Annotated in this window: 196 protein-coding genes and 1 tRNA gene (2 of these 197 running past the window's edge); 97 read left to right on the plus strand and 100 right to left on the minus strand. The window is 55.9% G+C overall.

Annotation, left to right across the window (positions count from 1 at the left end):
* The 3 genes in view from ercA to ACFIOZ_RS19865 are tightly spaced (each overlapping or abutting the next) and all read left to right on the plus strand, a layout consistent with a single transcriptional unit that may run on beyond the window.
* Positions 1-945: the 3' portion of an alcohol dehydrogenase-like regulatory protein ErcA gene (gene ercA / locus ACFIOZ_RS19855; RefSeq protein WP_386080699.1), read on the plus strand. 219 nt of this gene lie to the left of the window's left edge; 945 of the gene's 1,164 nt are visible here — the last part of the coding sequence; the start codon falls outside the window, past its left edge; its stop codon occupies positions 943-945.
* Positions 942-2,639, plus strand: coding sequence for a NahK/ErcS family hybrid sensor histidine kinase/response regulator (locus ACFIOZ_RS19860; protein WP_386080701.1), 1,698 nt, complete (start codon positions 942-944; stop codon positions 2,637-2,639). Before ercA ends, ACFIOZ_RS19860 begins: the two co-directional genes overlap by 4 nt.
* Positions 2,632-4,794 carry an insulinase family protein gene (locus ACFIOZ_RS19865; RefSeq protein WP_386080702.1) on the plus strand — a complete coding sequence of 721 codons (2,163 nt, stop codon included), beginning with the start codon at positions 2,632-2,634 and terminating at the stop codon, positions 4,792-4,794. The genes ACFIOZ_RS19860 and ACFIOZ_RS19865 overlap by 8 nt, the downstream gene beginning before the upstream one ends.
* A 6-nt stretch (positions 4,795-4,800) precedes the next feature.
* Here ACFIOZ_RS19865 and ACFIOZ_RS19870 read toward each other — a convergent pair whose 3' ends face one another.
* Together ACFIOZ_RS19870 and ACFIOZ_RS19875 are read right to left on the minus strand one after the other, a co-directional pair.
* Positions 4,801-5,472, minus strand: a complete 672-nt coding sequence (locus ACFIOZ_RS19870; RefSeq protein ID WP_386080704.1) for a response regulator — start codon at positions 5,470-5,472, stop codon at positions 4,801-4,803.
* Between the two features lie 96 nt (positions 5,473-5,568).
* Positions 5,569-6,522: a LysR family transcriptional regulator gene (locus ACFIOZ_RS19875; RefSeq protein ID WP_386080705.1), complete on the minus strand. Its 954-nt coding sequence runs from the start codon at positions 6,520-6,522 to the stop codon at positions 5,569-5,571.
* Between the two features lie 173 nt (positions 6,523-6,695).
* Here ACFIOZ_RS19875 and speB point away from each other — a divergent pair, with 173 nt between their 5' ends.
* A complete protein-coding gene (gene speB / locus ACFIOZ_RS19880) occupies positions 6,696-7,598 on the plus strand; it encodes an agmatinase (protein WP_386084142.1) in 903 nt (300 codons plus the stop codon).
* Between the two features lie 50 nt (positions 7,599-7,648).
* Here the strand turns inward: speB and ACFIOZ_RS19885 are convergent, their stop codons facing one another.
* From ACFIOZ_RS19885 to ACFIOZ_RS19920, 8 genes are all read right to left on the minus strand, one after another.
* Positions 7,649-8,923 (minus strand): O-acetylhomoserine aminocarboxypropyltransferase/cysteine synthase family protein, encoded by a 1,275-nt coding sequence (locus tag ACFIOZ_RS19885; RefSeq protein ID WP_386080707.1) that lies wholly within the window; start codon positions 8,921-8,923, stop codon positions 7,649-7,651.
* A 107-nt stretch (positions 8,924-9,030) separates the two neighbouring features.
* Positions 9,031-9,933 carry a GTP cyclohydrolase FolE2 gene (folE2, locus tag ACFIOZ_RS19890; RefSeq protein WP_386080709.1) on the minus strand — a complete coding sequence of 301 codons (903 nt, stop codon included), beginning with the start codon at positions 9,931-9,933 and terminating at the stop codon, positions 9,031-9,033.
* On the minus strand, positions 9,930-11,018 hold the full coding sequence (locus ACFIOZ_RS19895; RefSeq protein WP_386080710.1) for a CobW family GTP-binding protein: 1,089 nt from the start codon (positions 11,016-11,018) through the stop codon (positions 9,930-9,932). Before ACFIOZ_RS19895 ends, folE2 begins: the two co-directional genes overlap by 4 nt.
* A gap of 6 nt (positions 11,019-11,024) precedes the next feature.
* Complete coding sequence (gene dksA, locus ACFIOZ_RS19900) at positions 11,025-11,489, minus strand: RNA polymerase-binding protein DksA (RefSeq protein WP_386080712.1); 465 nt, start codon at positions 11,487-11,489, stop codon at positions 11,025-11,027.
* Between the two features lie 45 nt (positions 11,490-11,534).
* Complete coding sequence (gene thrS / locus ACFIOZ_RS19905) at positions 11,535-13,547, minus strand: threonine--tRNA ligase (RefSeq protein ID WP_386080714.1); 2,013 nt, start codon at positions 13,545-13,547, stop codon at positions 11,535-11,537.
* Between the two features lie 42 nt (positions 13,548-13,589).
* Positions 13,590-14,240 (minus strand): DUF1826 domain-containing protein, encoded by a 651-nt coding sequence (locus ACFIOZ_RS19910; protein WP_386080716.1) that lies wholly within the window; start codon positions 14,238-14,240, stop codon positions 13,590-13,592.
* Positions 14,241-14,272: 32 nt separating this feature from the next.
* Positions 14,273-15,082, minus strand: coding sequence for a metal ABC transporter permease (locus tag ACFIOZ_RS19915; protein ID WP_386080717.1), 810 nt, complete (start codon positions 15,080-15,082; stop codon positions 14,273-14,275).
* Positions 15,072-15,824, minus strand: coding sequence for a metal ABC transporter ATP-binding protein (locus tag ACFIOZ_RS19920; protein ID WP_386080719.1), 753 nt, complete (start codon positions 15,822-15,824; stop codon positions 15,072-15,074). The genes ACFIOZ_RS19915 and ACFIOZ_RS19920 overlap by 11 nt, the downstream gene beginning before the upstream one ends.
* Positions 15,825-15,924: 100 nt before the next feature.
* Between ACFIOZ_RS19920 and ACFIOZ_RS19925 the strand changes: the two genes are divergently transcribed.
* Positions 15,925-16,974 carry a zinc ABC transporter substrate-binding protein gene (locus ACFIOZ_RS19925; RefSeq protein WP_386080721.1) on the plus strand — a complete coding sequence of 350 codons (1,050 nt, stop codon included), beginning with the start codon at positions 15,925-15,927 and terminating at the stop codon, positions 16,972-16,974.
* Here the strand turns inward: ACFIOZ_RS19925 and ACFIOZ_RS19930 are convergent.
* A complete protein-coding gene (locus tag ACFIOZ_RS19930) occupies positions 16,971-17,627 on the minus strand; it encodes a hypothetical protein (protein WP_386080722.1) in 657 nt (218 codons plus the stop codon). The two genes, ACFIOZ_RS19925 and ACFIOZ_RS19930, sit on opposite strands and share 4 nt — an antisense overlap.
* Positions 17,628-17,924: 297 nt before the next feature.
* Between ACFIOZ_RS19930 and ACFIOZ_RS19935 the strand changes: the two genes are divergently transcribed.
* Positions 17,925-18,824: a LysR substrate-binding domain-containing protein gene (locus tag ACFIOZ_RS19935; RefSeq protein ID WP_386080723.1), complete on the plus strand. Its 900-nt coding sequence runs from the start codon at positions 17,925-17,927 to the stop codon at positions 18,822-18,824.
* 7 nt (positions 18,825-18,831) lie between these two features.
* Here the strand turns inward: ACFIOZ_RS19935 and ACFIOZ_RS19940 are convergent, their stop codons facing one another.
* From ACFIOZ_RS19940 to ccoG, 10 genes are all read right to left on the minus strand, one after another.
* On the minus strand, positions 18,832-19,998 hold the full coding sequence (locus tag ACFIOZ_RS19940; protein ID WP_386080725.1) for an MFS transporter: 1,167 nt from the start codon (positions 19,996-19,998) through the stop codon (positions 18,832-18,834).
* 78 nt (positions 19,999-20,076) lie between these two features.
* Complete coding sequence (locus ACFIOZ_RS19945) at positions 20,077-21,570, minus strand: tripartite tricarboxylate transporter permease (protein WP_386080727.1); 1,494 nt, start codon at positions 21,568-21,570, stop codon at positions 20,077-20,079.
* 9 nt (positions 21,571-21,579) lie between these two features.
* Complete coding sequence (locus ACFIOZ_RS19950) at positions 21,580-22,080, minus strand: tripartite tricarboxylate transporter TctB family protein (RefSeq protein WP_386080728.1); 501 nt, start codon at positions 22,078-22,080, stop codon at positions 21,580-21,582.
* Between the two features lie 236 nt (positions 22,081-22,316).
* Entirely contained in the window at positions 22,317-24,398 is a 2,082-nt protein-coding gene (locus tag ACFIOZ_RS19955) for a 3-hydroxyacyl-CoA dehydrogenase NAD-binding domain-containing protein (RefSeq protein WP_386080729.1), read from the minus strand.
* Positions 24,391-26,505, minus strand: a complete 2,115-nt coding sequence (locus tag ACFIOZ_RS19960) for an acetate--CoA ligase family protein (RefSeq protein ID WP_386080730.1) — start codon at positions 26,503-26,505, stop codon at positions 24,391-24,393. The genes ACFIOZ_RS19955 and ACFIOZ_RS19960 overlap by 8 nt, the downstream gene beginning before the upstream one ends.
* A complete protein-coding gene (locus ACFIOZ_RS19965; protein WP_386080731.1) occupies positions 26,502-27,299 on the minus strand; it encodes an enoyl-CoA hydratase/isomerase family protein in 798 nt (265 codons plus the stop codon). The genes ACFIOZ_RS19960 and ACFIOZ_RS19965 overlap by 4 nt, the downstream gene beginning before the upstream one ends.
* Before the next feature lie 237 nt (positions 27,300-27,536).
* Positions 27,537-28,517 (minus strand): tripartite tricarboxylate transporter substrate binding protein, encoded by a 981-nt coding sequence (locus ACFIOZ_RS19970; RefSeq protein ID WP_386080733.1) that lies wholly within the window; start codon positions 28,515-28,517, stop codon positions 27,537-27,539.
* A gap of 113 nt (positions 28,518-28,630) precedes the next feature.
* Positions 28,631-30,007 (minus strand): MmgE/PrpD family protein, encoded by a 1,377-nt coding sequence (locus ACFIOZ_RS19975; RefSeq protein ID WP_386080734.1) that lies wholly within the window; start codon positions 30,005-30,007, stop codon positions 28,631-28,633.
* Positions 30,004-31,248 (minus strand): CaiB/BaiF CoA transferase family protein, encoded by a 1,245-nt coding sequence (locus ACFIOZ_RS19980; protein ID WP_386080735.1) that lies wholly within the window; start codon positions 31,246-31,248, stop codon positions 30,004-30,006. The genes ACFIOZ_RS19975 and ACFIOZ_RS19980 overlap by 4 nt, the downstream gene beginning before the upstream one ends.
* 197 nt (positions 31,249-31,445) lie before the next feature.
* Positions 31,446-32,894 (minus strand): cytochrome c oxidase accessory protein CcoG, encoded by a 1,449-nt coding sequence (ccoG, locus tag ACFIOZ_RS19985; RefSeq protein ID WP_386080736.1) that lies wholly within the window; start codon positions 32,892-32,894, stop codon positions 31,446-31,448.
* A 340-nt stretch (positions 32,895-33,234) separates the two neighbouring features.
* Between ccoG and mapR the strand changes: the two genes are divergently transcribed.
* Positions 33,235-34,644: a GntR family transcriptional regulator MpaR gene (gene mapR / locus ACFIOZ_RS19990; RefSeq protein WP_386084144.1), complete on the plus strand. Its 1,410-nt coding sequence runs from the start codon at positions 33,235-33,237 to the stop codon at positions 34,642-34,644.
* Between the two features lie 401 nt (positions 34,645-35,045).
* Here the strand turns inward: mapR and ACFIOZ_RS19995 are convergent, their stop codons facing one another.
* The 8 genes from ACFIOZ_RS19995 to ACFIOZ_RS20030 form a co-directional block, all read right to left on the minus strand.
* Positions 35,046-36,428, minus strand: coding sequence for an L-serine ammonia-lyase (locus ACFIOZ_RS19995; protein ID WP_386080737.1), 1,383 nt, complete (start codon positions 36,426-36,428; stop codon positions 35,046-35,048).
* A 275-nt stretch (positions 36,429-36,703) separates the two neighbouring features.
* Complete coding sequence (gene purU / locus ACFIOZ_RS20000; protein WP_386080739.1) at positions 36,704-37,570, minus strand: formyltetrahydrofolate deformylase; 867 nt, start codon at positions 37,568-37,570, stop codon at positions 36,704-36,706.
* 71 nt (positions 37,571-37,641) lie between these two features.
* Entirely contained in the window at positions 37,642-38,274 is a 633-nt protein-coding gene (locus ACFIOZ_RS20005) for a sarcosine oxidase subunit gamma (protein ID WP_386080741.1), read from the minus strand.
* On the minus strand, positions 38,267-41,317 hold the full coding sequence (locus ACFIOZ_RS20010) for a sarcosine oxidase subunit alpha family protein (protein ID WP_386080744.1): 3,051 nt from the start codon (positions 41,315-41,317) through the stop codon (positions 38,267-38,269). Before ACFIOZ_RS20010 ends, ACFIOZ_RS20005 begins: the two co-directional genes overlap by 8 nt.
* Positions 41,314-41,655 carry a sarcosine oxidase subunit delta gene (locus tag ACFIOZ_RS20015; protein WP_386080746.1) on the minus strand — a complete coding sequence of 114 codons (342 nt, stop codon included), beginning with the start codon at positions 41,653-41,655 and terminating at the stop codon, positions 41,314-41,316. The genes ACFIOZ_RS20010 and ACFIOZ_RS20015 overlap by 4 nt, the downstream gene beginning before the upstream one ends.
* Before the next feature lie 24 nt (positions 41,656-41,679).
* Positions 41,680-42,930: a sarcosine oxidase subunit beta family protein gene (locus ACFIOZ_RS20020; protein WP_009286043.1), complete on the minus strand. Its 1,251-nt coding sequence runs from the start codon at positions 42,928-42,930 to the stop codon at positions 41,680-41,682.
* Between the two features lie 47 nt (positions 42,931-42,977).
* Entirely contained in the window at positions 42,978-44,291 is a 1,314-nt protein-coding gene (gene glyA / locus ACFIOZ_RS20025; protein ID WP_386080747.1) for a serine hydroxymethyltransferase, read from the minus strand.
* A gap of 386 nt (positions 44,292-44,677) precedes the next feature.
* Positions 44,678-45,784, minus strand: a complete 1,107-nt coding sequence (locus ACFIOZ_RS20030; protein ID WP_088699581.1) for a hybrid-cluster NAD(P)-dependent oxidoreductase — start codon at positions 45,782-45,784, stop codon at positions 44,678-44,680.
* 362 nt (positions 45,785-46,146) lie between these two features.
* Between ACFIOZ_RS20030 and ACFIOZ_RS20035 the strand changes: the two genes are divergently transcribed.
* Positions 46,147-47,433: an aromatic ring-hydroxylating oxygenase subunit alpha gene (locus tag ACFIOZ_RS20035; RefSeq protein WP_386080748.1), complete on the plus strand. Its 1,287-nt coding sequence runs from the start codon at positions 46,147-46,149 to the stop codon at positions 47,431-47,433.
* A gap of 66 nt (positions 47,434-47,499) precedes the next feature.
* Here ACFIOZ_RS20035 and fdhF (ACFIOZ_RS20040) read toward each other — a convergent pair whose 3' ends face one another.
* The 3 genes from fdhF (ACFIOZ_RS20040) to fdhA all read right to left on the minus strand — a co-directional run bounded on the left by fdhF (ACFIOZ_RS20040) (position 47,500) and on the right by fdhA (position 53,413).
* A complete protein-coding gene (gene fdhF, locus ACFIOZ_RS20040) occupies positions 47,500-50,358 on the minus strand; it encodes a formate dehydrogenase subunit alpha (RefSeq protein WP_386080750.1) in 2,859 nt (952 codons plus the stop codon).
* Between the two features lie 16 nt (positions 50,359-50,374).
* Positions 50,375-52,093 carry an NAD(P)H-dependent oxidoreductase subunit E gene (locus tag ACFIOZ_RS20045; protein ID WP_386080752.1) on the minus strand — a complete coding sequence of 573 codons (1,719 nt, stop codon included), beginning with the start codon at positions 52,091-52,093 and terminating at the stop codon, positions 50,375-50,377.
* Between the two features lie 129 nt (positions 52,094-52,222).
* Positions 52,223-53,413 carry a formaldehyde dehydrogenase, glutathione-independent gene (gene fdhA, locus ACFIOZ_RS20050; RefSeq protein WP_386080753.1) on the minus strand — a complete coding sequence of 397 codons (1,191 nt, stop codon included), beginning with the start codon at positions 53,411-53,413 and terminating at the stop codon, positions 52,223-52,225.
* Positions 53,414-53,659: 246 nt separating this feature from the next.
* Here fdhA and ACFIOZ_RS20055 point away from each other — a divergent pair, with 246 nt between their 5' ends.
* From ACFIOZ_RS20055 to ACFIOZ_RS20065, 3 genes are all read left to right on the plus strand, one after another.
* The gene (locus ACFIOZ_RS20055) at positions 53,660-55,240 is read left to right on the plus strand and encodes a BCCT family transporter (RefSeq protein ID WP_386080755.1); all 1,581 of its coding nucleotides are present in this window, start codon (positions 53,660-53,662) and stop codon (positions 55,238-55,240) included.
* 167 nt (positions 55,241-55,407) lie between these two features.
* A complete protein-coding gene (locus ACFIOZ_RS20060; RefSeq protein WP_386080757.1) occupies positions 55,408-57,156 on the plus strand; it encodes a sodium:solute symporter family protein in 1,749 nt (582 codons plus the stop codon).
* A 111-nt stretch (positions 57,157-57,267) separates the two neighbouring features.
* A complete protein-coding gene (locus ACFIOZ_RS20065) occupies positions 57,268-58,155 on the plus strand; it encodes a DMT family transporter (RefSeq protein WP_386080759.1) in 888 nt (295 codons plus the stop codon).
* 81 nt (positions 58,156-58,236) lie between these two features.
* Here the strand turns inward: ACFIOZ_RS20065 and ACFIOZ_RS20070 are convergent, their stop codons facing one another.
* The 7 genes from ACFIOZ_RS20070 to ACFIOZ_RS20100 all read right to left on the minus strand — a co-directional run bounded on the left by ACFIOZ_RS20070 (position 58,237) and on the right by ACFIOZ_RS20100 (position 67,613).
* A complete protein-coding gene (locus ACFIOZ_RS20070; RefSeq protein ID WP_386080761.1) occupies positions 58,237-59,064 on the minus strand; it encodes an electron transfer flavoprotein subunit beta in 828 nt (275 codons plus the stop codon).
* Complete coding sequence (locus ACFIOZ_RS20075; RefSeq protein ID WP_386080763.1) at positions 59,054-60,334, minus strand: electron transfer flavoprotein subunit alpha/FixB family protein; 1,281 nt, start codon at positions 60,332-60,334, stop codon at positions 59,054-59,056. The genes ACFIOZ_RS20070 and ACFIOZ_RS20075 overlap by 11 nt, the downstream gene beginning before the upstream one ends.
* Positions 60,331-62,334, minus strand: a complete 2,004-nt coding sequence (locus ACFIOZ_RS20080; RefSeq protein ID WP_386080765.1) for a (Fe-S)-binding protein — start codon at positions 62,332-62,334, stop codon at positions 60,331-60,333. Before ACFIOZ_RS20080 ends, ACFIOZ_RS20075 begins: the two co-directional genes overlap by 4 nt.
* A gap of 83 nt (positions 62,335-62,417) precedes the next feature.
* A complete protein-coding gene (dgcA, locus tag ACFIOZ_RS20085; RefSeq protein WP_386080766.1) occupies positions 62,418-64,502 on the minus strand; it encodes a dimethylglycine demethylation protein DgcA in 2,085 nt (694 codons plus the stop codon).
* A gap of 23 nt (positions 64,503-64,525) precedes the next feature.
* Entirely contained in the window at positions 64,526-65,071 is a 546-nt protein-coding gene (locus ACFIOZ_RS20090; RefSeq protein WP_386080768.1) for a DUF5943 domain-containing protein, read from the minus strand.
* A 184-nt stretch (positions 65,072-65,255) separates the two neighbouring features.
* A complete protein-coding gene (locus ACFIOZ_RS20095; RefSeq protein WP_386080770.1) occupies positions 65,256-66,233 on the minus strand; it encodes a dipeptidase in 978 nt (325 codons plus the stop codon).
* Between the two features lie 234 nt (positions 66,234-66,467).
* The gene (locus ACFIOZ_RS20100; protein ID WP_386080772.1) at positions 66,468-67,613 is read right to left on the minus strand and encodes a GlxA family transcriptional regulator; all 1,146 of its coding nucleotides are present in this window, start codon (positions 67,611-67,613) and stop codon (positions 66,468-66,470) included.
* Positions 67,614-68,186: 573 nt separating this feature from the next.
* On the opposite strand from ACFIOZ_RS20100, the gene ACFIOZ_RS20105 reads away from it, so the two are divergent.
* The 3 genes from ACFIOZ_RS20105 to ACFIOZ_RS20115 are packed head-to-tail and all read left to right on the plus strand — an operon-like array spanning position 68,187 to position 69,392.
* On the plus strand, positions 68,187-68,369 hold the full coding sequence (locus ACFIOZ_RS20105) for a hypothetical protein (protein ID WP_386080773.1): 183 nt from the start codon (positions 68,187-68,189) through the stop codon (positions 68,367-68,369).
* The gene (locus ACFIOZ_RS20110) at positions 68,345-68,806 is read left to right on the plus strand and encodes a LysE family translocator (protein WP_386080775.1); all 462 of its coding nucleotides are present in this window, start codon (positions 68,345-68,347) and stop codon (positions 68,804-68,806) included. Before ACFIOZ_RS20105 ends, ACFIOZ_RS20110 begins: the two co-directional genes overlap by 25 nt.
* A 22-nt stretch (positions 68,807-68,828) precedes the next feature.
* Positions 68,829-69,392 carry a flavin reductase family protein gene (locus tag ACFIOZ_RS20115; protein ID WP_386080776.1) on the plus strand — a complete coding sequence of 188 codons (564 nt, stop codon included), beginning with the start codon at positions 68,829-68,831 and terminating at the stop codon, positions 69,390-69,392.
* A gap of 147 nt (positions 69,393-69,539) precedes the next feature.
* On the opposite strand, the gene ovoA is transcribed toward ACFIOZ_RS20115, so the two are convergent.
* Entirely contained in the window at positions 69,540-71,687 is a 2,148-nt protein-coding gene (gene ovoA, locus ACFIOZ_RS20120; protein WP_386080777.1) for a 5-histidylcysteine sulfoxide synthase, read from the minus strand.
* Between the two features lie 254 nt (positions 71,688-71,941).
* Here ovoA and ACFIOZ_RS20125 point away from each other — a divergent pair, with 254 nt between their 5' ends.
* The 4 genes from ACFIOZ_RS20125 (at position 71,942) to paaX (ending at position 75,897) form a co-directional block, all read left to right on the plus strand.
* Positions 71,942-72,418 carry an NYN domain-containing protein gene (locus tag ACFIOZ_RS20125; RefSeq protein ID WP_386080779.1) on the plus strand — a complete coding sequence of 159 codons (477 nt, stop codon included), beginning with the start codon at positions 71,942-71,944 and terminating at the stop codon, positions 72,416-72,418.
* Between the two features lie 240 nt (positions 72,419-72,658).
* Positions 72,659-74,011: an NADP-specific glutamate dehydrogenase gene (gene gdhA / locus ACFIOZ_RS20130; RefSeq protein WP_386080781.1), complete on the plus strand. Its 1,353-nt coding sequence runs from the start codon at positions 72,659-72,661 to the stop codon at positions 74,009-74,011.
* Between the two features lie 111 nt (positions 74,012-74,122).
* Positions 74,123-74,536, plus strand: a complete 414-nt coding sequence (gene rnk, locus ACFIOZ_RS20135; protein ID WP_133731972.1) for a nucleoside diphosphate kinase regulator — start codon at positions 74,123-74,125, stop codon at positions 74,534-74,536.
* A gap of 434 nt (positions 74,537-74,970) precedes the next feature.
* Entirely contained in the window at positions 74,971-75,897 is a 927-nt protein-coding gene (paaX, locus tag ACFIOZ_RS20140; RefSeq protein WP_386080783.1) for a phenylacetic acid degradation operon negative regulatory protein PaaX, read from the plus strand.
* A gap of 49 nt (positions 75,898-75,946) precedes the next feature.
* Here the strand turns inward: paaX and paaY are convergent, their stop codons facing one another.
* Together paaY and paaN are read right to left on the minus strand one after the other, a co-directional pair.
* Positions 75,947-76,561 (minus strand): phenylacetic acid degradation protein PaaY, encoded by a 615-nt coding sequence (gene paaY / locus ACFIOZ_RS20145; RefSeq protein ID WP_386080785.1) that lies wholly within the window; start codon positions 76,559-76,561, stop codon positions 75,947-75,949.
* A gap of 11 nt (positions 76,562-76,572) precedes the next feature.
* Entirely contained in the window at positions 76,573-78,249 is a 1,677-nt protein-coding gene (gene paaN / locus ACFIOZ_RS20150; RefSeq protein ID WP_386080787.1) for a phenylacetic acid degradation protein PaaN, read from the minus strand.
* Positions 78,250-78,616: 367 nt separating this feature from the next.
* On the opposite strand from paaN, the gene paaF reads away from it, so the two are divergent.
* The 11 genes from paaF (at position 78,617) to paaZ (ending at position 89,936) form a co-directional block, all read left to right on the plus strand.
* Entirely contained in the window at positions 78,617-79,390 is a 774-nt protein-coding gene (paaF, locus tag ACFIOZ_RS20155; protein ID WP_386080789.1) for a 2,3-dehydroadipyl-CoA hydratase PaaF, read from the plus strand.
* Positions 79,391-79,406: 16 nt separating this feature from the next.
* Positions 79,407-80,198, plus strand: a complete 792-nt coding sequence (gene paaG / locus ACFIOZ_RS20160; RefSeq protein WP_386080790.1) for a 2-(1,2-epoxy-1,2-dihydrophenyl)acetyl-CoA isomerase PaaG — start codon at positions 79,407-79,409, stop codon at positions 80,196-80,198.
* Between the two features lies 1 nt (position 80,199).
* Positions 80,200-81,738 carry a 3-hydroxyacyl-CoA dehydrogenase PaaH gene (paaH, locus tag ACFIOZ_RS20165; protein ID WP_386080792.1) on the plus strand — a complete coding sequence of 513 codons (1,539 nt, stop codon included), beginning with the start codon at positions 80,200-80,202 and terminating at the stop codon, positions 81,736-81,738.
* Positions 81,731-82,198, plus strand: coding sequence for a hydroxyphenylacetyl-CoA thioesterase PaaI (gene paaI, locus ACFIOZ_RS20170; protein WP_386080794.1), 468 nt, complete (start codon positions 81,731-81,733; stop codon positions 82,196-82,198). Before paaH ends, paaI begins: the two co-directional genes overlap by 8 nt.
* A gap of 110 nt (positions 82,199-82,308) precedes the next feature.
* Positions 82,309-83,622, plus strand: a complete 1,314-nt coding sequence (gene paaK, locus ACFIOZ_RS20175; protein WP_386080796.1) for a phenylacetate--CoA ligase PaaK — start codon at positions 82,309-82,311, stop codon at positions 83,620-83,622.
* 316 nt (positions 83,623-83,938) lie between these two features.
* Entirely contained in the window at positions 83,939-84,925 is a 987-nt protein-coding gene (paaA, locus tag ACFIOZ_RS20180; protein ID WP_386080798.1) for a 1,2-phenylacetyl-CoA epoxidase subunit PaaA, read from the plus strand.
* Between the two features lie 81 nt (positions 84,926-85,006).
* Entirely contained in the window at positions 85,007-85,288 is a 282-nt protein-coding gene (gene paaB, locus ACFIOZ_RS20185) for a 1,2-phenylacetyl-CoA epoxidase subunit PaaB (RefSeq protein ID WP_022521442.1), read from the plus strand.
* An 11-nt stretch (positions 85,289-85,299) separates the two neighbouring features.
* Positions 85,300-86,139: a 1,2-phenylacetyl-CoA epoxidase subunit PaaC gene (gene paaC, locus ACFIOZ_RS20190; RefSeq protein ID WP_386080800.1), complete on the plus strand. Its 840-nt coding sequence runs from the start codon at positions 85,300-85,302 to the stop codon at positions 86,137-86,139.
* Positions 86,123-86,722 (plus strand): 1,2-phenylacetyl-CoA epoxidase subunit PaaD, encoded by a 600-nt coding sequence (gene paaD / locus ACFIOZ_RS20195; RefSeq protein ID WP_386080802.1) that lies wholly within the window; start codon positions 86,123-86,125, stop codon positions 86,720-86,722. Before paaC ends, paaD begins: the two co-directional genes overlap by 17 nt.
* Positions 86,723-86,741: 19 nt before the next feature.
* Complete coding sequence (paaE, locus tag ACFIOZ_RS20200; RefSeq protein ID WP_386080804.1) at positions 86,742-87,824, plus strand: 1,2-phenylacetyl-CoA epoxidase subunit PaaE; 1,083 nt, start codon at positions 86,742-86,744, stop codon at positions 87,822-87,824.
* A 69-nt stretch (positions 87,825-87,893) separates the two neighbouring features.
* Positions 87,894-89,936, plus strand: coding sequence for a phenylacetic acid degradation bifunctional protein PaaZ (paaZ, locus tag ACFIOZ_RS20205; protein ID WP_386080805.1), 2,043 nt, complete (start codon positions 87,894-87,896; stop codon positions 89,934-89,936).
* 217 nt (positions 89,937-90,153) lie between these two features.
* Here paaZ and ACFIOZ_RS20210 read toward each other — a convergent pair whose 3' ends face one another.
* The 4 genes from ACFIOZ_RS20210 to ACFIOZ_RS20225 all read right to left on the minus strand — a co-directional run bounded on the left by ACFIOZ_RS20210 (position 90,154) and on the right by ACFIOZ_RS20225 (position 93,907).
* Positions 90,154-91,449, minus strand: coding sequence for a TRAP transporter large permease (locus ACFIOZ_RS20210; RefSeq protein WP_386080807.1), 1,296 nt, complete (start codon positions 91,447-91,449; stop codon positions 90,154-90,156).
* Positions 91,442-91,984 carry a TRAP transporter small permease gene (locus tag ACFIOZ_RS20215; RefSeq protein WP_386080808.1) on the minus strand — a complete coding sequence of 181 codons (543 nt, stop codon included), beginning with the start codon at positions 91,982-91,984 and terminating at the stop codon, positions 91,442-91,444. The genes ACFIOZ_RS20210 and ACFIOZ_RS20215 overlap by 8 nt, the downstream gene beginning before the upstream one ends.
* Positions 91,985-92,011: 27 nt before the next feature.
* The gene (locus ACFIOZ_RS20220; RefSeq protein WP_386080809.1) at positions 92,012-93,061 is read right to left on the minus strand and encodes a TRAP transporter substrate-binding protein; all 1,050 of its coding nucleotides are present in this window, start codon (positions 93,059-93,061) and stop codon (positions 92,012-92,014) included.
* Between the two features lie 357 nt (positions 93,062-93,418).
* Positions 93,419-93,907: a MarR family winged helix-turn-helix transcriptional regulator gene (locus ACFIOZ_RS20225; protein ID WP_386080811.1), complete on the minus strand. Its 489-nt coding sequence runs from the start codon at positions 93,905-93,907 to the stop codon at positions 93,419-93,421.
* A gap of 478 nt (positions 93,908-94,385) precedes the next feature.
* On the opposite strand from ACFIOZ_RS20225, the gene ACFIOZ_RS20230 reads away from it, so the two are divergent.
* The 6 genes from ACFIOZ_RS20230 to maiA all read left to right on the plus strand — a co-directional run bounded on the left by ACFIOZ_RS20230 (position 94,386) and on the right by maiA (position 100,429).
* On the plus strand, positions 94,386-95,354 hold the full coding sequence (locus ACFIOZ_RS20230; RefSeq protein WP_386080813.1) for an MBL fold metallo-hydrolase: 969 nt from the start codon (positions 94,386-94,388) through the stop codon (positions 95,352-95,354).
* Positions 95,355-95,429: 75 nt separating this feature from the next.
* A complete protein-coding gene (locus tag ACFIOZ_RS20235) occupies positions 95,430-97,154 on the plus strand; it encodes an FAD-dependent oxidoreductase (RefSeq protein ID WP_386080814.1) in 1,725 nt (574 codons plus the stop codon).
* Complete coding sequence (locus ACFIOZ_RS20240) at positions 97,147-97,347, plus strand: DUF2783 domain-containing protein (protein WP_138800681.1); 201 nt, start codon at positions 97,147-97,149, stop codon at positions 97,345-97,347. The genes ACFIOZ_RS20235 and ACFIOZ_RS20240 overlap by 8 nt, the downstream gene beginning before the upstream one ends.
* 48 nt (positions 97,348-97,395) lie before the next feature.
* Positions 97,396-98,703: a homogentisate 1,2-dioxygenase gene (hmgA, locus tag ACFIOZ_RS20245; RefSeq protein WP_386080816.1), complete on the plus strand. Its 1,308-nt coding sequence runs from the start codon at positions 97,396-97,398 to the stop codon at positions 98,701-98,703.
* Positions 98,704-98,739: 36 nt separating this feature from the next.
* On the plus strand, positions 98,740-99,759 hold the full coding sequence (locus tag ACFIOZ_RS20250) for a fumarylacetoacetate hydrolase family protein (RefSeq protein ID WP_386080817.1): 1,020 nt from the start codon (positions 98,740-98,742) through the stop codon (positions 99,757-99,759).
* A gap of 25 nt (positions 99,760-99,784) precedes the next feature.
* Entirely contained in the window at positions 99,785-100,429 is a 645-nt protein-coding gene (gene maiA / locus ACFIOZ_RS20255) for a maleylacetoacetate isomerase (protein WP_386080819.1), read from the plus strand.
* Between the two features lie 55 nt (positions 100,430-100,484).
* On the opposite strand, the gene ACFIOZ_RS20260 is transcribed toward maiA, so the two are convergent.
* Positions 100,485-104,000 (minus strand): indolepyruvate ferredoxin oxidoreductase family protein, encoded by a 3,516-nt coding sequence (locus tag ACFIOZ_RS20260; protein ID WP_386080821.1) that lies wholly within the window; start codon positions 103,998-104,000, stop codon positions 100,485-100,487.
* 177 nt (positions 104,001-104,177) lie between these two features.
* On the opposite strand from ACFIOZ_RS20260, the gene ACFIOZ_RS20265 reads away from it, so the two are divergent.
* The 3 genes from ACFIOZ_RS20265 to ACFIOZ_RS20275 all read left to right on the plus strand — a co-directional run bounded on the left by ACFIOZ_RS20265 (position 104,178) and on the right by ACFIOZ_RS20275 (position 106,546).
* Positions 104,178-104,660: an Lrp/AsnC family transcriptional regulator gene (locus tag ACFIOZ_RS20265; protein ID WP_386080823.1), complete on the plus strand. Its 483-nt coding sequence runs from the start codon at positions 104,178-104,180 to the stop codon at positions 104,658-104,660.
* A 230-nt stretch (positions 104,661-104,890) separates the two neighbouring features.
* Positions 104,891-105,946, plus strand: a complete 1,056-nt coding sequence (locus ACFIOZ_RS20270) for a TRAP transporter substrate-binding protein (protein ID WP_386080825.1) — start codon at positions 104,891-104,893, stop codon at positions 105,944-105,946.
* A gap of 117 nt (positions 105,947-106,063) precedes the next feature.
* Entirely contained in the window at positions 106,064-106,546 is a 483-nt protein-coding gene (locus ACFIOZ_RS20275) for a hypothetical protein (protein ID WP_386080826.1), read from the plus strand.
* 214 nt (positions 106,547-106,760) lie between these two features.
* On the opposite strand, the gene ACFIOZ_RS20280 is transcribed toward ACFIOZ_RS20275, so the two are convergent.
* Positions 106,761-107,237 (minus strand): Lrp/AsnC family transcriptional regulator, encoded by a 477-nt coding sequence (locus ACFIOZ_RS20280; protein WP_064235591.1) that lies wholly within the window; start codon positions 107,235-107,237, stop codon positions 106,761-106,763.
* A gap of 128 nt (positions 107,238-107,365) precedes the next feature.
* Here ACFIOZ_RS20280 and hppD point away from each other — a divergent pair, with 128 nt between their 5' ends.
* Entirely contained in the window at positions 107,366-108,475 is a 1,110-nt protein-coding gene (gene hppD / locus ACFIOZ_RS20285; protein WP_386080828.1) for a 4-hydroxyphenylpyruvate dioxygenase, read from the plus strand.
* Between the two features lie 11 nt (positions 108,476-108,486).
* Complete coding sequence (locus ACFIOZ_RS20290) at positions 108,487-108,864, plus strand: Rieske (2Fe-2S) protein (protein WP_386080830.1); 378 nt, start codon at positions 108,487-108,489, stop codon at positions 108,862-108,864.
* A 276-nt stretch (positions 108,865-109,140) separates the two neighbouring features.
* On the opposite strand, the gene ACFIOZ_RS20295 is transcribed toward ACFIOZ_RS20290, so the two are convergent.
* A complete protein-coding gene (locus ACFIOZ_RS20295; RefSeq protein WP_386080832.1) occupies positions 109,141-110,424 on the minus strand; it encodes an MFS transporter in 1,284 nt (427 codons plus the stop codon).
* Positions 110,425-110,607: 183 nt separating this feature from the next.
* Between ACFIOZ_RS20295 and ACFIOZ_RS20300 the strand changes: the two genes are divergently transcribed.
* On the plus strand, positions 110,608-111,462 hold the full coding sequence (locus tag ACFIOZ_RS20300) for a diguanylate cyclase domain-containing protein (protein ID WP_386080834.1): 855 nt from the start codon (positions 110,608-110,610) through the stop codon (positions 111,460-111,462).
* Positions 111,463-111,559: 97 nt separating this feature from the next.
* Here the strand turns inward: ACFIOZ_RS20300 and ACFIOZ_RS20305 are convergent, their stop codons facing one another.
* The 4 genes from ACFIOZ_RS20305 to ACFIOZ_RS20320 are packed head-to-tail and all read right to left on the minus strand — an operon-like array spanning position 111,560 to position 115,322.
* Complete coding sequence (locus tag ACFIOZ_RS20305) at positions 111,560-113,050, minus strand: tripartite tricarboxylate transporter permease (protein ID WP_386080835.1); 1,491 nt, start codon at positions 113,048-113,050, stop codon at positions 111,560-111,562.
* Between the two features lie 15 nt (positions 113,051-113,065).
* The gene (locus tag ACFIOZ_RS20310; RefSeq protein ID WP_386080837.1) at positions 113,066-113,515 is read right to left on the minus strand and encodes a tripartite tricarboxylate transporter TctB family protein; all 450 of its coding nucleotides are present in this window, start codon (positions 113,513-113,515) and stop codon (positions 113,066-113,068) included.
* 29 nt (positions 113,516-113,544) lie between these two features.
* Positions 113,545-114,507, minus strand: a complete 963-nt coding sequence (locus ACFIOZ_RS20315) for a Bug family tripartite tricarboxylate transporter substrate binding protein (RefSeq protein ID WP_386080839.1) — start codon at positions 114,505-114,507, stop codon at positions 113,545-113,547.
* Positions 114,508-114,563: 56 nt separating this feature from the next.
* Positions 114,564-115,322: a GntR family transcriptional regulator gene (locus ACFIOZ_RS20320; protein ID WP_386080840.1), complete on the minus strand. Its 759-nt coding sequence runs from the start codon at positions 115,320-115,322 to the stop codon at positions 114,564-114,566.
* 89 nt (positions 115,323-115,411) lie between these two features.
* On the opposite strand from ACFIOZ_RS20320, the gene ACFIOZ_RS20325 reads away from it, so the two are divergent.
* Positions 115,412-116,269 (plus strand): amidohydrolase family protein, encoded by an 858-nt coding sequence (locus ACFIOZ_RS20325; RefSeq protein ID WP_386080842.1) that lies wholly within the window; start codon positions 115,412-115,414, stop codon positions 116,267-116,269.
* 47 nt (positions 116,270-116,316) lie between these two features.
* Here ACFIOZ_RS20325 and gcvA read toward each other — a convergent pair whose 3' ends face one another.
* Positions 116,317-117,201, minus strand: coding sequence for a transcriptional regulator GcvA (gene gcvA / locus ACFIOZ_RS20330; RefSeq protein WP_386080843.1), 885 nt, complete (start codon positions 117,199-117,201; stop codon positions 116,317-116,319).
* Positions 117,202-117,324: 123 nt separating this feature from the next.
* On the opposite strand from gcvA, the gene ACFIOZ_RS20335 reads away from it, so the two are divergent.
* From ACFIOZ_RS20335 to ACFIOZ_RS20345, 3 genes are all read left to right on the plus strand, one after another.
* Positions 117,325-118,818 (plus strand): aldehyde dehydrogenase family protein, encoded by a 1,494-nt coding sequence (locus ACFIOZ_RS20335; RefSeq protein ID WP_386080845.1) that lies wholly within the window; start codon positions 117,325-117,327, stop codon positions 118,816-118,818.
* 69 nt (positions 118,819-118,887) lie between these two features.
* On the plus strand, positions 118,888-120,345 hold the full coding sequence (nhaC, locus tag ACFIOZ_RS20340; RefSeq protein WP_386080846.1) for a Na+/H+ antiporter NhaC: 1,458 nt from the start codon (positions 118,888-118,890) through the stop codon (positions 120,343-120,345).
* A 54-nt stretch (positions 120,346-120,399) separates the two neighbouring features.
* Positions 120,400-121,692: an NAD(P)/FAD-dependent oxidoreductase gene (locus tag ACFIOZ_RS20345; protein WP_386080847.1), complete on the plus strand. Its 1,293-nt coding sequence runs from the start codon at positions 120,400-120,402 to the stop codon at positions 121,690-121,692.
* 146 nt (positions 121,693-121,838) lie between these two features.
* Here the strand turns inward: ACFIOZ_RS20345 and ACFIOZ_RS20350 are convergent, their stop codons facing one another.
* From ACFIOZ_RS20350 to ACFIOZ_RS20365, 4 genes are all read right to left on the minus strand, one after another.
* On the minus strand, positions 121,839-123,212 hold the full coding sequence (locus ACFIOZ_RS20350) for a VOC family protein (RefSeq protein WP_386080848.1): 1,374 nt from the start codon (positions 123,210-123,212) through the stop codon (positions 121,839-121,841).
* Between the two features lie 221 nt (positions 123,213-123,433).
* On the minus strand, positions 123,434-124,687 hold the full coding sequence (locus tag ACFIOZ_RS20355) for an aspartate aminotransferase family protein (protein WP_386080850.1): 1,254 nt from the start codon (positions 124,685-124,687) through the stop codon (positions 123,434-123,436).
* 414 nt (positions 124,688-125,101) lie between these two features.
* The gene (locus tag ACFIOZ_RS20360) at positions 125,102-125,491 is read right to left on the minus strand and encodes a histone-like nucleoid-structuring protein, MvaT/MvaU family (protein ID WP_386080852.1); all 390 of its coding nucleotides are present in this window, start codon (positions 125,489-125,491) and stop codon (positions 125,102-125,104) included.
* A 499-nt stretch (positions 125,492-125,990) separates the two neighbouring features.
* Positions 125,991-126,878: an ABC transporter substrate-binding protein gene (locus ACFIOZ_RS20365; protein ID WP_386080853.1), complete on the minus strand. Its 888-nt coding sequence runs from the start codon at positions 126,876-126,878 to the stop codon at positions 125,991-125,993.
* Between the two features lie 248 nt (positions 126,879-127,126).
* Between ACFIOZ_RS20365 and ACFIOZ_RS20370 the strand changes: the two genes are divergently transcribed.
* The 3 genes from ACFIOZ_RS20370 (at position 127,127) to ACFIOZ_RS20380 (ending at position 132,549) form a co-directional block, all read left to right on the plus strand.
* On the plus strand, positions 127,127-129,301 hold the full coding sequence (locus tag ACFIOZ_RS20370; RefSeq protein ID WP_386080855.1) for a TonB-dependent receptor: 2,175 nt from the start codon (positions 127,127-127,129) through the stop codon (positions 129,299-129,301).
* Positions 129,302-129,445: 144 nt separating this feature from the next.
* Positions 129,446-129,628, plus strand: coding sequence for a hypothetical protein (locus ACFIOZ_RS20375; protein WP_386080857.1), 183 nt, complete (start codon positions 129,446-129,448; stop codon positions 129,626-129,628).
* Positions 129,629-130,107: 479 nt separating this feature from the next.
* Complete coding sequence (locus ACFIOZ_RS20380; RefSeq protein WP_386080858.1) at positions 130,108-132,549, plus strand: hypothetical protein; 2,442 nt, start codon at positions 130,108-130,110, stop codon at positions 132,547-132,549.
* Positions 132,550-132,694: 145 nt separating this feature from the next.
* Here ACFIOZ_RS20380 and ACFIOZ_RS20385 read toward each other — a convergent pair.
* Positions 132,695-132,771, minus strand: a tRNA-Arg gene (locus ACFIOZ_RS20385).
* A 144-nt stretch (positions 132,772-132,915) separates the two neighbouring features.
* Between ACFIOZ_RS20385 and ACFIOZ_RS20390 the strand changes: the two genes are divergently transcribed.
* Positions 132,916-133,911 (plus strand): TRAP transporter substrate-binding protein, encoded by a 996-nt coding sequence (locus ACFIOZ_RS20390; RefSeq protein WP_138799463.1) that lies wholly within the window; start codon positions 132,916-132,918, stop codon positions 133,909-133,911.
* 26 nt (positions 133,912-133,937) lie between these two features.
* Positions 133,938-134,903 (plus strand): LysR family transcriptional regulator, encoded by a 966-nt coding sequence (locus ACFIOZ_RS20395; protein ID WP_386080860.1) that lies wholly within the window; start codon positions 133,938-133,940, stop codon positions 134,901-134,903.
* A 14-nt stretch (positions 134,904-134,917) separates the two neighbouring features.
* Here the strand turns inward: ACFIOZ_RS20395 and ACFIOZ_RS20400 are convergent, their stop codons facing one another.
* Positions 134,918-136,309, minus strand: coding sequence for an FAD-binding oxidoreductase (locus ACFIOZ_RS20400; protein WP_386080861.1), 1,392 nt, complete (start codon positions 136,307-136,309; stop codon positions 134,918-134,920).
* Between the two features lie 273 nt (positions 136,310-136,582).
* Here ACFIOZ_RS20400 and ACFIOZ_RS20405 point away from each other — a divergent pair, with 273 nt between their 5' ends.
* Genes ACFIOZ_RS20405 through ACFIOZ_RS20415 form a run of 3 tightly spaced genes read left to right on the plus strand, consistent with a single transcriptional unit; the run spans position 136,583 to position 139,404 of the window.
* The gene (locus tag ACFIOZ_RS20405) at positions 136,583-137,620 is read left to right on the plus strand and encodes a TRAP transporter substrate-binding protein (RefSeq protein ID WP_386080863.1); all 1,038 of its coding nucleotides are present in this window, start codon (positions 136,583-136,585) and stop codon (positions 137,618-137,620) included.
* Entirely contained in the window at positions 137,621-138,145 is a 525-nt protein-coding gene (locus tag ACFIOZ_RS20410) for a TRAP transporter small permease (protein ID WP_340162745.1), read from the plus strand.
* Positions 138,142-139,404 (plus strand): TRAP transporter large permease, encoded by a 1,263-nt coding sequence (locus tag ACFIOZ_RS20415; protein WP_211595637.1) that lies wholly within the window; start codon positions 138,142-138,144, stop codon positions 139,402-139,404. The genes ACFIOZ_RS20410 and ACFIOZ_RS20415 overlap by 4 nt, the downstream gene beginning before the upstream one ends.
* A gap of 74 nt (positions 139,405-139,478) precedes the next feature.
* Here ACFIOZ_RS20415 and ACFIOZ_RS20420 read toward each other — a convergent pair whose 3' ends face one another.
* Positions 139,479-140,531: a GlxA family transcriptional regulator gene (locus tag ACFIOZ_RS20420; protein ID WP_386080866.1), complete on the minus strand. Its 1,053-nt coding sequence runs from the start codon at positions 140,529-140,531 to the stop codon at positions 139,479-139,481.
* Between the two features lie 452 nt (positions 140,532-140,983).
* On the opposite strand from ACFIOZ_RS20420, the gene dctP reads away from it, so the two are divergent.
* Genes dctP through ACFIOZ_RS20435 form a run of 3 tightly spaced genes read left to right on the plus strand, consistent with a single transcriptional unit; the run spans position 140,984 to position 143,859 of the window.
* The gene (gene dctP, locus ACFIOZ_RS20425; RefSeq protein WP_386080868.1) at positions 140,984-142,012 is read left to right on the plus strand and encodes a TRAP transporter substrate-binding protein DctP; all 1,029 of its coding nucleotides are present in this window, start codon (positions 140,984-140,986) and stop codon (positions 142,010-142,012) included.
* Positions 142,013-142,069: 57 nt separating this feature from the next.
* Positions 142,070-142,576 (plus strand): TRAP transporter small permease, encoded by a 507-nt coding sequence (locus ACFIOZ_RS20430; protein WP_308335532.1) that lies wholly within the window; start codon positions 142,070-142,072, stop codon positions 142,574-142,576.
* Positions 142,576-143,859, plus strand: a complete 1,284-nt coding sequence (locus ACFIOZ_RS20435; RefSeq protein ID WP_386080870.1) for a TRAP transporter large permease — start codon at positions 142,576-142,578, stop codon at positions 143,857-143,859. Before ACFIOZ_RS20430 ends, ACFIOZ_RS20435 begins: the two co-directional genes overlap by 1 nt.
* A gap of 104 nt (positions 143,860-143,963) precedes the next feature.
* Here the strand turns inward: ACFIOZ_RS20435 and ACFIOZ_RS20440 are convergent, their stop codons facing one another.
* A complete protein-coding gene (locus ACFIOZ_RS20440) occupies positions 143,964-145,019 on the minus strand; it encodes a substrate-binding domain-containing protein (RefSeq protein WP_386080871.1) in 1,056 nt (351 codons plus the stop codon).
* A gap of 129 nt (positions 145,020-145,148) precedes the next feature.
* Here ACFIOZ_RS20440 and ACFIOZ_RS20445 point away from each other — a divergent pair, with 129 nt between their 5' ends.
* Genes ACFIOZ_RS20445 through ACFIOZ_RS20465 form a run of 5 tightly spaced genes read left to right on the plus strand, consistent with a single transcriptional unit; the run spans position 145,149 to position 151,180 of the window.
* Positions 145,149-145,643 carry a formate dehydrogenase subunit gamma gene (locus ACFIOZ_RS20445; RefSeq protein ID WP_386080872.1) on the plus strand — a complete coding sequence of 165 codons (495 nt, stop codon included), beginning with the start codon at positions 145,149-145,151 and terminating at the stop codon, positions 145,641-145,643.
* A complete protein-coding gene (locus ACFIOZ_RS20450; RefSeq protein ID WP_386080873.1) occupies positions 145,640-147,196 on the plus strand; it encodes a formate dehydrogenase beta subunit in 1,557 nt (518 codons plus the stop codon). The genes ACFIOZ_RS20445 and ACFIOZ_RS20450 overlap by 4 nt, the downstream gene beginning before the upstream one ends.
* Complete coding sequence (gene fdhF / locus ACFIOZ_RS20455; protein ID WP_386080875.1) at positions 147,193-150,084, plus strand: formate dehydrogenase subunit alpha; 2,892 nt, start codon at positions 147,193-147,195, stop codon at positions 150,082-150,084. Before ACFIOZ_RS20450 ends, fdhF (ACFIOZ_RS20455) begins: the two co-directional genes overlap by 4 nt.
* Positions 150,081-150,923, plus strand: a complete 843-nt coding sequence (gene fdhD / locus ACFIOZ_RS20460; protein WP_386080877.1) for a formate dehydrogenase accessory sulfurtransferase FdhD — start codon at positions 150,081-150,083, stop codon at positions 150,921-150,923. Before fdhF (ACFIOZ_RS20455) ends, fdhD begins: the two co-directional genes overlap by 4 nt.
* Before the next feature lie 11 nt (positions 150,924-150,934).
* Positions 150,935-151,180 (plus strand): formate dehydrogenase subunit delta, encoded by a 246-nt coding sequence (locus tag ACFIOZ_RS20465; RefSeq protein ID WP_386080878.1) that lies wholly within the window; start codon positions 150,935-150,937, stop codon positions 151,178-151,180.
* A 100-nt stretch (positions 151,181-151,280) separates the two neighbouring features.
* Here ACFIOZ_RS20465 and ACFIOZ_RS20470 read toward each other — a convergent pair whose 3' ends face one another.
* Entirely contained in the window at positions 151,281-153,074 is a 1,794-nt protein-coding gene (locus ACFIOZ_RS20470; protein ID WP_386080879.1) for a methyl-accepting chemotaxis protein, read from the minus strand.
* A 499-nt stretch (positions 153,075-153,573) separates the two neighbouring features.
* Here ACFIOZ_RS20470 and ACFIOZ_RS20475 point away from each other — a divergent pair, with 499 nt between their 5' ends.
* A complete protein-coding gene (locus tag ACFIOZ_RS20475) occupies positions 153,574-154,500 on the plus strand; it encodes a YihY/virulence factor BrkB family protein (RefSeq protein ID WP_211595621.1) in 927 nt (308 codons plus the stop codon).
* A 2-nt stretch (positions 154,501-154,502) separates the two neighbouring features.
* Here the strand turns inward: ACFIOZ_RS20475 and ureG are convergent, their stop codons facing one another.
* The 8 genes from ureG to ACFIOZ_RS20515 all read right to left on the minus strand — a co-directional run bounded on the left by ureG (position 154,503) and on the right by ACFIOZ_RS20515 (position 161,589).
* Positions 154,503-155,141 carry an urease accessory protein UreG gene (ureG, locus tag ACFIOZ_RS20480; RefSeq protein ID WP_386080882.1) on the minus strand — a complete coding sequence of 213 codons (639 nt, stop codon included), beginning with the start codon at positions 155,139-155,141 and terminating at the stop codon, positions 154,503-154,505.
* Positions 155,142-155,199: 58 nt separating this feature from the next.
* Entirely contained in the window at positions 155,200-155,931 is a 732-nt protein-coding gene (locus tag ACFIOZ_RS20485) for an urease accessory protein UreF (protein WP_386080884.1), read from the minus strand.
* Positions 155,921-156,481, minus strand: coding sequence for an urease accessory protein UreE (locus ACFIOZ_RS20490; protein ID WP_386080886.1), 561 nt, complete (start codon positions 156,479-156,481; stop codon positions 155,921-155,923). Before ACFIOZ_RS20490 ends, ACFIOZ_RS20485 begins: the two co-directional genes overlap by 11 nt.
* Before the next feature lie 156 nt (positions 156,482-156,637).
* A complete protein-coding gene (ureC, locus tag ACFIOZ_RS20495; RefSeq protein WP_386080887.1) occupies positions 156,638-158,353 on the minus strand; it encodes an urease subunit alpha in 1,716 nt (571 codons plus the stop codon).
* Positions 158,350-158,670: an urease subunit beta gene (locus ACFIOZ_RS20500; protein ID WP_211595617.1), complete on the minus strand. Its 321-nt coding sequence runs from the start codon at positions 158,668-158,670 to the stop codon at positions 158,350-158,352. The genes ureC and ACFIOZ_RS20500 overlap by 4 nt, the downstream gene beginning before the upstream one ends.
* A 102-nt stretch (positions 158,671-158,772) precedes the next feature.
* Positions 158,773-159,075 (minus strand): urease subunit gamma, encoded by a 303-nt coding sequence (gene ureA, locus ACFIOZ_RS20505; RefSeq protein WP_211595616.1) that lies wholly within the window; start codon positions 159,073-159,075, stop codon positions 158,773-158,775.
* A gap of 37 nt (positions 159,076-159,112) precedes the next feature.
* Positions 159,113-159,997, minus strand: coding sequence for an urease accessory protein UreD (locus tag ACFIOZ_RS20510; RefSeq protein WP_386080891.1), 885 nt, complete (start codon positions 159,995-159,997; stop codon positions 159,113-159,115).
* Between the two features lie 230 nt (positions 159,998-160,227).
* A complete protein-coding gene (locus ACFIOZ_RS20515) occupies positions 160,228-161,589 on the minus strand; it encodes a diguanylate cyclase (RefSeq protein ID WP_386080892.1) in 1,362 nt (453 codons plus the stop codon).
* A 190-nt stretch (positions 161,590-161,779) separates the two neighbouring features.
* Here ACFIOZ_RS20515 and ACFIOZ_RS20520 point away from each other — a divergent pair, with 190 nt between their 5' ends.
* Complete coding sequence (locus ACFIOZ_RS20520) at positions 161,780-162,229, plus strand: antitoxin Xre/MbcA/ParS toxin-binding domain-containing protein (RefSeq protein WP_386080893.1); 450 nt, start codon at positions 161,780-161,782, stop codon at positions 162,227-162,229.
* Positions 162,226-162,690, plus strand: coding sequence for an RES family NAD+ phosphorylase (locus tag ACFIOZ_RS20525; protein WP_386080895.1), 465 nt, complete (start codon positions 162,226-162,228; stop codon positions 162,688-162,690). Before ACFIOZ_RS20520 ends, ACFIOZ_RS20525 begins: the two co-directional genes overlap by 4 nt.
* 16 nt (positions 162,691-162,706) lie before the next feature.
* Here the strand turns inward: ACFIOZ_RS20525 and urtE are convergent, their stop codons facing one another.
* The 10 genes from urtE to ACFIOZ_RS20575 all read right to left on the minus strand — a co-directional run bounded on the left by urtE (position 162,707) and on the right by ACFIOZ_RS20575 (position 174,723).
* Positions 162,707-163,414, minus strand: a complete 708-nt coding sequence (urtE, locus tag ACFIOZ_RS20530; RefSeq protein ID WP_386080896.1) for an urea ABC transporter ATP-binding subunit UrtE — start codon at positions 163,412-163,414, stop codon at positions 162,707-162,709.
* On the minus strand, positions 163,414-164,250 hold the full coding sequence (urtD, locus tag ACFIOZ_RS20535; protein ID WP_226246484.1) for an urea ABC transporter ATP-binding protein UrtD: 837 nt from the start codon (positions 164,248-164,250) through the stop codon (positions 163,414-163,416). Before urtD ends, urtE begins: the two co-directional genes overlap by 1 nt.
* Positions 164,247-165,410, minus strand: a complete 1,164-nt coding sequence (gene urtC, locus ACFIOZ_RS20540; RefSeq protein ID WP_386080898.1) for an urea ABC transporter permease subunit UrtC — start codon at positions 165,408-165,410, stop codon at positions 164,247-164,249. Before urtC ends, urtD begins: the two co-directional genes overlap by 4 nt.
* 3 nt (positions 165,411-165,413) lie before the next feature.
* Positions 165,414-167,033, minus strand: coding sequence for an urea ABC transporter permease subunit UrtB (urtB, locus tag ACFIOZ_RS20545; RefSeq protein WP_386080899.1), 1,620 nt, complete (start codon positions 167,031-167,033; stop codon positions 165,414-165,416).
* A 93-nt stretch (positions 167,034-167,126) separates the two neighbouring features.
* A complete protein-coding gene (urtA, locus tag ACFIOZ_RS20550; protein WP_386080901.1) occupies positions 167,127-168,488 on the minus strand; it encodes an urea ABC transporter substrate-binding protein in 1,362 nt (453 codons plus the stop codon).
* A 426-nt stretch (positions 168,489-168,914) separates the two neighbouring features.
* On the minus strand, positions 168,915-170,417 hold the full coding sequence (locus ACFIOZ_RS20555; RefSeq protein ID WP_211595607.1) for a tripartite tricarboxylate transporter permease: 1,503 nt from the start codon (positions 170,415-170,417) through the stop codon (positions 168,915-168,917).
* A gap of 54 nt (positions 170,418-170,471) precedes the next feature.
* Complete coding sequence (locus ACFIOZ_RS20560; RefSeq protein ID WP_386080903.1) at positions 170,472-170,954, minus strand: tripartite tricarboxylate transporter TctB family protein; 483 nt, start codon at positions 170,952-170,954, stop codon at positions 170,472-170,474.
* A gap of 118 nt (positions 170,955-171,072) precedes the next feature.
* Positions 171,073-172,071, minus strand: coding sequence for a Bug family tripartite tricarboxylate transporter substrate binding protein (locus ACFIOZ_RS20565; RefSeq protein WP_386080905.1), 999 nt, complete (start codon positions 172,069-172,071; stop codon positions 171,073-171,075).
* A 178-nt stretch (positions 172,072-172,249) separates the two neighbouring features.
* Positions 172,250-172,993, minus strand: a complete 744-nt coding sequence (locus ACFIOZ_RS20570) for a response regulator (RefSeq protein WP_211595604.1) — start codon at positions 172,991-172,993, stop codon at positions 172,250-172,252.
* A gap of 56 nt (positions 172,994-173,049) precedes the next feature.
* Positions 173,050-174,723, minus strand: coding sequence for an ATP-binding protein (locus ACFIOZ_RS20575; protein WP_386080906.1), 1,674 nt, complete (start codon positions 174,721-174,723; stop codon positions 173,050-173,052).
* Between the two features lie 142 nt (positions 174,724-174,865).
* Between ACFIOZ_RS20575 and ACFIOZ_RS20580 the strand changes: the two genes are divergently transcribed.
* Positions 174,866-175,594: a DUF481 domain-containing protein gene (locus ACFIOZ_RS20580; RefSeq protein WP_386084146.1), complete on the plus strand. Its 729-nt coding sequence runs from the start codon at positions 174,866-174,868 to the stop codon at positions 175,592-175,594.
* Between the two features lie 13 nt (positions 175,595-175,607).
* On the opposite strand, the gene ACFIOZ_RS20585 is transcribed toward ACFIOZ_RS20580, so the two are convergent.
* Genes ACFIOZ_RS20585 through ACFIOZ_RS20595 form a run of 3 tightly spaced genes read right to left on the minus strand, consistent with a single transcriptional unit; the run spans position 175,608 to position 178,272 of the window.
* Positions 175,608-176,378, minus strand: a complete 771-nt coding sequence (locus ACFIOZ_RS20585) for an ABC transporter permease (protein ID WP_386080908.1) — start codon at positions 176,376-176,378, stop codon at positions 175,608-175,610.
* Positions 176,379-176,392: 14 nt separating this feature from the next.
* The gene (locus tag ACFIOZ_RS20590; protein WP_386080909.1) at positions 176,393-177,175 is read right to left on the minus strand and encodes an ABC transporter ATP-binding protein; all 783 of its coding nucleotides are present in this window, start codon (positions 177,173-177,175) and stop codon (positions 176,393-176,395) included.
* 2 nt (positions 177,176-177,177) lie between these two features.
* A complete protein-coding gene (locus tag ACFIOZ_RS20595) occupies positions 177,178-178,272 on the minus strand; it encodes an ABC transporter substrate-binding protein (protein WP_386080911.1) in 1,095 nt (364 codons plus the stop codon).
* Between the two features lie 356 nt (positions 178,273-178,628).
* Between ACFIOZ_RS20595 and ACFIOZ_RS20600 the strand changes: the two genes are divergently transcribed.
* On the plus strand, positions 178,629-180,197 hold the full coding sequence (locus ACFIOZ_RS20600; RefSeq protein ID WP_386080912.1) for a BCCT family transporter: 1,569 nt from the start codon (positions 178,629-178,631) through the stop codon (positions 180,195-180,197).
* Positions 180,198-180,220: 23 nt separating this feature from the next.
* On the opposite strand, the gene ACFIOZ_RS20605 is transcribed toward ACFIOZ_RS20600, so the two are convergent.
* Entirely contained in the window at positions 180,221-181,042 is an 822-nt protein-coding gene (locus ACFIOZ_RS20605; RefSeq protein ID WP_386080913.1) for a flagellin, read from the minus strand.
* Between the two features lie 77 nt (positions 181,043-181,119).
* On the minus strand, positions 181,120-181,563 hold the full coding sequence (gene folK / locus ACFIOZ_RS20610) for a 2-amino-4-hydroxy-6-hydroxymethyldihydropteridine diphosphokinase (RefSeq protein ID WP_386080914.1): 444 nt from the start codon (positions 181,561-181,563) through the stop codon (positions 181,120-181,122).
* Between the two features lie 166 nt (positions 181,564-181,729).
* Between folK and ACFIOZ_RS20615 the strand changes: the two genes are divergently transcribed.
* Positions 181,730-182,488, plus strand: a complete 759-nt coding sequence (locus tag ACFIOZ_RS20615) for an SDR family NAD(P)-dependent oxidoreductase (protein ID WP_386080915.1) — start codon at positions 181,730-181,732, stop codon at positions 182,486-182,488.
* A gap of 55 nt (positions 182,489-182,543) precedes the next feature.
* On the opposite strand, the gene ybiO is transcribed toward ACFIOZ_RS20615, so the two are convergent.
* From ybiO to ACFIOZ_RS20640, 5 genes are all read right to left on the minus strand, one after another.
* Complete coding sequence (ybiO, locus tag ACFIOZ_RS20620) at positions 182,544-184,955, minus strand: mechanosensitive channel protein (RefSeq protein ID WP_386080918.1); 2,412 nt, start codon at positions 184,953-184,955, stop codon at positions 182,544-182,546.
* Positions 184,956-185,113: 158 nt separating this feature from the next.
* Positions 185,114-185,545: a YqaA family protein gene (locus ACFIOZ_RS20625; RefSeq protein WP_386080919.1), complete on the minus strand. Its 432-nt coding sequence runs from the start codon at positions 185,543-185,545 to the stop codon at positions 185,114-185,116.
* Positions 185,546-185,562: 17 nt separating this feature from the next.
* The gene (locus ACFIOZ_RS20630; RefSeq protein WP_386080921.1) at positions 185,563-186,384 is read right to left on the minus strand and encodes an IclR family transcriptional regulator domain-containing protein; all 822 of its coding nucleotides are present in this window, start codon (positions 186,382-186,384) and stop codon (positions 185,563-185,565) included.
* A 188-nt stretch (positions 186,385-186,572) separates the two neighbouring features.
* Positions 186,573-187,409, minus strand: a complete 837-nt coding sequence (locus ACFIOZ_RS20635; protein WP_386080923.1) for an enoyl-CoA hydratase — start codon at positions 187,407-187,409, stop codon at positions 186,573-186,575.
* 83 nt (positions 187,410-187,492) lie between these two features.
* A complete protein-coding gene (locus ACFIOZ_RS20640; RefSeq protein ID WP_226246460.1) occupies positions 187,493-188,443 on the minus strand; it encodes a rhodanese-related sulfurtransferase in 951 nt (316 codons plus the stop codon).
* A gap of 210 nt (positions 188,444-188,653) precedes the next feature.
* Between ACFIOZ_RS20640 and ACFIOZ_RS20645 the strand changes: the two genes are divergently transcribed.
* The 4 genes from ACFIOZ_RS20645 to ACFIOZ_RS20660 all read left to right on the plus strand — a co-directional run bounded on the left by ACFIOZ_RS20645 (position 188,654) and on the right by ACFIOZ_RS20660 (position 193,906).
* On the plus strand, positions 188,654-189,343 hold the full coding sequence (locus tag ACFIOZ_RS20645) for a pirin family protein (protein ID WP_386080925.1): 690 nt from the start codon (positions 188,654-188,656) through the stop codon (positions 189,341-189,343).
* Positions 189,344-189,654: 311 nt separating this feature from the next.
* Positions 189,655-191,784 carry a type VI secretion system Vgr family protein gene (locus tag ACFIOZ_RS20650; RefSeq protein WP_386080927.1) on the plus strand — a complete coding sequence of 710 codons (2,130 nt, stop codon included), beginning with the start codon at positions 189,655-189,657 and terminating at the stop codon, positions 191,782-191,784.
* A 2-nt stretch (positions 191,785-191,786) separates the two neighbouring features.
* Entirely contained in the window at positions 191,787-192,701 is a 915-nt protein-coding gene (locus tag ACFIOZ_RS20655) for a hypothetical protein (RefSeq protein WP_386080930.1), read from the plus strand.
* Between the two features lie 8 nt (positions 192,702-192,709).
* On the plus strand, positions 192,710-193,906 hold the full coding sequence (locus ACFIOZ_RS20660; RefSeq protein WP_386080932.1) for a WD40/YVTN/BNR-like repeat-containing protein: 1,197 nt from the start codon (positions 192,710-192,712) through the stop codon (positions 193,904-193,906).
* A gap of 123 nt (positions 193,907-194,029) precedes the next feature.
* Here ACFIOZ_RS20660 and serA read toward each other — a convergent pair whose 3' ends face one another.
* Positions 194,030-195,274: a phosphoglycerate dehydrogenase gene (gene serA, locus ACFIOZ_RS20665; protein WP_386080934.1), complete on the minus strand. Its 1,245-nt coding sequence runs from the start codon at positions 195,272-195,274 to the stop codon at positions 194,030-194,032.
* 247 nt (positions 195,275-195,521) lie between these two features.
* On the opposite strand from serA, the gene ACFIOZ_RS20670 reads away from it, so the two are divergent.
* From ACFIOZ_RS20670 to ACFIOZ_RS20690, 5 genes are all read left to right on the plus strand, one after another.
* The gene (locus ACFIOZ_RS20670) at positions 195,522-195,812 is read left to right on the plus strand and encodes an exodeoxyribonuclease VII small subunit (RefSeq protein ID WP_035581875.1); all 291 of its coding nucleotides are present in this window, start codon (positions 195,522-195,524) and stop codon (positions 195,810-195,812) included.
* Entirely contained in the window at positions 195,806-196,699 is an 894-nt protein-coding gene (gene ispA / locus ACFIOZ_RS20675; RefSeq protein WP_386080936.1) for a (2E,6E)-farnesyl diphosphate synthase, read from the plus strand. Before ACFIOZ_RS20670 ends, ispA begins: the two co-directional genes overlap by 7 nt.
* A 2-nt stretch (positions 196,700-196,701) precedes the next feature.
* A complete protein-coding gene (dxs, locus tag ACFIOZ_RS20680) occupies positions 196,702-198,627 on the plus strand; it encodes a 1-deoxy-D-xylulose-5-phosphate synthase (RefSeq protein WP_386080938.1) in 1,926 nt (641 codons plus the stop codon).
* A gap of 32 nt (positions 198,628-198,659) precedes the next feature.
* A complete protein-coding gene (gene djlA, locus ACFIOZ_RS20685) occupies positions 198,660-199,424 on the plus strand; it encodes a co-chaperone DjlA (protein ID WP_386080940.1) in 765 nt (254 codons plus the stop codon).
* Positions 199,425-199,513: 89 nt separating this feature from the next.
* Positions 199,514-200,137 (plus strand): glutathione S-transferase family protein, encoded by a 624-nt coding sequence (locus ACFIOZ_RS20690; protein WP_386080941.1) that lies wholly within the window; start codon positions 199,514-199,516, stop codon positions 200,135-200,137.
* A 91-nt stretch (positions 200,138-200,228) separates the two neighbouring features.
* Here the strand turns inward: ACFIOZ_RS20690 and cheZ are convergent, their stop codons facing one another.
* The 3 genes from cheZ to ribA all read right to left on the minus strand — a co-directional run bounded on the left by cheZ (position 200,229) and on the right by ribA (position 202,578).
* Positions 200,229-200,915 carry a protein phosphatase CheZ gene (cheZ, locus tag ACFIOZ_RS20695; RefSeq protein WP_386080942.1) on the minus strand — a complete coding sequence of 229 codons (687 nt, stop codon included), beginning with the start codon at positions 200,913-200,915 and terminating at the stop codon, positions 200,229-200,231.
* A gap of 295 nt (positions 200,916-201,210) precedes the next feature.
* Positions 201,211-201,906 (minus strand): PAQR family membrane homeostasis protein TrhA, encoded by a 696-nt coding sequence (trhA, locus tag ACFIOZ_RS20700; RefSeq protein WP_386080944.1) that lies wholly within the window; start codon positions 201,904-201,906, stop codon positions 201,211-201,213.
* Between the two features lie 36 nt (positions 201,907-201,942).
* Positions 201,943-202,578, minus strand: coding sequence for a GTP cyclohydrolase II (ribA, locus tag ACFIOZ_RS20705; RefSeq protein WP_113270480.1), 636 nt, complete (start codon positions 202,576-202,578; stop codon positions 201,943-201,945).
* A 250-nt stretch (positions 202,579-202,828) separates the two neighbouring features.
* Here ribA and hemE point away from each other — a divergent pair, with 250 nt between their 5' ends.
* The 7 genes from hemE to ACFIOZ_RS20740 all read left to right on the plus strand — a co-directional run bounded on the left by hemE (position 202,829) and on the right by ACFIOZ_RS20740 (position 209,792).
* Positions 202,829-203,941, plus strand: a complete 1,113-nt coding sequence (hemE, locus tag ACFIOZ_RS20710; RefSeq protein WP_386080947.1) for a uroporphyrinogen decarboxylase — start codon at positions 202,829-202,831, stop codon at positions 203,939-203,941.
* On the plus strand, positions 203,941-204,807 hold the full coding sequence (gene speE / locus ACFIOZ_RS20715) for a polyamine aminopropyltransferase (RefSeq protein ID WP_386080949.1): 867 nt from the start codon (positions 203,941-203,943) through the stop codon (positions 204,805-204,807). Before hemE ends, speE begins: the two co-directional genes overlap by 1 nt.
* Positions 204,808-205,066: 259 nt before the next feature.
* Entirely contained in the window at positions 205,067-206,092 is a 1,026-nt protein-coding gene (locus tag ACFIOZ_RS20720) for an amino acid ABC transporter substrate-binding protein (protein ID WP_386080951.1), read from the plus strand.
* A 98-nt stretch (positions 206,093-206,190) separates the two neighbouring features.
* Positions 206,191-207,381 (plus strand): amino acid ABC transporter permease, encoded by a 1,191-nt coding sequence (locus tag ACFIOZ_RS20725; protein WP_386080952.1) that lies wholly within the window; start codon positions 206,191-206,193, stop codon positions 207,379-207,381.
* A gap of 15 nt (positions 207,382-207,396) precedes the next feature.
* On the plus strand, positions 207,397-208,497 hold the full coding sequence (locus tag ACFIOZ_RS20730; protein WP_386080953.1) for an amino acid ABC transporter permease: 1,101 nt from the start codon (positions 207,397-207,399) through the stop codon (positions 208,495-208,497).
* 84 nt (positions 208,498-208,581) lie between these two features.
* Positions 208,582-209,310: an amino acid ABC transporter ATP-binding protein gene (locus ACFIOZ_RS20735; RefSeq protein WP_386084148.1), complete on the plus strand. Its 729-nt coding sequence runs from the start codon at positions 208,582-208,584 to the stop codon at positions 209,308-209,310.
* 86 nt (positions 209,311-209,396) lie between these two features.
* Positions 209,397-209,792: a RidA family protein gene (locus tag ACFIOZ_RS20740; protein ID WP_386080955.1), complete on the plus strand. Its 396-nt coding sequence runs from the start codon at positions 209,397-209,399 to the stop codon at positions 209,790-209,792.
* Here the strand turns inward: ACFIOZ_RS20740 and ACFIOZ_RS20745 are convergent.
* Positions 209,789-210,382 (minus strand): histidine phosphatase family protein, encoded by a 594-nt coding sequence (locus ACFIOZ_RS20745; RefSeq protein ID WP_386080957.1) that lies wholly within the window; start codon positions 210,380-210,382, stop codon positions 209,789-209,791. The two genes, ACFIOZ_RS20740 and ACFIOZ_RS20745, sit on opposite strands and share 4 nt — an antisense overlap.
* Before the next feature lie 173 nt (positions 210,383-210,555).
* On the opposite strand from ACFIOZ_RS20745, the gene phnD reads away from it, so the two are divergent.
* The 9 genes from phnD to ACFIOZ_RS20790 all read left to right on the plus strand — a co-directional run bounded on the left by phnD (position 210,556) and on the right by ACFIOZ_RS20790 (position 220,763).
* Positions 210,556-211,548, plus strand: coding sequence for a phosphate/phosphite/phosphonate ABC transporter substrate-binding protein (gene phnD, locus ACFIOZ_RS20750; RefSeq protein ID WP_386080958.1), 993 nt, complete (start codon positions 210,556-210,558; stop codon positions 211,546-211,548).
* Between the two features lie 56 nt (positions 211,549-211,604).
* Positions 211,605-212,402, plus strand: coding sequence for a phosphonate ABC transporter ATP-binding protein (gene phnC, locus ACFIOZ_RS20755; protein ID WP_226250855.1), 798 nt, complete (start codon positions 211,605-211,607; stop codon positions 212,400-212,402).
* Positions 212,389-213,201: a phosphonate ABC transporter, permease protein PhnE gene (phnE, locus tag ACFIOZ_RS20760; protein WP_386080960.1), complete on the plus strand. Its 813-nt coding sequence runs from the start codon at positions 212,389-212,391 to the stop codon at positions 213,199-213,201. Before phnC ends, phnE (ACFIOZ_RS20760) begins: the two co-directional genes overlap by 14 nt.
* Positions 213,195-214,004, plus strand: a complete 810-nt coding sequence (phnE, locus tag ACFIOZ_RS20765; protein WP_211594465.1) for a phosphonate ABC transporter, permease protein PhnE — start codon at positions 213,195-213,197, stop codon at positions 214,002-214,004. Before phnE (ACFIOZ_RS20760) ends, phnE (ACFIOZ_RS20765) begins: the two co-directional genes overlap by 7 nt.
* Before the next feature lie 92 nt (positions 214,005-214,096).
* A complete protein-coding gene (locus ACFIOZ_RS20770; protein WP_211594466.1) occupies positions 214,097-214,525 on the plus strand; it encodes a host attachment protein in 429 nt (142 codons plus the stop codon).
* A gap of 125 nt (positions 214,526-214,650) precedes the next feature.
* On the plus strand, positions 214,651-216,522 hold the full coding sequence (locus ACFIOZ_RS20775) for a methyl-accepting chemotaxis protein (protein ID WP_386080963.1): 1,872 nt from the start codon (positions 214,651-214,653) through the stop codon (positions 216,520-216,522).
* Between the two features lie 19 nt (positions 216,523-216,541).
* Positions 216,542-216,664 carry a hypothetical protein gene (locus ACFIOZ_RS20780; RefSeq protein ID WP_386080965.1) on the plus strand — a complete coding sequence of 41 codons (123 nt, stop codon included), beginning with the start codon at positions 216,542-216,544 and terminating at the stop codon, positions 216,662-216,664.
* Positions 216,633-218,654 carry a methyl-accepting chemotaxis protein gene (locus ACFIOZ_RS20785; protein ID WP_386080967.1) on the plus strand — a complete coding sequence of 674 codons (2,022 nt, stop codon included), beginning with the start codon at positions 216,633-216,635 and terminating at the stop codon, positions 218,652-218,654. The genes ACFIOZ_RS20780 and ACFIOZ_RS20785 overlap by 32 nt, the downstream gene beginning before the upstream one ends.
* Positions 218,655-218,906: 252 nt before the next feature.
* Positions 218,907-220,763 (plus strand): methyl-accepting chemotaxis protein, encoded by a 1,857-nt coding sequence (locus ACFIOZ_RS20790; RefSeq protein ID WP_386080969.1) that lies wholly within the window; start codon positions 218,907-218,909, stop codon positions 220,761-220,763.
* A gap of 4 nt (positions 220,764-220,767) precedes the next feature.
* Here the strand turns inward: ACFIOZ_RS20790 and ACFIOZ_RS20795 are convergent, their stop codons facing one another.
* The gene (locus tag ACFIOZ_RS20795) at positions 220,768-221,694 is read right to left on the minus strand and encodes a LysR family transcriptional regulator (protein ID WP_088700197.1); all 927 of its coding nucleotides are present in this window, start codon (positions 221,692-221,694) and stop codon (positions 220,768-220,770) included.
* Positions 221,695-221,874: 180 nt separating this feature from the next.
* Between ACFIOZ_RS20795 and ACFIOZ_RS20800 the strand changes: the two genes are divergently transcribed.
* On the plus strand, positions 221,875-222,651 hold the full coding sequence (locus ACFIOZ_RS20800; protein ID WP_007112363.1) for a ferredoxin--NADP reductase: 777 nt from the start codon (positions 221,875-221,877) through the stop codon (positions 222,649-222,651).
* A gap of 141 nt (positions 222,652-222,792) precedes the next feature.
* Here ACFIOZ_RS20800 and glnK read toward each other — a convergent pair whose 3' ends face one another.
* The 3 genes from glnK to ACFIOZ_RS20815 all read right to left on the minus strand — a co-directional run bounded on the left by glnK (position 222,793) and on the right by ACFIOZ_RS20815 (position 224,943).
* Positions 222,793-223,131, minus strand: coding sequence for a P-II family nitrogen regulator (gene glnK, locus ACFIOZ_RS20805; protein WP_211594469.1), 339 nt, complete (start codon positions 223,129-223,131; stop codon positions 222,793-222,795).
* A gap of 181 nt (positions 223,132-223,312) precedes the next feature.
* On the minus strand, positions 223,313-224,560 hold the full coding sequence (locus tag ACFIOZ_RS20810) for an ammonium transporter (protein ID WP_211594470.1): 1,248 nt from the start codon (positions 224,558-224,560) through the stop codon (positions 223,313-223,315).
* Positions 224,561-224,604: 44 nt separating this feature from the next.
* Positions 224,605-224,943, minus strand: coding sequence for a P-II family nitrogen regulator (locus tag ACFIOZ_RS20815; protein ID WP_007112359.1), 339 nt, complete (start codon positions 224,941-224,943; stop codon positions 224,605-224,607).
* A gap of 356 nt (positions 224,944-225,299) precedes the next feature.
* Between ACFIOZ_RS20815 and ACFIOZ_RS20820 the strand changes: the two genes are divergently transcribed.
* The 4 genes from ACFIOZ_RS20820 to ACFIOZ_RS20835 all read left to right on the plus strand — a co-directional run.
* On the plus strand, positions 225,300-225,647 hold the full coding sequence (locus ACFIOZ_RS20820; protein ID WP_386080971.1) for an accessory factor UbiK family protein: 348 nt from the start codon (positions 225,300-225,302) through the stop codon (positions 225,645-225,647).
* Between the two features lie 156 nt (positions 225,648-225,803).
* Positions 225,804-227,957 carry a TonB-dependent receptor gene (locus ACFIOZ_RS20825; RefSeq protein WP_386080973.1) on the plus strand — a complete coding sequence of 718 codons (2,154 nt, stop codon included), beginning with the start codon at positions 225,804-225,806 and terminating at the stop codon, positions 227,955-227,957.
* Positions 227,958-228,006: 49 nt separating this feature from the next.
* Positions 228,007-228,990, plus strand: coding sequence for a helix-turn-helix transcriptional regulator (locus tag ACFIOZ_RS20830; RefSeq protein WP_386080975.1), 984 nt, complete (start codon positions 228,007-228,009; stop codon positions 228,988-228,990).
* 158 nt (positions 228,991-229,148) lie between these two features.
* Positions 229,149-230,686 carry the 5' portion of a TonB-dependent siderophore receptor gene (locus ACFIOZ_RS20835; RefSeq protein ID WP_386080976.1) on the plus strand. It continues 583 nt past the right edge of the window, so only the first 1,538 of its 2,121 coding nucleotides appear in the window; the start codon lies at positions 229,149-229,151; its stop codon lies off the right edge, out of view.

Raw genomic sequence — 230,686 nt, forward strand, 5'->3', positions numbered from 1 at the left:
CCCAACCCACGGGTAGATGAGATTATGGCCGGTGCCGAAATCTATCGTGAAACCGGCTGCAAGGCGATTGTGGCGATAGGCGGTGGCAGCCCGATGGACTGCGCCAAGGGGATTGGGATCGTCACGGCCCACGGCGGGCACATTCTCGATTTTGAAGGCGTTGATACGATTCGCGTGCCGATTCCTCCGCTGATTTTTATTCCTTCAACGGCGGGCACCTCGGCGGATATTTCCCAGTTTGCGATTATTTCCGACCAGCAGCGGCGCATGAAATTCTCGATTATCAGCAAGGCTGTCGTGCCGGATGTGTCGCTGATCGATCCTGAAGTCACCATGACCATGTCACCCTACCTGACCGCGTGCACCGGGGTCGACGCGTTAGTGCATGCCATTGAAGCCTTCGTTTCAACCGGCAGCGGGCCGCTCACCGACGCCCACGCCCTGGAAGCCATGCGCTTGATCAGTAGCCATCTTGAGGCGCTGGTGGCGAACCCCACCGATGGCGAACTGCGCGCTCAGGTAATGCTGGGCAGCATGCAAGCGGGCCTGGCGTTCTCAAACGCGATTTTGGGCGCAGTACACGCGATGTCACATAGTTTGGGCGGCTTCTTGGATCTTCCCCACGGTTTGTGCAACGCTATGCTGTTAGAGCACGTGGTGGCCTATAACTACGAAGCCGCCCCCGAGCGTTTTAAGCGGGTCGCCGAAGCCGTCGGTATCGACTGCCGGGGGATGTCACAGCAGCAGACCAAACAAGCGCTGTTTCGGTATTTAGTCGATTTAAAACATGCGGTTGGCCTGGGCGGCACGCTTGGCAAGATGGGCGTCTCACGCAGCGACGTGCCATTTCTCACCAACCACGCGCTGAGCGACCCCTGTATTTTGACCAACCCGCGCCGTTCCAACTCACGGGATGTAGCGGTGGTATACGAAGAGGCGCTATGAAAAAAGCCAACGATCCCTCGGGCTTTTCGGTCAGCGATCTGCTCGGGCTGGGTCAGCAGTCGGCGCGCAAAAGCTACTATCGCGAGCTATCCGCGCGTCTAGAAGAGCTTGAAGTTGAGCGCAACCGCTATAAATGGCTGTTTGAAAACGCGCTACACGGTATTTTTCAGGCATCGCTCTCCGGTAAATTGCGCGCCGCCAACCCGGCCCTTGCCGCCATGCTGGACGACCCTAGCGTGACGCATACGCTGGAGCGCTGTGCGCGCTTTGACGCGCTGTTTGTTAACGCGACTACTGGGCAACAGCTGCGCGACCTGCTGCTCATTCAAGGGCACGTAACAGGCCAAACCACCTTGCTGCAGGGGGCCTCTGGTCGTCAGGTTCCCGTCGCCATTACGCTGATCAAAAAGCCCGCCGAACTTGCCGGAGACGAAGACCTGATCGAAGGCTTTGTGGCGGATATTACCGAGCGTGAGCGCGCCCGCCAGCACTTGGAAACACTCAACGCCCACTTGGAAGCCCGGGTAGCTGACCGCACCCAGGCACTTGAACGACTCAACGAGGAGCTTAGAAGCGCGCGCGACGCTGCCGAGTTTGCCAACCACAGCAAAGACCGCTACCTGGCCGCCGCTAGCCATGACCTGCTGCAACCCATGAACGCTGCACGCTTGTTGATGGCCTCACTACAGGAGCGGTTGAACGACAGCGATAATCTAGCGCTGGTTGAGAGGGTGCAAAACTCGCTGGAAGGCGCCGAAGCGATTCTTTCCGATCTATTGGATATTTCAAAACTGGATCACGGCCAGGTACAGCCGCAACTGCGCCACTTTAAACTCGACGATATTCTTAGCCATCTCGCTGACGAGTTTGCCCCCGTGGCGCAACGGAAAGGGTTAACGCTGCGCTATGTGCCCTGTCATCAGGCGGTGACCAGCGACCCTCATCTACTCAGCCGTATTGTGCGCAACTTTCTAGCTAACGCTTGCCGCTATACTCAGCGTGGCGGCATTTGCCTAGGCGTGCGACGCCACAGTGACGACAGCCTGGCCATACACGTCGTCGATAGCGGTATTGGTATTCCCGAAAGCGACTACCAGCTTATTTTCCGCGAGTTTCATCAACTCAACGCCACCCGCGCGCGTGATCGCCAGGGCGTTGGCCTGGGGCTTGCGATTGTGGAGCGGATTAGCCAGTGCCTTGAGCACCCGCTTTCTGTGCGCTCTGCACCCGGCCAAGGCTCCTGTTTTGCGGTTAGGGTGCCCCGTACCAGGGGCATTTCCTTTAGCCAAGCGCCCGCCCCCAGCGCGCCGTTTTCTGCTGACGCCGAGTTCGAAGGAGTGCGCGTACTGATCCTGGATAACGAACCCGCCATTCTTGAAGGCATGGCGCTGTTGCTAAGTGAATGGCAGATCAGTTGCGATACCGCGCTGGATGTGGAGGCCGCCAAAGCCTGCCTGGAGGCGCCGGATATGCTGCTGGTCGACCTGCACTTAGACGATAACGTGACAGGGTTGGAGGCCATTCGACAGCTTCGCCACCACTGGCACGACCCGCACTTACCCGCAGCCATTATCAGTGCCGACCGCTCTGACCACTGGCAAAGGCGGTTACGCCATGCCGGCGTTCCGCAGTTAAACAAGCCGGTACGCCCCGGCAAACTGCGCGCACTACTACGTAGCCTGCTCAATGGCTAACCTGCGCTTCCCACAGACCTGTTTATCCCTGCCTAGCGGAGTGCAAGGCGTGCTGGCCCACGCGCCCCACTTAACCCACGCTCACGTCAGCATCACGATTGCAGCGGGCTATTTGGATGAGCCACCCGCCCTGCCAGGCCTGGCCCACTTACTGGAGCACGTGCTCACCACCGCACCACTCACAAGCTCCTCTAACACCAGCCTGCTCACTTGGTTTGCCCACCACCAGGGCAGCCTGAACGCCCACACCGATGACTACGTCACCGATGTGCATTTCTCGATACCGGCAGATAGCCTAGAAACAGCGGCTCTCGCTGTTGCCAGCCAGGTGGCCACGCCCACTATCTCGTCGCCGACCATTCGCACTGAAGTCGCCGCCATTGACGCCGAATGGCAGGCTCGCCAGCACAGTTCGGCAATGCAGCGGCTATCGGCCATCGCCACGCTCAGTGACCCGCAGCATATTGGTGCAGGCTGCCGCCACGGCAACGCACAAACGCTGGGCCAGAACACTGGGTTGCTTTATGAGGCACTGACCGCGTTTCACCGCGACCACTACCACGGCGGCCGCGTTAGCATTGCGCTTATCAGCCCCTGGGCGGCAGAAGCGATGACCCGCCTTATTCAACGCATGGCAACGCGGTTTAACCCGCTACCGCCCAACGCTTCGGCGCTTGCCATTACGCCCCGCTGGGGCGGCCTACCCCGCGTGAAGGTGGTCGGGACGGCCAACGCCGTTGAGCTATTGTGGCCGCTACCCTCGTCCGTTTCACGTCATCAGTTTAGCGCCCTTAGCGACCTTGCTGATTCGTTAAACCAAGGCGATCTGGTGGATCAGTTAGCTGACTCGATTATCGACTACCACGCGACTGCCGCCCCAACCGGGGCTACAGACGCCTTCAGCTTGGCACTAACCGGTACCGCGGCGCAGGAACGCCTGGAAGTGCTTGCCGATTCTCTCAGTGAACGCCTGGTAGCCCTGCTCGCGACGGCCCCTATTGATCACCGCCCCGTTTGGCAGCCGCCTGCCGGTAACGTGCAACTGGCGTCGGCGTGGTTTGTCTATGCGCGCCAGCAAGCACTGGCACAGCGGCTTGCTGCACATACAGCGACTCAACAAGATTTCCCTCACAAGGCCCGCTCGCATGCTCCCCACTGGCTAGTTTATAGCGCGCCAACAACGCTCCCGCATGCTGGCGATGCGGCACAATTGGCGGCCACCCCCAAGGTGCAGCGCTGGTGCGGCCAGTATGGTGTCAGCGATGATTTCGCCTCACTTGCCGGTACCACCTGGGCAGCCTGCTTTATTCCCAACGCAATGTTTCTCCCCGCCCCACTGGCTGCCAAGCGGTGCGCCCGCAGAGGCGTGATATGCCACCACATGCAACTAGCACAGGGCAGTTGGGTGATAACCGTGGGTGAGGGAGCGGCCGTTGCCATGCAAACCTTGCTGAAAGAAGCGAATGTTAATACGGCGATTGCTCCCCAGGGGCTTCTGGCTCAGCGGTTGTTACAGCGCTTAACCCCGCTGCCTGCCACGCCTGCGGTATGGGTCTCCCATGCAACCGATGCAGACGCTGTTTGCCACGCACTGGCAGATTTGGCTAGCCGCATAGCAACACGTTCTGCGCAGACGCCTTCTATTAATGGGCCAGCCAGCACAGCCATCATGCGCACACTGAGCTTACCGGGCACGCCCACCCAGCGCTGGCTATTAGCACTTGTTGAGCAGCACCATAGCGGGGCATTTTTTCAGCAGGCGCGGTATGACCATCACTTGGGGTATGTGGCAGCGGTACGCAGAGGCGACGGCACACCCTGCTCACTTGGCTATGTGGTGCAAACCAGTGAAGACGCTGAACCGGTAGGGGAAAAGCTACTCTCCATCACCCATGCCTTGTGGCAAACGGCGAATGATGTCCTGCAGGCGCCAAACCCGCTTAAACGTTCGCTAACACCGCCGGAAACGCCCCTTGCCGCGCTGATTATCCAGTGGCAAAGCCTCTTGTCAGGCACCGATCAGCCACTGCATCGGCTTGGGCAGCCAAGCATCGATTCACAGGCGCTTACCGATTTACTCACGCAGATAAACACCCACGGTCACTGGCAAACCCACTGGTTAGATAGCGCTGGCCACTATCTTGTCAACGATTGAGGCGAGTCAGCGCTTGAGGAACTGAGAAAAATCGATATCGTTGGCCGATAAAATTGCTTGTACGCGGCTGGTCACCCCCAGCTTGCGCAAGATCGCCGAAACATGGGCTTTAACCGTGGTTTCCGCGATATTGAGGTGATAGGCAATCATCTTGTTAGATTCACCGCGGGTCATGTGTTCCAACACCTGCAGTTGTTTGCGGGTTAGTTGGCGCAGCTGTTCCGCCGTAAAACCCTGCTCCTGGTGGCGACGCTTATGAATACTATCCGGCGCGCGCATAGCATCGGCGGGTAGGAAGATATTGCCTTCCAGTACCTGGGCAATGGCGTGGCGCATCTGATCACGGGGCAGTGATTTGGGGATAAACCCCGCTGCACCACAAGAGACCGCCTGAAGAATAATCTGCTTATTCTCTTCCGCAGAAACAATCACCACCGGAATCGTAGGGTGCTCGTTACGCAGCTGTAAAAGTCCCGTTAACCCGTTCATGCCAGGCATATTTAAATCTAGCAATATCAGGTCAAGATCAGGATCTTGCTGGGCATGGGCGAGAGCCGCATCAAAGTCTTCCACCTCGATAACCTCAGCATCTGCGTAAGCTTCACGGATCACCCGCGCCATAGCATCACGTACCAGGGGGTGATCGTCGGCAATCAGGAGTTTATACGTTGCTATCATTATTATGGTTGCCTGTGGTTTAGCTAAATCCCGCTTACTGCGTCTTTGCTAACACTCTACTAAGTCACCCGCCTTTATTGAAGCAACTTCCAACCATCAATTGGGGCGCAGTTCCCCTGAAGAGGCTTGCTGCTGGAATGTGTCGGCGAACTCGATCAGTGATTGAGTTAGCCAGATGAGCGCAGGATCGTTGGCAAACAGCCCATGCTGAATCAACGTCATTTTCAGTGTGGGGAGCTCTTTGGGTGGCTCCACCATACGCACCGGCAGCATCATGACAAAGCGCTCAGCCATTTGACGTGGCAGCGTCATGATCGCTTCCGTTAGCGCCACTACCTGAGCCGCGGCGATATAGTTGAGGTTTTTAGAAATTACCCGACGGGTAAAGCCGTGCTGCACCAGACAACTATCGATATTGCTGGGGCGTAGGCCGCTAATATCCGCCAGCTCCACATGGAGTGCATCAGCAAACTGACCAATATTGAGCGCATTGCCTACGCGATCATTATGGGTAGCAGCCAAGCAGACCAACTCCTCATCCATCCAGGATGTCTGAACAACGCCGCCAGGCAGCGCGCTTTGGCTATCCAGCCCCACCACCATATCCACTTGGCGCTGTTCCAACCCCTCACTCAACACATCCGGGGTAATCAGCTCAATTGAAAAGCTAATGCCCGGTGCATAACTCAACAATTGGCTAAGAAAGGGGGGGTACATGACCTCTTCAAAGTAGTCCGTGGTGGCCAGCGTAAAGCGCCGCTTGCTTTTGGCAGGCAAAAATATCGCGGGGGGCGCAAGACCTTCCCTTAGCTGCCCCAGCGCCTGCTGTACGACGGGTAAAAGCGCCAGCGCACGGGGGGTTGGCTGCATACCGTTTTCGGTGCGCACCAGCAGTGGGTCATCCAGCGCTTCACGAAGGCGTTTAAGCGCATGGCTTAACGCTGGCTGGCTTAGATGCAGCTGTTCTGCCGCGCGGGTAACGTGACGCTCGCGCATCAGCGCTTCAAATACCAGCAGCAGGTTGAGGTCGAAATGGCGTAGCGAGCGCATGGATTCTCATTATTCATATCACGAATGATTAAATTCTAAACATTCATTTAATTTATCGCCAGAAATTGCTTATTGTCTGCCGCTCATTCGCCCACCAGCGACTAACAGCGTTCATCCAGCACGTAAGGAGAAGCACACCGGTGACCCACCCACAAGCGATGTCTGCACAAACCATGCCCAGCCTTTATGGCGATGTGATTGCTACTTTTATGGGCGTAGCACAAGCAACGGATCCTAAGCAAACCGACGCCGACGTGGTAGTGAGTGGTGTGCCTTTTGACCTTGCTTGCTCTGGCCGTGCAGGCACCCGTATGGGGCCAAATGCGATTCGCCAAAGTACCGCCAACCTGATATGGGAAGGCAAGCGCTGGCCATGGGACTTCGCCTTGGAAGATCGCCTTAAGGTGTGCGATGCAGGCAACGTAAATTACGCCTATGGCGAGCCGGAGAGCCTGGTCGACAACTTGGAAACCCACGCCAACCGCTGGTTAAAAGCGGGTAAAAAGATGCTCACTCTGGGCGGCGACCACTACATCAGCTTACCGCTGCTGCGCGCCCACGCCCGTGAGCACGGCCCGCTGGCGCTGATCCATTTTGACGCCCACACCGATACCTACGAGCAAGGCACACGCTTCGACCACGGCACTATTTTTCACCATGCTCTAAAAGAAGGGCTGGTCGTGCCTGAGCACTCGCTGCAAATTGGCATTCGCACCAGCTACGACCGCCACAACCACCCCTACGAAGTGCTGGATGCTGACTGGGTAAACGATAACGGCCCCGCTGCCGTACTAGAGCGTATCCGTGTCCGCGTGGGTTATCGCCCAGCCTACGTCACCTTGGATATTGATGGCCTCGACCCCGCCTATGCCCCTGGCACCGGCACTCCGGTATGCGGCGGCATGTCCACCGACCTGATGCTGAAAGTGATTCGCGGCATGGTGGGTATGGAGCTGGTTGGCATGGACGTGGTGGAAGTAAACCCTGCTTATGATCACGGCGACATTACCTCGCTTGCCGCCGCGACGCTGGGGTTAGAGTTTTTGTATACGTTGGCAGCCTCTAAAGGCGTTTGATGCCAAAGGCCCCGCCGCCGTTGAGTTCATACGCGGGGCAAGCAAAAGCACTATCCTTGAGACGCTGCTAGCGCTTGATCAATATCCGCCAACAGATCATCGATATGCTCAATGCCGATCGACAGGCGCACCATATCCGGTGTGACACCCGCGGCTTTTAGCTCCTGCTCGTTCAGTTGGCGGTGCGTGGTGGACGCCGGAATGGAAGAGCAGCTCTTGGCATCGCCGATATTCACCAGGCGCAGGATCAGCGCCAGCGCATCGTAGAAACGCTCACCGGCGGCCTGGCCACCTTCAATGCCAAAGCTAAGAATTCCCGAGGCATGGCCGTTCATATAACGCTGGGCCAGTGCGTGATCCGGGTGGTTTTCCAAGCCAGCGTAATGCACCCAGGTGACCAACGGGTGGCTTTCCAGGTGCTTGGCAACGGCCAAGGCGTTGGCGCAGATACGCTCGATGCGTAGAGACAGCGTTTCCAGCCCCTGAAGCAGGTTCCAGGCCGCCTGGGCAGACAGCGCAGCGCCCATATTACGCAGTGGCACTACCCGAGCGCGAGCAATAAAGGCCGCATCGCCCACATCGCGGGTATAACTTACGCCGTGGTAAGAAACATCCGGCTCATTGAGGAGCGGAAAGCGATTGGCATGCTTAGCCCAGGGAAAAGTACCCGAATCAACAATCACACCGCCGACTGTGGTGCCGTGGCCGCCGATATATTTAGTGGCCGAGTGAACAACAATATCAGCCCCATGCTCAATCGGCCGACATAAGAACGGCGTCGCCGTGGTGTTATCGACAATCACCGGCACCCCATGACGATGGGCTGCCTCAGCAAGCTTTGCTAGGTCGACCACGCCACCCGAGGGGTTACCAACGCTTTCGCAGAAAACCGCCTTGGTTCGTTCATCGATCAGCGCTTCGATGCCGTCAATATCGTCTTTGTCGGCAAAACGCACCTGAATGCCTTGGCGCGGCAAGGTGTGGGCAAACAGATTGTAAGTACCGCCATACAGCTCGCTGATCGAGACAATGTTATCGCCCGCTTCGGCAATGGTCTGGATCGCATAGGTGATCGCTGCCATTCCCGATGCCACCGCTAGCCCGGCTATACCGCCTTCCAACGCGGCTACTCGCTGCTCCAACACCGCACAGGTCGGGTTCATAATGCGCGAGTAAATGTTTCCTTCCACTTTAAGATCAAACAGATCCGCCGCGTGCTGCGCGTTATCGAATGAAAACGACGTGGTTTGATGAATCGGCACCGCCACGGCGTTTTGTGAATCGGGCGAATAGCCCTGGTGGAGGGCAATGGTTTCTGGCTTCATAAGGGCGGCTCGCTAGTTTTTATTGAGGTTCGTTACTGATCCTAAACAAGCGCCGCTCGGAAGGCCAATAATCGTTTAGCGTCTAGTAACAAGCGACCCCAACACGTTTACCAATTACACTCGCTGCGCGCTACCGCGTCATGGGCGTGCAGGCTTTCAGCATGCACTACCTTGAGCTGAAAACCGGTTACGCCCGGTGCTTGCCGCAGGGCTTTATCGACCCTCCTTGCCGCGTCTTCGCAGAACATCAGGTTTTGCCCGTTAGCAAGAGCAAACGCTTGCTCATCAATGCGCTTCACAGCGGTTTGCAGTGCGGTGCCTAGCGCCGCTTCGATACGATCAATCGAACTCTCCAACCAATCTGCAATGGGTAGTTCATCGTTTTCGCCCTCGGCTAAACGCAGCGAGCACTCGACAAAGCTGCGCTGACTGTGGGGCGTGGCTAATATGCCCTCTTCGCTGCCCAGCCATGCCGATACCGCCGATTTGGTTAACGGAATTTCCGAAAAATCCTCCTCAAAGGCCTGTTGAATCAGCTGCCGCGCCAGCGCCGCCGAGCAGGGACAGGTGGACGAGTAGCCCACCGTCAGTCCCAGGTCGACCTGAAAACCATCAGGGGTTAATTGGCAACGCAGTGTGAAGGGGTAGCTTTTCCATCCGGCGAGCGGGCTAATCAGGGCTTGCCGCTTAAGCGGCAGCTCGCCCTCTACGGTCAAATACGCATGCTGGGAAAGACCTTCTTGACTGGCGATAAAGCTTTTCAATACCTCTTTAACCGCTAGGAGCGTCAGCGGCGCTTCCTCTAACGGCTGCAGCGCCAGGTAAAGACGCGACATATGAATACCCCGCGCCTCGGGATCCTCAAGGCTTACCCCTGCCGCAACGGTGGCGTTTACACCGCTCGTCCCTAGCCGGATAGGCAGCGCCATGCCCTCCATCCCCACCCAGGTCAATGTGCTTGTTAAGCGGGTAGTTTGGCTGGCGACATCGGGTAAGGTTAAAACGGTCATTGGGTTACCTCTTGGGAGGAGTGGAAAAAGTTGTACAGCTCGGCTACGGTTTCGGGCGCTACGTTTTGGGTAATAAACACAAAGCGTGATACCCGGTCGCCCACACTGTTGGCTGGCAGGGGCGCAGGCGGGTGAAAAATGTGCTGCACACCATGCAGCGCTAGCGGCGTCTCCCGGTCAGTGAGGTGCACAATGGCTTTAATGCGCAGCATTTTGTCACCCATTAGCGACATCAACACATCCAGCCAGCCCTCCAAGGTCTCAGGCGCAATCGGGTCATCAACGCTAAAACAGAAAGCGTTAATGCCGTCGCTATGAGGGGAACCACTAGGCTGATGCGGACTCAATGGCGAGTTTTTCGACGGCGCAGAAAAAGCAGCCGGATGAGTGTCTGCCTGGTGCAAGGCGTAGCTGCCCGCTTTGAGCCACTGCTCCACCTGGAAGCCCCTCTTATCGCCAGCGTACAGCCCCGCCCCCACTAGCAAATCCGCCGAGAGTTCGCCGTTAATCACCTGCCACTGCTCAGCGGCGGGATTCAACTTGGCCAGTCGATTCGCCAGTTGGGAAACACTCTCTTCGCTTGCCAGGTCGGTTTTGGTCATAAGCAATTTGTCGGCTACCACGATTTGCTGTTGCGACTCCGGGTGGGCGTCCAGGGTCGCCAGCCCATTGGCGGCATCAACGCAGCACACCACGCTGTCCAGCTTGAAACGGTGCGCCAGCCAGTGATCCGTCATCAGCAGTTGCAGCAGAGAGGTTGGCTCCGCTAGCCCCGTGGTCTCAATCACCACCCGAACAGGCAAGGGTTTATCTTGTGCTTCCAGGTCTTCAAGCGCTTGCTGCAGGGTGCGACTCAAATCGCCACGCAGTGTGCAACATAAACAGCCGCTACTCATTTCGATCACTGCTTGCTCATCGCTGTGGGTAATCAACTGGTGATCCAACCCAATGGCACCAAACTCATTGATTACCACCAGAGTGTTGTGCATGGAAGTTTGGTGAACCCAGCGATTGAGTAGCGTGGTTTTGCCGCTGCCTAAGAAGCCTGTCAGTAGATTGACCGGTATTAATGACGGTTCCTGCATAACGCCTTACTCCCACCTCGCTTTGCGATAGTGATGCTCTTGTTGCTCCTGACGCTCTTTTGCCTCAATGCAGAGCTTCGCGGTGGGCCTAAACATCAGCCGGGCTAGGCCAATAGGCTCGCCGGTCTCTTCGCAGTAGCCATAGTCGCCTTTCTCAATGCGTTTTAAGGCTGACGCTATGTTGTTAAGCAGGCGGCTCTCGCGATCCGCTTGCCGCAATGCCAGGCGCAACTCCTCCTCAAACGAGGCTTGATCCGATTCGTCGCTATCGCGCTCATGAGAAGCGATGACGTCCTTCATCTCTTTTAAGTGCGTTTCAATCTCGTCACGTTCGGCCAACAGGCGCTGCTGGAAAAACCTCAGTTGCTCGTCATTCATATAATCGCTGGCGGGCATGCCCAGTAGCTTCTCTGCCCACGCTTTATCAGCAGCAACACGCTGTTCTTTGGCTTTTATGCCTAGGTCTTGCATAGATTGATCTCGCCCTAAATTGCACGTTATAACGTAACATAAAAGTCAGCAATGTCGCCCGTTATGCTCAACCGTTGTCAGCCGTTCAAGCAGACGCTGTTGAGCAGCACGGCACTCAAAGGCGTCCGGCGTTTGAACATGCTCTAACAGTAGCGATACGGCTTGCTTAATAGGCAGTACGCCCAGGTCTTCGCCCTCTCGAGTGCGCAGGGCAATACTGCCTGCCTCACGCTCTTTGGCACCCGCTACCAGCAAAAAGGGAATACGCTGGAGGGTCTGTTCGCGAATTTTGTAACCTATTTTCTCGTTGCGTACATCCACCTCGCTGCGCACGCCTGCCCCGTTGAGTAGCTGCGCCACATCCTGGGCATAAGCGGCATGCTCGTCGGTGATCGACAGCACCACCGCCTGAACCGGCGACAACCAAGCCGGTAGCTTGCCCGCGTAGTGTTCAACCAGAATGCCGATAAAGCGCTCCAGCGAGCCAAACAGCGCGCGGTGCAGCATCACGGGGCGCTTGCGCTGGCCGTCTTCAGCCACATACTCAATGCCGAAGCGCTCGGGCAGGTTCATATCCACCTGGAGCGTGCCGCACTGCCAGTCGCGGCCAATGGCGTCGCGTAGCACAAACTCAAGTTTAGGGCCGTAAAAAGCCCCTTCACCGGGGTTGAGCTGATAGGTCAGGCCCATGCCCGTTAACGCCTGCTCCAGCGCGCCTTCCAGCAAATCCCAGCTGGCATCGTCGCCCATGCGATTTTCCGGCCGGGTAGAGAGCTTGATGCGCACATCCTCAAAGCCGAACTGGCGGTAGATATCCAGCACCAGGGCCACCACATCACGGCATTCGGCATCCATCTGGCCGGGGGTGCAGTAGATATGCGCGTCGTCCTGGGTAAAGTGGCGCACCCGCAGCAACCCATGGAGTGCGCCGGAGGGCTCGTAGCGGTGTACCTTGCCAAATTCGCCCATGCGGATGGGCAGGTCGCGGTAGCTTTTTAAGCCGTGACGGTAAAGCAGCACACTGCCGGGGCAGTTCATCGGCTTGAGCGCCAGCGAGCGGCCATCTTCCGTCTCGGTGGTGAACATATGCTCGCGGTAGTTGTGCCAGTGGCCGGAGATTTCCCACAGGCTTCGGTCCATCACATCGGGGGAGTTAACCTCCACGTAGCCCGCCGCCTGCTGGCGACGGCGCATATAGGCAATCAGCTCCTGGAAAACAACCCAGCCACGGGGGTGCCAGAACACCGCGCCGGGGGCATCCTCCTGAAAGTGGAACAGGTCTAGGCCACGGCCTAAACGCCGGTGGTCGCGTTTTTCTGCCTCTTCAAGGCGCTGCAAGTACGCCTTTAGCTGCTTTTTATCCGCCCAGGCGGTGCCGTAAATACGCTGCAGCTGCTCGTTGTTGGCATCGCCCCGCCAGTAGGCACCGGCCAGCTTGGTCAGTTTGAACGCTTTCAGAAAACGCGTGTTGGGCACATGGGGGCCACGGCACATATCCACATACTCTTGGTGGATATACAGCCCCACGCTGGTGACGTCCGCGGGCATCTCTGCGATAAGGCGCTGCTTGTAGGTCTCACCGCGCGCCTTGAACAGCTCGGCCGCCTCATCCCGCGGCGTCATGCGCTTTACCACCTCATACTCCTGGGCGATCAACGCATGCATCCGCGTTTCGATGGCGGCGAGATCGCTGGGGGTAAAAGGGCGCTCATAGGCGATATCGTAGTAAAAACCATCGTCGATAACCGGGCCAATCACCATCATGGCGCTGGGGTAAAGCTGCTTGACGGCATGACCGACTAGGTGAGCGCAGGAGTGGCGGGTAATCTCAAGCCCTTCATCATCCTTGGGGGTAATGATCTGCAGCTGGGCATCGTGATCAATTACTTCGCAGGCATCGACCAGGCGACCATCGAGCTTACCGGCCAGGGTCTGTTTCGCCAGCCCAGGGCCAATGGCGTGCGCTACCTCGGCGACGCTTACCGGGTGGTCAAAATGACGCTTGGCGCCATCCGACAGGGTGATAGTCACTGCCTGTTCTAAGGCGGCGGTAGTCATATCGTCTCCACGGTGGGAATAAGCAAATCGCTATATCAACGACTAAGCGGGATCAATGCTCATCAGCAGCCGCTTACCTTCGCCATCCAACGCGGGACTTCTATGCACTAACCCCCGCTCTTCGCAGCCTACCCAGCCGCTTCCTTTGATTAACGCGATGTCCCCTGGTGAAAGGCGCTGAATAGCGCGGGTGTCGATTGCGATATCGGGTCGGTCAGGGTGCGGCGCGCCCAGGCCTTCACGGTTAATAGCGTACTCTGGCAGCCATTCACTGCCCGGCCCGAAATAGGTAGTGACCATGCGCACCGGGAGGTTGTCGCAGTGAAAGCGCGGGCACATGGCGCTGTTCAACAGGCGCAAGCGAATGCCGACGGTCTGGGTGTCAAACAGAAAGGCGATCGCTTCGGCAATCGTCGCCATATCCTCAACCAGCGGGGTCGCCGCATCCGGGGCGGGCAGGTGTCGGCGCAGGTCAGCGGCGAAGGTTTCATCAGGATGGCCAAGCCAGCTATATTGCCAGGCGCGATCCGTTTGGCACTGAGCCTGGGCGCTGAAGGCGATATCGGCAGGCAGTGGGCGCTGGAAAATCGCGATGTTAATAGCGTCTTCAAAGATGCGCGGCAGCACGCTGATATCATTATCACCGGCGGCATGGTCTGGCAACGTCCACTGGGGGGCAGGTAGCGAAGACATAAATGACTCCATAAGCGTTGTTGAGATAGCCGTCATTGGATTCGCTGACGAAAGAGGCGCCAGCTTTGTGTCGTGACCGTCGCCAGGGTAAACAGCACAGCGGCGAGCGTGACAATCGTCGGGCCAGTCGGCGTGTCCATCACATAAGCGGTTCTCAGCCCCGCGGTCACCGCCAGCATGGCGACCCCAGCGGCCACCATCGCCATGACTTCTGGCGTGCGGCAAAATGGGCGCGCCGTGGCCGCTGGAATAATCAGCAAAGCGGCAATCAGCAGTACGCCCACCACTTTTAGCGCCACGGCGACGACCAGCGCCAGCGCCAGGGTGAGCACCAGCTGTTCGCGGCGTGGCTGGAGGCCGCTGGCATGAGCAAGCTCGTCGCTTAGCGTCGCGGTCAATAGGGATGACCAGCGCCAAAAAAGCAGTATTAGCACCAGCGCTACACCGCCGCCGATGATCCAGAGATCGCTTTTCCCGACGGCCAAAATATCGCCAAACAGATAGGCATTGAGGTCAATACGCACCCCGGCAAGAAACGACACTGCCACCAGGCCAACCGCCAAGGCAGAGTGCGCCATGACCCCGAGCAGAGTATCCATGGCATAGCCGCGCCCGCTAAGTAGCGACACACAGCCTGCCATCACCAGGGCGACCGTCAGCACCCCCAGGAAGATGGAGACGTTCAGTAACAGCGCTAATGCGACGCCCAGAATGGCGGCATGCGCTGTCGCATCACCGAAGTAGGCCATGCGCCGCCACACCACGAAACACCCCAACGGAGCAGCCGCCATCGCCACCAGCACCCCGGCAAACAGCGCACGCCACATAAAGTCATCCAACATTGGCCGCCTCCTGATGATGGTGGCGGTAGAGCGCCAATGTCTGGGCGGTCTGGTCACCAAACAGCGCTTGATAATCCGGTGATGAGGCAACGTGCTCGGGTTCACCTTCGCAACAAATAACCCGGTTCAGGCACAGCACGTGATCGGCGGTGCGCATCACCACGTGGAGATCATGACTGACCATCAACACAGCGCAGCCGTAGGTGTGGCGCACGCTTTCAATATGCTGATAGAACGCAGCGGTACCGCGGTGGTCGAGCCCTTGGGTCGCCTCATCGAGAATCAAAATATCGGGCTTTACCAGCAGCGCCCGGGCGAGCAGCACGCGCTGAAACTGGCCGCCCGACAGTTCGCTCATGGCCGCATGAATCAGCGCCTCGGCACCGGCATCTTCCAGCGCCTTGTGTACATCGCGATTTGCATGGCGGCGCGGCAAGTTGATAAAGCGCTTGACCGTCATGGGCAAGGTGGGATCCAAGTGCAGCCGCTGCGGCACATAGCCGATGCGCTGCTGGGGTGCGATGGACACCTGCCCCGAGGTCGGCGTGACCGCACCGATCAGCGTTTTCACCAGCGTGGATTTTCCCGAGCCGTTGGGGCCAATCAGCGTCACCACCTGCTCTCGATGTAAGTCGAGATTGATGTTCTCAAGAACCTGCTGTCCACCGAAGCGAACGCTCAGTTGGCGAACGCTCAGAATCGCATCGCTATCAGGAGGGTGAGCAAGCCGCATGGTTAACATTCACTCTTGGTGTATTTGTTATGTTATAACATACAAGATAAATATAGGCGAGTCTTGGCTCACTATTGCGTTTAACAGTCACTTTTATCAGGAGAACCCCATGAACAACCGTTTAGCCCGTTTATCTTGGCCGCTACTGGCGGCTTTCCCCCTTGTTGCCGCCGCAGACGTGCCGCGTGTTGCGGTGGATATTCCGCCCGTCTATTCGCTTGTCGCCAAGGTGATGGGGGAGCGCGGCGATCCTCGGCTGTTTATTCAGCCCGGCGCGTCACCCCACGGCTATTCGCTACGGCCTTCTGAAGCGCAATCGCTCGATGATGCTGACCTGGTCATATGGGTAAGCGACGCGCTCACACCCTGGCTATCAGGGTCTATTGAGAACCTGGCTGGCGATGCACTCCATCTTGAGCTAATGGATGTACCCGGGATCACGGCATTGGAATACCGTGAAGGCGCGACCTTTGCGCTAAATGATGCTGATGAACACGGACATGACCACGCTCATCACCATGGACATGATCACGATCACGAGCACCACCATGAAGAGAGTCATAAAGAGAGTCATGACGAAAGTGGCCACAATCATGACCATCATGACCATCACGATCACCATGGCCATGATCACAGCCATACCGGTATGAATCCGCATGCTTGGCTGGATCCGGCCAATGCACGCCGCTGGCTTGATGCCATCGCCGAGCAGCTAAGTGAGATCGACCCTGATAACGCCGCGTACTATCGCGATAACGCCGCCCAGGGCAAAGAGGAGTTAACCACTCTTCAGGAGCATATCCAGGATCGTTTGGCCAGCAGCGCCGACACACGCTTTATTGTTTTCCATGATGCTTACCAGTACTTTGAGGAGGCCTTTAATGTGCACGCGGCTGGCGCCATCTCCATTGGCGATGCCTCTTCACCTAGCCCTGCGCGTATCGAGAAGCTGCAAACGCTGGTGAATGATGAAAATATCCAGTGTGTGTTTAGTGAACCCCAGTTCAATCCGCAGATGGTCAATAACGTTTTCGGGGATACGTCGGCTTATATCGGTGTCATTGATCCCCTGGGCGTGGGCCTGACGCTGGATGCTGACCTCTACGATGCGCTGCTGGCGCAGTTGGCCGATGAGATTACGCGCTGCACTGACGGCTAAACAGTTTTTTTCTGAAACAGCTGGCCGAGTTGATAGAGGTCGTGCATATATCTATCAAACTTCGTAATAAGCAGTGACGTAACGATAAAGGCATAAATCAGCAGCATGACTGCCATGGGGTCGTTTAGCCAAGCCAGCCAAGGCGTCGAGACTGGATAACCCAGCGTATAAACACTCATGGCAGCCAGTAGCTGAACCAGAAAACAGTTCAAAATAACCAGTGTAATCAACGCTGCGCGTATATTGGTACGCGGCAGCGTTGTTTTCCAAAACGGCAAGTGATGCACTTTTACGCTGTTTATACTCGTACTGTTTTTACTCACACAGCTTGCGCCGTTAAAACGCAGCCGCGCTTTACGCCGCAACAACGGGATCGCGTAGACGCCTTTTTCCTCTTCAGCAAACACCTTCAGCGCGATATCCCGGTCGAGATTAGGGCTCAAGGTATTGGCTGCCGCTTGATCAAAATCTGACCGGGCACGGGTTTGCGTGGCGGTTTTGGCTTGTTCAGAAAGCGCTTGTAAGTGGCTTTTATCAGCCTTCGACAACTTTTTATCGTTGCCAACGTTGATGTTGTAATGAATTTCATACACCTGATACAGAGCAGCGGTCACGCCCACAAAGATCATCAAAAAGACAATATATATCAACATATTAATAGACACCTTTTAAATGAAAACGCACCTGTTCAAGCGAAAAACTTGTTAGCCTTCAAACTAACATTGTGACTATGCCTGTACACCGTTCATCTGTATAGGCTCAGAAAGCTGCTAAAAAGGCGGATCAGATCAACTGTTCAGCGTCCAACGCCTACCTATCACTCATCAGCCAGCCTCGATTCACACCAGTCATTAGGTTAATATCAAAGGGTTGCTATCAGAGTGTTACTGTATTGTTATGCAGCAGTACTCACCCACACGTCAGCTGTCAGCGGCACCGTTGGTAACCCTATGAGCCATCCACTACTCCCCCTCAATCCGCTCAGAGCGTTTGAGGTAGCCGCCCGCCTTCGCAGCCTAACCCGTGCGGCAGACGAACTGCATGTATCCCAGGTAGCGGTTAGCCGCCAAGTGAAAGTATTAGAGGATTACCTTGGGGTAGCGCTGTTTAACCGCTTGCATCGCGGTATTGAACTTACCCAGGAGGGCGCAGAGCTCTACGCGGGGGTTAAAAACGCTTTCCGCGAGCTCGAAAATGCCTCGCGCAAAGTATCACGTCGAAATAAGCGTGATGTGCTCTCGATCCAGTCCTACACCACTTTCTCGCAGCGTTGGTTGATTCCAAGGCTGGCCGATTTTCATAACAGAAATCCGCTGCTTGAGGTCAAGCTGTCATCGTCGTTAAAGCCGGTTGATTTCCAAACACAGAGCGTCGATGCCGCCATCCGCTCCGGGCATGGTGACTGGCCAGGACTACATGCTGAAAAGCTGGTGGATATCGAGCTGATTCCCATTGTTTCCGCCGCTTTATGGGAAGCCGAGGGGTTGGCTAAAAACGATATTGCCAAGGTGCGTCGGCTACACTCCATGGCGCGCCCAGACGACTGGAAGACATGGCTGGCGGAAAGTGGTTTAGAGGGCATGGATGCAGAAGCGGGCATGAAGTTCGACAACTCAGCGCTCGCCTATGAAGCGGCGTCGATGAATATTGGCGCCGCCATCGCCATTAAGGTATTTGTCGAGCGCCAACTGCAGGAAGGCAGCTTTGTGGCGCTATCAGACACGGTATGCCGCACCGGCGAGGCGTACTATCTGACATGGCCCAAAGACGCCCGCCCTTCTGATGCCCTGATCAAGTTTCTAGAGTGGATGAAGGATCTGATTGGCCACCCCTTGGGCCAGCCAAGCTAAGGAACGCTTACTGAACTTGCTGCCTTCTAAGGCGTTGAAAAAGCAGCCAATGCAATAAAAGCAGCATCCCGCAGGCGAAATACGCCAGTGTAAAGCCGCCAAGCTGAGTCACAATCCCCAATAGCAGCGGTGCGGCAAACTGCATGGCCCGATTAGCCATCAAGCGCACCGCTAAGGCGTGGGCGCGCTGACGCTCCGGTACGGATTCTGCGATAACCACCATGGAAAGCGGCTGAGAGAGCCCTACGCCCAGCCCCACCAGAATGGAAAACAGGCATAGCCAGTAGACATTCCCCGTCACCCCCACCAGCATTAGCCCCAGCGCCATGAACAGCAACGTGAGCGACATGGTGGCGTAACGGCCGTGAAGCAGAGCGACAATGGCACTGGTAAACGGCCTAACCGCCATAGAGGCAAGTGCACGCAGGCTGACCAACAGCCCAATGACGGTGCCCGAGAGCGCCAGGCTCTCAAGATAAACCGGAAAGTAGCTGCCGTGAGCCCCCAGCGCCAGCATGGCCGCCAGGGAGATAATCAGCGATAGCTTCACCCCCTGGGAGGTTTTCAGCAGTTGCCACTGCTGCCCGGCACTGACCAGCAAGCCATCGCGGGGTTGATCGCTATGGGAGGTACGCCGGTTGGCCATAAAAAAGGCCACCAGCGCCACAAAAGAGGCAACGAAAGCGCCATAGAACGCGGCACCTGGGCCACCTCGATGATCAATGATCCAGCCCGCCAGCAGCGGCCCCACCATCTGCCCAATCGATAAATAGGTGGTGTACCAGCCAAAATACTTTTCCAGTACCGTGCCCTGCCCCAGGTACGTGATTGCCGTTTGGGCTGAAATGATCATCAGCAGCTGCGCCAAGCCAATCACCAACTGCCCGGCCATTAACCCCTTAAAGCCTGGCACGACTGCCAATAAGCCAGCACCGATCACCATGGCCACGGCCCCTATCTGAAGAGTGCGAGGGCTGCCCAAGCGTGCCACCAGTGAGCCAAACGGGAGCGCTAACAGTAGCGGTAATACGTAAGGAGCACTGACGATCAAGCCTAGTATTAACGGTGTCGCGCCCAGCTCAATGGCCGCGAGCGGCACCGCCACCAGTAACATCGTTTGCACGACAAAGGCGGTGCCTAAGCTTAGACATATGCAAGCAAACGCTTTATTCATGACACCCTTTGAACGGCATGCCGACCTCCCTGTCACTAATGCTCATGGTCAATCACATCGCCAAGCTCCAATTAGGTTTTAGTGGGCCCGATACCCTTTCACTTTTTTACGAAACATACCCAGCGCCGGGAGTAAGAACGACAGTGCCGCGATAGCCAACAATGTTGCACTAAGCGGATTAGCAACCAAAGTCGTCACATCACCATTGGAAATGGACAGCGCCCGTCGCAGGTTGGTCTCCAACATATCGCCTAATACCAGGGCCAAAATGACTGGCGCCAAGGGAATATTCGCTTTGCGCAGCACATAGCCGACTACCCCAAAGGTCAGCGCCACGTAGACCGGGAACATGGAGCTTGTTGAAGCATAAGCCCCAACCAAGCTAATCGACGCCACAATGGCGGCAATCGCCGGGCGGGGAATGTCGGCCACTTTGGCCCAGAACCGCGCCCCCGCAAGGCCAATAAAGACCATGATCGGCACACTCAACCAGAGTGACACAAACACCGTATAGGGAATTTCAGGATTAGTGGTAAACAGCAATGGGCCCGGCTGTACCCCATGGATCATTAGCGCGCCGATCATAATGGCGGTAGTCGCGGAGCCCGGAATACCCAGCGCGAGCAACGGTGACAGAGAGCCCGAAACCGAGGCATTATTGGCCGTTTCCGATGCCGCAATGCCTTCATAGCTGCCGTTACCAAACCGCTCCGGCTGCTTTGAAAAACGCTTGGCCACCGCGTAGGAGATGAAGGAACCAATTGACGCCCCAGCGCCCGGTATAACGCCCACAAAATAACCGATTAATGAGCTACGTAAAAACAGATATTTCATCTTATAAAAGGTTTTGAAGGGCACCTCTAAAATACCGCTCATGGGCTGATTCTTTACTTTATGGCTTGCTCCCGCCTCAATCATAAAGAGCACTTCTGAGAGGGCAAACAGGCCGAGCAAGACAGGTACTAACGGCAGACCTTCAAAAAAATCGGGATGGTAGCTAAAGCGCGGAACACCGGTTTGACTATCCAGCCCGACGGTGGCTAATGCAAGGCCAAGCCCCATCGCCAAAGCCCCTTTCAGCATTGAACCGGAAGAGAAGCTCGACACCAGGCTCAACCCCAGCAGGGCAAGCGCAAAATAGGCCGATGGGCCAAAATTCAGCGCATACTCAGAGAGCGGTACGGCGGTAAAAAACAGCAGAATGGTACTAACAAAGATACCGATACCTGAGGAAATAATGGAAATATTCAGCGCAATACCGGTTTTACCCTGCTTGGTAAGGGGGTAGCCGTCCCAGGTGGTCGCCACCGCTGCTGCCGTGCCAGGGGAGTTAAGCAAGATGCCCGAAATGGCGCCGCCATACTCGGCAGCGGCAAACAGCGCGACCAGCATGACGATAGAGACAAGCGGATCCATACTGTAAGTAAAGGGAATCATCAGTGCGATCCCTAGGCTAGGCCCTAAACCGGGAATAGCGCCAATCAAGTAACCGATAAAAGCACCCGCGATAAGGCCAACAAGCACCATGGGGTCGGCAAAGGCATTCAGCCCTATTAAAAGATTATCAATCATGTTCAAACCTCAATCGAAATAGACGCCGAGCACCAGTACAAAGATGGCGTAAATGCCTAAAGCCAATAAGGGTGGCAGCGTTAGCAGTAGCGAGTAACGGTTCTCCCCTCCCAGTTTCATTAATAAAAAAGCCAGCAGTGTAATACCCACGATTAGCCCCACCCACTCCAGCGCCAGTACCACAGCGACCATCACCATCATCGATAGCAACACTTGCACTGGCCGGCTAATCTCAACTAATGAGTCGCTTTCCTGGCTGGGCTTACTTAAAAAACTCACTATAATTAAAAGCAGTAATGAAATCCCAATCAGCGTGGCGACTAACAGCGGAAATCCGCTGGCTCCAATGCCTGAAGAGCTATAGCTGGGCAGCTTAAGTGCGTCATTCGCATATAAAGCGGTCGCTGCCAGCAGCACAAAATATACCGCTAGTTCCAGCCATTTTTTTCGTACTGTAAGTGTCTTATTTTCCACTTCAGGCGCTTCTGCATCGGCATTTTTAATACTCACTGGCGGCCTCCATATTTCTTGTAGTTAATGATTGGCGTAGCATTAAAAACGCCATCACACTTATTTTATTAATACTGCTTTTCCAGGTACTGTTTTTAACTGTTGTTTCAACTTCTGTTTCTAGCGCCACATTTTTTCCAATCATGGCGCAGGGCGGACAAAAGAGAAACTGACCATTTATCAGGCTTGACCACCGCTACTATTAGGCTGAAACACGACTAAAGGATGATCGACACCTAAAAGGCCTGTCGATGGGTACGCTGGTGGCCTTTACCACTTACGTCGGCTAATTTGTCCAGCTCGCTTTCCAGTTGGCTACCGCTCATCTGCCGGGCAATAAACAGCGGGCCGCCCCGCCAGCGGGGAAAGCCGTAACCATTGACCAAGGCAATATCAATATCCGCAGGCCGCTGGCAAACGCCCTCTTCCAGCAACAGCAGAGCTTCATTGATCAAGGCAAGCTCCGCGCGCTGCTGGATCTCCTGCTCGCTAAACGCCTTAGGCGTAATGGCGTGCTCTTCCCGGTAGCGCTCGATTAGTTGGGCGACTTTCGGGTCTGAAGCCGGTTGCATTGCCTCGTCGTCATAGCGGTAGTAGCCACTGCCGGTTTTACGCCCGAAACGGCCCGCTTCGCAGAGCAGATCGGGTATCCCCACGTAGCGCCTAAGGTGGCGGGTATCGGCGGTTTGCTGGCGCATTTTCCAGGCGATATCCAATCCGGACATATCCGCCACTTTAAACGGCCCCATGGCGAAGCCGTAGGCTTCAAGCGCAGCATCGACTTGCTCGGGGCTGGCCCCCTCTTTGAGCATAAATTCACACTGGCGCCGATAGGCGGCGTAGAGCCGATTGCCCACAAAGCCCCATGAATTGGCGACGACAATGGCCTTCTTTTTTAACTGCCGAGCGACGCTCACGGCGGTGCTCAAGGTCTGCTCGCTGGTGGTTTGGCAGCCCACGATCTCCATTAGTGGCATGCGGTCGGCCGGGCTGAAAAAATGCAGCCCTAGTACACGCCCTGGGTGGGGAATACCCGCGGCAATCTGATCAATATCCAGATAGGAGGTATTACTGGCCAGCAGCGTACTTTCGCTAACCCACTTGGCCAAATCAGCAAACAGCGAGCGCTTGATGGCCAAATCTTCCACAATAGCCTCGATCACCAGGTCAGTACCGGCCACCTCGGGTAACTGCTGAGTAGGATTCAGCCGAGATAGCGCATCATCCCGCTGTGCCTGGGTTAACCGCTGGCGTTTAACCCCTTCATCCAACGCCTGGGTAATCCGCGCCACCCCCGCTTCAAGCGCATGATCGTTTAGCTCCAAGAGATCGACGCTATATCCGGCCTTAAGCGCACAAAGGGCAATACCACTACCCATGGTGCCTGCGCCCACTACCGAGATACGCAATACCGGCGCTGCCTTAACGGGATGAGTGGGCTCAAAGGGTTTTTCACGTTCGGCGAAAAACAGATAACGCAGCGCCTGGGCAGGTTCGCTGCCACGCAACGCAAGAAACTGAGCCCGCTCTTCGGCAATCGCGGCGCTAAAGTTGAGCGTGGCTGCCTTCATTACTATCTCGGCAGCGACCGGGGCGGCAGGTAAGCCGCGGGCACGTGCCAGCAGCTTGTTGACCTGGGCTTGTAGTGCTTGCTCATCCGCAGGGGGCACATCGCGTTCTGCTAGTGGCTGTTTGCCACCTCGGTAGCGGTTGGCGTAAGCCAGAACCTGATCGAATACCTCGGTATCCGATGCTTCGCCCTCTGTGGAGCGGAGGAGTTCGTCGACTAATCCGGCCTTATGGGCTTCGAGCGCCGCAATCGGCTTACCGGAAACGATCATATCCAGCGCCATGGGCAGGCCTACCACCCGTGGCAAACGCTGGGTGCCACCAGCCCCCGGTATGACGCCTACTGAAACTTCGGGCAGGCCCAGCAGCGCGGTGGGCGTGGCGATGCGGCTATCGCAGGCCAGCGCCAGTTCCAGGCCGCCACCCAGGGTATGGCCGCTGATCACCGCAATCACCGGCAGTGGAAACGCGCTGAGCGCGGCGGTGACCTGGGGCAGCGTCGGTTCTGTTGGCTCATGTTCCAACTCGCGCAGGTCGGCCCCCGCCATTAGGTTCGGGCCTTTGCCCATCAGCACCACGGCGCGACTCTGCTGTGTATCAATCTTGTCCAGCGCGGCCAAAATGCCTCGGCGCACCGCGTCGTTGCTGCTATTCACCGGCGGGTTATCAAGGGTGATAATGGCAATTTGCCCTTCCTGGCTAAGATGAACGCGGCCCGTGGTGGGTGAAGTGATGGGAGAGTCAGCCATGAGTGCCACCTCCTTCCACGCCATCCTCCAGCACCAGTACCGCATCAGCGGCCACAACACCTTGGCCTTCCGGCATCACAAACAGCGGATTAATTTCAGCAGTGGTCAGGCGATCGCCTAACCCAGCGGCCAAGGCTGAGAAGGCAACAATGGCTTGGGCAAGCGCTTCGGTATCACGCCGTGGCGCACCGCGATAGCCATCGAGGAGCGGCCAAGTCGTTAGCTGCTGCATCATTTCCCGTGCCTGCTCCAGAGTCAGGCCGCCTCGCTCTGGCAGCAAACGTATGGTGGTATCCTTGAACAATTCCGCCGTGACGCCGCCTGCCCCCAGCAAGATGGCCGTTCCCAACGCATCACGGTTAGCACCGAGGATCAGCTCATGCCCACCCGCTACCATGGCTTCCACCAGGAAGGTATCAGGGCGGTGCGCCACGTGGGCTTCAACGTCGCTCACCATCTGATCAAACCGCTGACCAATAGTCTCGGCATTTAAATGCAGTGCAACGCCACCAATATCGCTTTTGTGCAGCAGGCTGGCATCCATCACCTTGAGCACCACGGGGGCGTTCAGCTCTTTGGCCGCGCGCTCCGCCTCTTCGCGGCTGTGCACCACCCGGCTGGGCGGTACGCTAATGCCTGCCTGGGCGAACAGCTGTTTCGCCGTGGCCTCGTCAATTGACCCCTTAGGCAAGGCACTTAAATCGGGTAGTACTACCTGGGGCGACTCACCGCCGCCAAGCAAAGGCCTGCCGATAAAGTGCAGCGCTTCCAGCACCGCGCTGCAGCTCTCCGGTGAGCTAAAGCCAGGGATTGAGGCGTGATTCAAGCGCTGCAGCGTACCTGGGGCGTAGGGGCTAACGTAAGCCAGGAGTGGCTTATTGTTGGTCGCCAGGCTGTCGCTGATTGCCCCCACGACAAGGTCGGGCATCGCCAACCCGGAGGAGCCAATAATCACGATCAAGGCGTCGTAGCTATCGCTTTCCAGCAGTATACGAATAGCTTGGCGCAGCAAGTCGGGCTGCAGCCCCGCCAGCGTCACGTCGATGGGGTTACGGTCTAGCGCGGTCGGCGTATCGCCCTGCAAGGCGCGCAGTTTTTCTGCGGTAGCGTGATCCGGCGCGGGCGTATCAAAGCCGTTGACGCCGAGGCTATCGGCAATCAGCGTACCGGCGCCCCCGGTTGAGGTCAGCACCGCAACCCGACGCCCGGCCAGCTGGCGGCCAGCAACGAGTACCGCGGGCACGTCCAAGAACTCGTCAAAGGTGTTTACCCGAATCACCCCTAACTCACGGAAGAAGGCATCGTAAACCCGATCTTCACCCGCCAAGGCACCGGTGTGAGAGCTTGCTGCGCTGGCACCGGCTTCGGAACGGCCAATTTTGAATACCACTAGCGGCTTGTCCGCCGCCCGCGCGCGCAGGGCAACCTCACGGAAACGCGCCGGGTGACGAACGCTCTCCAGGTAGAGCGCAATCACCTTGGTGTTCGGATCATCAACCAGGTAGTCAACAAAATCGCTGACTTCCAGATCCACCTCATTACTGGTGGCAATCAGCGACGATAAACCAATGCCCCGCCCAGCGGCCCGCGACAGAAGCGCGCCCAGAATGCCGCCACTTTGGGAAACCACCGCGACACTCCCCTTGGGCAATTCGCTCACTTCCAACGCACCGCTGGCAGAGAGCGGAATGCCCGCCGATAAATTAACCAACCCGATGGTATTGGGGCCGAGGAGTCGCATGGAGCCTGCGGCCTCTTTTAGCTCATCCTGCAGCGCCAGGCCTTCCTCGCCAGCCTCGGCATAGCCACTGGCCAATACTACCGCCGCTTGGCAGCCCATCTTGGCCAGGGAGCGCACTGCGTCGATACTGCGTTTGGCATTCAGCAGCACAAGCCCTACATCGGGCGCTTCGGGCAGTGCTTCGACGCTGGGGTAACAGGTCAGCCCCTGAATCTCGGTGGCTTTCGGGTTAACCGGGTAAATCGGGCCTTTAAAACCGTGCTTAAGCAAATAAGAGACGGGCAACCCGGAGGTTTTTTTAGGGTCGGCGGAGGCACCGATAACGGCAATGCTTTTAGGGTTCAGGAGGGCGTGGATCTGGCTCATTGTTGAGCCTCCTTCATACGATCAAGGAATGCCTGTACCGAGGCACGGTGCTCTTCGGAGGTGTAGCAGATGCCCTGGGCTTTACTGCCTTCGGCGAACACTTGGCTTTCAGACATTTCGTAGCTTTTGTTGATAATCGATTTGGTCAGTGCCACCGCCGTGCGTGAGCCGCTGCTCATCTCAGCCGCCATGGTATGGGCGGCGCTAAGCAATTCATCAGCACTACAGCGCTGATCTACAATCCCGAGCTGCAGCGCCTCATCCGCATTGACTCGTCGACCGCTAAAGATCAGCGCTTTAGCGCGTGCTAGCCCTACCCGGCGTGGCAGGAAATACATGCCACCGCCGTCTGGAATCAGTCCGCGGGCAATATAGGCCCAGGTAAAGTGGGCATAGTTAGAGGCAATCACGAAATCACAGGAGAGCGCTAAATCCGCCCCCAAACCAGCGGCCGCGCCGTTCACCGCTGCCACTGTGGGAATAGGTAAGTTAAGCAATAGACTCGCCGCATAGTGAACGCCCTGCTGGCGCTCCCAGCCATTAAAGCCAACGGTGGCAGGATCGGCTTCCATGCGGGTTTTCATACCGGCGATATCGCCACCCGCGCAGAATCCTTTACCGCTTCCGGTGAGTACCAGGGCGCGTATCGAGCGATCTGTACGAATAGCCTGCAGATGATCGACCAATTCGGCGCGCATGGCGTCGCTCATGGCATTGCGTTTATCGGGGCGGTTTAGGGTGAGCAGGACAATGCCATTTTCGAACGAATAAGACACTAATGATTCTTGGTTCATAACCAGATCCTCTAATACTTTATTATTTGCGGGCTATTAGAAAAAATTCGTTTTACGAAATAAAGCGCTAACAATTATTTTGACAACAATGCTTTATATCTTCCATTGACGAAAAATAAGGGCCTGCCTATTAAATTGTTATAGCGAAGGTGGGATATAAAATTTCAAGAAGTAAATAAAATCACTAAAATGCGGCGAGGAGTTTCGCCGCATTAAAGCACATCAATAACCGTAATTTTATTTATCTAACTCTTGCTGAGCGACCTCACTAATTTGATAAGCGAACTCGGTATACTCTTCAGGGCCCATCCAAGAGTCTGTTACCCCAGCGCTACGCGCATAGGCTTGGTAGTGGTCGGTTTTCATCGCCTCGTGGAACGCATCGGCAATTTGCTGCTGCAGCTCCATGGGCATACCGGCGGGGCCAAATATGCCTCTCACTTGCACCCAGCTTGAGTCGACGTCATACCCTTGCTCTGCAAAGGTAGCCACATCAGGAAGGCTCTCTAACCGCTCCTCACCATGCACGCCGAGCCCTTTTAAGCGGCCCGCGTCAAAATAAGCCTGGGCGCCACTTAAGTTGGACATCCCCACATCAATATGGCCGCCCAATACGGCCGCAACAATGTCGGGTGTGGCATTAAAGGGCACCCACTCAAACTCCACATCGGCGACATTCTCCAACATGCTCATGCCGATATGCTGCGTAGAGCCTTGCGGCCCAAACCCGCCAACGGTTACTTTTCCATCACGCTGTTTAGCTTCGTTAATCAAATCATCCAGATCACTTATCGGTGAGTCGGTACGCGTCCAGATCAAGTTGGGATCAGACTGCGCCGTCGCAATCCAGCTAAAGTCATCAATGGAGAACACGCCTTCCAAATTCGTTAGCATGCCAGTGAAGTGTGAAAGGGTATTCACAGCAAGCGTCAGGCCATCGGGTTCTGCAGAACGTACTCGCGACATCTGGCTAGCACCGCCGCCGCCGGGCGAATTGATAATCGCAATAGATTGGCCGATCTGAGGCTCCAACGACTCGGCAAGCGTGCGCATAAACACATCGGCGGAACCACCCGCTTTAGTGTGCATAATGATGCGGACGGTATCTTGGGGCCATTCGCTATCATCAGCAGTGGCTATAGTACTTACGGGTACCAATGAAGCGGCGGCAATGCTCGACAACAAAATAGTTGCGAGTTTCTTTTTATGGTTAAACATTTCTCTACCTCATTATTTATTACTTTTATAAGTTTGATGATCCATATCACTTATTAGATGCTGGCATAAGCGAGCATTACCGACCACCAACGATAAATTGGGGGTTGGTTAACTTATTGTCTGTCATCTCTTGCATCAAAAATCGCAACCGAACCAGGCAGCTCGTTACTCGACATCACAACCTCTTGCAGTGATTGAAGTGCAGAAGGTGGAAGTGAGGCGCTTGCTAACTCCTGATACTTTTCAAGCAGTTCAGCGTCGCTCATGGGATCCTCTGGATCCCCTTTACGAGTTTCCTGTAGGTGCTGGTAGGTATTGCCATCGGCGGTGGTGACCCTAATATTGGCCATGCGTTGGCGGGGATAACGGGCGGCAATATCGGCGCGCTCTGCGACGCTCACCTTGGGCATTAACGCGCGGATACGAGCATCTTCCAGCACCGGCGGCTCGAAGGCTTGCAGCCTAACCTTGCCCAGCACCAAGTAAGCGGCAATACAGTACTGAATACTGAAGCGCGCCTCTTGGGCAGAGGAAGGGGTAGGACGATTGCACATCGAGTAGGTCGCGCCGTAGCCTTCGATATGGATGGATTCAATGCTCTCCGCTGTAATGGGCGCGGAGGCTTGCAGCGCTTTCAAGCCATCCAGGGCGGGAAAAATATGCCCACAGCAGCCATGGTTTTTCACCGTCATGCGAGTGATCGGCGTCCACTCATCAAGCCCCTCAAGCGCCGCGGCCCAATTACCCGTGGAGTCGCTGGTAGCAGCTGCAAATCCATTGCTGGCATGTAGGCTATCTAGCGATGCGGTGACCCCTTTTGCCGCTGCCATGCCCGCCATTAACCCTGCATCGGCGGCGTGGCCTGCGTGCAGCGGTTTGGCCATGCCTTCACCCTGTAAGTTCTGCTGATGCCCACCGGCAAAGCTACTGGCCAGCGCTATAGCGTGGGCAATCTGCTCTGAAGTGGCGCCGAGCAGCATCGCGGTTGAAACCGCCGCACCCATGGTGCCTACCGTGGCGGAGGTGTGCCAGAAGCGGTAATGGCTGGGCTGGATGGCAAGTGCAATACGGCAGCCCACTTCATAGCCGCCAATAATGGCGCGATGAAGCTGTTCTCGAGATGCCTGAATATCTTGTGCTACCGCCAAAGCCGCCGCAATCGTTGAGCTACCGGGGTGGTAGCCGCCATCCTTGAAGATGTCGTCAAACTCAACGGTGTGGCTCGCCGTAGCATTCAACAAAGCAGCATAACGTGGTGACCCCAGGTGACCATCCACATAACATACCGCGCTGCCCTCCCCACGCGTGGTGGCAAACGCATCCGATAGCAGCGTGGCAGGCGCTTGGCTGCACCCCGGCAGTGTGGTGGCGAACCAGTCAAGCAGTGCCCGACGAGCCGCCCAATCAATCTCATCGCCCAACGGGCGGACATTCCATTGATAAGCCGCCTGGGCCAGACGTTCAAGCGGGTTAGTTATAGAGGTGTTCAAGGTCGACCTCCCGGGTTGGTAGCTACTCCAACGCCGCTCTCTATAGGCCCGCTGATTGCGCCATCGGCGATCAGTGCCGCTAACTCCTGCTTTGAATAACCCAAGCTCATCAGTACCTCGGCGGTTTGCGCGCCCACTTTTTGCGGTGGTGACGTAATGCCACGGGTGCCCTCGGACATGCAAAACGCTGATACCGGAACAGTGAGCACTTGCTCTCGGTCTGGGCTTAGCGGCTGAGCGTGCAAGACGCCTCTGGAATGAACATGGGGATCATCAAGTGTTTCTTCGAGCCGCCTAATGCGTGAGGCAGGAATCCGGCGTTTCTGCAAAAACGCCTCCCAGTAGTCGGCAGTCATGGTGCTAATGATCTCGGCGATCACCTTGGCTTCTTCAGCGTGGCTATCCAGGCGTTGATTATTGTTCTGTTTGATCATGTCCTCTCGGCCTAGGGCCGTCCACAAACGCTTTTGCTGGGTCAAGTTAGAGGCAGCGATCATTAACGGCTGGTCAGATGCGTGGTAGCAGCCAATGGTGGCGAAGGGAAAGGTATTGCCTTTGGGCTCTGGCTTTTTGCCATTCCACAGCAACGCCGTTAAATAGGGACTGGCAAGCATCAACGCCGTATCTGACATGGAGACATCCACAAATTGCCCTTTGCCACCATCGCGCTCACGCTGGAACAGAGCCGTTGAGATGGCAAACGCGGCCGTGGTGCCGGTAGCATAATCCACCACTGGCGCGCCGCTTTTAAGCGGGCCAGTATGGTGGTCGCCAGTCATGGCCATCATGCCCGAATAGGCTTGAATAACATTATCATAAGCAGTGAGCTCCCGGCGCGGGCCGGTGCTGCCAAAGGCGGAGATGGAACAGTAAATCAGCTTAGGGTTGAGTAGTTTCAGGTCGTCGTAACCCAGCCCCAACTTTTCTAATGCCCCAGGCCGATAGTTTTCGACAAACACATCTGCGGTGGCGAGTAGCTTCTTTAGCGCCTCACGCCCTTGGGGATGTTTAAAGTCGATCGCCACGGCTTTTTTATTGCTGGCTTGGGACATAAAGGCGGTGCCCAGCCCTTGATCATTAAGCGCCCGGTCAGACCCTTGCATGCGCGCTTGATCCGGGTCGCTGGGTGACTCCACCTTGATCACATCGGCGCCCAGCACCGCCATCTGGTAGGTAGCGAAAGGGCCCGCCAATACGTGGGTAGCATCAACAACACGGATATTTTCAAACGGGGAAGACATAATGACCTCAGCGCACTTATTGATTGTTGTTGCTCTTCATTGTTGGCCAGCAATGATATTTCGCTGACCTATCATGAATTAACAATGCAGAAATAAGCGCGCTATGTGGACTGATGAAACGTCAGGTGATGGTTAACAAATGGTTCTTGGTCTTCAGGATGATTAACTATCCGGGACTAAAACCCTACTTACAGCCGTTACTTCCCAGAAGGCCCCAGGAACCGCGTTTCACTGATGCTCGCTATCGATGGATCATCTAAGGCGGTGATATGCAGTTCGATAGGATGGCTAGGCTGTGTCAGGTCATCCGCATCGGCGGTGAGGGCTAACCGCAGGCTGCGCGTTTCAAAAGCCGCTACCTCAATGGTGTCCATTCCCCCCAGGCGAAGCCCTGGCAGCCCTGTAGCCGATACCGCATAGCGATGTGTTTGGCCATCTTGATTACGCAGTGTCACGTTGTAGTAATTGATCAGTCGACCTTCTGCTGTGCTTTCAAACAGCGCTTGTCGATCCCGTGCAATATCGACATCAAGAGGCACACGGGCATTTAAGAAGCCAATAAGCAACACCACCATGGCGAGTAGCGCCGCCGCATAGGCAAATAACTGAGGACGCCAAAAGCGGGGCGTTTTACCTGCCAACGCGCGCTCGGTGGTGTAACGAATCAGGCCAAGCGGTTGATCGATCCGCGCCATCACGCTATCGCAAGCATCTATGCACGCCGCGCAACCAATACACTCGTACTGCAGCCCATCGCGAATATCGATGCCGGTGGGGCACACCTGAACGCAGAGTTCGCAGTCGATACAGTCGCCGGTTCGCGTTGCCTTAACGCCTTTTTGAGCATGGTGGAGGCGCGGCTCACCGCGGGCGGCATCGTAGGAAACAATCAGCGTATTAGCGTCAAACATCGCCGACTGGAAGCGCGCATAGGGGCACATATGCAGGCATACCTGATGGCGGAGCCAACCGGCATTCAAGTAGGTAAACAGAGTAAAAAAACCGATCCAGAAGAGTGCCAAGGGGTGCGCGTCCAGACTAACGACATCCACCAACAATGCCCTGATTGGCGTGAAGTAGCCGACAAAGGCCACGCCCGTAGCCATCGCAATCAGCAGCCAAGCGCTATGTTTGGCGGTTTTACGCCATAGCGTATCGAACTTGCGAGGCGCTTGGTCGCGGCGTATGCGTCGGTGGCGTGGCCCCTCTAAGCGATGCTCAAACCAGATAAATAGAAACGTCCACACGCTTTGTGGGCAGCTATAGCCACACCATATTCGCCCAGCGACCACCGTGATCAAAAACAGACCAAAAGCACAGATCACCAGGATCCAGGTGAGCAAGATAAAGTCTTGGGGATAAAACGTCGCCGCAAACAGGTGGAACTCCTGGGCAGAGAGATCAAACCACACCAGCGGTCGGTCGCCCCAATTGATCCACGGCAAACCGAAATAGAGCGCCATCAGCAGCCAGTTTGAGTGGCGCCGAATACACTGAAAAAAGCCGCCTATTTCTCGCACATAAATATGCCCCAGCTTCGGTGGCTTGCTGCTGGGAGACTTAGCACTAGGCGTCTTAGGTGGGGGCGTATGGTGTTCAACCGCTGCCTCAGTGGTCAGGTCTTGCAGTGGGATGCGTTGCGTCATACCGATATCCAGAAAAGAGGGAGTAGAGGTCTATACGGTCGAGGGGCGCCGCTAAGTAGGTGATCATGCTTTTTTAAGAGAGCGACTGATTTAGGCGCTACTATGCCTAGTGAGCAGAATCACAAACAGGCGCAGTTTTAGAAAAAGAAGCCGTATCAGATCTCCCCTATGACTCATACCCTGACTTTCTGATATGCTTTTTATTACTATTTTTGATTCTGTTTTACCTCCCTCATATAGCGCACAGTGACGCTTTCCGACACCAGAGAGCCGCACCGTGTCAGCTAACAATATGGGTGAGCACACCGAGGCTCCACTTAACGCACCGACGGTTTATCCCATGAAACGCTACGAACAGTTTGCCGATGAGATAGCCACGCTGATTCGCCAGGGCGTGCTTGGCCCTGGGGAGCGCATTCCTTCAGTGCGCCAAGCCAGCCGACATCATGGCATCAGCCCTTCTACGGTATTCCAGGCTTACTACTTACTGGAAAACCAAGGACTTATCACAGCAAGGGCGCGCTCGGGGTATTTTGTTCGTGAACACGCCCGGCGTTTGCTGGAAGAACCACGCGTGACACTGCAGCCCACCGACCCGGCGGAGGTAGAAGTCAGCGAGCTGGTGTTCTCGGTGCTTGGCTCGCTTCAGGATGACCGAACGGTGCCCTTCGGCTCGGCTTTTCCCAGCCCCGAGCTGTTTCCGCTTTCTCGCCTGGCCACTAGCATGACACGGGGGTTGCGCGAGCTTTCGCCCCAGCAGGTGGTGGCTGATATGACCACCGGGCACACCGACTTGTGTCGGCAGATTGCCCTGCGCTACATGCTGGGTGGCATTCAACTGCCGATGGAAGAGCTGGTGATTACCAATGGTGCAATGGAGGGACTTAATCTAGCGCTGCAGTGTGTAACTCAGCCGGGCGACCTGGTGGCGATAGAATCCCCGGCGTTTTATGCCAGCCTGCAGGTATTAGAACGATTGAAACTACGCGCGGTGGAAATACCGGTTCATCCGCGAGAGGGCATCGATCTTAAAGTGCTGGCAGAGCGACTAGAGACGCTACCGATCAAAGCCTGCTGGTTTATGAGCCATTTACAGAACCCCATCGGCGCCAGCCTGAGCAGAGAGCGCAAACAAGCCCTTTATCAGCTGTTAAAGCAGCACCAGGTACCCATGTTAGAAGATGACGTATATGCCGAGTTGTATTTTGGTAGTGCGCCACCTGCACCGGTCAAAGCCTTTGATGATGAGGGCTTGGTGATTCACTGCAGCTCCTTCTCAAAGTGCCTAGCACCGGGCTATCGGGTTGGTTGGGTAGCGGGCGGCCGCTATGCACAGGCTATCTCGAGGCTAAAGCTGATGACCACCATTTCACCTTCCGTACCCGCCCAAGCAGCCATTGCTGACTATTTGCAGCACGGCGGTTACGACCGCCATTTGCGTAAGCTACGCCATGCTCTGGAAGCCCAACAAGGCAGTATGCTGGCGGCGGCGGATCGCTATTTTCCTACCGACACCCGCATTACCCGCCCCGCAGGGGGCTATTTCCTATGGGTGGAGTTTCCTGAAGAAGTGGATTCGCTGCGGCTATTTAATACCGCGCTCGACCACGGCGTCAGCTTAGCGCCAGGCCCGATTTTTTCGGCGACCCAGCAGTTTCGCCACTGTGTGCGGCTGAGCTATGGCCACCCCTGGACGCAATCCAGCGAGCGCGGCATGGAAACCTTGGGCAGGTTATTAAGCCTCTTTTAAACCGCTATTCCAACCCGGATACCAAAGCAACTGATATGGTTTTTAATAAAAAGCTGAGCCTGTTATGCAGCACAACAAACGATAGACTATTCCGATGAAGCCACACAGCGGCCATACCTGCCCACTATCTAGTTAGGACAGTAGCGGTCTTCGAAGGAAGTACCATGCTTGGAATTAAGGACATTGACCTGACGGGGTGCAGTTTGCCTTTACTCTATCCTTTGATATTACTGTTTGGGCCACCACCATCAGTTTAGCCAGCTATCTCATTGTGCTGGAAAGCCCTGGCTAAACTGATGGAGGTTATGACGACCTCTTTTGCACCCATTGCTCAAATAGAAAACGCCGGACTCCTGCCTCAGCGGAGATCCGGCGTTTTTAACTAATCAAGCCGGTGATTTTTAACACTCAATAGCATTCACGGCTAATCCACCTTTGGATGTCTCTTTGTACTTATCCAGCATGTCTCTGCCGGTATCCCGCATGGTACGAATCACCTTATCCAACGAGATAAAGTGAGTACCATCGCCGCGTAGGGCCATTTGAGCGGCATTGATCGCCTTTACCGTTGCAATGGCGTTGCGCTCAATACAGGGAACCTGAACCAGCCCCCCAACAGGGTCACAGGTTAATCCTAAATTGTGCTCCAGGCCGATTTCGGCCGCATGCTCGACTTGTTCGGGTGTACCGCCCATCACATCCGCCAGGCCCGCTGCTGCCATGGCACATGCAGACCCGACTTCTCCTTGGCAGCCCACTTCAGCGCCGGAGATCGAAGCATTTTTCTTGCAGAGAATGCCAATGGCGCCTGCCGCCAGCAAAAAATCCACCACGTTTTTCTCGCAGGCGTTGGGCTGAAACTTCATATAGTAGTGCAAGACAGCGGGGATAATGCCCGCGGCGCCGTTGGTGGGGGCCGTGACCATGCGCCCGCCTGCGGCATTCTCTTCATTGACGGCGAGGGCAAAGATATTCACCCACTCCATCGCTGAGAACGTCGAGGCTATCAGGCACTCATTCTGCTCTGCTGCTTGAAGACGCTGGTGAAGCAGCTTGGCCCTGCGTTTAACTTTTAACCCGCCCGGCAGTATCCCTTCGTGGGTTAGCCCATTGTCGATGCATTCACACATCACCTGCCAGATACGCCACAGTTCGTTTCTGACCTCCTCCTCCGTCCGCCAGACTTTCTCGTTCTCCAGCATCAGTTGGCTGACACTTAGCTGCTCTTTTTTACATAGCGCCAAGAGCTCGTCTGCCGTATCAAAATTATAAGGGATGGTAACGCCACCCAAATCGTCCAGCGGCATATCCACCTGGGACTGTTCAACCACAAAGCCACCGCCCACCGAGTAATAGGTATTTTCATACACCAAGTCGCCCTGGTGCGTAAAAGCCGCCAGTTTCATGGCATTAGGGTGGTGCGGCAAACTCTCTTCATGAAAATAGAGGTCACTCTCCCACACAAACGTCACTGCTTTTTGGCGGCCAAGCTGTAATGACTGGCTCTCTTTAAGCGCCTGAATGGCTGGCTCAATAATCGAGGGATCTATTGTGCTAGGGCGTTCACCCATTAAGCCCATAATAATCGCGTGATCAGTAGCATGACCTACCCCTGTCGCTGATAGCGAACCATATAGATGCACCTCAAGATGCCCTACCTCATCGAGCAGGCGGTTTTCGCGCAGGGTGGTGACATATTTAAAAGCCGCCTGCATAGGCCCGACGGTGTGGGAACTGGAGGGGCCTACTCCAATCTTAAAAAGGTCGAAAACACTGATAGGCATTGGAGCACCTCTTGACGTATAAACAGGGGAAAATCAGGCGGTGCCTGAAAGTTTTAATAAGTTATTGATGTGGTGACAAATAAAACGAAGCTATCTTTTATGATGATTTTTTTATTTTTATAAACCGAAATTTTTAAGCACGCATTAGCATATTTTTTTATGCATAACTAAGGCTACCTAGCGCACTGAAAAACGCTTAGCGGCGACAGTAGCCCAGTTATAAAAGCGCGCTCGAACTGTGTGTGTTTATCGTTAACCGCTATAAGCCAAAAACCTTAGTTACCAAACACCACCGTACGTCCTGAATAAAAGAACACGCGGCGTTCCAAGTGGTAGCTAATCGCTCTCGCCAGCGTCAGGCACTCGATATCCCGTCCCTTGGCAACCAGATCCTCTGGGTAGTGGGTGTGATCCACAGGCTCGACCCCTTGGGCAATAATCGGCCCTTCATCAAGGTCGTTATTAATGTAGTGGGCCGTGGCGCCGACTAGCTTAACCCCTTTCTCATAGGCCTGATGATAAGGCTTGGCGCCTTTAAAACCGGGCAGCAGCGAATGGTGAATATTGATGGCCCGGCCAGCTAATAGCTCACACATGGAGGGCGAAAGCACTTGCATATACCTTGCCAGCACCACCAGTTCAGCGTTGGTATCCGCGATGATTTCGCGTATCTGCGCTTCCTGCTGCAATTTCGTCTCGGGCGTGATCGGCAGGTAGTGGTAGGGCAAATCGTGCCAGGCTGCCAACGGCTCCAGATCGGGATGATTGGAAATCACTGCTTTGATATCCAGCGGAAGCTGGCCCGTCCGATAACGGTAGAGAAGATCATTCAAGCAGTGATCGGCCTTGGAGACCATAATCACGGTGCCGGTGCGTTTGCCCGGCGCCGTCAGTTCAAACTGCATGTCGAATTCGCTCGCCCGCGCTGCAAAATCGGCGTGAAAGCGCTCTTCATGAAATTCATCTTGCTCTGGGCGAAACTCAGCGCGAATGAAAAAGCGTCCGCCCAGCCGATCATCGAAAGAGTTGAGTTCAGTGATATAGCACTGCTGCTCTTTTAGAAAGCGCGTGACGACGTCCACCGTTCCCAAGCGACTCGGGCATTGGGCGGCAAGTATCCAGGTATCACTCATTCGGCTCATAGTGCATCTCTAGTAGCGGCAGATCGTCGCGAAAGATCGTAGCGGCCGAAACAGTGTTCCGGCCTGCCCACTTATTGTTCTACGTTAACGCCGTACTCTGACCCGGCATCCAGTAACCAGCGATAGCAGTAGTCGGCAAAGCTGCGCCGCACCACTAGCTCCCAGCGCTCTTCACTAGGGCGACGAAGGATAGTGGTCGCCTTGGCAAAAACGGTAGTGACGCCTTTCCCCACCGGGAAATTACTGGGGTGAACATCGTAGATCACCGTTTTCATCAACAGCTCACGGGCTGCCTCGCCGGAAAGCTCCAGCACTGTTTGTCCACCACTAACGTCGCTAATGGCAAAGTGGGCATCTCCCAGACGCTCACGCAGCTGCGTCTCCAGCGGGAACTCCTCGCCACCGGGCACAATCACCAGCCACTCATCTGGGGAGAGCCACTGAATGGAACGCTCACTGCTGGCATCGAGCACCAGCGCCTGGGGTTTGCCAGGCAGGCTGATCCCCAGTACCTCGCGCACCGCCTCAGCAAGCACGATGGCGCCACCACGCAGGATCAGATGCCCCTGCATTGCCCGCTCGCGTAGCTTAAGCCGGTAACCACTGCCCCGAGGCGCGCCACTGTGACGGTAGCTGTAGGCCAACGGGGACTCTACCGGGATCGCGGTATCAGTACGGGTGTCGAAAGTAGCCGCGTTAGACATGCTGGCGCTCTCCCTTGGGGTCGTAGAAAACAGTGCTGACGATTTCAGCTTCATGGGTCTGGCCGTCTGCCATGGGCAGGTAAACCGTTTCGCCCAACTTCTGATGGCCACCCTTAACCACCGCTAGCGCAAACCCTGAATCCAGAATGGGGCTGTAGTAGCTGGAGGTAACATGCCCCACCATCGGCATAGGAATCGCATGCTTGGGATCAAGCACGATCTGAGCGCCCTCTTCGAGGATCACCTTCGGGTCTTTCGGCCTGAGCCCCACCAGTTGCTTGCGGTTCTCACGCTTGGTGTCACTGCGTGTCAGGGCCCGCTTGCCAATCCACGAGTAGGGCTTGTCGTAGCCTACGCACCACTGCATGCCTAAGTCTTCTGGCGTCACCGAGCCGTCGGTTTCCTGACCCACGATAATAAAGCCCTTTTCAGCCCGCAGAACGTGCATGGTTTCGGTGCCATAGGGCGTCAAGCCGTACTTCTCGCCATGCTTGAACAGGGTTTGCCACACGTGCATGGCATAGTTGGCTTGCACGTTGATCTCGAAGGTCAGCTCGCCGGTAAAGGAGATACGGAAGACCCGTGCAGGCACTCCCGCCACTTTCCCGGATCGCCAATCCATGAACTTGAAGCTATCGCGGTCAAGATCGAGATCACTGATCTCAGCGAGCAGCTTGCGCGCTTCTGGGCCAGTGATGGTCATGGTGGCCCAGTGGTCAGTCACCGAAGAGAAGTAGACATCCAGTTCCGGCCACTCGGTCTGATGCCATAGCTCCAGCCATTCCAGAATCGCTGCAGCGCCACCGGTAGTGGTGGTCATCAAAAAGTGGTTTTCAGCCAGGCAACTGGTCACACCGTCGTCGGTGACCATGCCATCGTCTTTACACATCAGGCCGTAACGGCACTTGCCGACTGCCAGTTTCTCCCACTTGTTGGTGTAGACCCGGGCCAGGAATTCACGCGCATCCGGCCCCTGGATATCGATCTTGCCAAGCGTTGAGGCATCGAGGATACCGACCTTCTCGCGCACCGCCAGACACTCGCGGGCAACCGCTTCATGCATCGTCTCGGTCTTGCCATTCACCTTCTGTGGGTAGTACCAGGGACGCTTCCACTGACCTACATCCTCGAACTCGGCGCCACGCTCTACGTGCCACTGGTGAAGAGCGGTGTAGCGTTCGGGGTCGAACAGGTCACGGCAGTGGCGACCCACAATGGCGCCGAAAGTGACCGGGGTGTAGTTAGGACGGAACACCGTGGTACCCACCTCAGGAATGGAGCGACCCAGGCAGCGGGCGGCAATTGCCATGCCGTTGATGTTACCCAGCTTGCCCTGATCCGTACCGAAGCCCATCGCGGTATAGCGCTTGATGTGCTCGATGGACTCGAAGCCCTCCCGGGTCGCCAGCTCGATACCCGCCGCGGTGACGTCGTTCTGCAGGTCGACGAACTGCTTGGGGCCACGCAGGGTGGGTTTCTCATGGGGCACTTGAAACAGTGCTACCGCAGGCCCCTGTTGAAGGCGCTCGGCGCTGGGCAGCGTCACCGTCTGAACGGCATGCCCCATGGCAGCCGCTGCTTTGATGCCTGCCTCGACACCTTCCGCAAGTACGTCACCCAGCGCATAGCAGCCGTTGGCACCGCCACAGGCCTGAACGCCTTTCACTAGCCCCGGCACGAAGCCAATAATATCGTCGCGCCAGGTAGGCCGCGCCCCGGTGTGGGACGCCAGGTGAATCACCGGGCTATAACCGCCAGAGCTGGCGATGGTGTCACAAGCCAGCTCCTGAACCGAGCCGCTCACTTTGAAAGCGTCAATATCGATCTTGGCGACCCGTGCAGCGGTGACCCGATTGCTGCCTTTCGCCTCGATTACAGCACTGCCGGTAATGATGTCGATGCCTTGGGCGCGGGCGGCATCCACCCAGTCACCTGCCGGTGCTTCGCGTGCATCCACGATCGCCACTACCTTACAGCCAGCCTCTTTCCAGTCCAGGGCAGCGCGGTAGCCATAGTCGTTACTGGTGGAGAGCACCAGTTTGCGGCCCGGCGCCACGCCGTAGCGGCGGATATAGGTCGATACAGCGCCCGCAAGCAGGTTGCCCGGAACATCGTTACCTGCATAGACCAGTGGCCGCTCATGGGCGCCCGTGCACAGAATCACCTGACCAGCACGTACCCGATGTAAACGGGCACGTACCTGACGGTGGCCATTTTCCACTGGCGCCGTATCGCTTAGGTGCTCGGTACGCCGCTCATGCAGCGTCACAAAATTGTGGTCGTGATAACCGTTAGCCGTGGTGCGCGGCAGCAGCGTGACGTTTTCGCAACCGGCCAGCTCATCCAGCACCCGGACAACCCACTGGTCTGCGGGCTTGCCTTCCAGGGTTTCACGACTGGCCAGCAGCGAGCCGCCCATTTCGTCCTGCTCATCGGCAACGATCACCCGAGCGCCGCTGCGCGCGGCGGCCAGCGCTGCCGCCAGTCCCGCGGCGCCTGCGCCGACGACCAGCACATCGCAGTGCTGATTGAAGTGATCATAGCTGTCCGGATCGGCTTCCATGGGGCTGCGGCCCAGGCCCGCCGCCTTACGGATATATTTTTCGTAGGTCAGCCACATCGAGGCCGGGGCCATAAAGGTCTTGTAGTAGAAGCCAGGCGGCATAAACTGCCCCCCCAGCTTGCCGATCAGCCCCATCAGGTCGCGCTGGACGTTTGGCCAACCGTTGGTGCTACTGACGGTCAGCCCCTCATACAGCGCCTGCTGGGTAGCGCGCACGTTGGGCACCTGGCCAGCCTCGCTGCTGCCCAGCTGCACGATGGCATTGGGCTCTTCGGCGCCAGCAGCGACGATGCCGCGGGGGCGCGAGTATTTAAAGCTGCGGTTAACGATATCCACGCCGTTAGCCAGCAGCGCCGAGGCCAGGGTATCCCCGGGGTGGCCTTGGTAACGCTGGCCGTTAAAGGTAAAGCTCAACGTGCGGGAGCGATCAATACGGCCGCCTGTGTTAAGGCGGTACACTTGTTGCTTAGACTGGCTCATGCCCGCACTCCTTCTTGTTGGCTGACCGCGGCCGCCTCGCGAGTCTGATTCTGGCTGTCGGCGGTAATCGACGGCTGCTCACCCATTTTGTAAGTCTCGAGAATCTCGTAGCTCACGGTGTGACGCGTCACGTTGAAAAACTTGCGGCAACCCACCGCATGCACCCACATTTCATGGTGAACACCACGAGGGTTGTCACGGAAGAACAGGTAGTCACCCCACTCTTCGTCGCTACACGCCTCGGGCTCCTTGGGGCGCTCAATATGCGCCTGGCCCTTGGGGTGGAACTCCTCTTCCTCACGGTGTTCGCCACAGTAGGGACAATAGATATAGAACATGCGAATTCTCCTCTCGTATGAACCCTAGTGGGCAACGCCGGCAGCGCCGTGTTCGTCGATCAGTGCGCCGCTATGGAAGCGGAACATGGAGAACGGCTCGGCAATGGGGTGCATCTCCCCCTTGGCCAGGCTGGCAGCGAACACATGCCCCGACCCTGGTGTGGCTTTGAAGCCGCCGGTACCCCAGCCGCAGTTGAAGTACAGACCCTTCACCGGCGTTTTGGAGATAATCGGGCAGGCATCCGGGCAGGTATCAACAATACCGCCCCACTGACGGTTCATGCGCACCCGAGAGAAGATCGGGAACATCTCGACGATCGCCTGAAGCGTGTGCTCTACGGTGGGGTAGCTGCCGCGTTGACCATAGCCGTTGTAGCCGTCGATGCCCGCACCGATTACCAGGTCGCCCTTATCGGACTGGCTGATGTAGCCATGCACCTGGTTCGACATCACCACCGTATCGAGAATGGGTTTGATCGGTTCAGACACCAAGGCTTGCAGCGGATGGGACTCTAACGGCAAGTTAAAGCCGCCCATCTTGGCCAGCACGCTGGAGTTACCGGCAGTCACACAACCGACGGTTTTGGCTTCAATATCGCCACGATTGGTGTGGACGCCGTAGATCTGGCCGTCACGAATCTTGAAGCCGGTGACTTCGGTCTGCTGCAGAATATCCACACCATGGGCATCGGCACCGCGGGCGTAGCCCCAGGCCACCGCATCGTGGCGAGCCACGCCAGCACGCGGTTGCCAGGAAGCCCCCATTACCGGATAGCGAGCGTTCTTGGAGCAGTCCATGATCGGCACCAGCTCCTGCACCCCTTTGGCATCTAATACTTCGCCGTCAATACCATTCAGCCGATTGGCATTCACCCGACGCTGGATATCGCGCATGTCCTGCAGAGTATGCCCCAGGTTAAGAACGCCGCGCTGGGAGAACATGACGTTGTAGTTTAGATCCTGGGAAAGCCCTTCCCACAGTTTCATGGCGTGCTCATAGAGAGCGGCCGATTCGTCCCAGAGATAGTTGGAACGCACGATGGTGGTATTACGGGCGGTATTACCACCGCCCAGCCAGCCTTTTTCGATCACTGCGACATTCTTGACGCCGAACTCTTTGGCCAGGTAGTAAGCCGTGGCCAAGCCATGACCACCACCGCCGACGATGATCACATCGTACTGCTTCTTGGGCGTGGGATTACGCCACTGACGCTCCCAGTTTTCGTGGTGGCTCAGCGCGTGCTTGACCAGGCCGAAGCCGGAATAGCGTTGCATAGGTGTCTCCTCAGTTCAGCAGCGCCGGGCCCTGCCGGCAAGCCAATTCAAGCAATGGATTCGACGGTTTCAGCGGCGGACTCAGCGTAAACAGGGTGCTGGGCACACACGTCGGTCACTTTGGCCTGCACCTCGGCTTCAATGGCAGTCGTGTCTTTGCCTGCCGCCAATTCGTCTAAGATGTCGCAGATCCAGCCAGCCAGCTCGCTGCACTCGTCGGCATCGAAGCCGCGCGTGGTGACCGCGGGGGTGCCAATACGCAGGCCAGACGTCACAAAGGGGCTTTGCGGGTCGTTGGGCACCGTGTTTTTATTCACCGTGATATGTGCGCGGCCAAGTGCAGCATCCGCATCTTTACCGGTAATGCCCTGGCGGATAAGCGAAACCAAAAAGAGGTGGTCGTCGGTGCCACCGGACACCACGTCATAGCCGCGCTCCATAAACACTTTGGCCATGGCCTGGGCGTTATCGATCACCTGCTGCTGGTAGCGCACAAACTCCTGGTTCATGGCCTCCTTGAACGCTACCGCTTTGGCGGCAATCACATGCATCAACGGGCCGCCCTGCTGGCCTGGGAAAACCGCGCCATTAAGCTTTTTATACAGCGCTTCGTCGCCATGGGCGGAGAGAATCAAACCACCCCGTGGGCCGCGCAGCGTTTTATGGGTGGTGGTGGTGACCACATGAGCGAAGGGAAGCGGGCTTGGATAGAGCCCAGCGGCCACTAATCCAGCGACGTGGGCCATATCGACCATCAACCAGGCGCCTACCTCATCGGCAATAGCGCGAAAACGTCGCCAGTCCACCACGCGAGAGTAAGCGGAGAAGCCCGCGATGATCATCTTCGGCTGGTGCTCGCGAGCCAAGCGCTCGACTTCTTCGTAATCGATCTCGCCGGTTTCCGGCTTGAGGCCATACTGCACGGCGTTGTAGTGCTTACCCGAGAAATTGGGGGCAGCACCATGGGTTAAGTGACCGCCGTGGGCAAGACTCATACCCAATACGGTATCGCCCGGCGATACCAGGGCCATAAACACAGCGGCATTGGCCTGGGCACCGGAGTGCGGCTGCACATTGGCATAATTGGCACTAAAAAGATGGCAGGCTCGTTCAATGGCCAAGGCTTCAACCTTGTCGACGAACTCACAGCCACCGTAGTAACGGCGACCTGGATAGCCTTCTGCATACTTATTGGTCAGCTGTGTACCTTGCGCTTCCATAACAAGTTTGCTGGTGTAATTTTCGGAGGCGATTAATTCAATATGTGCTTCTTGGCGAACCGTTTCTTCAGCAATTGCTTCAGCAAGCAAGGTGTCGTAACTGGCCAAACGTGCATTGGGGGAAAAATTATTGTGAAGCATTAACGCCTCCTCATGAGTCACTTTCTTATTAAGTGCTGACATACCTTTAATGCTGATAAACCCAGGTCGCTCTCAACCAAAGTCCCTATCAACGCGTTGTTACCGCGATACTATCGTTGGTTTCCGAGCCCAAGATGCTTGCCGACGTCACCACTCGATGCATTTGCGACATCGGCTACATTTAGGTTGCTGCTGACGAGAAAGCACCGGAAAAGCCGCCGAAAAAGCCCCATCCCAGCCGGGTATAACCAATGGTGAATGCTTACTTATTAGCGACCAGTACTGTCCAAGATGGAGGTTTATTGGTTATCACTAAAACCAAAACGCCCTTTACGGCCATCACCATAAAGGGCGTTTTGCGACAGGGATTAAAATGGCTGCCAGCGCTAGAAATCCACCACCAGATCTCCTTTAGGACGGCTGCAGCAAGACAGGATATAGCCTTCTTCGACATCCTCATCCGTGATACCGCCGTTATGCTCCATTTCCACCTCACCCGATTTGAGCTCTACACGGCAAGTACCGCAAATCCCCATACCACAGGCCTTGGGAATATGCAGACCCAGCTTGGCTGCCGCCGCATGAACCGTCTCACCCGGCTGAATACGCACACTCTTCCCTGAAGAGGCAAACTCGATGCTGTGCAATTCGCTGGTATCGACATTTTCAGCTTCGACTTCCGCCTGCTCAGCCAGCTCAAGGACATCTTCACGCACCTCAACCGGCGTCGCGCCAAACGACTCCTCATGGTAGTGATCCATGTTGAAGTTGTTGGCACGAAGAATATTTTTGATGGCGTTCATGTAGGGGGTCGGGCCGCAGCAGAATATCTCCCTTTCCATGAAGTCCGGCACAATGAGTTCGAACAGCGGCTGGGTGAGGTAGCCACGGTAGCCGGCCCAGGCCTCACCAATGTCCTCCTTGCTCTCGCATATGATATGCAGCTTGAACTCAGGAATGCGCGAAAACATATGCACCAGCTCGCGATGATAAATCACATCACGGGGAGCACGAGCGCTGTGTATGAACTCAACGTCCACAGTGGCATTAGTATCAAACAGCCAGCGGGTCATGGACATCAAGGGCGTGATGCCGACACCGCCAGAGAGAAACAGTACTTTTTCGGCAGGAAAATCGATGGAGTTGAAGTTGCCTACCGGGCCGTGCACGACCAGTTCATCACCCACTTTCAGGTTCGCATGCAGCCAGTTGGATACCTTTCCCCCAGGTACTTGCTTAACGGTGATGGAAAAGCTGTAAGGGATCGAAGGGGAGCTGGAAATCGTATAGGAGCGCATGATCGGCTGATGGTCAATCTCAAGCTCCAGCGTCACGAACTGACCGGGCTTGAAGAAGAACAGTACAGGCTGCTCGGCCATAAAACAGAACGTGCGCACATCCTGGGTTTCCTGGATGACCTTAACACAACGTACCTGGTGGCGGCCGTTGGTCCAGGTTTGGGTCGTGACCGGATTGAAGAAATTGGTTGTCATTATCGCCTCTGCCTGACCAGCCGTTATCACTATGCATCACCGAACCGTAATCGCTATACGGTCAGTACCGTTGAGATGCATTCTGGGGATGCGCCTGCTAGCCGACTTACCTGACAACGACGCGCACTTACCTCGTGCCACTCTTTATCGTTTAGAAACCTCTTTTTTAGTCGCCACTACGCCACCTAATGTCGCGGGCAGATAACTGGCAGGGTGTAGCCTGCAACACAATCTGTCACTGACGTCAGACCACATTTGAATAAAACGCCAGGTTACGCAACAGAACAACAAGATAAACAATCTTGACTAACGGCCGACTCGCAGCCCTAGAGGGGAAAGCGGTGGTTTACGAGGATACTGGTATGCAAAAGTACGTGTTAAACACAATGGATGACCCGCTCGTCGCGGCCCGGGAGTCAACGGCCAATATGCTGCAAACGAGGGAGCGCAGCTTTTCGCTTCCGCAGCCGTTTTATAACGATGCCCGCCTGTTTGCAATTGATATGCAAGAGGTGTTTGAGAAAGAGTGGCTGTTCGCAGGAATGACATGCGAGATCCCCACCAAGGGTAACTTCATGACCCTGGATATCGGTGACAATCCCATTGTCATCGTACGCGGTGGAGAAGGCACCATTCATGCCTTTCACAATGTCTGCCGCCACCGCGGTTCGCGACTTTGCGTAAAGGATAAGGGCAAAGTGGCAAAACTGGTATGTCCGTATCATCAGTGGACTTACGAGCTTGATGGTCGCTTGCTGTTTGCTGGCAGCGATATGGGCACTGATTTCAACCTTGATCAGTTTGGCCTCAAGCCGGTCAGCATTTGTACCGCTGGCGGTTTCATCTTTATCAATTTAAGCGACAACCCGACCCCCATGGATGACTTTCTGGAAACGCTCGAGCACTATCTTGAGCCCTACCAGATGGACAACGTTAAGGTCGCCACCGAGTCCAGTATCGTCGAGCAAGCCAACTGGAAGCTGGTCATCGAAAATAACCGCGAGTGTTACCACTGCAACGGTGCGCACCCTGAGCTTCTGAACTCTTTGCAGGAGTTTGATGACACCGACGATCCGCGCGCAACGCCCGCCTATAAGGAACTGGTGGCATGTAAACAAGCGGATTGGGATGAGGCGAAAGTGCCCTATCAGTTGAAGCGCTTTGGCAAACGCAATCGTCTGACCCGCACGCCACTGCTAGATGGCATTGTCTCCATGACAATGGACGGTAAGCCCGGCTGTAAGAAGCTAATGGGCCGCTTACCCAACGCTGATATGGGCTCGCTGCGTATCCTGCACCTGCCCAACTCCTGGAATCACTTCATGGGCGATCACGCGGTGGTGTTCCGCGTACTCCCCCTTGGCCCGCAGCAAACCGTGGTGACCACCAAGTGGCTGGTTCACAAGGACGCGGTAGAAGGCGTTGACTACGACCCTGAACAGCTGCGCCGCGTATGGGATGCCACCAACGACCAGGATCGCCAACTGGCAGAAGAGAACCAGCGCGGAATTAACTCCAAGGCTTACCAACCCGGCCCTTACTCTGAAACTTATGAGTTTGGTGTTATCGATTTTGTCGACTGGTACGCCACTCGGGTGCTTGAGAATTTAGGCTACGATACCCCGACGCTTCATCTAGCTCAGGGTTGAGGTTCTCAGGATTATAAAAAAAGCCTGGCCCGCTAATGCGGGCCAGGCTGTAGTGGTCAAGTGTTTTTAGACGCTTAGCGACTCCTCCTCTTGAAGGGTAGCACTGCGGCTCAACCGGCAAGCGGCATACTTGAACTCCGGAATCTTGCCATAAGGATCCAACGCAGGGTTGGTTAACAAGTTCGCCGCTGCTTCCTCGTAACAGAAGGGTACGAAGACCATACCCTCAGGCATACCCGGATCCGTCCTCGCCTTGAGGGTAATGGATCCTCGCCGTGTGACGATCGTCAGATCATCGCCCGGCGCTATCCCCAGTCGAATAAACTCAGCGGGGGCCAGGCTGGCTACGGCTTCCGGTTCCAGGTCATCAAGCACTTTGGCGCGCCGGGTCATCGAACCGGTATGCCAGTGCTCTAGCTGGCGCCCGGTGGTCAGTACCGTCGGGTAGTCATTATCGACCGGTTCATCCGGTGGCAGCGGGCGCGTGGGCGCGAATTTCGCCCGGCCGCTGATTGTCGGGAAAGCATCGCTGAAGACCACGTCGTGCCCAGGCGCGTCCTCCGCCGGGCAGGGGTAGGTTACCGATTGCTCGCGCTCCAGACGCTCCCAGGAAATATGGTCGAGAGAGGCCATGCCTTGCTTCATCTCGGCGAAGACGTCCCGCGGATGCTGGTAATCCCAGCCCAGGCCAAAACGTTTGGCAATCTCCTGAATGATCCACCAGTCCGGCTTGGCCAGGCCCGGCAGCGGCAGCGCCGCACGCCCCATCTGCACTTGCCGATTAGTGTTGGTGACGGTGCCGTTTTTCTCGGGCCAGGCAGAGGCAGGCAGGATGACATCGGCGAACTGGGCGGTCTCAGTGACAAACAGATCCTGCACCACCAGATGCTCCAGCTTGGCCAGAGCGGCCCGGGCGTGGGCCAAATCCGGGTCAGACATCGCCGGGTTTTCACCCTGGATATACATGCCGCGGATGGTGCCAGCGGTGATGGCATCCATGATCTCCACCACGGTGAGGCCGGGTGTGGGATCCAGTTTTGTATTCCACAGCTCTTCGAAGGCACTGCGTACCTGGGCATCGCTAACGGGCTGGTAGTCCGGCATCACCATGGGAATCAGGCCCGCATCGGACGCGCCCTGAACGTTGTTCTGCCCCCGCAAAGGGTGCAGGCCGGTGCCGGGGCGCCCGGTCTGGCCGCAGGCTAACGCCAGCGAGATCAGACAGCGGGCGTTATCGGTGCCGTGGGTGTGCTGGGAAATGCCCATGCCCCAGAAAATCATCGCCCGTTCGGCGTTGGCATAAAGCCTGGCCACTTCGCGGATGGTCTCGGGCTCAACACCGCACAGGCCGCTCATCGCTTCGGGGGTCATATCCACCGTATGCGTTTTCAAGGCTTCAAAGCCTTCGGTATGCTCGGCGATATAGGTCATGTCATACAGCTCTTCGCTGATGATCACATTGAGGATGGCGTTAAACAGCGCCACGTCGGCACCCGGTGAAAAACGCACGCTCAGGTGGGCATAGGCATCCAACGCCTGACCGCGGGGATCGAGGATCACGATCTTGGTGCCACGCTTGGCGGCCTGCTTGAAGAAGGTGGCCGCCACCGGGTGGTTCACAGCCGGATTACAGCCGGTAAGAATCACCATGTCAGCTTGGCTGGCCTGCATAAAGGAGGCGGTGACCGAACCTGAGCCAATACACTCCATGAGTGCCGCCACGGAGCTGGCGTGGCACAAGCGGGTGCAGTGATCCACATGGTTGGAGCCGAAGCCGGTACGCACCAGTTTCTGGAACAGCCACGCCTCTTCATTGGAGCACTTGGCGCTGCCGAACCCGGCCAGGGCATCAGGGCCATGGGCTGCTTTAAGATCGACAAGCCCGCTGGCAGCAACATCCAGAGCTTCGTCCCAACTGGCCTCTCGGAAATGGGTCAACGGCTTGGCAGGGTCGAAGTCTGGATCAATCCCTTTAGCGACACCTTCGCGGCGAATCAGCGGAGCGATTAGTCGGGATGGATGGCGCGGATAGTCATAGCCGAAGCGGCCTTTAACACACAGCCGGTTTTCGTTAGAGGGGCCATCGCGGCCCTCCACGTAAAGGATCTGGTCATTCTTGATATGGTAGGTGAGCTGACAACCCACTCCGCAGTAGGGACATACCGAATCGACCTTGCGGTCAGCCACAGACGAATCACCCCGTCCTTCGTCATCCACCACAGTGGCGGGCATCAGCGCACCGGTTGGGCAAGCTTGAACGCACTCGCCACAGGCCACGCAGGTGCTCTCGCCCATGGGATCGTCGAAATCAAACACGATCTTGGACGCCGCACCACGGTGGGCCAGGCCGATCACGTCGTTGACCTGAACCTCGCGGCAGGCACGCACACACAGATTGCACTCGATGCAGGCGTCAAGGTTGACGCGCATGGCGGAGTGGCTGCTGTCTTGTTCCAGGCTTTCCGCCCGGGACGCCACATGGTGCACGGTGGGCGCCTCGCGCTCTTCGCGCCTGGGCAGTTTACGGCGCACCGCCGTGGCATCAATGGCCAACTGGTCGGCCATGGCCCAGAAATGGCTGGCGCGATCGGGGCTCTCTTCCCGCTCCGGCTGGTCGACCAACAGCATCTCCATGACCATCTTGCGGGCGGTATGCGCCCGTTCGGAGTTGGCGCTTTTGACCACCATGCCGGGGGCTGCCTCGCGGAGACAGCTGGCGGCCAGGGTGCGCTCGCCCTCGATTTCCACCATACAGGCGCGGCAGTTGCCGTCGGCGCGATAACCGCTTGTGTCCTTAAAACAGAGATGGGGAATGGTCTCGCCGGCGCGCTTGGCCACCTGCCAGAGGCTTTCACCAGGGGTTGCACTCACCTCAACGCCATCAAGCGTCAGGGTAAAGCTTGTGCCTGGGTTTTGTTCGCTCATGCTCATGTTCATCCCCCTACCCCTTGACGATTACGTTCTGGGCGGCCAGCTCGCCGCGGAAATCCTTCAACAGCCCCAGCACCGGGTTAGGTGCCGCCTGGCCGAGTCCGCAAATAGAGGCATCTATCATCACCTGGGAGAGCTGCGTCATCAGCCCAGCATCCCACTCATTGCGCTCGAGCAGGGTGAGCATTTTTTCCGTGCCCACCCGGCAGGGCGTGCATTGGCCACAGGACTCATCGGCAAAAAAGGCCAATAGGTTGGTAGCCACCCCGCGCAGATCGTCCTGATCAGAGAGTACGATCACCGCTGCGGAACCGATAAAACAGCCGTGCTCCTGAAGGGTGTCGAAATCGAGGGGAATATCGGCCTTGGCAGCGGGCAGAATGCCGCCGGAGGCGCCGCCGGGCAGGTAGGCCGCCAGGCGGTGGCCGTCGGCCATGCCGTCGCAATACTCGTCAATTAACTCCTGAAGGGTTATCCCCGCGGGCGCCAAATACACACCGGGCTGCTTGACCCGACCCGAGACAGAGAAACTACGTAACCCTACACGGCCATGGCGACCCTGGCTTGCGAAAGCCTCCGCGCCACGCTGCCAGATCATGGGGATCCAGTAGACGGTCTCGACGTTATTGACCAGCGTTGGCCGGTCAAAGAGCCCCTTCTGGGCCACAAACGGTGGGCGATGGCGGGGTTTACCCGGCTTGCCTTCTAAAGACTCGATCATTGCCGACTCTTCACCGCAGATATAGGCGCCCGCGCCGCGGCGCAGCACAACGTAACCCGGCGCCACCAGGCCCGCAGCCTCCAGTTCGCTAATGGCCTCGCGCAGTACGCCGTGTAACGCCGGGTACTCATCGCGCAGATAGATATACAGCGCCTCGGCCTCTACCGCCCAGGCGCTGACCAAGGCGCCTTCAAGAAACTGGTGGGGTGAATTTTCTAGGTAATAGCGATCCTTGAAGGTACCAGGCTCGCCCTCGTCGGCATTGATAGCGCAGTAACGGGGGCCAGCTTCTTGGCGCACGAACGTCCATTTTTTGAAGGTAGGGAAACCCGCGCCACCCAAGCCGCGCAGATTGGCCTGCTGCATCGCCTCCATCAGCGCTTCCACCGTGACCTCGCCCTCGCGACAGGCTCGCAGTAGCGCGAAACCGCCCTCGCGGCGATAGTCGTCCAGTCGCTGCCAATCGACGGGGTCAGGATGAAAGTGTGCTTCCTCGATCACCGACGCGATACGCTCCTGAGTAGCGAACGGCACATGATAGTGCCCCACTTCCGCCACCGGCGCCGTGTCGCAGCGCCCCATGCAAGGAGCGCGCAGTACCCGCACCTGCTCGATATCCACGTTTGCTTCCAACTGTGCCTTAAGCGCCTCGGCACCGGCCAACTGGCAGGTTAAAGAGTCACAGACGCGGATTGTTACCGCGGGCGGCGGCAGTTGGTCGTCGTGAATGACATCGAAGTGGGCGTAGAAAGTGGCGGTCTCGTAAACGGCCGCCATGGGCAGGTTCATGTAAGCCGCCAGGGCACGTAGCTCCGTCAGCAGCAGATGCCCACGGTTATCCTGAAGGGCATGCAGGTGTTCAATCAGTAGGTCGCGGCGGCGCAGCGTGGCGTCCTGGCGTTCGTCGCCCAGCAGCTCACGCAACTCCTCAAGAAGTCGGGGGTCGAGTTCACGGCCGCGGGGCTTGCCGCGGAAGCGGCGCTTGGGGATCACGGTCTGGACGGTCATGGGGTACTCATTATTATCTTGATCGGCTTTATGCCGAATGAACGAAGACGGCACCCCGCGGGGCGCCGTCTAGGGTCGCACTGACCTGCCCTTCGTTTGGGGCAGGGCCTTTACTGAGTTAATACACTATTAAGCCACGCTGCCATGGGGATCAATAACGAATTTCTTAGCCGCACCGCCATCGAAGTCGGCGTAGCCCTGGGGCGCCTGATCCAGGTTAATCATCTGGACATTGACCGCATCGGCAATATTGACCTTGCCGAACAGAATAGCCTGCATCAGCGGGCGATGGTACTTCATCACCGGGCACTGCCCCGTATGGAAACTGTGAGACTTGGCCCAGCCGAGGCCAAAACGCATGCTCAGCGCGCCCTGCTTGGCAGCATCATCTTCCGCGCCGGGGTCTTCGGTCACGTACAGGCCCGGAATGCCGATCTGACCACCGGCTCGGGTCAACGACATCGCCGAGTTCAACACCGTCGCAGGCGCTTCTTTGCCGTGATTGCAGCCACAGGCGTGCGCCTCAAAGCCAACACAGTCGACAAAGGCATCGACCTCACGCTCGCCAAGAATCACCTCGATCTTGTCGGCCATGTCACCGTCCTGGGTCAGGTCGATGGTCTCACAACCAAAGCTGCGGGCCTGGGCCAGGCGCTCTTCGATCATATCGCCAACGATCACGCAGGCCGCACCCAGCAGTTGAGCGGAAACCGCAGCTGCCAGCCCCACCGGGCCAGCACCAGCAATATAGACGGTGCTACCAGGGCCGACACCAGCAGTCACGCAGCCGTGGAAGCCAGTGGGGAAGATATCGGAGAGCAGGGTCAGATCCTTGATCTTCTCCATGGCCTGATCGGCATCCGGGAACTTCAACAGGTTAAAGTCAGCGTAGGGAACCATGACATATTCGGTCTGGCCGCCGACCCAGCCGCCCATATCCACATAGCCATAGGCGGCGCCAGGGCGAGATGGATTGACGTTGAGGCAGATACCGGTGCGGCCCTCTTTACAGTTGCGGCAGCGGCCGCAAGCAATGTTGAACGGCACCGAGACCAGATCGCCCGGCCTGATGAACTCGACGTCGCGACCGGCCTCGATCACGAGCCCGGTGATTTCGTGGCCCAGCACTAGGCCTGCGGGCGCAGTAGTACGCCCCCGCACCATATGCTGGTCGCTGCCACAGATGTTGGTGGTCACGACCTTGAGGATGACACCGTGCTCGCATTTGCGATTGCCTAGCGCAAGCTCGGGATAGGCAATGGATTCGACGGCGACTTCACCCGGGCCTTTATAGACCACTCCGCGATTGGCTGCACTCATGGCTGACTCCTGTCGTTGTTTGTTGTTCTACTCAATGTAGTGAATGGCGCTTCCTCACACTATCCCTTCAGCGCCCCAGGACTTACTCCAAAAAGGCATCCACATGCCTATTCGAGACATGACAGTCAGGACGAATAGGTGGAGGTCGCTTTCACGACACTTCTCTTTTCGAGCAGGCCCAACAATTCCTAATGTCGGCGATGCTCCGCCTGTCCGACGCCCAACAAGAACCAACAAGGAAACGCGATGAACAACAACGACGACCCCGTCCTGTCGCCTGGACAGGACAATACGCAGATATTGGGGTTGGACTTCCACAACCCCGTTTTCCCCCTATCCGCCCTCGCTATCCTGCTGTTCATTATCTACGCGCTGGTCTATCCAGACGCAGCTAATACGCACTTAGGGCTTGCCAAAAACTGGTCGATTGAACACTTCGACTGGCTGTTTATGATTGCTGGCAATATTTTTGTGGTGTTCTGCCTCGTACTGATCTGCTTGCCACTCGGGCGGATTCGGTTAGGCGGCAAGGATGCAAAACCGGAATATTCGCGCACCTCCTGGTTCGCCATGCTGTTTGCAGCGGGCATGGGAATCGGCTTGATGTTCTGGAGCGTTGCTGAGCCCGTGGCCTACTACACCGACTGGTATGGAACGCCCCTGAATACGCCGGCGGGGACGCCGGAGGGCGCCAGCGCCGCCATGGGAGCGACCATGTTTCACTGGGGACTGCACCCCTGGGCCATCTATGCCGTGGTGGCGCTGTCCCTGGCATTCTTTTCCTATAACAAAGGTTTACCGCTGACCCTTCGCTCCGCCTTTTACCCCATTCTGGGCGAGCGCACCCGTGGCTGGGCAGGCCATGTCATCGACATCCTCGCCGTGCTGGCCACCATCTTCGGCTTGGCCACCTCACTTGGCTTTGGCGCTACCCAAGCCGCTGGCGGCCTCGCTTACCTTTTCGATGTCCCTAATACCATCGGCACCCAGCTGGCAATCATCGTGGTGGTCACGGTGATTGCGCTGATCTCAGTATGGCGGGGTATCGACGGTGGTGTGAAGCTGTTCTCGAATATCAATATGGTCATCGCGGCGGCGTTGCTGCTTTTCGTGGTCGTGGCGGGTCCAACCCTGATGATTCTGACGGGAATTGGCACTACAGCGCTGGACTACGCCAGCCACCTGCTGCCACTGTCGAACTGGATTGGCCGCGAGGATGACACTTGGTACCACGGCTGGACCATCTTCTACTGGGCGTGGTGGATCTCCTGGTCGCCGTTCGTCGGCATGTTTATCGCTCGTGTATCGCGGGGACGCACCGTTCGTGAGTTTCTAATCGCCGTACTGCTGGTGCCCACGCTGGTCACACTGGTGTGGATGAGCACCTTTGGCGGCACGGCGCTTTATCAGGCTGAAAACGGTGTGGGTGAGCTGGCTAACGGCATCGGCGACGTTTCGCTTGCCATGTTCCATATGCTGGAACAGCTCCCCATGACCAGTATCACCTCGACGCTGGCGATTATTCTGGTGCTGGTTTTCTTTATTACTTCGTCGGACTCCGGCTCACTGGTCATCGACAACATTACCGCAGGCGGCAAGACCGATGCGCCCAGGAGCCAGCGCGTCTTCTGGGCCACGCTGGAAGGGGTCATTGCCGGCGTACTGCTCTACGGGGGGGGAAGCACAGCCCTTACGGCGCTGCAGGCGGGCGCGGTAGCCACCGGTCTCCCCTTTACCCTGGTGCTCCTGCTGATGTGTTTCAGCCTCTACAAGGGCCTTCACAAAGAGTGGCAGCAGAGCAACGCGATGCCCAAAATCGCTAGCTAATCCAATCAAGCATCTGTTGCTTTCGGGGGCGCCAATGCCATGGAGCCCCTTTTGGTTTACGGATATGGTGTCGTGATTCCGGCACTGTGTGCCGCTAATGGCAATGAGAAGGCAGGTAAAGCGCTGCACCATAGCTAAACAACGTCAACAACTCCACGGCTATTTCCATGATCTACACCATCGCAATACTGCTGAGTCTGGTCGGCTATTTTATCATCGGCCATCTGGCCGGACGGCGCGTCAAGGGGCTGGATGACTATCTGGTCGCTGGCCGCAATGCCCCCACCTTTTTCATTCTCGGCACCCTGGTGGCCAGCTATTTAAGCACCAGCGCCTTTCTCGGCGAGACGGGCTTTGCCTATCAGGGCTATCCGTTTGTCATGCTGATCTTTGCGGCGGTGAGCACCTCGGGCTGCCTGCTGGGTGCGCTGGTGTTTGGCCGCTACCTGCGCCGCAGCGGGGCACGTACCGTGCCGGAGTTTTTCGGCAAACGCTTTGCCTCGCGTCGGGTGCAGGCCATTGCCGGGCTCACAACGATTATCGGCCTCGGTGCGTATCTGCTAGGCGTGATGCAAGGCGCGGGCATCATGTTTTCGGAGCTGACCGGCATGCCCTACTGGGTGGGCTTGGTACTGGTATGGGCGACCTACACCGGCTTTATCCTCTACTCCGGCTCTCCGGGGGTCATGCTGACCGATACCATCATGTTCGTGATTTTCTCGCTGGCCGCAGTGGGCGGCTCGCTGTATGTCATCCAGGATTTAGGCGGCTGGAGCGGGGCCGTTGAAGGGCTATTAATCCAGACGGACAAACCCGGCATTGCGCTGTGGCATGGGGTGATCGAAGGGCCGGAAGCCAGCTTCTCTTCCCCTGGCGAGGCGCTTATCTGGGGCCTGACGCTGGGCCTGGTTTGGGCGGCAGTGCTGGCGGCAAGCCCCTGGCAATCCAGCCGCTACCTGATGGCCCGCAACGAGCACGTGGTAATGCGCTCGGCCATGTTGACCGCCGTGGCACTTGCCGTTTTCTACGCGCTAATGATGATGACTGGCGCGGCAATCAACCTTTATGACCCGCAGCTCGACCCTGAACGCTCCATGATCTGGGTGGCGCTCAACGTGCTGCCTACCTGGCTTGGGGTGGTTATTCTGACCGGGGTGTTCGCTGCCGGGCTCTCGTCCTGCTCGACGTTTCTGTCGATCATTGGCTTTAGCCTCTCCAACGATATCCTGCCCGTCTCAACCGACGAGAAATCGGCCATGCGCAAGAGTCGCATGGCGGTGCTCGGCGCGGGTCTGATAGCACTACTGCTCGCGCTGTTCCAACCACCGGCGGTGATGTCGGTGGTGTGGTTTGCTGCCACCCTGTTTGCCTCCTCCTGGGGCCCGGTGGCGTTGATGAGCATCTGGAGCCGCAAGATCACCGCCGCGGGCGCGAGCTGGGGCTTGGCCGTGGGCTTTGTCGGCAATGTCGCTCTCTCGCTGATGGTGCAGGCCGAGTGGCTCAGCCTGCCAGTTTATCTGCATCCGGTACTGCTGAGTACGCTGATGGCGCTGGTGGCGATTACGCTGGCGTCAAAAATGACGCGTGTAAGTCAGGCCGAGACCGCATACCGGGCTTTCCTGCATGAGTTTGATGCCAGCGCGATGAGCGGTTGGGTATCGGGCACCCGTTGGATCGCGATATGCACCATGCTCTCTGGGGCCGCCATCGGGCTGTTTTTGTGGCAACAGTACGCGGCGACGTTAGCCGGACTTGCCGAGCGCTTCACGCTCTCTTCCGGTGCGGTTCAAGGAGCTTACCTGCTGGCGATAGGTTGCGGCAGCATGCTGTTTATCGCCGGGGCCGTAGGCTACTGGCTGGTTCGTCCTCATCAGAAAGCCGCCACGGCGAGCACGGTTATGGCAGATAATCGTTAAGCGCCGAGCCCCAACCCGAGAGGGCCAACGATCATTGGCCTGTTACTAACCACTCAACCGCTCGCCTACCCGGCGGGCGGTTAGTTTTTTTGCTGACCTGGAGACAAAACCATGCAGCTAAGTTCCTACCAACGCGGCCTGCTTATCGTAATACTCGGTGTGGTCTGCCTAAGCTTCGACGGTCTGTTGATTCGCCTGGCCGCCACCGACGGCTGGACCATCGTATTCTGGCGCGGTTTATTGATGTTCTGCGTGCTGGGGCTTTTATGCTGGGCAGGCAAACGGCTGGCGACGCTGCGAAGCCAACCCTTTTCCTCGCTAGCCTCAGCCATACTGCTGGGTCTGATCTCCAGCCTTTTTGTGCTGGCGGTCATGAACGCTAACGTGGCCAACGTGGTCGTGATCCTCAGCACCGCGCCGCTGTTTGCTGCGCTGTTTTCAAGGATTTTCCTGGGTGAAAAAGTCGCACTGCGTACACTGGTGGCCATTGCCATCTGCATGCTGGGCATGGGCCTGGTGTTCATGGGCGAGGGGGCCATGGGGATGCTGATAGGCAACCTCTATGCCTTGGCGGCCGCGGCAGCTATCGGCGGCAACCTGACCCTGCTGCGGCGTTTTCCAGCGATTGACCCTATGACGGTGGTTGCCGGTGGTGGGCTGCTCTCTGCGGCGGTTGCCCTGCCCATGGCCTCGCCGCTGGATCTGGATGCCCAGCGCTATGGCGTACTGGCACTAATGGGGCTGGTGCAGATGCCTTTGGCGACGGTGCTGATCAACAGCGCCACCCGCTATCTACCCTCTACTGAAGTGGCACTGTTCTATCTGGTCGAAACCGCGCTGGGCACGCTGTGGGTGTGGTGGTTATTAGGTGAGACACCCACGACCTCGACGCTGCTCGGTGGTGGTGTGGTTATCCTGGTGCTGGTAGTGCATGCCTGGATAGGCTTGCGTCTGGAGAGACAGCGCCTTCAGCTTTATCCGGGTTTTGTTGGCAAATAGCCAATGCGTCGCGTGGATCATCGCCCAACAAAAAGCCCGCAGGGAAGCGGGCTTGAACGATGATTAGAGGCGTCATGCGTTTCAGCGCAGCACTTCTTCCTCCTTGAGCAACTTGTAGATCGCCTCGGCGCCTTGCTCGGGGGTCACATCGGTGAGCACCTGCCCACCTTTGCCCTCGGACTTGGCCGCTGCCGCCTTGAAGCGATCCCGAGCCGAGGCAGCTTTAACGATTTTCAGACGTTTAGGCCGTTTACGCGCGGGGGCAAGTTGCCACTGGGCCAGCTCGCTGTCGGCTTCAGGGGTCGTCGGCGTGACCGCAAAGGTGGCGCGACGCGCCGGGCCGAAGGCGCTTTGACGCGCCGCCGGCGCTGCTTCATCCACGCTGATGATCGCGGGCAGACGCACCTTGAGACGGCGACGCTGGCCCCGTGGCAACGCCTGAAGCAGCGTTACCACGCCATTTTCCACCTTTTCTATCGATGCCAAGCTATTCACCAATGGCCAGCCGAGATGTTCTGCCAATGCATAGGGCAAAAGCCCAGAGCCTTCACCGCGCTCTGCCCGGGCACCGGTGATCACTAGCTGGGGCGAGGTAGCGGCCAAGTGCTCCACCAGGGCCAGAATAGCATCGCTACCCTCAGGCTGTTCGAGCAAGGTCATGGATTCAAGCCCCATGCCCAGGTAGCCGCGTAGCGCCGATTCGCTGTCATCCGCCTGGGGGCCCGCATGCAGTACGCTAATCCGAGTGCCCGGCAGTTCGGCCTCCATGGCCAGCGCTAGCTCCAGGCCCCGGGCATCCTGTTCGGCGCGCCGTGCGCGACCGGTTGTCGGGTGACGGCCTATGGAGACCAGCACTGCCACGTCGATTCCCTGCTGTTGTTGCTGTTGTTGCTTTAGATCAGGCTGCATCACGCTGCTCTCCTCGCTGCTGCTCCACCATGGCCACTAACGCGGCAAGGATTTGCGTACTGTCGCCAATCACCGCCAGATCGGCGCGCTTGATCATGTCGCAACCCGGATCGAGATTGATCGCCACCACCTTGTCACAGCGCTGAATGCCCTGAAGATGCTGGATGGCGCCTGAAATACCCACCGCCATATACACTCGGGCAGTCACCCAGGTACCCGTCGCGCCTACCTGACGGTCACGGGCCATAAAGCCGTCGTCCACCGCGACACGGGACGCCCCTTCTGTAGCGCCGAGCACTTTCGCGGCGTGATGGAAGTCATCCCACTCTTTGACGCCGTTGCCGCCAGAGAGGATGAACTCCGCTTCGGCCAGCGCCACGCCTGCAGGATCCACGGCCACTTGGCCCAAATCTTCGATCCGCGATAGCGTGGAAGGTATCGACGCCGCCAGGCTCAGATGCTCCGCCGCATGGCGCGTCTCGTCCACCGGCTCGGCGCACTCGGCCAATGCCAGCGCCACCCGCGGCAGCGGGCGTTGAATATCCAGGCTCCCGGCACCACCACGAGCCGTGCAGCGCCAACCCAGCGGCGCATCATTGTCAGCCTCGATCTGCCAAACGCCAGTAGCCGCGCGCTCACCCAGACGCACGGCCAGGCGCCGCCCCAGATCGGCACCGCCCAGCGGTGAGTCGGGCAGTAGCCAGAAGCGCGGCGCCATCTCCCGCTCCACGGCGCTTAAGGCCGCTAAGCGCGTCTCAGGGGCAAACCCCGCGTAAAACTCATCATCAAGATGCACGACGCGATCGATCCCGGCTTCGCCCAGCGCTTCTTCCTTATGTTCACCAAACAGAATCGCCACCACGGCACCGGGCTGCTCGGCGTCGGCATCCGCCAAGCGCCGTGCCAGCCCCAGCAGATCCTTGTCATGACTGGAAAGGCGCCCACCGGTCATGTCAGGCACAACGGCCACCAGGAAGGCTGGCTGGTCGATGGTCACCGTGCGGCGGCTATCGCGGGCCGCCGTAGCGGTCGCCGCGGACTGACCGCCCTGCTGGAGACCGCTTCGGTCGATTCGTTTGACGCCATTGGGGCCGATAAAACCGATGGCACGTGGATTCTTGCGCACCACGCCGTTGGGCCCCAGCCATTCGCTAACCGCTCCGCCGCCCGTGTTTCCACCAAGAGCCGCAACCACGCTGGCGTACTCGGGGTGCAGACGATTCCGGGCGATCCACTCGCGACGCGGATCGCGACGTATAATCTCGCTCATACGATCACCTCCTCAGCCGTCGTCGTTGCAGCAGGCCGCTGGGATCCGCCAGTCGCGTCATCAGCGGGACGCTCTACCAGAGCATCGGCCACCAGCTCGGCAATGTCGCGTACCTCGGCACTGGCATCCACCACACCTTCCAGCATAGCGGTGCACTGTGGGCAGCCCACCGCGACCAGTTCGGCGCCGCTCTCTTTGACGTCGTTCATGCGCATATCGGGAATCCGCTGCTTGCCGGGAATATCGGTAATCGGTGCCCCGCCGCCGCCGCCGCAGCAGCGCGAGCGGAAGCCGGAGCGCTCCATCTCCTTGACCTCAATGCCCAGCGCTTTAAGTACGTTGCGAGGGGCATCAAATTCACCGTTATAGCGCCCCAGGTAACACGGGTCGTGATAGGTGACGCTGCCGCCTTTCCAAGGGGCAAAGGTCAACCGACCGGCATCATACAGTTCGGCGATAAAGGTGCTGTGGTGACGTACCTCGTAATGTCCGCCCAGTTCGCCGTACTCATTGCCCAGCACGTGAAAGCTGTGGGGATCGCAGGTAACAATCTGCAAGAAGCGATACTTGGCCAGGGTGGCAATATTGCGCTTCGCCAGGGACTGGAACGTCGCTTCATCCCCCAGACGCCGTGCCACATCGCCGCTATCGCGCTCTTCAGTACCCAATACCGCGAAATCGACTTCAGCGGCGCGCAGCACTTTGACCAGTGCGCGCAAGGTGCGCTGGTTGCGCATATCAAAGGCCCCATCCCCCAGCCACAACAGCACATCGACCTGCCTAAGATCTGCCATGAGCGGCAGGTTAAGATCCGCCGCCCAGTTGAGCCGCGAGCCAGGGTCGAAACCGCCGGGATTGTCGGTGGCTATCAGATTATCGAGCACTTCGGCGCCTTTGTTGGGCGTTTTGCCACGCTCCAGGGTCAAGTGGCGGCGCATATCGACAATCGCATCCACGTGCTCAATCATCATCGGGCACTCTTCCACGCAGGCTCGGCAGGTCGTACACGACCATAGGGTATCGGCGTCGACCAACGCTTTTCCTTCCAGCGCCACGATGGGCCCATGAGGAGAACCTGCGTGCTCACCTACCGGTTTGCCAGGGTAAGAGGAACCGGCATAGGCGGCATCGCTGCCCCCGGCCATACCCACCACCATGTCCTGAATCAGCTTCTTAGGATTGAGCGGCTGACCCGCAGCAAAGGCCGGGCACACTGCCTCGCAGCGACCACACTGCACACAGGCATCAAAGCCCAGCAGTTGGTTCCAGGTAAAGTCGGCGGGCTTTTCCACGCCCAGGGGCGCCGCCTCGTCTTCTAGGTTCAGCGCCTTGAGACCCGTTGAGCGGCCAGCGCCGCCTTTTTTCGTGGAGAAGCGCTCGGCGCGGCGATGGAAAGCGAGATGCAAGGCGCCAGCGAAGGCGTGCTTCATGGGCCCGCCCCAGGTCATGCCGAAGAACATCTCCCCCAGGCCCCAGGCCACGACGCCCGCCAACACCAGCGCCAACAGCCAGCTACCACTGCCTTCAAGCAGGCTTCCGGGCAGTAGGTTCACCGTGGGTAGGGTGATCAGGAAAACACCTAGCGAAAACGCCATCAAACTCTTGGGCAGGCGCATCCAGGGCCCCTTGGAGAGCCGAGCGGGCGGATTAATGCGTCGGCGCGCCACGAAGAGGCTGCCGACAAACATGGAGGTACTGGCCAGCAGTAACAATCCGCCTAGCAGGGGGTTCGCGATGCCAAGGCCATGCACCAAAATCATTAGCACGGCGGCAGCAACGAAGCCACCGGCGGTGGCCACGTGGGTGTTGGAGATCATTTTGTCGCGCCCCACCACATGGTGCAGATCCACCAAATAGCGACGCGGCATGGCCGCCAACCCCTTCAGCAAGTTAACCCGCGAGGGGCGCCCCTGGCGCCACAGGCGCATACGCCGCACGGCGCCGATGACTGCCAGGGCCAAAGCGCTAAAAATCAGTATCGGCAAGAGCGTTTCGAGCATGGTGCTCACCTCATCTTTGGTACCATTGGCTTCGGCGGCGGGGCTGCTCTGGCGCCCCGCATTATTGTTGGCTTTCGCCTAAGTCAAAAGTCCTTGCAGATTCGCAGGGCGTCGTAGATGGCCGCATGGGTGTTACGCGGTGCCGTGCAGTCGCCCAGGCGGAACAGCAGGAAGCCATCTCCTGACTCGCCGCTCTCATCAACCAGGCAGGGCTGCGGCTGAATCGCGTAGAGTGCTTCCAGATCCACCTGCCCTTTGTTGCGGGACTGCTCCTTGAGGGTGTAGTAGAGCGCCTCATCGGGCCGCACGCCGTTCTCCACCACCACCTGATCCACCACACGCTCTTCCAAAGCACCGGTGTACTCGTTTTCGAGCACCGCCACCAGGCCATCGCCCTCGCGATAGACTTTGTGCAGCATCAGGTCGGAGGACATGATCACCTCCTTCTCATAGAGGCTGCGGTAGTAGGTGGGGAAGGTGGTACCTCCCACCGCTGCACCGGGCTTGATATCGTCGGTGACGATCTCCACTTTGGCGCCCTTGTCGGCCAGAAAATCCGCCGCCGAAACGCCGGAGAATTCGCAGATGGCATCATAGATCAGCACGTTCTTGCCGGGTGCTACCTTGCCGGAGAGGATGTCCCAGGTGCTGACCACCAGGCTCTCTTCGGGATTATCCGAGTAGCCCCACTCGGGGTGCTGGCTCAGGAAGGGCTGACCGCCGGTGGCAAGCACAACGATATCCGGACGCAGGTCGAGTAGCGTTGCCTCATCAGCGCGAGTGCCCAGGCGCAGGTCGACTTTTAGCCGCACTAGTTCCAGCTGGTACCAGCGGGTGATACCAGCGATCTGATCGCGCTGCGGCGCCTGGGCGGCAATGGTGATCTGTCCACCTAAAGCGTCAGCCGCTTCAAACAGGGTGACATCGTGGCCGCGCTCAGCAGCGACACGGGCTGCTTCCATACCGCCAGGGCCACCGCCGACCACCACGACTTTGCGCTTGGCGCCCTCGCTCTTCTCGATGATATGGGGCAGCCCCATGTACTCACGGGACGTGGCGGCGTTTTGGATACACAGCACATCAAGGCCCTGATACTGGCGGTCGATGCAGTAGTTAGCGCCCACGCACTGTTTAATCTGGTCGATCTGGCCCATCTTGATCTTGGCGATCAGGTGCGGGTCGGCAATATGTGCCCGGGTCATGCCCACCAGGTCGACGTAGCCCCCTTCGAGAATACGCTGGGCCTGGTTGGGATCCTTGATGTTCTGGGCGTGGATCACCGGCACGTTCACCACTTCCTTGATCCCCGCCGCCAGGTGCAAGAAAGGCTCTGGCGGGTAGGACATATTAGGAATGACGTTGGCCAAGGTGTTGTGGGTGTCACAACCGGAGCCGATGACGCCGAAGAAGTCGACTTTGCCGGTGGCATCGTAGTAGGCGGCGATCTGCTTCATATCGTCGTGGGAGAGGCCATCCGGATGGAACTCGTCGCCGCAGATCCGCATGCCGACGCAGAAGTCGTCACCCACTTCGTCGCGCACCGCCTTGAGCACTTCCATACCGAAGCGCATGCGATTTTCGAAGCTTCCGCCCCACTCGTCTTCGCGCTTATTAACCCGTGGGCTCCAGAACTGGTCAATCAAATGTTGGTGAACGGCAGAGAGCTCAACACCGTCGAGCCCGCCCTCTTTCGCTCGACGCGCGGCCTGGGCGAAGTCACCAATGATGCGCCAGATCTCCTCGACTTCAATGGTCTTACAGGTAGAGCGGTGCACCGGCTCACGGATACCGGAGGGTGAAACCAGCGTCGACCAGTCAAAACCGTCCCAGCGGGAGCGGCGCCCCATGTGGGTAATCTGGATCATAATCTTGCCGCCATGCTTATGCACAGCGTCTGCCAGATTTTGAAAATGCGGAATGATGCGGTCGGTAGAGAGGTTTACCGAGCTCCACCAACCCTGCGGGCTATCGATGGAGACCACCGATGAGCCACCGCAGATACACAGGCCACAACCGCCTTTGGCCTTCTCCTCGTAGTACCTGACGTAGCGCTCAGTGGTCATACCGCCGTCGGTGGCATGCACCTCGGCGTGAGCGGTGCTGACCACACGGTTGCGGATGGTCAGCTTGCCGATATCGATCGGCTCGAAAATTGCGTCGAATGCCATGTTTGTCTCTCCTCTCCCCCTGGCTAGCGGGCGGCGTCAGTCAGCGGCTGGACGGTAAAGAGGCCGATGTCACAGCCCTCTTCGGCGGCACTCTGGGTCTGCTCGGCCACAGTGCGCAGGGAGCTCCCGCGTGCGGCGAGGATTTGATCCATGGCGCCGGCGAACCAGCCGGTGAACATGTACTCCTCTTTTTTACCGGTCTTGCCCAATTGGTAAACGAAAGCGCTGTGTTCGAGACGCACCTGAGCCGTACCCGATTCGAGATCGATCTGCTCAGTCAGGAAAAGCCCCCAGCCGCGCTGAGAGAGACGATTCATATAGTGTTCGAAGACGGCCACACCTTCGATGCCGTGGCATTCGGCCTCTTTTTCACACCAGTGCCAAGCACTTTTGTAGCCGGCGTGATAGAGAATTTCGGCATACTTCTCGGCACCCAGCGCCTCTTCGACGGCCACGTGGTTATTGATAAAAAAGTGCCGTGGTACATACAGCATCGGCAGGGCGTCGCTCGTCCAGACGCCTGTTTCGCTATCCACTTCGATGGGCAGTGCGGGGGCCAGTTTGGTCACGGTTGTATTCCTCAAATCTTGATTGTTATGGAGTAGCTAAGCAGCCGTTCTGCAAGGCGAGCGGCGCCGGGGATAGGCCGTAGAGGGGGTCTTTTGCCATGTATGGCAAAAGTAGCGTCCATGGAAGGATTCACAGCGCCCCCTCGTAGGCCTATCGCCGGTAAAGCCGCGTGAGTAGGGCTCATCAGCTCCCCCAGACATCCTTGAGCACACGCACCCAGTTCTCGCCCATGATCTTACGCACCTGGGTTTCGCTCATGCCACGCTTGAGGAGGGCCTCGGTAAGATTGGGGAACTCACCAATGGTGCGGATACCTTTGGGATTGATGATCTTGCCGAAATCGGTCAAACGACGGGCGTAGCCCTTGTCATGGGTCAGCCACTCGAAGAACTCCTGATCGTGCCCCTGGGTGAAATCGGTACCGATGCCGATAGCGTCTTCACCGACGATATTCATGACGTACTCAATCGCCTCGCAGTAATCTTCGATAGTCGAGTCGATGCCCTTTTTGAGGAACGGCGCAAACATGGTGACACCCACGAAGCCGCCGTGGTCGGCAATGAACTTCAGCTCTTGATCGGATTTATTACGCGGATGCTCTTTGAGACCGGAGGGCAGGCAGTGTGAGTAGCAGACTGGCTTTTTGGACTCGAGAATGACCTCTTCGGAGGTCTTGGCGCCGACGTGAGAGAGGTCGCACATAATGCCGACGCGGTTCATCTCGGCAACAATTTCGCGACCAAAGCCAGAGAGGCCACCATCGCGCTCGTAACAGCCCGTACCCACTAGGTTCTGGGTGTTGTAGCACATCTGCACGATGCCCACGCCCAACTGCTTGAAGATCTCTACGTAACCAATTTGGTCTTCGAAAGCATGGGCATTCTGAAAGCCAAAGATGATGCCGGTCTTGCCCTCCTCTTTCGCCCGCGTGATGTCAGCGGTGGTACGAACCGGACGCACCAGGTCACTACACTCCGCCATCAGTTGGTTGGACTTGACGATATTATCGACCGTGGCCTGAAACCCCTCCCACACGGAGACGGTGCAGTTAGCCGCAGTAAGACCACCGCGACGCATGTCCTCAAGCAGCTCACGATTCCATTTGGCGATGATCAGACCATCAATGACAATAGCGTCATTGTGCAGTTCAGAGGGGGTCATAGCTATGCTCCAACATTGGTTAATGTAGCGAGCATAGCGCTGACGTTGGATTGGACTGCTCTTGGAAACGACGGCGGAAATTCCAAAAGCGTCATAGTGTCGTGAACACGACCACTACCCACGCACCCGCTAACCTTTGCAGAGGAGGAGGAGTAGTTTAGAGATAGCAGCTACTAAAAAACCTGCTGCCCGGAGGTGGACAGCAGGTTTGGAATAGTGGTGACGAATTACCTATCAGCGCAGTAGCGGCACGCTGGCAAAGGTAGGCTCACCCTGGGCATGGGCAAGCGCCTGCTGGGCACTCGAAAGAGGTTCGCTTTTGTAAGGCTCGCCCCCCCATCGCTGAATTAACGATGGCGACTTAGCAGGGTTACTTCCTTGACGGTCATGCACCCCCAAGCGCTCATTTCTCGGCGGTACACCAAAGTATTCACGATAACACTTGGAAAAATGGGGCGTAGAGACAAAGCCGCAAACGGACGCAATTTCGATAATCGAGAGAGGCGTTTGCTTGAGCAATTGACGGGCACGCACCAAGCGTAGCTTGAGGTAATAGCGGGACGGAGAGCAGAGAAGATAGCGCTGAAATAACCGTTCTAACTGACGCCGTGAAACATCCACATACTTTGCCAGCTCATCGAGCTCGATCGGCTCCTCAAGGTTGGACTCCATCAACGCCACAATCTCTAGCAGCTTGGGCTGAGTCGTACCCAGCACGTGTTTAAGCGGTACACGCTGCTGATCCTGCTCGTTGCGCACACGCTCGTAGATAAACATCTCGGAGATACCTGCCGAAAGCTCACGTCCATGGTCGTGAGCAATCAGATTTAGCATCATATCCAACGGTGCGGTGCCGCCAGAGGCGGTGAATCGATCACGATCAATAGAGAAAAGATGCGGGGTCAGAATGACGTTGGGGAACGCCTCCTGCATGGAGGCCAGGCACTCCCAGTGCACGCTGGTTTGATAGTGATCAAGCAGCCCCGCCTGGCCCAGCGCCCAACTGCCCGTACAGACCGAGCCTAATCGTTTTAGCTGGCGCGACTGAGACTGCAGCCAGCGCACGTGCTCGCGGGTGACACTGTGATGAGGGCCTACCCCACCGCAAACGACTACCCACTCAAGCGAGAGAGGGGTATGCATTGATGCGTCAGGCGTCACCTGCAGCCCATCACTGGCGCGCACGGGCAGACCGTCTTGGGTCAGGGTGTACCAGCGATACAGCTCGCGCCCAGCCAGTTGATTAGCCATCCGCAAAGGGTCTATCGCGGAGGCCAGAGAAATCAGTGTGAAATTATCTAGCAGTAGAAAGCCAAGGGTTTGCGGTTCACCCGCCCGATCAGTCTTTGCTGTCGGGTCTTTTGCTTGATTTGATGTCATGGTCTTACCCTCCGTCACCTTTTAAGCATCATCTTTTTCTTATTAGTATAGGCGTCGCTGGCGTATTTTAGTTTCCCCCTTACTGTCGTGAATACTGGCTCGTGCAGGAGGGGCATTGCTCTTTGGTCGTATATTGGCATGAACAGGACGGAAAGCGACAACACTATCACGCAGATCTGGCGATCAGTCGCAAATGCAACGCTTGAGGTCGCATCCGAAACCTTTAACCCTAGCCAACACACCACCGGCGTATCCGCGAGCGACTCGACCACGAATTACCCGGGGTAGATAAGAGGCATCCATAACTTTTATCTGGTAGCGTCCAATTGAGGGCTATACCAGCGTCCAATTGCTGGCTATATCATCGTCCAATTGCGGGTTATCAAATAATCGGTGGCATCCGGTTAGCCTTTAGCGGGTGTGTCACACCAAGATGCTCCAGTGTCAAAAGCGAAGCATTATCTCAATGTATGACGCAGTCAATCAGCGGATAGAGTTGCCACACGGCGCTCCAGTGCTTACCACTATATGGCAAGATAGTGTTAATAATTCAACAATAGGGCGGGTAGCGCTATGTCAATTGAGCTTTGGCTGTCGTTTGTGCTGGCTTCGTTTTTGGTGATCGCATCCCCCGGCCCCGCGGTTGCTCTGCTGGTCATGACCGGCATCAACCAGGGACGCAAGGCCGCTTTAGCGATGCTACCCGGCTTTTCTTGGGCGATTTGGTGGCGATGTCACTTTCGTTTGCTGGCGTAGGCGCCCTGCTGATGGCGTCGGCGGAGCTATTCGCCATGGTTAAATGGCTAGGGGTTCTCTATCTGCTTTATCTAGGCATCAAGATGTGGCGAGAATCCGGCCAATTGAATGACCTGGAAGCCTCTGGGGCAAACGTCAAGCAAGGCACCGCCAAGGCCTTTTGGGTGACGCTGCTAAACCCCAAAAGCATTCTATTTTTTATGGCTTTCATGCCGCAGTTTATTAACCAGACCCAGCCGTTGGCGCCCCAGTTGGCGATTCTTTTCACCACCTTTCTTGTGATAGGTATCATCTCAGATCTTGGCTACACACTGTTATCGACCACTAGCCGACAACTGATGTCCGCCAGGTTTCGCCGCCTGTTGCACCGCTGCGGGGCCGGTAGTTTAATCGGCGCGGGTGTGTTGATGACCGTGATGCGCCGTCCTGCTGCCTAACTAATCCAATCGGAGGTTATTTATGCCACGCCCGATAGCGAAGAAGGATTTTCCTGTCTCCAACGTCAGGCACTTTCTTGAGCCTGGCCCGATTGTGCTGGTCTCATCGCAATGGCAAGCGCAAACCAACATCATGACCATGGGGTGGCACATGGTCATGGCGTTCTCTCCCTCGCTTATTGGGTGCGTTATTGCTGCAGGCAATCACTCCCACGACCTTGTGCGCCATAGCGGGGAATGCGTGATCAATATTCCCTCGGCGTCGCTTGTGGATACTGTTGTAGGTATCGGGAACTGCTCCGGGAGCGAGGTCGACAAGTTCAAGGCGTTTAAGCTGACCCCATGCAAGTCAGAACAGGTCGGTGCGCCTCGGATAGAGGAGTGCTACGCATCTTTTGAGTGCCGATTGCACGATGACGCCATGGTTGAACGCTACAACCTGTTTATCTTTGAAGTCGTGAAAGCCCACGTAGCGCCTTCAGCAGATGAGGAGGAGTCACTGCACTACCGGGGGATGGGAGAGTTCATGCTGTCAGGTAAATCTATAGATCGAACGGAGCTATTTAAACCGTCGATGCTAGTCTGAGCCGTTGTGCGCTGGAGACTTTCCATCCTTCTCTAATCGCCACACGACCCTGGGAGCTGGCCAGTTAACCGAACTCACTTCGATTAACCGGCCATCAGGGGCTGTGTCAGTAACATCTAGCGTTGAAAACCAGCTTTGAACACCTCGTTAAGAGCGACGCTCCCACAGGGTGACCTCCGAGAGGCTATGCTGGTATTTATGCATGGTCTCGCGGATCACAAAAGGCACTTTCTCCGGATCGCTGATCATCCTGAAGTGGGGCTCAAGCAGCTCCTTCAAGCCATCCAGGGTGCTGAAGTTTTCACCATTTTTCTTGAAGCCACCGATCCACTCCTCCATCGGCGTATACTCTTCCAACCAAGTATAGGGCGACGCAATCATCAGTATGCCACCAGCATTGATGCGCTGATGAATGGTTTGCAGGAACTGGGCAGGCTTGTACAGCCGGTCGATCAGGTTCGCGGCCAGCACTAAATCGTAATCACTGAACTGCGGTTTGAGGTTGCACGCATCGCCCTGGTGGAAGCTAACGCGGTCGGCCGCTTCTTCCAGCCCCATACTGACCAGGGTGCGCTCCTGATAGCTAACCAGTTCGCCCTCTTCGGTGCGGGTATAACGCAGCACTTTCTGCTCCGCCATCTCCACGCCCTGGCGGATAAAGTTGGCCGAAAAGTCCACGCCATCGACGTGCTCAAACTCGCGGGCCAGCTCAAAGCTACCGCGCCCACTGGCACAGCCCAAATCCAGAGCGCGTTTCTTCTGACGACCAGCCATGGCGGCTAGTGCCTTGTTGGCCAAGGCCTGCGGGAAGTTGGCAACCCCAAACCACTCATCGCCATAATGGAATTCCGCGTACTCCGCCATGCGGGCATTGCTTTCGTAATAGGCACTGGGCAGGGTGACTTCCGCATCCGAGACGACGTAGCGGAAACCCGCATGCTGGAAGAAGTGGCGGCGGAATGCGTAGCGGGCGCTAAGCCGGGTTTCATTCCCGCAGGAGATCCAGGAGCCGCCCTTAATCAGGTTGTGCTGGTTGTCGAAAGTCGGCGTTGTGAAATCATCGTAGAGGGGATGCACCTTGAACCCAGGAAATGGGTAGGTCGGTGTTTCCACCCACTGCCAGACGTTGCCCACCACATCAAACCACTGGCCGTGCTGGAACCGCGTGACCGGGCAAGAGGAGGCGCCGTGATCCAAATGCAGATTGGCGTTGGCAGGGCTGTCACTTTCAAGCTCGGAGACACCCGCCTCTTCTGCTAAACGATGCCACTCATCTTCCGTCGGCATGCGCACGGGCTGCCCCGTCTGCTGGCTTTTCCAGTGACAGAAGGCTTTGGCTTCGTGGAAATTGACCTCCACCGGCCAATCCCAGGGCATCTCAACTTCTTCGGTCATCAGGCGCAAAAACCACTCATTTTTCCACACCCAGAAGGTGGGATGGGTCGCCTTGGCGAAGTTGCGCCAGCCCAATCCTTCTTCCGACCAGAAGGCATCGGTTAAGTAGCCACCGGCTTCAACAAATTCGAGAAACTCATTATTGCTAACCAGGAACTGGCTGGCTTTGAACTCTTCCACTGCGGCACGATGATGGCCGTACTCGTTGTCCCAGCCATACCAGGGGTCGTCAACAGACTTACCCAGGATCACCTCACCTTGAGGCACCGTGATCAGTGTGTTCTCAGGCGGCTCACCCGTAGTGCGGCTGGGCGCCCAGGCGGCTTGAGGCGTCACCAGATCAAGTGACTGCTGACGAATCAATACCGAAGACGTTTCAAGGTGAATACGCTCATGCTCAATGCCCATCATGATAGGCCAGAAGGGGCTATCCCAACCAATAGGTAGTGCAATGGGCAGCTCACGGATCAGTTTCAACACTGCTACACGCACCTTGGCGCGGTAGTCCATCACTTCGCTGACCGACGGCCAGGAGTAGTGAGCTTCATTGAGATCATCCCAGCTCATTTCATCGACGCCTACGGCGAAAATGGACTCCATGTTGGCATCTATACGCTCCGGCAAGAGCTTTGCCAGCACCAGCTTATTAACGAAGAACGTCGCAGTGTGCCCAAGATAAAAAATCAGCGGGTGCCGCAGCGCAATGGGCTTTCTAACGTAGGCTTCTTCGCTTACAAGCGTCGTAAACAGCGACTCATAGCGGTCAAAGGTGGCGGTAAAATACGCTTCGATCTCCCGCCGCGTCGCCTCGGGGTCATTACCTGCCAGCATCACAGTACGAGGAAAAATTTCCGACGATGTCGATGCTTGAAGCTCAGCATGGGAATTGGAGGAAGTCATCTTTTAGAACACCTTTTATCTTTAAACGACGATGAGTCACATAGGTAAACATGGTTTGCCATTAAAAACCAAAAACTCATACAAAAGCTACCAATAGTTATACAAAAATGATCACTCAACGCCGCCTCCCCCGCCCTGGCTCATCAACAGAATAGTGAAGGGCCACCCACAAGCTGAGTGGTAGACTGGCAGATATCGCCGGACGTCGCGTCTAAACACACTGTCCCCACGTATCCATTCATAAAGGCTTATAGATGACAAAGGTTGCCATATTGATTGATGTGCAAAATGTTTATTACACCGTGCGAGAAGCGTATGGCAGAAATTTCGACTACAACGCGTTTTGGGCCCAGGCAACCGCTGGCAGAGAAGTTGTGAAAGCAGTCTGCTACGCCATCGATCGAGGCGACCAAAAGCAGCGTGAGTTTCAAAACATACTCAGAGCGATTGGCTTTAAGGTAAAACTGAAGCCTTTTATTCAGCGGTCAGACGGCTCCGCAAAAGGCGACTGGGATGTGGGTATCGCACTTGATGCCATGGAGTATGCCGAACAGGCAGATGTGATCGTGCTGGTATCCGGCGATGGCGACTTCGATCTACTCGTCCAAAAAATCCGTGCGAAGCATGGCAAAAAAGTCGAAGTTTATGGTGTACCTCAACTGACCGCAGCGTCGCTCATCAATGCAGCCAGTGAGTTTATAGGGATCGATAAAGCGCTTCTGCTAAGTTAGCTATAGTTCATACAATCAACACGTCTGTTAATCACCCACCCTAAACGTTTATACATCGTTTATCAGTTTTCTAAAAATAAGCGGATCGAATGTTTCTATCGCCTACTTTAGTCTAAATTCCCCGCTCTATTTGCCCATACCGAACCGGCATAGGCTATGCACAGAAGCAAGCTGTCAGTTAAATATTCTAACGCCCTGGCCAGCCACTACTCTGTTGAATAACTATGATGACATGCCCCGATGCCCTACGTTCACGATACGCTAACGCGACTTAATAAAAGCAGCCCTGCACAGTCAGAATTTTATCAAGCCACCGAAGAGGTGCTCGAATGCCTGCGCCCGCTTCTTGAGCAGAGTGATTACTATCATCAGCACAGCATTATTGAACGAATAGTCGAGCCCGAACGGCAAATCATGTTCCGGATCAGCTGGGTAGATGATGCTGGCAAGGTACGGGTCAACAAAGGCTATCGCGTGCAGTTCAACTCTGCCCTTGGTCCTTACAAGGGCGGCTTACGCTTCCACCCCAGCGTTACCTCGGGCACCATCAAGTTTCTCGGCTTTGAGCAAATCTTCAAAAATGCGCTAACCGGTTTGCCGATCGGTGGCGGTAAAGGCGGCGCCGATTTTGACCCCAAGGGAAAATCAGACAATGAGATCATGCGCTTTTGCCAGGCATTCATGAGCGAGCTCTACCGCCATATTGGCCCTCACTGCGATGTACCTGCAGGCGATATCGGCGTCGGTACGCGGGAAATTGGTTATCTCTTTGGTCAGTACAAGCGGCTCACCGGCCACTATGAAGGCGTGCTCACCGGCAAAGGGCTTAACTGGGGAGGCTCGCTTGGCCGTAAAGAGGCCACCGGCTACGGCGCGGTGTACTTTGCACAAAACATGCTCGCTACCCGCGGAGAAGAGCTGCGCGACAAGACCTGCCTCGTTTCCGGCGCTGGCAATGTTGCCATCTACACCATTGAGAAGTTATACGAACTGGGGGCTAGACCCATCACCTGTAGCGATTCACGTGGCACCATTCACGATGAAAACGGTATTGATTTAGGCTTACTCAAACAGCTCAAAGAAGTGCAGCGCACCTCGTTAGAGGCCTACTTACATGAGCACCCTGAAGCGCACTACATTTCTGCACGTGACTACCCCCAGGGCGGGAATGCCGTATGGCGTATTCAAGCCGATGTTGCGTTCCCCTGCGCGACGCAGAATGAACTGACTGCAAGTGATGCGGAGAGCCTGCTCGCGAATGGCATAGAATGTATTAGTGAAGGTGCCAACATGCCCTCTACCAAAGAGGCCGTCGATCTGTTTCTAGACGCTAAGATTGCCTATGGCCCAGGCAAGGCCGCCAATGCTGGAGGCGTCGCTACCAGCCAGTTAGAGATGGCGCAAAATAGCAGCATGGAGCAGTGGCCGCTGGAAAAAGTCGACCAGAAATTAAAACAGATTATGGCCAATATTCACCGCCAGTGCGCCGACACCGCCGAGGAGTTTGGTGATAAAACCAATTTGGTACTGGGCGCCAATATTGCAGGCTTCAGAAAGGTGGCTGACGCCATGATTGAACAAGGGGTCACCTGATCGTCTTTATCTTATAAATCGCTTATACTGCAAAAGCACACAGTCCTTCCTTTATTGGGGAAGGGCTGTTTTTTATTGGTTTAAACTTATTGCTTTCTAAGGAGAGTAATCATGGGACAACGTCCTGCTATTATTATTAATCGTCTTGATGCCGAACGCCTCCAGCGCTTGATCGACAATGCATCCGATAAAGACATGGCGGTGGCTCAGCTACTTGAGGAAGAGTTAGCACGAGGTGAAGTCTGCGACCCTGAGGATATTCCAGATGACGTGGTCAGCATGAATAGCCAGGTTCGCTTCACCGACCTCACCCGCGGGCTTAAGATGATTCGAACCCTGGTCTACCCGCACTCCCTGGAAAGCGTAGCGGATGGCATTTCGGTCATGGCGCCCATTGGCGCGGCATTGATCGGCCTAAAAGTGGGCGACATCATCGAATGGCCGCTACCCAACAATACCGAAGCACGGCTCCGCATTGATGCTATTTATTGGCAGCCCGAACGCGAAAAACAGTTTCACCGATAAAGCGCGCTAGAAAGTGAGCTGGCTCCGCTAGCTCATGATTAAGTCAGCTATTATCTTCGCCCACTTATTTCACATAAAGGGAGTTTGTTCAGGGCGCTCTCATCTTTCACATACCCTTAGGAAGACGATATCTAAGCGGCTCTTTATCGCATTAAACGTACCATCCCTGCTATTAGTCATAGCCATGGTACTTTTCACAATTCTTCCAGTGAGAATGCACACACTGGACGTTTTTACCTTAAGATCTGAATTGGCAAAGCATTACAGCGTCCATAGACGCCATTAAGCCAGGAAGTGGGTGCAGCGACTTCCTATCAAGAGAGGATCCATTCAGGCCAAACAACAAAAAAACGTGATACGATAATCTTTTGTATTCGTAAAATTTTCTGTCGTTTTTAGCGACAACCTCACCGCAAAGGAAATCGACTTTCACCATGTCGTCAGCTAAAGACTGCGTCGCTACGCTTATTGATGACTTCCAAAAGCGTCGACCAATTCGCGCCGGTTCATTGATTATTACCGTCTATGGCGACTCTATCGTTCCGCGGGGCGGTACCGTTTGGTTAGGCAGTCTATCGAAACTGGTGGAGCCCATCGGTATCAATGAGCGGCTGGTGCGTACATCGGTTTACCGGCTGACCAATGAAACCTGGCTACGGGGAGAGAAGATTGGTCGTCGTAGCTACTATCGGTTGAGTGGCCCTGGTCGGCGTCGTTTCGAACAAGCCTTCAAGCGTGTCTATCACGGCGCCCAACTTCCCTGGTCGGGCCAGTGGACATTGGCATTGCTGACACAGCTTCCCCCAGACCGACGCCAGCAGATTCGTGACGAGCTCGAATGGCTGGGTTTTGGTAGTTTTGCACAGGGCGTGCTGGCACACCCTACGCTGTCATGCGCAGAAGCCATGGCGGCCTTGCAAGAACTGGATGCGGCAGACGACACAATCGTTATGCAAACTCAGGCCATGGAGCCCATGACCAGCAAACCGCTGCGACTCCAGGTCAGAGAGAGCTGGAATCTCGACGAATTAGCCGAGCTCTACCAACGTTTTCTGGTTAAGTTTCGCCCCCTTTGGAACGCGCTCAACACAGAGAACCATTTGGGCCAAGAAGAGTGCTTCATTGCCCGCACTTTGCTTATTCACGAGTATCGCAAGGTTCAATTACGCGATCCCCTACTGCCTGAGGAACTACTCCCCACAGCGTGGGAAGGACGCTACGCCCATCAGCTCTGCCGCAACCTTTATCGTTTGCTCTACGAACGTGCAGAACGCTGGCTGGATCAACATCTGGAAAACGCCGAGGGCCCACTACCCGCCCCCGGCCCCAGCTTCTACCAGCGCTTCGGCGGGCTGGATTGAACGTCTAACGAGACTGCTTAATCAGCCGTCACATCGGGCATAACGCACCTTATAGCTGTGGCGACTGATCCAGCGTCTGTTGTTTAGGCTGAGTATCACCAGCCAGCAAGGTGGGACGATCAGCATCGAGTTCTGCCAGCGGTTCACAAAGTTCTAAGCTGTCACGGCAACGGGTCACTAAACGCTGATACTCTTGAGTGCCCTGCTGCTTCCAGGCAAACTCCTCATCACTTAGCGCACGCTTGACCTTTGCAGGTGACCCCATCACCAGCGACTGAGGCTCACACTCGAAGCCCGCCTTAACGAAGGCTGCTGCCGCAACGATAGACCTCTCAGCAATGTTGGCGCCATCCATCACTACGGCGTTCATACCCACCATGGCATCACGCCCAATCACGCAGCCATGCAGTACCGCGCCGTGGCCGATATGGCCATCCTTCTCAACCTTGGTGACGCAGCCTGGGAAGCCGTGCATCACACAGGTATCCTGAAGGTTAGACCCCTCTTCCAGCACCAGCCGCCCGAAATCACCACGCATCACCGCGCCGGGGCCTACATAACAGTTGGGGCCCACGATGACGTCGCCAATTAACACCGCAGTAGGATGGACATAGGCGGTCGGGTGCACCACCGGCGTCACTCCTTCAAGTCGATAGCAAGGCATAACGTTCTCCGTTAGTTTGATTGGCTGTGGCGACGGCTTTGCACCACCACGAATCGGCTGGCGACAAAGGCTTGGTTACATAGGGAAGCATTGGCCGCCGGATTACCGCCTGTGGCGTGAAAGTCACTGAAAGCAGCCGACTGGTTGACGAATATTCCCCCATCCAGGTTCAACGAGAGCGGCGTCGCCACGTCCATCGCCAGCTCTTCGAACTGCTCGGCCACTGCCTCATCAGTCGTATAGCCACCTAGGGTTATCGCGCCTTTTTCCCGAATAACGTCACGTGCCAGTTCAATGCTATGCGCTGTGTTCTCAGTCGCGATAACAAAGCTGATGGGCCCGAAGCGCTCCTCACTATAGGCAGCCTTCTGCTCTGCATTCACCTTGAGGATAAGCGGCGTATGAATACGGGCGTTGGAGAACTGAGCGTGCGCTCGCGGCTCGCTATCCAACGCTATTTCGCCCAAGCCACGGCACTCATCAATCCGTGCCTGAGTCTCCCGCGACTGGAGGGCCCCTAGTACCGTGCAGGCTCGGTCGTTGTCGTTCAGAAACGCTTGGACGGCTTTCGCAAGCGCTGCCGCCACGTCATCAAAACTCAAATGGCCATCCGCTGTTTCAATACCGTTCCTGGGCACATAAATAGCTTGAGGGGTCGTGCACATCTGCCCGGAATAAAGGCTCAGCGAGAAGGCAAGATTCGCCGTGACCGCTTTAAGGTTATCCACGCTGTCGATAATAACCGTGTTGATACCGGCTTTCTCGGTGAATACCTGGGCCTGGTTGGCGTTCTCTGTCAGCCAGTCACCAAAGGCGTTCGAGCCGGTGAAATCGATCAGTTTGACCGCAGGGTCAAGCGCCAACGTCTTGGTGAGCGGCGCATCGACAGTGTCGGGTACCAGGCTAACCAGACAAGGGTCAAAGCCTGCTTCCTCCAGTACCTGTTGAACAACCCGTGCGGTCATCGCCACAGGCAAAATAGCGCCAGGGTGCGACTTAAGAATGACCGGGTTGCCCGTCGCCAAACTGGCAAACAAGCCAGGATAAGTATTCCAGGTGGGAAAAGTAGAACAGGCCACTACCAACGAGATACCCCGCGGCACGATGTGAAAACGCTTATCCATGGCGATGGGATCATGCTTGCCCTGGGGCTTGACCCATTTCGCGGTAGCGGGAATCTGAGCCATTGCCTGCCAGGCGTACGCCACGGCTTCAAGACCGCGATCCTGAGCATGCGGACCACCGGCCTGAAACGCCATCATCGGCCCCTGGCCGCTGGTATGCATCACTGCCTGGGCGATCTCTGGACTCATGGCATTAAGACGCGACAGGACTTCCAGACACACCCCCACGCGCGCTTCAGCCCCGGCATCCCGCCAGTCACGCATTGCTACTTGCATGGCCGCTATCAGATCATCGGGGTTTGGCTGGTCATAAGTAATGCCGAGCTCAAAACCATAAGGTGACACTTCGCCACCCACTTTCTGGGTGCTGCCAACACCATTAAGTGTAAATGGCTGATTGAGTAGTGATTCGAATGCCGACGGCGCCGCATTAAGGGCATCCTCGGGGTATTTCCGCATGCTTTCTGGATAGGGCGTCCAAAAATTACGGCTAGAAATGGCGTCGACAGCCTGATCCAGAATCTCACGATGAAGGTCGAACATCTGCTGCGCTGATTGCGTCATGGGGCGCTCCTGCACTCACTTATTATTCTGATACGCTATAGATATGAAGACTATATTTTCCGTAACAAAACATCAAACGCTTTCCCAGTCACCGCTTACTTAAGAGCTGGCGCGTTACTATCAAAAAACTCGATGCATACTGGCTAAAGGTCGCTTTTTGATCCACGCACCCACCTTTCATACCATGGTCTAATAACTATCTTTCATTCAAAAAAATGAATACAAGCCATTGTTAACAAGGCATAAACCATCTAAAACAACGTTAAGCGACACATTAACAACAGCCAGACAATATTGATGCGTATCAAAATAAATCTATACTCGACAGATATTCATCCTGTGCACCACAGGCCGAACTGAGGTAAAGATGCCCACTACTCTAAAAATAACCCCTCCCCAGGAAGGCGTTTTATGCATCACGCTGAATCGCCCAGAAGCACTGAATGCGCTTAATACGCAGCTTCTCGGCGAGCTCGCCGACACCTTGAGCAACGCTGATAGTGACGACAACGTTCGCGCCGTGGTGATCACCGGCAATGCGAAAGCGTTCGCCGCCGGTGCGGATATTAACGAAATGGCTGAACGCGACTTGGTCGGCATGCTGGAAGATCCTCGCCAGCATCACTGGGCTACCATCACCCGTTTCCGCAAACCGATCATTGCCGCCGTCAATGGCTATGCCCTGGGCGGTGGCTGCGAACTGGCCATGCATGCCGACATCATCATTGCCGGTGAAAACGCCTTGTTTGGTCAGCCGGAAATTAACCTGGGCATCATGCCCGGCGCAGGCGGTACCCAACGCTTGCTTAGAGCGGTGGGTAAGTCACTGGCTACCCAGATGGTGCTTACCGGCGATCCGATTTCCGCTCGCCGCGCGCTCGAAGCTGGCCTGATTAGCGAGATTACCCAGCCCGAATTAACGCTAGAGCGCGCCATGGCTATTGCAACACGCATTGCCTCCAAGGCACCGCTGGCAGTGCGCTTGGCACGGGAATCGTTACACAAGGCGATGGATACCGACCTGGCCACCGGCCTGCGCTTTGAACGCCATGCGTTCACCTTGCTGGCGGGCACCGCCGACCGCGAAGAGGGCATTCGCGCCTTCCAAGAAAAACGACCTGCCACTTTTCAAGGGCACTGACACAAGGACATTACCCATGAGCCAAGCGCCCCTGCTTTACAGCGTGGAAGACGGCGTCGCCTGTATCACGCTGAATCGCCCCGAAAGCCTGAATAGCTTCAATACTGAGATGCATGCCGAGATGAGCAAGGCGCTAAAAGCCGTGCGCCAGGATTCAAGCGTTCGCGCTTTGCTGCTGACCGGCAGCGGTCGAGGCTTCTGCGCCGGCCAGGATCTTTCCGACCGTAGCGTCGCGCCCGGCGCAGAAGCCCCCGACCTCGGCGAGTCGCTTGAGAAACGTTACAACCCTATGCTGCGCGCCCTTAAAGACATGCCATTCCCGACCATTTGTGCGGTGAACGGCGTGGCCGCAGGTGCCGGTGCCAACATCGCTCTGGCCTGCGACATCGTACTGGCCGCGCGCTCGGCAAGCTTTATTCAGGCCTTCTGTAAGATCGGCTTGATTCCAGACTCCGGCGGCACCTGGACATTACCTAACCTAGTGGGCATGGCCCGCGCCAAGGGTCTGGCGATGCTTGGCGACAAGCTGCCCGCCGAGACCGCCGAACAGTGGGGCATGATCTGGCGCTGCGTCGACGATGAGGCGCTTCAAGAAGAAGCCATGAGCATGGCTCGCCACTTGGCCACCCAGCCGACGCGTGGCTTGGCACTTATTAAACGCGCCCTGCATGCCAGTAGCGATAACAGCTTCAACGAACAGCTCGACCTGGAGCGCGATCTGCAACGCCTTGCAGGGCGCTCCGACGACTACCGCGAAGGCGTCAGCGCCTTTATGGAAAAACGTCGTCCCACCTTCAAGGGAGAGTGATATGTCGGCTCTTGCCACGTCCGCCGTTATTGGTGTGATCGGTGCTGGTGCCATGGGTGCCGGTATCGCTCAGGTTGCCGCCCAGGCTGGCCACTCGGTGATTCTCCATGACAATCAACCGGGTGCCGCCAAAGCGGGTATTGACAATATTCGCCGCCAGTTGGAACAGCGCGTCGCCAAGGGCAAAATGACCCAAGACGATATGGATAACTTTATCGCTCGCCTGCAGCCTGCCGACGCTATCGATGCCTTGGCCGACAGCCGTTTGGTTATCGAAGCTATCGTCGAGAACCTTGAGATTAAACGTCAGGTGTTTGCTCAGCTCGAAGCGTTATGCTCACCGGATACCTTGCTCGCCAGTAATACCTCGTCGCTATCGATTACCTCCATTGCCGCCAACCTTGAACGCCCTGAACGCATGGCGGGGCTACACTTTTTCAACCCCGCACCAGTAATGAAGCTGGTGGAAGTGGTGTCTGGCCTGGCAACCGCCACCGAGGTTGCCGACTCCCTTTTCGACACCGCCATCGCCTGGGGCAAGGTGGCGGTGCACGCCCGCTCCACCCCTGGGTTCATTGTTAACCGCGTGGCACGGCCATTCTATGCCGAAGGGCTACGTCTGCTGCAGGAGGGTGCCAGCGATGCCGCCACGATAGATGCGCTGCTGCGTCAGGCCGGAGGGTTCCGCATGGGGCCTTTCGAGCTAATGGATCTGATCGGTCATGACGTTAATTACGCGGTGACCCGCTCGGTGTTCGACGCCTACTACGGTGATACCCGTTTCGAACCTTCGCTGGTACAGCAGGCGCTGGTGGAAGCCGGACGCCTGGGGCGTAAATCCGGCCAAGGCTTTTTTGACTATGCTGTTGAAAACGCTGCGAAACCACAGCCTAAGTTTGCAGTACCAGCAAACGTGGAACTACCAGCACTTGTCGTACTGGGCGCCAACAGCACCCTTGCGCCACTGGTGGAGCGCGCTCAGGAAGCCGGGCTCGACGTAGTTCGTCGCGAATCACTACAGCCAGACGGCACGCCTCGCTTATATCTGGGCGATCTGGTGCTGGCCCTTAGCGACGGGCGATGCGCCGCAGAGCGCGCGGTTAATGAAGGGCTCGACGCCCTAGTACTGTTCGACCTGTGCCTGGACTACCACAACGCCAGCGCTATCGCACTTACTGCCAGTCACACCACATCGCCCGAAACACGCCAACTGGCAGCGGCGTTCTTCCAACGCTTGGGGATGGACGTGGCTTGGCTAACCGACACCCCAGGGCTGGTGGTACTACGCACCGTGGCCATGCTCGCCAATGAAGCTGCCGACGCCGTACTGCAGGGTGTCTGCAGTGCTCAGGATGGCGACCTGGCCATGCAGGCTGGCGTCAACTACCCCCGCGGCCCCTTGGCCTGGGCAGACTCACTGGGCCTGCCCTTCGTTCACCGCACCCTTACGCATCTACAGCAGAGCTACGGCGAAGAGCGCTATCGCAGCTCGTTTCTACTGCGTCGCAAAGCCCTGAGCGAGGAAAGCTTTCATGAGTGATACCCAACTGACCCCGCAACAGCTGGCTGAAGCCTGCGCCGATGCAATGTTTTCCCGCGACCACGCCAGCCAAGGGCTGGGGATGCGCATTACTCGAGTGGCTCCCGGCTTCGCTGAACTGACCATGACCGTGCGTCAGGACATGGTGCAGGGGCACGGCAACTGCCATGGCGGATTTCTGTTTGCCCTGGCTGACTCAGCCTTCGCATTTGCTTGCAACAGCTACGATGAAGCCACCGTCGCTGCTGGTTGCAGTATCGACTATCTAGGCCCCGGCCAGTTGGGCGACGAGATCTCCGCCACCGCCGAGGAGCGCAGCCGCCGCGGGCGTACCGGCATTTACGACATTACATTGCGCAATCAGCACGGCAACACCATCGCCTTGTTCCGCGGGCGCTCTTACAAAATTCGCGGCAGCGTACGCCGCCTGGAAGACACCGCTGCCGGAGATAACCAGTGAAAGACGCCCTGATCATTGAGCGCTTATAAGCCCATAACTAAAAACACTCTCTAGCCCATGGCGCATTTAGGCACTCACCCAATAACAACTTGCTTGACCGGAGCCCCCTGATGAATCAGCCCGCTACGCCTATCGACACCGCAACTCTCGACCCCTTGGAAACTGCCAGCGTCGACGAGCTGCGCGCCACTCAACTCAAGCGCCTGAAGTGGAGTCTGAAACACGCTTACGACAATGTGCCGTTCTACCGCCAATCTTTCGATAAAGCCGAGGTACATCCCGACGATATCCAGACGCTGGCGGATCTCGCCAAACTGCCTTTTACCACCAAGGCTGATTTGCGCGACAACTACCCGTTCGGCATGTTGGCCACGCCGATGAGCGAGATCGTTCGCATCCATGCCTCCAGCGGCACCACCGGGCAGCCTACGGTAGTGGGTTACACCCAGAACGATATTGATGTGTGGTCCGATGTAATGGCGCGCTCGATCCGTGCCGCTGGCGGCAGCCGCAATGACAAGGTGCATGTAGCCTACGGTTACGGCCTGTTCACAGGTGGGCTGGGCGCGCATTACGGTGCCGAACGCCTGGGCTGCGCGGTGATCCCCATGTCGGGCGGCCAGACCGAGAAACAGGTTCAATTGATCCGTGATTTCGAGCCGGACATCATCATGGTCACCCCCTCGTATATGCTCAACATCGCGGACGAAATGGAGCGCCAAGGCATCGACCCGCATACGCTGCCCTTGCGTACTGGCATCTTCGGCGCCGAACCTTGGACCGACAGCATGCGTACTGCTCTTGAGAAGCGCCTGGGTATCGACGCATTGGATATCTATGGCCTATCGGAAGTGATGGGCCCGGGCGTAGGAATGGAGTGCCTGGAGACCAAAGATGGCCCGACCATCTGGGAAGATCATTTCTATCCCGAGATCATCGACCCAGTCAGCGGTGACGTCCTACCGGACGGCGAGTACGGCGAGCTGGTGTTCACCACCCTTACTAAAGAAGGCCTGCCGGTTATTCGCTACCGCACCCGCGATCTGACCCGCCTGCTGCCGGGCACCGCGCGCCCCATGCGACGCATCGACAAGATTACTGGCCGCAGCGACGACATGCTGATCATTCGCGGGGTTAATGTCTTCCCCACCCAAATCGAGGAGCAACTGCTCAAGATCGGGACGCTTTCCCCTCACTATGAGATCGAAGTGACTCGCCAAGGCAACATGGACATGGTGCTGGTGCGTGTCGAGGCGAGTCATCATGACATCGCCCGAGACCCCGTGGCTTGTGAAGAAGCCGCTAAACAGCTACAGCATGCCATCAAGACCTACATTGGCATCAGCACCCAGGTGGAAGTGAGCCCCGTAGAGAGCGTCATGCGTTCGATGGGCAAGGCGAGGCGCGTCAAGGATCTGCGCTGAGACAGCGCCCTGCCTCGGTCGATGCTAGCCACCCGCGCAGCCAATGACCGTCGATGCCACAGGCCCCTTCAGGCACTCCTGAAAGGGCCTTTTGATTGCTAAACAGTCAATCCAGAAAAGAAACACAGCCTATTCAGAATCACTTATTTATAAGCACTTTCCCTCTCCACACCTAGCCTACTGGCTAGTCCTGTCATCATAAAGTCTAAAAGTGACACATAATAATAGGTATTGATAAAATATTTCGTGTCACTATACTTGAGTAAAGATAAGCAGCACTCCATGACCCTGACATACCGATGCCGCGGAGGTCTATATGTACGCGCAGCTCGTTGAAACCGGTACTAACAAACTCAAAACGCTTGATGAGATGGATCCTGAGGAACGCCAGTTCCAGGAGCGCATCAATGATGAAATTAAAATAGAACCCAAAAATTGGATGCCGGACGCCTACCGCAAGACGTTGATCCGTCAGATCTCTCAACACGCCCACTCCGAGATCGTCGGTATGCTGCCGGAAGGCAACTGGCTGACACGTGCGCCAACCCTTAAGCGCAAGTTGCAGCTAATGGCCAAGATTCAGGATGAGGCGGGTCACGGCTTATACCTTTATAGCGCAATGGAAACCCTGGGTGCCAACCGCGATGAAGAGATCGACAAGCTCCACGACGGTCGCGCCAAGTACTCCAGTATCTTCAACTACCCAACACTCAACTGGGCAGACATGGGTACCGTCGGCTGGTTAGTCGACGGCGCAGCCATCGTCAACCAGGTGCCGCTTCAACGCACCTCCTACGGCCCCTACGCGCGCGCCATGATTCGTGTGTGTAAGGAAGAGAGTTTCCATCAGCGCCAGGGTTATCAAATCCTGCTGACCATGATGCAAGAGGGCACCGACGACCAGAAAGCCATGGTGCAGGACTCTATTAACCGCTTCTGGTGGCCAGCACTGATGATGTTCGGCCCGTCCGACGAAAACTCTCCTAACAGTGCCCAGTCGATGGCCTGGAAGATCAAGCGCCACAGCAACGATGAGCTGCGCCAGCGCTTCCTCGACCAAACCGTACCGCAGCTGGAGCTGCTGGGCTGCACCGCACCTGACCCGGATCTCAAATATAACCAAGAGACCGGCCACTACGAGTTCGGTGAAATCGATTGGCAGGAGTTCTTCGACGTGGTGAAGGGTAACGGCCCCTGCAACCGCGAACGTGTAGAGGCACGCCGTAACGCCATCGATAACGGTGCCTGGGTGCGTGAAGCCGCCGTGGCTCATGCCGCTAAACGACAACGCCGAGCGGCCTGATTCTTAAGGCCTGATTTTTGATTCTTAAAACAATCGAGAGCCCTGCGACACGGGGCTCCTTTGACCACAGAGGCTTTCCTCATGGCTGACTGGCCCCTCTTCGAAGTTTTTATACGCAGCAAGCACGGCCTTAATCACAAGCACGTTGGTAGCGTACACGCCGCCGATCGCCGCATGGCCATCGAAAACGCCCGCGAGCTATATACCCGTCGCAACGAAGGGGTGAGCATCTGGGTGGTTCCGGCCAGCGAAATCACCGCCTCTTCTCCCGATGAGAAAGAGCCGCTGTTTGACCCGTCTAACGACAAGGTCTATCGCCACGCATCCTTCTACAAACTGCCGAAAGAAGTCGGCCACATGTAAGGGAGGCAGCGATGCAAAACATATCTCATCAAAGCGCGGCTCATCGAAGCTCGGCTCAGAAAAACACAGCTCAAAAAACACACCCCCCGTTGATCGATTACCTGCTACGCCTTGGCGATAACGACTTGGTACTCGGCCAGCGCCACGCACAACTGTGCGGCAAGGCACCCGCGCTGGAAGAGGAACTGGCCTTAATGAACGTGGGCCTCGACCTCTTCGGTCAGGCCCGCAACTGGCTGGGCTATGCCGCTGAACAGATGGCTGCTGAACCAGAAGGCCAGGTTCATGATGCCGATTATTTGGCCTTTCGCCGCGATGCCCAGGACTTCCGCAACCTGTTGCTCGTCGAGCAGCCCAACGGTGACTTCGCCGACATCATGGGGCGCCAGTTCCTGTTCGATGCATGGCACGTTCACCTGCTTGATGGGCTGTCTTACTCCAGCGACCCGCGCATTGCTGAAGTGGCCGCCAAGTCGTTCAAAGAAGCAACGTACCACTTACGCCGCTCCTCTGAATGGGTGATTCGCCTGGGCGATGGCACAGAGGAGAGCCACACCCGCATGCAGCGCGCGCTCGACAACCTATGGCAGTTCACCGGTGAGCTACTGCAGGGCGACGAGATTGATCTGGCCATGTTAGAAGCTGGCATCGCGCCTGACCTGGAAACTGTTGCCACTCGCTGGAAAGCCACCGTGGAAGGGGTGCTTGAAGAAGCCACGCTGGAGCGGCCTTCCTACGACGCCTGGATGTATACCGGCGGCAAAGTCGGCCATCACACCGAGCACCTGGGCTTTCTGTTGGCGGAAATGCAATATCTGCCGAGGGCATATCCCGATGCGACCGCCTGGTAACCATCCGTCTGCGGCTATCAATAACAGACCTAACGATGACTGGCCTTCCAGCGACTTGATCGGCAGCGACCGCAGTGGGCTGCCGCCCGCTGGTGACGAAGGCGATGTCAACGCCGTGCTGGCTGTACTACAGGAAGTGCCCGACCCGGAAGTGCCGGTGGTCAGCGTGGTTGAACTGGGCATTGTGCGCGATATCGCTTGGCTTGATGGACGGCTGGTGGTCAATGTGACCCCTACCTACTCCGGCTGCCCGGCCACGGAAGTTATCGAACAGCATATCCATGAAGCGCTGGTAGCCGCTGGCTACGTAGACCCACTGATCCAGCGCCGCCTGTCACCCGCCTGGACTACCGATTGGCTTTCAGAGACCGGTCGCGAAAAGCTGCGTGCTTACGGCATCGCGCCGCCGGTAGGAAGTGCTAGCAAGCGCAGCCTGACGGGCCAGTCTGATCCAGTCGTGCCCTGCCCTTTATGTGGCAGCACCGCTACCGAGCGCGTCAGCGAATTCGGCTCTACGGCTTGCAAGGCGCTTTACCGCTGCCGCGATTGCCTGGAGCCTTTCGACTATTTCAAGTGTCTGTAAAACGACGAGACCATTTCCCATGAGCCGATTTCACGCCTTGACCGTCAAGGATGTACGCAAGGAAACCCATGATGCCGTTTCCATTGCCTTCGACATTCCCGACGACCTGCTGGACGCCTTCCGCTTTACCCAAGGGCAGTATCTGACGCTACGCCGCGATATCGAAGGTGAAGATATTCGCCGCTCCTACTCGATCTGCACCGGTGTCCACGAACATGAGCTGAGAGTCGCCGTCAAGCTGGTGCCGGGCGGCAATTTCTCCACCTTTGCCAACCAGCACTTGCAGCCCGGCGACAGCCTGGAAGTAATGCCGCCCCAGGGCAAGTTCTTCGTGCCGCTCGACCCCAGCCGTGAAGGGCACTATTTGGCGGTAACCGCTGGCAGTGGCGTCACACCGATCATGTCGATTGTTTCTACCACCCTGGAGAGCGAGCCGAAGAGTCGTTTTACCGTCATCTATGGCAACCGTTCCACCACGGGCACGCTGTTTCGCGAGCGCCTTCAAGATCTCAAGGATCGTTACCTGGAGCGCCTCAACATCATTTATGTGTTCAGCCGCGAGCAGCAGGAAATTGATCTTTACAATGGCCGGATCGATGCCGATAAGTGCAACGCCCTGTTTGACCGCTGGGTAGACGTACCCAAGCTCGACGCCGCGTTTATCTGTGGCCCCCACGAAATGACTGAGATCGTGCGTGATGTGCTGACCCAACATGGAATGCCGAAGGAAAAAGTGCACTTTGAGCTGTTCACTACTGGGCTACCGACAGCAGGCGCCAAGCGCCGCCAGGCGACGAAAGCGGCTCAGGTGAAAGCAGAAACCTCGCACATCAAAGTGATCATCGACGGCCGCACCATTGAATACGACCTGCCCCGCAATACCCAGAGCATTCTGGACGCAGGTAACGACCACGGCGCGGATATACCTTTCTCATGTAAGGCTGGGGTGTGCTCCACCTGCAAGTCAAAAGTCATCGAAGGCGAGGTGGAAATGGACGCCAATTATGCTCTGGAAGATTACGAAATCGATGCCGGCTACGTGCTGTCCTGCCAGTGCTATCCGATCAGCGACAGGGTGGTGCTTGACTATGACGAGGTATAAACCCTAACCCACCTACTTCCAAGCCGGCGACCGCGTCGGCTTAGTCTATGTTTTGCGGGAGAACGCTCAATGTCAGTCCTACAGAGTTACATCGCAGGCCAGTGGTTCGGAAAGACCGAGTCCAAAGCACTGATTAGCGCCATTAACGGCACAACCGTTGCGCATACCCACCAAGAAGAGATCAACTTCCGTGAAGCGGTGGCGTATGCCCGCAACACCGGTGTAAAAAATATGCTGGCACTGGATTTCCAGCAACGTGCCGCCACTCTTAAAGCGCTGGCCGCCTATATCCAAGAGCGTAAGCGTGAGCTCTATGCCATCTCCCACCACACCGGCTGCACCAAGGCCGACTCCTGGATCGACATTGACGGTGGCTTCGGCACCCTGTTTACCTACGCCTCCACTGGCCGCAAGGAACTGCCCTCCGGCAACGTGGCCCACGAAGGCCCGGTCACCCAATTAGGCAAGGACAACCACTTCAACGGCACCCACATCTTGGTGCCCCGTCGCGGCGTTTCTGTCCATATTAATGCGTTCAACTTCCCCATTTGGGGCATGCTGGAGAAGTTCGCACCCGCCTTTTTGGCAGGCATGCCGTGTATCTTCAAACCAGCCACCGCCACTAGCTACCTGACCGAAGCTGCCGTGCGCGTCATCAACGACGCTGGCCTGCTACCGGAAGGAGCGCTGCAGCTGATTATCGGCGGAACCGGTGATTTACTGGATCACTTGGAAGAACAGGACTTTGTCACCTTTACCGGCTCGGCAAGCACCGCCCTGAAGCTGAAAAGCCACCCTAACATCATGGCGAAAAGCATCCCGTTCAACGCCGAGGCGGACTCACTCAACAGCGCCATCATGGCCCCGGATGTTAGCCCGGAAGATGAAGAGTTCGAGATCTTTGCCAAGGAAGTGGTCAAGGAGATGACCGCCAAGGCAGGCCAGAAATGTACCGCCATTCGGCGGGTGTTAGTGCCCGCCGAGCATCTGGATACATTGGCGGACATGATCAAAGAACGCCTTTCCGGTATTGTCGTCGGCGACCCTTATGAAGAAGGCGTACGCATGGGCGCGCTCTCTTCCCGTGACCAATTGAGAGACGTTAATCATGCCATTGAACAACTGCTAGAGACCAGTGAGTGCGTCTTCGGCAGAGAGGGCAGCTTCAAGCCTGTCGGCCAGGGTGTTGAGCACGGCGCGTTTATCGCTCCCCACTTGCTGATCAACCGCAATCCATTACACGACGGCGGCGCTCACGACATTGAAGCCTTCGGCCCCGTCGCCACCCTAATGCCCTACCGCGGCATCGACGAAGCGCTGGCCATCGCCGCCAAAGGCAAGGGTAGCCTGGTCACCACACTGACCACCAAAGACCCGGCCATTGCGGCTGAAATGATACCCGTCCTGGCCGCCCAGCACGGCCGCCTGCAGATCCTGGATGCCCAGGCAGCAAAGGAATCCACTGGTCACGGCTCGCCACTACCGATGCTCAAGCATGGCGGGCCCGGCCGCGCAGGCGGTGGCGAAGAGCTGGGCGGCATTCGTGCGGTTCACCACTATCTACAGCGCACCGCTATTCAGGGCTCGCCGACCATGGTCGCGGCAGTAACAAGGGAATATGTGCGTGGCGCCAAGGTGATCGAGACTGACGTCCACCCGTTCCGTCGCCATTTTGACGACCTCCAGGTTGGGGAATCATTGTTAACCCATCGCCGTACCGTCACCGAAGCTGACATCGTCAATTTTGGCTGCCTCTCCGGCGACCACTTCTATATGCACTTCGACGACATTGCCGCCAAAGAGACCCAATTCGGCCAGCGTATCGCCCATGGCTACTTTGTGCTGTCGGCTGCTGCGGGTCTATTCGTTTACCCAGGCGAAGGGCCCGTACTGGCTAACTACGGCCTGGATACCCTGCGCTTTATTACACCGGTATTGGTCGGCGACACTATCCGCGCCCGCCTAACCTGCAAGCGCAAGATTGATCAGGGCCGGACATCTCCCGATGGGCACCCACAAGGGGTGGTGATGTGGGACGTAGCGGTGACCAATCAAAACGATGAACTGGTCGCCAGCTACGACATTCTAACGCTGGTCGCGAAGCAGCAGTAACGCCTCAGCCAACACATGTAGTGCGTGGTAAGCGAAGCGCACCCGCAAAAGCAGCGCGCAGCGGTGCCAGGGTGGTTGCGAAACTACTTAGCCTTCGCGCTGGGCCGCTGTTGTGGGTGCCTCAAGGCGACAAAACAACAGGTGACAGGGTGCTTACCCTGTCACCTGCTTGCTTAGCAAGCACGTTACTTAATAGAACCTTACTAATAGCGTCGTTTTAATACAGCAACTGCGGCAGAAAAAGCACGATCGCTGGGAATATAAGCACGAGCAGTGCGCGTAGGGTACCCGCTACCCAGAAAGGGGTGACGCCGCGGAAGATAGTGCCTGTTGATACGTCCGGTAATACGGCACGTAGTACGAATACGTTCATACCGACAGGGGGCGTTATCAAACTGATCTCGATGACGATAACGACCAGTATGCCGAACCACACCAAATCATAGCCAAGCCCCGCCACGACGGGGAAGAAGACTGGCACGGTCAGCAGCATCATTGACATGCTTTCGAATACACAGCCGAGCAGTACGTATATGGCCAGGATGACGAGAATAACCACGAAGGGAGCTACGTTCAGCCCGGTGACCAATGCCAGGAGATCATCGGGAAGCCCCGCACGGTTAATGAAATTAGCAAAGATGAGCGCCGTCAAAACCACCGCAAACAGCATCGCTGTTGTACGCACAGTGTCCATAAGGACATTCATGAGTATCGTCGGCGTCAAAGCACGCTTGAGCAGCGCAATCACAAAGGCACCCATTGCGCCAATACCCGCCGCTTCAGTTGGGGTGAATATACCCAAATAGATACCGCCGATAACCAATACGAACAGCGCTAAGGTACTCCCGACATTTTTTAGCGCCGAAAGGCGCTCATTCCAGGGTACTTTTTCGGCCGCTGGCCCAGCGCTGGGATCACGCCACAGAACCCACTTAACCGCGCCAAGATACATCACAATGCCCAGCATGCCGGGAATAAAGCCCGCTGCAAACAGTTCACGAATGCTGGTCTCAGTGATGATGCCGTAGATCACCAGCATCACGCTGGGAGGAATCAGTATCCCAAGGGTTCCGCCTGCGGCAATGGAGGCTGCCGCCAGGGAATCCTTGTAGCCATACTTGCGCATCTGGGGCATGGCAACCCGCCCCATGGTAGCGCAGGTCGCAAGGCTCGACCCACAAATAGCACTAAACCCTCCACAAGCCACAATGGTGGCCATCGCCTGACCGCCCTTACGGTGTCCAAGGAAACCATTCGAGGCTCGGAATAGCGCATCTGACAGACCCGCATGGGACACCAAGTTACCCATCAAGATAAACAGGGGTATCACCGACAGACCGTAGTCCCTAGCGGTGTCGACCACCCGCCGCGACGCCATGGCTTCAGCCGCGTTCCAGTTACCGGTCAGGTAGTAGAAGCCCACAAAGCCCACGATTCCCATGGCAAACGCCAGAGGCATGCGCAGGAATACCAATAACAACAGCGCTGCAAACCCATAAAGTGCTTCAGTCATGCTTATCTCCCTGGCTGACTGGGCCACCACACTTAATCACACCCACGCCTTCTAGCAGGTAACTCACCGCTCGACCGAGGGTGAGTAGAGCGGAAAGAAACAGCATGATGGCAATCAGGTAGATAAGGTAACCATCGGGAATACGTAGAAACTCAGTGACATCGCCCCACTCGAAAGCACGCACGCCCAGCGCCCAAACCCGTGTCGCGATCACCCATAAAGCCACTGCGATAACCAGATTGACGATCATCTGGCGCAGCCATATCCAGCGCGCAGGGAATACGGCATCCAAGAGATCCACGCTAACGTGCTCTTCACGCCAGCAGGCTACTGGCAGTGACAGGAACACCACAGCGGCCAGCATCTGCTGAGTCAACTCGACGGTTCCAAGGATAGGTAGATTAAAGAAATAACGGCCTACTACGTCAGCAGTCGTCAGCAGCATCAAGGCAAAGAGGGTGGCACCCGCCACCCCCTCCAGCGCCAGCTGCATGACCCTACCGACATTTGACCAGCGAGTCGTCAGGATCTGCATAGTCGCCCTCCACTTGGCGAAGGGTAATTATGATTGTGGCACTAAGGATGCCACGCTCTCTTGTGTAGCAGCTTCTTCAAGCTGTTGGTGGAAGTACTCAAGCGCCGCTTGCGCATCGACCCCACGCTCACTCACGTTCTCAGACCAGGTGTCAACGAGGTCATTACTGATACCACGCAGCGTCTCAAGATCTTCGTCGCCAAGAGCCGTAAAGGTATGGCCCTGCTCTTTGGCGAACTCGACACCCCGCTCATCGGATACATCCATCATGTAGCCGAATAGTCGCGACAGGCGCTCACCCGAGACGTCTTCCACAGCGGCACGATCCTCTGCAGACATCTCATCCCAGATACTCGGATTAACCACGATGGTGAAGCTGCCTCGATAAAAGCCCCCATCCACCGTCAAGGTATAGGGAAATACCTCGGCTACCCGAAAGCTTCTAAGACCTTCAGGCACCAGCATAGCGCCATCAATAACGCCCTGAGAGCCAGCTTCATAGACCCCAGTTGGCGGCAGAGCCACACCGGTCAGGTTGAGGGCATTAGAGAGGTCTCCCATCACCCCGCCACCAACGCGAATGCGCTCGCTCTCTAGATCGGCAAGGGTTTGGTACTGCTCACGACTAAAGATCCAACCTGGGCCGTGCACACCCGCAGCCACCACATCAACGCCACGATGCTCATCAGCTTGCGCTAAGTGCTCCTGATGCGTATGCCAGTAAGCCGCAGAGGCGTTCTCCGACGAGAAGTCTTCGAAGGTAGGGAACTCAGGTAACTGAGTGGCCAGAAAGCGCCCCGCGTTATAGCCATGAAACACCCAGGTAGCGTCTGCGATACCATCGGCGACCATTTCCATTTGGGAAGCTGGAGGCCCCATGTCATGTATCACGTCTACGGTTACGCGACCTTCTGTCGCTTCTTCAATCCACGCTTTCCACGTTGGCCATACCATGGTGTTGATGCCGTGATTAGGGCCAGCCCAGGTACTCACGTTGATAGTGGTTTGCGCTAAAGTGGTGGTACTAAGCGTCGCAGCAGCGATAGCGCCGATCATCAGGTTTGTTGTTTTATTCACTTTTCTTGCCTCTGGTCGTCACGAACGGGGAGCGTCAAACGTGATACTTTATTATTGCTATAAAAAAAATATCTGAATCACGTTATCCATCACAATGCCTGCAGATGCGTGGATCGCGCAACGATCCATCGACTAAAAGATGCTAATACTTAAGTAGTAATTTTTATTTTTTGTTAAATTACAAACGGTTAATCTAAAAAATAGATTCCTAGAGTCATTCCCAATGGCCACAGGGAAATAATTTTTCACCAATTTTTTTGTTACATAAATCACATCACCCTAGACACTAATGACGCGCCATTGAGCAGATAAGGCTTAACACCTATCGCCAGAGGATGAGTCACTTGTATCGAGCCTTTAGCCAATTCTCTCCAACTGCCGTTCAAGCTTGCGCATGGTATTGAGCAAATCACGATATTCACCAACGCTTAGGGTCGACACCAGATTGGCTTCCCACGCCTGTGCTTCTGGTACTAACTCATTAAGTAGCGCTTGCCCGGCCTCTGTCAGCTGTAAGTCATGTAGTCGCTGATCTTGCTGTGATGGTGTGCGGTTTATCAGCCCACGCTCTTCCAGCGACTGAATAGCTCGAGACACACGAGCTTTATCCATATTGGTGTAAGCACAAACCTTTTTAGCGGTTAAGTCATCACAGTGGCTGAGCCACGCAAGCACACGCCACTGGGCGATGTTGAGTTGATAGGAGTCGGCATAAAGCTTTTCTAGCGCCTGACTGACCCGATCAGCCAGACGGTTAAGCTGATAGGGTAAAAATTGATTGAGATCGAGCTCTGCCCTGGCTGAAGACTCCAGAGATGCATCACCGCCGACTTTATCCACCGTCATTCTGTTTCTCCTAGAGCCGCCATTTATCTGGGGTGGTAATGAAAAATCAGCACGATAGCTGGGAATGTGGGCACCAGCAACGCATCTATCGTACTGACCACATCATACTGACCACCCAGCGCTAGAGAGTCATCCTCGCTCCATCCAATAACACTCTTAGCTTGCCCCAAGAGCACCTCGTCACTTACTGCTCCTCAACATATAAGGGCGTCATCAAGCTTAGTTTCACCCTATCTGAACAAGGTGAAACAGTGCCGACAGGTACTCTCTCTTGCAACCAATTTATCGATTTTAATTATTATACTTAAGTATAGACTTGCAATAATCATCTGATTTATTGGGCATTATTGCTAATCCCGTGCAGAAACAGGAGTGATTGATCTGTAGATAACTGGACATTTAGTTTCATTAGAAACTATTCTCCTGACATACAACAATCCAATAACACCTGAACCACCCTGATAGCACCGGAGATACCATGAGTAAGAAATTCGCGTCCCATGCCGACACTCAAGAGAAGCAGATCAGCTTCACCAAACTGGCAGAGGGGCTCTATGCTTACACGGCTGAAGGCGACCCTAATACGGGCATAGTTATTGGCGATGACAGCGTAATGGTCATCGATACCCAAGCAACGCCTATCATGGCTCAGGACGTCATCCGCCGTATCCGCGAGGTAACCGACCTACCGATTAAGCATGTGGTCATGACCCACTACCATGCCGTACGTGTTCTCGGTGCTTCCGCCTACGATGCGGAGAATATCTACGCTAGCCAGAGCACCTATGACCTGATTGTTGAACGTGGCCAGCAGGACTATGAATCTGAAGTCGGCCGTTTCCCTCGCCTGTTCAAGGGAGTGGACTCTGTGCCTGGACTAACCTGGCCAAACATTGTCTTCCAGGAAAAGCTAACGGTGTACATGGGTGAGCGTGAAGTACAGATCATTCATCTAGGTAGCGGGCATACCAAGGGCGACACCATCGTCTGGTTACCTAAGGAAAAAGTGATGTTTTCCGGTGATCTCGTTGAGTATGGCGCCACCCCTTACACCGGTGACGCCTACCACGAGGACTGGCCTTCCACGCTGGATCGCCTACAGGCCATGCAGCCCCAAAAGCTAGTGCCCGGCCGTGGCGATGCACTGCAAACTGTTGAACAGTGCCAGGAAGCCATTCAGGGCACCCGCGACTTTTTGAATGATATGTATGGCAGTGTCAAAGCGGGCAAAGCGGCGGGTAAGTCTCTCGCCGAGTGCTACGCGGAGACCTATGCGTTACTCAAGCCCAAGTATGGTCACTGGGTCATCTTTGATCACTGCGTGCCTTTCGATATCACTCGCTGCTACGACGAAGCTGGCGGTGAATACCCGGATCCCCGCATCTGGACGGCAGAGCGCGATACCGCTATGTGGCACTCGCTGCAGGACGCCGTCGAAAATCAGTAAGTGCCGCCCGTGACACCCACTGATCATGCCCAGTAGTCGGGTTTAACGCACCCGACGCTGAGGGGGGAGCAATAGATGCCAACAACCTATAAAAATCCTGTCTATCCTTACCGACGCCCGTCTGAACTCGATGTTCAAGATGCTTGCCATTACCCTGTGGTAATTGTCGGCGCTGGACCTAGCGGCCTCGCCGCCGCTATCGATTTGGCTCACCAAGGCGTTAATTCGCTTGTTCTGGACGATAACAATACCGTTAGCGTGGGCTCACGAGCGCTGTGCTTTGCCAAGCGCTCGCTGGAAATTGTCGATCGTTTGGGCTGTGTTGACCCGATGCTTGAAAAAGGCGTCACCTGGCAGCGTGGCCGCGTTTTCTTTCAGAATCGTGAGGTCTATGACTTCAACCTACTGCCCGAAGATGGCCACCGCATTCCCGCCTTTATTAACTTACAGCAGTACTACTTTGAAGAGTTTCTGGTCAACCGCGCTCACGACTTTGCCGAACACATTGATCTTCGTTGGAAACATAAGGTCATTGACGTTGATGCTCAGCCCGACAGCACTACCATCAACGTCTCGACCCAGGATGGTGATTACCAGCTGACCTGTGACTATCTCCTCGTTTCCGATGGCGCTAACAGCCGGATCCGCGACATGCTGGGCCTTGAGTGCAAAGGCCAGGTATTTCAGGATCGCTTCCTGATTGCTGATGTGGTGATGAAGGCAGACTTCCCAACAGAGCGCTGGTTCTGGTTTGATCCCCCCTTCCACCCCAACCAGTCAGTGCTGCTGCACAAAGAGCCCGATAATGTTTGGCGTATCGACTTTCAATTAGGCTGTGATGCCGACCCGGAAGAAGAGAAGAAAGAAGAGAACATTCGGCCACGCGTACAGGCAATGCTGGGGAAAGACGTGGAGTTTGAGCTTGAGTGGGCCAGTGTCTACACCTTCCGCTGCCGCAAGATGGATAATTTCATTCATAACAGCGTGATATTTATGGGCGACGCGGCGCATCAGGTATCACCCTTTGGTGCCCGGGGCGCCAATGGTGCCCTGCAGGGCGTCGACAACTTAGTGTGGAAACTGGCTCGGGTACTCAAACAGCAAGCACCCAAGGCACTGTTGTCCACCTATAACACCGAGCGCCAATGTGGCGCGGCAGAGAACATCCTTAACTCGACCCGCGCCACTGATTTTATTACCCCGAAGAGCCATATTAGCCAAGTGTTCCGCGATGTGACGCTGGAACTGGCTGAGCAACATGCCTTTGCGCGCAGCTTGGTCAACAGTGGTCGCCTCTCCATGCCATGCCGCTATGACACCTCACCGCTCAATACATTCGATGTTAATGGAGGCCCGAGCGAACTGCGCCCCGGCAGCCCGGCCAAGGACGCTCCCATTCGATTGAGAGAAGAGAACGCCTGGCTACTCAATCAATTTGGCGCTGGCTTTGTACTGTTACTCGACGGCCGTATGGGTGGTGTGCACGCCGACACGCTTGCCGCGCCGCTTAAAGAGCTATTAGGCCGTTGCACTGATTTAAGCATGGTGGTCGTGGGCCCAGCGCCGGATGTGCTTAGCGCTCTACCGCGCACAACCATCGTGGACGATTCCGAAGGGCTAGTGGCGCAACGATATGGCCTGAAAGCAGGTGGCGGGTACCTTATTCGCCCTGACCAACACGTTGCTGCCCGCTGGCACGCCATCACTGCCCGTAGGGTTGAAGACGCATTAGACCGCGCGCTAGGCGTTTATCTTGCGGGTGCCGCTGACACTACCTTCCAGGAAAGCTGCCATGCCTAGGCTTGAGCTGAATCCAAACTTCACTGATCCGGACGCCTTTTACGCCGCACTAACGGCGCTGCATCGTGACCGCAGCGAAGCCGAGAGCGAACGCATCAATGCACGCCTAATCCTGTTGCTTGCTAACCACATTGGCGATCAACGGGTGCTTGAAGAGGCAATTTCCCATGCAGGGTTAGTGGGCGATAAGTAGCCGACATACATTGTTCACTATAACGTTCAAATAACGCAGGACTTAACAATGACTGAACAACTGCAATATCAGAGCGGTTTTCATAATCACTTTTCAACTGAAGCACTCCCAGGAGCATTGCCGATTGGGCAAAACTCCCCTCAGAAGTGCGCTTATGGGTTATATGCAGAGCAACTAACCGGCTCTGCATTTACAGCGCCACGTCATCAAAATTTCCGTAGCTGGCTTTACCGTATTCGCCCTTCTGTCGTTCAAAGCGCGTATCAGCCACTCGAAAATCACAAGGTACACACCGCTCCATTAGATAAACCAGCGGCTGATCCCAATCAAATGCGCTGGGACCCCGTTTCTCTACCGAGTGAGCCGACTGATTTTATCGACGGCTTATTTACCATTGCCGTCAACGGCGATGCGGGTACCCAGGCTGGCGTAGGCGTGCATGTCTACACCTTTAATGAAGACATGACCGAGCGATTTTTCTACAACGCTGACGGAGAGCTGCTGTTTGTTCCTCAACTGGGCGCCATTCGTCTACGTACCGAATTTGGTGACATCGAGATCGAGAATGGTGAGATTGCCGTTATTCCACGCGGGGTAAAATTCCAAGTGCGTAGAGCTCAGGGGGTTGATGCTGCGCGGGGATATATTTGCGAGAACTATGGTAGTCCTTTAGAGCTACCAGGCCTCGGCCCCATCGGGTCTAACGGTTTAGCCAACCCGCGAGACTTCCAAAGCCCCGTGGCGGCCTATGAAGATTTGGAGGGCGACTACCGCCTAGTGGCTAAGTTCTCTGGTCGTTTCTGGGAGAGCAAACTCGACCATTCGCCGTTAGATGTGGTGGCGTGGCACGGCAACTGCGCGCCTTATAAATATAATCTCGCCAACTTTAACACCATCAACACGGTGAGCTTCGATCATCCGGATCCGTCAATCTTCACCGTCTTGTCGTCCCCCTCCGATACACCGGGAATGGCGAATCTTGATTTTGTAATTTTTCCGCCACGCTGGATGGTTGCCGAGAATACCTTTAGGCCCCCCTGGTTCCATCGCAACCTAATGAGCGAGTTTATGGGGCTGATACACGGCGAGTACGATGCCAAAGCGGAAGGCTTCACACCTGGCGGCGCCAGTCTACATAACTCAATGTCGCCCCACGGCCCCGATGCTGAGACATTTGAGAAAGCCTCCAACGCTGAGCTTAAGCCCCACTTCATAGGCGACACACTGGCCTTCATGTTTGAGAGCCGTTACTTCTTTCACCCAACCCCTGCGGCTCTGAATGCTGACTTCCGTCAACGTGACTATGTGGATGTTTGGTCAACGCTGCGCTCCCACTTCAACCCAAGCCAGCCCTGAACCCTATACCCCTCTGACGACAAGGATTGAATCACTATGAAACTGGCAACACTTAAGCAGGGCCGCGACGGAGAACTTATCATTGTCTCCCGCGACCTCTCCCGGGCGGTGAGCGCTGTGGATATTGCGCCCACACTTCAGGCTGCCCTTGAGAGCTGGGATGCAGTTAACCCTCAGCTTGAAGAGCGCTATGCACAACTTAACAGTGGCAGTGCTGAAGGTGCTTTTAAGCTTGATCAGCGTGCGTTGCACTCCCCTTTACCGCGCGCCTATCAGTGGGCTGACGGCTCCGCCTATCTGAACCATGTCCAGCTGGTACGCCAGGCACGTAATGCCGAGATGCCTGAAACCTTCTGGACAGATCCGTTAATGTATCAGGGCGGTAGCGACTGCTTCCTGGCACCCACCGACGATATCGAGGCGGTGAGCGAAGAGCATGGCATCGACTTTGAAGGTGAGATTGCCGTTATCACCGATGACGTCCCGATGGCAGTCACGCCCGAGCAAGCCGCCAAGCACATTAAGCTCGTGATGCTGGTCAACGATGTGAGCCTGCGTGGCCTGATTCCCGGCGAGCTCGCAAAGGGCTTCGGCTTTTTCCAAGCCAAGCCCGCCTCTTCGTTCTCGCCCATTGCGGTGACCCCCGATGAACTGGGCGACGCCTGGCAGGATGGCAAGGTGCACCTGCCGCTGACCGTGCACCTCAATGGCGAGAAGTTTGGCGAGCCTGAAGCCGGGCCCGATATGATTTTCAGCTTCCCACAGCTGGTGGCCCATGCGGCGAAGACCCGCTATCTCGGCGCGGGCGCCGTTATTGGCTCGGGCACTGTTTCCAATCCCGACCCCGATGGCGGCCCTGGAAAGCCAGTGGCTGACGGCGGCGTAGGCTATAGCTGCCTAGCTGAAGTGCGTATGGTGGAGCAGATACTGTACGGCCAGGTAAAAACCCCCTTTATGCGCTTTGGCGACCGGGTTCGCATCGAGATGTTCGACCGCGATGGCAACAACATCTTTGGTACGATCGATCAACAAGTCGTGAAGTACCCGCCCAAATAAAGCCAGGCAACATAAGGAAAGCAACATGACGACGCTGTACGGCTATTTCCGTTCGTCGGCTGCTTATCGGGTACGTATCGCCTTAAACCTGAAGGGCCTTGACTACGACCAGGTGCCGGTCAATCTGGTCAAAGGTGAGCAGCGCAGTGGCGATCATTTAACGCGCAACTCTCAGGGATTGGTGCCCAGCCTGGTGCTAAATGACAGTTGCGTGATTAACCAGTCGCTGGCTATCTGCGAGTATCTCGATGAAGTGTATCCCGAACCCGCGCTGCTACCGGCAGATGCATTAGCCCGCGCTCAGGTTCGCGCCCTCGCGCAGATGGTGGCTTGTGAAGTTCACCCACTCAACAACCTACGGGTGCTCAAGTATCTCGTCGGTGAGCTGGGGGTAGATGAGGCGGCTAAGCTAGCCTGGTATCGCCACTGGATTGCTGAGGGTTTCACAGCCATGGAAGCAACGCTCTCGACTGCCCCCAGCAGCGGTGATTTTTGCCATGGTGACACCCCAACACTTGCGGATATCTGCTTAGTTCCCCAGGTGTATAACGCCGAACGCTTCGAGTGCGATTTATCAGCGTACCCGACGCTCCAGCGCATCGCCGCCAACTGTCGGACACTGCCAGCCTTCCAAAAGGCAGCACCCCAGGCGCAGCCTGACGCCAGCTAAACCCTCCTGAACAGGCCGCGCATTGCGCGGCCTGCATTTCGCTTGGCGGGCAGCCTCAGGCGGCTTCGACAGCGATGGTTTTCGAACGACCTTGGCGTAGCTCCATCAGCAGCTTCTCGCGGCGCTCATTGGCTTTCTCGGCGGCCGCTTCGCGAACAGGCCCGAAGCCACGAATCTCTTCCGGCAGCTTAGCCAGCGCCAAGGCAGTCCCATGATTAGTGCCATCAAGACGCGCCACTAACTCATCGATAAGCTCCTCGTAATCAGCCAGTAAGGCGCGGTCGAGTTTCCGATCAGCGCTGAAGCGGAAAGGATCGAGGGCCGTATTACGCAAACCACGCATCTTGGCCAACGCCCCCATTGCCTTCAGCATCCAGGGGCCGAAGCGACGCTTTACTGGACGCCCTTGCGTATCCTTACGACCACCTATAAGCGGCGGCGCCAAGTGGAAGGTTAGCTGGTAATCCCCCGAAAACGTTGCTTTCACTTCATCCAGGAAATCGCTCTGGGTGTAAAGGCGCGCCACTTCGTACTCATCTTTATACGCCATCAAGCGATAGAGCTGATGGGCGACGGCTTCACTCAATGCTTCACCATCGTTTAGCGGTTCCTCTGCTTCGCGAACTTTCGTCACCTGGGCGACATAACGCTCAGCCCAGGCACGGTTCTGATAGCGCTCCAGGTGGCGACGATTGCGCGCGACCACATCATCCAGAGTGGCATTCGTGGACAGTGGCATCGTATCAAGGTGTCGCTGAAGATAGTCAGGTTCCACCGCTGCCAAGCGCCCCCAGGCAAATGCCTGGCGGTTCTTTTCCACGGCGACGCCGTTAAGCTCCAAGGCACGCTGCAGCGCAGGTTCAGAGAGCGGCACCAACCCTTGCTGCCAGGCAAACCCCAACATCATCATATTGGAAAATACCGTATCCCCTAGCAGCTGTTCAGCCAGGCGGTTGGCATCCAGCGATGCAAAGCGCTCGTCTCCTACCGCTTCACGCAACATATTAAGGCGTTTGCTGGGCTGCATATCCGCGTCGCGGTAAAGAACATAATCCGCGGTGGCTAGCTCCGCCAGATTGGCGACAATACGGGTGGTGGGCTGAAGCACATTCAGCGCTTTCTGCGAACTGGCCACGACCATGTCACAGGCAATGACGGCATCGGCCTGCCCCGCTTCGATACGTACTTGATTCAGCTCGTTGGGCTGCGCAGCCAAGCGAACATAGCTAAGTACCGCCCCGCCTTTTTGAGCGAATCCCATAAAGTCGAGCACGCTGGAGCCCTTGCCTTCCAGGTGTGCCGCCATCGTGATCAGCTGCCCGACTGTTACCACCCCCGTGCCACCAACGCCACCCACCAGTAGGTCATAAGGGGCAGCCAAAGGAGCAATGGCGGGGTTAGGCAAATGCGCTATACGCTGCCAAAAGGCGTTATCCGCCGCAACACCCTGGCCTTTACGCAGCTCGCCACCTTCAACAGTGACAAAACTGGGGCAAAAACCACTGACGCAGGACATATCCTTGTTACAGGACGACTGATCGATTTTGCGCTTGCGGCCTAGTTCGGTCTCCCGGGGCACCACCGATAAGCAGTTGGACTGAATAGAACAATCACCACAACCTTCGCAAACATGATGATTGATAAACACCCGGCGGGCGGGATCTTCCATCAAACCACGCTTGCGGCGGCGACGCTTCTCCGCCGCGCATACCTGGTCATAAATCAACACGGTGCAGCCGGGAATCTCGCGCAGTTCACGCTGCAGCGTATCCATCTCTTCGCGGCCGTGGAAGGAGACCTCTTTAGGGAACTCCTTTTCATGTCCCCGGTATTTTTCGGGTTCATCGCTAACCACCATGACCCTGCGCACGCCTTCATCTAGCGATTGCCGGGCAATCATGGGGACATTGATTTGCCCATCAACAGGCTGACCACCCGTCATGGCCACCGCGTCGTTAAACAGAATCTTGTAGGTAATATTGACGTTGGCAGCCACCGCCTGGCGCACCGCCATGGAGCCCGAGTGAAACCAGGTGCCTTCGCCCAAGTTTTGGAAAATATGACCGTTACCCGTAAAGCGGCTTTTACCTACCCAGTTAACACCCTCGCCACCCATTTGAATTAATGATTCAGTGCTGCGATCCATCCACGAAGCCATAAAGTGGCAACCAATACCCGCCAGGGCTTTGCTGCCTTCAGGCACCTTAGTTGAGCTGTTGTGTGGGCAGCCGGAGCAGAAATAGGGCATGCGGCGTACACCGCCGAGTTCCTTAACGCCCGCTTGGCAAGCATCAACGGTTGCCAGCTTGTCGCTAAAATCAATCTCGAAAAAGCGCGTAAGGCGCTCTGCCACGAAACCTGCCAAGAGACGCGGGCTCAGCTCGCCAACATAAGGGATCAGCGGCTTGCCGGTTTCATCCTGCTTGCCGGTAACGATTACCTCGCCTGGATGGTCGGGTTCCGACATGTACTCCTTCAACTGACTTTCGATAATGCCGCGTTTCTCTTCAATGACCAGCACCTCACGCTTGCCATGAATAAACTCAAGGATGCCGGGACGATGGAGTGGCCATACCATCCCAACTTTATATATTTCTATCCCGAGATCACGCAGCTTCGCTTCATCCAGTCCCAATAAACGCAGCGCCTCAAGCAAGTCCAGGTGTCCCTTGCCTGTGGTAACCAGCCCAAAGGTCGCCTGCTCTTGACGAAAGAGATACTGATCAATCGGATTAGCCGTGGCAAACGCCTGCACGGCGGCCAGCTTATGCTCAATGCGGGTCTCGAGTTGTGGCCCCGGCAAATCGGGCCAGCGATAGTGCAGCCCGCCCTCCGGCATCTCGAAGTCGGGCGTTACATAGTCGGGCAAGGGAGGCACCTCGACTGAAGCACCACTCTCTACGGTTTCAGACACGGCTTTAAAACCCACCCAACAACCCGAGAAGCGTGAAAGCGCATAGCCCCATAGACCAAAGCGTTCATACTCCGCCAACGATGCAGGGCTTACCACCGGCATAAACCACGCCATAAAGGCGACATCAGACTGGTGTGGCATAGAGGACGACACACAGCCATGGTCATCACCCGCGACCACCAGCACACCGCCGGTGGGAGAGCTGCCATAGGCATTACCGTGTTTTAACGCATCGCCCGCGCGGTCAACGCCCGGCCCTTTGCCGTACCACATGCCGAAAACACCCTCGACTTGACGGTCAGGATCCGTTTCTACCTGTTGGCAGCCCAGCATCATGGTAGCGGCCAGGTCTTCGTTGATCGCAGGGACAAAGTCGATGTGATGCGCTTCCACGGCGGCTTTCGCCCGCCAAATCTCTTGGTCTACACCGCCCAGGGGAGAGCCACGATAGCCGCTGATCAGCCCTGCCGTATGGCGGCCATTGCGGCGATCAAGCTCGGCTTGGCGTAAGGCGATGCGTACCAAGGCTTGGGTGCCAGTGAGAAAAATACGGCCTACGCCACGGCTATAGCGGTCGGCCAACTGATAGTCATCAAGGGCAATATCGAGAGGCTGGTTAATAGAACCCGCCTGCTCAGCGATTGAGGGGGTGGTCATGAGCGTTCACCAGTACGGTCGAAGAGTTATGGTTGTAATACGCTTGAGTCTAGCCAACAGCGCACTAAAGGTGCTTGCTAATTAACTCTTCGAACGTCTGGTTATTGATCATTACTTTCATTTTTTTAGTTTTGACGCAATGATATTCAACAAATCACAAATAAAAGAAATGGCATCATGAAAGAAACGACCAAAGAAATCACCTTAGACAGGCATGACCAGCGCATTCTTACCCTGCTTCAGCAACAGGGGCGCATTACCAACAATGAGCTCGCCGAACAGATCGGGCTATCCCCCGCTGCCTGCTGGCGACGCGTCAAAGCCTTGGAAGAGAGTGGTGTGATTCGTCGTTTTGCTGCGCTAGTGGAGCCCAGCCTGGTGGGCCAGCCGCTATCGGCACTGGTCATGGTGACGCTGGTTCGCCATCACATCGACAATACCGTTGAGTTTGAAAAACGCATCCTGCAATACCCAGAGGTACTACAGTGCTATGCCACCACCGGCAACGCCGACTTCGTCCTGCGCGTGGTGATCGAAGACATGGCCGCTTATGACCGGTTCCTGAATGAAAAACTCTTCACCCTGGAGGGCATTTCCCAGGTCAACTCCAACTTCGTGCTACGCAATATCAAAGAAGAGACTGCTATCCCAATTCGCTGAGTCAGGCAGCATGGCTCACTTTCACCAAGCGCTACGCCTTAAAACTTAAGGCGTAAATAGAGCGCCAAGCTCTCTAAAATTAGTTGCCATTGAAACTATTCAGAGGCAAGGTAACCAGTGTGATTTACGCTTCCCCAGGAAGACGCCCTTGCTTGGGAATAGGCGTTACCAATAACAACTTTTACCAATAACAACATAGACGCTAATAGCGTCGGCTCTGGAGTTTCAATATGAATAAATCAACTCGCTTGCTAGTAGCTGCTATGGCTGTTTCAAGCATGGTGTTCAGTATGTCTGCACTTGCGCAGGCAACGATCACCGTCAGCACGTGGGGCGGCCCTAACCATGGCGTTAACACCATTGTTTGGCCGACCTGGAAGGCGTGGATTGAAGAAGCCACCGAGGATCGTGTCACGGTAGAAGTAGTACATGATATGGGGCCTCCGCCGGCACAAATGGAGATCGTTGCGGATGGTATTGCGGATGCCAGCTGGATTTTTCACGCCCATATGGCGGGCCGTTTTCTAGCAACGCAGCTGCCTGAATTCCCTACGTTTGAGGAGTTCTCCTCAGAAGATGCTTCCGCTGCGTATTGGCATACCCATCAAGAATATCTGCAGCAAGCCAATGAGCATCGCGGCGTCGATGTGGTTGCGATGGGCGTGCATGGCCCTGGCCAAATATTTACCCGTGATCAAATTAGCTCAATCGATGAGCTTGCGGGCAAACGCCTGCGCGTGGGTGGAGGAGTGATGAGTGGTTTAGCCGAGGCCATGTCCGTGACCGGCGTTGCCATCCCACCCACTGGCACCTACGAGGCCGCCTCTCAGGGGGTTGTTGACGGTGCGATGCTAACGCTTGAAAGCTTGCGCAGCTTTCGCGTTGCCGAAGTAGCCCCGCATACCCTCACCGTAGACGGCGGCTTCTACCGCGGTAGCTTTGCAATTGTGATGAACCCCATGTTCTGGGATCAAGTATCAGACGAAGACCGCGCGGCGATTGAAAGCGTATCGGGTGAGCGACTTTCACGCTTGTTTGGCTACATGATGGATGTATCCGACCAACGCGGCGTTGAGTTTGGTGAAGCAAATGGCGCGACCTTTACTCAAGCCTCGGAACAAGACATTGATCACCTACGGGGTGTCGCTAGCAACTTGCAGGATGCCTGGAGTGAGTCGGTAAAGAGCCGCAATGTTGACGCGCCAGCAGCGCTTGCCTTCTTTTATGAACAGCTAGCCATTGAGGCGGCTGAAGAAGGTATTGAACAGAGTGTCGTTAGCCACTGAGCCGGTTAATTCAATTTTTACGTTTCACTTGAAACCAAATTGATCCCCGTCAAGATAGTGCATCTCTCCCAGGCTGATACTGATGTTTTCATCAAGACCCCCTGGGGGAGTATTACTATGGGTACTACACAAAACACAGACACCACCTCTTGGTGGGAACGCCTAACAGAACGCTGCTATGCATCGTCAACCGCGACGTTAGCCCACAAGCTGAAGCATGAAGCAAGCGCCAGCTATGATGCGCTTATCAATGACCTGGGGAGACCACTAGAACCACGCTTTGAGCAGGAAATAGCAAAGCAACTGGCGGCAGGCCCAACGGCGCATTTCAGTCCAGCCAGAACCTTGATGCCAGTAATGTTGCAACGCTTTGGTCTTCAGGAGGATACGCTTCAAGAGAGCGGCCTGATTAATCATGCCGACTATGTGGTACTGCGTGACAACTGCAATGCATGCGCAGCCGTTGGAGATTGTTGGAAAGCCATGCGAGCGAGCGCCAAGCTTGATGAGTGCCGCAAATTATGCCCCAACGCAAAGGCCTTTGATGCCTTAGCTTCACATCACGACAACCCACGTGCGGCCATCAACGTATCCTATTAACGTAGAGCGCTCCCATCAACGGCGGAGGGGAGCGCTTTAACTACGCTATGCAGAACCTAATGTAGAACTTGTTTCTGGAATTGCTTCATGACGTTTGGTGGCGCATTCGCGGGCTAGCAAATTGGGCCACTATATCGCGCAGGATACCGACCCGATTCTGGCAGTTAAATTTAAGACGCATAGAGTCCTCACGGCACACAACCAACTCAGTTACTTAGCCACCACTCACTGGCAGCCCCTGCTCCTCTTTCATACTACGCAGTATTATTTCTGAGCGAACCTGGGTGACATTAGGATGAGGTAATAAATGATGATGAATAAAGTCCGAAAATGCTGTTAGATCCTTGGCGATGATATGTAACACATAGTCTGCGTCTCCCGACACAGAATAGGCCTCACGAACCATGGCATGCTTCGTCAGTAACGTCACAAAATCACCATCCATGCTTTCACCATGAGCTTTGAGATTAACTCTGGTAATGGCACGCAACCCAAACCCCAGGCTGGTGGCATCGAGCCTAGCCGAATACCCCTTAATGACACCTTCGGCTTCTAGCCGTGCTTTGCGTCGAGAGCACTGCGAGGGAGACAGGCTGACACGCTCTCCCAATTCTGAATTAGTGAGGGCCGAGTTCTTTTGTAACTCTGACAAAATTGCAAGATCATAACGATCCAAGGAAATTCCGTGCATACAGCACTCCCATTACGCACATTCTATGCACTATTTGGCTGCATCTTAGGTTAGTTTGCAACCTAATTGTACCGCCTCTTCCCTATACTGAACTTGTCACCCAACAAGACAATAAAGGAGAGACAGCGATGGGCCCCTTCCCTCATGACGCACCCAAAGCAACCATCAGTGATGCAAACCCAGCGGGCACAGATGGCTTTGAATTCGTTGAATTTGCACACCCCGAGCCGGAAAAACTAGATAGTTTATTTCGGCAAATGGGGTTCGTGCCCGTTGCAAAACATCGTGACAAGTCGATCACCGTTTATCGTCAAGGCGATATCAACTACCTGCTTAACAGTGAGCCTAACTCGCATGCGTCAGCATTTATTGAGGCGCACGGCCCCTGTGCTCCAGCAATGGCTTGGCGCGTCGTTGATGCTCAGCATGCGCTAAAACGTGCCGTCGACTTGGGTGCAGAAGAGTTCACAGGTAATAAGTCCATCGATGCGCCTGCGGTTATTGGCATAGGCGGTTCGCTGCTTTACTTTATTGATACGTATGGCGAAAAAGGCAGCTGTTATTCAAACGAATTTGAGTGGTTCGATGAGGTAGATCCTAATCCTAAGGGGTTTGGTTTTTACTATCTTGATCACCTCACTCATAACGTTATTCGCGGCAATATGGACACATGGTATAAGTTTTACCATGACACCTTTAACTTCCGCGAAATACGCTACTTTGATATCACCGGTAAAATGACAGGTCTTACCAGCCGTGCATTGACTTCTCCAGATGGTAAAATTCGCATACCCATTAACGAAAGTGCCGACGATCACAGCCAGATTGAAGAGTACTTGCGCGAATATAACGGCGAAGGCATTCAGCATATCGCCATTGCCACAAACGACATCTACTCCGGCACTGACTTAATCGCTGATGCAGGTCTCGAATTTATGCCTGGCCCGCCGAGCATCTATTACGAAAAGTCTCTAGAGCGCGTTAAAGACCACCAGGAACCCCTCGACAAACTGCGTAGCCGTGGCATTTTGATCGATGGTGAAGGCGTCGTGGGCGGTGGCGAAACCCGAATTTTGCTACAAATTTTCTCAAAAACGGTTATTGGCCCCATCTTCTTCGAGTTTATTCAGCGCAAAGGCGATGATGGTTTTGGAGAGGGCAATTTTAAAGCACTTTTCGAGTCCATCGAAGAGGATCAGATTAATCGCGGCGTGTTGCAAAGTAACGCTGAAGAGTAAAAGGTCACACTGTGTACGACGCTTGGCGTAACTATGCGAATGCCCCCCAAGAGGGGGCTATTATTTGTCCTTCCAGCGCTATACCAGAAGGCAAAGCACGCTGCTTGGAAATAATAAGCAGCAATGGATCTTTCCCGGTCATTGCAACACGCATAAATGGCACGATTTCTTGCTACGTCAATGCCTGCCCTCACCAATACTTACCTTTAAACTATCGGTCGGACAGTATCATTTCATCAGATGGCCACCGTTTTCTATGCAGTGCGCATGGGGCGGCGTTTGACATTAAAACGGGAGACTGCTTAACAGGCGACTGTGACAAACTTGACGCCATACCTGTCGTTGAAGACTTAGCAGGCAACTTATTCATTGGGTATAGACAATCTTAATACAATAGCCATTAAACTATGCTTTTTATTATGCTCCAGCTAATAAATGGATAGCCATGCTGGATTCGAACAAAAATTCACAACTATTCGCTCACATCATAAGCGAGCAAAAAGAGTTCGCTTATGATCCAGAGAGCTCCCCAGGCTCGAGAGTGGCGCCTACTCTGGCACCTTCTCATCGTTTGAGAAGCTCTTAACCGTCAAGCCCCCCGAGTGCACCGCTGTGCGGCCGCTGGTTGGCTGCCACCGGCTTCGCTTTGCCACCCAGCGCAATTGCTAGGCCGTTTCGGTCTCTTCGCTGGCGGCCTCAATGGGTTCGCCATCTTCGTCCAGCAATTGGTGATCGTAGGCGGCCTGAAGGCCGGTATCTTCCGCCGGTAGTGGCTGCGGCTCCTCCTCGGCCCAGTAATCGATATGGCCGGGATAAATGGGCGACAAAATCGCGACCAGGATGCCAATAACGGAGAAGATCGCAAAGGCATCCGCATAGCCAAATCCATCGACCAACACACCAACCACCGGGGAACCCACTGCCTGCCCAAGCGCACAGGCCAAAAAAGGCAGCACCGGCCCCATCGAAAGCCGCCCCGGCAGTAGCCGGATGCCGGTCATCAGGTAGAGCCCCGTTAGGCTCATGTAGGCAAGCCCGAACACCATTGCGGAAAACATCGCCAACGCTAACTGGCTTGGGCTAGCGGCCAGCAGCACCAGGCTTGCAGAGAGCATCATCAACATCAGTGCCTGGGTGATGGGCGGGTTATTGCGATCAGCGAGGTCACTCACGACGGCCCCACCCAGCCCCGCGATACCGACCGCAAACCATAGCCAGCCGGTTTGATTAGGGGGCAGCGCGCCGAGGGTCACCGCCAGGTCGGGGGCAAAAAGCCAGTAGGGAGCAGAAACAAAGCCCATGGCGAAGGCAAACAGCGAAAGCCGGACGAGCCGCGACCACTGCAACCGGGTAATGGGCGGCGGCGGCGCTGCATTGGCTGGCACCACGCGTGATACCGAAGGGATAAAGTACCAGGCCGCGATAACCCCCATGACGGTCAGCACAGCAAAGATCGTATAGGTCAGGCGCCAGGCATCCGCCAGGAACACCACCGTCGGCACCGCCACGATAATACCGACACTGGTACCAGCATTCATAATTGAGCTCACACGCCCATGCATGGCCCGGCTTACCAGCGCCTGCATCGCCGCAGTGAGCGCGGGCATCATCAACCCGGTGCAAATACCGCAGATAAACACTCCCACACCCAGAGAGAGTGCATCAGATGCCTGACTGATCAGCCCCAGTCCACCCACTCCGAAACCACCTGAGAGCACTGCCAGGTTACGCGCACCGAGCCGGTCTGCGGCAAGCGGTGCGACCAGTGTAGCGAGCACAAAGCTAATGAAGGGTAGCGCCCCGATGATACCGATCAGGTAGGAAGTGAGATCCAGTTCGGCGCTGATGGAGGGCACAAACAGACCAAACGTAAAACGCGCCAGCCCATAACTAATCGCAACCAGCGCGGCACCAAAGATAGCAAACCCCATGTTCGACAAGGTCTTCATACTGACTACTCCATGGCCGCTTGTTGCGTTATAGATGTGAGCTCAGTTCATTGTCGTCGCCATAGTGGTAATGAGCAATGCAGGTAGGCGGTCAATTTCCGAAGCGGTTTTCGGGATAATGGCTATCACACCCCTTCAAGTTTGCTCTATAGTCGAAAAATGCTAAACGGATGAATCCAGCCTATGGCCGTCGATCTGCAAGCGCTCTACCCCAAACTGATTCACCTGATGCTGGACACTGTTTTCGTGGTCGATAAAGACAATCAGATCATCTTTGTGAGTGATGCCTGTGAGTCGCTGCTCGGCTACCTTCCCAGCGAATTGATCGGCACCCTGATCACTGACTACATGCACCCTGACGACTTAGCGGCCACACGGGACTCGATTATCCGAGTAATGGAGGGAAAGCCCCACGTGGATTTCCGCAACCGCTATGTTCGTAAAGACGGTGGCACCGTGCATATCCTGTGGTCGGCCCGCTGGTACGAGGAAGAGGAAGTGCGGGTCGGTGTTGCTCGCAACGTTACCGCACTGATGAAAGCTGAGGAGGAACTGCGCCATCTCGCCCATCATGACCCGCTGACACAACTGACCAACCGAGCGCTCTTTTATGATCGGCTGATGTCAGGCCTGAGTGCAGCGCATCGCTACCAGAGCAGTCTGGCGCTGCTGTTTCTGGACATCAATGACTTCAAAGGCATCAATGATACCCACGGGCACGCCGTGGGAGACAGGATCCTCTGCACGGTAGCAAGACGATTGGAATGCTGTGTACGCGAAACAGACACCGTGGCGCGCATGGGCGGTGATGAGTTCACGGTGCTGTTAACAGACATCCAGACAGTCGATGCTGTGAGTGAGAAGGTAGAACAGATTCGTCTGGCTATGAACGAACCGCTAAGCGCTGAATTCGGCGCACTGGAAATGCCCTCCTGCAGCATCGGCGTGGCCTGTTATCCAGACGATGGAAAGGATGCAGACACCCTGCTAAGCCATGCAGACAGCCATATGTATCAGATCAAAAGACGCCGTCGTTAGCGGTTATGATCGATACCGGCAGTCAGCTAGGAATGTTTGCCTGACTACCGCCCACAAAGTTCGACAATAAATCTGTGGAATCCCTTTCGTAACGCCGTTAACCCTGACGCCCTTTCCGTAGCATTTTCCAAACCTGTGAAAATACGACCAGCAGCAGTAGCGCGATAATCCCTTGCGAGATAGGACGAGTAAAGAGGGAGCCCACGTCGTCTTGGGAGAGCAGCATTGCCAAGCGTAAGTTCTGTTCCGCCATTGGCCCTAACAGCACCCCCAGCACTACTGGCGCAAGCGGGAAGGCAAGTCGATGGAGTAGATAGCCGATCAAGCCAAAAGCTAACATGACATATAGATCCATCATGTTACCTTTGACGGTGTACCCCCCCACCGCCATTAGCACCAAGGTGGTGGGAACCAACAGGGCGGTCGGCATGCGCAAGACCTGAGCAAACAGTCGGGTAGCCACCATGCCGCCCAGTAACAGGAGCAGCATCGCCGTTATTAACATCTGCCACATGAAACCGAAGACCACATCAGGCGACTTCGTAAACAGTTGCGGGCCGGGCTGAAGGCCATGAATCATCAGCGCACCCAGCACTAGGGCAGCGACCAGATTGCCAGGAATCCCTAGTGTTAGAGATGGGATCATCGCCGAAGCATTGTCGGCACTGTTGCCCGATTCAGCAGCGGCTACCCCCACTGGATTGCCCGTGCCGAAAGATTCGGGGTTCGTAGACTTGCGCTTCGCTTCGTTATAACTCAACAAAGCCGCTAAATTACCACCAGCACCTGGCAAAATGCCTACGCTTACCCCTATCAGCGATGAGCGTGTCCACGTGCGCCAGTGCTGACGTATCAATGTCAGCGCATTCCCACTCGCATCGACTTTGAAGCTTCCCGCATCGTAGTAGGTCGCGTTGCGCTTCTCGGCCATTTCCAGCACTGGAGGAATCGCGTAGAGGCCGATGAGTACGATGATCAGGTCGAAGCCCCCACTTAAATAAAGCGAATCGAACGTATAGCGTTCCGCTCCACTGATGGTGTCAACGCCTACAAGGCCGATAATAACGCCCAACAGGGCGCTGAGCATGCCTTTGCTGATATCACTGCCCACCAATACGGCGATGCTTACAAGACCGAAAACGGCCACCCAGAAGTACTCAGTAGGCCCAAAAGCCAGCGTTACCTGAGCCAACAGAGGCGCTAACGTCATCAACGCTATGGCGCTGATAATTCCACCCACCGCTGACGACCAGCACGCCGTCTTGAGCGCCAGCCCGCCCTGCCCATTGCGGGTCATCGGGTAACCGTCGAATGTCGTTGCAATGGCCGCTGGCGTGCCTGGGATTTTTAGTAAGATGGCCGGAATGGCGCCACCATACATTGAGCCATTGTAGATACCGGCTACCAGCCCTAGCGCAATCACAGGATCGAACCCGTATGTCAGTGGCAGCATAAGCGCAATGGCCATGACCGGATTAAGGCCAGGTAGCGCACCGATCAAAATCCCCACCAGTGTACCGACGAAAAGACTGACCAAGGAACCAAACTGCAGGGCCACGGGCAAGGCGTTGAATAAGGAATCAAACATAGCGTGCCACCCTATTTAGGAAACCAGGAAAAATTCGACGGGCAAGGGCCGCTTCAATACTATCGCAAACAACCCGTATAAGAGGGCGATGAAGCCCACAGTGATACCTAGAACCACAACAGGGCGCCTTTCACCCAGCACCAGGGCCAGGAGAACGATGAACAGGGTGCTAGTGGAGTAAAAACCCACGGTTGGCATAGCCAGGTAATAGATCAGGCAACAAGCAACGGTTGCCATAAACCGTCCAGGATGGTCGATTAGGGGTGATTTCACAGTGCCCGTCTCCCCTGCTGCTAATGCCTGCACAGCGCCTTTAAGTATCAGAGGAAGTGAGAACAGGCACATCAGAATACCCACCCCCATAGGCACGTAAGCGGCGCCAGCATCAAAGCCACTCCCCACCCAGACCACCGTGCAGCCAAGGATGAGGAAGGCGATGCCAGAGATAATATCTCTGAAGTTCATGAGCAAGTTACCGTCCATTACGCGATGAATTAGTTTTTCTTAAGCCCAAGCTTTTCGAGTGTCTCACCAATCGCTTCGGTTTCCTGATGCAAACGCTCACGCAGCTCTTCACCGCGTACCAGATTCAGCGTCTCGCCTTGAGATGCCAGGAACGTTTGGAACTCAGGATGTTCGACGGCTTTAGCGACGGCATCGGCGATGACATTAACGCGCTGCTCATCCATGCCCTCCGGTGCCAGCATCATGCGCCATAGCACGGTTTCCAGTTCAGGGTGGCCGAGTGCTGCCAGGCCTGACGCCTGAGGAAGGGCCTCGTTATCGTCGGCTGAGGTGACGAGTAGGCACTTCGCCTTGCCATCCTCCACATAGGGAAGCACGGGTGTGATGGAGCCACCGTAGATATCCACATGCCCACCCAGGAAGTTTTGCAGGGTCTCGCCAGCGCCGCCAAATGGGATAGGACGCGCCTCAATGTCATAGGCTTCGAAGATACGCTCTGCTGCCAAGCGCATGGTGCCACCGACCCCGTCATTGCCGTAGGTATATTGACCGGGATTACTCTGTAGCTCGGCCAGGAACTCCTCACCCGTTTCAGCGGGAAAGTCGGGAGCTACACACATGGTGTAGGCGCTCTGCGAAGTGCTGGTGATGGGGGTCAATGTCGCGTAGGAGTACTGAACACGCTGCATATGCGGCACGGTGGTAATAGGGCTATTCCAGGTAGACAGCAGTGTGTAGCCATCGGGCCTGGCACGGGCAATCTGGTTGACCCCAATAGCACCACCTCCGCCAGCAACATTCAGCACGGCCAGTGACTCGCCTAACTCTTCCTGAAGGTATTGGTTAAGCATGCGTGCAACGTTGTCAGTGCCACCGCCAGCGGGTGCCGGTACGACGATTTCGATGGGACGATTCGGGTAGTCGTCAGCCATGAGAGGCATAGCGGTCAACGCTGATAGAGCAACAACCGATGTCAGTTGTAATGTTTTCATTGTTAGATACCTTTCTCTAGGAGTGCAGGGTGTTCAGGCGTGCATCAAAAGTGATCTCATGCGGGTTGATCGCCGAGCGTGACACGGTAGCGGAACCGTTCAGGTCGTCCGTGGACTCGGCGAAACTCGATGACTCTGCCTGCGGGGTTGCGGGCAATACGCTGGATGACAGCAACCGGGGCCTCAGGCGCTAGTTCCAATTGCTTGGCGCTGGTCTCGGTAGCCATGCCGAACGAGAGCTCGTCAGTGGCTGACGAGATTAAAATCCCGAATTTCTCTAGAAATACGGGATACAACAAAGGGCCCATCGTTTTTGGGTTTAGCGATAAGAGCTCTTCGAAATCGGGTAGACGTAGATAAACCTCTTCAAACAGCAGCGGTTCGCCTGACCAAAGGCGAACGCGTTCCAGCTTTATACAGTGGCTGGCTGAGTCCTCACCAAAGGCTTTCTGTACCTCGGGGGGAAGGGGAACTTCCTGGCAACTAAGAATTCGACTTTCCGGAATAACAGGGACATCGGGGTCTTCCACATCATGAACATGGAAAAAACGAAACAGATCGGCGCGGAAGGCGGGTTGCTTAACAAAAGTGCCGGTACCTCGCCGCCGATCCAGCAGCCCCTCATCAACTAGCTGCTTCATAGCCATCCGCATCGTTGCCAACGCAACGCCATACTCTTCGGCTAACCGGTTCTCCGAGGGGAGCATATCACCTGGTTTCCACTCACCATTGGCGATCCTTGAGCCTAATTGATCGCGGAGTTTGGCATACAGAGGTAATCTTCCGTCCGTATTAGCAGTGAATCTGGCTCGCATAGGGTCACCCAGTGGTTATCTTGATTTCTTGAGGTCATTGAAGACCCGTGTATACTTCCAGTCAACCAGTTCTCTAGAGAACTAGACTTATGTATAATAAAGCGATCGATGCGAAATCTCCAGGCAACCGTTATGAGGGGACAAAAGTGAAATTAGGTTTTGATTGTCATGCGCATGCTTACGGGCCTGTTAGCAACGTCAAAGGATCTAACTACAGCCCCTCCCGACCCGCTCCACTTGTTGATTGGCAAGAAAACCTTGCAAACTGCCAATTAAGCGGTGGCGTATTGGTGCAACCAAGTTTTCTGGGCAATGACAACCGGCAGCTGCTTGAAATGCTTGCCAAGCTTGATTACTCCTATCGCGGAGTCGTTCAGCTCGCCAAGGAGACAACGCGCGAGGAAATAGCCGCTCTTGATGCTGCAGGCATTGTGGGCGTGCGGTGGAACCTCATTGAGGGGCGCAGTGCATTGCCAAACCTCAATGATCCTCAATGGATAGACTTTCTGGATCATCTCAAGGTCATGGACTGGCATCTTGAGTTACACCTGGAAGGCAACCGGTTGCCTGACATTTTTCCGGCGTTGCATGCGCATGGCGTGAAGCTCGTCATCGATCATATCGGACTTCCTGTCGATGCCAACCCAATGGAGGATCCAGGGTGTCGTCTGCTGCTTGCGGCCGGACAGGCAGAACGTACTTGGGTGAAGCTTTCAGCCCCCTATCGCTCCCCCGTGATTAACCTCAAACCCCATGTCCAGGCTTTATTAGCTTATCTTGGGCGTGATCGGCTGGTGTGGGGCAGTGACTGGCCGTGGACACGGCATGAAGATTTACATACATACCCGGATACCTATAGATGGCTCAGTGAGTGGATTAGCGATGCTGATGATCGCCACCACATTCTTGATACAACTCCTAGAGCATTGTTTAAGTTAGCGTGTTGATAGTCGAGTTAAACGACGCGCCGCCTGCGAATGCAGACGAAAGAAAACTACAGTCGTGCCTTTATCCATTCGATAAAGGATTTAACTTTATGTAAATCAGCCATATGTTCTGGGTAAGCCATGTAGTAAGCATCCTGGCTGTTGAGTGAGAACGGCCAGGGAATAACCAGCTTCCCCTCATCAAGCTCCTCTTGAGCAAGAAATTTCGGCACTAATGCGACACCACACCCTGCTCGCGCGGCTCTTAGTGCCATATAAAAAGTATCAAACCTTGGCCCGTGGTAACTGTGCTCGGTATATAGGTTCTGGGCTTCAAACCAGTCATGCCAGGCTTCCGGGCGCGTCGATACCTGCAACAGGATCAGCCTGGTGAGCGCGAGCGGGTCATTGACGTTCGTTTGCTCCATCACGCCAGGCGCACAGACAGGCACGACTTCCTCATCCAGTAACTTGACGCATTCGGCACGCGGCCATACCCCATGGCCAAAAAAGAAGGCAATCTCAATGCGCTCCTTTTGCATGTCAAACGGCTCGGCCCGATTCGAAATATTGAGGTTAATGCTTGGGTGTTTAAAACGAAAACCATTCAATCGGGGGATGAGCCAACGCGCTCCAAAAGTGGGCAAGGTGGCAACATTCAATACATCGGATTCCACACCATAGGACTGCATATAGCGCGTCGACATCTCCACCTGAGCCAGGATTTTGCGCGCTTCACTCAAGTAAACCGCCCCTTCTGGCGTTAGATGCAACCGCTTTCTTACCCGCCTGAATAGCGGATGTTGCAGCGTCGCTTCCAGATGAGAGACCTGCTTGCTCACGGCGCTCTGGGTCAGGCTTAGCTCATCCGCTGCACGGGTGAAACTGAGATGACGTGCAGCTGCTTCAAAACAGTGCAAGCCGGTTAATGAAGGCAAATGTCGACGTCGCATCCCAGCTCACCTTATGAAATAAAGGAATGATGTTTTTCATAAACATCGTTTGATGGCTCACCAATACCCTAGCAATACTGGCCCTGAAACCAATTTACTCACAACTCAACATTTGGTGAAGCAATGATTCATTCCCTGATGGAAAAAATGGGCGTCGCGAAAGAGCAGTATCAAGGCGGTGACCTTGTTGTCACCACCCCCATTGATGGCAGCGAGATTGGCCGTCTGACAACCACCTCCAGCAGCGAAGTGGATACCGCTATCGCGAATGCAGAAAAAGCTTTTTCAGCCTGGAAGCGTGTACCAGCGCCCCGTCGCGGTGAATTGGTTCGCCTGTTTGGCGAGCAACTGCGCGAACATAAACAATCATTGAGTGAGTTGGTCACCTGGGAGTGCGGCAAAATCCTTCCGGAAGGCCTGGGCGAAGTTCAGGAAATGATCGATATTTGCGATCTCGCCGTTGGCCAATCTCGCCAGTTGTTTGGCCTGACCATTGCTTCCGAGCGCCCCGGCCACCATATGCGGGAAAGTTGGCACCCATTAGGCCCGATTGGCCTGATTACCGCGTTCAACTTCCCCGTTGCTCCCTGGGCATGGAACTCCGCCCTGGCACTGGTATGTGGCAATAGCCTGCTATGGAAGCCTTCTGAAAAAACCCCGTTAACGGCACTCGCCTGCCAAGCATTATTGGATCGCGCGATAGAGGCGTTCGGTGATGAAGCGCCCAAGCATTTGAGCCAGGTGATTATTGGCGAACGGGCAGCGGGCGAACAGTTAGTGGATGACCCACGCGTGGCGCTTATCAGTGCCACTGGCAGCACCCGTATGGGTCGCGAAGTAGGCCCCAAAGTGGCGTCGCGCTTTGGTCGTAGCATTCTCGAGCTGGGCGGCAACAATGCGATGATTTTGGCACCGAGTGCCGATCTGGACATGGCGACGCGCGCCATTCTCTTCTCCGCGGTCGGTACGGCAGGCCAGCGCTGCACCACGCTTCGTCGCTTGATCGTTCATGAGTCCATCAAGGATGACGTGTTGGCGCGGCTGAAAAAGGCTTACCAAGGGGTGAGCATTGGCAACCCGCTGGAAGGCAATCTGGTAGGCCCCTTGATCGATCACCAAGCCTTCGACGCCATGCAGAGCGTATTGGACAAAGCGCGTGAGCAGGGGGCGAATGTCTTCGGGGGTAAACGCGTCGACGTTGCCAATAACGATGATGGCTACTATGTGGAACCCGCCATTGTTGAGGTAACCGAGCAAAATTCGCTGGTCAAGCACGAAACCTTTGCGCCCATTCTCTATGTGCTCACCTATCAAGCGCTGGATGAGGCCATTGCCACCAATAATGACGTTCCCCAGGGGCTATCCTCCTGCATCTTTACGACCGATGTGCGTGAGGCTGAAACCTTCGTCTCCGCCGTCGGCAGTGACTGCGGCATCGCTAACATCAACATCGGCCCCAGCGGCGCTGAAATTGGCGGCGCCTTTGGCGGCGAGAAAGAGACTGGCGGCGGCCGTGAGTCAGGGTCTGACGTCTGGAAAAGCTATATGCGTCGCCAAACCAACACCGTGAACTACTCCCGCGAACTCCCATTAGCCCAAGGCATTAAATTCGACTAACCCTTCTCCATCAAGCAAGGGCTCTTTAGTAAGGAGCCCTTACGAACAACACAAAAAAGAAGGTGATGTATGCGTGACGATGTCCAAATCGGCCCGACGCCGGGCCTCGCGATGGCGCTACTACCGCTGCTGGCCACTACCGCCATTCTTATACTGCAGTTTTTTATTTTCTCTGACTTTACTCCCCATATTCCGTTAGCTTTCGGCATTATGATTTGCGCCATATGCGGGCGTATACGGGGCGTCCCCTGGGAAAAAATGGAAGCCTCTATGCTGGAGGTGGTCAAGCTCGGCATGCCCGCCATTTTTATTCTCTTGGCGGTCGGCATGGTGATTGGCACCTGGATCCTTTCCGGCACAGTGCCCACGCTGATGTATTATGGTTTTCAGCTGGTCTCCCCCTCCTATTTCCTCGTCGCTACTTGTGTGATTAGTGCCCTGGTATCTCTCGCGACGGGCACATCCTGGGGGACGGTCGGGACACTCGGGCTTGCCCTGATGGGCATCGGGGAGGGGTTGGGCATTCCCATGCACCTAACGGGCGGGGCGCTCGTTTCAGGCGCCTTCTTTGGCGATAAAATGTCGCCCTTATCAGAGACGACCAATTTAACACCGGCGGTCTGTGAAACGGATCTATGGAGCCATATACGCAGCATGATGGCGACCACAGTGCCCGCGATGCTAATAGCGCTGATGCTTTATGTGTGGTTGGGCGCTGACTACGGCGGTCAATTCGAGCGCAGCACGGATATTGCCACCTTTCGCCAGGCCCTTGATGACACCTTTACACTTTCCTGGATCACCCTGATCCCACCCGTTGTCGTGATTGGCCTAGCACTGTTCAAGTTTCCCCCCTTTCCCACCATCTTTACCGGCGCGGCCATAGGCGGCTTGGTGGCCATCGGTGTTCAAGGTGAATCCTTACACGCGGTATTCGATGCGATGCAGAATGGTTTTAGCAGCGATACCGGCAATTCGGCGATTGATGCACTTTTAAGCAGTGGTGGCGTGCTCTCCATGACCTGGGTGGTCACCTTGACTTTTTTTGCGTTGGGGTTCGCTGGGATGTTGGAGGCGTATGGCACTGTGGATGCAATCATCAAGCAGCTAATGCGGCTGATTAAAGGTCGCTTCAGCCTGGTGGCGACAAGCTCTGGCACGACGCTCGCGGTGAGCACGATTATCGGCGATGTGTATACAACGCTGGTTTTACCCGGCCGTCTGCTAAAAGGTCAGTATCAGGCCATGGGCTACAAAACCTGTACGCTGTCGCGCTCAATCGAAGACAACGGCACGCTCTCTTCCCCATTGATTCCCTGGAACATGGGCGGTGGGTTTGTGTCATCGACCATCGGTGTACCCACACTGGCTTATGCACCTTTCGCCTTTGCCTGCTGGCTATCGCCGCTATTCGGACTGCTTTGGGCACTCACCGGCCGCTTTATTCCCCGCGACGAACCTGATCAGCCTGAAACATACGCGACTGAAGCGCCGCACGCTGCTCCAACCTCTCAAGCGACTTCATAGCCACCTAAGGTCGGCCTTGGGCCGGCCTGCGCTTCTTTTTAAGGAGGCATTAAAATGCCAACGACCCTCTCCGAGCGCTGCCTTTGGCCCGAAACGAGTGCTGAAACGCCTCAAGACTATCCCGCTTTAGCCAACCATGAAGAGGTCGATGTGTGTGTGGTGGGCGGCGGAATTACGGGTCTCTCCACCGCATTGCACCTGGCCGAGCAAGGTATCCAAGCAACCTTGCTGGAGGCGGGGGATATTCCCAGTGGCGGTTCAGGACGCAATGTGGGTCTGGTCAATGCCGGGCTGTGGATACCCCCCGATGACATTGTGGCCGCGCTGGGTAAAGAGAACGGTGAGCGGGCCAACACGGTGCTGGGCGGCGCACCGTCAAAAGTCTTCGACCTCATCGAACGCCATGGGATCGCGTGCGATGCCACCCGAACAGGCACGCTGCATCTTGGCCATAACGCCAAAGGCTGCCAGGAGCTCGCACGACGTCGCGATCAATTGCAACACCGTGGGGCGCCGGTGACGCTCTTGGAAGGAGAGGCATGCGAGCGTGCGACCGGCACGTCCCAGATACAGGCAGCACTTCTTGATGAGCGTGCGGGCACTATCAACCCGTGCGCCTATACGCGAGGACTTGCGCGCACGGCGGCCAACTTGGGCGCCATGCTTTACTGCCAAAGCGCGGTAACCGGGATCGAGCGAAAAGGGGATCGATGGCGCGTGTTGACCGCAAACGGTAGCGTGACCGCGAACAGAGTGGTGATGGCCACCAACGCTTATAGCGAAGATGACTGGAATCAAGTCCGCCAGCACTTTTTTACCGGGTATTACTATCAACTGGCGTCGGAGCCGCTTACTGGCGCAGCCGCCGAGGCGATACTTCCAGGCAAGCAAGGTGCCTGGGACACGCGCACCGTGCTGAGCAGCATCCGGCGCGATAAGGAAGGTCGCCTGTTACTAGGCAGCCTGGGCAAAGGCGAAGGCAAGCCGCTGAGCTACCTGACCCGTTGGGCCGATACGATACAGCACCACTACTTTCCTGTACTTGGCAGCGTTCGCTGGCAATACACCTGGACGGGCAAGGTCGCCTTTACCCCTGACCACACCTTACGTATTTTTGAACCGGCCCCCGGAATATTGTCAGCCACCGGTTACAACGGGCGCGGTGTTACCACCGGCACCGTGGTGGGCGAGGGGTTTGCTCACTATATTGCCAAGGGCGATGACAGCCTGCTCCCTCTGCCGTTATCGCAGCCTAAACCCATTAAAGCTCGCCCGTTATGGAGCTGTGCCTATGAGAGCGGCTTCTCGCTATATCATGCAGGCCAGTGTCTACGGGTGCTGATTTAATAAGAGTGTCACTACTTACGATTCTTTAAATAAAAACGTGCGCCGCGAATTAACCGCATGCGCACGTTTTTGTGTTTAGCTTATTGTCTAAATGCCATCCTTTAACTTAAAGACACTGCAGCACATCCTTGTGCTGCATGCAGCTTCTAAACGAGCACTTCACCTTTGAGCGTTGCTATCACCTTAGCTTTGGAAGCGTTTTCGCGCTCGGCATAGAGCGATAGCTCATCGGTGACCCGCGCCCCCAGCGCCTCTTCGAAGGCATCACGATTAGCGTTACCCGCATAGGCCTCGTTCTGCCCTCCCCCCAGGTTCGATTGGAAAATGCCCGCCGCGCTGACCGGTAGAAAGTCCTCATAGGTAATGGGCTGGGCTTCCACCAGGCCTTGTTCGATCAACGCCTCAATATCGTGACCGGCACTCCCTTTAGCAGCCTGACCGGCGGCTGTCAGATGGTAGTGAAAGTACGCCAGGCCCTCCCGGCGCATGGTCTCGTCATTATCAGGAAGCTTGGCAAAGACGTCTTTCATGACCCGTTGGTGCGCGTCGTTATCAAGCCCAGCGGTTTGTTTACGGCCTTCGTTGAGCAACTGGTCATACAGCGCGCGGCCTTTCGGCGTCAGCGCCATACCGCGCTGCTCGATTTCACCAAAACGTGCGGTATGGGTACCTTGGGCGTCACCGGCAAAGCGAATCGACTCTTCTAATGCCTTAAAGCTGGTTTGGCGCAGCAAAATGGGGCACCTGCGGGGCGGCGGCCCTTCGATGACGGCTTTTGGGTTCATGCCCATCTCCGGCATGCGGCGCTGCACTTCGTCGATATTCAAGGTACGCGGCGTCAGGTGGTTGATATGCGGCCCGCGGAAGCACACCACATCAGCAATCAACCGGTGCTCGTCGTGTAACGCTTGATACGTCTCCAGATCGACCGTGGCATCCTGGTGCCAGCGGAAGGTTTCCAAGGCTTCCGTGACAAACTGGTCGGCTTCCTCGCGGGTTAATCCCCCCTGGGTTTCATGACGTTCGATGAGCTCGCGGGCGCCCGGGGTAAAAATATCGCGCTTCGTCAGAATCTCTTCTGAACGCTGGCGCAGCGCCTCACTCTCAATGAGTTCTAGACGTAGGAGCGAGGTAAACACCCGGAAAGGGTTCATCGCCAGGGCGTCGTCATCAATGGGCCGGAAGGCCGTTGAGTGAACCGGCACCCCCGCTTCAGAGAGGTCGTAATAACCCACCGGGTACATACCCATGACGGCAAACAGACGGCGCAGCATGGAAAGTTCGTCAGCTGTTCCCACACGTATCGCCCCGTGGCGTTCGACGCTCAAACGTGCCAGCTCGCCCTGGGCTTCCAGCCGACGGTGCAGTTCAGGCTGCTGGCTAAGGGTTTCCTGGTTAACGCTTTCCACCAGTTCAAGCAGCGTGCCGTACTGCGGCACTTCTGTTTGATACATGGCCGACATGGCCTTGGAGAAACGGTCGCGAACGTCATTGGTGGAAAGAAGGTCTTTCTGGGTCATTGTATGACTCTCTATAGCGTATTGTTAAAAAATAGCTGGCTAGGCTTTGTCTGAAAAGTCGGCGAGCGAAGGCCAGACAAGGCAAAAATCGGCGAAAAGACGGAGTTTACGTGTTGTAAATGAGTACTTTGAGCCGATTTTTAACGCCGTATGGTCGAGCGCAGTCAGTTTTCAGACAAAGCCTAGTCAGTTGCCGATGAATCACTCAATGGTTCTGCCGATCATGCCTTAAGCGTCTTCAGCGCCTGCTCAATTAACCCTAATCCCTCTGCCATAATCTCTGGCTCGGCGGTCAAAGGCGGCAATAAGCGTAAGATATTACGTTTACGACCACTGGGCATTAGTAAAACACCGGCATCGCGAGCGGCTACCAACAGGTTAGCTAAGTGCTCCGCCCCCGTTGCGTGTTCAGTGTCTTCAAAGACGATGCCGCGCATAGCGCCAATGCCTGTTATCGTCCCCACCATGGGGAAGCGCTCGCTTGCTTTCCAGCGTTGATAAGCACTGACAATCGCCGCTTCCTGTGCATCTGACCATGCACTTAGCGCCTCCTCCTGCATGACATCCATCACGGCCAGTGCAGCCGCGCAGGCCACCGCATTACCCGAGTAGGTGCCGCCCAAAGCCCCTTTGGGCAGCGCATCCATGACTTCACGCCGACCTACCACTGCGGCCAGCGGCAGGCCTGCCGCCATGCTTTTCCCCATTAGCAAGAGATCCGGTTCGATACCCAAATGGGTAAAGCCAAATCGCTGACCAGTGCGCCCAAAGCCAGACTGAATCTCGTCACAAATCAACAAGATGTTGTGTTTATCGCAAACGTCTCGCAGCGCTTTGGCAAACTGCGGGCAGAGTAAACGAAAGCCACCTTCGCCCTGAATGGGCTCAACGATAATGCTAGCGACTTCATCGGCGGGTAGTTCAACGTCAAACAGCCTCTCCAGCGCAGCCAGCGCCTGTTCGGCCGTCACACCGCTGTCCTGGCTGGGAAAAGGCAGGTGATAAACCGGCCCCGGCAAGGCGCCTAATCCCGATTTGTAGGGTTTAACTTTGCCATTCAGGTTTAACGCTGCCAGCGTCCGACCATGGAAAGCATCATCAAAAGCAATAACCGCTTGCCGCCCCGTCACGCCACGGGCAACTTTAAGCGCATTTTCGGTGGCCTCTGCGCCACTGTTCGCCAACATGCACGACAACGGATACGACACTGGTACGAACTGATTCAGCGCCTCCGTCACCGCTAAATAACCACGATGCGGCAGCGCATTAAAGGCAGAGTGCATCAAGGTCTCGACTTGGGCTTTAACGGCTTCCACCACCGCCGGGTGGCAATGACCAAGATTCAGTACGCCAATGCCGCCGATAAAATCGATATAGCGCTGCCCTGCTTCATCCCAAACTTCAGCATTGCGCCCACGCGCAATACAAATCGGGTGTATGACACCCAGCGCGGCACTTACGTGGGGAAGATCCATTGCCGTGACGCCTCCTGTCATTTCGTGTGAATGACACTATCAAAGCAAACTCACGCAACGGTTCACAAACGAAAAAAAACGCTCAATGCATTCCAAATTGGAATGCACCGAGCAGAAACGATAGGAAATCAAGTCGATCCAATATCAACTCTGCATAAAAAGAATGAATTTATTGCTAGCCCACTGCGACATATGAGCGCCTCATAGCAGTGAAAGCTTAGAGATTGGGCGGCCTTAGCAGAGTAGAAGTGCCTAGCCTGAGGGAAGCTTTATCAAAAAATTAGATTCAGCTTAATAAAACAATGAAACACAGCGCTTAGATGATTTTTCGCTCACTGAGCAGGCTCAGTGAGCGTTTTAAGAGGCTATTTTGCCAAGGCTGGCATTATCACCCCGAAGTAAACATCAGTTTTATTACGCGATTTCTTTCACAACCCAACTGACTACTTCTTCATTACCAAACTCTGCTTTCCACTCTTGAATGACTTTATGATTCCCGCCACGGGTTTCCACCACTTCGCCTGTGTGTGGGTTCTTGTATACCTTTAACGGGCGCTTTTTACGACCATCTGTACTGCTCGTGCTTACCTTGCCAGCTTTGGCTGGTTTGGAGCGGTAAGTGGGGTCAAGCATTTCACATACGTCGCGCGCTAATTTTCCATGTTCCGTCATTAGCGCTTGCAGTCTTTCTTTGAATTCAAGCTCTGTTTTTAGCTCACTGTTATTTTCCAGCGCTTGCAGCTCTTCTTGTAGCTGCTTCAACATCTGTTCTTTTTTGAGATAATCACTCAGTACCGACGCCATAGTCTACATTCCTATATTTTTTCAAAAATTTAAGATAAAGCTTAAACATATATCTTGCGCATTATAGCTTTAATATCGACTTTGAGAAAAGGAAAGCTCAAGCTTGATCACTGGAGATGAGGCGCGCCATTTGGTCACGCCCCAAAAAGGACTTGCGAGGAATCGCAGGTTCTTTTTTGCAATATGGCTCGCCCGGCAAAAGTTGAGCCGACGAATCTCGTTTCGGAGGCTATTTGCAGCCGCTACTTCAGCCACTATTGCAACCACTAGGAGCCGGGCTGGCCAACGAAGATTGCATACAGAAAAGAGTAACGCCTAGTTCTTGGCCCCTAAAATTGTGATCTATCTTAAAAAAGCGGTTGATCGCCCGCCATAGTTGCCCTCAAACAGTGCAACATCAAGGTGGGTATGGCGACACCAACAGAGGGCTATCTCGCCTGCGGGCGTCTCTACCTACTTTACTAACAATGTTAAGTAAAATATGGAATAGCACCCAATCTTATCGGGAATAGGGATAAACGCTCAATCGCTTACTCAAAGGGGGGCGAGACGACAGCGCAGAAACCAGCTCCCGAGCAAAGCGTTGAGCGGAAGGCAGCGCGCCAAAACTCCATACCGGTGGTAAGCGCAACAGAGTGGCGTTTTTAACGCTGGGTAAGTGTTGCCATAAACCACTTTTCGCCAAGGATTCTTCGACCCCAGCGGGCAGCGGCTCGACAACGGCCAGCGTGGCTTCAGGATAGTCGTAGAGCGCTTCGATACCCACGAGTGAAAATCCCCAGGCGTTGGTGGGCCGATCCCAAGCATTGGTCAAATTGATTCGTTCAAGCACGGCGTTATACAGACTGTTGTCGCCAAACACCCTGACATGACGGGCATCCATGAATTGCACCATCAGCAGCGGCGGTACATCGGGGCGCTGTTGGCCAAGCGTGTCCATCAACGCATGCGTTTCGTTGATTAGCTGCGCTGCCTGCAGCCGATGGCCGGTCAACTCACCTAGCTGACGGGTGAGTGTTTGTATCTCTTGCCACGTATGGGTGCCGGGTGAATAGGGGGAGAACGACGTGACCGGGGCGATTCTCTCCAGACGCTCCGTCAAACTGGCGAACATCGGCGAAATGAACGTTTGCGTCGGTGGCGATTGCGCCATGAGTTCGAGGTTGGGCTGTGATCGCAGACCAAGATCTGTAACGCCGTCGGGGATCCTTGGCTCCCCTACCCACTCATGGTAGCCATTTTGTTGAGCGGTACCACTCAACGGCGCGTCAATGGCCAGTAGCGTTTCGGCAATGGTCCAGTTGATAGTGGCCCACTGCGCGTGGGCACTCGACAAGGGCAGCAAGCAAGCGGCCGTTAAACAGCAGCGAGTCAAGAAAGAGAGCATCGACCGATAGCACATAGCAGCGAGAGCATCAGAAAAAAGGGATCACATTGAGACGTCAATGCGCATTTTTTGCAAGGAAGTACGGAAAAATGTCATCTGCATATGTTAATACATCTCATTTTGTTTATCATATAAATCCTTACCGGAAAGGTGATCATGGCACGACAGCCAAGCCCTCCGCTTTCTTATATCGACTTCATAAAAACGCGGCGGCTGGGTGCTGCTGTAAAAACGACAGGATCGACACTATGTCTCTTGGGAACACCTCCAGCACAGCGGCTAAGTGCCGCAAAGCACGGCTTCTGCGCGCACTGACGCTGATCGCGATAGGTATCATACCCGTGAGCGCCTGGGCGCAGACGAGTGCTGACAATCAGTCTCTGGATACCGTCACCGTCACGGGCTCCGTACCGACCTATGGAGATACGCCACCTCCGGCCTTCGCCGGTGGCCAAATCGCGGCAGGGGGCCGCGTGGGCCTGATCGGTGAAAAGGACGCGATGGACGTGCCTTTCAACGTCATCAGTTATACCAGTGAGTTGATGGAGAATCAGCAATCCCAGACACTGGGCGATACGCTTCAGAACGATGCCTCGGTATCGGTAGGGCTGGGCTTTGGCATCTATGGCGAAGCGTACAAGGTGCGCGGCTTTAACCTGACCGGTGACGACGTGGCTTATGGCGGCCTCTACGGTGTACTGCCACGACAAATCATCAACAGCAACCTTGCCGAGCGCGTCGAAGTCTTCAAAGGCGCCAGCGCCTTTACGTCAGGCATTCCCATCGGCGGGAGCGGCGGCATTGGTGGCACCATCAACATCGAGCCCAAGCATGCGGGGGATGACCCCATGCTCAATCTCTCCAGTGGCTACCGCTCCGATGGCTACGGCGAAGTGGGCGTCGATGCTAGCCAGCGTTATGGTGATCAAAAGCAATGGGGGGCGCGGGTAAGTGCCATGCGCGGCCGTGGTGACACCGCCATTGATGACGAATCCCAGCGCGATACCTCAGCCGTCGTTGGGCTCGACTACCGTGGCGATCGAGGCCGGATATTGTTCGATATCGGCCATCAAAAGCTCACCCTGGATGGTGGCCGTTCAAGCGTCAACACCGGCGCAGCCACTCAGGTGCCCGCGGCGCCGGACTCCTCGTTGAACTACACCCCCTCTTTCGGTGGAACCGAGCTAGAAACCAATTTCGGCATGGTTAGAGGCGAATATGACCTCACCAACACCTGGACCGCTTTCGCGGCCTTGGGGGGTAACCGCACGCTCGAAGGCATCGTGTCGGCGACTCCGCGCCTTACCGATGACGCGGGTAACGCCAGGGTCAACGACTTCGAGACCAACAATCACATCGACAACGTCGCAAGCCAGGCGGGGCTGCGTGGCTATGTGTTGACCGGCCCGGTCAGCCATGACATCACCGTTGGCTACTCCAGCGCCTATCGCAAGTTCGACACGGACTGGAATTTCCTCGCGGCAGGCACGACCAACATCTACAACCCTGTCGATTTATCTCGCCCGGATGGCACCCCTTTCGTGGGGGGTAGCGTGACGCGCACACGCTCCCAAGGGGTCACACTGAGCGATACGCTTGGATTCATCGATGACCGACTGTTGCTGACACTGGGCGCACGCTATCAGGAACTCGAGATCGACGAACGTCCTAACGACGACAGCAGCAATCGCTATGCCGACCGTCGGGTAACCCCCGCCGTCGGCGCGGTGTTCAAGACCACGGATAATATCTCGCTCTACGCCAACTACGTCGAAGCATTGCAGGATGGCGGCACGGTCACCGACACCACAGCGCTAAACTTTGGGCAGCACTTGGGCATTGCCCATGCCGAGCAGCACGAGGTGGGCGCTAAGTTCGACTACGGCAACCTAGGCGGTGGCATTAGCCTGTTCCAGATCGAGCTACCCTCTGCAGCGGTCGTCGATGGCGTCGGCAACCTGGATAACGAGCAGCGTAATCGCGGCCTGGAGCTAAGCCTTTACGGTGAGCCGACGACAGGAGTGCGCCTGTTCAGCAGCGCGACCTGGATAGATGCCGAACTCACCAAAACACAGGATGGCAACGAAGGAAATGACGCCACGGGCGTTCCTGAGTATCGTTTTGTGCTTGGTGGCGAATGGGACACGCCCTTCGTCGAGCGTCTCACTGCCACTGGTCGCGTCCTGCACACAGGCTCACAGTACGCCGATGTAGCCAACGACTTGGAGTTGGATTCCTGGACACGCCTAGATCTTGGCCTGCGCTACACCACGCCGGTCGGTGGCGCTGATTGGATCTGGCGCGCAGGCATCGACAACGTGACCGACGAAAATTACTGGTCAGGCGCCTCGACGTCCTTTGCGAATTATTTGATTCAAGGCGAACCGCGAACCTTCAAGCTTTCGGCGACCGTCGAGTTTTAAGTAACGCACCCTCTTTACCGTTACCATGAGGGCGCTTCCTATGAAGCGCCTTCACTGTTTACGGCACGCTTACCTTAGACTTGCTTAATTTGATGTATTACCGATTGGTCGCCCGCTAGATGCGGCTTATGACTACCTCAACTGGTGGATCTCTGGATAGCCCGGCGCCGTCATGGCCCCGATGGCACCTCTGATCTGATTCATCGAGGCGAAATCCGCGAAGGCGGAGACTACCAGACAAGAATGAACCGCATCGCCGTGTGGAATGCCGTCATGGACGAGCATAACGATTTGGTAAGGCGCTGGAACGACTTTATGTCGGCTTAAGGCTAGTGCTTGATCTAGCATTTAGCCTCCTCTCACCCTCATCCCTCATACTGGCAGCTAACAGTGTGATGACCATAAGTACATAATCTCGCCTCTTGGCTTTCAAGAGCTTATGCGGGGTTCTTGCTTGCTCGGCACTTTGTCTCTGCCCACCAGTTCCCATCTAATCAAAACTGAGCCTGCTGCACGCCCACCAACGCCGGAAAATGTTACGAATCCTAATCAACAGGCCACGAAGGAACGTTGAAAAGAAAAGCTTACGAGCCTCAGCCAGCTTTAGCCGCTTATGCTAGGCTAAGTTAAGAATGGAGTGCGCTAGCATGTGTCGTAATGGAAAATCACTAGGCAAACATATTGTCATTAGCAGTTAAGTACCCAAAGCTAATGTGTCGACAAAGTAACTACTTGCGGTGGCCAAAACATAATCGCCCTAGACGGTTATTGGACTGCTAAATTTTTAAGGAATTTTAACTACACCTATGAGCACAAGAAAAACAGAATTAAGGGCGCAGATTCGGTTGAGACCGACTAGAATTGGTTTTCTCGTCAATCCTTCCGATAAAAAATCTTTACGTAAAATAATGCGCATTAACGCCTGCCTATGGGGTGGCCTCTATAATCCAATCATCCCCGTTTATACCAAAACACCAAAAGAGTGGTTGGATAGTCAACGAATATCAATGAAAGGAAAAGATGTAGCACAAGGTTATATCAGATTTTTTGATCCTGATGTTTATGTTGAAGCCGAAGAAGGATTACTAAAAAAAACAGGACTTGAATCCTTCCAAAAAGGCCTATTGAATAAGAAATCTATTTTACTGGATGATTTTTTTGAAAACGAATTTAGAGGTGAATTTGAGCCTCAATTCGGACAGTCCGTATTCGACATACTTGAGGACATCTATATTTCAGAGCGAAGATTCATGTTACGCGATGAATTACCAGCCATTTATTCTTCACAAGAAGATTTATTCTCTGAGATATGCATTGGATGCTATCCTAAACTTGAACAAGTTCATTATTTAAAAAGTCAATTTTATGAAGTTTATAAACCCGTTGAAGAAAAACTGAACCCTGAGCTGTGGCTAAAAGTTTATGGCGGAAAATGTGAAACCCCATTTACAGTGACTAACAAGCACTTCGAAGTTTTTAGAACTTGGCAGGATGATCCAATAATTTACGTTTTCAACCCTTCAAACAGCAAAGACATTATTGATCTTTGGAATTTAAGAATACAGCCAGCACCAATTTTTCCAGTACCCATCAAATGGATGTCTTACTTAGCCGATCCTATAAGAAAATTCATCAACAATAACTACATTATCTCAAAAGAGAACAGCAATATAACTCATCGTGTCACCATTCAAAAATCACGCTCAATTTCAGAAAGTCAAGCCAAAGAAGAAATTCTTCCACACTTTAATAGCTTGCAAAATAATTCTTATATCGTGAAAAATTGGCACACAAGCATCTGGGAAGTAAATTATCGTAACCATTTTTTTAAACACCCTGAAAAAGCAAAAATCACCTCTGAAGAATCAGATCAAATAATAGAACTTAAAGAAGGCTCATCACTAGGCGTTTTTAAGACATTAGCGCCTACTTTCGCACAAAGATTCAGCGGGTCAAGCAATCGTTGGGCAAATGTAGCTAAAATCTCATCGCCGTACGAAGGATCCAATATTGCTCTCAGCTTACCATTTAACACTTTGGATAGATCTTGGCCAAATCAAGGTATAAATGAACTTGCCTGTGGGCGCGAAGGCTGGGTATTTCTTCAAGATCACAAATCTGAAAATGAGTTTGTCTCATTCATAAAACATGAAGATGCTTTTTCGAGTTGGTTTAAAAAGTTTGGTATAGATACACGTTGCTCAGAAGCAGGACGCATAGCAAAACAAGTAATAGACAGTTTAGGTGGGATTAACGGACTCTATTTATTTAATGACAAAGAATCTATTCAATTCATTAACAAACATGCCTCAAGCACTAGAAAGCGCACCATAAATAGTTCTGGAGATGTAATTGAAGAAGATTTTAGCGGCCGTTCTTCATTTATAGACGATTGGCAAGCCATGATAAAAAGGAGGAAAAGCAATGGATCATATCGACTAGCGGAACTTTCTCACTACATCAGATGCAATGTAATAAAAGTAGGGATTGAATCCGAATGTGATCATTGTGGAGCTAAAAACTGGCATAGCTTAGACGAGGTTTCATACGACCTTCGCTGCCTTAGATGCCTTAAGCATTATAAATTCCCTCAAGGAAACCTGAGACAGCATAATAAAAACTGGAAATATCGTGTAATTGGCCCATTCGCCGTACCTGATTATGCTCAAGGAGCATATGCTTCACTGCTAACTATAAAATTTTTTATTAACATGATGGGGCATGATACGCCGAAAAGTTACTCGACTGCTCTAGAATTAGTATGCGAAAAACAAAAAACAGAAATTGATTTTGCCATATGGATACCTGAAGAAAGAGGGTTTGATATTAACGGTGAGCCAAGATTGATTATCGGAGAAGCTAAGTCCTTTGGAGAAGATATAATCAAGGACAATGACCTTGATAAATTAAAAAAATCTGCAAGTATCATTCCTGAATCAATAATAGTAATTAGTGTTTTAAAAGACTCGTTCTCAAAAGAAGAAAAAAAACGTCTTATAGAATTCGTATCTTGGGCTAGAGAACCAGTCAATTCTCGCCCCAGGCATTGGGTCATCTTATTAACAGGGACTGAATTGTTCAATGATTTTCTGGAAAGAACATGGAAAAACTTAGGAGAGCCTTATAGCACAAATGCTAATTTTCATAGCACTCATTATCTTGAGCAACTTTCAGATGCCACGCAATCAATTTATCTAGACATAGATTATTACTATACGTGCCTAGACGATAAAGAAAATTTTAATTAATCAATGAAATTGATATAACACAATATAGATGTATATGCTTGTGAATAGAAAGTACGGTCTGCGCTTATCGTTTCGCTTTGAAAAAAATTCAGCATACAAACAAAAAAAGAGCCCACGATTTCTCGCAGTCTCCTTTTCTGATGTTTGGCGCGCCCGGCAGGATTTGAACCTGCGACCCTCGGCTTCGGAGGCCGATACTCTATCCAACTGAGCTACGGGCGCTTGTGGGTGCGTATCGTAACTGTGCAGGGGCGCTGTGTCCAGCCGTATGGCGCTAGAGTACCTTTAGTCAATTGACCGTTTTCCCTGGTGTGGTGCATGCTTTGGGAGCACTTCTGCACCTTAGTACACTGGGAACACAATAATATGAAAACATTTGCACGTAGCACGCTGGCACTGGGCATCTCCCTGGCGCTGGTAAGCGCCGCGAACGCCGCTGATTTTGCTGATATGGATCCTGTCACCCTGCGCTTGGCCCACGTGGTCAACGAGCAGGATGGTTTCCATATCGCCGCCACCAAATTTGAAGAGCTGGTGGAAGAGCGCACCGACGGCAAGGTAGATATCGAGATTTACCCCAACGCCACCTTGGGTGACGAGCGTACGCTGCTGGAAGGCATGCAGATCGGCACCGTGGATATGGGCGTGATCACCAACGGCCCGGTGGCCAACTTTGTGGAAGAGATGGCGGTGTTTGAGCTGCCGTTCTTGTTCCCCTCCCCGGAAGCCGCTTACGAAGTGCTCGATGGCCCCATTGGCCAGGAGCTGCTTGATAAGCTTTCCGAAGTGAACCTGAAAGGCATGGCCTACGCCGAGCGCGGTTTCCGCAACCTGACCAACAGCGAGCGGGCGGTGAACTCGCCGGAAGACCTGGATGGCCTGCGTATCCGCGTGATGGAGAACCCGGTCTACACCGATACCTTCCGCGAGCTGGGCGCCAACGCCATTCCCATGGCGTGGACAGAAGCGCTCACCGCCATGCAGCAGGGCACCATCGACGGCCAGGAGAACCCGGTGAACGTGATTCACTCGTTCAACCTGGATGAAACCCAGAACTACATGACCCTCTCCCGCCACACCTACGCCCCGGCGATTTTTGTGATGGGTATGCCCGCCTGGAACCAACTGCCAGAAAATGCCCAGGAAGTATTGCTAGCGGCAGCCCAGGAAGCGGCGGAGCATGAGCGCCAGGTAAACGCCGAGATGGAGAGCGAACAGTTGCAGGCCCTGCGCGATGCAGGCATGGAGATCAACGATACGCCGGATATGGAAGCCTTCCAGGCGGCTGTTGCGCCAGTGTACGAGAAGTATGGCGAGCAGTTCGGTGATTACCTACCGCGCATTCAGGAGGCGCTCAAGTAACTCGCCTGCTACAAGAGACACGCCTGATGGCTGACACCACCCATATGAAGCTGGCGAACAGACTCAATAAGATAAATCTCAATTTACTATTGGTCTTTCACACGCTTTATTGGAAACGGAGTTTGACGCTGACCGCCGAGGCGCTCTGCCTGACGCAACCGGCGGTCAGCCACTCGCTGAAAAAGCTGCGCTTGTTAATGGACGACCCGCTGTTCATCAAGACGCTGGACGGCATGCAACCCACCCCGCTTGCCCGGCAGATGGATGCCGCGGTGGCCAAGGGGCTGTTCTATCTTGATCAGGCGGTGCACAGCAACAGCGAGTTCTCCCCCGCCACATCGAAGCGGGAGTTTCGTGTCAGCCTGGTGGACTATGTCAGCCAACAGCTGCAACCCAAGTTGATTCAGCACTGTTTGGAACACGCTCCAGATATCTGCTTCAACATGCTCTCCACGCGCATCGCTAGCGCGGAAGGCGCCCAGCAGGTGCTGCAAGAGCACGATATTGATCTAGCGGTGGTGCAGCTCGAAACCCTACCCCTCACCGCTCATCATGAGTACCTGTTTGACGATGTGATTGGCTGTGTGGGCGATGCTACTTTTCATGGCGAAGGCAACACCATTAGCCTTGAGGCGTTTTTAAACTCCCCGCAAGTCGCTTTATCCCATCGCGAGGACAGCCCGCTGCTCATCAATGAAAAGCTGCGGGAGTTGGGATTGGAGCGGAAAATCGTCGCCAAGACGCCCTACATCAATCCGCTGCAGGAAATATTGGCCTCCACAACGCTGCTCTGCGTGGTGACAGAGAGCGCCGCCAGGGTCATTTGCCGCAACAATAGCCTGAAGTTCTACGCCCTGCCCCTGGACGTCCCAGCGTTCAAAGTCTGCCTGTGCTGGGATGAAAGGAAGGATCACGATGCGGGCATCCACTGGTTGCGGCAACTCACCAGGGAGCTGATAACACCAGCTCCCTCAACCCTGGGCGGCCCTTAATCAAACCGCCACACTCACTCCACCGTCACGACTTTGCCACGGTTCAACAGTAGCTTGGGATCAAGAGCGATTTTCATGCGCTTCATTAAAGCGATCTCTTCGCTGGAGCGGGAAATACTCAGGTAGTCGCGCTTTTCGAGACCAATGCCGTGTTCGGCAGAGATCGATCCGCCGTACTCTTGTAGCGGGGAGTAGACCAACTTCTCGACCTGGCGGCGGCTTTGCGGGCTGTCGTCGCGCACCGTGATCATGATGTGCAGGTTGCCATCGCCGAGATGGCCGAACACGATCATTTTTCCTGTTTGCGGAAACTGCGCCTTGAGGCTTTGCTCCAGAGTATCGACATAGGCGTCCATATGCGGAATCGGCAGGCTGATATCATAGGAGAACATCGGCTTCAGTTGGTGCACCAGCACTTCGATATCTTCCCTAATCGCCCAGATGCCCTGGCGCTGGGTGCCGGACTTGGCTAGCACGGCATCAGTGATCAAGTCGTCCTCCATGGCCTTTTCCAGTAGCTCGGCGAAGTGTTCCGCATCCTGGGTGTCATCCAAGCCCAGGGTTTCGATAATTGCGTAGAAAGGCGAGTCATCGGCCAACAGGGGCGCGTACTTGCCACTCTCGGTAGTCACCAGCTTGTAGTGGCTATTCCACAACGCCTCGAAGGCGCTCAGGCTATTGGCGAGCTGTTGTGAGAGCCTGCGTAACAGCTGGGTCAAGGCATCGAAGGAGGGCACCGCCACCAGTGCGGTTTGTTCGCTGGGCATATGCGGCTGTAGCCGGAGCACGGCGCGGGTGACGATGCCCAGGGTGCCTTCGCTACCGATAAAGAGCTGTTTGAGGTCGTAGCCAGCGTTGTTCTTGAGCATTTTGTTCATCGAACTGACCACGGTGCCGTCGCTAAGCACGGCTTCCAACCCCAGCACTTGCTGGCGCATCATGCCGTAGCGAATGACCCGTATGCCGCCCGCGTTGGTGGCGATATTGCCGCCAATGGTGCACGACCCCCGGGCGCCAAGATCAAGCGGAAACTGCATATCGATCTCCGCCGCGGCTTCCTGCACACGCTGGAGCGTTACCCCGGCCTGAACCTGAATGGTAGAGCCAACCAGGTCGACCTCTTCGATCTGGTTCATCAGTTCCAGAGAAACGACTAGCTCTTCTGGGCTGGCTTCGCCGCCGTGCACGATGCCGGTCATGCCGCCATGGGTCACCACCAACTGGTCGGCCTGGTAACACAGGGCCATCACTTTGCTGAGCTGGTCGGTGTTGCGGGGCCTGACAATGGCCTTGGCACGACAGGGCGCCCCGGTAAACCAGTCGACGCTACGCTGGGAGACATCGTCACCGAGCAACACGTTTTCTGGGCCGACTACCGCCACTAGGTCGTTAAGCAACTTATCCATTGGTTATTCCTGTTTTAGCTGGCGTCGCCATGGCTATTGGTTAGTAAGAACATGGCTAGCAAGACTTACCATCGCTTTCCAAGGCAGTTAATCAATCGTCAATGCTTGCAGGCTATCGCTAACCTTTAAATCACTCAAGCCTAAGATCTATAAAGATTTTTTGGATTATTATTGCGAATAGTGGAATAAAAATAAGTAATTTGCCCTGTTAGTTCGATGTGGTATAGATGAAGCCCACCAAGATAATAAGAATAGCCACCACTAGGAGATAATGTGAACAATCGCGCCCGTTTTACCGCTCACGCCGCATCCTGTTATACAAGTAAATTCAAACAGTTAAACCTAACCTTGCTATGCGCTGGCCTGCTGGGTTTACCGCTAATGGCCCAGGCAGAGGAAATTACCCCTATTAACCTGCGCTTAGCGACCGTGGTAAATACAGAAGATACTTACCATATCGCCGCCGAACGCTTTCAGCAGTTGGTTAGCGAACAGACCGACGGCGCGGTGTCGGTAGAGATTTTCCCCAACGCTTCCCTGGGCGATGAGCGCACACTTCTGGAAGGGATGCAGATCGGCACCGTCGATATGGGCGTGATCACCAACGGGCCGGTAGCCAACTTCGTTGATGAGTTCTCGGTGTTTGAACTGCCGTTCCTCTTTCCAAGCGCTGAATCCGCCTACGCCGTGTTGGATGGCGAGATCGGCCAGGAGATACTGGCCAAGTTAGAGGATGTGAACCTGAAAGGGCTGGCCTTTGCAGAGCGCGGCTTTCGCAATATCACCAACAGTCAGCAAGCGATCAATGCGCCCGAGGATCTCGACGGCCTGACACTGCGGGTTATCGAGAACGAGGTGTATGTGGATACGTTCCGTGAACTCGGCGCCAATGCCGTGCCCATGGCCTGGACAGAAGCGCTGACCGCGCTACAGCAAGGCACGATTGATGGCCAGGAGAACCCGGTTAACGCCATCCATGCCTTTAACCTGGCGGAAACCCAGGACTACCTCACCATGACGCGGCATATCTATGCGCCAGCGATTTTCATTATGAGCTTACCCGCCTGGAACGGCCTGCAAGAGGAGGTTCAGGAGATCGTGCTGGATGCCGCCAGCGAAGCCTCTGCCTATGCCCGGGAACAGAACGCCATTATGGAAGCCGAGCAGTTAGCCGAACTGGCTGAGGCAGGCATGGAAATTAACGAGTCCCCCGATATCGCCGCCTTCCAGGAAGCCGTTGCCCCGGTGTATGAGAAGTACGGTGACCAGTTCGGCGACTACCTGCAACGCATCCAGGAGGAAGTGAAGTAAGTGCCCACTCACACGCATCCATTGGTAACGTTGCTACAGCGTACTGAACGCTTTCTGGACGCCCTCCTGCAGCCCGTGGTGTTTGCGGGCATGGCGGCACTGATTGGGGTGATTACCCTGCAAATTGTCTCCCGGGTGCTATTTACCGCCGTGGGCTGGACGGAAGAAGTCGCCCGCTTTCTGCTGGTGTGGATCACCTTTTTAGCGGGCACGCTGGCATTCCAGCGCGGGCGGCACATCGCAGTGACCTTTGTGGTCGATGCTTTACCCGGCCGACTGCGCCAAATCGCTCGCATTGCCGCCCTGCTGATCGTGCTGGCGTTTATGATCGCGCTGATCGTGATCGGCTACCGCTATATGCAGGTGCAGAGCTTTCAGAAATCCGCCTCGCTACGGCTCTCAATGACCTACGTCTACGCGGTGATGCCTATCTGTGCGGCGATAATGGCCTGGTATGCAGTGGTGGATATCATTGAGCTGCTGCTTAACGGCGAGACGTCCCAGCCCCAGGAGGAGTCGCTATGACCCTGCTGCTGTTTGGGCTGTTCTTCCTGTTTATGCTGCTGGGCGTGCCGATTGCCTTTGCCATTGGCGCCAGTACGCTCTACGCCCTGCATCAGTCCGGCGTGCCGCTGATGGTGGTCACCCAACAGATGTTCCAGGGCATTAACTCCTTTGCTCTGGTCGCTATCCCGATGTTTATCCTCGCCGGGGATTTAATGGCCCAGGGCAAGGTAAGCGAAAAGCTGGTCAGCTTTGCGGATTCACTGGTCGGTTTTATGCGCGGCGGGCTCTCGGTGGTCTCGGTGATGGCGGGGATGTTCTTTGCGGCTATCTCCGGCTCTGGCGCGGCAACGACCGCCGCGGTGGGTTCCAGCCTAGTGCCCGAGCTTAAGCGCAAAGGCTACGACCCGGCCTCGGCGGCCAGCTTAATCGCCGCCAGCGGCACCATTGGGGTGGTGATTCCACCTTCAGTGCCGATGATTATCTACGCGGTAATCGCCCAGCAGTCGGTTTCCAAGCTGTTTCTAAACGGCTTTTTACCGGGGTTGGCGATGGGCTTAGGGTTAATGGCTATCGCTATTGCTCAGGCCTATAAGCGCCAGTACCCCAAGGGTACGCCGCTGTCGCTTTCGACCATCTGGGTGACCTTTAAAGACGCCAGCTGGGGCTTGATGACGCCGGTGATTATCCTTGGGGGTATCTTCTCGGGAATCTTCACACCTTCTGAGGCTGCGGTAGTGGCGGTGAACTACGCCATGCTGGTGTCGCTGTTTGTCTATCGCGACCTTAATCTGCCTCAGATTTACAAGCTGCTGATCCGCTCGGCGATGACCACCGCAGTGATTATGCTGGTGATTGCGATGTCGGCGGTGCTGAGCTGGACGCTGTCTAGCTGGCAAGTGCCGGGGGCGATTGCCCAGGCCGTGCTGTCGCTCTCCACCAACCCCTACGTGATTATGCTGCTGATCGTGGGGATTATTCTGCTCACCGGGGTATTCATTGAAACCGCCAGTGCGCTGATTATTCTCACCCCGGTGCTACTGCCGTTAGTGCTGCAGTTGGGGATTGACCCGATCCACTTTGGCTTGATTATCGTGGTGGGGCTCTCCATCGGCATGATTACCCCGCCGGTGGCGATTAACCTTTACGTGGCCTCTTCGATTACGCAACTGCCGCTGGAGCGCATTACCCGCGCCATCATCCCTTACCTGCTGGGGCTGATTGGGGTGCTGCTGTTAGTGGTTTATGTGCCGATTATGCTGGGCTGGTCGGGGGGTTAATTCAGATTCCCGCCGTTACTATCAAAAGGAGCCTTCGCGCTCCTTTTGTTTTTTCATTTAGGTCTATCCACCCTTTACTCATACGTGCTGCCAACTTGGCACAACTTTCTAAACTGAGTGGGCGTCATTTCGAAGAGCTGATAAAAACAGTTCCGGAAGTGAGAAATGCTGACAAAACCCGTTGCGACAGCCACCTCGGCTATAGGCTTATTGGACTGCTGTAACAGCTGCCGAGCACGCGTTAAACGCAACTCCATATAGTACCGGGATGGGCTGGCATTCACATGATGACAAAATAGTCGCTCCAGTTGGCGCCTGGATATGTTGACCCACTTAGCAATCTCAGACATCAATAAGGGCTCTTCGATATTATTTTTCATGAGCTGCAAAGCCGTTTGTAGCGCTTCAGGTAGCGTACCGTTTTGATCAACGCTGATCGTCGAGATGTCCGGCGCCTCAATGGCTTTATCACAACTCAACATCTCTTCAACAGCCCAGGCCACATCATTACCACAATCACTTCTGACAATTTCGATCATCATGCTTAGGGAGCTACTCGCACCCGCACAACTCAAGCGATTGCGGTCAACGATGAAACTACGCTTAGAGACCGATACATCTAGAAACTCCTCTGCCATCATTGCCCTTCCATCGGGGTGGTAGGCACATTGATAGCCACTCAATAGCCCTGCTTCGGCAAGAAAATAAGCACCATTCCATAGCCCACCCAGCACCACGCCTTGACTATCTGCCTGTTTTAACCTCGTTCGCAGGATGGGCATGGGCTGAGGCCTTACACGCAGCCCACCACATACAATAAGCGTATCCACTTGATACTGACTGAGATCGAATGCCGATAGCGCTACGTCCGCTTCAATGCCAATCCCTAAATCCGACAGCACGCTTCTATCTTGAGCAGCAACGACTAAGACTTCATAAACAGTATTCGATTTCATCAAGTTCGTGGTAACTAAAGCATCGACTGCGCCGGTAAAAGACATCATGGAGAAATGGTCTAGCAGTATGAAGGCCACCCGCTTAACCCTTACAGATGATTCCCTCGAAGGATCTGAGTGCAGGTAAGCCATGTTTTTATTCTTTAATTTACTAATAAAACCATCTCTCATTTTCCATCTCCCCATTCAAGGGTGCCACTTAGGCTTTGTACGAAAACTGACTGCGCTCGGCCATGCGGCGTTAAAAAACGGCTCAAAATGCTCATTTACACCCCGCAAACTCCGCTTTTTCGCCGTTTTTTGCCTTGCCTGACCTTCGCTCGCCGACTTTTCGTACAAAGCCTAGCTTTTATTTAAAACTCACCAAGATGGAAGCTCTTGGCATCACAATACCCGCTCCGCTTTAAACAGTGCAAAAAATGCGCCAAAGGGTCACTTATCCTGAGAAACTGTTTTACTATTTGACCAACAAAACTAAAAACAATTAATTATCGGTATTAAAAAAGTTCATTAATCATTTTCCCATGTCGCCTATCAGGCAAAAAATGTCGCAAACATAACTCTTTTAGCAACGACTCCTGCCGCAAGATGAAATGCCCACCTACTCCAATGAGACATCCACAATGCATAACTTAAAAAGCAAAAAAATAGTGTTTGGCATTTCTCTTCTCGGCTCCCTCGCTACCATTCAACATGTACAAGCAGATAATATCACTTTAACTTTTCATAGCGGCTTAGCTCAGTCTAGGCCTGAAGCAGCGCAGATTGATAGATTTGCTCAGCTGGTCAAAGAAAAATCAGAAGGGGAACTGGAAGTCGAGGTCTATCATGCAGGCGCGTTAGGATTAAAAGAAGCCGACATGCTAAGAATACTCCAGCAGGGCATGGTCGATATGGCACTGCTGTACGGAGAGTATTATACCCGCGCTGCGCCCTCCCTTTCGTCAGTTTATGCCCAAGGCGCGATTACCGAATCATCACAGCACACTGAGATTCTGAGCGTTATTAGAGAACTCTATGAGGAAGGCTTTGCAGACTGGAACATTCAAATAGTAGGCGGCGTGGTTGCCCCTATATTTGATGTCGGTTTGCACTGCAAGGAGCCGGTTAACACCCTCGAAGAACTCAAGGACAAAAAGGTGCGTGTCTGGTCGAGGCACTTGGTCGATACCTTTGATTTACTGGGTATTTCTGCCCAGGTCATTCCACAAAACGATATGTATATGGCACTCCAGACAGGCGTTGTCGATTGTGCCTACTACCTATCAACCGTTGCGCCCACCGTTTCGTTACAAGAAGTGACTGAATACGAAGCGTATTTGCACCCTTGGGCAGCCTCACCATGGTTATTTGGCATCAGTGAAAAAGCGCTTTCCGGCTTAAATGATAACCAGCGTCAGGCATTAGAAGAGGCAGGCCAAGAAATCTGGGAAGCAACCAGTGAATCCGCAGTCGACCCGGATCGTGAAGCGCAGGCACGTCAAGAGCGTGAGGAACTTGGCATTACCATGCTACCGGCATTCTCTGATGAGGATCTTGACACCTTTGTAACGGCTGCTTGGAGTGCATGGCAAACCATGGCTGAAGAGTCGGGCGAAGATGGCGAGCGTTACTACAACACGGTTACTCAAGCGCTTTCAGATAATCAATAATTAGATAGCTAGAAAAAGAGCCAATTTTTACATTGGCTCTTTTTTGGAGCATAAAAAATGATTGTGAACATTAACAGGGTTATTCATAAAGTGGCCTATGGCTCTTTTCTTCTTGGCGTAGCGAGCGGTGTTAGCATGACCGCACTGATATTCATCAGTACATTAATGCGTTATCTGGGCGGGCGCCCCCTACGCTTTTCAGATGAACTCGCCGGTCTTCTCTTCTTATCACTCACCTTTCTTTGCCTGCCTCATGTACTTAATCAGGGACGCCATATTCGAATTGAAATACTCATCAATTTAGTACCGTTAGGTATCGCCAAGGTAATGGATTTTATTGGTGTTATAACACTACTTACCTTCTGCTCTATTTTTGCCTATGAGTCCTGGAATTTCATGAACTTCTCGTTTTCGCTTAATTCACGCACGGACATTAGCGGCATTCTGCTCTGGCCGTGGATGGCGATTATGCCGTTATCGATGGTGCTCTGCATGTTAGTTCAGATCACGCATGGCCTGAAGCAGCCAGCAGCCGACGCCACCTTAACAGAGGATGTCATTTAATGAGCTGGCTATTATTAAGTGGAAGCTTGGTTATATTTCTGACCAGTGGAGCCATCTTGGGGGCCGCGTTAGGGCTGACAGGCATACTGCTGCTCTATTTTCAGGCAAACGGAGCAACGCCCTTAGCCATTAACGCCACGTGGAACATGCTGACAGACTTCACCTTAAGTGCAGTCCCATTATTTATATTCCTGGGTGAAATACTGCTGGCAAGCGGCGTCTCCAAACGCGTCTATAATGGCCTTACTCCTCTGTTTGCCCGCGTCCCGGGCCAATTACTGCATACCAATATTGCCGTTTGCACGCTGTTTGGTGCAGTGAGTGGCTCCAGCACCTCTACGGCAGCGGCCATAGGGGCAGTGGGCTACCCGGAGCTTAAAAACAGAGGGTACAATCCAAGCGTTGTGGTCGGCACGCTCGCGGCTGGAGGGACGCTTGGTTTGTTAATTCCCCCAAGCCTGGCGCTTATCATTTATGGCGCAACGCAAAATGTTTCCATCGGGAAGCTCTTTATCGCGGGCATGCTGCCGGGATTGCTGATTGCTTTAGCCTTCTCCACTTGGATTATCATACGCTCTAAAATCGGCGAACCTGTCACGCCAATATTCAAAGAGAACGCAACCCGCTCACATGTTTTAAACGGGTTAAAAGAGATTTGGCCTCTCCCCATACTCATCTTCTTCGTGCTCGGTACGATTTACATGGGTATAGCAACGCCAACGGAGTCGGCAGCGCTTGGCGTGGTAGCCAGCATCGTTCTTGGTTTGACCTGGGGAGATTTAAATTTAAAGCGTCTTTGGCTAGCGTTTAAGCATGCCTCTATCATGTTTACGGCTATCGGCATGATCCTGATTGGAACGGTTATCCTTTCTCAAGCAGTGAGCTTATTAGGCATTCCACGCGCAGCGGTAGAAACCATTGGTAACTTTGGCCTAGGCCCTTATGGCATATTACTGATGATCGTTGTTGTCTACATTGTTTTAGGGTGCTTTTTCGATGGCATATCACTGTTATTGATGACGCTTCCTATTACCTTCCCGATGATCACGAGCTTAGGATTTGACCCCATTTGGTTTGGTATCATTGTCACTCTGCTAATAGAGATAGGCATGATCACTCCCCCTGTAGGCCTCAATCTTTTCGTCTTATCCTCTATCTCCAAAAATGAGGTAGATTTAACCGCCGCAGCAAAAGCGTCGCTGCCTTATTGGCTGATTTTATTAGGAGCAGTGGGGATGTTCACACTTTTCCCCAATATTATTCTTTGGTTCACTAATTATTGAAAAAGCCCGCAATTCGGCCCCGGCCTTGAGATACGGCCGGCTCTTTAGCTAAAGAGCCGGCCGTTTATTTACCTCCTAACCTATGACCTTGATGCCTCCCTACCTTATAAAAAGCTGGCGATATCGATAACGCTGCCGCACTGGCTGGGGGAGTAGCCCGGCAGACCCTGCACCGCCTCTTGAAAGGAAGCGCCGCGCAATACCTGCAAGAATTCGTCAAATTTAGGCTCTTTCAGGGAGCGGTGATGACAGGCCAGCAAGTAGTCTTCCGTGGCCAGCGGCACAAAATCAAGCTCAAACCGCTGCGCGGCCGCCTCGACACCAAACCCTACATCCGCCATTCCCGCCGCCACATAGGCCGCTACCGCCGAGTGGGTGTACTCCTCAATCTCGTAACCGTTGACGTTGGCTGCTGAAATACCGGCCTCGGCCAGCAGGCTGTCCAGCAGTTCCCGGGTTCCCGACGACGCCTGACGGTTGATAAACGTCACCGGCCTATTGGCCAGCGCCGCAACGCCATCAATACCCAAAGGGTTACCCGGCGCCACCATTAGCCCCTGTTGGCGGGCGATAAACCCTATCAGCCGATGAGAACGGGGCTTTAGTAGTCGGCGGTATTTACGCCTAGCCTTTTCCCCTACGGCGCCTCTGGGCAGATGGCAGCCCGCCAGGTCACAGCCATTACGGTTAAGGGCCGTCAGTGCCTCCATAGAACTACAGTACTGCAGGTAAAGCGGTAGCTCGCCCAGATGCTGCGGCAGCAGCTCTATCGCAAAACCGTGGCTGGCGTGGAGGCGCAGTACCGGGTGCACGCCTTCCTGGTGCTGCTGAATGGCAAGATTCAGCTCTGAGCTCAGGCTATCAAGCTGTGGGCTTAACCGGGCGGTGGCGCGTTGTTCGGCCCACAGCAGCTTTTCACCCAGCGGTGATAATTGCGCCCCTCGCCCACGCGCCAAGGCAACCAGGGAAACACCAAAAAACTCCCCGCCCTGGCGCAGTAAATTCCACGCATGGCGATAGGAAATGCCTACCTCTTCGGCGGCATGGGTCAACTTGCCATGACGATGCACCGCCCCCAGCAAGCGCAGAAGGTTGGGATCGAGACGGTGCCCCTCTTCATCGCTAAAGCACCAGGTGGGCGTTACCTTGATCCGCTTCATAGGCACACTATTTCATATTTTTAAGTCGATAACTTGATGCTAGCGTTGTCTTAACCGTGATGCACGTCTTTTTAAATATGAAAAGCAGTGCATATTTAAAACATAATAAGCAGTCGTGAGGAGGGCATCATGAACCATTCCCAGGAGTGGGCGCCGCAGGCAATTCAGTCCGAGGTCGACGCTCTGAAACACAAGCCCGGCGCCCTACTGCCGATCCTCCACGCCCTTCAGGATCGCATCGGCTTCATCCCTGAGGCAGCGGTACCCATCATCGCCGATGCCCTCCACCAGACACGTGCCGAAGTGCACGGTGTCATCAGCTTCTACCACCACTTTCGCACCACGCCGCCGGGGCGCCACGTGGTACAGATCTGCCGCGCCGAGGCGTGTCAGTCGGTAGGGGCGCGCCAGCTCGAAGCCCACGCCAGGGCGCGTTTGGGGGTCGACTACCACCAGACCACGGCCGATCACGAAATCACCCTCGAAGCCGTTTACTGCCTGGGCAACTGCGCCTGCGGCCCGTCGATCCGCGTGGACGACAGCATACGCGGCCGCGTTACCCCGGAAGCCTTCGATGAATTGATGGATGAGCTACAAACCCGGCCGCTGGAGGTGATGGGATGAGCATTCGTGTTTTTGTCCCCCGCGATACCACCGCACTTTCGCTGGGTGCCGATGTGATCGCTAGCCGACTGATAAGAGAGGCCGCCGCACGCGGTCAGTCAATCACCCTGGTACGCAACGGCTCCCGCGGTCTTGCCTGGCTTGAGCCGCTGGTGGAAGTTGAAACCCCCATTGGGCGCTTCGCCTACGGCCCGGTAACGCCGGGGGATGTAGCGGCGCTGCTCGACAGCGGCTTGCTCGAAGGTAGCGTCAGCCATCCCCTGGCACTGGGCCCCACGGAAGAGATTGACTACCTCGCTCGTCAGCAGCGCCTGACCTTCGCGCGTATTGGCATCACTGATCCGCTGTCGATTGATGACTATCGCGCCCATAGCGGTTTTTGCGGCCTGGAGGCAGCCCTGCAACGCGAGCCCCAGGATATCGTCGAGGAAGTCAAAGCCTCCGGCCTGCGCGGGCGCGGCGGGGCCGCCTTCCCGACCGGCATCAAGTGGCAGACCGTGCTCGACACGCCCGCCGACCAGAAATATATCGTCTGCAACGCCGACGAGGGCGATTCCGGCACCTTCGCCGACCGGCTGGCGATGGAGTGCGACCCTTATATGCTGATCGAAGGCATGACTATCGCCGGGCTCGCGGTGGGCGCCACCCAAGGCTATATCTACCTGCGTTCGGAGTACCCGCTGGCGAAAGAGATCCTCGACGAGGCCATTCGCCGCGCCGAGTCCGCCGGGTATCTCGGCGACAACCTCCGCGACAGTGGCCGTACCTTCCACCTGGAAGTACGCCTCGGCGCCGGGGCCTATATCTGTGGCGAAGAAACCTCACTACTCGAAAGCCTTGAAGGCAAGCGCGGCCTGGTGCGCTTCAAGCCGCCGCTGCCCGCCATCGAGGGGCTGTTTGGTCGCCCTACGGTGGTCAATAACGTGCTCTCACTGGCCGCCGTACCGTTCATTCTGGCCGAAGGCGCCGAGGCCTACGCCAATCACGGCATGGGCCGCTCGCGGGGCACGCTGGCCCTCCAACTGGCGGGCAACGTCAAGCGTGGCGGTCTGGTGGAGCTCGCCTTTGGCACCACCTTGCGCACGCTGATGAAGGAGTTCGGCGGCGGCACGCTCACCGGCAAGCCTTTGCGTGCTGTCCAGGTGGGCGGGCCGCTTTGCGCCTACCTGCCCGAAAGCCAATGGGACATGCCGCTGGATTACGAAACCTTCGCCGAGGTGGGCGCAGGCGTCGGCCACGGCGGCGTGGTGATGTTCGACGACAGCGTCGATATGGCCGAACAGGCACGCTTCTCGATGGAGTTCTGCAAGGTGGAGTCCTGCGGCAAGTGTACGCCCTGCCGAATCGGCTCGACCCGGGGCGTGGAGGTGATTGACCGCATTCGCGCCAATGACAATCGCGAGGCCAACCTCACTCTACTCCACGACCTCTGCGAAACGATGGTGGATGGCTCGCTCTGCGCCATGGGCGGCATGACCCCCTTCCCGGTACAGAGCGCGTTGAAACACTTCCCCGGCGACTTCCAGCGGGCGGCGAACGGAGACAGATCATGATCGAACATTTTGACCCCAAGCAGCATGCCAAGCAGATCGAGCACGGCAAAGACCTCGGTACCCCCTTCCCTACCCAGGCCGTCGGCGCTGCCTCGGTGAGCCTTGCTATCGACGGCGTGACGATCAGTGTGCCGGAGGGCACCTCGGTACTGCGCGCGGCGGCACTGGCGGATATCAACATTCCCAAGCTGTGCGCCACCGACAGCCTTGAGCCGTTTGGCTCCTGCCGCCTCTGCGCGGTGGAGATCGAAGGCCGCCGCGGCCTGCCTGCCTCCTGCACCACGCCGGTGGTGGAAGGCATGAAGGTGACCACCCAGAACGAGCGGCTGGCCAAGCTGCGCCGTAACGTGATGGAGCTCTACATCTCCGACCACCCGCTGGACTGCCTCACCTGCCCCGCCAACGGCGACTGCGAACTGCAGGATATGGCCGGTAGCGTGGGGCTGCGTGAAGTGCGCTACGGCTTTACGGGCGAGAACCATCTGGACGCCGTTAAGGACGAATCCAACCCCTACTTCACCTTCGATGCCAGCAAGTGCATCCTCTGCTCGCGCTGCGTGCGCGCCTGCGACGAAGTCCAGGGCACCTTCGCGCTAACCATTGACGGCCGCGGGTTCGACTCCAAAGTGTCGGCGGGCCAGAACGACGCCTTCATGGACTCGGACTGCGTCTCCTGCGGCGCCTGTGTGCAGGCCTGCCCCACGGCCACGCTGATGGAAAAAAGCGTGATCGACCACGGCGTGCCGGATCGCAGTGTGGTGACCACCTGCGCCTACTGCGGCGTGGGCTGCTCGTTTGAAGCCCAGATGAAGGGGGACCAACTGGTACGCATGGTGCCCTACAAGGGCGGCGACGCTAACCACGGCCACTCCTGCGTCAAGGGGCGCTTTGCCTTCGGCTACGCCACCCACCCGGATCGCCTGACCACGCCGATGATTCGCGACAGCATCGACCAGCCCTGGCGGGAAGTCAGTTGGGAAGAAGCTATCACCTTTGCCGCCAGCCGCCTGAAAGCGATTCAGGCCGAGCACGGTCGCGAGAGCATCGGCGGCATTACTTCCTCGCGCTGCACCAACGAAGAGACCTACCTGGTGCAGAAGCTGATCCGCGCGGCGTTTGGCAACAACAACACCGACACCTGCGCGCGGGTCTGCCACTCGCCCACTGGCTACGGGCTGAAGACCACGCTGGGCGAGTCGGCGGGAACCCAGACGTTTGATTCAGTGATGAAGGCTGATGCGATCATCGTGATTGGCGCCAACCCCACCGACGCCCACCCGGTGTTCGGCTCGCTGATGCGCAAGCGCCTGCGCCAGGGGGCGAAGCTGATCGTCGCCGACCCACGCCGCATCGACCTGTTGAAAACACCCCACCTGGGCGAGGCCCAGCACCTGCCGCTGCGCCCGGGCACCAACGTGGCGCTGGTCAACGCGCTAGGCCACGTGGTGGTGACCGAAGGCCTAGAGGACAAGGAATTCATCGCCAAGCGCTGCGACACCGAAGCGTCCCGTGCCTGGCGCGACTTTATCAGCGAACCGCGCCACTCCCCGGAGGCCAGCGAAGCCATTACTGGCGTTGCCGCCGAGGCCGTGCGTCAGGCAGCGCGCACCTACGCCACGGCGGGCAACGGTGCCATCTACTACGGCCTGGGCGTCACCGAGCACAGCCAGGGCTCCACCATGGTGATGGGCATTGCCAACCTGGCCCTGGCCACCGGCAATATTGGCCGAGAGGGCGTAGGCGTGAACCCGCTGCGCGGCCAGAACAACGTCCAGGGCTCCTGTGACATGGGCTCTTTCCCCCACGAGCTGCCGGGCTACCAACACGTGGCCGACCCCATCGCCCGGGGCCGCTTTGAGTCCGTGTGGGGCGTCAAGCTCGACGACGAGCCGGGGCTGCGCATTCCCAACATGTTCGACGCTGCCATCGAAGGCACCTTTAAAGCGCTTTACGTGCAGGGCGAAGATATCGCCCAGTCCGACCCCAACACCCAGCACGTCGAGGCGGCGCTCACGTCGCTGGACTGCCTGATCGTGCAGGACATTTTCCTCAACGAAACGGCCAAGTTCGCCCACGTGCTGCTGCCCGGTTCAAGCTTCCTGGAGAAGAACGGCACCTTCACCAACGCCGAGCGGCGCATCAACCGGGTACGCAAGGTGACGCCCCCGGTGGCCGGCAAGGAGGACTGGCAAGTCACCCAGGATCTGGCCAACGCGCTGGGCTACCCGATGCACTACACCCATCCGTCCGAGATCATGGACGAGATCGCCCAGTTGACGCCAAGCTTTGCGGGCGTCAGCTACGCCAAGCTGGAGGAGCGCGGCAGCCTGCAGTGGCCCTGCAACGCCGAGTACCCGCTGGGCATGCCGACCATGCACGAGGTTGACTTCCCCATTGGCCTGGGGCGCTTTGCGATTACCGAGTACGTGGCCACGGAAGAGCGCGCTAACCGCCGCTTCCCGCTGCTGCTGACCACCGGGCGGATTCTCAGCCAGTACAACGTGGGCGCCCAGACCCGGCGTACCGACAACCAGCGCTGGCACGATGAAGATGTGTTGGAACTGCACCCATCAGATGCGGAACTGCGCGGCGTGCGTGACGGTGACTGGCTGGGCATCACCAGTCGCTCGGGCCAGACAGTACTGCGCGCGCGGCTCAGCGAGCGCATGCAGCCAGGAGTGGTCTACACCACCTTCCACCATCCTGGCAGCGGCGCCAACGTCATCACCACGGACAACTCGGACTGGGCCACCAACTGCCCGGAGTACAAGGTCACGGCGGTGCAGGTGGAAAAAGTCAGCCAACCCTCCGCCTGGCAGCAGCGCTTTAGCACGTTCGACCTGATCCAGCGTGACCACCTGGCCAACGCTCATCAGGAGGCGCCATGAGCACCCACCACACCCGCGATGCGGTAGCACGCCAGCCGGTGGAGGTGCGCCGTGGCGCTAACGGCTGGTACACCGATACTCAGGAGGATCTACTGGCCCTGGAAAGGCCGGTGGCACTGGTCTACAACGGCATCTCCCATGCAGTGATGATGGCAAGCCCCGCCGACCTTGAGGATTTTGCCCTCGGCTTCAGCCTTTCCGAAGGAATCCTGGCAAATGCCGATGAGTGCTACGACCTCGATATTCACGAAGCGCCCCAAGGCCTAACCGTTCACCTCACCATTGCCAGTCAGCGGATGGCTGAGCTCAAACAGCGGCGGCGCAGCCTGACAGGACGCACCGGCTGCGGCCTGTGCGGCACCGAAGCTCTGGAGCAGGCCATTCGTCCGATCCCCTCTGTCATGGCGCCATCACTTAGCGATGCCGCCATTCAGCGCTCGCTGCAGGAACTGGCCGCCCACCAGCCCCTGCAGTCAGCCACTGGCGCAAGCCACGGCGCCGCCTGGTGCGATGCCCAGGGGCGCATCCAACGGCTCCGCGAGGATGTTGGTCGCCATAACGCGCTGGACAAATTGATTGGTGCCCTTGCCCGCGAGGCCCTTGCCCGCGAGGCCCTTCCCCTCGGCGAAGGGTTCGCACTGGTCACCAGCCGTGCCAGCTACGAGATGGTGCACAAGTGTGCCAGTGCCGGTATTGGCGCCCTGGTGGCGGTCTCAGCGGCCACGGCGCTGGCGGTGGAGCAGGCCCAGACAGCGGGGCTGCTACTGGCAGGCTTTGCGCGGCCCGGCCGCCACCTGATTTACCATCGCCCCACGTCGGTGGCGATGGCCCATGGCTAAGGAGGCACGCAATGTCGTCGCACCAAGATACTCAACTGATTCACATGACCAACCAGATCGCCGCTAACCTGGGCGGCGGTCGCGATGAAGAAACGGCCGCTGCGGCCACCTGCCGCCACTTGGAGACCTTCTGGGCACGCTCTATGAAGCATCGCCTGGTCGCCACACTGGAGCGCGAGGATACCGCGCTTTCACCACTGGCAAAGCGCGCCGTCACCTTGCTGGCGGAAAGACTGGCCAAGCGCCATACCGGATAAACATCACCGGCGTTAACGCAATGGGGCTTACCATCTGGCAAGCCCCGTTTTTATACCCATCGTTCATAAGTGCTGATATCACCAGCACTGATCATCAGCGTTAGAACTCTTCCCACTCATCTGCGGCATGCTTCGCCGGTGCGGGCTTTGAAGAGGGCTTTGAAGAGGGCTGTGATGAGGCGTGGGATGAAAGCGCAGGACGCTTCATGGCGCTATCGCTGCCACGCTGCTGAGGCGCCGGAGAGGCTAGCGCCTGATGCTGTGGCTCATCTTCGCCTAGCACAAAGGAGTTGATTAGCTGATTCAGATGCTCTGCATGGCGGCGCATATTGGCAGCGGCGGTGGTCGACTCTTCTACCATGGCGGCGTTCTGCTGGGTCATGGTGTCCATTTCAGCCACGGCGGTGTTGATCTGGCCGATACCGCTGCTCTGCTCTTTAGCGCCCGCGGTGATCTCACCGATCACATCGGTGACTTTCGCCACGCTAGAGACAATCTCGCGCATGGTGTCGCCCGCACTACGCACCAGCTTCGCGCCCGATTCAGTATGCTGAACGGACGTATCGATAAGGGCACGAATCTCTTTGGAAGCATCGCTTGAGCGGCTAGCCAGGGTGCGAACTTCCTCCGCCACCACGGCAAACCCACGGCCATGCTCTCCCGCCCGTGCGGCTTCCACCGAAGCGTTAAGCGCCAGAATATTGGTTTGGAAGGCAATCGAGTCAATCATGGTGATGATGTCGCTGATGCGCGATGCGGAGTCGTTGATATCCTGCATGGTGGTCTCAACCTGCCCCATTGCGGTTTCACCTTCGCGGGCCACGTCAGCGGTGGAAAGCACCAGCGTATTGGCCTGCTGGGCATTGTCCGCGCTGTGGTTGACCGTCGAGGTGATCTCTTCCATGGAAGCCGAGGTTTCCTGGAGATTAGCCGCCGCCTGCTCGGTACGGGTGGCAAGCTCATCTGAGCTTTGTGAGATCTCCCCCGCCGCCTGGTGCACGCTAAGCGTACTGCGGCGTACATCGCGCAGTGTATCCTGCATCCGCGCTACAAAGGCATTGAACTGAACGCCAAGCTCGCCAATTTCATCGCTGCTTTCAACTGCCAAGCGACGGGTTAAATCACCGCGTCCCTGGGCAATGTCTTGCATCGCCGCGGTTGTGCGCTTGATTGGCCCCAGCGTGCGACGCACCAAACCATACGCAATCAGCGCAATCACGATAAAGAGACCCAGCCCCAAAAGGGAGGCAAATATAATACCTTGACGCAAATCGGCCGCAGCCGCGGCTTCAAGTTCGGCAATGGCATCGTCAGCATCGGTAACGTAAACCCCAGCACCAATGAGCCAGCCCCATTTTTCAAGGCGGTCAACGAAGGAGTGCTTGGGTTCAATTCTGTCGGTACCTGGGTAATCCCACATATAGCTGTAGAAGCCACCGCCACTCTGGGCGACCTTAATGATCTCGCGAATCAGGTAGGTGCCATCAGGGGTTTGTGCATCAATCATATTGGTGCCTTCACGCTCCGGTGCCGGCGCCGTGACGATATTGTTACCGTCATAGTCATAGATGAATATGTAGTTGTTGTCTTCAAAGCGCATGGAACGCACCAGCTCAGCTACCCGCTGCTTGGCGGCCTCATCGTTGGCGCCGGCTTGTTCGTAAATGGGCTCAATGGCAGAAGTCGCCATCTGGACAATATTGCGTACCCCATGGCGGCGCTCTTCAATAAGCATTTCACGCTGTTCTGCCAGTACGTTACGGGTGTCTTGGATGTTGCTATAGGCTTTAAAGCCGACCAGCGCAACCGTCACTAACAGAAGGGGGAGCAGTACAAGCATCAGCACCTTGGTCTGTAAACCAAGGGCTCGTTTGGGAGCAGTAGAAGTGGTCATTTGTGAGCAAGTTCCAGAGTCAGTCTTGAGTGAAGATTTTTTAATAGTTATAAGGGCCTTATCGACCTAAAATGAGCAAACTTTAACCAGCTTTTGGTTTTTTTAACTTAATATTCAAACAATTAGCAATTAATAATTAGGTTCATAACCTAAGTTAAGGTTATGCATGCAATAAACGTCCAAGGTGGAGGTGTGGTGGCCAGGGATGGCCCGTTTTAGCACGATGCTAAACCACAATCTTCGGTTGCCCTGACCTCCCTACCGCCTGGTCAGGGCGACCTTTTTGTTTGTAGGGCGGTCAGTTAATTTCTGGCTCGTTCATTCCCGCTTTTTTACTCCTTCCCACTTCTTACTGCCCTCACCTGACGTCAGATCAGCCGCTTCGTGACTTCCTTGTTATTTGCTCTTGTTATTTGCCCTTAGTACGGGCTTTTGTTACTAACTATCGCCATCAGCGTATCATGGCGACAGGGCCTAATGTGCAAGGAGAATAGCCAGCATGGTTCGAAACCACCCCTTTGTTAGCGCTGTCTTGCTCCTGCTCCCTCGGTTGGCTCACTTTGCTTGGCGCGTTTTACGCAATTTTTTGAAAAATCACGGCGTCCTGCTGGCCGGCGGGGTGGGCTACAACATTTTGCTCTCTATCGTGCCGCTTTTTGCCGTGCTCGTTGTGCTGTTAACCCAGGTAGTGGATCAGCAGCATCTGCTCAATGTGCTGGCCGTACAGGCACGCCATATGGCGCCTGCCCACGCGGAGGTATTGCTGGAAGCCGTTCGCAGCCTGCTGGAGTCGCGAGACGTGATCGGCATTCTGAGTTTTCCTATCCTGCTTCTCTTCAGCTCCTTCGCTTTTCGTATGCTGGAAGATGCTCTGGCAATCATTTTCCACGCGCCAGATAGCCCGCATATCAAGCGCAGCGTCTGGGTGTCGGTGATGTTGCCCTACGCCTTTATGGTGGTGCTGGGGGCGGCGCTGATGGTGCTCACCCTGGTGGTGACCCTGGCCAGCTCGCTGAATGCGCTGGTCATGGCCATTTTCGACCGAGAACTGCCATTGGCGGGGCTGTCTGAACCAGTGCTTAACCTAGCCAGCTTCATCGGTGTTTTTCTACTCTTCAGCGCTATCTACAAAGTGCTGCCGGTGGTGCGCATCGCGTTACGCCGTGCAATCGTAGGCGGCTTCGTCGCGGCACTGATGTGGGAGGGAGTTCGGCTGTTACTGGTTTACTATTTCGCCAACCTGTCGTTTGTGAACGCTGTCTACGGCTCGCTGGCCGCCCTGGTAATCGTACTGATTAGCCTTGAAGTGGGCGCCATCATTTTACTGTTGGGCGCCCAGGTGATTGCCGAACTGGAACGTAATACCCGCCTTGGCCTGCCATGGCACGTCGACCCCAGCCGGCAGCCGATTACGCGGGTCGAATGACGTTAGCTAGCGGTCGCTTCGGCCTGCGGGCGCCGCTCATCCAGCATCCCTTTATCGAGAATAAAGCGGATGATCTCCTCAAGCCCTACGCCATCATAGAGGTTGGTAAACACGAAGGGCCGCTCGCCGCGCATCTTTTTAGAGTCGCGCTCCATCACCTCAAGCGAGGCGTGCACCTGCTCGGCAATATCGATTTTGTTGATAATCAGCAAGTCTGATTTGGTGATGCCGGGCCCTCCTTTGCGGGGGATTTTGTCCCCGGCGGAAACGTCAATCACATAGAGCGTCAGGTCGGAAAGCTCAGGGCTAAACGTGGCCGAGAGGTTATCACCACCCGACTCCACCATCACCAGCTCCAGCTTGGGATGGCGCCCCTGTAGCTCATCGATGGCGGCCAGGTTCATGGAGGCGTCTTCGCGAATAGCGGTATGCGGGCAGCCGCCGGTTTCCACGCCTAAAATACGATCCGCCGGTAAGGCGTCGTGCTTGAGCAGGAAATCGGCATCTTCTCGGGTGTAGATGTCGTTGGTGACCACGGCGATATCGTAGTAGTCCCGCAGCGCTAAACAGAGCTGCTTGAGCAGTGCGGTTTTGCCGGAACCAACCGGGCCACCCACGCCAACGCGTAAACAGTGAGTCATTTTTCTCTCCTCAATCGATAAGCTGGTTAACTTCTAAGCTCTTTGTCTTCTAAACCCGTTAACTTCTAAATAAGCGTGAATACTGAGTTTCGTGTAGCGCACTGGCCAGAGCCAAGCCGGGTAGCACCGGGCCTAGTTCTTCATCCTCAAGCGCCAACGCCTGATTAACGGCATCCACTAGCGCTGGGCGCAGTTGTTCGATCACACGCTGGGCAGCGGTGTGGCCAAGCGGCAAGGCTTTACAGGCCACCGCCAGTTGGTTCTCCAGCCAGGCCCAGGCAAAGCCCAGCAGGGTTTGGCGAACAGACACGCCGCGGGCGTGGGCGGTGTAAGCAAACAGCGTTACATAGCCTGGATTCTCTGGCAGCAAGGGCGGTAGTAAGTCCTCACTTGGCAGCAGTTGCTCGTTGGGTAATAGGTTCAAGCTGCCCAGTAGGCGTTTTAGCGAGGCGCCCAGCCTGCTATCTTCGGCGGCGAGCTCGGCGGTTTCCCGAGTAGCGGCCAGCCACTCATCCCATGCGGCGATTGATTGACTATCCGCCTGCCCTAATGCTTCAAGCAACCGCGCCAGCACCGGTAGCTCGCAGCGAGTTAGGCCATCTTCCAGAACACCATTTAGCCACTCGGCAAGGCTGGCTTCGTCGCGCACCCAGTCCAGCTCAAAAGCGCTCTCTAAGCCTTGGGAGAAGGCAAAGGCGCCAATCGGTAGTGCGGGGCTCACCAACTGCATCAGCCCTAGCAGCGCCAGCTCGTCACTTTGGCTTTCTAGCGCGGCGAGTTCAGTGGGCATGGTGATGCTCATGGGCGTGCGAATGGTTATGGGAGTGATCGTGGTCGTGGGAATGGCCGTGCCCGTGGGAATGGCCATGCGAATGACCGTGTGAGTGGCCACCGCCGCCTATCTGATTATAGGCGCCCGGTTCCGGGTCAAAGGTATCCTCATGGTGCTCCAGTTCAGCGCCCAATAGCACAGCGAGCTCTTCCAGCACGTGATCCGGTGGGAAGCGCACCCAAGCGCCCTTTTCGTCTTCACCCAGCGCCAGCTGAACGTGGCGATTACCAAGATGGTAGGCCAATCGTGCCAATGGTAAGCCAGTACTCACTCGCGCGGTCACCACCGGTTCTACGGCGGCGCAGACACGCACCACTTCGCCGCTTTCGGCTTTTAGACCTTCGCCGCTGCGCAGCACCGGGCCGCGATCAAGAAATAGCCCCAACTCGCGGCCGCTATCGCTTTGCGCTTTTAAGCGCCCACGAATGCGTAGCTCAAAGGGCAGCGTAAGTGTGTCGCTCGCCGCGCTCTCGTCTATCGGCCCTAAACGTTCTATGAGTTTGAGCATTGGTATCATCCTTTCGCTATCTATGCGGCTGTGCCGGGGGTAGGCCTACGAGAGGGCGCTGTGAATACCTCCCTGTACGCTACTTTTGCCATCCATGGCAAAAGACCCTCTCTACGGCCTACCCCCGTCACCTCTACCTACGTGAAATAGCCTCAATTAAAACAAATGATAACGCTGCGCCAGCGGTAGCTCGGTAGCGGGCTCGCAGGTTAAAATTTCGCCATCGCAGCGCACCTCGTAGGTTTGCGGGTCGACGGTCAAATCGGGGCAGGCATCATTCAGCTTCATATCCTGCTTGCGCACCTGGCGCACGTTTTTACACGCCGCTAGCTCGCTGTTCAGCCCCAGCGTCTCTTTAATCCCCGCATCCAACGCAGCCTGACTAACAAAGCTGAGCCGGGTTTGGCTCGCCGCACGGCCTAAAGCGCCAAACATATAGCGGTAATGCACCGGCTGCGGCGTAGGAATCGAAGCGTTGGGGTCACCCATGGGCGCCGCCGCAATCATGCCGCCTTTGATCATCATCGCTGGCTTAACGCCAAAGAAGGCCGGTTTCCACAGCACCAGATCCGCCAATTTACCGACTTCGATGGAGCCCACTTCATGGGCAATCCCATGGGTAATCGCCGGGTTAATGGTGTACTTAGCGATATAGCGTTTGGCGCGGAAATTATCGGCGCCCAGGGCTTCGTCTTCCGGCAGCAGGCCGCGCTGGATCTTCATTTTATGGGCGGTTTGCCAGGTGCGGCAGACCACTTCACCGACCCGCCCCATGGCCTGTGAGTCCGAGGCGATCATCGAGATCACGCCCAGGTCGTGGAGGATATCCTCGGCGGCGATGGTTTCCCGGCGAATGCGTGAGTCGGCGAAGGCCACGTCTTCGGGGATATTGGGGTCGAGATGGTGGCACACCATCAGCATATCGAGGTGTTCGTCGATGGTGTTGACCGTATAGGGCCGCGTCGGGTTGGTGGATGACGGCAGCACGTAGGCTTTCGAGCAAGCGGTGAGGATATCCGGCGCGTGCCCACCGCCCGCACCTTCGGTGTGGTAGGTGTGAATGCAGCGCTCTTTGAATGCGGCCAGGGTGTCTTCCACAAAGCCCGATTCGTTCAGGGTGTCGGTGTGGATCGCCACTTGCACATCGTAGGCGTCTGCCACGTTAAGGCAGTTATTGATCGAGGCAGGCGTGGTGCCCCAATCTTCGTGCAGTTTGAGACCCATGGCGCCCGCTTGGAGCTGGAGCTCCAGAGACTCGGGCAGGCTGGCGTTCCCTTTGCCTAGAAAGCCGATGTTCATGGGCATATCGTCCACCGCTTGCAGCATCTTGCCAATGTGCCAGGGGCCGGGGGTGCAGGTGGTGGCGTTGGAGCCTGTCGCCGGGCCGGTACCGCCGCCGAGCATGGTGGTGACGCCGCTCATCAGCGCCTCTTCCACCTGCTGAGGGCAGATAAAGTGGATGTGCGAGTCGATGCCGCCCGCGGTCAGAATCTTACCTTCGCCGGAGATGATTTCGGTGCCGGGGCCAATCACAATCTCAACATCTGGCTGGGTGTCCGGGTTACCGGCTTTGCCAATCGCGGCGATGCGGCCGTTTTGAATGCCCACATCGGCTTTAACGATACCCCACCAGTCTAGGATCAGCGCATTGGTGATCACGGTATCCATCACCGTGTCGTCGGCCCGCTGGCTTTGGCCCATGCCGTCGCGAATCACTTTGCCACCGCCGAACTTCACTTCATCGCCGTAATGGGTGGCGTCTTTCTCGACTTCAATCCACAGCTCGGTATCGCCCAGGCGCACGCGGTCGCCCACCGTGGGGCCGTACATATCGGCGTAGGCTTGCCGACTGATCTTATTGGTCGGTTTCATTGTTTACCTCCATCCAGCGCACCCATCACATCGCCGCGGAAACCGTAAATTTCGCGCTTGCCGACAAAAGGAATCAGCGTGACTTCACGGGTTTGGCCAGGCTCAAAGCGAATCGCCGTGCCTGCGGCCACGTCCAAGCGAAAGCCTCGGGTTTTGTCGCGATCAAACACCAGTGCCGGGTTGGCTTCGGCAAAGTGGTAGTGGGAGCCAATCTGGATCGGGCGGTCGCCGGTATTGGCCACTTCCACGCTAATCCGCTCACGCCCCACACAAAGCTCGATATCACCTTCTTTTAACTGATACTCACCAGGAATCATCTGGTTGCTCCTTCGTTTTGTTGTGAGGTGTAAGGAGTAAGATGTGAGGAGTAAAACCACTCACCACTCACAATTAACCCCTCACTCCTCACCCTTAACCCCTCACACAATCGGCGTATGGACAGTGACCAGCTTGGTGCCATCCGGGAAGGTGGCTTCCACCTGCACTTCGTCGACCATTTCGGCGACGCCTTCCATCACGTCGTCACGGCTTAGGATCTCGCGGCCATAGCTCATCAGATCGGCCACGCTGCGGCCATCCCGGGCGCCTTCCATAATCTCAAAGCTGATTAGCGCCACCGCTTCCGGGTAATTGAGTTTTAAACCACGCGCCTTGCGGCGCTCCGCCAGTTGGGCGGCGGAGAACAGCAGCAGTTTGTCTTTGTCTCTTGGGGTTAATTCCATGGAATATGTCTCCAGCAATGCATCACAGTGATACGAATTAAGTTAGCCAAATTCGTGGTGTATGCGCGGCGCGCTCAATCCACCGGGGGCGCAGCAGTTGCCAGGCTTGTTCACACAGCGCCCAGGCTTCGTTGCGCGAGTTGCCTAGATAGCGCAGCAGTAGTACGCCGTGGCGCACGGTGACTGCCCAGCGCGGGTTATCCGGTAGGGCTTCACGCAGGGCCTCAATAGCCGCAGGTGCGTCGGCAACCTCCACCGCCCAGAGCGTGGCCTGCACTGTGGCACCGCCCTGCCCCCAGCGCCCGGCAAAGCGAGGGTGTAGTGGGTCTAGCGGTTGGCGCTCTAGCCACAGCGGCTTGCCATCCAGGGTTAAGCGGAAGTGCTGCTCAATGCGTCCGGAAACATAGGGTAAGTCGCTGGCCGGGCGACCCAGTGCCATCACTTCCCAGCCCAGGCAGCGGGCGCTGCCGTGAAGGTCGATCTGGGTGCGCTGCTCGCCTTTAGAGCCATCAAAGGCGATGGTCTCCTGGGGCAGCCACTCAAGGGTGCCGCCGTCTTCCACACTTAACCGGGTGTGCTGCGCCCAGGCGACGCCCTGGCTGTCAGCTTTATAGAGTTTATTGGCGGCTGGGGTCGTCAGCAGTGCATGAGCGCCGCGCTCAACGTGGGCGCTAATGGTGAGCGCATCGCCGCTGACTAACCCACCCGGCGGATGTAGCACATAGACATGGCAAGCCTCACCGCGCCCTTCCGGGTAGAAAGGGCGCTGCACCCGCAGTGGCCCCTGATGGCGCGCCTGCACCATGCGTGTGGCGCCGTCGCGATGGGCGAAGGTGAGCGCTAACGAAGCTGCCCAGCGGCGGCCAGCATCGAAGCGGTGGCCAGAGGCGATGCGGGGGTTGGCGATATCGCTCAGAATCATGGGTGGCTATCGCTTCCTTACAGTGAGCTTTTCACTAACCACTGCAATTAATGCGCCAAAATGGTGAAAAACCTATTTTGCGGCCGCGGGAGGGCTTGGATCGTCGCAATAGGTCACATAACGCGCGCCTAGCGCGTACTTATCGCGCACATAACGCACCAAAAAAGAACAGACAAATACGATACGCACCAGAAAGACGCATTAATGTTCGCTGCATACCTTCAGCAACATCACTGCACCACCACTCGATCCCGCCCGCTGCGCTTCGCTTGATAAAGCGCCTGGTCGGCCCGCTGTAAGGCGTGGTGATAGTCGGGGTGGCCGTCGTGGAGTGTGACTCCCACGCTAATCGTCACATTTAGCAGCGTATCGGCGCCAGCGAGCATTGGCTCTTTAGCCACCGACTGACGCAAACGCTCAGCAAATAACCGACTGCCATCATGGTCGGTATTGACCAGCACAATCAAAAACTCTTCGCCGCCCATTCGAAATACATAATCTCCCCCACGGGTAGAGCGATCAAGTAGGCTCGCCACCTGCTGCAGCACGTTATCGCCAGCGTCGTGCCCATGGGTATCATTGATCGACTTGAAGTGATCGATATCCACCATCAATAGCGCAAAACTGTGCTCCGAGTGGCGGGCGATTTCAATTTCGCGGCTAAGCACCACCGACAAAAACTTGCGGTTGAGCAGCCGGGTTAAGCTGTCGCGACCGGCATCTAACCCGGAGGCGCGCTCCAACACATTATCGAGTAGCATCAACACCGTGCGAGCGGCGTCACGAATCTCACCAAGCGCTCTGAGCCGCTGACTAGGATCTTCATGAAGCAGAACTTCCAGCCACTCACGATCCACTTGCTGAATATGGCGCGAAATAGTGGCAATCTCCGGCACGCCCTCAAACGCATGGCACGCTTTATGGAAGTACCACAGACCAAAATCGGAATTGGATAACCGCGGCAGTGTGGCGATATTCTGCTGGGCGGCGACGGCAAACATCAGTGCGTTTTCCCAGTTCAGCAACGCCGAACGCTGGCGTTCACGCTCATCACCAATGCTCTGAGTAAGTGAAAACAACTTGTATGCCTCTTCGGTGCGCGCATTACGGTCACTGGCCACTGAGTAGGCGTGGCTCATAATTTCCATGGCCATATCGATATGGTCAGAGACATACACCGCGGCATCCCCCGGTGATAGCGGGCTTTTAAGCGTGGCGTTGATCTGCTCATAAAACGCCTGCTTCAGTTGCCGTGCTCCGTTAAGTACCAAGTTAACCGGAATTTCGATACGGGCATGCACTTGCCCCACTTTTTCCTGCTGCTCAACCAGGGACTCGAAATCAGCGTGCTCGACGGCGAACATGGCCTTCAGCCACCGCTGCATAGAGGGGTTTAAACGCTGCTCCACTTGGTCGTTGGAGAGAAATAGCGAGGCGTGCGGGTCTTCCAGCATTACGCTGTAAAAGTGGTTAGCAAAGTTTTGGCAGTGCTGCTCTACCAACGTTTCGACGGCTTGCCGCAACGGCTTAGGCGTACGCTCCAGAAGCGTCTGCCACTCGGCGGCGAGCTGATATTTATCTTTATAGCGCATACCCCACCTGCTTCTTATTGCTAAATCAATCAATGTTACAGGCAAAAAATCGCCTGCAACCGAACACAGAACAGGGTTTTAGCGATTAGCCCGCCAGATACCTTCTCTGCTATGTGCATCACTTGACGCCGGCAAATGCATCATGTATATCAATTGATAGCACTTTAAAGTATCAAATGAGGAAAACGCCATGGATGTCCATTTCACTCAGTACCAACCACCCAAAGCCTTGGCGTTCGGTTTCTGGCAACAAATTGGCCTGCCTGCCCGTGGCCGAAAGCTGCATGAGTTATTGCATGAAGGCGTGGAGTACCGGGTTTACCCTCAGCTTGCCAAAGTGTCAGGTATTGAGCAGAAAGCACTGGCGAGCTATGTGGACATTCCCCCTGCCACGTTGAGCCGCCGCGCCAAAACGGGCCGTTTCAAGATGGCGGAAAGCGATCGGCTGTATCGCTTTGCTGAGCTCTTTAAAGCGGCGCTGGACCTGTTTGAAGGCGACGCCGATGGCGCACGCGCTTGGCTGCTCAAGCCTAATGCCGGGCTAGGTGGGCGCCGTCCCGTCGAAATGAGCGCAACCTCGGCGGAGTATCAAACGGTGCTTAACTTGATCGGGCGGCTGGAGCACGGGGTCTCGGTATGAGCGAGGTCACCGCTTACCGGCTGGTGAAGCGCAAGTTTCAGGAGACAGCGTTTGATGGCGAAGGCGCACGGCTTTACGGTGGGCGCTGGAACAGCCCAGGCAATGCCTGTGTGTATGTGGCAAGCGCTGAATCGCTGGCGCTACTGGAAATTATGGTGAATCTGGAAAGCTATCGGCTGCTTAATGCCTATACGCTGCTGCACCTGACGCTACCCGCCGAGAGCATTCTCAGCGTTGGCGCCGAAGATTTACCTGAAAACTGGCGGGAAGCACCCGCGCCCGCAGAGACCGCCGAACTGGGTGATGGCTGGCTGGCGTCTGGCCAAAGTCTGGCACTGGCAGTGCCGAGCGTGGTCGTGCCGAGAGAGCTCAATTACATGCTCAACCCGGCACACCCCTTATTCGATCAAATCGTCGCGTCAGCCGAGGCACTGCCATTTCTACCCGATCCAAGACTTTGAACCGGGTGTGGATAACTTAAACCGTCAGATGCTGCTTGATCAGCTCATTGGAGAGCTCGCTGATCTCCCCTTTGGCCACCGGACGGCCGCGATCCATGATCACGAAGCGGTCGGCATACTTGCGGGCAAAAGGTAGTTTCTGCTCTACCAGCAGCACCGTTAGGCCATCCTCTTTGATCAGCTGGCGGATTACCTGACCGATTTGCGCCACGATGTTGGGCTGAATCCCCTCCCCCGGTTCATCAAGAATTAGTAGCTTAGGCTCGATGACCAGCGCGCGGCCAATCGCCAGCTGTTGCTGCTGGCCGCCGGAAAGGTCGCCGCCACGGCGGTATTTCATCTCTTTGAGTACGGGGAACAGCTCGTAGACCCGCTCGGGGATTTTCTTCAGTCCGTCGCTGCGCGCGGCAAGACCGGTGCGCAGGTTCTCTTCCACGGTCAGTAGCGGGAAAATCTGCCGCCCCTGAGGCACATAGCCAATGCCCAGCCGGGAACGGGCCTCAACGGCCTTTTTGGTGAGCTCGATGTCACCTGCTTCAGTGGCATAGCGCAACTCGCCGCTTTTCACCGCCACCTCACCCATCACGGCTTTCAGTAGCGTGGTTTTGCCCACGCCGTTGCGCCCCATCACACAGGTGCACTGACCGGTGGGCACTTCAAGGTCAAGATCCCACAGCGTGTGGCTCTCGCCGTAAAACTGGTTGAGTTGTTCAATCGCAAGCATCAGGCGGCCTCCTCGTCGTCAGCACCCAGGTAGACCTCGACCACTTTGGGGTCGTTGGAGACTTGATCCATGGTGCCTTCCGCCAGCACGCTGCCCTGGTGCAACACCGTTACCTGACGAGCGATTGAGCGCACAAAGCCCATATCGTGCTCGACCACGACCACGGACTGCTTACCGGCGAGGCCTGTCAGTAGCTCGGCGGTGCGCTCCATCTCCTGCTCGGTCATCCCCGCTACCGGCTCATCCACCAACAGCAGGCGTGGGCGCTGCATTAGCAGCATGCCAATCTCCAGCCACTGCTTCTGGCCGTGAGAGAGAATCCCCGCAGGCTGATGGCGCAGCGCTGTAAGGCCGATGGTTTCCAGCACTTCGTCGATGCGGTCTTTGATCTCGCCGGTCATACGGGCAGTCAGCGTAGGGAAGATCCGCTTGTCGGCGGCCATGGCCAGCTCAAGATTTTCAAACACCGACAGCGCTTCAAACACCGTGGGCTTTTGAAACTTGCGGCCAATGCCCAGGCTGGCGATATCGGGTTCGTTCATATGCAGCAGATTATGGCGACTGCCAAACCATACGCTGCCGCTGTTGGGGCGGGTTTTGCCGGTGATGATATCCATCATGGTGGTTTTGCCCGCCCCGTTAGGGCCGATAATGCAGCGCAGCTCGCCGTCATCAATGGTTAGATTAAGATTATTGATGGCTTTAAAACCATCAAAGCTGACGGTGACATCCTCCATATACAGAATCGGCCCATGGCGGACGTCCACCTTTGATGCCTGGGGCACCATAAAATCGAACACCCGGTCACGCTGGGTCAGCGATTGCAGCAAACTCATGCGGAGGCCTCCTTGGGCGTGCTGGGTGTGGCTGTATTATCTTCGCGCTTGCGACGCTTGAGATAGTGAAACAGCCCCGCCACGCCTTTGGGCAGAAACACTGTGACCAGCACGAACATCGCGCCCAAGGCAAATAGCCAGGCATCGGGCATGACACCGGTAAAGATGGTTTTGGCGTAGTTAACTAAAATGGCGCCTATCACCGCGCCATACAGCGTGGCGCGACCGCCGAGTGCTACCCACAGCACAATCTCAATGGAGAAAATTGGCGAGAACTCGCTGGGGTTGATAATCCCCACCTGGGGTACATAGAGCGCCCCCGCCAAACCGGCCAGCATGGCTGAAACCACAAACACAAACAGCTGAAAGCGTTCGACCCGATAGCCGAGAAAGCGCGTACGCGCTTCGGCGTCACGAGTGGCCACGCTGACCCGGCCCAGTTTGCTGGTGACAATGGCTCGGCAGAGGATAAACCCCAACGCCAGGGCAATGCCGGTGGCCAGAAAAAGCCCCAAACGGGTGGCGTCACTGCGCAGGTCAAAGCCGACAATTTCGCGGAAATCGGTCAGGCCGTTATTGCCGCCAAAGCCCATTTCGTTGCGGAAAAATGCCAGCATCAGGGCAAACGTCAGCGCCTGGGTAATGATCGATAGATACACCCCGGTGACTCGCGAACGGAACGCCAAAAAGCCAAACACCAGCGCCAGCAGCCCCGGAGCCAGCAGTACCATGGCAAACGCAAACCAGGCCATATCGAAGCCCTGCCAGAACCACGGCAGGCTGTCCCAGTTCAGGAATACCATAAAGTCGGGCAGTACCGGGTGTCCATAGGTGCCACGATCGCCAATCTGGCGCATCAAATACATGCCCATGGCGTAGCCGCCAATGGCAAAAAAGGCGCCGTGGCCAAGGCTTAAAATACCCAGATAGCCCCACACCAGATCCACCGCCACGGCGAGCAGCGCGTAGCTTAGGTATTTACCGAACAGATTGACCGTATAGGCGCCAATATGCAGCGGGTTTTCCGGCGGCACCGCCACGTGTAGCAGCGTCACCAGTGCCAGCGCGGCGACTAAAACGCCAAGAAAAATCTGCGTCGAGCGTTCGCTGAATGGGCGTGTTAGCCAAAAATTGGTCGATGATTCGGTCGTTAATGACATCGCTTAGCCCTCCGCAGCCCGGCCCTTCTGCGGGAAGAGTCCACGCGGGCGTTTTTGAATGAATAGGATGATAAAGACCAGCACGATAATTTTGGCCAACACTGCACCTGCCCAAGGCTCAAGTACCTGGTTGATAACACCAAGCGATAGGCCAGCCACCAGCGTGCCCCATAGATTACCCACGCCGCCGAACACCACCACCATGAAGGAGTCGATGATGTAGTTCTGCCCCAGGTTGGGGCCAACGTTAGTGAGCTGGGAGAGGGCAACACCAGCAAGGCCAGCGACACCGGAGCCCAGGGCAAAGGTCATGATATCGACACGGGTGGCGCGAATACCCATGGAACGGGCCATGGCGCGGTTCTGGGTAACGGCGCGCACCTCAAGCCCCAGCCGGGTACGTCGCATTACCAGCATCAAACCGGCAAAAACCACCAGCGCAAAACCCAGTACGTACATTCGATTGAGCGTTAACGAAAGCGCGTCGTTAATCACTAATGAGCCGCTCATCCACTCGGGGGTGATCACCGTGCGGTTAAGCGGCGAAATGCCGGTTCGCACGAGTTGCTGCAGAATCAGGCTGACGCCAAAGGTGGCCAGCAGGGTTTCCAGCGGGCGGCCTTTGAGGAACTGGATCATACTTCGTTCAATGGCGATACCCGCCAGTGCCGCCACCATAAAGCCTGCAGGGATCGACAGAATCAGTGCCAAACCGGGCTGGCCTGGCAGCAGCTGCTGCATCGCCCAGGTGGTGTAGGCGCCCAGCATAATCAGCTCTCCATGGGCCATGTTAATGACGCCCATGACCCCAAAGGTGATGGCTAGGCCTATCGCCGCCAGCACTAATACCGAGCCGAGGCTTAAACCGAAATAGAGGGTTTCCAAGCCTCGGTTGATTTTAAGATTTTGTTCAATACTGATCAGCGCCGCGGTGGCCGCATCGGCGACAACCGGGTCATCACCGTTAGCCGCACGGCTAAGCGCGACTCGTGCCCGAGGGTGTAGGCTACCCTGGAGCGTTTCTACCCCTTCAAGCTCACCGTTCTCCACTTGATAGATCGCTAATGCCTGGGAGAGCCGGCGTACCACCTGGCTATCCTCCTCTTCATTTATCAGTTCACTCAGCGGCTGGGCAAGCTCTTCGTCAACTTCACCCAATAACCGCTCTGCCGAAGAGCGGCGGCGTTCCACGTTGGGCGAATAGAGGTCAACCACGGCAATCGCACTGCGCAGCTGATTACGCAGGTTGTTATTAATGCCGATACGCTCCAGGTCGCGCCGGGACATCTCTCCCAACGCCTCGCCGGTCAGTACATCGGCCACCGGCCAGTCGCGGCCCCGGTTCTCGAGTACCAGTACGAAGCGGCCCTCTTCGGTGCGCTGCAGGCGTCCATCCAGTAAGGCCTGCAGCCAATCACGGGCGCGCTCGTCGTCGCTTTGCAGAATAGCGGTAATGGCTTCGCCTTTGGCGGTATAAGACTCAACGTCCAGCGCCTCTAACAGCTCAAGCGCGGCCGTATCATTAGTGGAACTGCTGGCGGCGTCTGTTGATTGTGCCTGTGCTGTAAGGGTCATACCCAACAGCAGGAAACAGAGCAGCGCCAAGGAAAGGAAACGCCTCATGGGGTTCTTCCTTTGGTTATCTAAGAGGGAAAGATAGCGTGCTCCTTGCCGCGCCAACCATCGAAACACTGCGCGGCAAGGGGGTGTTATTCGTTACTCAGCGAGCGCCGCTTCGGCTTCTTCTGCTGCGGTGCTGCCACCGCACGAGCCGTTAACGACGTTAAAGTTGCCGCACTCCATCGGCTTGCGCCAATCGGCAATCAGATCACGGGAGCCAGGCAGGTAGTCAGACCAGGCGTCGCCGGCCACGGTAGAGGGCGTCTGCCAAACGATATCGAACTGGCCGTTGTCCTGAATCTCACCGATCAGCACCGGCTTGGTGATGTGGTGGTTGGGCATCATGGCTGCATAGCCGCCGGAAAGGTTAGGCACGGTCACACCGATAATGGCATCTTTCACCGTATCGACATCTGTCGTGCCCGCTTTGCGAACCGCTTCGGCCCACATATTGAAGCCAATGTAGTGCGCTTCCATTGGGTCGTTGGTGACGGCCATATCGTCGCCGGTGTAGTCGATCCAGGCATCGATAAAGTCGTAGTTCTCGTCCGTATCAACGCTCATGAAGTAGTTCCAGGCGGCCAGGTGGCCGACCAGCGGGCCGGTATCGATACCGGTCAGTTCCTGTTCGCCTACGGAGAAAGCAATAACGGGGATATCAGCCGCATCGATGCCCTGGTTGGAGAGTTCGGTATAGAAAGGCACATTGGCGTCGCCGTTGATGGTCGAGATCACCGCGGTAGGTTTGCCCTCTTGGCCGAAACGGCTTATTTCAGACACGATATTCTGCCAATCCGAATGGCCGAACGGCGTGTAGTTAACCATGATGTCTTCATCTGCGATGCCGTGTTCGTCCTTGAGGAAGGCCTCAAGGATACGGTTGGTGGTACGCGGATAGACATAGTCGGTACCCACCAGCGCAAAGCGCTCGATACCCACTTCATTGATCAGGTATTCAACCGCAGGAATCGCCTGCTGGTTAGGCGCTGCACCGGTGTAGAAGACGTTTTCCGAGGACTCTTCGCCTTCATACTGCACCGGGTAGAACAGCAGGCCGTTGAGCTCTTCGACGACGGGCAGCACTGCTTTACGCGATACCGATGTCCAGTTGCCAAAAATAACATCGACTTCTTCTTGCGCTAGCAGCTCACGGGCGCGCTCAGCAAACAGCGGCCAGTTAGAGGCGGGGTCAACGACCACGGCTTCTAGCTGGCGACCCAGCAAGCCACCCGCTTCGTTCTGCTGTTCGATCAGCATCTCGACGGTGTCTTTGAGCACGGTTTCGCTGATCGCCATGGTGCCAGAGAGGGAGTGCAGGATGCCGACTTTAATCGGGTCATCATCCTGGGCGATGGCCTGAGAGCTGGCGCCCATAACGGCGGCAGTGAGCAGAGCCGTCGCGAAACGGCCACGTGAAAGGAATGGTCGCGGGTGTGTCGAGCGTTTGAGAGTGTTCATTGTTTATCTCCTTGCACCCCTTATGATTGGGGCTTGATGATGGGCTTCGCACGTGGGGTTGTTGTGTTAGCTCCCCAATACGTCCACTAGCCAATAACTCTTGCAAGGGGTGCGCCAGATTGGCACAAAGTCGCCTTATAGCTATTTAATCAGCCACTTAATCATCATCAGGAAATTTCGACATTCACTCAGCGCACCAAAATAAAGCACAACCAAGCGGCTAAAGCACCCTCTCAATGCACCAATAAGGAACAGTGCACCAACTAAGCACTTGAGACTCAGTGCTGAGCTTTTTGAACACAGACCAGTAACTTCATACTTACGCATTAGCTACAAAGCGACGCTTTGACATCAGGCAAAACGGGCATAAAAAAGGAGCCTTGGCATTACCAAGGCTCCTCGCTATTCACCCTTCAAGTGATAGTGTTAAACCGCCACATCGGGTGGAATTTTCTTACGGCGTTTCTTGAGTAGCGGCAGGCCTAGCGATAGCACGGCCACCACCAGCAGACCAAGCGAGATAGGCTTGTCGATGAAGGTCATCCAGTCGCCACCGGAGATCTGTAGCGCGCGGCGCATGGACTCTTCCATAATATTGCCCAGAATCAGGGCCAGAATCAGCGGCGCCGCCGGGAAACCAAACAGCCGCATACCCAGACCTACCAGGCCAAAGCCCAATAGCAGCAGCAGGTCAAACACGCTGAAGCTCATGCCGTAGACGCCGATCATGCAGAAGATCAGAATCAGCGACAGCAGTAGCGGCTTGGGCAGATCAAGAATCTTGGCGATCAGCGGAATCAGCGGCAGGTTAAGCACCAGCAGGAAGATATTGCCGATATACATACTGGCAACCACGCCCCAGAACACGTCTGGACGCTCTGTAAGCATCATTGGGCCGGGATTGACCCCCATCACCAGCAGTGCGCCCAGCAGTACTGCAGTAGTACCCGAACCCGGCACACCCAGCGTCAACAGCGGCACAAAGGAGCCGGTACAGGCAGCGTTGTTGGCCGCCTCTGGCGCCGCAACGCCTTTAATATTGCCGGTTCCAAAAGTGTCGCCATCTTTGGCAATGCGTTTTTCCATGCTGTAACCCAGGAACGAGCCGATGGTCGCGCCAGCACCCGGCAGAACGCCGGTAAAGAAGCCCAACACCGAGCTGCGGCCAACCGGGCCAGCGATCTCTTTGACTTCGCTACGGGTCAGTTTCAGCGAGCCAATCACATTACGCGGCGCCTCTTTGCCACCACCGCCGCGCAGCAGCATATAAAACACCTCGGCGAGGGCAAAAATCCCCAGCGCCACCACCAGGAAGTCGATACCGTCAAGGAGCTGAACGGAGCCGAAAGTAAAGCGCTCGGTACCGGTCTGCATATCGATACCCACGATCGAGATAATCACCCCGACCACGGCAGCTATCAGCCCCTTGATCAGCGATTTATCAGACAGTGAGACCACCGCAGTCAGGCCCAGCACCATCAGCGCAAAATACTCTGCTGGGCCAAAGCTAACGGCGACTTTGGAAAGCAGCGGGGCGACCAACATCAGGAAGATAACCGATACCGTGCCGCCCACAAACGAGGAGTAGGCGGCAATCGCCAGCGCTTTACCCGCCAGGCCTTTCTTGGCCATCGGGTAGCCGTCAAAGGAGGTCGCCACGGTACCCGCCACGCCGGGTGCGTTAAGCAGAATCGAGGAAGTAGAGCCACCGAAGATGGCGCCGTAGTAAACCCCAGCCATCAGAATCAAACCCGACGAGGGCTCCATGGCAAAGGTGATAGGAATCATTAGGGCAAGGGCACTGATCGGGCCAAGGCCCGGCAGCATGCCGATAATGGTGCCAGCAAATACGCCGGCAAACACGTAGGCAATATTGATAGGCTCAAGCGCGATGCCAAAGCCGTACATCAGATTATTGAAGGCATCCATGGGAATTACTCTCTTAAACTCTGTTAGCTGAAAGACCTGCTAACACGGCTTTATTTAGAAAGGCAGCACGCCAGTGGGTAGGTAAACATCCATCACCCGCGTCATGGTCAGGTAAAGCGCCAGCACTACCCCTAACGATGTAGCGAGGTTGACCCCATGGCGGCGGTAGCCGTAGTAGGCCGTCAGCCCAACGCAGAGCAGCGTGGAGGCGAGGACAAAACCCAGCGGCACCAGCAATAACGCATAGGCGGCAATCGCCAGCGAGGTCACGATGACCCGGGCCCAGGGCGTCAGTAGTAGCGGCCCGCTCTGCGCCTCTTCGTCGACTTCATCGGCGCCGGCAATCGGTGTGGGTTTCTCGAAAAAGAGAAACACCGACAGGATCAGCAGCGAGAAGCCCAATACTTTAGGAAAGAGGTCAGAGTCGACCGGACGCGGCAGAGGAAAAGTGGGGATTTGCCACGCCATCGCGATATAGCCTGCAGCTAATATCGCAAATACCAGTGCTAACCACTGATTGGTATTTAAACGAGTCATAGGAGTCTCTCCGAAAGAGCCAACACGCCTCCCGCAGTTAACGTTCACTCATCATGGTAACGTTAACTGCGGGAGACCCCAGCCGCGCTTGGGCGACTGGGTGATACAGGAGTGGGGATTACTGGCGCAGTAGACCAAGCTCGCTCAGCACATCGCTGAACTGCTCTTGCTGCTGATCCAGGAAGGCGCCAAATTCTTCGCTGTCTTGGTAGGCGTCAATCCAGCCCAGTTGGTCGCTCGCTTCACGCCATGCATCGGTTTCCAACATTTCGGCGAACAGATCTTCATAGTAGGCGACTGCTTCTTCAGGCATATCAGGAGCGCCCATCACGCCGCGCCAGATATCGAAAGTGTAGTCGAAGCCCTGCTCTTGATACGTCGGTACTTCGCTCAAACCGCCGCCCAAACGCTCTTCAGAAGAGACGCCCAGCGCCCGCAGTTGGCTGCCTTCGCCCAGTTGGCCCACCGCTTCACCGGCACCGCCGACCACGGCTTCGATATGGCCGCCCATCAGGTTAGTCATAGCATCGCCACCGCCCGAGAAGGGGATGTAGTTGACTGCCGAGGCTTCCATCCCGGCTGCTGAGGCTAAGCCTGCAATAGCGATATGATCCATGGAGCCCGGCGCACTGCCGCCGCCCACGCTCAGGTTGGGATTCTCTTTCAGCGCATTGAGCAGGTCTTCGAGGTTCTGATACTCGGAGTCCGCTGCCACCAGAATGATCGAGTAGTCGGTGTTGATCCGCGCAACCGGGGTAAAGTCGGTGTGGTCATAGCGCGAGGCGCCTGCCAGCGGCACCAGAATCATCGGCGGGCTGGTGGCAAACAGCTTATGCGGGTTGCCGCTATCGCGAGCGATTTGCGCCCAGGCTACAGCACCGCCGCCGCCAGGTACGTTGATCGCAGCGAAGCTTTCGTCGGCCAGCTCTTCTTGCTGAATAACCCGGGACATGGTGCGAACCAGGGTATCCCAACCGCCGCCTGGGTTAGCCGGTGCGACGAATTCGATGGAGCGTTCCGGTGTCCACTCTTGCGCCTGTGCGGCGGTGCTCATGCCTGCTAAGGCAGCGATGGGAAGAGCAAATACAGATAAACGCTTGAGGGTAAGCGACGTCATGATGGCGTTCTCCACGTATCAGTGTTGTTGTGTGATGAGGTTGCTATGTAGCGCTTCTTATTGTGAGACTGCACGCCGCGAACGTTAGAAGACCCTGCCCCTGACCGACAAGCTTGTGCTCATAAAAGACAAAAAATTCTTTATGGGCATTTTGTTCATTTTGTTCACGCTGGCTTAATTAAAGTGATTCAAGCCACTTGTGTGCCGTTTCTAACAAGCGATAGCGACGCTCAGGCCGCCCTACATCACCATAGCCCAGCTCGGCACTGACTGCCTGCTCGGCAACTAAAAACTCTAAATAGCGGCGGGCGGTTGAGCGGCTGGCGCCCATGGTGCGTGCCATCTGCATGGCGGTGAGAGAGTCGGGGGCGTCGGCCAGGGCATCAATCACCCGGCGCAGCGTCAGCCGATCAATACCTTTGGGCAGGGCTTGAGACAACGTTTGGTTGTTAGCACGCAACGGCTCACCGGGCTTCAGGCGCGCCAACACGGAATCCAATTCATCCTGATTCATCTCGGCCCGGTTGGCCAAGGCTTCACGCTCAAGGCGAAAGCGGGTCAACATTTGCGTCATCCGCGCGGCTTCAATGGGTTTGATAAGGTAGTCGAACACCCCGCCGCGCAGCGCCTCGCTAATGGTTTCAACTTCACGGGCAGCGGTAACCATGACGATATCCACATGCACATAGTCGCGACGAATAGCCCATAGCAGCTCCAAGCCTTCAACGTCGGGAAGATAGGCGTCGAGCAAAATCAAATGGATGCTGGCGGACTGCTCCGCCATGAGAGCCTTGGCTTCACTACCGTTACGCGCCATGCCCACTACATAAAAGCCATCGCTCTGCTCAATAAAAGCCCTGTGGATATCGGCAATGCGAAAATCGTCTTCAACGACCAAAATGCCGTACTCTCCATCAGCCATTGCCTTCCCCCTAGCCGTCGTGGTCACTGTTTTTAAGATTGTTTTTGAGACTGTTTTTAAGGCTGCTTTTGGCACAGCGAGCGGTCTAAGACCGCGATAAAGCATGCGCCGCCCAGCTCACTCTCTTCCAGGGTCACGGCTCCGCCGTGCTGGCGGCAGAGCCTGGCCACCAGCGCCAGGCCAATGCCCTGGTGTTTGCCCGTCTTGGTCGAAAAGCCTTCCTGGAAAATCGTCTCGGCGAACTGGGCAGGTACTCCGGGCCCGTTGTCCTCCACTTCGATCAACAGCTGCTCGCCTAAATCAGTAAAAAACAGGCGTACTTTGGGCGCTTTACTCGGCCCATTCAGCGCTGCGTGGCAGGCGTTGTCCAGCAAGTTACCCACTACGCTCATCATCACTTCTTGACCGGTCGGCGTTAGTGGACAGGAGAGTGAGCTCTGCTCATCAATTTCCAGCGCCACGCCCAGTTCCCGCGCGCGGGTCAGTTTACCCAGTAGCGTACCGCTAAGCACGGCGTCGGCCACGTTGCGTATTAAAAAGCTCATCTGCGCCTGTGCACGCTCGGTCTCCTGATGGATCAGCGCCAAGGCCTCCTCGATACGCTCTAACTGCAGCAACCCAGAGATGGTGTAGAGCTTATTGGAGAACTCGTGGGCCTGGGCGCGCAGCATATCCACGTCACGGCTGGCTTGGGTCAGCGCATGGGAGAGATCGACGATCTCGCGACGGCTGCGGAAAGTGGCCACCGCCCCCTCAATCTCGCCTTCGTGCAGTATCGGCACGCGGTTGACCACCACCGGGTGATCGCCCAACCACATCTCCTGGTCGAACTCCTGCTCGCCGCGCCGGAGCACCTCGAGAAGTCGCGAATTAGGCACGATCTCTCGGATGGGCTGCCCTAGCAGCACATGCTCATCGTCCAAGTTGAGAAAGCGCCGCGCCTGCTGATTCACCAGGGTAATATGCCCTTCGCGGTTAACCGCCAGGATGCCCTCGTGGATCGACTGTAAAATGGCCTCTTTCTCCATGGCCAAGCGGGCTATTTCGTAGGGTTCCAGGCCTAAAATGACCTTTTTGAGGTGCTGCGATAACCAGTAGGCACCGGCAAAGCCGAGACAGATCATCAGCGCCACCAGCATCCAGCCAAAGCTGTTATAGCGCGCGACGTCCATGGCCACACGATCCATCATAAAGCCTACGGACACCAGGCCGATGATATTGCCCTCTTCGTCCCAGATAGGCGCTTTGCCACGAATGGCGGTACCCAATGACCCGGTCGCCTCAGAGACATAAAACTGGCCATGGATCAGCGCCTGATCATTATCGCCCCCCACCATTGGCTGACCAATCCGCTCCGGCAGAGGGTGGGAGTAGCGAATACTTCGCGCGTTGCCCACGACAACATAGCGCGCCCCTGTTTCATGGCGAACGCGCTCCGCCAGGGGCTGAATAATGAAAGAGGGGTCGGGGATCGCAAAGGCATTGATTATTTGCGGCATCGAGGCCACCGTTTTGGCCACCGCCAGTGCTCGCTCACCCATCTGCTGGCTAATAATTTCCGCCTTACGGTGATTGAGATACGTACCCTGTGCCAGTAGCATGCCTGCCAGCAGCAACCCGACTAACAGCATTACCTGCAGGCGAAAACTGCGTTTGTACCAGCTGCGCCTTGCGCGGGTGCGTCGCCAGCGCTGCAGGTCGGCTAACGTTCGGGGGCGAGAAGCGCTCATAAGTAGACTCGAAATGCGTGACCGCACCATTATGGCACGCGCTAACCAACGGCGTAATTGCCGTCACCCTAAAGTCATCGTTCGCTGATATAATGGCGTAATGCCGAAACCAAGGAGGGATGTTGTGGCGATCGTTCGATGGATGCTCTTGCTGGCCTGCTGGCCCCTGTGGTTAACCGCGGCGTATGCCAACCCGTTTTATGGCCCTCCCCCTCCGCCTGATGATGCCCCGGTGTTTAGTGGCGATGCTGAGCTGGGTTTTACCCACCTTTCAGGCAACACCAACAGCCAGACGCTGATTGGTAAAACGCTACTGACCTGGCTAACCGGCAACTTCACCTACTCGCTGCGTGGAGAAGTGCGTAACGTTACCAAGGATGACGAGACCAGTGCCGAGCAGTACCTGGTGTCGGGACGCGAACGCTATGAACTGGATGGTCCGCACTATCTCTTTGGCTTTGCCCGCTGGGAGAAGGATCGTTTTGCCGGTTACGATCAGCAGCTCTCCGCGATTGGCGGCTACGGGCGCCAGATCCTGGAGAACGACACCCATACGCTGTCGCTGGAAGCGGGCCCGGGTTATCGTCATGACCGGCTGCGCGAGTACGATGATGAACGCTTAATGGTGACTTACACCGCGCTGGACTATCGCTGGGGGTTTTCGGACTACGCCGATATTCAGCAGGAAATGTCGGTGGAGTATACCGACCAAAACACCACCTCTCGGTCGCTGACAGCGCTTACAGCACGGCTCAACTCAAAGCTATCGCTGCGCTTATCTCACGAAATCAAGCACAACTCACAGCCACCTGACGACACCAATGTGCGCACCGATACGACCACCAGCGCGTCTTTGCTCTACCGTTGGTAAGTCCCCTATTGGCTTAGCGATTCTGCCCCCGGTGCGCCCACCCGGTCATGCGTTTCTCCAGTTGCGCAAACAGTTCGTACATCACCATGGCCATGGCGCTGATCACCAGCAGCCCCGCAAAGACCAGCCCCATACGCATTTGCGAACCGGCACTCATCATCAGGTAGCCAATACCCTGATTGGAGGCGACGGTTTCTGACACCACCGTGCCCACGAACGCCAGGGTAATGGCGACCTTCAGTGAGGCAAAGAAGTAGGGCAGCGAGCGCGGCAGGCCTACTTTTAACAACACATCCATACGCCGCGCGCCCAGCACACGTAGTACGTCTTCCATCTCAGGCTCCAGCGTGGCTAAACCGGTCGCCACGTTGACCACAATGGGGAAAAAGCAGATCAAAAAGGCGGTGAGAATAGCCGGCACTGAACCGATCCCAAACCAGACAACCAGGATGGGCACAAAAGCCACTTTGGGGATGGCATTAAAGCCCACCAGCAGCGGGTAGCAGGCGTTATACAGAAAGCGCGAAGAGCCGATAATAAAGCCCAACACCAGCCCCACGGCAACCCCCAGGCCAAAGCCAATCAGCGTTGTCCAGAAGGTTTGCCAGGAGTGCATGGCGATAGGCCCGGAATAGGTCACCAACGCCCGAGCCGTCTCCAAGGCACTAGGGAAGATAAAGCTGGGCACATCAAACACCCGCACCGTGACTTCCCAGATAATGATCAGAGCGACCACGGCGATCCACGGCGCCAGCCGTTCAATTAAGGGATTATTTTTTGACATGAGCGCGCCTTTCATTAAGTACTGCGTACTTCACCAATCTGAGCACGCAGTGCCTGCACCAGATCAATAAAGGGTTTTTCATAAGTGGTTTCCAGCGCACGAGGGCGCGCCATTTCGATGGAACGCCGCTCAATTACCCGGCCGGGACGACGACTCATGATATAAACCGTATCCGCCAGAAACGCTGCCTCGCGCAGGTCGTGGGTCACCAGTACTACCGTAAAGCGTTGCGCTTCCCATAGGTCGCGAAGCACGCACCACAACTCTTCGCGGGTAAAGGCATCCAGCGCTCCGAACGGCTCATCCAGCATTAGCAAACGCGGCTGGTGAATCAGCGCCCGGCAGATCGAGGCCCGCTGCTGCATACCGCCGGAAAGCTGCCATGGGTATTGGTCTTCGTAGCCGTCCAGCCCCACGGTCTTGAGCAACTTGCGCGCCCAGCCGACAAACTCTTCACGCCGTTTACGAAACTGATGGCGGTAAGGTTTGACGATCTCCAGCGGCAGCAGGACGTTATCCAACGTAGTGCGCCAGGGCAGCAGGTTGGCGTTTTGAAACGCCATACCTGAGATTTTCAGTGGCCCGGTCACTGGCTCTCCATCCACACGTACGGCACCAGTGGTGGGCGCATGCAAACCGGTGCAGAGCTTCATAAAGGTCGACTTACCGCAGCCGGACGGCCCTACGAACGCGACGAACTCGCCTTCATGGATACTCAGGTTGATATCTTCAATGGCGTTGCCCGACCCATCGTAGGCCAGGCTCACGTCATCAAAAGTGACAAAGGCTGCCGACATGCTTATTCACCCTCTGCCGAAAACAGCCTGCGCTCTTCCTGAGTAGGTAAGTAGCTTGAGTTAAACACCTGATCTGGCGAAGGCACAGAGGGCAAGTCATAGGCGTCGGCGACCAGTTGAATGGCTTGAGCCAAACGCGCTTCATCTACGCCGCCTACGCCATGCTCACGGGCATCGGGGGTATCCACCACGCTATCCAGTGCCAGTTTCAAGCGCCGGGTCTCCATCTCCACATCGATCAGACCGTCACGGTTTTTAACATACTCAATAGCGGCCTCGGGGTCGGCAATGGTGTCGCCGAGAGCACGGTTGAAGGCGCGCAGAAAGCCCTTCACGGCTTCTGGATTAGCTTCGGCGAATGCTTCGCTGGCGATGATGGCGTTGCCGTATAACGGCACGCCGTAGTCGGGGAATGGCATAATGGTCAGCTCCTCTTCACTCATGCCGCGCTCCTCAAGATTGAGCAGGCTGGTGAAGTAGAAGCCGGTGATCGCATCCACATCGCCCCGGGTTAACAGCGTTTCACGCAGGGTGGGGTCGACGTTTTGCCACTCCACCGCGTCGGCGTCCAGATCATTGGCAGCGGCAAACACGCCCCAGGCACGGTAGCCGGTATCAAAGGTGGGGGCGGCGATGGTTTTACCGGCCAAATCCGCCGGGTTCTCGATCCCGCGGTCTTTGCGGCCAAACACTGCCGCGGGGGTGCCATCGTAGACGATATAGACGCCCTGAATGCCGGGCCCATCGGGGTTTTCAGCGAGAAACTCGACCAGCGCATTAAGATCGCCAAAGCCCATTTCATAGGCCCCGGATGCCACCCGGTTAATTGCCCCTGCGGAACCACTGCCAGAGTCAATCTGAACGTCTAGCCCCTCTTCGGCAAAGTAGCCCTTCTCAGCGGCCATTAAAAATGGTGCGGAGGGGCCCTCAAAGCGCCAGTCCAGTTGAAAGCGTATCTGGGTGTCGTCGGCATGGCTGACAGCCGGTAGTAAGACCCATGCTGCCGCGCAGCCAGTGAGCAGTCGCGCAGGAGAGAAAACTGTAGAAAAACCGGGAATTGCAGTAAGGGAGCGTAGTGTCGAAGCGGGCGTCATCATGGTCAGCATACCTTGTATACAAAATATGCTTTAGCATGCAGCAATGCTGCCATTTTTAATTTTTTATTGTCTTATCAATTTATTAGACAACTTCTAAGCTCTCGACGCCGGCCACATTTCGCTATGATGGTGCATTTGCACCCGGCAGCGCACCAAGATAAATCATGTTAGACGTTAGTCTAAATTGGCGGTATACTATGTTCAGTTTCCTGTCCTTGCGCCATTCATTGAATGGCGCTTTTTTTTATCTGTTATTTGGCATGCTAATCAGCACTACTTAATCAGCACTGCGCCGCTTAACAAAAGGCGTTGATAGGCTGCTGTTTTGCCAGCCCTGCCCCTACAAGGTATTCACCATGAATCACCCCGCCCCTAACGGCGAAGCCCCTAACGTTAACGGTTCTGGGCGGCTTTCGCTCGGCGATCCTGTCGTTTTAATCTTGAGCATCGGCTTTATCGTCGCTTTCCTTGCACTATCGCTTTATGACGTAACGCTGGTAGCTGACTCTATCAGCAAAGGCTTCGCTTGGACGGCATTAGCCTTGGGTAGTTACTTCCAGCTACTTCTACTACTCACTTTCTTTATCGCGATGGGATTGGCGGTCACACCTGCCGCCAAAGCCAAAATTGGCAATTTAGATGCACCAGAAATGAGCACGTTTAAGTGGCTCTCGATTATTTTGTGTACATTACTTGCGGGCGGCGGGGTATTTTTTGCTGCCGGAGAGCCGATTTACCATTTTATTGTCACGCCGCCCGCTTTTAGTAGCGAAGCGGGCACCCCGGAAGCCGTTCCTAACGCCTTGGCGCAGTCGTTTACGCACTGGGGGTTTATTGGCTGGGCGGTATTGGGGTCGCTCACCGCTATTGTGCTTGCCCATGCTCACTATGTGAAAGGCCAGCCGTTACAACCACGCACCCTGCTCTATCCGCTATTGGGAGAGCGGCTGATGCGCGGCCCCCTGGGTGGAATTATTGATGCCTGCTGTGTCATCGCGGTTGTCGCTGGCACAGTCGGCCCTATTGGTTTTTTAGCGACACAGGTCAGTTTTGGCCTGCATGAAGTATTGGGCTTACCCAACAGCTACACCAGTAAACTGGTCATATTAGCGGTGTTAGCCAGTATGTACGTGCTTTCGGCCATGAGCGGCGTCCACAAAGGCATGCAGTTGCTTAGCCGTTTCAATGTGTTCCTGGCGCTCGCAGTGGGAGCCGTCATTATGGTGTTTGGCCCTACTCTATTTTTGTTCAATAGCTATCTTTCAAGTATGGGGGTCTATATTAGTGACTTCTTACCTATGGCAACCACCACAGCAGAAACCGCTCCTGCATCGTGGATGCAGTGGTGGACGGTCTTCTTCTTCGCTTGGTTTATCGGTTTTGGCCCACTGGTAGCGATTTTTGTAGCGCGGATTTCCCGCGGCCGCAGCATTCGCGAGATGATCGTCGCCGTGGCCGTTCTCGCTCCCATTGCGACCACTGTATGGTTTACCCTGCTTGGTGGCTCAGGTATCTACTTCCAAATGACGGGCGCTATTGAGCTAAGCGAGGCGCTGAATAATTTCCAGTTTGACGTCGCCACCTTGACGGTTGCCCAGGCACTACCGGGCGGCGCCTGGATGACGCTAGCTATTTTAGTGCTAACAACGATATTCGTCGCCACCACCGGTGACTCGATGAGCTACGCCATTGCGGTTGTGGGGGCTGGGCACGACGATCCAAGCCCTTATATACGCGCCTTCTGGGGAATCGCCATGGCGATTATGGCCGCCGTACTTTTATATATGGGCGCTGGCCAAATCTCGGCCCTTCAACAATTTATTGTGATAACCGCTATCCCGGTGTCGTTCATTCTATTGCCCTCGCTTTGGGATGGCCCCAAGGCAGCCTACGCCATGGCTCGGGAACAGGGCATTATTGACTAAAACAGCACGCTACGGCTCTGGCCTTATAGCCCTTCCAGCAGGCGCAAAATCATCTGCGGCTGCTGGTTGGCCTGGGCCAGCATAGCGATACCGGCCTGCTGCAAAATCTGCGCGCGCATAAGGTTGGAAACTTCCTTAGCGTAATCGGCATCCTGAATACGTGACCGTGCATCGGAGGTGTTAACAATGCTGTTATTGAGGCCGTCAATGACGCCTTCGAAGCGGTTCTGCACGGCACCCAAATAACTGCGCTGACGATCTAACCGCTTAATCGCCTCATCCACTCTATCTATCGGTTTATCCGTCCCACTGACATCCTCAGTCACGTCCAAACCATCCAGACCCAACCCTGTTAAATTCATGGCTTCAAAGCGAACGGCAATGGTATCGCCAGCGTTAGCCCCCACTTGAATGTTCAGTGATTTCGTGTCGTTAAACAGCCCAATGCCATTGAAGCTACTTTTCCCGGCGATGCGGTCAATCTCTTCCAAGCGTTGACCAATCTCGGTTTGAATAGCGTCAAGATCATTAGACGAATTAGTGCCGTTAGCCGCTTGTACACTCAGCTCACGAATTCGCTGCAGGTTGTCGTTGATCTGGTTGAGCGAGCCTTCCGCCGTCTGCACCATGGAGATGCCATCATTGGTGTTGCGGATCGCCTGGGTCATACCTTTGATTTGCGCCGTCATGCGGTTGGCAATCGCTTGACCAGCGGCGTCATCCTTCGCGCTATTGATACGCAGCCCAGAAGAGAGGCGCTGCATGGCGGTCTGCATGGATTGCTGACTGCCGCGCAGATTATTCTGCACGATAAGCGACATCGCATTGGTATTCAGGCTGAGCAACGCACGCCTCCGGGGAAATTAGCCTGCCCAACTGATTGGCGGCCTCAAGGTTACTATCGGCCTAGAAGCAAAAACCATTAACGCTTTTGAGCTAAGAGGGTGCGGCCACTGCTCGCTAACACTTCATTGACAGGTTTTTTCACATAATCGTGTCGATAGTAACCCTCATCGACCACCTCCCCATCCCAGGCCACAATATCTAAATCCATGGTGCGTGGGCCTGACTTGATCGCCCCCCGCACGCGGCCCAAGCGATCCTCCACCCCTTTGAGATAAGCCCGAAAGGCCTCACGCTCAAGCGGCGTGCTCACCAATAGCGCGGCATTAAGAAAGTCGGGCTGATGCTGGTACCCCACCGGGCGGGTGCGAATCGTTTTGGAGCGGGCTAGCAGATTGCATTCGCGACTAATGATATCAAGCGCCTGAACCACATAGTGGTCAGGATCGATATTAGAGCCTAGCGAGATCAAGCACTCATGGAACGGAGCAGTGTGGGCGGCAGATAGCGTCGTTGGAGGCATAGCGACATCCTGTTAAACGTGACGTCTCGTAGAGCATCCTGGGAGTAGGACACTTCTACTTCTACTCCTAAGCTAGCGCTTCGTGCAAGCTGTGTATAAGTTATTGACAAACGTTTCACTCACGCAGAGAGTCTTCCCATACCAATAAAACAGTAGGGAACGCTCTATGTACCATCAAGCAGCTCTGGTAACCGGCGGCGCCACCCGCTTGGGTCGCTACTTCTCCGAAGCTCTGGCCGATGCGGGCTACGACATTGCTCTACACGTTAATCGCTCGCGAGAGGAGGCCGAAGAGGTCGCCAGGGGTATCCGTGCCAAGGGGCGGGAGTGTGCAATATTCTCCTGCGATTTTTTAAACGACGATTTAAACGCCTTAATCCAGTCGGCCAAGCAGCGCTTCCCTGGGCTTAACCTGCTGCTGAACAGCGCCTCTACCTATGAATCAGCGCCGATTGCGACGACCGAGCTTGCGATGTTGGAAGCCCAGTTCAGGGTCAATATGTTTACCCCTCTGCTGCTCACTCGCCACTTTGCCAAAGAGGTTAAAGAGGGCCAGGTGATCAATATCATTGATAATAAAGTGGCCTATCACCAATACCCTTACGCAGCGTATCTGCTCTCGAAAAAAAGCCTGGCGGAGATGACCCGTATGGCAGCATTGGAGTTCTCTCCGCGCATCCGCATTAACGGCATCGCCCCTGGTGTGATACTGCCTACCTCCCAGCGTACCAGCGACTATATTAAGTGGCGTATTGAAGGCATTCCGCTGAAAAGTCAGGGCGCCCCGAACCACCTTGTACAAGCTTTGCACTACTTATTGGACAACCCCTTTGTGGCGGGGCAGATTCTGTTTGTCGATGGCGGGGAGTCGATCAACCTGGAAGGACGGCACTCTGAAAATTATGCCTATGAAATAAAGCCCTAAAACGCAGAGAGGCCGCCCGAAGGCGGCCCCTGCAACGATTCGCATCGATAACGGCTTAAGTCTCATCGACGTCATCATGGTCAGGTTTTTGGTGATCGACCGTATCAGGGGTTGTCTGATTGAGTCGAGGATCAAACCTGTCATCCGTTGTAACGTCACCTGACTTGGGTTGCCCTGCCGGACTACCGTCGATTGTAAAGGCTTGCTGCATGATACGCAGATTAGCGGGCGGCGCAGAACCTGTCTTATCTTGCCCGAAGTAGAGCGTGGTATGCGGGAAGGGTATTTCGATACCCGCCTCATCAAAGCGCATTTTCACCAAGCGATTGTAGGCACGGCCCACGGCCCACTGATCCCCCGGCGTGGTTTTAATCACCACACGGATATTCACCGAGCTGTCCGCCAGAGCCGTCACACCGGCCACGGTGAGATCCGCCAGTAGCTTAAAGCCATGCTCTTCACTGGCTTTCAGATCCTCAAAAGCCAACTGAAGTTGTGCAATGGCATCATCTATACTTTCACGATAGGCAATGCCGTATTCGCCCACATGGTTGCCGTACTCACGCATATAGTTAGATACGGTATCCACGCTGGAGAACGGTACGATATGGTAAGTACCGGATAGATCGCGGATCCCTACAGAGCGGATACTGAGCCGTTCTGCGGTACCTGTTATGCCACCTACCGTCACCACATCCCCGGTGTTCATGGCATTCTCTATCTGAATGAATACACCGGTGATAACGTCCTGCACCAGTTTCTGGGCGCCAAAACCAATCGCCAGACCCAGTACACCGGCACCGGCAATCAGCGGGCCGATATTGATGCCGATTTCCGACAGCACGATCATGCCGGTAATGGTCACCATGGCGATTGCCAGTGCATTACGAAATAGGCTGAGCAGCGTTTTCGCCCGCGCCGACGGTTCTCCGTGGCCGGTTTCCGGGTTGAGCTTGTGCTCAATAAGGCTCGCCAAACCTAGCCAAACGGCTAGCGCCACAATCAAAATCACCGCCACGCTGGTCAGGTTGCCAACCAGGTTGGCACCGCGTTCAGAGGCGTACCAGGCGGCGAGGTCAAAGGCGCCCCATGCATTCAGCACCATCATGATGACCACGATCAGAATAATCGTGCGCAGCACGCGAAGTGCATTGGGCACGTAGCTGTTCAAGCGCTTCTCAAGCAGGGGCAATTTGCGCCGCAAGTCGTCGGACAGGGTAATCCGGCGGCCAATGGTTTGGGTAAGAAACGACGATACCAATAGCCCAACAACAATCGCCGCCAATGACTTCAGCGTGGCAAACATCACAAACGGCAATGCATCGCCAGGGCGCGTCAAGGTCAGTACAAACACCATCAAGAAGTACAGCAGCGCAAACAGATGCCAAGTACGGGCAAATAGCTGTAGCGAAACGCGGCTGGCGGTGAGCGTCGATTTTGCCGCCATCTCGTTCAGGTTATCGCGCAGGCGGGTGCGGTTCTTAAGCACCACGACCACGGCGTAGATAAATGCCAGCACCATGATCAGCGTACCGACCGCTTGACCCAGCGAAGCCGACACGTAGAAGTTAACCAGCGGGACTATCACCATCAGGCCATAACCGACCATGCCGATCAGCCGCGCTAGCCAGCGGTTCCAGTAGGAGGCTTCCTGGGCAGAGATAGGCAGTAGCCGCAGCCCTTCGTAGCGCGAAGAGAACAACATCCGCACCGCGGCTTTGAGCAGCTCAATAATCAAGAATGCATTCAAAAAGAGCGAGGCGCGGGTAGATAGCTCACCGGCTTCACCAATCGCAAACGTGGCCAATAGGTTGCCACCCACATAGGCCAAGCCGACCAGCAACACATCGATGACCGCCGCAATGGCCACACAGGCAATCAAGCGCAACACCGGCGTTAAGTTACTGCCATTCAGCGACCAGCCACTGATTTTGGTAAATAGTGGCTTAGCCAACCGTCGCACGATCATAAATAGTGCAAAGGTGGCGACAATCACCATACCTAGATTAATCGCCGCACTGGTGAACGCGGCCATATCAAAGACACTGTCCGCCTCTTGCCCGGAAAACAGACCGCCAACAATGCCCACCACTTGCTCGAACTGGCCCCCCACATCGCTAACCACACGACTGGTGAGCTCTGCTAACTGGCGTGGCAGGGAAACATCCTCTGGTGCAATCTCACTACCTTGGGCCGCCGCTTCCGGAGAGAGCTCATTGGCAACGCCAGCGGGCAGCGACGAGGCTTGATTGCGCAGCATCTCAATCAACTCTTGTCGCGACTGCTCATCTTCCAACAGGCTGGCCAGCGCCTCGTAGGACGTCGGCGCCGCCTCTTCAGACGATGCTGCACCATCGGCACTGGCCGACTCACTTGGCGCGCTCTGCGCCATTGCTGGCGTCGCTATCAAGGCAATCATTGCCAGCAGCCAGACACCTAGCCAGGGTAATAAACGAAGTGGCTTCACACCTGAACCTCCTTTTGGGTGAGTGTTGTGTTCAATCTAACGGCTGCCTGGTTTTACGCAAGCTAACGTAAGGCAACTGATGTTGCTTATACTCTACACTGCCCGCACAGCTTGTTAAAAAGTTGTACAGGGTAACATGACTTGATTAATAAAACGCTTCACTGGCAAAGCGGTACTAGCCACTGCTGCGCCAGCAGTAACACCACGCCATAACGCGCACCTTTAGCGACCACAGTCCAGGCCAGTGCCCGCCACCAGGGCAGCCGAAAAACGCCAGCCAGTACAGTGAGGGGGTCACCAACAATCGGTGCCCAGGAAATCAGCAGGCTCAGCTCGCCAAAGCGGTGGTACCAGCCTTCCGCGCGCGCCAAGCTACGCGGCGATGCGGGAAACCAACGGCGGTCTTGAAACTGACGCGCATAGCGGCCCATCGCCACGTTGACCATGCTACCGATCGTATTGCCCGCCGTGGCCACCAACCACAGCGCCAGCGGCGGCTCACCGAGACACCACAGCCGCGCCAGCCACACTTCCGATCCACCGGGAATCAGCGTGGCGCTGGCCAGCGCGACCAAAAACAGACTTAACATTCGTTCAACGACCTAGGTTAACGCGGCACCTGCCCACCCAACTGCTGGGTAATTTCATCGGCCGTTTGGCGAACCAGCGCTCCCAGGGTGAGTAAGCGAGCCTCCGGGATGCGCGCCACCGGGCCTGACACCGAAATGGCTGCCAACGGCGCGCCGTGCTCATCAAACACACAAGCGGCCACGCAGTGCAGGCCAACGGCATGCTCTTCCCGGTCGCAGGCAAAGCCCTGAGCGCGGATTTGCTCTGTTTCCTTTTTCAGTGTGTCGGCTTGATAGAGCGTATTAGCGGTCACTCTTGCAAGTTCGTGCCCATTCAGCAACTGAGTCCGTTCATCATCAGGCATCCACGCCAGCAGTGCTTTACCTACCCCCGAGGCGTGCAGCGGCGCACGGGAGCCTAAGCGGGTGATCATGCGCATCATCTGCGGTGACTCGTGCTGCGCCAGAAACACCGCCGTGGCGCCATCACGGATACCTAAGTTGGCCGTTTCACCGGTTTCTGTGGTTAAACGGCGCAGAAAGGGACGACTTGTGGCCACCACGTCGCGGGCTTCAAGAAAGCTATTGCCGATACGAAAGGTTTTAACATCGATTCGCCACAGCCCCTGTTCGTTCTCCTGGGTGACAAACCCCTGGCTCTGCAAGGCTTGTAGCAAGCGGTGGGTGGTAGACGGGGCTAACTCGGCCATCTCTGCCACTTCTGAAAGGGCTAGCCCAAGTGGGCTGGCTGCGAGATGTTCCAGCAGCGTTAAGCCACGTACCAGCGACTGGCTATGGCCGCCGCTAGCTTTGGCGGTACTCGCCGGACGACCGACCGTCCTGCGTTTGGCTTCACTCACCTAGCTCTCTCCTAAAGGACGCTCTCAAAAAAACGCTCCCAAAAGCGCTCCTACTTACGCAAAGCGCCCCTGCTCAGGGCGGTCACGAAAAACACAAAGGGCGTCAGGATAACGTGACAACAGGGCAATTGTCGCGTTTACGGAAACGAATTCCATTCATTCGGCGATGGCACGTCAGAGATAGCACCTCAGCGATTCCGCCAGCGCGGTGGCCGCTTGGCAATAAACGCATCGATCCCCTCGCCCACATCCTCGGCCAACATATTGCAGGCCATGGTTTCCCCGGCAAAGGCGTAGGCTTCGTCGAGCGGCATGGCGAGTTGACGGGTAAACATGGCTTTTCCGGTGCGCACGGCAATGGCACTTTTGGCGCAGATGCTGGCGGTCAGCGCGTCCGTGGCCGCGTCCAGCGCATTGTCGTCTGCCACGCGGTTAATCAGGCCCCACTCGGCAGCCTGCTCAGCGCCGATAAACTCCCCGGTCAGCAGCATCTCCATGGCGCGCTTAGATGCCACGTTGCGGGAGAGTGCTACCGCCGGGGTGGAGCAAAACAGCCCCACGTTGATCCCAGAAACAGCAAAGCGAGCGCTGCGCGCAGCGACGGCCAAGTCACAGCTCGCCACCAGTTGGCAGCCTGCAGCGGTGGCGATGCCCTGCACTTTGGCAATCACTGGCACGGGCAGGTGTACAATCGCCTGCATCACGTCGCTACAGCGGGCAAACAGCGTTTGGTAGTAGGCTTTATCGGGGTTGGCGCGCATCTGCTTCAGGTCATGCCCAGCGCAAAAGGCTTTCCCTTCCGCCGCGAGGACAACACAGCGCACGCTGCTATCGTCAGCAATCTCGGTCAGGGCGTCATGAAGTGCTTCCAGCATGGCTTCCGAGAGCGCATTAAAGCGCTCCGGTGTACTCATGGTTAGCGTGGTGACGCCTTGATGATCAAGGCGTTGCAGAAGGGAAGCCGTTGACGATGGAGCTTCAGGAAAAGATCCCTCAGAAGAGCGTCGGTCAGAGGTGATGGGCATGGTGAACTCCTGGTATTGAGCAACTTTGCCCATCAGTCTAGCCCACAAGGCTTATCCAAGACCCCTGCCTACCGTGCCCTCGCTTATTTTTTCATTAGCCGGGTATCGCGGCCTAGGGGATGCGGCTCGCCGCGCTGTTTGGCTAGATCGATTTGGCGTTGGCGTTCGCGAGCGGCGGCGCGGGTCTTCTCCGGCAAAGAGTCGATGCAGTGTGGGCAGCTAATCCCCGGCTCGTAAGCAGAAGACTGCATATCTTCGGCAGAGATCGGCATGCGGCAGGCGTGGCACTGCTCGAACTCGCCTTTGCTTAAGTCGTGGCGAACCGTCACCCGGTTGTCGAACACAAAACACTCACCGCGCCACAGCGACTGCTCTTCGGGGACTTTCTCCAGGTAGTTCAGCACGCCACCTTTCAGGTGATAGACCTCTTCAAAGCCCTCTTTAAGCATAAAGCTGGAGGCTTTTTCACAGCGGATGCCGCCGGTGCAAAACATGGCCACTTTCTTATGCTTTTCTGGGTCGTAGTGCTCGCGCACGTACTCGGGAAACTCGCGAAAAGTGGTGGTTTTAGGATCGATCGCCCGCTCAAAGCTGCCAATCGCCACTTCGTAATCATTGCGGGTATCGATCACCAGCACTTCAGGGTCGGCGATGATGTCGTTCCAGTTTTCCGGCTCGACATAAGTACCCACGGTATCGTTAGGGTCGATATCCGGCACGCCGAGGGTGACGATCTCTTTTTTGAGTTTGACCTTGGTGCGGTAGAAAGGCGTTTCGTCGCAATAGGACTCTTTATGGTCAATATCCGTCAGGCGTGGGTCAGCGGTGAGCCATGTCAGCAGGGCGTCGATGCCTTCGCGGCTACCCGCCACCGTACCGTTAATGCCCTCTTTGGCGAGCAGCAAGGTGCCTTTGACACCGTTATTCAGCATGGTTTGGCGCAGCGGCTCACGCAGCGCTTCGAAGTCGTTCAGGGTGACGAATTTATACAGCGCCGCGACCACAATGGGCGGGGTATCGTTAAACTCAGACATGCTCTTGCTCCAGGTAGTCGCCCTCGCAAAGGGCGGACCGGGTTAAATGAGGGCAGGATTTTACTTGAAAGTTAATCGAAAGTTTAGCGGTAGCGACCTTATTTAATACGTCGATTTATTCGACAGGAACGTGCTGAAAGCTTCACCCCACGGAGGGTCAACAAGGCGTATATTGTCACTATTACCTTAACGCAACCTGCGGAGTACAGCATGATTATTCGTCGTTCCAACGAGCGGGGCTATGCCGACCACGGCTGGCTGCGCTCTTTCCATACCTTTTCGTTTGCCAACTACGTTGATCGCAACCATATGGGCTTTCGCGCCCTGCGCGTGATCAATGAGGATCGCGTTGCGGGCGGCCATGGCTTTGGCGCCCACCCGCACCGGGATATGGAGATTATCTCCTATGTGCTGGAAGGTGAAATGGAGCACAAGGACAACATGGGCAATGGCGAGGTGATGCGCCCAGGCGATGTACAGCGCATGTCGGCGGGTACCGGGGTGCTACACAGCGAGTTCAATCACTCCAAGGAGAATGAGCTGCACTTCCTGCAGATCTGGATCGAACCCAAGCAGCTCGGCATCAAGCCCAGCTACGAGCAAAAGGCCTTCCCTGTCGCTGAACGCCAAGGGCAATGGCGTTTAGTGGCTTCTGAAGAAGGTCGCGAAGGGTCAGTGAGCATCAACCAGGATGTCAACCTATATGCGGGTTTGTTTAATCCTGGCGAACAGGCAACAGCACCACCTTCCCGCTACGCTTGGCTGCATGTAGTGAACGGCGAAATGGAGGTTAACGGCGAGACGCTAAGCGCAGGCGACGCCGCGGCGTTTACGCCGGAAGAGTCGATCAGCCTCACGGGGAAAGAAGCGGGCGAAGTGTTGTTGTTTGATTTGGTCTAGCATTTGCCCACCCACCCAAGAACCAAAACTGCCCTTACATTAAAGGGCAGCCAACCGCCCGAGCAGCCTATCAACGGCAAGTACACTACTGAGCTACTACTCAATACCAGTGCAACCTACCCGCGAAAGAGCGTAATTACCACACCCAAAACCAAAAACACAACCCCCTCCTTTGTAAGAAATCTCTTAAAATTTTGTAAGTGATTCATGTAACTTGCCCGCCATGCGGGCTAAATTGGTTTAATTTCGCTTTTTTTTCGCTATCCTCACTCGTCTCTCATTTAACACATAACGTTTCAAGGAGCGGAGCGATGGCGGACAACACGGGCCTGCAGTTTACCCTGACCCTACCCGGCGTTGACGAGATCGCAGTAATTGATTTCACCCACCGTGAAGCGCTCTCCCAACCTTTCGAGCTGGCGCTTAACCTTGCCAGCCGCGATGGCAGCCTGGACGCCGCGGAGCTGCTGGATCGTGAGGCGGAACTGACTATCTGGCAGGATGGCGAACCGCTGCGCCGAGTGCACGGTATCGTCAGCGAGTTTGGTCAGGGTGACCGCGGCCATCGCCGTACCTTCTACTCGCTGGTGCTGCGCCCAGCGCTCTGGCGGCTTTCACTGCGTCAGAACTCGCGTATTTTCCAAAAGGTCGATCCGCTCACCATCATTAATACCCTGTGCGATGAGCGGGGGATTACCGATGTGGGATTTTCGGTAAACCGCGACCTAGCCGAGCGTGAGTACTGCGTCCAGTACCGTGAAACCGACCTCACCTTTATCGAGCGCCTGGCCGCCGAAGAGGGCCTGTTTTACTTCCATGAATTTGCAGAGGGTAGCCATCGGCTGATCTTCGCCGACGACCCGCAGGTACTGACCAACCTCGGCGAACGCACTTACCACAGCCGTGCAGGCGGCACCGCCCCCAGCCGCCATGTGCGCAAACTCAGCCATACCGCCCGTGTGGCGACCGCGTCCGCCACGCTGAAAGAGTACAGCTTTAAAAACCCCGCTTATGCGCAGTTGCATGACCACCTGGGGCGCGACGTAGAAGCCCATGGTCAAAACGCGGACTACGAACACTACGACTACCCTGGCCGCTATAAGCAGGACGCCTCCGGCCAACCGTTTACCCGTATTCGCCTGGAGCAGCTACGCCGCGAAGCGATGACCGCCAGCGCCGAAAGCGACCTCCCCGAACTGGCCCCCGGCCTGCGCTTTACGTTGATGGATCATGACAGCGATAGCCTGAATCGCGACTGGCAAGCCATTGAAGTGCATCACTTCGGCGAGCAACCCCAGGCGCTGGAAGAGGATGGAATGACGCACAGTGATGCGAGCGGCATGACGCGTTATTACAACCAGGTCACTCTTATCCCCGGCGATACGCCCTGGCGCGCCACCGCCAATCCCAAACCCCGGGTCGATGGTCCCCAGGTCGCTTTTGTTGTCGGCCCCGAAGGCGAAGAGATCCACTGCGACGAACACGGCCGGGTCAAGGTACAGTTCCCCTGGGATCGCTACGCAGAACCCAACGACACCGCCAGCTGCTGGGTGCGGGTTGCCCAGGGCTGGGCAGGTGGCGGCTACGGCAGTATCGCCATTCCGCGTATTGGTCATGAAGTGATTATCTCGTTTTTAGAGGGCGACCCCGATCAGCCGCTGGTCACCGGGCGCACCTACCACGCGGTGAATACGGCGCCTTACCCGCTGCCGGAACACAAAACCCGCACCGTCATCCGTACCCAAAGCCACAAGGCCGAAGGCTTTAACGAGCTGCGCTTTGAAGACGAAGCAGGCGAAGAGCAGATCTGGCTCCACGCCCAGAAAGACCTGGAGCTATTAACGCTTAACGACCGCACCGAAGAGATCCAGCACGACAGTCACCTCAAGGTGCATAACGACCGCATCAGCGAGATCGATAACGACGATCACCACACGGTGCATAACAACCGCCACACCAAGGTGGATGGCGACGACCACCTGATGATCGACGGCACTCGCCATGAAAAGATTGGCAGAGCACACCTGCTGGAAGCGGGACAGGAAGTGCATCAAAAATCAGGCAGCAAAACGGTGATTGATGCCGGAGCAGAGATCACCCTCAAGGCCGGGGGCAGCTTCGTTAAGCTCGACCCCAGCGGGATTACTATCGTTGGTGCTCAGGTCAAGTTCAACTCTGGCGGTAGCCCTGGGGTGGGGAGTGGTCAGGCGGTGTTGGATCCTTTGCGGCCCCGTGGTAGCGAAAGTGGCGTTGGCAACTATAACCAAGCATTCGTCGCTAAATGGAATGGCACGGATATACCCGCTGCCAATATGCGCTATCGCATTACTGATGCTCAAGGTGGTGTCGTTAAAGAAGGGCGCACAAACGAATTGGGAGAGACAGGGCTGACCGAAAGCGATGTACCTGGCCGCTTGCATATCGATATTTTGGGGGACTAAACGTGTCTACAAATGATGATGTTCTAGGTGCTGCTGATGCGGCCTATACCACTACAGACGACACACAGCCTGTCGCCGTTAATCTTCAGATTTGTAACAAGCACGTGCCACCAGCCAACGAGGCCTTTTTAGGCAACTGTGAGTGGTATTATCGCCCTCTCCATGATGAGTTTATTGATAAAAGCGGCGTTGCAAGCTGGGAAGCTCTTAAAGCCTGGGCCACCACCTGGAACCCTTTTGATAATGTTGACGTATTCCTCCGTTTTCTGGCGAACCGTGATGAAATGATTGCACCGGATAGCGCCCATTCTCACTGGTCACGGCACGCCAATTTTATGATGCGCCATATCGGCTGTGGTCACCTGCCGCCAGATTATTACATCAGCTATGGCTACTATTATTGTTATACCTATGGGGAGCGGCTTCAACCTCGTTTAAGCGACGCTGGGAAAACGTGGCTAGAAGACGCCCGTTACTTGTTGCAGAGCCATATAGAAGATGGCCTTAAAGACAATATGAAGGGCAATGAAATCACGGTAGTCTGCCGCCGCTACCCCAACCGTACCGTGCAGATGGAAGTCACACAATATGAACTGGAGGTCGATCCCATCACCTTCAAAACCTTTGCTTTTAATACCCATGTGCCAGCCTATCTTGATGCGGGCCTTGCTGACTTGCCGATCACTGATCTGATGCGAATTGGCACCCAGCCCAATGCTGAAGAATGGCTGGATGAGGAGACGTGGAACCAGGCTGTTGACAGCGGTATCGAGGTAGTCCGGGACAAGGCCAAAGGTGCCTGGGATGCAGTTTCGAACGCTCCGCAGGCGGTTTCTGAAGCCATCTATAACGGTGCTAGTGAAGGAGTCAGTGCTGTCGAACAGGCGCTCTCGCGCTTGATGCAGAAACTACGCTAGGAGCAACTATGCAACGATCTCGTTGGGCAATAGCAACTGTGGTCATTTTGGTAGCAGGGTACGTAATAGGGAGTGGCGGTATGTGGGAGCGTGTTAGTAACGATTTTATGAAGGAAGACACTCCCTACGGGCCAGGGGATTTTCGGATGCGCAATGAGCAAATCTTGTCAATGAAGCTCACAAACCCAGAAATAACATTTAAGCCACGAGAAGAGCGTAGCGATCCCAACAGGGCAGAACCTACAGAAGCGTGGATGGGTAATGTCAGTGAAAGAGCCAATCGCCGCACGGTACGCATCCTTAGTGGCTCGCTTGAGCAAGGCGTTGAACGGCGCTTTGAGGAGCCTGCTCAACAGGCCGACTGGTGGCTCTCCCCTGATTGGAATACCCTCTACCTCGCAACAGGGTGGATGGACTATCACATGAATCCTGCACCAGGCGAGCGCTACACGCCGCAACTCACCCAGCTATTTAAATCTACCGACCAAGGCGAGTCCTGGGAAAAATTACGTTGGCCCGAAGATCAAAATATTTCGACATTTCGGTTTCTTGATGCTCAGCGAGGCTATCTGATTGGCTGGGGACCACACGTATGGCGTACCGAGGATGGCGGTGAACACTGGGAAGAGATTCCTGTGCCAGCGGAATCGCGTGATCCGGAAAACGAAAGAAAGCGTTTCGATTTAGTCGCCCTCGGTCAGGATAACGTGCTGCGTATGGCGTTCTTCGATCAAGCGCGAGGCGAAAGCGTTATCTACGCACTGCCGTGGGGAGAAACCGAGCCACGCTTTGAAGTAGCGGTAGGCGATTACGGTGTAAACGATATTGCCGCGAATGAGCAAGGTGAGGTCTACATTCTCGCCCGTAAAGGAAGGCCCACCTCCTTAATGCCCAAAGAGCAGTTGGTACATCACCCTACTTCGATCTGGCACTGGAATGGTGATCAACTCACTGAGCTGCATGAGTTCGACAGTGATCTGGTAGGCTATGCCCTCTATATCACGCCGGAAGAAGGATTGTTGTTTGATGGCGTTAACGAAGGCAGCCTGCTGGGCAAAGACGTGACTGCGGTTAGCTACGATGGCGGCGCTGACTGGCGGATAGAGGATGAAGGCCGTAGCGCCCAAGGGGGCTACTACGACACCCGCACGGGCGAACGCTGGCGGGTAGCAGGCTATTCACTCTATCGGCGCGAGATTCCCTAAAGCGTGCAGCACTGTGGTAGCGGCAACCACGGCTTTCTGGCAAACTTCATCAATACTCTGAAGAAAAGCAGACTAAAACGGCCCCTACAATGAGGGGCCGTTTTGTACCGCTGACGCTACGTTTTAGCTATTCTGCGCCGAATAAAGAGCGCGAATCTTCAGCGTATGCTCCACCTGTTTTAATGCTTCCAGCGCCTGAGGGCCGTAAGCTTTATCTACGTCAATGACCACATAGCCGACTTTTTCATTGGTTTGCAGGTACTGACCGGAGATGTTGATGTCATTTTCAGACAACACGCGGTTGATCTGCGACAGCACACCCGGCACGTTGTCGTGAATGTGCAGCAGACGGTGCTTATCCGGGTGAGCGGGCAGCGCGACTTCAGGGAAGTTGACCGAGGTCACGGTGGTGCCGTTATCGGAGTAAGTGATCAGTTTTTCTGACACTTCGATACCGATGTTCTCCTGAGCTTCCAGAGTAGAGCCACCGATATGCGGGGTCAGAATCACATTCTCCAAGCCACGTAGCGGGCTCTCAAACTCTTCGTCGTTGCCTTTTGGCTCGACCGGGAAGACGTCGACCGCCGCGCCGTTGAGATTGCCCGCTTTAAGCGCTTCGGCCAGCGGTTCGATTTCAACGACGCTACCCCGGGAGGCGTTGATAAAGATTGCGCCAGGCTTCATGGCAGCAATCTCTTTGGCGCCGATCATCCAGCGGGTAGAGGCCAGATCAGGCACGTGCAGACTGATCACATCGGCGCGACCCAGCAGCTCTTCCAAGTTAGCCACCTGGCTTGCATTACCCATACCCAGTTTGGCGATGACATCATAGTAAATGACGTTAAAGCCCAGCGATTCGGCCAGTACCGAAAGCTGTGCACCGATGCTGCCGTAGCCCACGATGCCCAGGGTTTTACCCCGTGCTTCATGGGAGTTCTTCGCTGACTTCAGCCAGCCTCCCTGGTGGGCGCGGGCGTTTTTCTCAGGGATTCCGCGCAGCAGCATAATCGCTTCTGCCAGCACCAGCTCGGCCACCGAACGGGTATTGGAGTAAGGTGCGTTAAATACCGCGATGCCGCGAGCAAGGGCGGCAGTCAGATCAACCTGATTGGTGCCAATACAGAAACAGCCAACGCCGACCAGTTTTTCAGCCGCTTCGAACACTCGCTCAGTTAGCTGGGTGCGGGAGCGAATACCGATGAAGTGAACATCGCGGATCTTGTCGATCAGCGCGTCTTCATCAAGGGATGTAGGCAGATGCTCGATATTTTCATAACCGGCGTTGTGAAAATTGTCCACCGCACTTTGGTGGACGCCCTCGAGTAGCAGGATCTTGATCTTGCTCTTGTCCAGGGACGTTTTGGCCATGGCTGAATCAACCTCTATGGTCGGCGGCATGCGCCGTGTATCGGTTCACGGGAGGCGCATATCGTAGCACAACCCGCACCGTTCAGGCCGGGTGCGAATGATGAAAAGTCTGCGTGCAGACGATGAATAGATCGCAAGTCCCGCAACAAGCTGCACTGAAGAGGGCAGACGCCGCCCCCCAGCCTCGGTGTATACTGTGGGCTTATTTCAGCTTATTTAAAAACATACCGGTTTGTAGGCACCCCCAATGAGCGACACGACACCACCCCCGCAGGACTTTGCCGCGACGGTTGAGCAACTCGAATCTATCGTTGAACGTCTTGAGTCAGGCGAGCTCTCATTGGAAGATGCACTGACCGCGTTTGAACAGGGCGTGCGGCTAACCCGCGATGCCCAGCAGCGCCTGGATAGCGCCGAACTTAAAGTGCGGGCGCTAAGTGAAGACAGCGAAGGGCGCTTAAATGTAGCGCCCTTCGCTGGCCCCGACGACCCCAAGGATGCGGCCGAGGATGAGAGCAAGGAGACGCCCCCATGGTAGCCATGCAGCCTAGCCAGCTTGCCACCCTGCGCCAAACCAGCAATGCCCGCGTAGACGCTACGCTAGCGGCACTGTTTGATAGCCGCCCAGCGGTAGCGCCAAGGCTTGAAGCCGCCATGCGCCATGGCCTGCTGGCCGGTGGCAAACGCCTGCGCCCACTGCTGGTGTATATGGCCGGTCACGCGCTAGGTGCTGAAGAGAGCGCTCTGGACGCCCCTGCCGCGGCCATCGAGTTAATTCACGCCTACTCGTTGATCCATGATGATTTACCCGCCATGGATGACGACGACCTGCGTCGTGGTCAGCCCACGGTGCATAAAGCCTTTGATGAAGCGAGCGCGATTCTGGCCGGCGACGCCTTGCAGGCGCTGGCGTTTGAAGTACTGGCAAGCAACGCTCATCCACGGCTGGGCCATCTGGTGCACACCCTGGCTTCCGCCTCTGGACGTGATGGCATGGTGGCGGGGCAGGCGCTGGATTTAGACGCCGTCGGCGGCCACCCGGACGTCGATGCCCTGGCCCATATGCATGCGCATAAAACGGGCGCCCTTATTGTTGCCGCTGTGCGCTTGGGCGGTCTGGTTGCCGTTGAAGACTCCGACCCCCGTCTAACGGCGCTGACTCGCTACGCCCGCGCCATTGGGCTAGCCTTTCAGATTCACGACGACATCCTGGATGTGACCGGCGATACCGTTACCCTAGGCAAAACGTCAGGCGCCGATGCCGCACGCGCCAAGCCCACCTACCCCAGCCTGCTGGGGTTAGAAGGTGCTCAACGCAAAGCGCACAGTCTGATTGACGAGGCCATTGCCGCGCTCGCCCCACTGGGCGAACGTGCTGCACCGCTGGCCGACTTAGCCCACTATATGATCGAGCGCGACCACTAAAGATGCCCATGAAGCTGTTCGACGAAATCCCCCGCGAGCGCCCAACGACGCCGCTGCTCGACTCCTTTGAGCACCCCGCCGCGCTGCGGGCCATGAACGCCAAGCAACTCGCCCAACTGGCCGACGAGCTGCGCGCCTACCTGCTCTATAGCGTGGGTGTATCCGGCGGCCACTTTGGCGCCGGGCTCGGCGTGGTCGAGCTGAGCGTTGCGCTACACCACGCCTTCCATACGCCCCACGACCGTCTCGTCTGGGATGTTGGCCATCAGGCTTACCCGCATAAGATTCTCACCGGACGCCGGGAGATGATGCTGAGTATTCGCCAGCACGGCGGCTTGGCGGCGTTTCCCCGCCGCGCTGAGTCCGAGTACGACACCTTTGGCGTCGGCCACTCCAGCACGTCGATTTCAGCGGCGCTGGGGATGGCGCTGGCAGCCAAGGCACAGGGCGATAAGCGCCGTGTGTGCGCCATTATTGGCGACGGTGCGCTCACCGCTGGCATGGCCTTTGAAGCCCTGGCCCATGCGGGCCACGTAGATGCCAACCTGCTAGTGATTCTCAACGACAACGAGATGTCGATTTCCGAGAACGTCGGCGGCATGGCGACCTACCTAGCCCGTGTGCTCTCCAGCAAGCCGTACTTGAAAATACGCGAAGAGAGCAAAAAAGTGCTTTCGCACCTGCCCGGCGCACTGGAGCTGGCCCGGCGCACTGAAGAGCATATGAAAGGGATGGTCAGCCCCGCCACGCTGTTTGAAGAGATGGGCTTTAACTACGTTGGCCCCATTGATGGCCATGACCTGGACGCGCTCACCCAGACGCTTGAAAACCTGCGCGACCTGGACGGCCCCCAGTTTCTGCATATCAAAACAGTCAAAGGCAAAGGCTTTCTGCCCGCCGAAGCGGATCAGATTGGCTACCACGCCATTACCAAGCTGGAGAAGCCCAGCACATTAGCCAATACGACGGCGACCAAGAAACCGGTGGTGCCCCCCCCCCCGGCCAAGAAAAAGTACTGCAACGTGTTCAGCGACTGGCTCTGCGATATGGCAGACGCTGACCCGCGCCTGATGGGCATTACCCCCGCCATGCGCGAAGGCTCCGACCTGATTCGCTTCTCAAAAGAGTACCCAGAGCGCTATTTTGATGTAGCGATTGCCGAGCAGCACGCAGTCACCCTGGCTGCGGGTATGGCCTGCGAAGGCATGAAACCGGTGGTCGCGATCTACTCCACCTTTCTGCAGCGCGGCTATGACCAGTTGATTCACGACGTCGCGGTGCAGAATCTGGATGTTACCTTCGCCATTGATCGCGCGGGCTTGGTGGGCGAAGACGGCCCCACGCATCACGGCAGTATGGATCTCTCTTTCCTGCGCTGTGTGCCCGGCATGGTGATTCTGGCACCGGCGGATGAAGCCGAGTGCCGCGCCATGTTGAGTGCCGCCTATCACCACCCCGGCCCCGCCGCTGTGCGCTACCCCCGCGGCACCGGCCCAGGTGTGGAGATTCCCGCGCACCTTGAGCCACTGCCCATAGGTAAAGCGGAAGTACGCCGCCATGCCGCCAACGACGGGGTGCGTATTGCACTACTCGCCTTTGGCAGCCTCAATAGCGCCGCCGCTGAAGTCGCCGAACGACTCAATGCGACCCACATCAATATGCGCTCTATCAAACCGCTGGATCGCGATGCGGTGCTCCACGCCGCCGACGAGCACGAACTGCTGGTGACCCTGGAGGAGAACGTGGTTGCCGGTGGTGCAGGCAGCGCTGTCAATGAACTACTCCACGCCGAAGGCGTTCAGGTGGAAGTGCTCAACCTCGGTTTACCGGACGCTTTTGTGGAGCACGGCACACCGGCGCAACTGCTTGCCGACTGCCAGCTGGATAGCGATGGTATTGAGCAGGCTATTCGCGCCCGACTTCCGTAAGCCATTACTTTCACATTACTTTTGAGACCAACATGCTATTTCTGATTATTATCTTCGCCTTGATTGGCCTTGCGTTTGGTGGCCCGGTGGGCCTCCTGATTGGCGGTGGCCTGGGCTGGTGGCTAGGCAAACGCCTTAGCCGACGCCTGAATATCGCCCGAATGCGCATCCAGGAAGGCTTTCTGGAGTCGATCTTCTCGGTGATGGGTTGCCTGTGCCAAGCCGACGGCAAGGTGACCGACGGCGAGCTGGACATCGCTGAAAAGCTTTTTGACCAGATGCATCTTCAGGGCGAACAGCGTGCCAAGGCCCGCGCCGCCTTCGAACGTGGCCGCGCCGATGACTTTAATCTGGACGCCGAGTTGGCCAACGTAAACCGCCTCACCCAGCGCCAGCCGGTTTTGCGCCAGGTGTTTATCCAAGTGCAGCTAACCGCCATAGCGGCAGACGGTGTGCTTCATCCCGCCGAGCACGAAATGATACTGCGCGTTGCCCGGGGTGTAGGCTGTAGCGATGCGGAAGTCCAGCAGATCGAAGCGATGCTCCATGGTGCCGCCGCTAACTCCCAGGGCGCCAGCGAAGAGGCCCTCAAAGACGCTTACCGCGTACTCGGGGTTTCGGAAGATGCCAGCGATGCAGAGATCAAAAAAGCCTACCGCCGCCTAATGAGCCAAAACCATCCTGACAAACTCGCCGGCAAAGGCCTCCCCGAAAGCATGCGCGATGTCGCCCAAGCGCGTACCAGCGAAATCGGTAACGCTTACGAGCGGATCCGTGAGGCGCGGGGTAGCGCTTAGAGGTGGCTCTAATAGATAGCATCTAGATAATCGACAGCGACGTTCACGCCCGCTAGATTAAAGCATCGATTTTTCGCCAGGAGCACGCCATGATCACGCTATACACTTTCCCCCACTCCCGCTCGCTACGGGCAGCGTGGACGCTTGAAGAGTTAGGCCTTGAGTATCAATGCCAACACGTAGCGTTGGATAAAGGTGAGGGTCAAACAGCCGAACATTTGGCGCGCCACCCGGACGGCAAGGTGCCGGTAATTGAGGATGGCGAGCTCACTCTCTTTGAATCGGCGCCGATTTGCCGTTACCTGGCGGAGCAGTATGGCGATGGTACGCTGCTGCCCAGCGATCCCGCCGCCCGCGCTCAGGTCGACCAGTGGCTCAGCTTTATTGTCACAGAAATTGAGCAGCCACTGTGGAATCAGGCCAAACATAAATTTGCCCTGCCCGAAGATAAACGCATTACAGCTGTGCTGCCGACCTGCGCCTGGGAGTTTCAGCGTGCGTTAAGCGCACTAGAGCGTCGCTACAACGGTCAAGAGAACCTGGTGGGGAGTACTTTTACCCTTGCGGATCTGTTTTTAGCCCATACCTTATCGTGGGCTATCAGCATGAAGCACCGCTTACCCGAGCCGCTAATGGCCTATCGCGAGCGCCATATTCAGCGCGCCGCGATGGCTAGAGCAATTGAAAAAGAGCAGGCAGCGGCAAAGAGTTAATCGATATCTAAACGCTTTCAAAACCGTTGCTGGCAACGCATGGCAACGGTTTTTAACTAGCTTGGCTTGGCTTGGCTTGGCTTGGCTTGGCTTAAAAGCCTAGGTCATCTAGCAAATCGTCTACTTGATCCTGCCCTGCCACCACATCCGCCTTATTTTGGTTCACCTGCGGTCCGTTACGCAGTCTGGCATGCTCATCACGGTCATCTTCTACCTTAACGCCGTCGGTAACGTGGGGAACATTATCGACCAGCACCTGAACAAGCTGCTCTTCGATGAGCTTGATGACCTCCATCATTTTCTTGATCACCTGGCCGGTGAGATCCTGAAAATCCTGAGCCATCATGATTTCGAGCAGCTCTTTTTGAGTAGCCCCGGTTGCGCTGGGAAGCTTGCTGCTCAAAAAGTCTTGGGTATCTTCGACAAGCTTAGGATCGCCCTCTACCGCCGCAAGTTTGGCTGCTGCTAACTGCCAGCGCTTATTAAGTGCAGCGCCCTCTTCCTCAAGACCGTCTTGCACTGGTTGAGCACGTTCAACGGCATTTAATGCCCGCTCTGCTGCCTGCTCTGTCATGGAGGCAACATAGTTGAGCCGGTCATTGGCATCCGGAATTGCTTGCGCCGCCTGGCTAATCTGCTGATCTAAGCCCAGCTCTTTCATGCTGTCCCGCAGCAGTCGCGTTAAGTGGCCTATGCGGTGCACCATCTCATCAGTACTGTCTTTTTTGCCCAGTACCGACGGCATGGTCGTGTCGTGGGCGTTGTTAACAGTGCTCATGACAATCCTCTTGTTGGAAAATCTTGTTGAATGTCGTTTTGGGTGTGGCAATAGACATCGCTATGCGAACCCGCTGTGGTTTTTCAGGCCATTCGGCGTTAAATACGTCCAGGTCAGCATCTAACCCTAATACTACTTTCGGCTTAAGATCTTAAAACTTAAGTTAGTGGCTTAGTTTACAGAGGGATTCTACGACTTACAGGAATTTTCGACCCGTTAAAAAGCCAGCTAATAGGTAGGCAAATCTAAAAAGGCAGATGCTGCACTGATGAGTTGCATCCAAGACTAATAACCACTAGGCAGTCGAAACGTGGGGCAAAACGGCACTATAAACGGCAAAGTAGTGGCAGACGCTTCCGGCAACCACAAACAGATGCCAGATCGCATGGTTGTAGGGGATAGCGCGCACGGCGTAGAAAATCACGCCTAGTGTGTAGGTGATTCCTCCCGCGGCAAGCAGGGCAATACCCGTCGTTGAGAGACTCGCGGCCATTTCGCCTGACGCCAGCACGATCATCCACCCCATAAGCAGGTAAATCACCACGCGCAATATCGAAAAGCGCTGGGGCCATAGCAGTATGCAGGCAATACCCACCAGTGCCAGCGACCACACCGCGGTAAACAAAATCCAGCCCGTAGTGCCGCGCATGTTGACGAGTAAAAAGGGTGTGTACGTTCCTGCGATGAGTAGATAAATCGCACAGTGATCTAGTAACTGAAAGCGCTGCTTCCAGCGCTGGTGAGGGATGCCGTGGTAAAGGGTCGAAGCGGTATACAGCAGGACTAAGGTGGTGCCGTACAGGCTCAGGCTGACAATTTTCCACGGGTCGATATGGGCAGCAACACTTGCAGCCACCAGCAGTACGGTCATTCCCACCAGGCTAAGCACAGCACCAATACCGTGGGTGATACTGTGCAGCCACTCTTCAACAACGCTGAATTCGCCCTGCTCTTCAGCAGATACTTCAGATTGGTCACGTACAGCTTTCATTCTGAGGCTCTCCTGACATCTCATGCCTCACTCATATCACCCCTTGCGCTCAATATCCACATCGCTTGCGTGGGTAAAGTCGTCTAGCGCCATCATATGACCGAGCTTGCCCGCTTTGGTGGATAGATACTGCTCATTATGGGGGTTAAGGCCGGTGGTGATCGGCAGGCGCTCTACGACATTTACCCCATCCCGGGTGAGTGCATCCACCTTACGCGGGTTGTTGGTCATTAACCTTAGCGACGTTATGCCCAAATGGTTGAGCATCGGCACGCACAGGTCGTAGCGGCGCATATCAGCGCCGAAACCGAGCTGCTCGTTGGCTTCAACCGTGTCGGCGCCCTGATCCTGCAGATGGTAAGCACGAATTTTGTTCAATAGGCCGATGCCACGCCCTTCTTGGCGCAGATAAAACAGTACGCCCCGGCCCTCTTCCGCAATACGTTTAAGCGCTTCCTGCAGTTGGTAGCCGCAGTCGCAGCGCATGGAAAAGAGCGCATCGCCGGTCAAGCACTCGGAATGCACCCGCCCCAGTACAGGCTCATCACCGGTCACATCACCCAGCGTTAAGGCGATATGATCCTTGCCGGTGGCTTCATCTTCGAAGCCATGCATGGTGAATGTTGCCCAGGGCGTTGGCAGCTGGGAAGCGGCTATGAAGCGAATGGTCACAGGATACCTCGCGGATTAACCAAACGAGTGTTGGCAAAGTGGGCAGCTATTCTACCAGGAAGCGGCGCCCGCCTCACGCTGGCAAAGCGGCTTAAATCGATTAGTTAGGCGAGAAAAATTGACGGAGTGCGACGATTTTTTGCCACCGAGTACACCGCCCTGGCACTTATCTTCAAGTACAATTGCCTGCATACGTTCCCAAGTACTTACACCGAGTACAATGTGGGCAAATTTCTTAAGAGCAAGTTCTATGACCACTACACCGTTACAAAATGATCGTTTTCTTCGTGCATTAGCGCGGCAGCCTGTGGATCGCACCCCGGTGTGGATGATGCGACAGGCGGGCCGCTACCTGCCGGAGTACCGTACCAGCCGCGCCGATGCAGGCAGCTTTATGGATCTATGTCGCAACCATGACCTGGCCTGCGAAGTCACCCTGCAGCCCTTGGAACGCTACCCGCTGGACGCGGCTATTCTGTTTTCAGATATCTTAACCATTCCCGATGCCATGGGGCTTGGCCTGTACTTCGAAACCGGCGAAGGCCCTAAATTTCGTAAAACCGTGCGCACCCCAGAAGAAGTTGCCGCACTGAGCGTTCCAGATGCCGAGCGCGACCTGGATTACGTAATGCGTGCAGTGTCGACTATACGCCGCGAGCTGAACGGTCGCATGCCGCTGATCGGCTTCTCCGGCAGCCCCTGGACCCTGGCAACCTACATGGTGGAGGGCGGTTCCAGCAAAGACTTCCGCCATCTAAAAACCATGCTCTACGATACCCCGGATACCATGCACCAGTTGCTGGATACGCTGGCCCATGCGGTGACTGACTACCTGAATGCCCAAATTCGTGCGGGTGCGCAGGCGGTGCAGATTTTTGATACCTGGGGCGGTGCGCTCTCGACTCCGGCTTACCTTGAGTTCTCGCTGCGCTATATGGAGCAGATCGTTTCCGGCCTAATCCGCGAACACGACGGACGCCACGTACCGGTCATTCTGTTCACTAAAAACGGCGGCCAGTGGCTTGAGCATATCGCCTGCGCCGGTGCCGACGCGCTGGGTATCGACTGGTCAACCGAACTTTCTGATGCGCGCGCTCGTGTTGGTCACAAAGTAGCGCTGCAAGGGAACCTGGATCCTAACGTGCTGTTTGCTCGCCCCTCGGCTATCCGCGCCGAAGTGGCTCGGGTGCTGGAGAGCTACGGCCACGGCCCTGGCCACGTGTTTAATCTGGGTCACGGTATCAGCCAGTTTACCAATCCCGATAACGTCACTGCTTTTATGGAGGCGCTGCACGAACTCAGCCCGCAGTATCACCGCGATATCCCAACGCACTCAAACGCACAGCACTCAGGAGCCAATTGATGAGCGATTTACGCGACGACCAGTGGTTTACCGAAGTCTTTGATAGCCACGGCAGCGCCTTCTCACTGAAGATCTCTGCAAAGTTGCTGGATGTGCAGAGCGAGTACCAGCATCTGGAGGTCTACGCCACCGAGACCTACGGCAACCTCATGGTGCTGGATGGCTGCGTGATGCTGACCGATCGCGATAATTTCCTCTACCACGAGATGATTGCACATCCGGCGCTGTTCACCCATCAAGATCCCAAGCGGGTGGTGATTATCGGTGGTGGCGACTGCGGCACCTTAAAAGAAGTGCTGCGCCATCCCGGGGTTGAGAAAGTCACCCAAATTGATATTGATGAGGAAGTTACCAAGGCGTCTGAGCGCTTTTTTCCGTCGTTGGTAGAAGCGAATAACGACCCCCGCGCCGAGTTGCTGTTCGCCGATGGCGTCAAGTGGGTGGACGATGCACCGGATGAGAGCATTGATGTGCTGATTATCGACTCCACCGACCCGGTTGGGCCTGCTGAAGGGCTGTTCAAAACCGACTTTCTCAAGCGCTGCCACCGTATTTTGAAAAGCGGCGGCGTCATGGTGCAGCAGAGCGAATCACCGCTTTACCACACGGGTTCGATCATTCGTGAGTTACGCCACGATATGCTTGAAGCGGGTTTCGACAGTGTTGCTACTTTGCCCTTCCCGCAGCCGGTTTATCCATCAGGTTGGTGGAGCGTGACACTGGCGGGTAAAGCCACCGATGTGAATACGTTCCGCGAGCAGGCAGCCGCCAGCCACGGCCTGCCCCTTGAGTACTACAGCGTTGAAGCCCACCGTGGCGCCCTCGCTCTACCACCATTTATGCGCAAGACCTTTGCAGCCGAGTAAACCCTCGGCCGTTTTGCCCACCTTTTCCTCACCGCCCATTTCGACTTGCCCCACAAAGGTGCAAGCTGGAGTGGGCGCTTGCCTTTCTTGCACCTAGACCTTCGTCTCGAATTCGTTGAGTAGCGTTGAAAAGCGCTGAATTAACGCCTGTACCCTTGTTGGCATCTTCCTTGCTAGGTTTAGTTACATGCTACGGCATGCACAACTATTTCAATGACTGATTTCAATAATCAATTTCAAGAACTTCGAGGGAAACTAAATGTTCAATAAAAAACACCTAGTGCTGCTGGCGTCTGCTGGCTCACTTAGCCTGGCGGGAATGGCAACTGCGCAAGCCGACACCTTGGAAGATACCATTGAGCGTGGCGCCGTTCAGTGTGGTGTGAGTGATGGTCTGCCAGGCTTCTCAGCGCCGGATGACGACGGTAACTGGCAAGGCCTGGACGTTGATGTTTGCCGTGCAGTGGCGGCAGCGGTTCTTGGCGATGCAGATGCGGTTAACTACATTTCCCTCAATGCGGTTGAACGCTTTACCGCCCTGCAGTCGGGTGAGGTTGATGTACTTTCTCGTAACACCACCTGGACAACGACCCGTGACACCACCCTGGGCCTAAACTTCACCGGGGTTAACTTTTACGACGGCCAGGGCTTCATGGTTTCCCGTGACCTGGGTATTACCGGTGCCGATGAGCTCGACGGTGCATCCATCTGTATTCAATCGGGTACTACTACCGAGCTGAACCTTGCTGACTACTTCCGTGCTAACGACATGGAATTCAATCCGATCGTATTTGATACTTCTGAGCAAACAGTGGGTGGTTATCAAGCAGGCCGCTGTGATGTTCTGACCTCTGATACCTCTCAGCTAGCCGCACTGCGTATTCAGCTAGACGACCCTGAAGCGTCCATGATCCTGTCTGAAGTGATCTCCAAAGAGCCGCTGGGCCCCGTGGTTCGTCAAGGCGACGACCTTTGGTTCAATATCGTGAAGTGGTCACTGTTCGCCATGATTAACGCCGAAGAGTACGGCGTCACCAGCGAAAACGCAGAAGAGATGCTGAACTCTGAAAACCCCGATGTTGCTCGCCTGCTAGGCCAAGACGGTAACTACGGTGAAGGCATGGGCCTTGAAGCAGACTGGGCTTACAACATTATTAGCCAAGTTGGTAACTACGCTGAAAGCTTTGAACGTAACGTGGGTATGGACTCTCCGCTTGAAATTGAGCGCGGTGTTAACGCCCTGTGGAACGACGGTGGCTTCCAGTACGCTCCCCCGATTCGCTAAGCGTCTCGCTTGACCCCGGCCCGCCCTCTCTCACGTATCTGTTCCGAGAGTATGGGCGGGCCATTTGATTGACCTTCCGTATTGCGGAGACGCCACCCATGTCTGTAAGACCTAACGCTCGCCCCGTCGGCCAAAAGCCGCCGTTTTGGCGAGACCGCGCAAAGCGCGCACTTATTTTCCAGCTCATTTTAGTCGCCGTTGTGGCGGCTTTCCTGATCTATATTATCGGCAATACCCAAGCCAACCTGAACGCCCGCGGCATCACGACAGGCTTCGGCTTCCTGGGCAATACAGCCGGCTTTGGTATTGGTCAAAGTTTAATCGAGTACTCCTCCCAGAGCACCTACGGCCGCACCTTCATAATCGGCTTGCTCAACACGCTACTAGTAGGCGGCCTAGGCGTATTAGCCGCTTCGATTATTGGCTTTATCGTCGGTATCGCGCGGTTATCGCCCAACTGGCTGATCGCAAAACTAGCCAACGCTTATATTGAAACCTTTCGTAACATCCCGCTGCTGCTGCAAATTTTCTTCTGGTACTTTGCAGTACTGCGGACGCTACCCAGCGCCAGAGAGAGCATGGCATTTGGTGAAGCCATCTTCCTAAATGTTCGCGGGCTCTACCTGCCGCAACCGCTTTTCGAGTCAGGCTTTGGGCTAATTCCTGCGACCTTTGTGGTGGCAATCATCGCTAGCATTGCGCTGGTCATTTGGAACAAGCGCCGCCACGAAGCCACCGGCAAGCGCTTGCCAGTGTTCTGGATGTCGGTGGTGATTATTTTTGGCCTGCCGCTGCTGGTATTAGTAGCCACCGGTGTACCGGTCACCTGGGAGATGCCGGTACTTCGCGGCTTTAACTTTGGCGGAGGCATCACCATTATCCCTGAGTTTTTGGCTCTATGGCTGGCGCTATCTATCTATACGGCCTCCTTCATTGCGGAGATTGTGCGCTCAGGCATCCAAGCCATCCCCCACGGCCAAACGGAAGCCGCCCAAGCATTGAGCTTGCCACGCAACCTGGTTCTACGCCTCGTCGTGATCCCACAAGCCATGCGCGTCATCATCCCGCCGCTCACCAGCCAATACCTGAACCTGATTAAAAACTCATCCCTGGCCACCGCCATCGGCTACCCCGACCTGGTATCGGTTTTTGCCGGCACCACGCTCAACCAGACCGGTCAGGCAATCGAAGTAATTGCCATGACCATGGCGGTTTATTTGATCATCAGCTTGCTGGTGTCCATGTTCATGAACTGGTTCAACGCTCGCGTTGCGCTGGTCGAACGCTAGGCCGGAGGCGACCCCATGATTCACAATAAAGAAACCATACCTCAGCAGCCGGCTCCGAAAGGCACCATCGGCCCGATTGCCTGGCTACGTGGCAATCTGTTCAATGGCCCCATCAATAGCATTTTTACGCTGTTGGGCCTCTACGTGCTGTATCTACTCGTGGTACCAACGGTTCAATGGGCATTCATTGATGCCAACTGGGTAGGCGATAGCCGCGAAGACTGTACCCGGGCGGGCGCCTGCTGGGTATTCGTTAACGCACGCTTTTCCCAATTTATGTACGGCCTCTATCCAAGTAGTGAGTACTGGCGCGCCAATATCGTGTTCGCCATGTTTGCAGGCATTATTGCCTGGATGGTCATTCCACGGCTGCCGTTCAAGCGTTGGATGGCACTGTTTGCCCTGCTGATCTTCCCCGTGATTGCCTACGTGCTGCTACACGGCGGCTATTTTGATCTACCCCGGGTTTCCACCCACCGCTGGGGCGGATTGATGCTGACGCTGCTACTGGCAAGCGTAGGGATGATTGGTGCGCTTCCTATCGGCATCGTACTCGCCCTTGGGCGACGTTCGAACATGCCTATCGTCAAAACGTTCTGCGTGATCTTTATTGAGTTTTGGCGCGGCGTGCCACTGATCACCATTCTGTTTATGGCCTCGGTGATGCTCCCGCTGTTTCTGCCGTCAGAACTTAGCGTGGATCGCCTTGTACGCGCCTTGATTGGCCTTACGCTGTTCCAAAGCGCCTACATGGCCGAAGTGATACGCGGTGGTTTACAGGCGATCCCCAAAGGGCAGGATGAAGCGGCTGCGGCACTGGGCATGACTTATTGGAAACGCATGGGGCTGATCGTCATGCCTCAGGCGCTAAAAATGATGATTCCCGGTATCGTCAACACCTTTATCTCGCTGTTTAAAGACACCACCCTGGTCATGATCATCGGGCTGTTTGACCTGCTGGGCATTGTGCAAGCGGCGCTTTCCGACTCGCGCTGGCTGGGCTTCTCGATAGAAGGGTATGTATTTGCCGCGTTCGTGTTCTGGATTTTCTGTTTCAGCATGTCGCGCTACAGCCAGTACTTAGAGCGCAAGCTAAACACCGGCCATAAACACTGACGCCGCATCTCATTACGTTTTCAGTAGGATATCAACATGACACAAGCAGCCACCAACACCTCTGACACCAGTACTTCTGACCTGATGGTCGAGATGCGCAACGTAAACAAGTGGTACGGCGACTTTCACGTACTGCGGGATATCTACCTGGAAGTAAAACGCGGTGAACGTATCGTGGTTTGCGGGCCTTCGGGCTCAGGTAAATCAACGCTGATTCGCTGCATTAACCATCTTGAAGAGCACCAAAAAGGTGAAATCGTGGTCGGTGGTATACCGCTGACACAAGACGTTAAGCGCATTGAACAGATCCGCCGCAGTGTCGGCATGGTGTTTCAGCACTTCAACCTGTTTCCTCACTTAACGGTGCTGGAAAACTGCTGTATCGCACCGATGTGGGTACAAAAGAAACCCCGCAAAGAGGCCGAAGCGCTGGCGATGGAGTACCTGGAGCGGGTGCGCATTGCCGAACAGGCGACTAAATACCCAGGGCAGCTTTCGGGTGGTCAGCAGCAGCGCGTGGCGATTGCCCGCTCACTCTGTATGCATCCGGATGTGATGCTGTTTGATGAGCCCACCTCTGCCCTTGATCCTGAGATGATCAAGGAGGTGCTGGACGTGATGGTGGAGCTGGCGGAAGAGGGCATGACGATGATCTGTGTCACCCACGAAATGGGCTTCGCCAAGAAAGTGGCTGACCGGGTAATCTTTATGGATCAGGGGCAAATCATTGAAGAGAATGCACCGGAGCCGTTCTTCAACAACCCGCAGTCTGAGCGGACTAAGCTCTTCTTAAGCCAGATTCTTGGCCATTAATCCACAGCCCCAGCAACACAACAGCTGTGGACAAGTCAGCAATCATGGGCCTCGTTTGAGGCCCATCTTCGCAACAGAGACAAAAAATGGAAAAGCTATTTATTGACCGCGCGCCGCAGCCTATTGCGCCTTTCTCACACGCCTGCCGCGTCGGTGACCTGGTATTTATTACCGGACAGATGCCCACAGTGCCAGAAACCAACGAAATGCTGCTGGGTACCTTTACCGAGCAAACCCATCGGGTGATGCAGAACCTGGCGATTGTGTTGGAAGAAGTTGGCAGCGCCTTCGAGTACGTGGTTCAGTCGCGGGTGTTTATCACCAATATGGGCCACTTTGACGAGGTCAATAAGGTCTACGCCAGCTACTTCCCCCAGCCGTTGCCCACCCGCACCTGCATCGGGGTGACCGGCTTGGCGGGCGGCGCCGATGTAGAAGTCGATATGATTGCCTGGATACCGCCTGCTGCCGAGAACGCCTAACCGCCTATTTGGGTAACGCTCGCGGGGAGTAATGCGGGCTGTTCACGGTGCTGGGTAAGGGGCTTGTTAGCCAGCGCCGTTAACAAAATCTGTAGCGGGTCGCCGTGACTCACCAACAGGATGGTTTCACCGCTAACCTGCTGTTCCCACGCCGCTATCACCGCCTGCATACGGCTAGCCACCCCACTTAACGTCTCTACCTGATAGTGACGATGTTCGGCATCCTCGGCATCCAAAGCCCATATACTGGGATAACGATCGTCTCCCTGCCCCTCTAATTCGCCAAAATGGCGCTCTCGCAAGCGCGTATCCACGCTGGGCACTAATCCGAACCTAGCGGCCACATAAGCGGCAGTTTGGCGAGTGCGCAAAAAATCTGAATGCACCACGCGGGACGGCACAGGCCACTGCCAATCGGCAACGAGCTGGGCAAGTTGTTGCTCGCCATACTCGGAAAGACCGAAGTTTTCTATCCCTCGCTCTGGTGAGCTGACAATTACCCCCTGCTGATTGGCCTGGCTATGGCCATGGCGCATTAATAAGTAGCAGTTACGCCAATGGTCGGAGAGCGGCTGTAAAGTATTTGACATAAGTTCGTCACAAACCCTAGATTGAAGGTGTCTATTTTCGAAAATAATCATTCTTCACGCGGAATGTCCACTTACGAAACATTTCCCGTTTTCGATAGTGCCAAAACGCAGTGAAGAGAAAAGTGCTTTACCCATAGCAAGAACACAACAATAACGCACAAAAGAGGCTTACCATGGCAACTTCGCTCTTCCGCAAGCGCCCCCTTGCAATGCTCACCGCTCTCTCTCTGATACCGTTTGCCCTGCTATCGACCCAGGCACACGCTGAGTGTGAACGCGGCGACCTGGATGCCATTTACTGCGATGAAGATGGCGATATGGTCGCCGATCGCCCCACCGATGAGTCTGAGTGGGCCAACCCTGATACGCTCATTTTTGCTTACACGCCCGTGGAAGACCCGGCGATCTATTCAGATATCTGGCAGCCCTTTATCGATCACTTATCAGAAGTTACCGAGAGGGATGTACGCTTCTTCGCGGTACAGTCCAATGCGGCTCAAGTTGAAGCCATGCGCAGCGGACGGCTACATATCGCCGGTTTCTCCACTGGCCCCACACCCTTTGCGGTGAATTTGGCCGGTGCCGTGCCGTTTGCATTAATGGGATCCGATGACGGCCAATTTGGTTACACCCTGCAACTGTTTACCCACGTTGACTCCGATATTCATGCCGTTGAAGACCTTAAAGGTAAACGCGTCGCCCACACCTCCCCCACCTCTAACTCGGGTAACTTAGCGCCCCGCGCCCTGCTTCCTGAGCTCGGCATCACTCCCGATGAAGATTACGAAGTGGTCTACTCGGGCAGCCACGACCAATCCATGCTGGGCGTCGTGGCTAAAGACTACGATGCGGCTCCGGTCGCTTCCGAAGTAGTCGAGCGGATGGCGGCGCGCGGACTTTACGATGAAGAGGACGTGCGCCTGATATTTGAGTCCGATCGTTTCCCCACCACCTCGTACAATTACGCGCACAACCTGCACCCCGATCTGGTCGAAAAAATTGAAGAAGCCTTCTTCAGCTTTGATTTTATCGGCACCGAGCTAGGCGAAGAGTTTGAGGGCGTCGAAAAATTCATCCCCATCAACTACCAGGATAACTGGAAGGTGATTCGTACCATCCAAGCGGCCAATAACGTGAGCTATACGCCCGAAAATTTGGAAGAGTAAACGTAGCGCACCGCCGCCGGCGGTGCGGTTATTGTCTCGACGATGGAAGCGGACACATGCTGGAAATTACCAATCTGGTCAAACGCTATGGCCACGATGAAGCCGTGCTGAAAGGGCTTGACCTCAAGGTAGAGGGAAACAGCGTTGTTTCTATCGTAGGTGCCTCGGGTGCGGGTAAAAGCACCATGTTGCGATGTATCAATCGCTTGGTAGAACCGACATCCGGCTCTATCAAGCTCAATGGTAATGAACTGGTCAACCTGAAAGGTGCTGAATTGCGCCGTGCGCGGCGCAAGATCGGTATGGTATTCCAGGGCTTTAACCTGCTGGATCGTTTAACTGTGATGGAGAACGTGTTGGCCGGGCGGCTGGGTTACGTCAATCTCTATCAGGCGATCTCCCGCCGCTACCCCCAGGATGATGTTGAGCGCGCCTTTGTGCTGATGGAGCGGGTGGGCATTGCCCACTACGCTAACAAGCGTGCTGATGAGCTCTCCGGTGGTGAGCGCCAGCGGGTAGGCGTTGTGCGTGCACTCATGCAGGAGCCTGAGGTGCTGCTTGCCGATGAGCCAACCGCCTCGCTTGACCCACGTACTTCGGAGCAGATTATGATTCTGCTGCAAAGCCTGGCCAGCGAGCTATCGCTGCCGGTGTTGATCAATATCCACAACGTTGCCCAGGCCAAAACCTACACCGAACGCATCGTGGGCCTACGCCACGGCAAGATGATCTTTGATGGTTTACCTGCCGACTTTAATAAAGATGCGTTAGACGCTATCTACGGCGGCATTGAAGCACCGGACGATGCGATTACCGAACCGTCTGCGGAGGAGCGCTCCCATGACTCCGCCTGAGGCCTCTTCAACGACGCCCCGCACCTGGAGAAAGCCGCCATTTATCGCGAACCCGCTGCTACGCTACGGGATAATCATCGTCGCGGCGGTCTATTTGGTCTGGGCCTTCGGCTCATTACCCTTTAACTGGGCGCGTATCTCGGAAGGTTTGCCCCGGGCAGCGCGTATTTTTAGCGGTGGCTTTCCGCCCAACTTAGAGCGCTACGAGCTGCTGCTGACAGGCTTTAAAGAGAGCTTCCAAATCGCCATTTTGGCTACCCTACTGGGTGTCTTTTTGTCGGTCCCATTTGCCGTGATGGCGGCCCGCAATATCGCTCCTCTGCCCATCTATATTGTGGGCCGCGCTGTGATCATCGTTTCACGCAGCTTTCACCCGGTGATCGTAGCGATCCTGTTTGTTGCCGCGGTGGGATTTGGCCCGCTGGCGGGCATTTTGACCCTTACCCTCTACTCGATTGGCTTTGTAGGAAAGCTGCTGGCCGAAGAGATAGAAGAGATTGATTGGGGACAGGTAGAGGCGATGAAAGCCGCTGGTGCGGGGTATGTGGCAATTCTGTTTTATGCCGTTTTCCCACAGATACTGCCACGCCAAGTAGGGCTCTCCATGTACCAGCTAGACAGCAACCTGCGCGCTTCTGCAGTGGTCGGGATTGTCGGGGCAGGCGGTATTGGCGGCACGCTAATGAACGCCTTTGGACGCTATGACTACGATTTTGCCTTCGCAATTCTGCTCATTATCATCGCGGTCATTTTGCTCAGCGAAGGTATTAGCGGCTGGGTAAGGAAAAAAATATGGTAGATCACGCACAGCAGCTTGCCGACCGGGTTTGGCAACGCTATGACCGCAAACAGCGCCTGATCCGTTACGGCGTTTTGCTAGCTACGTTGATGGTAGTGGTTTGGGCGGTACGCGATATTGATATTTTCTGGCCCTGGGTTTGGGATGCACCCAACCAGATATCCGGTCTCGGGGCCCGCATGTGGCCGCCAAGCGCAGCCGGGCTGAGTGGCATTCTCAATGCCCTGATGGAAACCGTGCATATCGCCACCCTGGCAACGTTCCTCACAATTTTTCTCGCCTTGCCAGTGGCGTATATGGCTGCCCAAAACACTACGCCCAACCGCGCCTGCCTGTGGCTGGGCCGGTTTATTTTGGTCTCAAGCCGGTCGGTGAATACGATCATTTGGGCACTGCTGTTCGTGGCCATTTTTGGCCCCGGCGTATTGGCAGGCATTCTCGCTATCGTTTTTCGCTCCATTGGCTTTATCGGCAAGCTGATGGGAGAAGCGATTGAAGAGATTGATCGACGCCCTGTAGAGGCCATGGAAGCCACCGGCGCTTCCAAGGCCAAAGTGGTCGCCTACGCGATTGTGCCTCAAGTCATGCCTGCGTTTTTTGCGATCGTCATCTTGCGCTGGGATATCAATATCCGCGAATCGACGGTGCTTGGGCTAGTGGGCGCCGGGGGTATCGGCGTTATTTTGCAGGGCGCGATTGACACCTTCGCCTGGCCCACCGTAGCCACCATTTTAATGGCGATCATCGTACTGGTGCTGATCGGTGAAGCAATCACCAGCCTTCTGCGCAGCAAAGTGCTTTGACCCACTGTGTTTAAACCATGGTAAGCGTTTGACCTATTGCCTAACGCTTGCCATGGTTAGATGACCATCAACGACATGGAGTATGCACAGCGATGACAACCTATATCGTGGTAGCCGACGCCGCTCGCGCACGTATTTTTACCCGTGATGCTTTAACGCTAGCGGAGAAAGAGAGTTTGGTTCACGCTGAAGGACGCCTACACGAAGGTGACTTGGTTACAGATGGTCGTGGCGATGTGCACGAGTCGATGTCCACTACCTCCCGCTCGGCTGGCGAAGAGGGAACGGCAACTAAGCACGAAAACGAGCTGTTTGCGAAGGAGGTCGCTCAGCGACTTTACAATGCTCGAGTAGGCAACAGTATGGAAAAACTCATTATGGTGGCGCCGCCTAAATTTTTGGGTCTGCTGCGTGAAAAGCTTGATGGCCCAACTCAAAAGCTTGTTATTCACTCCCTCTCGAAAGACCTCAGCAAAGCCTCATTGGACGACATCCAACATGCTGTTAGCGACCTACGCTAGGCTGTTAAACGATAATTAAACCTTATAGCTAAAGGAAAAGTCGCTCTCGTCGATAGCTGAAGGGTCTCCCTTTTATCTTGTGCGGTCACAACGCGCTGATACAAACTTCGACCCAGAGAGCGACTATGCTTGCATCCTTAAGAGCCCGAATCCTACTTGCCGCCTTGGCCCTCATTACCCTTGCCCTAGTCATTAATGGTGTTGCCAGCTATAGCACCGTTAAACACCATAATAACCAACAAGTAAGCCAGAACCTCAGCGCCGTAGTGAAAGGAAATACACAGGCAATTAATGAATGGTTTAGCGCACGCTATACCATGCTCGCCAGTATGGAAGATGCAGTTAATAGCGATGCCCCACTTGCCGCACTGCGCCAGTTGGCTGCTTCAGGCAGCTTCATGAGCACCTACATTGCCTATCCCTCCACGCCAGACGCTATTTTCTCCGATGGATGGCAGCCCCCCAGTGATTACGATCCTCGCCAGCGGCCCTGGTACAAAGGCGCAAACGAGGCCCGGGACACGGTTATCACGGCACCTTATGTAGATGCGCAATCAGGCGGGCTGATCGTTACCTTTGCACGCCCCTTTTATCGTAATGGACAGCTGGCCGCCGTGATCGGGGCTGACATTGCGATCACTGATGTTATTGAGATCGTCAGTGGTATCGCCCCCACAGAGTCAAGCTTTGCCTTTCTCACCACTGACGACGGCACCCTGGTTGCCCACCCCGACGCGCAATTAACGCTTGAACCTTCAACGCGGTTGAGCAATGACCTGACTCACACCCGTCTAAACCAAATCACCCAAGCAGATGAGCCCCAAGCACTTTCGCTGCAAAACAGCGATAAGCTACTCATGGGCAGCCATGTGGGTGGTGACAGCGGCTGGCAGTTAGTCGTTGCCATGGATGAAGCTGAAGCCACCGCAGGCCTACGAGCTATCGCCACCACCTCAATTGTGACACTACTGGTTGTCGCTGCCGTCACTGCTGTCTTGTTTGGCCTGCTGCTTACTTTGCTGCTGCGGCGTTTGCTAGTGGCACGCGACGCGATGAATAACATCGCCTCTGGCGAAGGTGACTTAACCCGGCGGTTGCCTGAAGAGGGCAACGATGAGGTCACTCAAATTGCCAAAGCATTCAACCGATTTGTAAGCAAAATGGAAGCCGTCTTAATTGATGTGCGCTCAAGTAGTGAATCCGTTCACCACGCGGCTAACGAAATTGCCATGGGTGGTCAGGACTTATCCCGCCGTACGGACAACGCTGCCGCTAGCCTACAGCAGACCTCTGCATCGATAGAGGAAATCACCAGCACGGTTCAACACACGGCAGCATCCGCAAAAGAGGCCAATAAGCTTTCCCAAACTGCCTCTGAAGTAGCGAACGAAGGCGGAAAAGTCGTGGCGAATGTGGTCACCACCATGGAAGACATTACCCAAGCGTCTGACAAAATTGGCGACATTGTGACGTTAATGAACAGCATTTCATTTCAGACCAACCTGCTGGCGCTTAATGCCTCAGTGGAAGCCGCTCGGGCAGGTGAACATGGCCGTGGCTTTGCCGTGGTAGCTGACGAGGTACGCAAACTGGCCGGACGTAGTAGCGAAGCAGCCAACGACATCCAGAAACTGATTGAGGATTCACAGAGCAAGGTGAATAACGGCACCACGCTCGTACGCAATGCTGGCGCCACCATGCAGGATATCGTGGCGCACATTACCCGTGTAACCGATGTATTGGAGGAAATCAACGCGGCCACCAGCGAGCAGAGTGATGGCATTAATCAAGTCAATATTGCCGTTGCCGAGCTTGATCGCATGACTCAGGAGAATGCTGCCATGGTGGAGGAGTCCACTACCGCTGCTGAGCAATTGAAAGAACAGGCTGACCACTTGGCTAGCACCGTGGGGGCTTTCACTCTGTCAAGCAGTTCAGTGCCCCAGGATGGCCGTCTTATGGCGCCCACTTCCCTTCCACAGTATGCGGTTACCTAGCCTAAAGAGATCAACGACAATGAACTTTAAGTCCGTCCGCACCCTCATTGCCACGCTGGTCGGTGGCTGTATCCTGCTGGTGGTTGCTGCACTGGTCATCTATTCGGTGATTGCCAACGCGCGCTCCCCAGGCACTGGTTGAAAATCAGACGAAGGAATTACTCGAACGCAACATCGAAGCGCGTCTTACGGCGATCGCCTCAGCCCAAACCGAAGAAATCAAAGGAGAGCTCGAACACGCTCTGACGCTTGCCACTAGCCTAGCCAACACCAATGCCATGTTAGGCCAGGAGGACGAAAACGGGCGGCCTTTAATGAGCATGAGCCGCCGCGAGCTTTCGATGCTTGTGCGTCAAACGGTAGTGGATAATAGCGGACTGCTTGACGCTTTTATTGGTTGGGAGCCCAATGCCTTTGGTAATGATGCGCTCTATACGGGGCGTGAAGACCAAGGCTATGGCCCCGATGGCCGCTTTATGCCGTGGTGGTACCGCACCGAAAGCGGCGCTATTGAAGTCTTGGCGCTGGGTAGCGACATGGAAAACCAGGAGCGCGATGCCGATGGCATTCGGCGCGGGGAGTACTATCTATGCACCAAAGAAACGAAGCGTAGCTGTGTTGTCGACCCACACCTATACGATTATAACGGCGAGATATTACTGGTTACTTCGTTTAATGCGCCCATCCTGGTAGACGATGAGTTTCGCGGTAGCGCCGGCGTTGACCTGTCTGTTGAATTTATTCAGGGGCTGCTGGAAGAGGCCAATCAGTCGCTCTACGACGGCGCTGGAGAAATCGGTCTGATCGCCTCTCAAGGTGCTTTGGCGGCCTATACCAGCTCGCCTGACCTGCTAGGTAAGAATGTTGAAAACGTTCTCGACTCTAACCTCCAGGCTGGCATCGCTCAGGCGCAGCAGGGAGAGAGAGTGCGTAGGCTCGACACGGAGCAGGGCATGACCGAACTTTACTGGCCCTTTTCCATCGATGAGAGTGGTAACCCCTGGGTATTGATGATTCGCCTGCCGGAAAGCGCCGTGCTTGCCGGCCTCAATGACTTGCAAGCGCAAATGGAAAGCCAGCGCGAAACAGCAACACTCGGTATGATTGGCATGGGTCTGGTTATCGCCTTTCTGGGCCTGATTGCCAGTTGGCTACTGGGTAGCAGTATCTCCCGCCCGCTGAAGCAACTGGCCGATCGCATGCGCGAAATCGCCTCTGGGGATGGCGATTTAACCCAGCGGCTGCCGGTGCGTGGACGCGACGAAGGAGCAGAGCTAGCGATTCAGTTCAATGCCTTTGCAGTCAAGATCCACGATGTACTGGTTGACGTACGCACCAGCAGTGAGTCCGTTCACCATGCGGCCAATGAGATCGCCATGGGGGGCCAGGACTTGTCCCGCCGAACCGATAATGCCGCCGCTAGCCTGCAGCAGACCTCTGCCTCGATCGAGGAAATCACCAGCACGGTTCAACACACGGCGGCTTCGGCCAAAGAAGCCAATAAACTGTCTCAGACCGCCTCAGAAGTAGCCAGAGAAGGCGGGCAAGTCGTGGCGAATGTGGTCACTACCATGGAAGACATTACCCAGGCATCGGATAAGATCGGTGAAATTGTCACGCTTATGAACAGCATCTCGTTCCAGACCAATCTGCTGGCGCTTAACGCCTCAGTGGAAGCGGCCCGGGCGGGTGAGCATGGTCGCGGTTTTGCCGTAGTGGCGGACGAGGTGCGCAAGCTGGCTGGGCGCAGTAGCGAAGCGGCCAACGATATCCAAAAACTGATTGAGGACTCCCAAAGCAAGGTCAATAACGGCACCACGTTGGTGCGCAATGCAGGGTCTACCATGCAGGAGATCGTGGCGCATATTACTCGTGTGACCGATGTTCTGGAGGAGATCAACGCCGCCACCAGCGAGCAAAGCGAAGGTATCAAACAAGTCAACATCGCTGTTGCCGAGCTGGATCGTATGACCCAGGAGAACGCGGCCATGGTGGAAGAGTCCACGACCGCTGCCGAGCAGTTGAAAGAGCAGGCCGACCATTTAGCGGTCACCATAGGCAGTTTCAAACTGGCTCAACACCCACCGGCTCCGCTAACGTTAAAGTCCACCCAAGCGTTGCCATCTTTTTGAGGGATTAAGGAATCGGTGGTAGCGCTATATCCTACCTATAGGGGCCTCTTTTTGAGGCCCCTACTCCGTTATCCATCCCACGTTAATTCGGTTTACTCCAGCGCGTATCTTTTCCCTTGCGAACCTCTAGCTACACGAACTGACGCATACGCCTAAAGTCGTATCTATCGGTGCCGATAGCATGACAGCAGATATTACTTACCAAGCGGTCAACGTCTGACCTTATTTTCCCTGAATAGCGAGACTTTCTTAATGCTGTCGTCCCTACGCTTGCGCATCCTGATGATCACGTTGGTGGTCATCACGCTGGCTCTGATCATCAACGCCTCCGTCAGCTATCTGACCTTGCAGGCTCACAATGAGCAGCAGATAACTCGGCAACAGGCCTCCATCGTACAGGGTAACGCCCTGGCCATTGAGGAATGGGTATCTGCCCGTGCCGCTATGTTGGAAGCTGCTCGCGCGCCCGTGCTCGATAATGCTCCTCTTGAGCCGCTAAAACAGTTAGCCGATTCAGGCGGATTCATAGCGGCCTTTTATGGCCAAACCGATGGCAGCCATCTTTCTTCCGATGGCTGGATACCACCCAATGACTATGACCCACGCCAGCGCGACTGGTACCAGGCAGCTATGGATGAGGATAGCACTATCGTCTCGCTGCCCTATGTGGATGCCAACAGCAATCGCTTGGTGGTTACCTTCGCTACACCGGTCAAGCGTGAGGGTCGCCTGTATGGCGTGGTCGGCGGAGATGTAGCGATCGATAATCTGGTCAATCAGGTCAACGCTATTCAACCAACGCCCTCGAGTTTCGCTTTTCTGAGCAGTGGCGGCGAGACGCTGATCGCGCATCCTGATACAGCGCTGACGCTCAAACCCTTGAGCCAGGTCAGCGAGACCTTGACCCCTGCCGTTCTCGAACGGTTGAGCGCTACAAGAGACGCCTGGGAGCCTATCCAGGTCGACGGCCAAACCAAACGGCTATCGGCCTCCCCCATCGCCGGTACCGATTGGGAACTTGGCGTGGCGCTAGATGAATATGAAGCGACTGCCGGCCTGCGCGCCATTCTCCACTCTTCACTGATCACGCTGCTGGTTATTATCGCCGTGACGGCTCTGTTGCTCAGCCTATGGCTCAAACGAACCTTCGCCGGTCTCGAACGGGCACGGGATGCCCTAGATGACATCGCTAGCGGCGAGGGCGACCTGACCCGCCGACTACCGGAGCAAGGCCGCGATGAAGTAGCCCAGATAAGCGGCGCCTTCAACCGCTTCGTGAGCAAAATGGAAGCGGTATTAATCGATGTACGCACCAGCAGCGAGTCGGTTCACCACGCTGCCAATGAGATCGCGATGGGTGGCCAGGATTTATCCCGTCGCACCGATAACGCCGCCGCTAGCCTGCAGCAAACGTCTGCTTCGATTGAAGAGATTACCAGTACGGTTCAACACACGGCGGCGTCCGCCAAAGAAGCCAACAAGCTTTCTCAGACCGCCTCAGAGGTCGCCAACGAAGGCGGGAAGGTTGTCGCAAACGTCGTGACCACCATGGAAGACATTACTCACGCGTCGGATAAGATCGGTGAAATCGTCACCTTAATGAACAGCATCTCGTTCCAGACCAACCTGCTGGCGCTCAACGCCTCAGTGGAAGCCGCCCGGGCGGGTGAGCATGGTCGCGGCTTTGCCGTGGTGGCCGATGAGGTACGTAAGCTGGCCGGGCGCAGCAGTGAAGCGGCCAACGATATCCAGAAACTGATTGAAGATTCCCAAAGCAAGGTCAATAACGGCACCACGCTCGTGCGCAACGCTGGCGCCACCATGCAGGATATCGTCGCGCACATTACCCGTGTGACCGATGTCCTCGAAGAGATCAATGCGGCCACCAGCGAGCAAAGCGAGGGCATTAATCAAGTCAACATCGCTGTTGCAGAGCTGGATCGCATGACTCAGGAGAACGCGGCCATGGTGGAAGAGTCCACGACCGCTGCTGAGCAGTTGAAAGAGCAGGCCGACCATTTAGCGGTCACCATAGGCAGCTTCAAGCTGTCTCAAAACCCACCGGCTCCGCTCACGTTAAAGTCCACCCAAGCGTTGCCATCGTTCTGAGGAATTAAGGAATCGGCGGTAGCGCTATATCATCACTGCGCTTGGCCCCGGCAGTCATTTCACGGCACAGACGCAGGAATTCGCGCACGCCGGTGGTGAGGTATTTATGCCGGTGCCAAATAAACGTGAACTGACGCTTTAGATCCAACTCCGGCGTGGGCAGCGGCACCAAGCTACCCCGCCGGAAGGCATCACGCAGCGCCAGGCGCGAGACACAGCCGATCCCCAACCCCGACTCCACGGCACGCTTAATACCTTCCGTATGCTCTAGCTCCAGCAGGGTGTTAAAACGGCTGCGGCGGTGGCGGGCGGCGTGCTCCAGAGTCATACGCGTACCGGATCCCTCTTCACGCATTATCCAGTCTTCACGCAGCAATTGCTCAAGCTCAAGATGCTCGCGGCCTGCCAGTGGGTGCCGCGGCGAGCAAAACACGCACAGCTCATCTTCGACCCAGGGCTGGCTGATGATCATGTCATCGTCGCACTGTCCCTCGATCAAGCCTAAATCCAGCGAGTGCTGGCGCACGCCTTCGATAATATGGCGGGTATTGCGTACCGCTAACCGCACACGACTCCCCGGATGACGCTGCATAAAATCGCTAATGAGCAGTGTCGCCAAATAGTTACCGATAGTTAGCGTAGCGCCTACATCAAGCGTGCCAACTCCTTTTTGACCGCGCAGAAGCTCTTCAATCTCTTCACCACGGTCAAGAAGCGCCACCGCTTTGGGCAATAGCTGAAAACCGAGTGCGTTGAGTTTTAGGCGTTTCCCGATCCGATCCAGTAGTTGGCAGTCGAACTGCCGCTCAAGCTCCGCAAGCGCCGTGCTGGTCGCCGACTGAGACATGGCCAGTGCACGCGCCGCATGGGAGACGCTCTCATGCTGAGCAACCGCCACAAAGACTTCCAACTGCCGCAGGGTGTAGTGCATAGCGTCTGACCTATATTTGATCTATATCTATTTTTCAGATAACCGTTATCAATATAATTCGCTTAACAGATATACCACGCATTGCTTAGACTTGCTGGCAACATATTTAATCATTTTTATTCTTTTTAAGAATATGACCGATGCGGACTAGCGCCAGCATCGACTAATGGAGAAAACGGCATGAGTAAGTTTGCTCTGGAAGAAGTGCTTAGCGTTCATCACTGGAACGATACCCTGTTCAGCTTCCGCACCACCCGCGAGCGCAGCCTGCGTTTCAAAACCGGTCAGTTTGTGATGATTGGTTTGGAAGTGAATGGCAAGCCGCTGATGCGCGCTTACTCCATTGCCAGCCCCAACTACGAAGACCACCTTGAGTTCTTCAGCATTAAAGTACCCGACGGCCCGCTCACTTCACGCCTTCAGCACCTGAAAGTAGGCGATCAGATTATGGTCAGCCGCAAGCCCACGGGCACGCTGGTATGCGATGACCTACTGCCGGGCCGTAACCTCTACATGCTCTCTACCGGTACCGGCTTGGCACCGTTTATGAGTTTGATCCAGGATCCTGAAGTATACGAGCGCTTCGAAAAGGTGGTGCTGGTTCACGGTGTACGGGAAGTCTCTGAGCTCGCCTATGCCGACTTTATTACCAAAGAGCTGCCAGCTCATGAATACCTGGGTGAAGATATCGCTGAAAAGCTGGTCTACTACCCGACCGTTACGCGTGAAGAGTTCCATACCATGGGGCGCCTGACCGACCATATTCGTACGGGTAAGCTGTTTGAAGATACCGGACTACCGCCCATCGACCCGCGCCAAGACCGCGCAATGATCTGCGGTAGCCCCGCTATGCTTGACGATACCAGCGCACTGCTCGACGAGCTGGGCCTGAACATCTCGCCGCGCATGGGTGAGCCGGGGGACTATGTGATTGAGCGTGCCTTTGTTGAGAAGTGAGGGGTGAGAAGTGAGAGGTGAGGTGAATAGGCAATGGTCACCATCACCTTATGATTAAGGCCCCTGTGGATGCACTCCCCAGGGGCTTTGTCTACTAGGCACTACTCACACCTCACCCTTCACACCTCACCCCTCACAAACCTAAACCGCGTCTTTACCGGTTTCACCAGTACGGATACGGATCACCTGCTCTAGCTGCATCACAAAGATTTTGCCGTCACCGATTTTACCCGTGTTCGCCACCTGGGTGATGGCATCAATCACCTGCTCGGCCATATCGTCGTCCACGGCAACTTCCAGCTTCACCTTGGGCAGGAAGTCCACCACATACTCAGCGCCGCGATACAGCTCAGTATGCCCTTTCTGGCGACCAAAGCCTTTCACTTCCGTCACCGTAATACCTTGAACGCCGATATCGGAGAGTGACTCGCGCACATCGTCGAGCTTAAACGGCTTGATAATCGCTGTGATCAATTTCATTACCATATCCTCTAACTGGGTGGCCGTGATGGAGTCGGGTTGAACGGCTGCGTATGCGCAACCGATGACCGCTAACTACCAGCATACACCGCTATCGGCAGAGAATAAAAAAGCCTCCCACTAAGGGGAGGCCAGAAGGAGCACGCCAGCTCACTAGGTCAGCATCAAATTACTTTCTAAATTACTTTTTGACACCAAATTCGGGGTAGGCTTCAAGACCACACTCTGCGATATCGACGCCTTCATACTCTTCTTCTTCGCTAACCCGAATACCCATAATGGCTTTCAGGATTAGCCAGACCACAAGGCTTGCCAGGAAGACCCAACCAAAGATACCGGCGATACCGATGATCTGAGCACCGAATGATGCACCGTCGTTATTCAACGGTACTGCCAGCACACCCCAGATACCGACAACGCCGTGAACCGAGATCGCACCGACAGGATCATCCAGCTTCACTTTATCAAGGGTGACGATGGCTGCCACGACGATGATGCCACCAATCGCACCGATAATGGTCGCGCCTAGGGCAGTCGGAGAAAGCGGATCAGCGGTAATAGCGACTAAGCCCGCCAGCGCACCGTTCAGCGCCATGGTTAGGTCTGCTTTACGGAACCACAGTTTGGCCAGAATTAGTGCTGCAATAACACCACCTGCCGCCGCAGCGTTGGTATTCACAAACACTTGCGCCACGTTGTTTGCAGAATCGACGGCCGCCAGTTTGAGCTCGGAACCGCCATTGAAGCCGAACCAGCCCATCCACAGAATGAAGGTACCCAGCGTTGCCAGCGGCATGTTGGCACCGGGAATAGCGTGGATAGAACCATCTTTACCGTATTTGCCTTTACGGGGGCCTAGCACGATCACACCCGCTAGCGCAGCCGCCGCACCGGCAAGGTGCACAATGCCTGAACCCGCATAGTCAGAGTAGCCCACTTCAGACAACCAGCCGCCACCCCAAGTCCAGTAGCCAGACACCGGATAGATAAACGCGGTCATGACGACAGCGAAGGCCAGGAAGGCCCACAGTTTCATACGCTCAGCCACAGCACCCGACACAATCGACATGGCCGTTGCTACGAATACAACCTGGAAGAAGAAATCTGAGCGCATGGAGTAGTAAGGTGCGTCATCACCCCCAGCAGTCACTGCATCAACGCTGTTTTCCGCACCAATCAAGAAGCCCAGATTAGGCAGGAAGCCACCGGCACTGCTGGAGTACATGATGTAGTAGCCCACCAGCAAATACATGGTGCAGGCAATGGCGAACAGCGCGATATTCTTGGTCAGGATTTCAGCGGTGTTTTTAGAGCGTACTAAGCCCGCTTCTAACATGGAGAAGCCTGCCGCCATCCACATGACGAGCACACCGCAGATTAGAAAGTAGAACGTATCGAGCGCGTAGCTCAGATCAGTCAACTCATTCATTGTAAGTTCCCCGTTGAACTATAGAAATGATCCGAAAAACAGCGTTAAACGGCGTCGGCACCGCGTTCGCCAGTCCGAATCCGAATAACGTCTTCAAGCGGTGTCACAAACACCTTGCCGTCACCGATCTTGCCGCTGTTAGCCGCACTACAGATCGCATCCAATACGCTCTCTAAACGGGCGTCATCTACGGCCACTTCCACTTTTACCTTGGGTAGAAAATCGACGACGTATTCAGCGCCACGATACAACTCGGTATGCCCTTTCTGACGGCCAAAACCTTTAACTTCAGTGACCGTAATGCCCTGAACGCCGTTGTCGGCTAATGCCTCACGAACGTCGTCGAGCTTAAATGGCTTGATGATAGCGGTGATGAGTTTCATCCCGGATCTCCCCTGCTGGATAAGTCCTGCTAGATTGGTAGCGGCACAGCCGCCAGAATAAGCACCTGAACCGATAATGCGCATACTGTGCCAGCTGACCTTTTTTTCTTATAAGTCAGCCGATTACCTGACAACTAAGCGCCCTGCAGAGCTAAACCTGAGCAAAGTCGATTAATGCGCCACCGCTATTGCACCAAAAAAGAGCGCAAGCAAAAGTAGCCCGCTCCATTTCGATGCAAGCCACGCGATCAACAGGAAATTCACTCGGCGCATGCGAATTCGCCGACTGTTGCGTATCCTTACCGGTAAGCAACTTTTGAAATATTCATTTAGCGAGTTATTAAGGAGAGAGCGCGATGGTGCCTCAAGACCGCATTAGCCGACTGGCCCAGCAAATTGGCGACCGTTTACAAAACGCCTCCCAGGCGCCGGAAGATATTCAAAAGGGCGTGCAGCAAGTCGTGCGTGGCGCCTTTGATCGCCTGGAGCTGGTTTCACGGGAAGATTTCGACATTTTAATGGACGTACTGCAGCGCACTCGGTCACGGGTAGAGGCATTAGAGCGTCAGGTCGCCAACCTTGAAGCCGCCGTAGAAACGTCAACGGCCTCCACTGCCACGCCGGTGGAAGCAGAAGTGCCGCCGGTGCCCACTCCCGAGCCAGATACCGATACCGATACAGAGGAGAATAATAAGCCCGCTTAACGCTTTAACTTCTTAAGCAGCAATAGGGCAGTGGCCTATTGCTGCAATTATCAGCACTAACAATCTCAAAATAAACACGAATCACTATCGTTGACTTTATGTTTCGTGGTGATACTCTCCGCCTCCTAACTCCTCACTGTTCGCGGATTGTTCACCATGTACGCGCTGCCATTGTTAAAACCGCCTTTTCACAAGCTACCCTCTTCAACTGCTGCGCTGATTGGCACCGGCCTTTTAATGGGTTTCTCCAACAGCATTTTCGCCCAAACTACCTCCTCCGAGGCAGACGCCGGCGACACCATGGTGGTCGTGGGATCACGTACGCCCACCCAGATCAGCCAAATTCCCGGTGCGGTATGGGTCATTGACAAAGAGATGCTGCAACAACAGACCCGCAATGGTGCAGACCTCAAGACAGCATTAGGACGCCTGGTGCCAGGGCTAGATCTGGCACCGCAAGGGCGCACCAATTATGGGCAAAATATGCGCGGCCGTGGTGTACAAGTACTGATCGACGGTGTATCGCTGAATAGTTCCCGTGGCCTTTCCCGTCAGTTCGATGCCATTGATCCCTTCAATATTGAGCGTGTGGAAGTACTTTCCGGCGCCAGCAGCCTGTATGGCGGCGGCGCTACAGGGGGCTTGATCAATATTATTACCCGCAAGGGTGAAGAAGGCCTGAACTGGAGGACGGAAGCAGGCATCACCACTGGCTTCAATAACAGCGATGATATGGATCGCCGCCTCTCGCAATCGATCAGCGGTGGAAATGAGTTTGTTCAAGGCTACCTGGGCACCGCCATTGGCGATAACGGCCGCCACTATGACGGTAGCGGCCAAGAGATCTTCCCCGATATCGCCCAAACCGACCTGCAGGACAACCGCAGCATTGATGTGCTGGGCAACCTATCCTTCCGCTTAACCGACGAACAGAGCCTGGAGCTGAGTGCCCAGCTCTACCGTTCAGGCTTCGAAGGTGATCGCGGCGTTTATTTTCCCAACCTCGACGCCGCTACGCCCAACTTAAATGACGCCGAAATTCGCGACGGTTACCGCTCTCAGCGCGACCCGGAAACCGACCGAAAACTCGTTAACATTAACTATCACCACGCCAACCTGTGGGGGCAAAATTTCTACCTGCAGGCGTTTCACCGCGAGGAGGAGTCCAGTTTCCAGGCCTTTCCCTACCCTGTCGACGACGGCCTGCAGTTTCGCGCCTCGCAACAAAACACCGACTTAAGCGGCATCAAGGCGCTGTTTGAGTCACGCCTGGGTGACGACGTTTCGCTGACCTACGGCATCGATATGGATCGAGAAACCTTCGATGCCAGCCAGATGCTGTTCGACACCGACATCTCAGACACCTCTGGCGGCCTGGTTCAACAGGCATCGGGCGTTGAACCCCGTTACCCAGGCTATCAGGTGGATGGGCTGTCAGGCTTTGTGCAGGGCGACTGGCAGGCCACTCAGGCGCTCAAGCTTTCTGCCGGTGTGCGCCAGCAGCACATGGACGTCGAAGTGGATGAGTTTCAGGGGATTCCTGGCGGCGAAAATGACTACGAAGCGACCCTGTTCAATGCCAGCGCCCTCTATGATTACCGCAACGGCCACCAGAACTGGCTGCAGTTCAGCCAGGGATTCGAGCTGCCGGATCCCGCCAAATATTACGGCAAGAGCCCCGATGTGAGTGTCGCTAATAACCCCTTGTCTGCCATTGAGACGGATCAGGTAGAGCTAGGCTGGCGCTACCAAGGGGGTAACTGGACGGCCCAAACGGCGCTTTACTACGCCTGGTCGGACAAAGCAGTGGAGAACGCCGAGGATCTAAGCGTCAGCGTCGTCGATGAGAAGAAGCGCGACTTCGGACTGGAAAGCGCCGTGACCCGTTATTTCGATAATGGCCTGGAAGCCGGGGGTACTCTGCACCTGGTTCGCTCCGAGCAGGAGAACGACCAGGGCAACTGGGAGAAGCGTGACGCCCGCTATGCATCGCTCTCTTCCGCCACCGCCTTTATCGGCTGGACAGATTATGTTCGCTCGGCTCGCTTGCAAGCCAACCATAACTTCGACCTGAAGGATGATGCAGACCGGGAGATCGACGGCAATACCACCCTCGACCTATCGCTCAGCCAAGACACCGACTTTGGCACCCTAAGCCTGGGCGTGCAGAACCTGCTGGATGACCAGTACTCCACCGTTTGGGGCCAGCGAGCCGCGATGTTCTACTCGCCCTACTACGGCCCGGAATACCTCTACGACTACCAGGGTCGCGGGCGCACTTACACCCTGAACTGGTCGATGGAGTACTGAGTGCTAGTTCGCTACTCGCTGACAACCGCTCAAGGGTGAGGTAACGGGGATGGCTACACTCGGCTCAATAACGCCATCTGGCGTACCACTGACCGCCCATGACCTGTTGGCTATCGGTCAGCGCTTCGGGATCGACTACCGCTTTCCCGAAGCGCCCGACCGCTCCCAGCCAGCGCCTTGCGTTGCCCGTGGGCAGGTGATGGACGTCGAGATAGACCCCACACTGCGCGTGACACACTCGGATCTTGACGTGCTGCACGCTTACGCTTCCACCTCCCGGCGCGCTGCGCCATGGTTTCTCAGCGTGATACTCGAGGGCCATATCCAAGTCGGCCTAGGGCAGCAGTCGTTTCAGTTGCAGGCCGGCGACGCTTTCAGTGCCCATTTCAACGAGCAGACCGGGCTTGAGGTCTTCCAGCCCGCACCACAGCGTTTGCGCATCCTCAACCTCTCAATTCTCGCTGACAGCGGGTCTCTCTCTTTCTCGCCTACCAACGTGGCCCCACCGTCAACGCCGGTACTCCATACCTGGCAGGTGCCGCCGCTTCTTCGCCATAGTCTTGAAGCGGCACTGGCGTCGAACTGGCCAGCAGAGCGGCAGCGCCTATTATGGCAGGGCCTAGCGCTCCAGTTGCTCGCTCACGGGCTGCCCGACGCCTGCCTCGAGCCCAGAGAAAAAGAGCAAGCAGTAGGCCAACCGCAGGGGCTCTCCCATCGCGATCACCAACGTCTGGAACGTTTGCGCCAGCAGCTCGAAGAGTATCCCTGCCAGGCGTATCGGCTGGAGCAGATGGCCCGCAATGCGGCCATGAGCCCCAGCAGCCTACGCAGCAAGTTTCAGCGCTGCTACGGCTGCTCAATATTCGACTATCTACGCCGCTGCCGTCTGACCCAAGCTCAGGCGTACTTGCGCAAAGGGTATAGCGTGCAGCAAACCGCTCACGCCTGTGGTTATCGACACGCCACCAATTTTGCCACCGCCTTTAAGCGCGCCTTTGGTATCGCGCCCCATGAGGTTCACAACCGCCACTAAGGTCGCTGCGTTGCTGTAGCAGCAGTAAGTTCCTCTGTTTGACGCTTTTTGGCAGTGCGCATACGCCTTTTATCACTGCACATACCTTTCACAGGCAAATAAGCGCAATAATTCTCATTAACACATTAGTTAATTGATTCTTATTGCAGGTACTCCCCATGCCCATCCCCCATCACCACTTGCTACGCTCGCCACACTTTTTGCGCTCTCCCATCAGCGCCGCCGTTATCGCAGCGCTGGCCGTTTCCCCGCTGTACGCTCAGGAAAGTACCGAACTGGAAACGGTCACAGTCACCGCCCAGCAGGCCGCCACCAAGGTAGAAACGCCGACTATCGAAATCCCCCAGAGCGTTTCCACCATTACCCGCGAGCAGATGGATAGCCGCGGTGTAAGCACCGTGCAACGCGCCACCGACTACACGCCGGGTGTCTACAGCAACCAGGTGGGCGCCTCCAACCGTTTCGACTATTTGGTGCTTCGCGGGTTTTCTGACGGCAGCTTGAGCAATACCTTCCTGGATGGCCTAAAGGTAATGGGCGATGCCAACTCCCATAGCAGTATGCGCATTGATCCTTGGTTCTTGGAGAGTATTGAAGTGGTACGCGGGCCCGCCTCTGTGCTCTATGGGCGCGCTTCTCCTGGCGGGGTGGTGGCCCTGAACAGCAAGCGTCCCGAGTTTGAGCAGGGCGGCGAACTGCGTTTCCGGGTCGGCAATAACAACCAGCGCAGCGCCGCGTTTGACCTCACCGGGCCTATTGGCGCAGAGCAGCGGGTGGCCTTTCGCCTGACCGGGATTGCCCGCGCCGCGGATACACAGTTTGGTCCAGCAGAAGAGGAGCGCTACGCCATTGCGCCCCGCCTCACCTGGGATATTACCGACGCCACCAGCCTAACCGTGGAAGCGTATCTGCAGGATGAGCCGGAAGGCGGATACCACTCTGGCGTACCCTATGAAGGCGCTGTAGTCGCCCACAATGGCCGCAAGATCAGCAATAACTTTTATGATGGTGAAGAGGAGTACGATACCTACGAACGTACCCAGCGCATGGTCGGCTACACTCTGGAACACCGCTTTAACGACCAGGTAACTGGCCGCCAGTTAATGCGCTATCTCAATTCAGACGTGGTACTCAATCAGGTTTACGGCTTTGGCTGGGTATCACCGGAATCTGACGAACTCACCCGCTACTACTCCGGCAGCGATGAGTCACTGGAAGCCTGGACGCTCGACAACCAGTTAGAAGCCAACATCAGCAGCGGCTTTATGGATCATACGCTGCTGTTCGGGGTGGATTATCAGCAGCGGGAGAATGACGTTTCGTGGCCCACGGGGTATTTCCCGTCGATTAATGCATTTAACCCTGTATATGGCAGCGACCCCATCGAGTTTTACGCCCCGGTGCGCGAACGCCATAAGATCGACCAGACCGGGGTGTACCTGCAGGATCAGATAGCCCTCGATAACTGGCGCTTCACTCTGGGCGGCCGCTACGACTGGGTGAATATCGACAATACCGACCGCGATAGCGGTAACACCAGTTCCCTCAGCGACACCCAGTTCAGTGGCCGCGCCGGGGTGGTCTACCTGTTTGATAACGGCGTGGCTCCCTACCTAAGCTACTCCACCGCCTTCACCCCCACCAGCTTCGTGGATGAGAACGGTGACCTGCTATCCCCGATGGAAGGGGAACAGTG

This window comes from Vreelandella sp. F11 (genome assembly GCF_042466685.1).
GTDB lineage: Bacteria > Pseudomonadota > Gammaproteobacteria > Pseudomonadales > Halomonadaceae > Vreelandella.

What these genes read in the sequence shown, in the direction of transcription:
- ACFIOZ_RS19860 (WP_386080701.1), top strand. Translation starts at nt 942, where the DNA reads ATGAAAAAAGCCAACGATCCCTCGGGCTTTTCGGTCAGCGATCTGCTC.
- ACFIOZ_RS19865 (WP_386080702.1), top strand. Translation starts at nt 2,632, where the DNA reads ATGGCTAACCTGCGCTTCCCACAGACCTGTTTATCCCTGCCTAGCGGA.
- ACFIOZ_RS19870 (WP_386080704.1), bottom strand. Translation starts at nt 5,472, where the DNA reads ATGATAGCAACGTATAAACTCCTGATTGCCGACGATCACCCCCTGGTA.
- ACFIOZ_RS19875 (WP_386080705.1), bottom strand. Translation starts at nt 6,522, where the DNA reads ATGCGCTCGCTACGCCATTTCGACCTCAACCTGCTGCTGGTATTTGAA.
- speB (WP_386084142.1), top strand. Translation starts at nt 6,696, where the DNA reads ATGCCCAGCCTTTATGGCGATGTGATTGCTACTTTTATGGGCGTAGCA.
- ACFIOZ_RS19885 (WP_386080707.1), bottom strand. Translation starts at nt 8,923, where the DNA reads ATGAAGCCAGAAACCATTGCCCTCCACCAGGGCTATTCGCCCGATTCA.
- folE2 (WP_386080709.1), bottom strand. Translation starts at nt 9,933, where the DNA reads ATGACCGTTTTAACCTTACCCGATGTCGCCAGCCAAACTACCCGCTTA.
- ACFIOZ_RS19895 (WP_386080710.1), bottom strand. Translation starts at nt 11,018, where the DNA reads ATGCAGGAACCGTCATTAATACCGGTCAATCTACTGACAGGCTTCTTA.
- dksA (WP_386080712.1), bottom strand. Translation starts at nt 11,489, where the DNA reads ATGCAAGACCTAGGCATAAAAGCCAAAGAACAGCGTGTTGCTGCTGAT.
- thrS (WP_386080714.1), bottom strand. Translation starts at nt 13,547, where the DNA reads ATGACTACCGCCGCCTTAGAACAGGCAGTGACTATCACCCTGTCGGAT.
- ACFIOZ_RS19910 (WP_386080716.1), bottom strand. Translation starts at nt 14,240, where the DNA reads ATGTCTTCGCTACCTGCCCCCCAGTGGACGTTGCCAGACCATGCCGCC.
- ACFIOZ_RS19915 (WP_386080717.1), bottom strand. Translation starts at nt 15,082, where the DNA reads ATGTTGGATGACTTTATGTGGCGTGCGCTGTTTGCCGGGGTGCTGGTG.
- ACFIOZ_RS19920 (WP_386080719.1), bottom strand. Translation starts at nt 15,824, where the DNA reads ATGTTAACCATGCGGCTTGCTCACCCTCCTGATAGCGATGCGATTCTG.
- ACFIOZ_RS19925 (WP_386080721.1), top strand. Translation starts at nt 15,925, where the DNA reads ATGAACAACCGTTTAGCCCGTTTATCTTGGCCGCTACTGGCGGCTTTC.
- ACFIOZ_RS19930 (WP_386080722.1), bottom strand. Translation starts at nt 17,627, where the DNA reads ATGTTGATATATATTGTCTTTTTGATGATCTTTGTGGGCGTGACCGCT.
- ACFIOZ_RS19935 (WP_386080723.1), top strand. Translation starts at nt 17,925, where the DNA reads ATGAGCCATCCACTACTCCCCCTCAATCCGCTCAGAGCGTTTGAGGTA.
- ACFIOZ_RS19940 (WP_386080725.1), bottom strand. Translation starts at nt 19,998, where the DNA reads ATGAATAAAGCGTTTGCTTGCATATGTCTAAGCTTAGGCACCGCCTTT.
- ACFIOZ_RS19945 (WP_386080727.1), bottom strand. Translation starts at nt 21,570, where the DNA reads ATGATTGATAATCTTTTAATAGGGCTGAATGCCTTTGCCGACCCCATG.
- ACFIOZ_RS19955 (WP_386080729.1), bottom strand. Translation starts at nt 24,398, where the DNA reads ATGGCTGACTCTCCCATCACTTCACCCACCACGGGCCGCGTTCATCTT.
- ACFIOZ_RS19960 (WP_386080730.1), bottom strand. Translation starts at nt 26,505, where the DNA reads ATGAGCCAGATCCACGCCCTCCTGAACCCTAAAAGCATTGCCGTTATC.
- ACFIOZ_RS19965 (WP_386080731.1), bottom strand. Translation starts at nt 27,299, where the DNA reads ATGAACCAAGAATCATTAGTGTCTTATTCGTTCGAAAATGGCATTGTC.
- ACFIOZ_RS19970 (WP_386080733.1), bottom strand. Translation starts at nt 28,517, where the DNA reads ATGTTTAACCATAAAAAGAAACTCGCAACTATTTTGTTGTCGAGCATT.
- ACFIOZ_RS19980 (WP_386080735.1), bottom strand. Translation starts at nt 31,248, where the DNA reads ATGTCTTCCCCGTTTGAAAATATCCGTGTTGTTGATGCTACCCACGTA.
- ccoG (WP_386080736.1), bottom strand. Translation starts at nt 32,894, where the DNA reads ATGACGCAACGCATCCCACTGCAAGACCTGACCACTGAGGCAGCGGTT.
- mapR (WP_386084144.1), top strand. Translation starts at nt 33,235, where the DNA reads ATGAAACGCTACGAACAGTTTGCCGATGAGATAGCCACGCTGATTCGC.
- ACFIOZ_RS19995 (WP_386080737.1), bottom strand. Translation starts at nt 36,428, where the DNA reads ATGCCTATCAGTGTTTTCGACCTTTTTAAGATTGGAGTAGGCCCCTCC.
- purU (WP_386080739.1), bottom strand. Translation starts at nt 37,570, where the DNA reads ATGAGCCGAATGAGTGATACCTGGATACTTGCCGCCCAATGCCCGAGT.
- ACFIOZ_RS20005 (WP_386080741.1), bottom strand. Translation starts at nt 38,274, where the DNA reads ATGTCTAACGCGGCTACTTTCGACACCCGTACTGATACCGCGATCCCG.
- ACFIOZ_RS20010 (WP_386080744.1), bottom strand. Translation starts at nt 41,317, where the DNA reads ATGAGCCAGTCTAAGCAACAAGTGTACCGCCTTAACACAGGCGGCCGT.
- ACFIOZ_RS20015 (WP_386080746.1), bottom strand. Translation starts at nt 41,655, where the DNA reads ATGTTCTATATCTATTGTCCCTACTGTGGCGAACACCGTGAGGAAGAG.
- ACFIOZ_RS20020 (WP_009286043.1), bottom strand. Translation starts at nt 42,930, where the DNA reads ATGCAACGCTATTCCGGCTTCGGCCTGGTCAAGCACGCGCTGAGCCAC.
- glyA (WP_386080747.1), bottom strand. Translation starts at nt 44,291, where the DNA reads ATGCTTCACAATAATTTTTCCCCCAATGCACGTTTGGCCAGTTACGAC.
- ACFIOZ_RS20030 (WP_088699581.1), bottom strand. Translation starts at nt 45,784, where the DNA reads ATGACAACCAATTTCTTCAATCCGGTCACGACCCAAACCTGGACCAAC.
- ACFIOZ_RS20035 (WP_386080748.1), top strand. Translation starts at nt 46,147, where the DNA reads ATGCAAAAGTACGTGTTAAACACAATGGATGACCCGCTCGTCGCGGCC.
- fdhF (WP_386080750.1), bottom strand. Translation starts at nt 50,358, where the DNA reads ATGAGCGAACAAAACCCAGGCACAAGCTTTACCCTGACGCTTGATGGC.
- ACFIOZ_RS20045 (WP_386080752.1), bottom strand. Translation starts at nt 52,093, where the DNA reads ATGACCGTCCAGACCGTGATCCCCAAGCGCCGCTTCCGCGGCAAGCCC.
- fdhA (WP_386080753.1), bottom strand. Translation starts at nt 53,413, where the DNA reads ATGAGTGCAGCCAATCGCGGAGTGGTCTATAAAGGCCCGGGTGAAGTC.
- ACFIOZ_RS20055 (WP_386080755.1), top strand. Translation starts at nt 53,660, where the DNA reads ATGAACAACAACGACGACCCCGTCCTGTCGCCTGGACAGGACAATACG.
- ACFIOZ_RS20060 (WP_386080757.1), top strand. Translation starts at nt 55,408, where the DNA reads ATGATCTACACCATCGCAATACTGCTGAGTCTGGTCGGCTATTTTATC.
- ACFIOZ_RS20065 (WP_386080759.1), top strand. Translation starts at nt 57,268, where the DNA reads ATGCAGCTAAGTTCCTACCAACGCGGCCTGCTTATCGTAATACTCGGT.
- ACFIOZ_RS20070 (WP_386080761.1), bottom strand. Translation starts at nt 59,064, where the DNA reads ATGCAGCCTGATCTAAAGCAACAACAGCAACAACAGCAGGGAATCGAC.
- ACFIOZ_RS20075 (WP_386080763.1), bottom strand. Translation starts at nt 60,334, where the DNA reads ATGAGCGAGATTATACGTCGCGATCCGCGTCGCGAGTGGATCGCCCGG.
- ACFIOZ_RS20080 (WP_386080765.1), bottom strand. Translation starts at nt 62,334, where the DNA reads ATGCTCGAAACGCTCTTGCCGATACTGATTTTTAGCGCTTTGGCCCTG.
- dgcA (WP_386080766.1), bottom strand. Translation starts at nt 64,502, where the DNA reads ATGGCATTCGACGCAATTTTCGAGCCGATCGATATCGGCAAGCTGACC.
- ACFIOZ_RS20095 (WP_386080770.1), bottom strand. Translation starts at nt 66,233, where the DNA reads ATGACCCCCTCTGAACTGCACAATGACGCTATTGTCATTGATGGTCTG.
- ACFIOZ_RS20100 (WP_386080772.1), bottom strand. Translation starts at nt 67,613, where the DNA reads ATGACATCAAATCAAGCAAAAGACCCGACAGCAAAGACTGATCGGGCG.
- ACFIOZ_RS20105 (WP_386080773.1), top strand. Translation starts at nt 68,187, where the DNA reads ATGTCAATTGAGCTTTGGCTGTCGTTTGTGCTGGCTTCGTTTTTGGTG.
- ACFIOZ_RS20110 (WP_386080775.1), top strand. Translation starts at nt 68,345, where the DNA reads ATGTCACTTTCGTTTGCTGGCGTAGGCGCCCTGCTGATGGCGTCGGCG.
- ACFIOZ_RS20115 (WP_386080776.1), top strand. Translation starts at nt 68,829, where the DNA reads ATGCCACGCCCGATAGCGAAGAAGGATTTTCCTGTCTCCAACGTCAGG.
- ovoA (WP_386080777.1), bottom strand. Translation starts at nt 71,687, where the DNA reads ATGACTTCCTCCAATTCCCATGCTGAGCTTCAAGCATCGACATCGTCG.
- ACFIOZ_RS20125 (WP_386080779.1), top strand. Translation starts at nt 71,942, where the DNA reads ATGACAAAGGTTGCCATATTGATTGATGTGCAAAATGTTTATTACACC.
- gdhA (WP_386080781.1), top strand. Translation starts at nt 72,659, where the DNA reads ATGCCCTACGTTCACGATACGCTAACGCGACTTAATAAAAGCAGCCCT.
- rnk (WP_133731972.1), top strand. Translation starts at nt 74,123, where the DNA reads ATGGGACAACGTCCTGCTATTATTATTAATCGTCTTGATGCCGAACGC.
- paaX (WP_386080783.1), top strand. Translation starts at nt 74,971, where the DNA reads ATGTCGTCAGCTAAAGACTGCGTCGCTACGCTTATTGATGACTTCCAA.
- paaY (WP_386080785.1), bottom strand. Translation starts at nt 76,561, where the DNA reads ATGCCTTGCTATCGACTTGAAGGAGTGACGCCGGTGGTGCACCCGACC.
- paaN (WP_386080787.1), bottom strand. Translation starts at nt 78,249, where the DNA reads ATGACGCAATCAGCGCAGCAGATGTTCGACCTTCATCGTGAGATTCTG.
- paaF (WP_386080789.1), top strand. Translation starts at nt 78,617, where the DNA reads ATGCCCACTACTCTAAAAATAACCCCTCCCCAGGAAGGCGTTTTATGC.
- paaG (WP_386080790.1), top strand. Translation starts at nt 79,407, where the DNA reads ATGAGCCAAGCGCCCCTGCTTTACAGCGTGGAAGACGGCGTCGCCTGT.
- paaH (WP_386080792.1), top strand. Translation starts at nt 80,200, where the DNA reads ATGTCGGCTCTTGCCACGTCCGCCGTTATTGGTGTGATCGGTGCTGGT.
- paaI (WP_386080794.1), top strand. Translation starts at nt 81,731, where the DNA reads ATGAGTGATACCCAACTGACCCCGCAACAGCTGGCTGAAGCCTGCGCC.
- paaK (WP_386080796.1), top strand. Translation starts at nt 82,309, where the DNA reads ATGAATCAGCCCGCTACGCCTATCGACACCGCAACTCTCGACCCCTTG.
- paaA (WP_386080798.1), top strand. Translation starts at nt 83,939, where the DNA reads ATGTACGCGCAGCTCGTTGAAACCGGTACTAACAAACTCAAAACGCTT.
- paaB (WP_022521442.1), top strand. Translation starts at nt 85,007, where the DNA reads ATGGCTGACTGGCCCCTCTTCGAAGTTTTTATACGCAGCAAGCACGGC.
- paaC (WP_386080800.1), top strand. Translation starts at nt 85,300, where the DNA reads ATGCAAAACATATCTCATCAAAGCGCGGCTCATCGAAGCTCGGCTCAG.
- paaD (WP_386080802.1), top strand. Translation starts at nt 86,123, where the DNA reads ATGCGACCGCCTGGTAACCATCCGTCTGCGGCTATCAATAACAGACCT.
- paaE (WP_386080804.1), top strand. Translation starts at nt 86,742, where the DNA reads ATGAGCCGATTTCACGCCTTGACCGTCAAGGATGTACGCAAGGAAACC.
- paaZ (WP_386080805.1), top strand. Translation starts at nt 87,894, where the DNA reads ATGTCAGTCCTACAGAGTTACATCGCAGGCCAGTGGTTCGGAAAGACC.
- ACFIOZ_RS20210 (WP_386080807.1), bottom strand. Translation starts at nt 91,449, where the DNA reads ATGACTGAAGCACTTTATGGGTTTGCAGCGCTGTTGTTATTGGTATTC.
- ACFIOZ_RS20215 (WP_386080808.1), bottom strand. Translation starts at nt 91,984, where the DNA reads ATGCAGATCCTGACGACTCGCTGGTCAAATGTCGGTAGGGTCATGCAG.
- ACFIOZ_RS20225 (WP_386080811.1), bottom strand. Translation starts at nt 93,907, where the DNA reads ATGACGGTGGATAAAGTCGGCGGTGATGCATCTCTGGAGTCTTCAGCC.
- ACFIOZ_RS20230 (WP_386080813.1), top strand. Translation starts at nt 94,386, where the DNA reads ATGAGTAAGAAATTCGCGTCCCATGCCGACACTCAAGAGAAGCAGATC.
- ACFIOZ_RS20235 (WP_386080814.1), top strand. Translation starts at nt 95,430, where the DNA reads ATGCCAACAACCTATAAAAATCCTGTCTATCCTTACCGACGCCCGTCT.
- ACFIOZ_RS20240 (WP_138800681.1), top strand. Translation starts at nt 97,147, where the DNA reads ATGCCTAGGCTTGAGCTGAATCCAAACTTCACTGATCCGGACGCCTTT.
- hmgA (WP_386080816.1), top strand. Translation starts at nt 97,396, where the DNA reads ATGACTGAACAACTGCAATATCAGAGCGGTTTTCATAATCACTTTTCA.
- ACFIOZ_RS20250 (WP_386080817.1), top strand. Translation starts at nt 98,740, where the DNA reads ATGAAACTGGCAACACTTAAGCAGGGCCGCGACGGAGAACTTATCATT.
- maiA (WP_386080819.1), top strand. Translation starts at nt 99,785, where the DNA reads ATGACGACGCTGTACGGCTATTTCCGTTCGTCGGCTGCTTATCGGGTA.
- ACFIOZ_RS20260 (WP_386080821.1), bottom strand. Translation starts at nt 104,000, where the DNA reads ATGACCACCCCCTCAATCGCTGAGCAGGCGGGTTCTATTAACCAGCCT.
- ACFIOZ_RS20265 (WP_386080823.1), top strand. Translation starts at nt 104,178, where the DNA reads ATGAAAGAAACGACCAAAGAAATCACCTTAGACAGGCATGACCAGCGC.
- ACFIOZ_RS20270 (WP_386080825.1), top strand. Translation starts at nt 104,891, where the DNA reads ATGAATAAATCAACTCGCTTGCTAGTAGCTGCTATGGCTGTTTCAAGC.
- ACFIOZ_RS20275 (WP_386080826.1), top strand. Translation starts at nt 106,064, where the DNA reads ATGGGTACTACACAAAACACAGACACCACCTCTTGGTGGGAACGCCTA.
- ACFIOZ_RS20280 (WP_064235591.1), bottom strand. Translation starts at nt 107,237, where the DNA reads ATGCACGGAATTTCCTTGGATCGTTATGATCTTGCAATTTTGTCAGAG.
- hppD (WP_386080828.1), top strand. Translation starts at nt 107,366, where the DNA reads ATGGGCCCCTTCCCTCATGACGCACCCAAAGCAACCATCAGTGATGCA.
- ACFIOZ_RS20295 (WP_386080832.1), bottom strand. Translation starts at nt 110,424, where the DNA reads ATGAAGACCTTGTCGAACATGGGGTTTGCTATCTTTGGTGCCGCGCTG.
- ACFIOZ_RS20300 (WP_386080834.1), top strand. Translation starts at nt 110,608, where the DNA reads ATGGCCGTCGATCTGCAAGCGCTCTACCCCAAACTGATTCACCTGATG.
- ACFIOZ_RS20305 (WP_386080835.1), bottom strand. Translation starts at nt 113,050, where the DNA reads ATGTTTGATTCCTTATTCAACGCCTTGCCCGTGGCCCTGCAGTTTGGT.
- ACFIOZ_RS20310 (WP_386080837.1), bottom strand. Translation starts at nt 113,515, where the DNA reads ATGAACTTCAGAGATATTATCTCTGGCATCGCCTTCCTCATCCTTGGC.
- ACFIOZ_RS20315 (WP_386080839.1), bottom strand. Translation starts at nt 114,507, where the DNA reads ATGAAAACATTACAACTGACATCGGTTGTTGCTCTATCAGCGTTGACC.
- ACFIOZ_RS20320 (WP_386080840.1), bottom strand. Translation starts at nt 115,322, where the DNA reads ATGCGAGCCAGATTCACTGCTAATACGGACGGAAGATTACCTCTGTAT.
- ACFIOZ_RS20325 (WP_386080842.1), top strand. Translation starts at nt 115,412, where the DNA reads ATGTATAATAAAGCGATCGATGCGAAATCTCCAGGCAACCGTTATGAG.
- gcvA (WP_386080843.1), bottom strand. Translation starts at nt 117,201, where the DNA reads ATGCGACGTCGACATTTGCCTTCATTAACCGGCTTGCACTGTTTTGAA.
- ACFIOZ_RS20335 (WP_386080845.1), top strand. Translation starts at nt 117,325, where the DNA reads ATGATTCATTCCCTGATGGAAAAAATGGGCGTCGCGAAAGAGCAGTAT.
- nhaC (WP_386080846.1), top strand. Translation starts at nt 118,888, where the DNA reads ATGCGTGACGATGTCCAAATCGGCCCGACGCCGGGCCTCGCGATGGCG.
- ACFIOZ_RS20345 (WP_386080847.1), top strand. Translation starts at nt 120,400, where the DNA reads ATGCCAACGACCCTCTCCGAGCGCTGCCTTTGGCCCGAAACGAGTGCT.
- ACFIOZ_RS20350 (WP_386080848.1), bottom strand. Translation starts at nt 123,212, where the DNA reads ATGACCCAGAAAGACCTTCTTTCCACCAATGACGTTCGCGACCGTTTC.
- ACFIOZ_RS20355 (WP_386080850.1), bottom strand. Translation starts at nt 124,687, where the DNA reads ATGGATCTTCCCCACGTAAGTGCCGCGCTGGGTGTCATACACCCGATT.
- ACFIOZ_RS20360 (WP_386080852.1), bottom strand. Translation starts at nt 125,491, where the DNA reads ATGGCGTCGGTACTGAGTGATTATCTCAAAAAAGAACAGATGTTGAAG.
- ACFIOZ_RS20365 (WP_386080853.1), bottom strand. Translation starts at nt 126,878, where the DNA reads ATGCTCTCTTTCTTGACTCGCTGCTGTTTAACGGCCGCTTGCTTGCTG.
- ACFIOZ_RS20370 (WP_386080855.1), top strand. Translation starts at nt 127,127, where the DNA reads ATGTCTCTTGGGAACACCTCCAGCACAGCGGCTAAGTGCCGCAAAGCA.
- ACFIOZ_RS20380 (WP_386080858.1), top strand. Translation starts at nt 130,108, where the DNA reads ATGAGCACAAGAAAAACAGAATTAAGGGCGCAGATTCGGTTGAGACCG.
- ACFIOZ_RS20390 (WP_138799463.1), top strand. Translation starts at nt 132,916, where the DNA reads ATGAAAACATTTGCACGTAGCACGCTGGCACTGGGCATCTCCCTGGCG.
- ACFIOZ_RS20395 (WP_386080860.1), top strand. Translation starts at nt 133,938, where the DNA reads ATGGCTGACACCACCCATATGAAGCTGGCGAACAGACTCAATAAGATA.
- ACFIOZ_RS20400 (WP_386080861.1), bottom strand. Translation starts at nt 136,309, where the DNA reads ATGGATAAGTTGCTTAACGACCTAGTGGCGGTAGTCGGCCCAGAAAAC.
- ACFIOZ_RS20415 (WP_211595637.1), top strand. Translation starts at nt 138,142, where the DNA reads ATGACCCTGCTGCTGTTTGGGCTGTTCTTCCTGTTTATGCTGCTGGGC.
- ACFIOZ_RS20420 (WP_386080866.1), bottom strand. Translation starts at nt 140,531, where the DNA reads ATGAGAGATGGTTTTATTAGTAAATTAAAGAATAAAAACATGGCTTAC.
- dctP (WP_386080868.1), top strand. Translation starts at nt 140,984, where the DNA reads ATGCATAACTTAAAAAGCAAAAAAATAGTGTTTGGCATTTCTCTTCTC.
- ACFIOZ_RS20430 (WP_308335532.1), top strand. Translation starts at nt 142,070, where the DNA reads ATGATTGTGAACATTAACAGGGTTATTCATAAAGTGGCCTATGGCTCT.
- ACFIOZ_RS20435 (WP_386080870.1), top strand. Translation starts at nt 142,576, where the DNA reads ATGAGCTGGCTATTATTAAGTGGAAGCTTGGTTATATTTCTGACCAGT.
- ACFIOZ_RS20440 (WP_386080871.1), bottom strand. Translation starts at nt 145,019, where the DNA reads ATGAAGCGGATCAAGGTAACGCCCACCTGGTGCTTTAGCGATGAAGAG.
- ACFIOZ_RS20445 (WP_386080872.1), top strand. Translation starts at nt 145,149, where the DNA reads ATGAACCATTCCCAGGAGTGGGCGCCGCAGGCAATTCAGTCCGAGGTC.
- ACFIOZ_RS20450 (WP_386080873.1), top strand. Translation starts at nt 145,640, where the DNA reads ATGAGCATTCGTGTTTTTGTCCCCCGCGATACCACCGCACTTTCGCTG.
- fdhF (WP_386080875.1), top strand. Translation starts at nt 147,193, where the DNA reads ATGATCGAACATTTTGACCCCAAGCAGCATGCCAAGCAGATCGAGCAC.
- fdhD (WP_386080877.1), top strand. Translation starts at nt 150,081, where the DNA reads ATGAGCACCCACCACACCCGCGATGCGGTAGCACGCCAGCCGGTGGAG.
- ACFIOZ_RS20465 (WP_386080878.1), top strand. Translation starts at nt 150,935, where the DNA reads ATGTCGTCGCACCAAGATACTCAACTGATTCACATGACCAACCAGATC.
- ACFIOZ_RS20470 (WP_386080879.1), bottom strand. Translation starts at nt 153,074, where the DNA reads ATGACCACTTCTACTGCTCCCAAACGAGCCCTTGGTTTACAGACCAAG.
- ACFIOZ_RS20475 (WP_211595621.1), top strand. Translation starts at nt 153,574, where the DNA reads ATGGTTCGAAACCACCCCTTTGTTAGCGCTGTCTTGCTCCTGCTCCCT.
- ureG (WP_386080882.1), bottom strand. Translation starts at nt 155,141, where the DNA reads ATGACTCACTGTTTACGCGTTGGCGTGGGTGGCCCGGTTGGTTCCGGC.
- ACFIOZ_RS20485 (WP_386080884.1), bottom strand. Translation starts at nt 155,931, where the DNA reads ATGCCCACTGAACTCGCCGCGCTAGAAAGCCAAAGTGACGAGCTGGCG.
- ACFIOZ_RS20490 (WP_386080886.1), bottom strand. Translation starts at nt 156,481, where the DNA reads ATGCTCAAACTCATAGAACGTTTAGGGCCGATAGACGAGAGCGCGGCG.
- ureC (WP_386080887.1), bottom strand. Translation starts at nt 158,353, where the DNA reads ATGAAACCGACCAATAAGATCAGTCGGCAAGCCTACGCCGATATGTAC.
- ACFIOZ_RS20500 (WP_211595617.1), bottom strand. Translation starts at nt 158,670, where the DNA reads ATGATTCCTGGTGAGTATCAGTTAAAAGAAGGTGATATCGAGCTTTGT.
- ureA (WP_211595616.1), bottom strand. Translation starts at nt 159,075, where the DNA reads ATGGAATTAACCCCAAGAGACAAAGACAAACTGCTGCTGTTCTCCGCC.
- ACFIOZ_RS20510 (WP_386080891.1), bottom strand. Translation starts at nt 159,997, where the DNA reads ATGATTCTGAGCGATATCGCCAACCCCCGCATCGCCTCTGGCCACCGC.
- ACFIOZ_RS20515 (WP_386080892.1), bottom strand. Translation starts at nt 161,589, where the DNA reads ATGCGCTATAAAGATAAATATCAGCTCGCCGCCGAGTGGCAGACGCTT.
- ACFIOZ_RS20520 (WP_386080893.1), top strand. Translation starts at nt 161,780, where the DNA reads ATGGATGTCCATTTCACTCAGTACCAACCACCCAAAGCCTTGGCGTTC.
- ACFIOZ_RS20525 (WP_386080895.1), top strand. Translation starts at nt 162,226, where the DNA reads ATGAGCGAGGTCACCGCTTACCGGCTGGTGAAGCGCAAGTTTCAGGAG.
- urtE (WP_386080896.1), bottom strand. Translation starts at nt 163,414, where the DNA reads ATGCTTGCGATTGAACAACTCAACCAGTTTTACGGCGAGAGCCACACG.
- urtD (WP_226246484.1), bottom strand. Translation starts at nt 164,250, where the DNA reads ATGAGTTTGCTGCAATCGCTGACCCAGCGTGACCGGGTGTTCGATTTT.
- urtC (WP_386080898.1), bottom strand. Translation starts at nt 165,410, where the DNA reads ATGTCATTAACGACCGAATCATCGACCAATTTTTGGCTAACACGCCCA.
- urtB (WP_386080899.1), bottom strand. Translation starts at nt 167,033, where the DNA reads ATGAGGCGTTTCCTTTCCTTGGCGCTGCTCTGTTTCCTGCTGTTGGGT.
- urtA (WP_386080901.1), bottom strand. Translation starts at nt 168,488, where the DNA reads ATGAACACTCTCAAACGCTCGACACACCCGCGACCATTCCTTTCACGT.
- ACFIOZ_RS20555 (WP_211595607.1), bottom strand. Translation starts at nt 170,417, where the DNA reads ATGGATGCCTTCAATAATCTGATGTACGGCTTTGGCATCGCGCTTGAG.
- ACFIOZ_RS20560 (WP_386080903.1), bottom strand. Translation starts at nt 170,954, where the DNA reads ATGACTCGTTTAAATACCAATCAGTGGTTAGCACTGGTATTTGCGATA.
- ACFIOZ_RS20565 (WP_386080905.1), bottom strand. Translation starts at nt 172,071, where the DNA reads ATGACGTCGCTTACCCTCAAGCGTTTATCTGTATTTGCTCTTCCCATC.
- ACFIOZ_RS20570 (WP_211595604.1), bottom strand. Translation starts at nt 172,993, where the DNA reads ATGGCTGATGGAGAGTACGGCATTTTGGTCGTTGAAGACGATTTTCGC.
- ACFIOZ_RS20575 (WP_386080906.1), bottom strand. Translation starts at nt 174,723, where the DNA reads ATGAGCGCTTCTCGCCCCCGAACGTTAGCCGACCTGCAGCGCTGGCGA.
- ACFIOZ_RS20580 (WP_386084146.1), top strand. Translation starts at nt 174,866, where the DNA reads ATGCTCTTGCTGGCCTGCTGGCCCCTGTGGTTAACCGCGGCGTATGCC.
- ACFIOZ_RS20585 (WP_386080908.1), bottom strand. Translation starts at nt 176,378, where the DNA reads ATGTCAAAAAATAATCCCTTAATTGAACGGCTGGCGCCGTGGATCGCC.
- ACFIOZ_RS20590 (WP_386080909.1), bottom strand. Translation starts at nt 177,175, where the DNA reads ATGTCGGCAGCCTTTGTCACTTTTGATGACGTGAGCCTGGCCTACGAT.
- ACFIOZ_RS20595 (WP_386080911.1), bottom strand. Translation starts at nt 178,272, where the DNA reads ATGATGACGCCCGCTTCGACACTACGCTCCCTTACTGCAATTCCCGGT.
- ACFIOZ_RS20600 (WP_386080912.1), top strand. Translation starts at nt 178,629, where the DNA reads ATGAATCACCCCGCCCCTAACGGCGAAGCCCCTAACGTTAACGGTTCT.
- folK (WP_386080914.1), bottom strand. Translation starts at nt 181,563, where the DNA reads ATGCCTCCAACGACGCTATCTGCCGCCCACACTGCTCCGTTCCATGAG.
- ACFIOZ_RS20615 (WP_386080915.1), top strand. Translation starts at nt 181,730, where the DNA reads ATGTACCATCAAGCAGCTCTGGTAACCGGCGGCGCCACCCGCTTGGGT.
- ACFIOZ_RS20625 (WP_386080919.1), bottom strand. Translation starts at nt 185,545, where the DNA reads ATGTTAAGTCTGTTTTTGGTCGCGCTGGCCAGCGCCACGCTGATTCCC.
- ACFIOZ_RS20635 (WP_386080923.1), bottom strand. Translation starts at nt 187,409, where the DNA reads ATGCCCATCACCTCTGACCGACGCTCTTCTGAGGGATCTTTTCCTGAA.
- ACFIOZ_RS20640 (WP_226246460.1), bottom strand. Translation starts at nt 188,443, where the DNA reads ATGTCTGAGTTTAACGATACCCCGCCCATTGTGGTCGCGGCGCTGTAT.
- ACFIOZ_RS20645 (WP_386080925.1), top strand. Translation starts at nt 188,654, where the DNA reads ATGATTATTCGTCGTTCCAACGAGCGGGGCTATGCCGACCACGGCTGG.
- ACFIOZ_RS20650 (WP_386080927.1), top strand. Translation starts at nt 189,655, where the DNA reads ATGGCGGACAACACGGGCCTGCAGTTTACCCTGACCCTACCCGGCGTT.
- ACFIOZ_RS20660 (WP_386080932.1), top strand. Translation starts at nt 192,710, where the DNA reads ATGCAACGATCTCGTTGGGCAATAGCAACTGTGGTCATTTTGGTAGCA.
- serA (WP_386080934.1), bottom strand. Translation starts at nt 195,274, where the DNA reads ATGGCCAAAACGTCCCTGGACAAGAGCAAGATCAAGATCCTGCTACTC.
- ACFIOZ_RS20670 (WP_035581875.1), top strand. Translation starts at nt 195,522, where the DNA reads ATGAGCGACACGACACCACCCCCGCAGGACTTTGCCGCGACGGTTGAG.
- ispA (WP_386080936.1), top strand. Translation starts at nt 195,806, where the DNA reads ATGGTAGCCATGCAGCCTAGCCAGCTTGCCACCCTGCGCCAAACCAGC.
- dxs (WP_386080938.1), top strand. Translation starts at nt 196,702, where the DNA reads ATGCCCATGAAGCTGTTCGACGAAATCCCCCGCGAGCGCCCAACGACG.
- djlA (WP_386080940.1), top strand. Translation starts at nt 198,660, where the DNA reads ATGCTATTTCTGATTATTATCTTCGCCTTGATTGGCCTTGCGTTTGGT.
- ACFIOZ_RS20690 (WP_386080941.1), top strand. Translation starts at nt 199,514, where the DNA reads ATGATCACGCTATACACTTTCCCCCACTCCCGCTCGCTACGGGCAGCG.
- cheZ (WP_386080942.1), bottom strand. Translation starts at nt 200,915, where the DNA reads ATGAGCACTGTTAACAACGCCCACGACACGACCATGCCGTCGGTACTG.
- trhA (WP_386080944.1), bottom strand. Translation starts at nt 201,906, where the DNA reads ATGAAAGCTGTACGTGACCAATCTGAAGTATCTGCTGAAGAGCAGGGC.
- hemE (WP_386080947.1), top strand. Translation starts at nt 202,829, where the DNA reads ATGACCACTACACCGTTACAAAATGATCGTTTTCTTCGTGCATTAGCG.
- speE (WP_386080949.1), top strand. Translation starts at nt 203,941, where the DNA reads ATGAGCGATTTACGCGACGACCAGTGGTTTACCGAAGTCTTTGATAGC.
- ACFIOZ_RS20720 (WP_386080951.1), top strand. Translation starts at nt 205,067, where the DNA reads ATGTTCAATAAAAAACACCTAGTGCTGCTGGCGTCTGCTGGCTCACTT.
- ACFIOZ_RS20725 (WP_386080952.1), top strand. Translation starts at nt 206,191, where the DNA reads ATGTCTGTAAGACCTAACGCTCGCCCCGTCGGCCAAAAGCCGCCGTTT.
- ACFIOZ_RS20730 (WP_386080953.1), top strand. Translation starts at nt 207,397, where the DNA reads ATGATTCACAATAAAGAAACCATACCTCAGCAGCCGGCTCCGAAAGGC.
- ACFIOZ_RS20735 (WP_386084148.1), top strand. Translation starts at nt 208,582, where the DNA reads ATGGTCGAGATGCGCAACGTAAACAAGTGGTACGGCGACTTTCACGTA.
- ACFIOZ_RS20740 (WP_386080955.1), top strand. Translation starts at nt 209,397, where the DNA reads ATGGAAAAGCTATTTATTGACCGCGCGCCGCAGCCTATTGCGCCTTTC.
- ACFIOZ_RS20745 (WP_386080957.1), bottom strand. Translation starts at nt 210,382, where the DNA reads ATGTCAAATACTTTACAGCCGCTCTCCGACCATTGGCGTAACTGCTAC.
- phnD (WP_386080958.1), top strand. Translation starts at nt 210,556, where the DNA reads ATGGCAACTTCGCTCTTCCGCAAGCGCCCCCTTGCAATGCTCACCGCT.
- phnC (WP_226250855.1), top strand. Translation starts at nt 211,605, where the DNA reads ATGCTGGAAATTACCAATCTGGTCAAACGCTATGGCCACGATGAAGCC.
- phnE (WP_386080960.1), top strand. Translation starts at nt 212,389, where the DNA reads ATGACTCCGCCTGAGGCCTCTTCAACGACGCCCCGCACCTGGAGAAAG.
- phnE (WP_211594465.1), top strand. Translation starts at nt 213,195, where the DNA reads ATGGTAGATCACGCACAGCAGCTTGCCGACCGGGTTTGGCAACGCTAT.
- ACFIOZ_RS20770 (WP_211594466.1), top strand. Translation starts at nt 214,097, where the DNA reads ATGACAACCTATATCGTGGTAGCCGACGCCGCTCGCGCACGTATTTTT.
- ACFIOZ_RS20775 (WP_386080963.1), top strand. Translation starts at nt 214,651, where the DNA reads ATGCTTGCATCCTTAAGAGCCCGAATCCTACTTGCCGCCTTGGCCCTC.
- ACFIOZ_RS20780 (WP_386080965.1), top strand. Translation starts at nt 216,542, where the DNA reads ATGAACTTTAAGTCCGTCCGCACCCTCATTGCCACGCTGGTCGGTGGC.
- ACFIOZ_RS20790 (WP_386080969.1), top strand. Translation starts at nt 218,907, where the DNA reads ATGCTGTCGTCCCTACGCTTGCGCATCCTGATGATCACGTTGGTGGTC.
- ACFIOZ_RS20795 (WP_088700197.1), bottom strand. Translation starts at nt 221,694, where the DNA reads ATGCACTACACCCTGCGGCAGTTGGAAGTCTTTGTGGCGGTTGCTCAG.
- ACFIOZ_RS20800 (WP_007112363.1), top strand. Translation starts at nt 221,875, where the DNA reads ATGAGTAAGTTTGCTCTGGAAGAAGTGCTTAGCGTTCATCACTGGAAC.
- glnK (WP_211594469.1), bottom strand. Translation starts at nt 223,131, where the DNA reads ATGAAATTGATCACAGCGATTATCAAGCCGTTTAAGCTCGACGATGTG.
- ACFIOZ_RS20810 (WP_211594470.1), bottom strand. Translation starts at nt 224,560, where the DNA reads ATGAATGAGTTGACTGATCTGAGCTACGCGCTCGATACGTTCTACTTT.
- ACFIOZ_RS20815 (WP_007112359.1), bottom strand. Translation starts at nt 224,943, where the DNA reads ATGAAACTCATCACCGCTATCATCAAGCCATTTAAGCTCGACGACGTT.
- ACFIOZ_RS20820 (WP_386080971.1), top strand. Translation starts at nt 225,300, where the DNA reads ATGGTGCCTCAAGACCGCATTAGCCGACTGGCCCAGCAAATTGGCGAC.
- ACFIOZ_RS20825 (WP_386080973.1), top strand. Translation starts at nt 225,804, where the DNA reads ATGTACGCGCTGCCATTGTTAAAACCGCCTTTTCACAAGCTACCCTCT.
- ACFIOZ_RS20830 (WP_386080975.1), top strand. Translation starts at nt 228,007, where the DNA reads ATGGCTACACTCGGCTCAATAACGCCATCTGGCGTACCACTGACCGCC.